At 61.7% G+C, this 163292-nt stretch carries 147 protein-coding genes and 2 pseudogenes; 75 read left to right on the top strand and 74 right to left on the bottom strand.

Annotated elements, in window-relative coordinates:
- Window positions 1-362: 362 nt before the first annotated feature.
- Window positions 363-821, bottom strand: a complete 459-nt coding sequence (locus ACIPL0_RS03040) for an REP-associated tyrosine transposase (RefSeq protein ID WP_400593879.1) — start codon at window positions 819-821, stop codon at window positions 363-365.
- Between the two features lie 384 nt (window positions 822-1205).
- On the opposite strand from ACIPL0_RS03040, the gene ACIPL0_RS03045 reads away from it, so the two are divergent.
- From ACIPL0_RS03045 to ACIPL0_RS03080, 8 genes are all read left to right on the top strand, one after another.
- Window positions 1206-1478: a DUF2282 domain-containing protein gene (locus tag ACIPL0_RS03045; protein ID WP_400593877.1), complete on the top strand. Its 273-nt coding sequence runs from the start codon at window positions 1206-1208 to the stop codon at window positions 1476-1478.
- Window positions 1478-1918: a DoxX family protein gene (locus ACIPL0_RS03050; RefSeq protein ID WP_400593874.1), complete on the top strand. Its 441-nt coding sequence runs from the start codon at window positions 1478-1480 to the stop codon at window positions 1916-1918. Before ACIPL0_RS03045 ends, ACIPL0_RS03050 begins: the two co-directional genes overlap by 1 nt.
- 52 nt (window positions 1919-1970) lie before the next feature.
- A complete protein-coding gene (locus ACIPL0_RS03055; RefSeq protein ID WP_400593871.1) occupies window positions 1971-2747 on the top strand; it encodes an alpha/beta fold hydrolase in 777 nt (258 codons plus the stop codon).
- A gap of 51 nt (window positions 2748-2798) precedes the next feature.
- Window positions 2799-3074 carry a hypothetical protein gene (locus ACIPL0_RS03060; protein WP_400593868.1) on the top strand — a complete coding sequence of 92 codons (276 nt, stop codon included), beginning with the start codon at window positions 2799-2801 and terminating at the stop codon, window positions 3072-3074.
- 97 nt (window positions 3075-3171) lie between these two features.
- Entirely contained in the window at window positions 3172-4503 is a 1332-nt protein-coding gene (locus ACIPL0_RS03065; RefSeq protein WP_400593865.1) for an acetamidase/formamidase family protein, read from the top strand.
- Between the two features lie 725 nt (window positions 4504-5228).
- Window positions 5229-6074, top strand: coding sequence for a DUF692 domain-containing protein (locus tag ACIPL0_RS03070; protein ID WP_400593862.1), 846 nt, complete (start codon window positions 5229-5231; stop codon window positions 6072-6074).
- Window positions 6071-6844 carry a putative DNA-binding domain-containing protein gene (locus ACIPL0_RS03075; RefSeq protein ID WP_400593859.1) on the top strand — a complete coding sequence of 258 codons (774 nt, stop codon included), beginning with the start codon at window positions 6071-6073 and terminating at the stop codon, window positions 6842-6844. Before ACIPL0_RS03070 ends, ACIPL0_RS03075 begins: the two co-directional genes overlap by 4 nt.
- Window positions 6844-7440, top strand: coding sequence for an alpha/beta fold hydrolase (locus ACIPL0_RS03080; RefSeq protein ID WP_400593856.1), 597 nt, complete (start codon window positions 6844-6846; stop codon window positions 7438-7440). The genes ACIPL0_RS03075 and ACIPL0_RS03080 overlap by 1 nt, the downstream gene beginning before the upstream one ends.
- 215 nt (window positions 7441-7655) lie before the next feature.
- Here ACIPL0_RS03080 and ACIPL0_RS03085 read toward each other — a convergent pair whose 3' ends face one another.
- Together ACIPL0_RS03085 and ACIPL0_RS03090 are read right to left on the bottom strand one after the other, a co-directional pair.
- Window positions 7656-8519, bottom strand: a complete 864-nt coding sequence (locus ACIPL0_RS03085) for a methyl-accepting chemotaxis protein (protein ID WP_400731326.1) — start codon at window positions 8517-8519, stop codon at window positions 7656-7658.
- Window positions 8514-9389 (bottom strand): annotated as a pseudogene (locus ACIPL0_RS03090) (MCP four helix bundle domain-containing protein); the annotation flags it as partial. The gene ACIPL0_RS03085 and the pseudogene ACIPL0_RS03090, both read right to left, overlap by 6 nt.
- Window positions 9390-9913: 524 nt before the next feature.
- On the opposite strand from ACIPL0_RS03090, the gene ACIPL0_RS03095 reads away from it, so the two are divergent.
- From ACIPL0_RS03095 to ACIPL0_RS03105, 3 genes are read left to right on the top strand one after another with little or no spacing between them, the layout of a single operon-like run.
- The gene (locus ACIPL0_RS03095; RefSeq protein ID WP_400593853.1) at window positions 9914-11317 is read left to right on the top strand and encodes a c-type cytochrome; all 1404 of its coding nucleotides are present in this window, start codon (window positions 9914-9916) and stop codon (window positions 11315-11317) included.
- 2 nt (window positions 11318-11319) lie between these two features.
- A complete protein-coding gene (locus ACIPL0_RS03100; RefSeq protein WP_400731289.1) occupies window positions 11320-11874 on the top strand; it encodes a sugar dehydrogenase complex small subunit in 555 nt (184 codons plus the stop codon).
- On the top strand, window positions 11871-13505 hold the full coding sequence (locus ACIPL0_RS03105) for a GMC family oxidoreductase (RefSeq protein ID WP_400593848.1): 1635 nt from the start codon (window positions 11871-11873) through the stop codon (window positions 13503-13505). Before ACIPL0_RS03100 ends, ACIPL0_RS03105 begins: the two co-directional genes overlap by 4 nt.
- 239 nt (window positions 13506-13744) lie before the next feature.
- Here the strand turns inward: ACIPL0_RS03105 and ACIPL0_RS03110 are convergent, their stop codons facing one another.
- Window positions 13745-14008 (bottom strand): YebG family protein, encoded by a 264-nt coding sequence (locus ACIPL0_RS03110; protein ID WP_400593845.1) that lies wholly within the window; start codon window positions 14006-14008, stop codon window positions 13745-13747.
- 239 nt (window positions 14009-14247) lie between these two features.
- Between ACIPL0_RS03110 and ACIPL0_RS03115 the strand changes: the two genes are divergently transcribed.
- A complete protein-coding gene (locus ACIPL0_RS03115; RefSeq protein ID WP_400593842.1) occupies window positions 14248-14736 on the top strand; it encodes a phosphate-starvation-inducible protein PsiE in 489 nt (162 codons plus the stop codon).
- Between the two features lie 321 nt (window positions 14737-15057).
- Here the strand turns inward: ACIPL0_RS03115 and dhaL are convergent, their stop codons facing one another.
- The 7 genes from dhaL to ACIPL0_RS03150 all read right to left on the bottom strand — a co-directional run bounded on the left by dhaL (window position 15058) and on the right by ACIPL0_RS03150 (window position 22283).
- Window positions 15058-15705, bottom strand: a complete 648-nt coding sequence (gene dhaL / locus ACIPL0_RS03120) for a dihydroxyacetone kinase subunit DhaL (RefSeq protein ID WP_400593839.1) — start codon at window positions 15703-15705, stop codon at window positions 15058-15060.
- A 3-nt stretch (window positions 15706-15708) separates the two neighbouring features.
- The gene (locus ACIPL0_RS03125) at window positions 15709-16710 is read right to left on the bottom strand and encodes a dihydroxyacetone kinase subunit DhaK (RefSeq protein WP_400593836.1); all 1002 of its coding nucleotides are present in this window, start codon (window positions 16708-16710) and stop codon (window positions 15709-15711) included.
- Window positions 16711-16765: 55 nt separating this feature from the next.
- Entirely contained in the window at window positions 16766-17899 is a 1134-nt protein-coding gene (locus tag ACIPL0_RS03130) for a zinc-binding dehydrogenase (RefSeq protein WP_400593833.1), read from the bottom strand.
- Window positions 17900-17930: 31 nt separating this feature from the next.
- Entirely contained in the window at window positions 17931-18689 is a 759-nt protein-coding gene (locus tag ACIPL0_RS03135) for an SDR family oxidoreductase (RefSeq protein ID WP_400593830.1), read from the bottom strand.
- A gap of 61 nt (window positions 18690-18750) precedes the next feature.
- Window positions 18751-19752: a substrate-binding domain-containing protein gene (locus ACIPL0_RS03140; protein ID WP_400593827.1), complete on the bottom strand. Its 1002-nt coding sequence runs from the start codon at window positions 19750-19752 to the stop codon at window positions 18751-18753.
- Between the two features lie 66 nt (window positions 19753-19818).
- On the bottom strand, window positions 19819-20799 hold the full coding sequence (locus tag ACIPL0_RS03145; protein WP_400593824.1) for an ABC transporter permease: 981 nt from the start codon (window positions 20797-20799) through the stop codon (window positions 19819-19821).
- Window positions 20796-22283, bottom strand: coding sequence for a sugar ABC transporter ATP-binding protein (locus ACIPL0_RS03150; RefSeq protein ID WP_400731291.1), 1488 nt, complete (start codon window positions 22281-22283; stop codon window positions 20796-20798). The genes ACIPL0_RS03145 and ACIPL0_RS03150 overlap by 4 nt, the downstream gene beginning before the upstream one ends.
- 299 nt (window positions 22284-22582) lie before the next feature.
- Between ACIPL0_RS03150 and rpiB the strand changes: the two genes are divergently transcribed.
- Both rpiB and ACIPL0_RS03160 read left to right on the top strand, forming a co-directional pair.
- On the top strand, window positions 22583-23041 hold the full coding sequence (rpiB, locus tag ACIPL0_RS03155) for a ribose 5-phosphate isomerase B (protein WP_400593818.1): 459 nt from the start codon (window positions 22583-22585) through the stop codon (window positions 23039-23041).
- Between the two features lie 87 nt (window positions 23042-23128).
- Window positions 23129-24109, top strand: a complete 981-nt coding sequence (locus ACIPL0_RS03160; protein ID WP_400593815.1) for a sugar-binding transcriptional regulator — start codon at window positions 23129-23131, stop codon at window positions 24107-24109.
- Between the two features lie 190 nt (window positions 24110-24299).
- On the opposite strand, the gene ACIPL0_RS03165 is transcribed toward ACIPL0_RS03160, so the two are convergent.
- The 5 genes from ACIPL0_RS03165 to ACIPL0_RS03185 all read right to left on the bottom strand — a co-directional run bounded on the left by ACIPL0_RS03165 (window position 24300) and on the right by ACIPL0_RS03185 (window position 30168).
- A complete protein-coding gene (locus tag ACIPL0_RS03165) occupies window positions 24300-24623 on the bottom strand; it encodes a DUF3509 domain-containing protein (protein ID WP_400593812.1) in 324 nt (107 codons plus the stop codon).
- Window positions 24624-25219: 596 nt separating this feature from the next.
- Window positions 25220-25642: an HPF/RaiA family ribosome-associated protein gene (locus ACIPL0_RS03170; RefSeq protein ID WP_400593809.1), complete on the bottom strand. Its 423-nt coding sequence runs from the start codon at window positions 25640-25642 to the stop codon at window positions 25220-25222.
- Window positions 25643-26013: 371 nt separating this feature from the next.
- Entirely contained in the window at window positions 26014-28383 is a 2370-nt protein-coding gene (gene fecA, locus ACIPL0_RS03175; RefSeq protein WP_400593806.1) for a TonB-dependent Fe(3+) dicitrate receptor FecA, read from the bottom strand.
- A gap of 292 nt (window positions 28384-28675) precedes the next feature.
- A complete protein-coding gene (locus ACIPL0_RS03180; protein ID WP_400593974.1) occupies window positions 28676-29632 on the bottom strand; it encodes a FecR domain-containing protein in 957 nt (318 codons plus the stop codon).
- Window positions 29633-29664: 32 nt separating this feature from the next.
- Window positions 29665-30168 carry a sigma-70 family RNA polymerase sigma factor gene (locus ACIPL0_RS03185; RefSeq protein WP_400593803.1) on the bottom strand — a complete coding sequence of 168 codons (504 nt, stop codon included), beginning with the start codon at window positions 30166-30168 and terminating at the stop codon, window positions 29665-29667.
- Window positions 30169-30365: 197 nt separating this feature from the next.
- Here ACIPL0_RS03185 and ACIPL0_RS03190 point away from each other — a divergent pair, with 197 nt between their 5' ends.
- The 6 genes from ACIPL0_RS03190 (at window position 30366) to ACIPL0_RS03215 (ending at window position 36836) form a co-directional block, all read left to right on the top strand.
- Window positions 30366-30704 (top strand): DUF3649 domain-containing protein, encoded by a 339-nt coding sequence (locus ACIPL0_RS03190; RefSeq protein WP_400593800.1) that lies wholly within the window; start codon window positions 30366-30368, stop codon window positions 30702-30704.
- Window positions 30701-32329, top strand: coding sequence for a PepSY-associated TM helix domain-containing protein (locus ACIPL0_RS03195; protein ID WP_400593797.1), 1629 nt, complete (start codon window positions 30701-30703; stop codon window positions 32327-32329). Before ACIPL0_RS03190 ends, ACIPL0_RS03195 begins: the two co-directional genes overlap by 4 nt.
- Complete coding sequence (locus ACIPL0_RS03200) at window positions 32329-32649, top strand: DUF3325 domain-containing protein (RefSeq protein WP_400593794.1); 321 nt, start codon at window positions 32329-32331, stop codon at window positions 32647-32649. Before ACIPL0_RS03195 ends, ACIPL0_RS03200 begins: the two co-directional genes overlap by 1 nt.
- A gap of 9 nt (window positions 32650-32658) precedes the next feature.
- Window positions 32659-33267, top strand: coding sequence for an RNA polymerase sigma factor (locus ACIPL0_RS03205; RefSeq protein WP_400593791.1), 609 nt, complete (start codon window positions 32659-32661; stop codon window positions 33265-33267).
- A gap of 23 nt (window positions 33268-33290) precedes the next feature.
- Window positions 33291-34283, top strand: coding sequence for a FecR family protein (locus ACIPL0_RS03210; protein WP_400593788.1), 993 nt, complete (start codon window positions 33291-33293; stop codon window positions 34281-34283).
- Between the two features lie 171 nt (window positions 34284-34454).
- The gene (locus tag ACIPL0_RS03215; RefSeq protein WP_400593786.1) at window positions 34455-36836 is read left to right on the top strand and encodes a TonB-dependent siderophore receptor; all 2382 of its coding nucleotides are present in this window, start codon (window positions 34455-34457) and stop codon (window positions 36834-36836) included.
- 167 nt (window positions 36837-37003) lie between these two features.
- Here the strand turns inward: ACIPL0_RS03215 and ACIPL0_RS03220 are convergent, their stop codons facing one another.
- Complete coding sequence (locus ACIPL0_RS03220; RefSeq protein ID WP_400593783.1) at window positions 37004-37879, bottom strand: helix-turn-helix domain-containing protein; 876 nt, start codon at window positions 37877-37879, stop codon at window positions 37004-37006.
- Window positions 37880-38036: 157 nt separating this feature from the next.
- Between ACIPL0_RS03220 and ACIPL0_RS03225 the strand changes: the two genes are divergently transcribed.
- Window positions 38037-38936, top strand: coding sequence for a DMT family transporter (locus ACIPL0_RS03225; protein WP_400593780.1), 900 nt, complete (start codon window positions 38037-38039; stop codon window positions 38934-38936).
- Window positions 38937-39147: 211 nt separating this feature from the next.
- On the opposite strand, the gene ACIPL0_RS03230 is transcribed toward ACIPL0_RS03225, so the two are convergent.
- Together ACIPL0_RS03230 and ACIPL0_RS03235 are read right to left on the bottom strand one after the other, a co-directional pair.
- Window positions 39148-40122 (bottom strand): 2-hydroxyacid dehydrogenase, encoded by a 975-nt coding sequence (locus tag ACIPL0_RS03230; protein ID WP_400593777.1) that lies wholly within the window; start codon window positions 40120-40122, stop codon window positions 39148-39150.
- A 1349-nt stretch (window positions 40123-41471) separates the two neighbouring features.
- Window positions 41472-42419, bottom strand: coding sequence for a LysR family transcriptional regulator (locus ACIPL0_RS03235; protein ID WP_400593774.1), 948 nt, complete (start codon window positions 42417-42419; stop codon window positions 41472-41474).
- A gap of 183 nt (window positions 42420-42602) precedes the next feature.
- Here ACIPL0_RS03235 and ACIPL0_RS03240 point away from each other — a divergent pair, with 183 nt between their 5' ends.
- The 4 genes from ACIPL0_RS03240 to ACIPL0_RS03255 all read left to right on the top strand — a co-directional run bounded on the left by ACIPL0_RS03240 (window position 42603) and on the right by ACIPL0_RS03255 (window position 47503).
- Window positions 42603-44114: an efflux transporter outer membrane subunit gene (locus ACIPL0_RS03240; RefSeq protein ID WP_400593771.1), complete on the top strand. Its 1512-nt coding sequence runs from the start codon at window positions 42603-42605 to the stop codon at window positions 44112-44114.
- 132 nt (window positions 44115-44246) lie between these two features.
- Window positions 44247-46433, top strand: coding sequence for an FUSC family protein (locus tag ACIPL0_RS03245; protein ID WP_400593768.1), 2187 nt, complete (start codon window positions 44247-44249; stop codon window positions 46431-46433).
- Window positions 46423-46623, top strand: a complete 201-nt coding sequence (locus tag ACIPL0_RS03250; protein ID WP_400593765.1) for a DUF1656 domain-containing protein — start codon at window positions 46423-46425, stop codon at window positions 46621-46623. Before ACIPL0_RS03245 ends, ACIPL0_RS03250 begins: the two co-directional genes overlap by 11 nt.
- 16 nt (window positions 46624-46639) lie before the next feature.
- The gene (locus tag ACIPL0_RS03255; protein WP_400593762.1) at window positions 46640-47503 is read left to right on the top strand and encodes an efflux RND transporter periplasmic adaptor subunit; all 864 of its coding nucleotides are present in this window, start codon (window positions 46640-46642) and stop codon (window positions 47501-47503) included.
- Between the two features lie 328 nt (window positions 47504-47831).
- Here the strand turns inward: ACIPL0_RS03255 and ACIPL0_RS03260 are convergent, their stop codons facing one another.
- The 14 genes from ACIPL0_RS03260 to ACIPL0_RS03325 all read right to left on the bottom strand — a co-directional run bounded on the left by ACIPL0_RS03260 (window position 47832) and on the right by ACIPL0_RS03325 (window position 66105).
- Complete coding sequence (locus tag ACIPL0_RS03260) at window positions 47832-48656, bottom strand: SDR family oxidoreductase (protein WP_400593759.1); 825 nt, start codon at window positions 48654-48656, stop codon at window positions 47832-47834.
- Window positions 48657-48684: 28 nt separating this feature from the next.
- A complete protein-coding gene (locus tag ACIPL0_RS03265) occupies window positions 48685-49149 on the bottom strand; it encodes a multidrug transporter (RefSeq protein WP_400593756.1) in 465 nt (154 codons plus the stop codon).
- 335 nt (window positions 49150-49484) lie between these two features.
- Window positions 49485-50939: a mannose-1-phosphate guanylyltransferase/mannose-6-phosphate isomerase gene (locus tag ACIPL0_RS03270; protein ID WP_400593753.1), complete on the bottom strand. Its 1455-nt coding sequence runs from the start codon at window positions 50937-50939 to the stop codon at window positions 49485-49487.
- Between the two features lie 196 nt (window positions 50940-51135).
- Window positions 51136-51792 (bottom strand): alginate O-acetyltransferase AlgF, encoded by a 657-nt coding sequence (locus ACIPL0_RS03275; protein ID WP_400593971.1) that lies wholly within the window; start codon window positions 51790-51792, stop codon window positions 51136-51138.
- Window positions 51793-51830: 38 nt separating this feature from the next.
- Window positions 51831-53006 carry an alginate O-acetyltransferase gene (locus ACIPL0_RS03280; protein ID WP_400593750.1) on the bottom strand — a complete coding sequence of 392 codons (1176 nt, stop codon included), beginning with the start codon at window positions 53004-53006 and terminating at the stop codon, window positions 51831-51833.
- A gap of 10 nt (window positions 53007-53016) precedes the next feature.
- The gene (locus ACIPL0_RS03285; protein WP_400593747.1) at window positions 53017-54573 is read right to left on the bottom strand and encodes an MBOAT family O-acyltransferase; all 1557 of its coding nucleotides are present in this window, start codon (window positions 54571-54573) and stop codon (window positions 53017-53019) included.
- A 197-nt stretch (window positions 54574-54770) separates the two neighbouring features.
- Window positions 54771-55907, bottom strand: a complete 1137-nt coding sequence (locus ACIPL0_RS03290; protein WP_400593744.1) for a mannuronate-specific alginate lyase — start codon at window positions 55905-55907, stop codon at window positions 54771-54773.
- A 7-nt stretch (window positions 55908-55914) separates the two neighbouring features.
- Entirely contained in the window at window positions 55915-57354 is a 1440-nt protein-coding gene (locus ACIPL0_RS03295; protein WP_400593741.1) for an alginate O-acetyltransferase, read from the bottom strand.
- Between the two features lie 13 nt (window positions 57355-57367).
- Entirely contained in the window at window positions 57368-58999 is a 1632-nt protein-coding gene (algG, locus tag ACIPL0_RS03300) for a mannuronan 5-epimerase AlgG (protein WP_400593969.1), read from the bottom strand.
- Between the two features lie 45 nt (window positions 59000-59044).
- Window positions 59045-60556, bottom strand: a complete 1512-nt coding sequence (locus ACIPL0_RS03305) for an alginate export family protein (protein ID WP_400593738.1) — start codon at window positions 60554-60556, stop codon at window positions 59045-59047.
- Window positions 60553-61968, bottom strand: coding sequence for an alginate biosynthesis TPR repeat lipoprotein AlgK (algK, locus tag ACIPL0_RS03310; protein ID WP_400731293.1), 1416 nt, complete (start codon window positions 61966-61968; stop codon window positions 60553-60555). Before algK ends, ACIPL0_RS03305 begins: the two co-directional genes overlap by 4 nt.
- Before the next feature lie 2 nt (window positions 61969-61970).
- Window positions 61971-63143: a PilZ domain-containing protein gene (locus ACIPL0_RS03315; RefSeq protein ID WP_400593732.1), complete on the bottom strand. Its 1173-nt coding sequence runs from the start codon at window positions 63141-63143 to the stop codon at window positions 61971-61973.
- Between the two features lie 41 nt (window positions 63144-63184).
- Complete coding sequence (alg8, locus tag ACIPL0_RS03320) at window positions 63185-64666, bottom strand: mannuronan synthase (protein WP_400593729.1); 1482 nt, start codon at window positions 64664-64666, stop codon at window positions 63185-63187.
- A 122-nt stretch (window positions 64667-64788) separates the two neighbouring features.
- Window positions 64789-66105, bottom strand: a complete 1317-nt coding sequence (locus ACIPL0_RS03325) for a nucleotide sugar dehydrogenase (protein WP_400593726.1) — start codon at window positions 66103-66105, stop codon at window positions 64789-64791.
- Between the two features lie 489 nt (window positions 66106-66594).
- On the opposite strand from ACIPL0_RS03325, the gene ACIPL0_RS03330 reads away from it, so the two are divergent.
- The gene (locus tag ACIPL0_RS03330; protein WP_400593724.1) at window positions 66595-66843 is read left to right on the top strand and encodes a hypothetical protein; all 249 of its coding nucleotides are present in this window, start codon (window positions 66595-66597) and stop codon (window positions 66841-66843) included.
- Window positions 66844-67280: 437 nt separating this feature from the next.
- On the opposite strand, the gene yaaA is transcribed toward ACIPL0_RS03330, so the two are convergent.
- A complete protein-coding gene (gene yaaA, locus ACIPL0_RS03335) occupies window positions 67281-68060 on the bottom strand; it encodes a peroxide stress protein YaaA (RefSeq protein WP_400593721.1) in 780 nt (259 codons plus the stop codon).
- 312 nt (window positions 68061-68372) lie between these two features.
- Here yaaA and ACIPL0_RS03340 point away from each other — a divergent pair.
- The 5 genes and pseudogenes from ACIPL0_RS03340 to moaE form a co-directional block, all read left to right on the top strand.
- A pseudogene (locus ACIPL0_RS03340) lies at window positions 68373-69536 on the top strand (polysaccharide deacetylase family protein); the annotation flags it as partial.
- A gap of 438 nt (window positions 69537-69974) precedes the next feature.
- A complete protein-coding gene (locus tag ACIPL0_RS03345) occupies window positions 69975-71369 on the top strand; it encodes a PhoH family protein (protein WP_400593718.1) in 1395 nt (464 codons plus the stop codon).
- 327 nt (window positions 71370-71696) lie between these two features.
- Window positions 71697-72179 (top strand): cyclic pyranopterin monophosphate synthase MoaC, encoded by a 483-nt coding sequence (gene moaC / locus ACIPL0_RS03350; RefSeq protein ID WP_400593716.1) that lies wholly within the window; start codon window positions 71697-71699, stop codon window positions 72177-72179.
- Window positions 72179-72421, top strand: a complete 243-nt coding sequence (locus ACIPL0_RS03355) for a MoaD/ThiS family protein (protein ID WP_400593713.1) — start codon at window positions 72179-72181, stop codon at window positions 72419-72421. The genes moaC and ACIPL0_RS03355 overlap by 1 nt, the downstream gene beginning before the upstream one ends.
- A gap of 2 nt (window positions 72422-72423) precedes the next feature.
- Window positions 72424-72879: a molybdopterin synthase catalytic subunit MoaE gene (gene moaE, locus ACIPL0_RS03360; RefSeq protein WP_400593710.1), complete on the top strand. Its 456-nt coding sequence runs from the start codon at window positions 72424-72426 to the stop codon at window positions 72877-72879.
- Window positions 72880-73026: 147 nt separating this feature from the next.
- Here the strand turns inward: moaE and rhlB are convergent, their stop codons facing one another.
- Window positions 73027-74502 carry an ATP-dependent RNA helicase RhlB gene (rhlB, locus tag ACIPL0_RS03365; RefSeq protein WP_400593708.1) on the bottom strand — a complete coding sequence of 492 codons (1476 nt, stop codon included), beginning with the start codon at window positions 74500-74502 and terminating at the stop codon, window positions 73027-73029.
- A 107-nt stretch (window positions 74503-74609) separates the two neighbouring features.
- Entirely contained in the window at window positions 74610-75266 is a 657-nt protein-coding gene (locus ACIPL0_RS03370) for an alpha/beta hydrolase (protein WP_400593705.1), read from the bottom strand.
- 629 nt (window positions 75267-75895) lie between these two features.
- On the opposite strand from ACIPL0_RS03370, the gene ACIPL0_RS03375 reads away from it, so the two are divergent.
- The 9 genes from ACIPL0_RS03375 to ACIPL0_RS03415 all read left to right on the top strand — a co-directional run bounded on the left by ACIPL0_RS03375 (window position 75896) and on the right by ACIPL0_RS03415 (window position 85196).
- The gene (locus ACIPL0_RS03375; protein ID WP_400593703.1) at window positions 75896-76927 is read left to right on the top strand and encodes an amino acid ABC transporter substrate-binding protein; all 1032 of its coding nucleotides are present in this window, start codon (window positions 75896-75898) and stop codon (window positions 76925-76927) included.
- Window positions 76928-76992: 65 nt separating this feature from the next.
- Entirely contained in the window at window positions 76993-78174 is a 1182-nt protein-coding gene (locus ACIPL0_RS03380; RefSeq protein WP_400593700.1) for an amino acid ABC transporter permease, read from the top strand.
- A 10-nt stretch (window positions 78175-78184) separates the two neighbouring features.
- Window positions 78185-79282, top strand: coding sequence for an amino acid ABC transporter permease (locus ACIPL0_RS03385; protein ID WP_400593697.1), 1098 nt, complete (start codon window positions 78185-78187; stop codon window positions 79280-79282).
- Window positions 79283-79292: 10 nt separating this feature from the next.
- A complete protein-coding gene (locus ACIPL0_RS03390) occupies window positions 79293-80057 on the top strand; it encodes an amino acid ABC transporter ATP-binding protein (protein ID WP_062386562.1) in 765 nt (254 codons plus the stop codon).
- A 473-nt stretch (window positions 80058-80530) separates the two neighbouring features.
- Complete coding sequence (locus tag ACIPL0_RS03395) at window positions 80531-81826, top strand: CynX/NimT family MFS transporter (protein WP_400593695.1); 1296 nt, start codon at window positions 80531-80533, stop codon at window positions 81824-81826.
- A 116-nt stretch (window positions 81827-81942) separates the two neighbouring features.
- Entirely contained in the window at window positions 81943-82413 is a 471-nt protein-coding gene (locus ACIPL0_RS03400; protein WP_400593967.1) for a nuclear transport factor 2 family protein, read from the top strand.
- 47 nt (window positions 82414-82460) lie between these two features.
- Window positions 82461-82787, top strand: coding sequence for a GIY-YIG nuclease family protein (locus ACIPL0_RS03405; RefSeq protein ID WP_400593693.1), 327 nt, complete (start codon window positions 82461-82463; stop codon window positions 82785-82787).
- 64 nt (window positions 82788-82851) lie between these two features.
- On the top strand, window positions 82852-83784 hold the full coding sequence (locus tag ACIPL0_RS03410) for a glutathione S-transferase family protein (RefSeq protein ID WP_400593690.1): 933 nt from the start codon (window positions 82852-82854) through the stop codon (window positions 83782-83784).
- 422 nt (window positions 83785-84206) lie between these two features.
- Complete coding sequence (locus ACIPL0_RS03415; RefSeq protein ID WP_400593687.1) at window positions 84207-85196, top strand: DUF2599 domain-containing protein; 990 nt, start codon at window positions 84207-84209, stop codon at window positions 85194-85196.
- An 11-nt stretch (window positions 85197-85207) separates the two neighbouring features.
- Here ACIPL0_RS03415 and ACIPL0_RS03420 read toward each other — a convergent pair whose 3' ends face one another.
- Together ACIPL0_RS03420 and yejK are read right to left on the bottom strand one after the other, a co-directional pair.
- Window positions 85208-85558 carry a glutaredoxin family protein gene (locus tag ACIPL0_RS03420; protein ID WP_400593684.1) on the bottom strand — a complete coding sequence of 117 codons (351 nt, stop codon included), beginning with the start codon at window positions 85556-85558 and terminating at the stop codon, window positions 85208-85210.
- A 4-nt stretch (window positions 85559-85562) separates the two neighbouring features.
- A complete protein-coding gene (yejK, locus tag ACIPL0_RS03425) occupies window positions 85563-86564 on the bottom strand; it encodes a nucleoid-associated protein YejK (protein WP_400593681.1) in 1002 nt (333 codons plus the stop codon).
- Between the two features lie 353 nt (window positions 86565-86917).
- On the opposite strand from yejK, the gene ACIPL0_RS03430 reads away from it, so the two are divergent.
- The gene (locus ACIPL0_RS03430; RefSeq protein WP_274135131.1) at window positions 86918-87199 is read left to right on the top strand and encodes an HU family DNA-binding protein; all 282 of its coding nucleotides are present in this window, start codon (window positions 86918-86920) and stop codon (window positions 87197-87199) included.
- Between the two features lie 325 nt (window positions 87200-87524).
- Here the strand turns inward: ACIPL0_RS03430 and rlmF are convergent, their stop codons facing one another.
- The 5 genes from rlmF to ACIPL0_RS03455 form a co-directional block, all read right to left on the bottom strand.
- Window positions 87525-88562: a 23S rRNA (adenine(1618)-N(6))-methyltransferase RlmF gene (gene rlmF, locus ACIPL0_RS03435; RefSeq protein ID WP_400593678.1), complete on the bottom strand. Its 1038-nt coding sequence runs from the start codon at window positions 88560-88562 to the stop codon at window positions 87525-87527.
- Window positions 88563-88732: 170 nt separating this feature from the next.
- Complete coding sequence (locus ACIPL0_RS03440; RefSeq protein WP_400731295.1) at window positions 88733-91579, bottom strand: valine--tRNA ligase; 2847 nt, start codon at window positions 91577-91579, stop codon at window positions 88733-88735.
- A 270-nt stretch (window positions 91580-91849) separates the two neighbouring features.
- Window positions 91850-92302, bottom strand: a complete 453-nt coding sequence (locus ACIPL0_RS03445) for a DNA polymerase III subunit chi (RefSeq protein WP_400593673.1) — start codon at window positions 92300-92302, stop codon at window positions 91850-91852.
- Window positions 92303-92309: 7 nt separating this feature from the next.
- A complete protein-coding gene (locus ACIPL0_RS03450; RefSeq protein ID WP_400593671.1) occupies window positions 92310-92738 on the bottom strand; it encodes a DNA polymerase III subunit chi in 429 nt (142 codons plus the stop codon).
- A 58-nt stretch (window positions 92739-92796) separates the two neighbouring features.
- Window positions 92797-94287, bottom strand: a complete 1491-nt coding sequence (locus tag ACIPL0_RS03455) for a leucyl aminopeptidase (RefSeq protein ID WP_400593669.1) — start codon at window positions 94285-94287, stop codon at window positions 92797-92799.
- A gap of 304 nt (window positions 94288-94591) precedes the next feature.
- Between ACIPL0_RS03455 and lptF the strand changes: the two genes are divergently transcribed.
- Window positions 94592-95710 carry an LPS export ABC transporter permease LptF gene (lptF, locus tag ACIPL0_RS03460; RefSeq protein WP_400593666.1) on the top strand — a complete coding sequence of 373 codons (1119 nt, stop codon included), beginning with the start codon at window positions 94592-94594 and terminating at the stop codon, window positions 95708-95710.
- Window positions 95703-96764, top strand: a complete 1062-nt coding sequence (lptG, locus tag ACIPL0_RS03465) for an LPS export ABC transporter permease LptG (protein WP_400593663.1) — start codon at window positions 95703-95705, stop codon at window positions 96762-96764. Before lptF ends, lptG begins: the two co-directional genes overlap by 8 nt.
- Window positions 96765-97232: 468 nt before the next feature.
- Here the strand turns inward: lptG and ACIPL0_RS03470 are convergent, their stop codons facing one another.
- From ACIPL0_RS03470 to gap, 14 genes are all read right to left on the bottom strand, one after another.
- A complete protein-coding gene (locus tag ACIPL0_RS03470) occupies window positions 97233-97721 on the bottom strand; it encodes an RDD family protein (RefSeq protein WP_400593660.1) in 489 nt (162 codons plus the stop codon).
- Between the two features lie 99 nt (window positions 97722-97820).
- Window positions 97821-98033 carry a cold-shock protein gene (locus ACIPL0_RS03475; protein WP_010220199.1) on the bottom strand — a complete coding sequence of 71 codons (213 nt, stop codon included), beginning with the start codon at window positions 98031-98033 and terminating at the stop codon, window positions 97821-97823.
- Window positions 98034-98427: 394 nt separating this feature from the next.
- Window positions 98428-99549, bottom strand: coding sequence for a glycine cleavage system aminomethyltransferase GcvT (gene gcvT, locus ACIPL0_RS03480; RefSeq protein ID WP_400593657.1), 1122 nt, complete (start codon window positions 99547-99549; stop codon window positions 98428-98430).
- Between the two features lie 78 nt (window positions 99550-99627).
- Entirely contained in the window at window positions 99628-101004 is a 1377-nt protein-coding gene (locus ACIPL0_RS03485) for an L-serine ammonia-lyase (RefSeq protein WP_400593655.1), read from the bottom strand.
- 201 nt (window positions 101005-101205) lie between these two features.
- Complete coding sequence (gene gcvP / locus ACIPL0_RS03490; RefSeq protein WP_400593652.1) at window positions 101206-104070, bottom strand: aminomethyl-transferring glycine dehydrogenase; 2865 nt, start codon at window positions 104068-104070, stop codon at window positions 101206-101208.
- A gap of 10 nt (window positions 104071-104080) precedes the next feature.
- Window positions 104081-104464, bottom strand: coding sequence for a glycine cleavage system protein GcvH (gene gcvH / locus ACIPL0_RS03495; protein ID WP_400593649.1), 384 nt, complete (start codon window positions 104462-104464; stop codon window positions 104081-104083).
- A 531-nt stretch (window positions 104465-104995) separates the two neighbouring features.
- Entirely contained in the window at window positions 104996-106504 is a 1509-nt protein-coding gene (locus ACIPL0_RS03500; RefSeq protein WP_400593646.1) for a sigma-54-dependent transcriptional regulator, read from the bottom strand.
- Between the two features lie 293 nt (window positions 106505-106797).
- Entirely contained in the window at window positions 106798-107148 is a 351-nt protein-coding gene (locus ACIPL0_RS03505) for a DUF5064 family protein (RefSeq protein WP_400593643.1), read from the bottom strand.
- 65 nt (window positions 107149-107213) lie between these two features.
- Window positions 107214-107624 carry a YbaN family protein gene (locus ACIPL0_RS03510; RefSeq protein WP_400593640.1) on the bottom strand — a complete coding sequence of 137 codons (411 nt, stop codon included), beginning with the start codon at window positions 107622-107624 and terminating at the stop codon, window positions 107214-107216.
- A gap of 96 nt (window positions 107625-107720) precedes the next feature.
- The gene (locus tag ACIPL0_RS03515) at window positions 107721-108320 is read right to left on the bottom strand and encodes a biliverdin-producing heme oxygenase (protein WP_400593638.1); all 600 of its coding nucleotides are present in this window, start codon (window positions 108318-108320) and stop codon (window positions 107721-107723) included.
- Window positions 108321-108564: 244 nt separating this feature from the next.
- Complete coding sequence (locus ACIPL0_RS03520) at window positions 108565-111150, bottom strand: TonB-dependent receptor (protein ID WP_400593635.1); 2586 nt, start codon at window positions 111148-111150, stop codon at window positions 108565-108567.
- A 121-nt stretch (window positions 111151-111271) separates the two neighbouring features.
- Window positions 111272-112237 carry a FecR family protein gene (locus ACIPL0_RS03525; protein WP_400593632.1) on the bottom strand — a complete coding sequence of 322 codons (966 nt, stop codon included), beginning with the start codon at window positions 112235-112237 and terminating at the stop codon, window positions 111272-111274.
- Between the two features lie 86 nt (window positions 112238-112323).
- The gene (locus tag ACIPL0_RS03530; RefSeq protein WP_400593629.1) at window positions 112324-112842 is read right to left on the bottom strand and encodes an RNA polymerase sigma factor; all 519 of its coding nucleotides are present in this window, start codon (window positions 112840-112842) and stop codon (window positions 112324-112326) included.
- Between the two features lie 551 nt (window positions 112843-113393).
- Complete coding sequence (gene gap, locus ACIPL0_RS03535) at window positions 113394-114395, bottom strand: type I glyceraldehyde-3-phosphate dehydrogenase (protein WP_400593627.1); 1002 nt, start codon at window positions 114393-114395, stop codon at window positions 113394-113396.
- Window positions 114396-114631: 236 nt separating this feature from the next.
- On the opposite strand from gap, the gene edd reads away from it, so the two are divergent.
- The 10 genes from edd (at window position 114632) to ACIPL0_RS03585 (ending at window position 127081) form a co-directional block, all read left to right on the top strand.
- On the top strand, window positions 114632-116458 hold the full coding sequence (edd, locus tag ACIPL0_RS03540; RefSeq protein ID WP_400593624.1) for a phosphogluconate dehydratase: 1827 nt from the start codon (window positions 114632-114634) through the stop codon (window positions 116456-116458).
- The gene (locus tag ACIPL0_RS03545) at window positions 116455-117420 is read left to right on the top strand and encodes a glucokinase (RefSeq protein ID WP_400593621.1); all 966 of its coding nucleotides are present in this window, start codon (window positions 116455-116457) and stop codon (window positions 117418-117420) included. Before edd ends, ACIPL0_RS03545 begins: the two co-directional genes overlap by 4 nt.
- Before the next feature lie 175 nt (window positions 117421-117595).
- Window positions 117596-118333, top strand: a complete 738-nt coding sequence (locus ACIPL0_RS03550; RefSeq protein ID WP_400593618.1) for a response regulator — start codon at window positions 117596-117598, stop codon at window positions 118331-118333.
- 6 nt (window positions 118334-118339) lie between these two features.
- On the top strand, window positions 118340-119800 hold the full coding sequence (locus ACIPL0_RS03555; RefSeq protein WP_400593615.1) for an ATP-binding protein: 1461 nt from the start codon (window positions 118340-118342) through the stop codon (window positions 119798-119800).
- A gap of 298 nt (window positions 119801-120098) precedes the next feature.
- On the top strand, window positions 120099-121385 hold the full coding sequence (locus ACIPL0_RS03560) for an ABC transporter substrate-binding protein (RefSeq protein ID WP_400593612.1): 1287 nt from the start codon (window positions 120099-120101) through the stop codon (window positions 121383-121385).
- Window positions 121386-121534: 149 nt separating this feature from the next.
- Entirely contained in the window at window positions 121535-122443 is a 909-nt protein-coding gene (locus ACIPL0_RS03565) for a carbohydrate ABC transporter permease (protein ID WP_400593609.1), read from the top strand.
- Complete coding sequence (locus ACIPL0_RS03570; RefSeq protein ID WP_400593607.1) at window positions 122436-123281, top strand: carbohydrate ABC transporter permease; 846 nt, start codon at window positions 122436-122438, stop codon at window positions 123279-123281. The genes ACIPL0_RS03565 and ACIPL0_RS03570 overlap by 8 nt, the downstream gene beginning before the upstream one ends.
- A gap of 2 nt (window positions 123282-123283) precedes the next feature.
- Complete coding sequence (locus ACIPL0_RS03575) at window positions 123284-124444, top strand: ABC transporter ATP-binding protein (protein WP_400593604.1); 1161 nt, start codon at window positions 123284-123286, stop codon at window positions 124442-124444.
- 136 nt (window positions 124445-124580) lie between these two features.
- Entirely contained in the window at window positions 124581-125936 is a 1356-nt protein-coding gene (locus ACIPL0_RS03580; protein ID WP_400593601.1) for a carbohydrate porin, read from the top strand.
- Window positions 125937-126196: 260 nt separating this feature from the next.
- Entirely contained in the window at window positions 126197-127081 is an 885-nt protein-coding gene (locus ACIPL0_RS03585) for a D-hexose-6-phosphate mutarotase (protein ID WP_400593598.1), read from the top strand.
- Between the two features lie 177 nt (window positions 127082-127258).
- On the opposite strand, the gene ACIPL0_RS03590 is transcribed toward ACIPL0_RS03585, so the two are convergent.
- Window positions 127259-128128, bottom strand: coding sequence for a MurR/RpiR family transcriptional regulator (locus tag ACIPL0_RS03590; protein ID WP_400593595.1), 870 nt, complete (start codon window positions 128126-128128; stop codon window positions 127259-127261).
- A gap of 231 nt (window positions 128129-128359) precedes the next feature.
- On the opposite strand from ACIPL0_RS03590, the gene zwf reads away from it, so the two are divergent.
- The 3 genes from zwf to ACIPL0_RS03605 are packed head-to-tail and all read left to right on the top strand — an operon-like array spanning window position 128360 to window position 131228.
- The gene (zwf, locus tag ACIPL0_RS03595; protein WP_400593592.1) at window positions 128360-129829 is read left to right on the top strand and encodes a glucose-6-phosphate dehydrogenase; all 1470 of its coding nucleotides are present in this window, start codon (window positions 128360-128362) and stop codon (window positions 129827-129829) included.
- Window positions 129816-130535, top strand: coding sequence for a 6-phosphogluconolactonase (gene pgl, locus ACIPL0_RS03600; protein ID WP_400593589.1), 720 nt, complete (start codon window positions 129816-129818; stop codon window positions 130533-130535). The genes zwf and pgl overlap by 14 nt, the downstream gene beginning before the upstream one ends.
- A gap of 18 nt (window positions 130536-130553) precedes the next feature.
- Window positions 130554-131228: a bifunctional 4-hydroxy-2-oxoglutarate aldolase/2-dehydro-3-deoxy-phosphogluconate aldolase gene (locus tag ACIPL0_RS03605; protein WP_400593587.1), complete on the top strand. Its 675-nt coding sequence runs from the start codon at window positions 130554-130556 to the stop codon at window positions 131226-131228.
- 398 nt (window positions 131229-131626) lie between these two features.
- Here ACIPL0_RS03605 and ACIPL0_RS03610 read toward each other — a convergent pair whose 3' ends face one another.
- The gene (locus tag ACIPL0_RS03610) at window positions 131627-132808 is read right to left on the bottom strand and encodes an aminotransferase class V-fold PLP-dependent enzyme (protein ID WP_400593964.1); all 1182 of its coding nucleotides are present in this window, start codon (window positions 132806-132808) and stop codon (window positions 131627-131629) included.
- Between the two features lie 54 nt (window positions 132809-132862).
- The gene (locus ACIPL0_RS03615) at window positions 132863-133126 is read right to left on the bottom strand and encodes a DUF3820 family protein (RefSeq protein ID WP_400593584.1); all 264 of its coding nucleotides are present in this window, start codon (window positions 133124-133126) and stop codon (window positions 132863-132865) included.
- Between the two features lie 233 nt (window positions 133127-133359).
- Here ACIPL0_RS03615 and ACIPL0_RS03620 point away from each other — a divergent pair, with 233 nt between their 5' ends.
- On the top strand, window positions 133360-133830 hold the full coding sequence (locus tag ACIPL0_RS03620; protein ID WP_400593961.1) for a PA2169 family four-helix-bundle protein: 471 nt from the start codon (window positions 133360-133362) through the stop codon (window positions 133828-133830).
- 202 nt (window positions 133831-134032) lie between these two features.
- On the opposite strand, the gene ACIPL0_RS03625 is transcribed toward ACIPL0_RS03620, so the two are convergent.
- The 10 genes from ACIPL0_RS03625 to ACIPL0_RS03670 all read right to left on the bottom strand — a co-directional run bounded on the left by ACIPL0_RS03625 (window position 134033) and on the right by ACIPL0_RS03670 (window position 141077).
- The gene (locus ACIPL0_RS03625; RefSeq protein ID WP_400593581.1) at window positions 134033-134305 is read right to left on the bottom strand and encodes an HPr family phosphocarrier protein; all 273 of its coding nucleotides are present in this window, start codon (window positions 134303-134305) and stop codon (window positions 134033-134035) included.
- 16 nt (window positions 134306-134321) lie between these two features.
- Window positions 134322-135179, bottom strand: coding sequence for an RNase adapter RapZ (gene rapZ / locus ACIPL0_RS03630; RefSeq protein ID WP_400593578.1), 858 nt, complete (start codon window positions 135177-135179; stop codon window positions 134322-134324).
- A gap of 2 nt (window positions 135180-135181) precedes the next feature.
- The gene (ptsN, locus tag ACIPL0_RS03635; protein WP_400593575.1) at window positions 135182-135646 is read right to left on the bottom strand and encodes a PTS IIA-like nitrogen regulatory protein PtsN; all 465 of its coding nucleotides are present in this window, start codon (window positions 135644-135646) and stop codon (window positions 135182-135184) included.
- A 12-nt stretch (window positions 135647-135658) separates the two neighbouring features.
- The gene (gene hpf / locus ACIPL0_RS03640; RefSeq protein ID WP_003377554.1) at window positions 135659-135967 is read right to left on the bottom strand and encodes a ribosome hibernation-promoting factor, HPF/YfiA family; all 309 of its coding nucleotides are present in this window, start codon (window positions 135965-135967) and stop codon (window positions 135659-135661) included.
- Window positions 135968-136043: 76 nt separating this feature from the next.
- Window positions 136044-137537 (bottom strand): RNA polymerase factor sigma-54, encoded by a 1494-nt coding sequence (locus ACIPL0_RS03645; protein ID WP_400593572.1) that lies wholly within the window; start codon window positions 137535-137537, stop codon window positions 136044-136046.
- 188 nt (window positions 137538-137725) lie between these two features.
- Entirely contained in the window at window positions 137726-138451 is a 726-nt protein-coding gene (lptB, locus tag ACIPL0_RS03650; protein WP_400593569.1) for an LPS export ABC transporter ATP-binding protein, read from the bottom strand.
- Window positions 138451-138999 carry a lipopolysaccharide transport periplasmic protein LptA gene (lptA, locus tag ACIPL0_RS03655; protein WP_400593566.1) on the bottom strand — a complete coding sequence of 183 codons (549 nt, stop codon included), beginning with the start codon at window positions 138997-138999 and terminating at the stop codon, window positions 138451-138453. Before lptA ends, lptB begins: the two co-directional genes overlap by 1 nt.
- Window positions 138986-139558, bottom strand: coding sequence for an LPS export ABC transporter periplasmic protein LptC (gene lptC, locus ACIPL0_RS03660; protein ID WP_400593563.1), 573 nt, complete (start codon window positions 139556-139558; stop codon window positions 138986-138988). Before lptC ends, lptA begins: the two co-directional genes overlap by 14 nt.
- 10 nt (window positions 139559-139568) lie before the next feature.
- Entirely contained in the window at window positions 139569-140102 is a 534-nt protein-coding gene (locus ACIPL0_RS03665; RefSeq protein ID WP_400593560.1) for a KdsC family phosphatase, read from the bottom strand.
- On the bottom strand, window positions 140103-141077 hold the full coding sequence (locus ACIPL0_RS03670) for a KpsF/GutQ family sugar-phosphate isomerase (RefSeq protein ID WP_400593557.1): 975 nt from the start codon (window positions 141075-141077) through the stop codon (window positions 140103-140105).
- Window positions 141078-141387: 310 nt separating this feature from the next.
- On the opposite strand from ACIPL0_RS03670, the gene ACIPL0_RS03675 reads away from it, so the two are divergent.
- From ACIPL0_RS03675 to hisC, 10 genes are all read left to right on the top strand, one after another.
- Window positions 141388-142197: an ATP-binding cassette domain-containing protein gene (locus ACIPL0_RS03675; RefSeq protein ID WP_400593554.1), complete on the top strand. Its 810-nt coding sequence runs from the start codon at window positions 141388-141390 to the stop codon at window positions 142195-142197.
- Window positions 142197-142994 carry a lipid asymmetry maintenance ABC transporter permease subunit MlaE gene (mlaE, locus tag ACIPL0_RS03680; protein ID WP_400593551.1) on the top strand — a complete coding sequence of 266 codons (798 nt, stop codon included), beginning with the start codon at window positions 142197-142199 and terminating at the stop codon, window positions 142992-142994. Before ACIPL0_RS03675 ends, mlaE begins: the two co-directional genes overlap by 1 nt.
- The gene (gene mlaD, locus ACIPL0_RS03685) at window positions 142994-143461 is read left to right on the top strand and encodes an outer membrane lipid asymmetry maintenance protein MlaD (RefSeq protein ID WP_400593548.1); all 468 of its coding nucleotides are present in this window, start codon (window positions 142994-142996) and stop codon (window positions 143459-143461) included. The genes mlaE and mlaD overlap by 1 nt, the downstream gene beginning before the upstream one ends.
- 11 nt (window positions 143462-143472) lie before the next feature.
- A complete protein-coding gene (locus tag ACIPL0_RS03690) occupies window positions 143473-144129 on the top strand; it encodes a phospholipid-binding protein MlaC (RefSeq protein ID WP_400593545.1) in 657 nt (218 codons plus the stop codon).
- On the top strand, window positions 144126-144431 hold the full coding sequence (locus ACIPL0_RS03695; RefSeq protein WP_400593543.1) for a lipid asymmetry maintenance protein MlaB: 306 nt from the start codon (window positions 144126-144128) through the stop codon (window positions 144429-144431). Before ACIPL0_RS03690 ends, ACIPL0_RS03695 begins: the two co-directional genes overlap by 4 nt.
- Before the next feature lie 114 nt (window positions 144432-144545).
- Window positions 144546-144785: a BolA family protein gene (locus tag ACIPL0_RS03700; protein WP_400593539.1), complete on the top strand. Its 240-nt coding sequence runs from the start codon at window positions 144546-144548 to the stop codon at window positions 144783-144785.
- Between the two features lie 22 nt (window positions 144786-144807).
- On the top strand, window positions 144808-146073 hold the full coding sequence (murA, locus tag ACIPL0_RS03705; RefSeq protein WP_400593536.1) for a UDP-N-acetylglucosamine 1-carboxyvinyltransferase: 1266 nt from the start codon (window positions 144808-144810) through the stop codon (window positions 146071-146073).
- Window positions 146074-146238: 165 nt separating this feature from the next.
- Window positions 146239-146874: an ATP phosphoribosyltransferase gene (hisG, locus tag ACIPL0_RS03710; protein ID WP_400593533.1), complete on the top strand. Its 636-nt coding sequence runs from the start codon at window positions 146239-146241 to the stop codon at window positions 146872-146874.
- Window positions 146875-147019: 145 nt separating this feature from the next.
- Entirely contained in the window at window positions 147020-148348 is a 1329-nt protein-coding gene (gene hisD / locus ACIPL0_RS03715) for a histidinol dehydrogenase (RefSeq protein WP_400593530.1), read from the top strand.
- A gap of 2 nt (window positions 148349-148350) precedes the next feature.
- A complete protein-coding gene (gene hisC / locus ACIPL0_RS03720; protein ID WP_400593528.1) occupies window positions 148351-149403 on the top strand; it encodes a histidinol-phosphate transaminase in 1053 nt (350 codons plus the stop codon).
- Window positions 149404-149621: 218 nt separating this feature from the next.
- Here hisC and algW read toward each other — a convergent pair whose 3' ends face one another.
- Window positions 149622-150782, bottom strand: coding sequence for a Do family serine endopeptidase AlgW (gene algW / locus ACIPL0_RS03725; RefSeq protein ID WP_400731298.1), 1161 nt, complete (start codon window positions 150780-150782; stop codon window positions 149622-149624).
- Window positions 150783-150903: 121 nt separating this feature from the next.
- Between algW and ACIPL0_RS03730 the strand changes: the two genes are divergently transcribed.
- From ACIPL0_RS03730 to cysN, 3 genes are all read left to right on the top strand, one after another.
- On the top strand, window positions 150904-151662 hold the full coding sequence (locus ACIPL0_RS03730) for a Nif3-like dinuclear metal center hexameric protein (protein WP_400593522.1): 759 nt from the start codon (window positions 150904-150906) through the stop codon (window positions 151660-151662).
- A gap of 251 nt (window positions 151663-151913) precedes the next feature.
- On the top strand, window positions 151914-152831 hold the full coding sequence (cysD, locus tag ACIPL0_RS03735) for a sulfate adenylyltransferase subunit CysD (protein ID WP_400593519.1): 918 nt from the start codon (window positions 151914-151916) through the stop codon (window positions 152829-152831).
- A gap of 15 nt (window positions 152832-152846) precedes the next feature.
- Window positions 152847-154742: a sulfate adenylyltransferase subunit CysN gene (gene cysN / locus ACIPL0_RS03740; protein ID WP_400593516.1), complete on the top strand. Its 1896-nt coding sequence runs from the start codon at window positions 152847-152849 to the stop codon at window positions 154740-154742.
- A gap of 290 nt (window positions 154743-155032) precedes the next feature.
- On the opposite strand, the gene ACIPL0_RS03745 is transcribed toward cysN, so the two are convergent.
- Entirely contained in the window at window positions 155033-155470 is a 438-nt protein-coding gene (locus ACIPL0_RS03745) for a YhcB family protein (protein WP_400593513.1), read from the bottom strand.
- 145 nt (window positions 155471-155615) lie between these two features.
- Here ACIPL0_RS03745 and ACIPL0_RS03750 point away from each other — a divergent pair, with 145 nt between their 5' ends.
- The 3 genes from ACIPL0_RS03750 (at window position 155616) to zapE (ending at window position 158781) form a co-directional block, all read left to right on the top strand.
- A complete protein-coding gene (locus ACIPL0_RS03750; RefSeq protein WP_400593510.1) occupies window positions 155616-156245 on the top strand; it encodes an alpha/beta hydrolase in 630 nt (209 codons plus the stop codon).
- Window positions 156246-156273: 28 nt separating this feature from the next.
- Window positions 156274-157623, top strand: a complete 1350-nt coding sequence (locus ACIPL0_RS03755) for a tryptophan--tRNA ligase (RefSeq protein ID WP_400593507.1) — start codon at window positions 156274-156276, stop codon at window positions 157621-157623.
- Window positions 157624-157686: 63 nt separating this feature from the next.
- Window positions 157687-158781 (top strand): cell division protein ZapE, encoded by a 1095-nt coding sequence (gene zapE, locus ACIPL0_RS03760; protein WP_400593504.1) that lies wholly within the window; start codon window positions 157687-157689, stop codon window positions 158779-158781.
- A 169-nt stretch (window positions 158782-158950) separates the two neighbouring features.
- Here zapE and ACIPL0_RS03765 read toward each other — a convergent pair whose 3' ends face one another.
- The gene (locus tag ACIPL0_RS03765; RefSeq protein WP_400593958.1) at window positions 158951-159847 is read right to left on the bottom strand and encodes a GlxA family transcriptional regulator; all 897 of its coding nucleotides are present in this window, start codon (window positions 159845-159847) and stop codon (window positions 158951-158953) included.
- Window positions 159848-160092: 245 nt separating this feature from the next.
- Between ACIPL0_RS03765 and ACIPL0_RS03770 the strand changes: the two genes are divergently transcribed.
- The gene (locus ACIPL0_RS03770) at window positions 160093-161229 is read left to right on the top strand and encodes an acyl-CoA dehydrogenase family protein (protein WP_400593501.1); all 1137 of its coding nucleotides are present in this window, start codon (window positions 160093-160095) and stop codon (window positions 161227-161229) included.
- A 320-nt stretch (window positions 161230-161549) separates the two neighbouring features.
- On the opposite strand, the gene ACIPL0_RS03775 is transcribed toward ACIPL0_RS03770, so the two are convergent.
- Entirely contained in the window at window positions 161550-162587 is a 1038-nt protein-coding gene (locus tag ACIPL0_RS03775; protein WP_400593498.1) for an NADP(H)-dependent aldo-keto reductase, read from the bottom strand.
- Window positions 162588-162827: 240 nt separating this feature from the next.
- On the opposite strand from ACIPL0_RS03775, the gene rplM reads away from it, so the two are divergent.
- On the top strand, window positions 162828-163292 hold a 465-nt coding region (gene rplM / locus ACIPL0_RS03780; protein ID WP_400731300.1), incomplete at its 3' end, for a 50S ribosomal protein L13.

The raw sequence follows: 163292 nt of genomic DNA on the forward strand, positions 1-163292 counted from the left end.
AAAGCTGGCGCAGGTTGCATTTTCGCTGATGCGCAATCAGAGCGAATACGTTCCTGGGAGATGTTTGGGGAGTACAACCCAAACATAGAATCTCCCACGGCCTTCGGCCAGAAGCGGAGCGCGTCCACGATCAGCGCTTCATTGCCCTGACACCCCACACCCCCGTAGGAGCCGGCTTGCTGGCGAGCTGTTGTGTCAGGCGACATTGATGCAACTGACCCGACGCCTTCGCCAGCCAGCCGGCTCCCACGGCCTTCGGCCAGAAGCGGACCGCGTCCACGATCAGCCCCGCATCGCCCTGACACCCCACATCCCCGTAGGAGCCGGCTTGCTGGCGAACCTGGCTTTCAGGCAGCGTCAATCTAGAGCCAGACTGCATCCCATAACGGATAATCCTGTACCCGTTTCACCAGCCCGGCCCGAATCGGATTTGCAACGATATAGCGCGCAACGCTTGGCAAATCCTCATCACAACGGATGGCCCGATCATGGAATCCTCGCTGCCAGACAGCGCCGCTCCTTCCCAAGTGGGCATTTATTTCACGAGCTGCGCGGGATTTGGTCGCAAGTATCAGGTTCGACAGGTCACATGCCCCCAGTGAGAGCAGCCAGTGAAAATGATCCGGCATCACGACCCATGCCAATGAATCGGCCCACCCGTCCAGTTGGGCTCGTCGAAATTGATGCACCAGCAAGCGGCCGGTTTGCCAATCCTGGAACAGAGGCGTGCGGCTTCGGGTGACAGCAGTAATCAGATAAATCTGCTGGGTTTGAGAATGACGCCCGTAACGCAATCTGTCGGCGTGGTAAGTCTTTGGCACGCTTCACCCCTTCTTTCGATAAAGGAAAAAGGCTAGTGCGCTGACTTATTCGTTGAATGCCCAGTCTGCTTCTGGATGTGAATGGACGCGTGCCTTAGGCGAAAGACAGGCGGCAGGGCACACCGCGCATTTGTAGGAGCCGGCCAGAACGCGGGCGCGGTTCGTGTAAGTCTTGCCGATCGGTTTTATTCCCCGCCTCTTTGTATCGCACTGTGTACAGCCCCCCGAGAGATACATCTGCAAAGGCTTTGGCCTGTCCCGCGACACAGACGAGATACAGCCCCGCGATTAAATCTCCTCACCGAAAGGCGCCGCCGGTTTCGAACCTGAAACCTCAACAGGATGCCGGAACGGCCCACATTCTTAACGTGCAGGAGATGAGACATGAAGACTAAATACGCCGCCCTTGCCGCCACCCTGGCTCTGTCGCTGACCGCTATTGCCGGCACCGCTTCGGCGGCCGATCAGGCGCCGAAAGAAAAATGCTACGGCGTGTCCCTCGCCGGTCAGAACGACTGCGCCGCTGGCCCGGGCACTTCGTGCGCTTCCACCGCTGTCGCCGACTACCAGGGCAACGCTTGGGTGCTGGTGGACAAAGGCACCTGCACCTCGATCAAGACGCCGAAAGGCTATGGCTCGCTGACGGAACAGAAGTGATGCGCGGCTTGATTCTGGCGCCTGCGCTGCGGGCCGCCATGCCCGGCTTTCTGTTGCTGGTCGCGCGCATCGGTATCGCCTCGGTGTTCTTCCTCTCGGGACGCACCAAGGTGACCGGGCTGCTGACGATCAAGCCTTCGACTTACCAACTGTTCCAGTACGAGTACGCGCTGCCGCTGATTCCGACCGATCTGGCCGCGCACCTGGCGACCTACGCCGAGCATCTGTTTCCGGTGCTGCTGGTACTCGGTCTGGCGACCCGGCCGGCCGCTGCCGGTCTGCTGGCGATGACCGCGGTGATCGAGATGTTCGTTTACCCGGACGCCTGGCCGACGCACCTGACCTGGGCGGGCCTGTTGTTGCCGCTGGTGGTCTACGGCGCGGGGCGCTGGTCGCTGGACGAGCTGTTTTTCGGACGGTTTCGCACCGCCCGTCGTTGAACAAACAACCTGAAAACTGAACGGGGCCACCCGGCCCCTGTGGAGAGTCACCATGCGTACTGTTTCCAAACTCGCCCTTGGCGTCATGGCTGTGGCCGCCCCGTTTTTTGCCGCCGCCGCGACCCCGGCTGCCGCACCGGTACCAGCGACCGGCGCGAAGAACATCGTCATCGTTCACGGTTCGTTCGTTGACGGTTCGGGCTGGCGGGTCGTGCACGACATCCTGATCCACAAGGGCTACAAGGTCACCGTGGTGCCGCAGCCAGCCACCAACCTGGACGAAGATGTCGCCGCCACCCGTGAAATCCTCGACCAGCAGGTCGGTCCGGTGGTGCTGGTCGGTCACAGTTCCGGCGGCGGCGTGATCAGCGCAGCCGGTGTCCGCGACAAGGTCAAGGCGCTGGTCTACGTGGCCGCCCTGCAGCCTGAAGTCGGCGAAAGCATGGGCCAGTTGATCGCGTCGATGCCGTCGCCAAGCGATGACATCCGTCCGACCCGTGACGGCCACCTGTTCTTCGATCGCACCAAGTTCGCCACCGATTTCGCCGGTGACCTGACCACCAACCGCACCGACTTCATGGCCGCGTCGCAGCCTGCCGCGAACACCGCCACTTTCGGTGCCCAGGCCTGGGCCGCCGCGTGGCACAACAAGCCGACCTACGCCATCGTCGCCACCGAAGACCGTGCCCTGAACCCGGATCTGCAGCGCTGGATGTACAAGCGTGCCGGCTCCAAGGTCACCGAAATCAAGGCCAGCCACTCGGTGTACATCTCGCAGCCTGAAGCCGTTGCTCAAGTGATTGAAGACGCCGCCCTGGCGGTCAAGTAAGCCCGTTCGCTGACGTTGTTGATTGAACCCAAACCTATCGGAGAAACACCCATGATCGCTTCCAACAAATCCCGTTTCAGCATCGCCACCGCCGCCGCTCTGCTGGCCCTGGCTTCCGCTTCCTTCAGCGTCGGCGCTTCGGCTGCCGATGCCGGCGCCGAAAAGCCGGGCCGCTGCTACGGCGTCAACGGCTGCAAGGGTGAAAGCCTGTGTGCCACCGCCAAGAACGACTGCAAAGGCCTGAACAGCTGCAAAGGCCAGGGCGTGATCGTCAAGACCCCGTCCGAGTGCCTGAAGGCCGGCGGCACCTTGACCGAGCCGAAGTAAGCCTGCACAGAGCCCGCCTCGATGGCGGGCTTTTCTTTTCCCTATCGACGGCCTGTTCTGGCCGCCGCACCTCACGTCCACGTGAAGGATGACAACAATGAGCACCGTCCTGCCTGATCCGACCTCTGCAAAAGCGCCTGTCCAGCGCCTGACCGTCACCCGCTACACCAACGGCATCATCGGCCCGAGCCAGCCCATGCTGGGCCCGCTGGCCAATGGCGGCACCCTGATCACCGGCACGCCGCCGGGTTGCTGGGGGCCGATGATCACCCCGGCGTTCCAGGGCGGGCACGAAGTCACCGAACCAGTGGCCATCGAGGGGGCTGAAGTCGGCGATGCCGTGGCACTGAAAATCACCCGCATGCGCGTCACTTCCATCGCCACATCATCGGGTGTGATGAGCTTCGTCGAAGGCCGCTATCACGGCGACCCCTTCGTTTCCAAATTCTGCTCCGAATGCGGCACCGAGCACCCGGCGAGTCATGTCGAGGGCATTGGTGAAGACGCCATTCGGTGCGACAACTGCGGCGCCGAAGTCAACGCGTTCCGCTTCAGCAACGGCTATGTGATCGTGCTGGATCAGGAAAATCAGGTCAGCCTGACGGTCAATCAGGAGATTGCCAATCGCCTGGCTGGCAATGCTTCGGAAATGTCCGCGCTGCCGGAAACCGCCGAGCAGCATTCGATCCTGTCGCTGGCCCGCGCCGACATGCCGGGCTTGGCCGCGCACATGCGTCCATTCCTCGGCAACATGGGCACCACGCCGTCCCGCGATCTGCCGGACTCGCACAACTGCGCCGATTTCGGTCAATACCTGATCGGTGCGCCACATCGCTTCGGCATGACCCGCGAAGAGCTGCACGCGGCCAAGACCGACGGCCACATGGACACCAACTCGGTGCGTGAAGGTTGCATCCTGATCTGCCCGGTCAAGGTGCCGGGTGCCGGTGTGTACATGGGCGACATGCACGCTCAGCAGGGCAACGGCGAAATCGCCGGGCACGCTACCGATGTGTCGGGTGAAACCGAGCTGACCGTGGAAGTGATCAAGCACCTGACGATTGAAGGGCCGATCCTGCTGCAGAACTTCGACGACCTGCCGCCGATGGCACGGCCGATGACGCCCGAGCAACGGCGCAAGGTGCGCGAGCTGGGCGCGCGTTGGGGGCAGACCGAGATCGAAGAAAACGGCCCGATCACCTTCCTCGGCAGCGGGGAGAACCTCAACGTCGCCACCGAAAACGGCCTTGAACGTGCCGCTGCCGTGACCGGCCTGTCCTACGACGAAGTGCGCAACCGCGCGACCATCGCCGGCTCCATCGAAATCAGCCGTCTGCCGGGCACCGTGCGCGTCACCTTCCTGTGTCCGATGCACATCCTCGACCGCATGGGCATCGGCCATCTGGTGCGCGAGAAATATCAGCTCTGATGACAGCGTCCCGCGTAACACCCCCCACCTGTAGGAGCGCGCTTGCCCGCGAATACGTCAGTCCGGACACTGCGATGTCGACTGGACTGACGCCTTCGCGAGCAGAGCTCCCTCCCACGGCCTGCGGCCAGAATCAAAAGCCTTCATGCTCAACCTGTAGCAGGACTCCACACCTGTGGGAGCGTGGCTTGCCCGCGAAGGCGTCAGCCCAGACACTGCGATGTCGACTGGACTGACGCCTTCGTGAGCAGAGCTCCCTCCCACGGCCTGCGGCCAGAATCAAAAGCCTTCATGCCCAACCGGTAGCAGGACTCCACACCTGTGGGAGCGTGGCTTGCCCGCGAAGGCGTCAGTGCAGACAATGCCGCATTGCCTGACCCACCGCTTTCGCGGGCAAGCCCGCTCCTATAGTTTTTGCGCCATGCCGACTCTCACCAAACACCCCAATCCCGTGGGAGGGAGCCCTGCTCGCGAAGAGGCAGCCCAGACACTGCGATGTCGACTGGACTGACGCCTTCGCGAGCAGGGCTCCCTCCCACAAGGATCGTCCTCAGACCTTTTGTATCGAACTGTATATCGCCCCCGCGCAGATACATCGGCCCACGTTTGCCCCGACGGCGGGACACAGAGGGGATACAGGCGCGCGGTTAAATCTGTGTATCCCGTGACGACCTGGGCATGACTTATCGCCGGCGTCGTCAGCCACCTCTTTCAGTGGAGTACGCATGATGTCAGCAGTTTTTTCAGGCTATGGACTGGGTCTGCGCCGCGAGCACTACCGTGACTTTTTGGAAACCACCGTGCCGGTGGATTTCGTTGAAGTCATTTCGGAAAACTTCATGGTCGCCGGCGGCCAGCCGCGCCATATTCTGCGGCAGGTTCGCGAGCGCCATCCGGTGGTGCTGCATGGCGTGTCGATGTCCATCGGCTCGGCCGACGGCCTCAATCCCGACTACCTCAAGCGCCTGAAAAATCTGGTCGACGAGATCCAGCCGCTGTTCGTCTCCGACCACCTGAGCTGGTCGCGCATCGGCAGTTTCAACTCCCATGACCTGCTGCCGGTGCCCTACACCCATGAAGCGCTGGACCTCGTCTGCGCCAATATTTCCCGGGCCCAGGATGCACTGGGTCGGACCATGCTGTTCGAAAACCCGTCCAGCTACCTGAGCTTTCCCGATGCAGCGATGACCGAGTGGGAATTCATCGCCGAAATGTCCCGCCGTACCGGCTGCGAACTGCTGCTGGACGTCAACAACGTGTTCGTCAGCGCCAGCAACCATGGCTTCGATCCACTGGCCTTTCTCGACGGCATCCCCGCCGAACGCGTGCGGCAGATTCACCTGGCGGGTCACAGTCAGGGCCCGGATCTGCTGATCGACACCCATGACAGCCCGGTTTGTACCGACGTCTGGGAACTGTACGCCAAGGCGATTTCGCTGCTCGGCCCGGTCGCCACCATGATCGAGCGCGACGACGACATCCCGCCGCTGGCCGAACTGCTGGCTGAGCTGGCGATTGCCCGCAACCTCGGCGCCAAAGAGGCGCTGCGCCGCGCAGGAGATGCCGCATGATCCTGGCGACCTTGCAGCGCGACTTTCAGGCCTGGCTGGTCGAGGCGTCGGAAGATGCCGCCGATCGCCTGTCGGTGCATGCCGCTACCGGCCTGGCGGTCTACCAGAACAACTACCGGGTGCAACTGGTGACCTGTCTGGAAAACACCTTCCCGCACCTGCGCACCTGGCTGGGCGAAGACGAGTTCCGCAACACCGCCATCGCCCACATCGACCATTGTCCGCCGTACGCCTGGACGCTGGACGCCTATTCCGAGCACTTCGGCGAAACCCTGCTCAAGCGCTTTCCGCACAACCCGGATATCCACGAGCTGGCCTGGATCGAGCAGGCGCTGGGCGAAGCTTTCATTGCCGCCGATGCCGACCCGCTGGCGCCGGACGCTCTGGCGAGCATCGACTGGGACAACGCTCGACTGCATTTCACCCCATCGCTGCGCCTGCACGAACTGACCACCAACGTTGAGGCGATCTGGAGCGCGCTGTGCGAAGACCAGCCGGCACCGGAGAGCGAAATGCTCGCCATACCGGGCGGGCTGCTGGTCTGGCGGCGTGGCTTCACGTCACGGCTGCGCGATGTCGACGGCCTGGAATACGCCGCGTTGCTGCACCTGCAACAGGATCCGAGCTTTGTCGGCCTGTGCGAAATGCTGGTCGAGCAACTGGGCGAAAGCGAGGGCGTGGCGAAAGCCGGGGAACTGCTCGCCAACTGGCTGGGCAGCGAACTGATCACCGGTGTCGACAGCGACACTCAATCCGAGGAGCACCTGTAATGAACGGATTCACACTCAATCGCCGGCATTTTCTGGCGTCGTCCGCCGTGGGTATTGCCGCACTGGCTATGGGTAGCCTGGCCCCGGCGCTCGCCGCCAGAGAACCAGCTGCCGACAGCATCAAGCGGTTGGCCGCGCTGGCGCCTATCAAACAGGTCAGCACTGACATCCTCGACATCAGCTACTACGAAGCCGGGCCGGAAGAGGGGCGGGCGGTGATTCTGCTGCACGGTGCGGCGGGCGACATTCAGAGCTTCGCTGGCGTTGCGCCGTTGCTGGCTGCACAGGGTTTGCGGGTGATCGTGCCGTACCTGCGCGGGCACGGCAGCACCGTTTACCTGGACGACACCACGCCTCGTTCGGAAGAGCTGGCCGTGCTGGGGCAGGATGTGATCGACCTGATGAACGCCTTGCACGTCCCTGAAGCGGTGCTGGCCGGTTACGCCGAGGGCGGACGAGCTGCCAGCACCGCAGCGCTGCTCAAGCCGACCCGCTGTGTCGGACTGGTGTCGCTGAATCAGCCGCCGCAGGACACACCATCTGTCGTTGCCGACGTGGTGGTCACGCTGGCGAAGGAGGGCAAGTGGCGAACGTGATGTCCGCCGGCTGTTGCTGCTGGCCCAAGGCTGTGGGAGGGAGCCCTGCTCGCGAAAGCGTCGAGTCAGGCGCTGCAATGTCGGCTGGCCCACCGCTTTCGCGAGCAGGGCTCCCTCCCACCTGAGGCATCTGTCTGGCCGGTCGAATGTCTGCAGGTCGCGGGACAAGCCGCGCTCCTGCAAAAATCAGATCTGCTTCGTGGCAGGCTGGCGCGTTACACCCGAAACCGGCTGACCAGGGTATTGAACGACAGCGCCAGGCTGGACAGTTCCTGGCTGGCGGTATTGGTCTGCTGGGCACCGGCGGCGGTCTGGGTGGACAGGTCCTGAATGTTCACCAGGTTGCGGTCGACTTCACGGGCGACATTGGCCTGTTCTTCCGAGGCGGTGGCGATTACCAGGTTGCGGTCGTTGATTTGCGAGATACCGTCAGCGATCAGCTCCAGCGCCTGTCCGGCTTGATGGGCCAGGGCCTGGGTGTCGATCACCAGCGCCTGACTTTTGCCCATCGCGCCGACAGCCTGATCGGCGCTGTTCTGCACGCGGCTGATCATGCCTTCGATTTCCCCGGTCGAGGCCTGGGTGCGCGCGGCCAGCGCCCGCACTTCATCGGCAACCACCGCAAACCCGCGACCCTGCTCGCCCGCCCGTGCCGCTTCGATCGCAGCGTTGAGCGCCAGCAGGTTGGTCTGTTCGGCGATGCCGCGAATCACATCCAGCACCTTGCCGATGTCGCGCACCTGTTCGGCCAGGTCCTGGACCATGGTGGTCGACGATGCGATTTCAGTGGTCGCGCTGTTGATCGCGCTGACGGCGCTGCGGGCCTGATCACGGCCATTGATGGCTTGCTCGCTGGCGGCCCGCGAGGCTTCGGACGTGGACACGGCATTGCGCGCGACCTCCTCGACGGCGGAGGTCATTTCCGTGACGGCGGTGGCTGCCTGCTGGATTTCATCGTTCTGCCGCACCAGCCCGCGACTGGAGTTATCGGTGACGGCGGTCATTTCTTCCGAGGCGGATGCCAGTTGCTCCGAGGCGCTGGCGATCTGCTGGATGGTGCTTTTCAGGCTGTGCTGCATCTCGGCCAGGGCGCTGAGCAACTGGCCGGTCTCGTCGCGCCCGGTGCTGACGATGCGCTGGGTCAGGTCGCCTTCGGCAATGCTCTGGGCGCTGGCGACGGCACGGGCAATCGGCCTGCTGATCAGGCGACTGATGAACAGACCGAGGGCGATGGCCGCCACGAATGCCAGGCCGATGCCGGTGTACAGCGACACTTTCGCGGACGACTCCAGTTCAGCGGCGGCCGCTGCACCTTCGCCGACCTGGCGGTCGTTGGAGTTGGTCATGATGGTCAACTCGTCCATGACGCCCCGATAGGCTTTCTGCAGATCACCCAGCAGCAAGGCGCGGCCGTTTTCCACATCACCGGCCCTCATCAGCGCCACGTAACGCTGCACGATGGCCTGATACACCGGCCAGTCCCTTTCCATCTGATCCCCGGCGGCGCGCTCATCGTCGACCAGCGGGCGGGAGCGGTACAGGGCGAAGGCTTTCTCGCTGGCGGCCTGGTTGGCATTCATCGAGGCGATGAATTCGTCCTTCACGCTTTGTGGCAGCCCGGCCTGAGTCGCCACATAGAGCCGGTACATGTCACGGGTCTGGCCGACGGCCTTGATCTTGGCCTGGTCGGTGTTGGCGACGGACACCAGATTGTTGCCGAAGACCTGTCTCAGACTCTCCGAGAGCTGCGAAACGCCCCGGCTGCCCAGCACGCCAACGCCCAGCGTAATGAAGGCGCACAGCGCGAAAGCGGTGATCAATTTGGTCGAGAGTCTTGCATCCTGGGTCCAGCTCATCTGACGTCCTGCCGAGTGTTGTGATGATGAAAAACGCCGTATCGCCCTATGGCGACGAACGGTTGTCATATCTCTATCGGCGCGCTTGTCCATGGCTAAAGGGTTACTAAATGTTAATTTGCCATTAACCGCTCTATTCAGGGCTTTTAAGGCTGATTAAGGACGCGAATTGGCAGCTGGATTCGGGAGGTTTCCAGGGCTTGGCTACGCGGTTTCTGGCCTCGGTGGCACGCGAAAAGCAACGGAAGAGGGGACGGTTTTTGCGCAAAAATGGCACATTGGCGGTTTTGACTGAAAGTTGCCGCACCAGAGTTCAATAATTTTTCATTCCACGTAACAAATAATCACGGACCAGAAAGGCAGGATGGCGCTTATGCCGTCTTGTTTGTTGGTGATTTCTTCCATAAGTACCGTTATAGAGCGTTTTCACCAAATATGGCGGATGTGGCATTTTGCCGCTTTATTTTGTTGCAAGATGTTATCCTTTGTGAAATATTCAAAAAAATCATAAGACATCGTACCACTTAGGCCCCGCTTTTTCGGCTGACGGCCCGAGTGCGTTCGCGCTTCACACACCGTGGACAAAAACCAGAAAGCAGTCGCCTGAGGCAGGAATCATGTCGCGTTACGTGGGTAAGGGGAGGAGTGTGGGCCGGACCTTTGCAGGTCTGTTCACATTAATGGTCGTCAGCGCAGGTGCAGCCCATGGGCAGGCACTGGACGACAACGCATCGCCGGGCAAGCGCCTGGCCGTGGCAGCCGACTGTGTGGCGTGTCACACCGTGCCGGGGGGCAAGGCGTTTGCCGGCGGTTATCCGCTCAGCTCGCCAATGGGCACGATCTGGTCGACCAACATCACACCGTCGAAAACCGCCGGTATCGGCAATTACAGCGAAGCGGAATTTGCCCGCGCGGTGCGTGATGGCGTCACCGCTGACGGCACGCACCTGTATCCGGCGATGCCGTACACCTCGTACTCGAAAATGACCGACAGCGACATCGCCGCGCTGTACGACTATTTCATGCACGAAGTGCAGCCGGTCGATGCGCCGACACCGAAAACCGCGCTGGATTTCCCGTTCAATGTCCGCGCTTCGATGATCGGCTGGAACGCGCTGTTCCACAGTGACAAGCGCTTCACCCCGGACCCGGCCAAGTCGGCCGAGGTCAACCGCGGTGACTATCTGGTCAACGGCCTGGCCCACTGCGACACCTGCCATACCCCGCGCAACGTGCTGATGGCCGCTGACAACAGCAAGGCGCTGGCGGGTGGTGCGCTGGGCAGTTGGTATGCGCCGAACATCACCTCCGACAAGGTCAGCGGCATCGGCGCCTGGTCGGGCGACGAGATCTTCGCCTACCTGCGCAGCGGGCATGTCGAAGGCAAGGCGCAGGCCGCCGGACCCATGGCCGAAGCCGTGGAAAACAGCCTGCAACACCTGAGCGACGCCGACCTCAAGGCCATCGCCGCCTACCTGCTGCAGACCCAGCCGATCAGCAACGGCGAAAGCAAGGCCCGTCACGAATACGGCCAGGCCTCGACCGACGAGCTGACCCTGCGTGGCGGCAAGCCGGAAGACAATCCGGGCTGGCACATCTTCAGCGGCACCTGCGGCAACTGCCACCAACCCAATGGCCAAGGCAACAAGGAATACCCGTCGCTGTTCCACAACACCGCGACCAGCAGCAGCACCAATCTGATCGCCACCATCGTCTATGGCGTACACCGCGAAGTCGACGGCGTGGCCATCGACATGCCGGGCTTTGGTCCTGACGCGCTGTTCACCGACCGCTTGAGCGATCAGCAGATCGCCGACGTCAGCAACTACGTGCTCAGCCGTTACGGCCATGCCGACAAGACAGTGACCGCCGCCGACGTGGCTCAGGTTCGTGAAGGCGGCCCCAAGGCGCCGCTGGCGGTGATGGCGAAATTCACCGTCCCGGCAATCATCCTGGTCTGCGTGCTGATCGGCCTTGTGGTCTGGGCCCTGATGTCCCGCCGCCGTCGCCTGGAGGCCTGAGAATGGAGACTTCCCTGATGAACACTGCAACACCGGCGTCTGCCGAAATCTCTTCGGGCTTTTCCCGTCGCAGCCTGCTGCGCGGCTCGGTGACGCTGGGCCTTGCCGCCATGCTCGGTGGCCTGACGCCGCTGCAATCGGTCTTCGCCGCAGAAGTGTCGGCGGGCGACTTCATTGCGCTGTCGCAATTTCTGATCAGCCGTCCGGTCAATCCGGTGCTGGCGGCCCGTTATCAGGCGGCGCTGGCCAAACGTGCGCCGAACTTTGCCGGCAATGTCATCGCTCTCAAGCAACTGATCAGCGAGCAGGGCTACAAGCATGTCGATGAGTACCTGGCACAGGCCCAGCCCGATCCGTCGTTGAAAGCCACGGCGACCAGCATCGTTTCCGCCTGGTACCTGGGCATCGTCGGCGAGCCGGCCGATGCCGAGCTGATCAGTTACTCCGAAGCCGTGATGTACCAGCCGACCCACGGCATTCTCGCGATCCCCACTTACGGCGGCGGCCCTGCTTCCTGGGGCCCCAAACCAACAGCCAAGCAGGATTCCAACGTATGAGCAGCACTGATTTCGACGCCGATGTGGTGATCATCGGTTCCGGTGTCATGGGCGGTCTGATCGCCACTGACCTGGCCAAGGCGAACAAATCGGTGATCGTGCTGGAAGCCGGTCCCCGGGTGAACCGCCGCGACGTCGTGGAAACCTTCCGCAATGCCCCGGTCAAGCTGTCGCTGGCCAACGCCAAGTTGCAGGGCGCCGGCTCGCCGTACCCGAGCCTGCCCCACGCGCCGTCCACCTACGGTGACTATCTGCAACAGGTCGGGCCGGTGAAGTACAACACCTCCTACCTGCGTGTGGTCGGCGGCACGACCTGGCACTTCGGCTCTTCGCTGTGGCGCATGCTGCCCAACGATTTCAAATTGAAGTCGCTGTATGGCCGTGGCCGCGACTGGCCGATCAGCTATGACGAACTGGAGCCTTACTACGCGCGGGCCGAAACCGAGCTGGGCGTGTCCGGTGTCGACGGTCAGGACGAAAGCGGGCAGGGCGGTGAAGCGTTCCCGCCGCGTTCGATCCCGTACCCGATGGAAGGGCTCAAGCCGAGCTACATGTTCACCCGCCTGTCGGAGCTGCTGAGCAAGGGTGGCTACAACCCGATCCTCGAACCCAACGGCCGCGCCACTCGCCCTTACGGCAAGCGCCCGCCGTGCGCCGGCAACAACAACTGCAACCCGGTCTGCCCGATTGCCGCCAAGTACGACGGCTCGATGCACATCGACGAAGCGGAACGTCACGGCGCCAAGGTGCTGGACAACTCGGTGGTGTACAAGATCGAGGCGGGTGACGACGGCCAGATCACGGCGATCTGGTACATGCGCCCGGACAAGTCGAAGCACAAACTGACTGCCCGCTATTTCGTGCTCGCGGCCTACGGCATCGAGTCGCCGAAACTGCTGCTGATGTCGACCTCGGAGAAATACCCGAACGGCATCGCCAACTCTTCCGACCAGGTCGGGCGCAACCTGATGGACCACACCGGCATCAGCATGAACGTCATGACCAAGGAAGACATGTGGCCGGGCGAGGGGCCGACCCAGTTGCTGGTGTACCTGAACAGCCGCGACGGTGGTTTCCGCAAGGATTACCCGAGCTACAAGATCAAGGTGCGCAACACCGTGCCTACATCGCAGATCACCTCGAACCTGATCGCCAAGGGCGTGCTGGGCTCGAAACTCGACGAGCAGATCCGCCTGCAATCGGCGCGTTCGCTGAACTGGGCGGTGGACTTCGAAACCCTGCCGCTGCCGGAAAACCGTGTCACGCCGAGCAAGACCAAGTTCGACGCCATCGGCCTGCCGGTGCCGGAGATCTACTACAGCGTCCCGGACTACTGGCACGCCGGCAAAGAGAAAGCGGTGGAGGATCTCAAACAGTTCGCCAGCCTGCTCGATGCTGACATTCTCAGCACCGACACCGGCTTTCAGAACCGTCAGCACATCATGGGCACGACCATCATGGGCGACGATCCGAAAGACTCGGTGGTCGACCGCGATTGCCGCAGCCATGACCACCACAACCTGTTCATCGCCGGTACCAGCGTGATGCCGTCCTCGTCCTGCGTGAACCCGACATTGACCGGTGCGGCCCTGAGTATCCGCATTGCCGATGTGTTGGTGAAGGAGGTCTGAGCCGGTTGCATACCCCGTAGCAGTCCGGCTTGCCGGCGGTGGCGGTCCGCTTCTGGCCGCAGGCCGTGGGCGCCGGCTTGCTGGCGAAGGCGTCGGGCCAGTCAACTTCCAGGCCCACCGCAATCCCTTGTAGGAGTGAGCTTGCTCGCGATTGGCGTCTTATCAGTCAACCTCTCATTGACTGGTCCACTGCGATCGCGAGCAAGCTCACTCCTACGGACGGTGTTGAGGCGTAGGGATTACTCGGGCGCTTCTTCGCTCAACAACTCATTCAACGCATCCGGCTGGTTCTTGAACGCGCGGGCGAACACGTCGCGGTTCTTGGCCATGTAAATACCGGCCTCCTCAACCTGTGCCTCGGACAGCGACGGCACTGCCTTGGTCAGCACGCTAGCCAGCAACTCGGCGAGTTCGAGCATCTTGTCATGACGGTCAGCTTCGGCTTTATCCATGAACAAGCGCTCCAGATCGCGGCTGCTGCGGTATACCACTTCGACGGCCATTTACCACCTCATATGCCTTCACGATAGTCGTTGTGAAATAAGTACTGTGTTTATATACAGTGCGCAGCATACGGCAATCACTGCGGCCTGAATAGTGGCAATTCACTCCTCGTCACGCCGAAACACCTTGCGACAACCGGTCACGTTCTCAAAGGTAGCCCATGGCCCCTTAAATGCACTGACACAAGCGTCACACGTGCATTGCATCATCCGTACCGGGCAACTCAAGGAAGTTCATCGTGAAAATCAACTGGGCCGAATCCCTCCGTCAACGTGTCCACGGTTGCGCCGAGTCGCTGGGCAACCTGTTCGTGGAAACCTTCCACTACCTGGCGCTGTTCGCCATCGGCGCGGTCACCGCATGGGCGGCGGTCATGGCGTTTCTCGGGATGCTGGAGAAAGGCCACATCACCGTCGATGACATCCTGCTGCTGTTCATCTACCTGGAACTGGGTGCGATGGTCGGGATTTACTTCAAGACCAACCACATGCCCGTGCGCTTCCTGATCTACGTGGCAATCACCGCGTTGACCCGCCTGCTGATCTCCGACGTGTCGCACCATGCGCCAGCGGACCTGGGCGTTGTGTACCTCAGTGGTGCAATCCTGCTGCTGGCCTTCGCGATCCTGGTGGTGCGCTACGCGTCGTCGCAGTTTCCATCGGTAAAAGTGCCGGACCCGCACAGCAACAAGAAGGGTGCGCTGGTGGAGGAGAAGGGGGAGATTTGATGGGGTGTTGTGTCGGGCATCTGTCTGGTCGCCGGCACAGCGTTTCTGTGGGGGAGTCCTGCTTGCGAAGGCGTCAGGCCAGGCGCTGCGAAGTTGACTGACCCAACGCTATCGCGAGCAAGCTCACTCCTACAGGCCCTCGGCCAGAATCAAAAGCCCCTGCGAGCAACGCCAGATCTGTAGGAGCTGGCTTGTCCTGCGACCGGCGACGGAGTCGTCGTAAATCCGGTAAACGCGCTGTATCAGGTCAACCGCATTCGCAGGTTTTACGACGGGTTCCCCGCCGCTCGCAGGACAAGCCAGCTCCTACAAAAAAAGTGTTTACCGCTGCAGCCTTGGCTGCACCGAGTCCGCCAGGCGGGTGAGGATCAGGCAGCAGGACACCGCTCCGGCATCCAGCACGCCGAGTGAGCGTTCGCCCAGGCGGCTGGCGCGGCCGATCTTGGCGACCAGATCCCTGGTCGAATCACGCCCCTGCGATGCAGCCGTTTTTACCTGTTCCAGCATCTGCCCGAACGACGCGCCCTCGGCGCTGGCCTTTTCCGCGGCTTCCACCGCTGGAATCAACGTGTCCATCAGGCATTTGTCGCCGACGCCGGCGTCGGTGATGTCCTGCAACGAGGTCAGGCCGCCGCGCAGCAGTTGAGCGAAGCGCGCGGCGTCGATGGTTTCACTGTCGCGCACTTCGTTGGCCATGCCGATGAACAGGCTGCCGTACAGCGGGCCCATGGAGCCGCCGATGCCTTCCATCAGGCTCAGGGTCAGTTCGTCGAGGGCTTCGGCCAGTGAAAGCTGTCTGCCTTCGATGCTGCGCCCGCAATGGGCAAAGCCCTTGGCCATGTTGATGCCGTGGTCGCCGTCGCCGATGGCGCCGTCCACTTCGCTGAGGTATTCGCGGTTGGCGACGATCACGCTGACCAGATCGCCGACGATGGCGCTGCCGTCAGCGCTGGAAAAGTGCTGGCTCATGGTTCACTCCGTCTGGGTCATGCCGATGGACTGGCAGGGTTGGTCGATCAGGGTTTTCAGTTCGTCGTCCAGACCGAGCAGGGTCAGGGTCACGCCTATCATTTCCAGCGAGGTGAAGTAGTTGCCGACGTAGCAGCGATGCACCTTCAGGCCTTTCTCGGTGAGCAGCCGCTCGACCTCGGCGTAGAAAATGTACAGCTCCATCACCGGCGTGGCGCCGAGGCCCGACACCAGCACCACAACGCTGTCGTCCCGGCTGAAATCACGGTCGGCGAGGATCGGCTTGAGCATGCGCTCGGCCATGGCGGCGGCCGGTTCGATGGGCACCACTTCGATGCCTGGTTCGCCGTGGTGGCCGATGCCCAGTTCCATTTGCCCGTCGGGAATCTGGAAGTTCGGCTTGCCCACCGCCGCGATGGTGCACGGGGTCAGGCCGACACCGATGGAACGGCAGTGGTCCACGGCCTTTTGCGCGACGCGAATCACGCCGCCCAGGTCGTAACCCTGTGCCGCCGCCGCGCCGCCGATTTTCCACATGAAGATTTCCCCGGCCACACCGCGGCGCTTGTGGATTTCTTCTTTCGGCGCGGAGGCCACGTCGTCGTTGGCGACCACGGTGCGCACTTCGAGGTCTTTACTGGCGGCCATTTTCATGGCCAGTTTGACGTTCATGTTGTCGCCGGCGTAGTTGCCGTACAGGCAGGCGATACCCGCGCCATGATCGGCGGCGCGGAAGGCGTCGAAGAAGCTTTTCGCGGTCGGCGAGGAAAAGATTTCCCCGACCGCCACGGCGTCGACCAGGCCCTGGCCGACATAGCCGAGAAACGCCGGTTCATGGCCGGAGCCACCGCCGGTGACGATGCCCACGCGGCCGGCAGGCGAGGCCTTGGCCTTGGTGATGACGCGGGGATTGTTTTCGTGCTGACGCAGGTGCGGATGGGCGACGAGGATGCCGCGCAGCATGTCCTCGACTACCAGATCCGCATCGTTGATGACTCGATTCATGACGCGTTTCCTTGTTCTTTTTCTTGTTGAAGCGTGTTGATACGTGCCTGTCGGATCAGGGCTCCAGCACGACTTTCAGCGAGCGGTCGCCGCGTTCCATGACAGCGAAGGCTTCCTTGAAGTCGGCCAGTGCGAATTTGTGCGTGACCACATCGCGCATGTCAATCTTGCGGTTGCCGATGAAATCGATGGCGCGCGGGTACATGTACGGCCCCAGGTGCGAACCGAGCACGTCGAGTTCCTTGCGGTCGCCGATGATCGACCAGTCCACGGTGGCTTCGTCGTTGAACACGCTGAACTCGACGAAGCGCCCCAGTTTGCGCAGCATCGCCAGGCCCTGGTTGACCGCCTTGTGGTGCCCGGTGGCTTCTATATAGATGTCGCAGCCGTAGCCGTCGGTGATGTCGCGGATTTTCTTCTGCACGTCTTCCTGTGCCGGGTTCCACACTTCGTCGGCGCCCATGCGCAGGGCGAGTTCGGCGCGCTCGGGTTTCATGTCCAGCACGATCAGGCGTTTCGGGTTGCGCAGGCGCACCGCGCCGATGATGCCCAGGCCCAGCGTGCCGGCCCCGGCGACCACCACCACGTCGTCGAGGCCGACGTCGGCGCGGTCAGCGGCGTGCAGCGAGCAGGCCAGCGGTTCGATGAGGATGGCTTCGTCCGGAGCGATGGCGTCAGGCACTTTGTGCACGATGCCTTCCTTGGTGAAGATCATGTATTGCGCCATGGCGCCCTGCACGTTGTTCTGGAAACCGTACAGGTCGTGCTTCTGGCACATCCAGTACTGGCCGTGGTTGCAGAAGCGGCAGCCCCAGCACGGCACGATCTGTTCGGAAATCACCCGGTCGCCGACTTTCACGCCGCGCTTTTCCGCGCCGGGGCCGAGGGCGACCACACGGCAGACGAATTCATGGCCGGGGATCATTGGCGGCTTCACGTAGCGCGGCTGTTCATCGTCGCCCCAGAAGGACGGCGCGCCGCGATAGGTCTTGATGTCGCCCATGCAGATGCCGCACAGCTCGACCTTGGTCAGGATTTCTTCCGGGCCGGGTGTCGGCACCGCGACCTGTTCCAGCCGGTAGTCTTCCGGGCCGTAGCAGACCACCGCCTGCATGGTGGCCGGGATCACCGGGTTGAGGTGGTCGCTGGAGGTGCTGGTGGCCGGTGTGCGTTCGATGACGGCAGACATAAAAAACCTCACGAAAAAGAAAAGATGCAAATCACTGAATGCTGTAACCGCCGTCGATCACCACGTTTTCGCCGGTGATCATTTGCGCGGCGCCGCTGAGCAGGTACAGGACCAGCCCGGCGATTTCTTCGGGCTGGGCGAAACGGCCCACGGGAATCTGTTTTTTCGCCTGTTCACCGCGCTCGCCCGCCCAGGCTTTCTTGCCCAGCGCGGTTTCGACGATGGTCGGCGACACGGCGTTGACGGTGATGCCGTGAGGCGCCCATTCCATGGCCAGCACCTTGGTCATGCCGACCACCGCTGCCTTGCTCGCGCAGTAGGCAACGTGCTGGTCCAGGCCAATGACGGCGGCTTGCGAGGCGAGGTTGACGATGCGCCCGCTGCCTTGGTCGATCATGTGGCGGGCGCAGGCCTGGGCGACGAAGAAGCTGGCCTTGAGGTTGATGTCGAGGGTGGTGTCCCACGCCTCTTCGCTGACATTCAGCGCCTTGTCGAGAAACACCACGCCGGCGCTGTTGATCAGGAAATCGATGCGACCGAAACGGGTCGCGACGCTGTCGACGGCGCGCTGCACCTGGTCGAGCTGGCGCAGGTCGGCGACCACGCCGACATGTTCGCTGCCCAGTTCGGCGGCGACGTTCTCCACACTCGGGTCGCGGTCGAGCAGGGCGACCCGCGCACCGCATTCGGCGAGCAGGGTGGCGCAGGCCTGGCCGATCCCGGCGCCAGCACCGGTGACGACGGCGGTCTTGCCCGTGAGGTCGAAGGCGCGTTTGAGAAATCCGGACATCGAATGGCTCCTTGCAGGGCGGGCCAGCACAGCCCGCCCCGGTTGCGGTGGACGAAAAGCCTTACTTGGCGGCGGTGACCTGCTGATACAGCGCGTCGGCGTTGGTGTGCACCACCGGCACCCACGGCAGGATGTACAGCTGGTCCTTGCCATCAGCCCATTTCACGTCTTTGGCGTAGCGCTCCCAGATCACCGAGCGCGGCTTGTAGTCGGCGCCGATGAGTTTTTTCAGGGCCACGTCGAGGGCGCCCTGGGATTGCGCCTGAGCGTCTTGCAGGAAGGTGGTGACTTCGCCTTTTTTCGCCGCCTGAATCGCGTCAGGCATGCCGTCGATGGAGGTGATCGGCACGTCTTTCGGCGACAGGCCGCGGGATTTCACCGCCTGCAGCGCACCGAGGGCCATGTCGTCGTTCTGCGCGATGATTCCGGAGATGCCGCCGTTGGGGTGGGCGTTGAGCCAGTCTTCGGTGAGGGTCAGCGATTCGGCCCGCGACCAGTTGGCGGTCTTCATTTCGATGACCTTGATGTCCGGGTTTTTCTTGAGAATTTCCATCTCGCCTTTTTCCCGGTCGATCTGCGCCGACTGGCCGATCGGGCCCTGGATGATCACCACGTTGCCCTTGCCGCCGATCTTGTCGACCATCGCCTGGGCTTGCAGGCGGCCGCCTTCGACATCGTCGTTGCCGACATACGGCACCTTGTCACCGGCCACCTTGGTGTTGGAGGCGATCACCGGCACCCCGGCTTCCTCGGCGCGGGCCACGGCGCCGACACCGGCCTTGGTGTCGATGGGCACGAAGATGATCGCGTCGTAATGCTGGGTGACCATGGTTTCGATCTGGTTGTTCTGGGTCAGCGCGTCGTAGTTGCCGTCGAACACGGTGATCTGCACGGTGCCGTCCTTGACCGCCGGGTGCTCCTTGATTTCACGGACCCAGTTCTGCATGAACTGGCCCTTGAGGCCGTACACGGCGGCGCCGATCTTGTAGGTCTGCGCCTGGGCAATGCCGGTGGCGAGGGCGGAAAGGGCCAGGGCGGCCAGTAATGTCTTGCCTGCTTTCATGAACGAACTCCTTGTTGTGGTCTTGTTGGTCGTTTCGTTTTTGCACAGCACATCGGATGAAGCGGATCAGCGTTTTTTCTTGCGCCAGACATCGATCAGCACCGCGAGCACGATGATCAGACCCTTGGCCACTTGCTGGTAATACGAAGACACGCCGAGCAGGTTCAGGCCGTTGTTGATCACCCCGATCAGCAGCGCGCCGAACAGCGTGCCGACGATGCTGCCGGTACCGCCGGAGAGGCTGGTGCCACCGATGACCACGGCGGCAATGGCATCCAGTTCGTAGGACATGCCCGCCTGGGGCAGGGCGGAGGTGGTGCGCGCCGACAGCACCACGCCGGCGAGGCCCGCCAGCAGGCCGGACACCACGTAGACCGAGAACATCACCTTGCGCACGCCGATGCCGGAGGTGCGCGCGCTCTTTTCGTTGCCGCCGACGGCGTACACGTAGCGGCCGTAGGTGGTGTAACGCAGGACCATCCAGAAGATCAGCGCGACCACGGCGAAGATCACGATCGGGATGCCGATGGGGCCGAACTTGCCGATGCCCATCGCCAGGTAGGCGTCGGGCAGGTCGGTCACCGGGCTGCCGTCGTTGAGGATGAAGGTCATGCCGCGGGCGATGCTGAGCATGCCCAGGGTCGCCACGAACGGCGGGATCGACAGGTTGGCGACCATGAAACCGTTGACCACGCCGAGCATGGCGCCGGCGAACATGCCGGCGCTGACCGAGGCCAGCAGGCCATGGCCCTGGGTGGCGACCAGCGCGCTGCACAGACCGGCGAAGGCCAGGATCGAACCCACCGACAGGTCGATGCCCTTGGTCAGGATCACGTAGGTCATGCCCACGGCGAGAATGCCGTTGATCGAGGTCTGGCGCAGGATGTCCATCCAGTTGCGCCAGGTCATGAAGTATTCGCTGGCGAAGGCCATGACGATGCACAGCAGGATGAACACCAGCGGCAGGCCGAAGCGGTCCAGGGTCAGACGCAGGCGGCGTTGCGGTGCGGTGGAAGTGAGCGGGGCGGACAGGGTCTTGGTGTTCATGAGGCGAGACTCAACAGGGCTTCCTGGGAAAGGGCGGTGTCGCTGCTGACGGTGACCAGACGGCCACCCTTGAACACCGCGATGCGATCACTCAGATGCAGCAGTTCCGGGGCTTCGGACGACACCACGATGGCGGCGCCACCCGCGCGCACGAACTCGTCGAGCAGGTGATAGATCTCCTGCTTGGCGCCTTCGTCGATGCCCCGGGTCGGTTCGTCGCAGAGCAGGCACACCGGCTGCGTTGACAGGCATTTGGCGAGCACCACTTTCTGCTGGTTGCCGCCGCTCATGGAGGCCACCGGCAGGTCCAGCGAGGCGGTCTTGATGTGCAGGCGCTTGACCATGTGCTGGGCCAGTTCGTTTTCCTTGCGCGCGTTGATCAGCGACCAGCTCGACAGGTGCTTGTAGGCCGACAGGGCGATGTTGGCCATCACGCTGCCGTTGAGCACCAGGCCGCTTTCCTTGCGGTCTTCGGTGACCAGCGACATGCCGGCGGCGATGGTCGAGGCCGGTACGCCCACCGGCAGCGGCTTGCCCTTGAGGGTCACGCTGCCGGAATCGGGCAGGGTCAGGCCGTAGATGCAGTTGAGGAACTCGCTGCGCCCCGAGCCCATCAGGCCGTAGATGCCGAGGATTTCACCAGGCCGCACTTGCAGGCTGATGTCATGGAATTCGCCGTCGCGGCTGAGGCGCTCGATGTCCAGACAGGTTTCGCTCTGGCACTGACGACCGACCTTGTGATCGATGTTTTGCAGTTCCTGGCCGACGATGCCGCGCACCAGATGCGCGCGGTCGATGTCGGCCATGCGCCCGCTTTCGACAAAGGCGCCATCGCGGAAAATCGTGTAGTCGTCGGCGATCTGCGCCAGTTCGCTGAGGCGGTGGGATACATAGATGATCCCGGCGCCACGGGCGGTCAGGCGGCGGATGGCCTTGAACAGCGTCTCGGCTTCGCGTTCGCCGATGGCCGAGGTCGGCTCGTCCATGATCATCACCTGGCAGTCATGGCTGAAGGCCTTGGCGATTTCCACCAGTTGAATCTGCGCCACGCTCAGACGGTGCATCGGGCTCTCGGCGTCGACGTCGAACTCCAGCTCGGCGAGCAGTTCGCGGGTGCGCCGGTTGAGTTCCTTGTAATCGACGATGCAGCCCATGTGGCGCGGCTCACGGCCCAGCCAGATGTTTTCGGCGACGGTCATGAACGGAATCGGCTCCAGCTCCTGGGTGATCATCGCGATGCCGGCGGCCAGCGCATCGCTGGGGCGCTGGAAATGCACCGGCTGGCCGTTGAGGGAAATGCTGCCGGCGTCGCGCTGGGTGATGCCCATGAGGATGCCGAGAAAGGTCGATTTGCCGGCGCCGTTGCCGCCGCACAAGGCGTGGACGCTGCCGGCGCGCAGTGAAAGTCGGCCATCGCGCAATGCCGGGATGCCGGCATAGGCCTTGGCGACCTGTTCAGCCTGGAGCAGTAATGGCGTAGCCATTTGAAGTCCTCGTGCTGTGGTTCTTATTAGAAATTCGCAGCGGTCGGTGACGGATTGGGCTGCAAAGTGAGCATATGTTTAGCAAATGAAATTCTGATCAGTCAAATCGTTTATCGATGAAATGTTCTGGAGAGGCGTTTTTGAGCCTTTCTTTGGGGTGTTGACTGGTCTTTACGGTTGGTAAGGCAATATCTGGCTTGACAGGCGGGTGTCGTTCGCTGCGAAATGAATGAGCATATTTTCACGCAGTGATCATTTGATCGATGCTGCGTTTCTTTCGGCAACGGAGTGAAAACGCCATGAACACACCTTTTTCGGTGGCCATCGGATGTGACGAAGCGGGGCTGGAGCTCAAGGAATTGCTCAAGCGGCATATCCAGGCGCTGGGCCATCCGGTCGAAGACTTCGGCACCCACACGCTGGAGCCGGTGCTCTATCCGGACATCGCGCTGGCGGTGGCCACGGCCATCAGTGACGGCCACCACAAGCTCGGCGTGCTGGTCTGCGGCACCGGCATCGGCATGGCGATCTCGGCCAACAAGGTGCCGGGTATCCGCGCCGCTCAGGCCCACGACACCTATTCGGCGGAGCGGGCGCGCAAGAGCAACAACGCGCAGATCCTGTCCATCGGCGCGCGGGTGATCGGACCTGAATTGGCCCGGAGCGTGGTCAATGCGTTTTTGCAGTCGGAATTCGAAGCGGGCCGCTCAGGGCCGAAGGTCGAACGCATCAGCGCCATCGAGCGCGACCGTCATTGATGAGGGGCCGTGAAGCGGCGTGGCTGGACGCCAGCGGTCGGCTATAGCGAGAATGGGCCTTTGAAGTTGAAACGGAAGCCAGTTGCCATGAGTGACAGCACTCAAGCCGGGGTCAGCGACATCGATCTGATGACCGACGTCGCCATGCTCTATTACCTCGAGAACGTCACGCAGGAGGCGATCGCCAAGCGTTTCGATCTGTCACGGGCCAAGGTCAGCCGCCTGCTCAAGCGCGCCCGCGACGAAGGCATCGTCGAGGTGCGGGTGCTGCAGCATCCGACCATGAACAACGAACTGGAGCAGGCGCTGGTCAGCCGCTTCAAGCTGGATCGCGCGTTGATCGCGGTCGATCACAGTGACCCGGACACCCAGCGCTCGGCGGTCGCCAGCCTGGTCGCCAACTACCTGAACAAGACCCTGAGCGACGGCATGATCGTCGCGGTGGGCATGGGCCGCAACGTCGGCGCGGTGGCCGACAACGTGTTTCTGCCGGTCAGCCGCAACTGCACGTTCGTCTGCGCCATCGGCGGTTCACTCAAGGCCGGCGAATACATGAACCCCGACCACATCTGCCGCCGTCTGGCCCTGCGTTTCGGTGCTGAAAGCGAAACGCTGTACGCGCCGGCGTTGGTAGCCAATCCGGAATTGCGCAGCGTGCTGATCAGCAACGACACCGTGCGCGCGACCCTCGACCGCGCGCGGCGGGCCGACATCGCCCTGATCGGCATCGGTGACATGAGCGAGAACAGCAACATGGTGCGCATGGGCTGGTTCTCGCCACAGGAAATCGCCCAGGCGCGGCTGTCCGGCACGGTGGGCGACATGATGGGTTATGACTTCATCGACATTCACGGCAACCCGGCGATCACCGCCATGCAGGGGCGCATCATCGGCCTGAATGTGCAAGAGCTGGCACGGATTCCCGATGTGGTGGCGATTGCCAGTGAAAACACCAAGGCGGCGGCGACGCTGGGGGCCTTGCGCTCCGGGGTGATCAATACGCTGGCGACCACGGTGACCAATGCCCACACCATCCTTGCGCTGGATGACGCCACGCGGAAGGTGTGAAGGTGAGGGGACGCTTTTTGTAGGAGTGAGCTTGCTCGCGATAGCGTCTGGTCAGGCGCTGCAATGTTGCCCATGCCACCGCCATCGCGAGCAAGCTCACTCCTACGGCCTTCGGCCAGAATCAAAAGCCAGCATGCATACACTGCGATGCCTGTGGGAGGGCTCCCTCCCGCAGATTTGGTTCCGGTATTTATTGCCGGGCTGCGTCGCCTGGCCTGTAGCCATCTGCCTGGCCAGGTACGCCGATGGTGCCAATGGTGCCGTCGGTCATCGCCGCCAACACTTTGATCGCACTGTGGCCCTGTTCGATGGCGATGCCGAATTGCACGCTCTCGATCAGGCGGGCAAGGCGTTTGGGTGAATTGCGTTGTTCGGCGCTGATCAGCCGTTTGGCAACCACGCCGGAGTCATTGGACAGCGTCAGCATGATCGTGCCGTCCAGGTCCTGGATACTCAGATTGACCCGGTAGTCTGGGTGAAAGGCATCAGTGATCTGTTGAAAAGGATTATCCATGGCCTGTTACCTGATAATAAAAATCTGCATAAGTTGACTGGTATGAGTCCCTTTGGTTCTCGGCGCCTGATCGACAGCCTGATCAGCGGTTTTTGTAAGAGTGCACCTGGGTTGAAGATTCATCTGCCCGTCGAGCCATGAAGGGCGGGGCTTGCAGCGGGGTGAAGGCTCGATGCAGGGGTACTTGCAGGGTTTGGGCCATTCATGACGAACGGTGCTTTTAAATGCACCATTAATCCTTTCAGCAATAAAGCTGTGATCGGGTTTGCCGTTTTTTATTAATCCTTTAGTGCTAGCAAATTGCCGCTTTAGTTGCAGACGAGCACCATAAGTGCGCCGGGTGCCTGCTTTATGTGCGCGTTATTGCCGTGAAAGCTTGATCTGTGGGAGCAAATTCATTCGCGAGACGGCTGATCAGGCGATGCAGGTGTGTCGCCTGATTTGGCCTCTCGCGAATGAATTCGCTCCCACGGTGAGTATTGTCATCGCCCCGCTGTTGGTGAACTTCACCCACAAAAAAGGGCGGGCCTGTCTCCACAGGCCCGCCCTTCATTTATATAGGGGGAAAATATTCAGCGGTGTTTCACATGACCGGTTCAGCCGTGCTGCCGGGCCTGATCGTTTTCCAGAAATTCTTCCTGTAACAGGGCGTCGGAGCTTTCCGCATCCCGACTGCGTGCGCTGCTGATGGCGTACACGCCACCGCGTTTGCTGCGCAACTTGCCGAACAGGTGGTCCAGCGCGTGATCGAGTTTCACGGCAGCGCCGTCCACGGCCTGATCCAGCGAATCAGCCTTGTGGGTCACGGAAATCGGTTGGTGTCCTTTCGGCCGCGCCTCCATCTGGCAACGGATATCGTGTGGGCCTGGTTTGTCGCCGTTCTCGTCGCGGATATGGACTTCGACGCGGGTGAGATCTTCTTCGTAGCGGTCGAGCGTGCTTTCAACGGTGGTTCGTACCCACTCCTCCAGTCGGATGCTGCTTTCGATGTGGTTATCGCTGTTGACCTGGATTTGCATAGTTCTTCCCTTACTTTGGCTTGCTCGGGAGAGTCTCGACGAGGATGGATTTTCGTCTGCCCTCGTACACAGTGTTGGCGCCGAACGAAAAACAATTCAACCCCCATGCGAAAGAAATATTTCATTGCGGAAATAATTTTGCAGCGGCACAAAAATTCCGGTATCGCGCGAAGTTTTCCTGTCGTGGGAGGTATGTCGAGATCTGTCGAACAACACAAATCCTGTGGGAGGGAGCCCTGCTCGCGAAGGGGCCGGATCAGCCAACTGCGATGTTGACTGGCCCACCGCTTTCGCGAGCAGGGCTCCCTCCCACAGGTTATCCGTCGGGCTGGCAAGCCGGGTTACCCGCCCGAGAAGGGGGAGATTGGGCGTCAGAACGCCACAGAAGTCTGCAGGTACACCGTGCGCGGTTCGCCCACGTATTTGCCCTTGTTGTTGTCGTCGAACGAGCGGGTGAAGTACTCGTGGTTGAGCAGGTTTTTCACCCCGACCGCGACGTTCAGGTCGGACATCTGCGGGCCGAAATCGTAGGCGGCGCGGGTGCTGAACAGCATGTAGCCAGGGATGCGCCCGGTGCTGCCATCGGCGCTTTCAGTCGAGGTATTGGCGTTGTCGGCGAACTGGCTGCTCTGGTAGGAACTGTCCAGATTCAGCTTCCACGGCCCCTCGGTGTAAGCCACGCCCAAGGTGCCTTTGTGTTTCGACGAGAACGGCACACGATTGCCCTTGTTCGGTCCATCTTCGCGGATGGTCGCGTCCACATAGGCGTAGGTGGCGTAGACATCGAAACCGGCCAGCACCGGGCTCAAGCCATCCAGCGCGTAGTTGATGCTGGTCTCGATGCCCTGATGCCGCGTCTGGCCGCGGGCGATCACCGTGTCGTTGGTCTGGTTGCTTTCATACTGGTTGTCGAAATTGATCAAAAATGCGCCGATCTCCGCGCGCAGGTGGCCATCGTCATAACGCGTGCCGAGCTCCCAGGTGCGCGCCTTTTCCGGTTTCACTTCGCCGCCGGCCACGCGATTGGGCATCTGGCTGTACTGCACCGAACCGAACGAACCTTCGGTGTTGGCGTACAGATTCCAGCTGTCGGTGAGGTGATAGAGCACGTTCAGCGCGGGCAGGGCAGTGTTGTAATCGCCCTGGTATTTGACATGGGTCAGGTTGTTGGTTTGCGCCGAGTCGATCATCTCGTAGCGGATGCCCGGGGTGAACGTCCACTTGCCGATGTCGATGCGGTCGTCGATGTAGAACGCGTGGGCTTCGGTCGAGCCACGGGTGTCGCGGTCGTTGCGGCTGTCGGTGGTCGGCAGCAGGTTCAGCGCGGTGTTTTCGCGGTAGCGCAGCTCGTGGCCGGCTTCGTTGATGTAGCGATAGCCGACGCCGACTTCGTGCCAGCTTTCACCCAGCGCGAAGCCTTGGGCGAAGCGGGTTTCCAGGCCGCGCACCCAGTATTCCCGTGGCGACAGCGAGACGAAACTGCCCTGATCCAGATAACCGCTGCGCAGGGTCTTGGTGAAGAAGCTGTTGACGGTGAATTCGCGGGCGTCTTCCTCGTAGTGGTAGCCGACGTTGAACATCGTGCGACGGCCCCAGAATTTGTCTTTCAACCGGGTCGATTGATACGGGTCGGCATCGTAATCGGCCACGTTCAGGCCGCCGGGCATGTCCGCTTCGCCCTCGTAGTACTGCGCTTCAGCGTTGAGGCTGTTGGCTTCGTCGATCTGGAATTTGCCTTTGAGGATCAGGTCGTCGATCTGCGTTTCGCTGTGCTCGCGCCAGTCGCCGCCGCGCACGCCGGAATACAGGATCGCGCCGCCCAGACCGTTGTCGGCAGTGCCGCCAGCCAGCAGGTTGCCAGTGGTCTTGAAGCCGTCATGGCTGGACGATGGGCTGGTTTCGGTCTGGATGCCGCCCTTGAGCGTCGGCGTGTCGGGGATGGCGCGGGTGACGAAGTTGACCACACCGCCGACGTTCTGCGGGCCGTAACGCACCGCGCCGCCGCCACGCACCACGTCCACTGCGTCCATGTTGCCCATGCTCACCGGGGCGAACGACAACTGTGGCTGACCGTAGGGCGCGAACGGCACCGGGATGCCGTCCATCAGCACCGTCGAGCGTGCGGCCAGACGCGGATTGAGGCCACGAATGCCGAAGTTCAGCGCCATGTCGTGGCTGCCGGTGCCGTTGTTTTCCGGCGCGTTGACGCCCGGAATGCGGTTGAGCACTTCCCGCGCCGAGGTGGCGCCGACCCGTTCAAACTCCTCGCGGCGGATCACGTCGCGCGCGCCTGGGTGCTCGAAGACATTGCTCTGCTGCGCCTCGCCCAGCCAGTCGCCGACCACGGTCGAAGCGCCCAGCTCGATAGGGCCGCTGCCTTGCGTGTTCGTCACCGGTTGCAGGGTAAAGCCGCCCTGTTCGTCGCTTTGCGCCTGCAGGCCGGTACCCTCCAGCAACGCCGCCAGCGCCTGTTCGACGGTGTAGTCGCCTTGCAGCCCACGGGTCTTCAGACCATTGGTGACGTGCGAGCCGTAGGAAATCAGCACGCCGGCTTCACGGCCAAACTGGTTCAGCGCGGTTTCCAGCTCGTTCGGTGCGATATGCCAGGTTTTCGCTGCAGCATCATCGGCCCAGGCCAGCGAACCGGCGCTGAGCGACAGCCCGGCACCGAACAGGACATGGCGCAGGGTGCGGGGCAGCAGGCGCGGCAACGGCGAAAAAGAAGTCGGTCGGGATGACATGCAGGAGTCCTTTGGCGAAGCGAATGAAAGGGGCTTTTCCTGTCTGTCACGCGAGGCGATGAAAACAGCTCAGCGGGTTTGAAAAAAATCTGCGGGATTTATGATCGACACGATTTTGTGTCTTGCCCGCGACCGAATGTTAGGAGCTGGCTTGCCCTGCGACCGGCGACGCAGTCGTCGTAAAACCATGCGCATTGGCAGTGTCAGGAATAACGCATGCGCAGGTTTTACGACGGGTTCCCCGCCGGTCGCAGGGCAAGCCAACCCCTACAGGTTTGATCGCGGTGGGTGCTTAGACCCGCCGTTCAACACTCACCCAATACCGCGTAAACCGCTGCACCTTCACCGGCAGCGCCACTTCCAGCATGTCGAGAATCCGTTCGCTGTCGTTCAGCGGGTAGCTGCCGGAAATCAGCAGGTCGGCGACATTCGGGTCGCAGTTCAGGCGGCCACGGCGGTAGCGACTCAGTTCGGCGAGGAAGTCGCCCAGACGCATGTGTGCCGCCACCAGCATGCCGTCGGCCCAGGCGCCGCTGCCGGCGTCCAGCGGGCGCACGCTGTCCCACTGACTGCGGTTGAACGCCACTTGCTGCGCCGCCTTGACCAGCAGATGCGGCCCGCCGTGCTCCAGCGGATTGAGTTCGACGCTGCCGCTGAACACCGCCAGTTGCGAGCGTCCGGCCAGTTGCCGCAGGTTGAAACGGGCGCCGCTGCCAAGGGCTCGCAGCCGACCTTCGGCGGTGAGCAATTGCAGCGGCCGCGGGTCGCTGGCGACGGTCATGAGGATCTCGCCCTCCAGCAAGCGGATCAGCCGCAGGTGGTTGTCGAAACGCACGTCCAGCGCGGTGCCGGTGTTTAGCTGCAACTGGCTGCCATCGGCGAGCGCGACCTTGCGTCGTTCGCCGACGCTGCTGCGGTAATCGGCCAGCAGCGGCGGCAGGTCCAGTTGATCGCGCAGGCTCCAGGCCGCAGCTGAGCCCAGCCCGAGCAGCAACATCAGCTTCAGCGCCTGACGCCGGCTATTGGAGACCGGCGCGTTGAGCGTGGCGTGGGCCAGCGGCGACGACAAACCATGCAGGCGCTGATTGACCCGCTGAATGTGCGCCCAGGCGCGCTGATGGTCGCTGTGGCTGTTGAGCCAGAGCTGCCAGGCTTGCTGACGACCGCCGTCGAGCTGGCCGCTCTGCATCTCGATCAGCCAGTTGACTGCCTGCTCGGCGACCTGCGGCGAAATCTCCGGGCGGTTCATCGAGTCCTGAGCCAGACCGGCCTGCGCCTTGCTCACAGGGCGAAGTAGCAGCGCATGGCTGCCTTGGTCAGGTGGCGTTTGACCGTGGCCACGGAAATGCTCAGCCGCGCGGCAATTTCGTTGTGGGTCAGGCCGTCGACCTGAGCCAGCAGGAACGCGCGCTTGACCAGCACCGGCAGGCCGTCGAGCAACTGATCCAGCTCCACCAGGGTTTCCAGAATGATTGCCCGCTCCTCCTCGGACGGCACCACGGCTTCCGGCAGTTCCGCCAGCGCCTGGGCATAAGCCCGTTCCAGTTCCTGACGGCGGTAGTGGTTGCACAACACGCGGCGGGCGATGGTGGTGAGGAACGCGCGCGGCTCGATCAGTTGCGGCGTTTCCCGCGCCAGCAGCACCTTTATGAAGGTGTCCTGGGCCAGGTCGGCGGCGTTGTGCGGACAGCCCAGACGCCGCCGCAGCCAGCCGGTGAGCCAGTTGTGGTGGTCGTGATACAGACCTTCGACGGTGGAGTTCAGGGCAGAAGACGCGCTGGACATGGGCTGCTGCAATCCGCAAGGGGCCAGTGATGGCGGCGGATTCTGTCAGAGTATTTTGCGTATGAGAATATTTATCATTAATATTGCACCCCTTCGCGGCGCCCCGATCCGACGGGCTGTCACGCACCTTTCAGGAACCTTTCAAGCATGTCGACTGGCACCGCCGGCCGCTGCCGTTTCGTCGGCACAGGCCTCTGATGGAGACGGCCACAATGACCACCGTCCCGCCCGCAAAGCGCGTGAAGAAAACGCGCGAAGTACCCCTGCGCTGGCGTCTGGCCGTGGCCTCACGGGTGCTGGCGGCGCTGCTTGGCGGTTATCTGCTCAGCTCGCTGGCCAGCGTGTGTATGGCGCAGTTTCTGCCGCTGGCCCGTGCCGAAGCCGTGGTGCTGGGCATGACCCTGTCGTTTCTCGTCTATCTGCCCGCCGTGCTCTGGTGCTTCGCCTGCCGCACGGCGTGGCGGGCGTGGCTCGGCGTATTGCTGCCCAGCGCCGTGTTGGGCGCGCTGTACGCAGCAGGCAGGTGGCTGACATGAAAGAGGGCTTCCGTCAGGCGATGGCCTGGTTGCACACCTGGGCCGGGCTGACGTTCGGCTGGCTGCTGTTCGCGATTTTTCTGACCGGCACGCTTTCCTACTTCAAGGATGAGATCAGCCAGTGGGCGCAGCCGGAAATCGTCGCCCGCGACGTACCTGCGGCCGCCAGCATGGAGCTTGCCCAACAATGGCTGCAGGCCAACGCGGTCGATGCCAAGCGCTGGTTCATCAGCCTGCCGGACCAGCGCTCGCCCGCCTTGGGGGTGAGCTGGGTGCCGCAGAAAGGCCGCTTCGAAAAACGCGACCTCGACCCTCAGACGGGGCAACCGATCGAAGCCCGGCAAAGCCTGGGCGGCGAGTTCTTCTACCGCTTCCACTTTCAGTTGCAGATGCCGTTTCCATGGGGGCGCTGGCTGGCGACTGCGGCGGCCATGGTGATGTTCGTCGCGCTGATCAGCGGCATCATCACCCACAAGAAAATCTTCAAGGACTTCTTCACCTTCCGCCCGCGCAAGGGCCAGCGCACCTGGCTCGACGGCCATAACGCGGTGGGCGTGCTGGTGCTGCCGTTCCACCTGATGATCACCTACAGCAGCCTGGTGATTTTCATGAGCATGGTCATGCCGGCGAGCATCGTCAGTACCTACGGCAAGGACACTCAGGCGTTCTTCAACGACCTGTTCCCGACCTTCAAGGCAGTGCCGGCTGCTGGCACGCCTGCGCCACTGGCCCCGCTGCGGCCGATGCTGGACGTGGTCGGGCAACACTGGCCGCAAGGTGCCGGACTGATCACGGTGAACAATCCCGGCGACGCCAGCGCCACCGTGTCGATTTCGCGCAATCGCAACGACCACATTGCCCACGAGCCGGCCACCGCGCTGGTCTTCGACGGCGTCAGCGGGCAGTTAAAAAGCGAGAGCCGCACCGATTCGGCTTCCTTGCTGCTCGCCGGCGGCATGTACGGCCTGCACATGGGCCATTTCGCCGGGCCGTGGTTGCGCTGGCTGTACTTCCTTTGTGGCGTTGCCGGCACGGCTATGATCGGCACCGGGTTGGTGATCTGGCTCGGCAAGCGCCAGCTCAAGCATGCCAAGGACGGCGTGATGCCGTTCGAGCTGCGGCTGGTGGAAACCCTTAACATCGCCAGCATGGCCGGACTGATGTTGGCGGTGATCAGCTTCTTCTGGGCCAATCGTCTGCTGCCGGTGAGCCTGGCCGGGCGCGATGACTGGGAAGTGCAGACCTTCTTCTGGGTCTGGGCGGTTGCCTTGCTGCATGCGGCCGTGCGGGTGTTTGCCGGCAAGGGCCGCAGCGCGTGGCGTGAACAGTTGGCGCTGGCGGCCGTGTTGTACTGCGCGCTGCCGTTGCTGGATATCGTCATGGCCGGTGACACGCTGTGGGCCTCGTTGCAGCAGGGGCACTGGACACTGATCGGGGTGGACCTGACGGCGTTGTTTAGCGGAGTTTTCCTCGCTTGGGGTGCGCTGAAGTTTCGTGGTGACAGGGCTGGCGCCTTCGCGGGCAAGCCCGCTCCCACGGCTAGACGACAGACTCAACCCTGTGGGAGCGGGCTTGCCCGCGAAAGCGTCAGCACAGACGGCGCTGCCGTGCAGGAGCCTCGCTGATGCTGCTGGCGACCTTGCTCTGTTACGTCGGTTTCACCGCGTTGTGCCTGTCCATGGGGCGGCACCCTGTCGCTGCATTGGCCGGACGCGAGCGCCTGCTGCGCTGGCTGGGCTGGAGCGCATTGCCGCTGTCGTTGTGGGTGGCGCTGGCCACTGCTGCGGATGTCGGCATGGCGCTGATCGAATGGTTTGCCGCGCTGATGGGCAGCGCGGTGTTGCTGGTGTTCACGATGTCGTATCGGCCAGGGCTGGCCTTGTCGCTGGCGGGACTCGGGGCGCTGCTGTGCCCGCTTGCCGCTTTCTTCCTGCTGCTGGCCTGAGTCCTTTGCATGCTTGACCTCACCCCGCCGACGCCCAACCGGCTGTCGCCCGACAGCGACCCGGACAGCCCGAAAGCTGCCCGCGCGCATTTTCTCAAGGTGTTTCTGTCCCAGCGCCCGCAGATGGAAGCGCTGGTCAGCCGCCGCGTCGGTTGCCGGGCCACGGCGGCGGATCTGGTGCAGGACCTGTTCGTGCGTTTCTGGCGCCGCCCGTTGGTGCAGGTCGAGGAGCTCAACACCTACCTGCTGCGCTGCGCCGGCAACATCGCCATCGACCACCTGCGCAGCGAAGGCTCGCGGGCGCGCCTCTGCGAAGAACTGACCCCGGACGAGCCGCAGGGCCATGTCGACGAGCCGCAGGCCGCGCTGGAAGCCAGCAAGGACCTGCGCCATATCGAAGCGGCGCTGCGCGGGCTGCCGGAGAAAACCCGGCAGATCTTCCTGCTCAACCGCATCCACGGCCGCACCTACGCCGACATCGCGCGGGTCATGGGGCTTTCGCCAAGCGCTGTGGAAAAACATATGATGCGCGCCTTGCAAGCCTGCAAGGCGAGCCTGGAGCAGGGCGCCGCGCAGGTCTCAGCCCTGCGTGCGAAGTCCGAGGACGCCCGTCGATGAAAGCGCCAACGGATACAGCCTCGATGAGCAGCCCCTCGATCATCACCGCCGAACAACACGACGCCGCGCTGCGCTGGCTGGGCCTGTTGCACGACCAGCCCAGCGCGACCGATCAGGCGCGTTTCAGCCAGTGGTTGCAGGCCGACCCGGCCCACGCCGAGGCCTATGCGCAGGCGCAGGTGCTGTGGGAACTGAGTGAAGAACCCGCGGCAAAACTGGCTGATGAGGACGCGGCAGCGCTGGACGCCTTGCTCAAGGCCATGGATGCGCCGCCGGCGGTTTCGCAGCGTTCATGGTCGCGCTGGGGCGGCGGGCTGGCGCTGGCTGCCTGTCTGCTGTTGGCGGTCAGCATCGGCCTGGGTTTTCAGCCGCAGCGCTGGATCGACGATGTCGGTGCCGATTACGTGTCGGCGCCGGGGCAGGTGCGCAGCGTCACCCTGGCCGATCAGTCGCACATCACGCTGGACGCCGACAGCGCCATCGCCGTGCATTTCGCCAATGGCGAGCGGCACGTTGAACTGCGACGAGGCGCGGCGTTTTTCCAGGTCACCCATACCGGCGAGCCGTTCGTGGTCGACGCCGGGCGCGGCGAGACCCGTGTGCTCGGCACCCAGTTCGAAGTGCGTCGACAGCCTGACGGCGCGCAAGTCACCGTGCTGTCCGGGCGCGTCGGGGTCAAGGCCGGGGCCGACTTGCCGCAGCAGATTCTGACCCTGGGCCAGCGCGTCAGCTACGACCAGAGCCACACCAGCGACCCGCAGACGGTGGACAGCGAAAAGCTGCTGGCCTGGCGTCAGGGCTGGCTGAACTACTACCGCACGCCGCTGGCCGAGGTGATCAACGACCTGAGCCGGTATTACCCCGGTCGTATCGTCTTGCTCAACGATCAACTGGCGACGAAGAAAGTCAGCGGCAGCTTCCCCAGCAACGACCCGCGGGCGGTGCTGGCGGCGCTGAAAGCGGTGTTCGGTTTCGAGCAGTACGAAGCGCTGGGGCGGGTGATTGTGATTCGGTAGGCGCGGGCACCGCTTCCCACAGAGTGCCTCCGCCGCTTGTCCCTGTGGGAGCCGGCTTGCTGGCGAAGGCGGTGTGTCAGTGGCGAAAATGTCGGCTGATGTACCCGGTTCGCCAGCAAGCCGGCTCCTACAGGAAACGTATTGGCAATCCTGTTTGTGAGGAAACCATCGTTGAAAGGCTGGTTCGGCATCCCTGTGTTTGCCCTCTGGAGCGCCTGCGTGCAGGCGGTCGAGCCTGCCTATGATTTCGCCATCCAGGCCGAGCCCTTGCCGCGGGCGCTCGCCGATTTCAGCCGCATCACCGGCCTTGGCGTCATCTACACCGAGGACGTGCCGTACAGCGTCACCGCACCTGCGGTCAGCGGCTCGCTCACGGCGGAGCAGGCGCTGGGTCGGTTGCTGGGCCATTCCGGGCTGATCTACCGCCGTGCGACGGCTGACACTTTCACCGTCGAACCGGCACCGGCCAGCGGCGCGATCACGCTGGGGCCGACTCAGGTCGATTCTCGTCGCAATCCGCTGGAGAGCTATCAGCCGCCGTCCTCGACTTCGGTGATGCGCAGCGCCACCCCTGCGCTGGAAAACCCGCAAACCGTCAGCATCGTTCCGGCCCAGGTGCTGCGTGACCAGGCGCCGCGCAATCTGGACGATGCCCTGCGCAATGTCAGCGGCGTGACCCAGGGCAACACCCTCGGCAGCACCCAGGACACCCTGATGAAACGCGGCTTCGGCGACAACCGCGACGGCTCGATCATGCGCGACGGCATGCCGGTGGTGCAGGGCCGCAGTCTGAACGCCACCGCTGAACGGATCGAAGTGCTCAAGGGGCCGGCGTCGCTGCTGTACGGCATTCAGGACCCCGGCGGGGTGATCAACGTCGTCAGCAAACGTCCTGAATTGCAGGCCGCCACTGCCCTGACCGCACGGGGTTCCAGCTATGGCGCGGGCAAGAACGGCAGCGGCGGCGGCCTCGACAGCACCGGCGCGCTGAGTGATTCGGCGCTAGCGGGGCAGGGGTTGGCCTATCGGTTGATCATCGATCACGAAGACGAAGACTACTGGCGCAATTACGGCGTGCACCGCGAATCGCTGGTGGCGCCGTCGCTGGCCTGGTACGGCGAGGACACGCAGATCGTGGCGTCCTACGAGCACCGCGAATTTCTTTCGCCCTTCGACCGTGGCACCGCTATCGACCCGCGCACCAACCGCCCGTTGAATATCCCGGCGACCCGGCGTCTGGACGAGCCGTTCAACAGCATGGAAGGGCGCTCGGACCTGTATCACCTGGAAATCGACCATGAGTTCGACGACAACTGGAAGGGCCATCTGGGCTACAGCTACAACCGCGAAACCTACGACGCCAGCCAGGTGCGGATCACCGCCGTGAACCCGGCCGACGGTACGCTGACCCGCTCGATGGACGGTACCGGTGACTCGTTGAGCACCGACCGTTTCACCACCCTGACGCTCAATGGCAGCGTCAACGTCGGCGGCCTGCAACATGACCTGCTGTTCGGCGCCGACGATGAGTACCGCAAGATTTATCGTGGGCAACTGATCCGGCAGAAAAGCCGCACCACCTTCAGTTATGCCAACCCGGTCTACGGTCTGGAACCCGAGGGCACGCAAGTCAGCGCACCGGACAGCCACCAACTGGACATCCTGCGCACCGATTCGCTGTTCGTGCAGGACGCCATTCACCTCAGCGACCAGTGGATTTTCGTCGCTGGCGCCCGCTATCAGCGGTTCGATCAGCAGGCCGGCAAGGGCATGCCGTTCACCCGCAACACCGACCTCAACGGCCAGCAGTGGATTCCCCGCGCCGGGCTGGTCTACCGCTACAGCGACGCGCTGTCGCTGTACGGCAGCTACACCGAATCGTTCAAGCCCAACTCCAGCATCGCCGCGCTGGCCGGCGGCACGGTGCTGGATTCGGCGACGCTGCCGGAGCAGTCGAAGGCCTGGGAGCTGGGCGCCAAGTGGGAAGTGGCCGACGGCATCAGCGGCAATCTGGCACTGTTCGACATCCGCAAACGCAATGTGTTGGTGGCGAATTTCGATTCGCTGACCACCAACACGGTGTACACCACTGCCGGGGAAGTGCGTTCGCGGGGTGTCGAGCTGGACCTTAGCGGCCAGCTCAGCGAGCGCTGGAGCCTGATCGGTGGCTATGCCTTCACCGACGCCTGGGTGGTGCAAGACCCGACCCTCAAGGGCAACCGCCTGCAAAACGTGCCGAAGCACAGCGCGTCACTGTCGGCGGTCTACGACGCGGGCAGCGTACTCGGCGGCGACCGCCTGCGGCTGGGGGGAGGGGCGCACTATGTCGGCGAACGCGCCGGCAACCCGGACAACGACTTCGACCTGCCGGGTTACACCGTCGCCGACGTCTTTGCCACCTACGAAACCCGGCTGGACGGGCAGAAGGTCAAGTTCCAGCTCAATGTGAACAACCTGTTCGACCGCACCTACTACAGCTCGGCGGTGAGCCGGTTTTTCGTTTCGATGGGCGATGCGCGGCAGGTGGTGTTTGCGACGACGCTGGAGTTTTGAACGTTAAAAGTGTGAAGCGGACGAATACGGCTTCTGCCCGCAGGGCGTGGGAGCCGGCTTGCTGGCGAAGGCGGTGTATCAGTCATGCAGATGTGCGCTGGCACAATTGGTTCGCCAGCAAGCCGGCTCCTACGCCTTCGGCAGAACCAACGGCATACGCAAAACGCTCAGGACTGAAACGCCGCCCGATACGCCCCCGCCGTCGCGCCCATGGCCTGGCGAAAGCGGTTGCTGAAATGGCTGGCACTGGTGAAGCCGCATTCCAGCGCGATCTCGCCGAAGGGCAGGCGGGTGCTGCGCAGCAGTTCGCGGGCGCGGTTGATGCGGCGGGCCAGCAGGTATTGATGGGGCGGCAGACCGAAGCTTTCGCGGAACATGCGCGCGAAGTGGTACTCCGACAGCGCACACATCCCGGCCAGTTGCCCGAGGCTCAACGGCTCGCCCAGATTCTGCTCGATGAACTCCACCAGCTGTCGGCGCAGGTGCGGTGCCAACCCGCCTTTCAGGCGCAGACCGTCGCGCAGGCCGACCTGATTGAGCACCATGTGGTCGAGCAGTTCATGAGCCAGGCTGCTGGTCAGCAGACGCTCGCCGGGCTCGTTCCAGTTCAGGCGGATCAGCCGGTGGAAACGCTCGGCCTGCAGCGTGTCGTCGAGAAAGGTGTGTTCCTGCAACGCCAGTTCGCGAGGTTCGCGGTCGAGCAGGGTGACGCAGTTGAGGGCGAACTGTTCGGGGCTGATGTACAGATGCGCCAGACGGATATCGCCGTTGACCACCCACGACGACTGATGTCCGGCCGGCAGCACGCAGAGTTTGTCCGGTGCGCCCTTTTTGTCGGGCTGATCACGGCGGAAAGTGCCGGTGCCGCCGCCCACGTAACAGGACAACGTGTGATGGCTCGGCGCGTGATAGTCCTGCGCGTCGTGCCGGTTGTTCCACAGGGCTGCAACCACGCCATCGCCGAGCAATGCGCTCTGTTCCAGCTGCGCATGGGGCGAGCTGTTCAGCGATTGGAAGACCTGGAGGGTATCCAGTGGCGACATGGCGGTTCTCGGTAAACGGAATAAGGCGAGCGTTATGGTTTTGCATCCTACTCCGTAGACCCGGGGCTGCCAGCCGTCGAATGCTCAAAAGCGCAAGTTTTTGCAAATCATGTCATGGGCCGGGATTCACACTGGAGCCTCATAAAGGAGCCGGACCATGAACCTCTCGCTGTATCTACTCACCGTCCTGATCTGGGGCACCACCTGGATCGCCCTGAAACTGCAACTGGGCGAGGTGGCGATTCCGGTGTCCATCGTTTACCGCTTCGGCCTGGCGGCGCTGATTCTGTTCGCCATGCTGCTGATCAGCGGCAAGCTGCAGAAGGTCAACCGTCGCGGCCAACTGATCTGTGTGGCCCAGGGCGTGTGCCTGTTCTGCGTCAATTTCATGTGTTTCTACACCGCCAGCCGCTGGATCCCGAGCGGGCTGGTGGCGGTAGTGTTTTCCACTGCCACGCTGTGGAACGCGCTGAACGCACGGATCTTCTTCAAGCAGAAAGTCGCGCGCAACGTGCTGGTGGGCGGCGCCCTCGGCCTGCTCGGGCTGGGCTGCCTGTTCTGGCCGGAGCTGTCGGGCCACAGCGCCAGCCGCGAAACCCTGATCGGCCTGGGCCTGGCGCTGCTCGGCACGCTGTGTTTCTCGGCGGGCAACATGCTTTCCAGCCTGCAACAGAAAGCCGGCCTGCGCCCGCTGACCACCAACGCCTACGGCATGCTCTACGGCGCGGCGATGCTCTGCGCGTACTGTGTGATCAGCGGCACGCCGTTCGCCTTCGAGTGGAACACCCGCTACATCGCGTCGTTGCTGTACCTGGTGATTCCGGGTTCGGTGATCGGCTTTACCGCCTATCTGACCCTGGTCGGCCGCATGGGCCCGGAGCGCGCCGCGTATTGCACGGTGCTGTTCCCGGTGGTGGCGCTGAACGTCTCGGCGTTCGCCGAAGGCTACCAGTGGACAGCGCCGGCGCTGTGCGGGCTGGTGCTGGTGATGGTGGGTAACGTGCTGGTGTTCAGAAAGCCGAAGGCGGTGATGCCGGTGGGCGGGAAATTGGCGTAAGCCCCAACAGCATCGCGAGCAAGCTCACTCCTACAGGGGATGCATTTTCTGTAGGAGTGAACTTGCTCGCGATTGGAACTATCGGGTGAAACATTGTGGGATCGGATTTATCCGCGAGAGGCCGGTACAGGCGATACATCATTGCCGCCTGTACCGCCGTCATCGCGAATGAATTCGCTCCCACAAAGGGCGGCGTGCCGTTCGTGAGAAATTAGCCCTTCCACACCTGCCCATTCACCAGATCCTGCGGCTTCTCGCCCAACAGCGCGGCGCGCAGGTTGGTGTAGGCGCGGTCGGCCATGGCCTGGCGGGTTTCGTGGGTGGCCGAGCCGATGTGCGGCAGGGTCACGGCGTTGTCCAGCTTGAACAGCGGCGATTCGGCCAGTGGCTCTTTCTCGTACACGTCCAGACCGGCGCCGCGAATGGTGCCGTTCTGCAACGCTTCGATCAGCGCCGGTTCGTCGACGATCGGGCCACGGGCGATGTTGATCAGGATCGCGCTCTTCTTCATCAGCGACAGCTCGCGGGTGCTGATCAGGTGCTTGGTCTTTTCACTGAGCGGCACCACCAGGCAGACGAAATCCGACTCGGCCAGCAGTTGATCCAGCGTGCGGAATTGCGCGCCCAGCTCCTGTTCCACAGCGGTCTTGCGGCTGTTGCCGCTGTACAGGATCGGCATGTTGAAACCCAGACGACCACGACGGGCCACGGCCGCGCCGATATTGCCCATGCCGACGATACCCAGGGTCTTGCCGAACACATCGGTGCCGAAATGCGGCGCTTCGATGCTGCGGGTCCACTTGCCGGCCTTGGTGTAAGCATCCAGCTCGGCGACCCGACGGGCGCTGCTCATGATCAGCGAGAAACCGAGGTCGGCGGTGCTTTCGGTCAGCACATCCGGCGTGTTGGTCAGCATGACGCCGCGTTCGCTCAGGTAGCCGACGTCGTAATTGTCGTAACCGACCGAAATGCTCGACACCACTTCCAGCTGCGTGGCGCTTTCCAGCTGCTCACGCCCCAGCTTGCGCCCGGCGCCGATCATGCCGTGGACGTGGGGCAGGGCCTCGTTGAACTGCGCATTCAGATCACCCTTTTTCGGGTCCGGGATGATCACGTTGAAGTCTTGCTGCAGGCGCTCGGCCAACTCCGGGGACACGCGGCTGAAGGCAAGGACGGTCTTTTTCATCGGATAGCTTCTCTCGGGCGGTTCAGATGGACAGTGCGTAGCACGCTAACATTCTTGCCCGAGGATTGGCAGGGGGCTTGTATCTGGGGGATTGCTGAGGCTGCTAACGCAGCCTTGTTTCGCCTGCGGCGAGTTACTTGGAAAAGCCCCAAGTAACCAAGGGCTCCTCACCCCGCCATACGGTGCCTCGCTAATGCTCGGCATGCCCTCACTCCGGCGACGCTCCGTGGGCCCGCCGCGAATGGGCCATCCATGGCCCACGCGGCTCTCGCGGCATCCATGCCGCTCAACCCACTCCACATCGCCTGCGTTCGGCCTTCTGGGACGGGGCCCCAACATCAAAAGCCAGATCAAAAGCTGGCGAAACACACACTCCCTGTGGGAGCGGGCTTGGTCTGGGCCGCATTCGGACGAAGGCGTCCTTGGAATCGCTACCGCCGGCAAGCCGGACTGCTACGGATGTGTGGGTGCCAAACAAGGCCGAGGTCGCTACAGACCATTGTGGGAGGGAGCTCTGCTCGCGATAGCGGTAGGGCAGACGACCCTGCATTGCCTGGCCTGACGCTTTCGCGAGCAGGGCTCCCTCCCACAGATGTGTGGTGTTTGCGGGATCTCGGCGTGGTAACACAATCCACAGAGCCAGCACGACCCCCTGTGGGATCCGAGGTTACGAGGGTCGCGAAAGCGGTTTGCCTGACCCACCGCTTTCGCGGGCAAGCCCGCTCCCACGGCCTTCGGCCAGAAGCAAAAGCAGATGGCAGGCGCTGATCGTCCGTAGCAGTCCGGCTTGCCGGCGGTAGCGATTCCAAGGACGCCTTCGCGGGCAAGCCCGCTCCCACAGGGAGTGTGTGTTACGCCGGCTTTTGATCTGGTTTTTGATTTTGATGTTGGGGCCCCGTTCCAGAAGGCCGAACGCAGGCGATGCGCAGTGGGTCGAGCGACAGGATGTCGCGAGAGCCGCGTGGGCCATGGATGGCCCATTCGCGGCGGGCCCACGGAGCGTCGCCGGAGTGAGGGCATGCCGAGCATTAGCGAGGTGCCGTATGGCGGGGTAGAGAGCCCTTGGTTACTTGGGGCTTTTCCAAGTAACTCGCCGCCAGGCGAAACAAGGCTGCGTTAGCAGACCAGCAATCCGTCAGACAAACCAAGGACACAGGTTTTACGACGACTTCGTCGCCGCTCGCAGGACAAGCCAGCTCCTACAGGGGGGCGCGTAACTCGCCGTCAGGCGAAACAGGCTGCGTTAGCAGACTCAGCAATCCGTCAGACAAACCAAGGACACAGGTTTTACGACGACTTCGTCGCCGGTCGCAGGGCAAGCCAGCTCCTACAAGGGGCCGCGTAAGGCGTCAGACCGTCTCCGGCAACACATGAGTCTGCAGATCCGCCTCGTGGGCCGCCATGATCTCCGGCAGCGAACCGCGCAGGTACTCGACCCACGTCTTGATCTTCGCGTCCAGATACTGCCGCGACGGGTAGATCGCATACAGATTCAGCTCGTTCGAACGGTAAGTCGGCAGCACCCGCACCAGCGAGCCGTTGCGCAGCCCTTCGATCGCCGAATAGATCGGCAGCATGCCAATGCCCATGCCACTGCTGATCGCCGCTTTCATCGCATCCGCAGAGTTGACCATGAACGGCGAACTGGCAATGGTCACGGTTTCCCGGCCTTCCGGACCGTCGAACGTCCACTTCTCCAGCGGAAACGCCGGGCTCACCAGGCGCAGGCAGGCGTGGTTGAGCAGGTCGGCCGGCTCGTTGGCCATGCCGAAAGCCTTTATATAAGAAGGCGAGGCACAGACGATGCTGTAGGTGATGCCCAGCCGCTGCGACACGAAACCCGAATCCGGCAGCTCGCTGGCCAGCACGATGGACACGTCGTAGCCTTCTTCGAGAATGTCGGGCACGCGGTTGGTCATGGTCAGGTCGAACGATACGTCCGGGTGATTGCGCCGGTAACGGGCAATCGCGTCGATCACGTAATGCTGGCCGACACCGGTCATCGAATGCACCTTCAGCTGCCCGGCCGGACGCGCGTGGGCGTCGCTGGCCTCGGCCTCCGCTTCCTCGACATAGTTGAGGATCTGCTCGCAGCGCAACAGGTAACGCTTGCCCGCTTCAGTCAGGGCGATGCGTCGGGTGGTGCGGTTGAGCAAACGGGTTTGCAAATGGGCTTCGAGGTTGGAAACAGCGCGTGAAACGTTAGCGGTGGTGGTGTCCAGTTGTGCTGCGGCAGCGGTGAAGCTGCCAGCCTGTGCCACGCAACTGAAAGCGCGCATGTTTTGCAGAGTGTCCATGGGCCGTTCTCTGGTGAGATGGCACGAATTGTGACATGAAGTTACTGATCCGTGTCAGCCATACCAAAGGATTATCTTCCGTTCGGTAATAAAGATTCACAGAACTCTCGGCTTATCGGCGATTCGGGCGCATCCTAGAATCTCGGCTCGATTCACTTCTCCTCTACTCGGGTAATTGCAGCTGTGCCGCGTCGCATCCTCAGAGGGCTCAAGCCCCTCAGTGTCTGGGCTTTAACGTTACTCATCAGCGGCTGCATCGGCACCGGAGGAATTGCCCCTCAAGGCACTTCGCTTTCCCCTGACGCGCTGGCCACCGACGACGCCATCAAAGAGGCCGCCAAGGATGCGCACTGGCCGGATGGTCAATGGTGGCGCGCCTATGGTGACGATCAGCTGAACCACTGGATAGAACTCGCTGCCCTCGGCAGCCCGAGTCTGGCCATCGCTGCTGCGCGGGTGCGTCAGGCGCGGGCCATGGCGGGTATCGCCGAGTCCGCCGAGTCGCTGCAGATCAACGGCGACAGCACCCTGAAACGCCACAACTGGCCGACCGACCAGTTCTACGGGCCGGGCGAGCTGTCCAACACCAGCACCTGGGACAACAACGCCTCCATCGGCCTGAGTTATTCCCTCGACCTCTGGGGCAAGGACAGCAACACCACCGAAGAAGCCCTGGACCTGGCGCACATGACTGCCGCCGAAGAGCGTCAGGCGCAACTGGAGCTGCAGGACAACATCGTCCGCGCCTACATCCAGTTGTCGCTGAACTACGCCCAGCGCGACATCGTGGAAAACACCCTGCACCAGCAGACGCAGATTCTCGATCTGGCCCAGCGCCGGCTCAAGGCGGGTATCGGCACCCATCTGGAAGTCAGCCAGGCGGAAGCGCCGCTGCCGGAAACCCATCGTCAGATCGACGGTCTGGACGAAGCCATCGCCCTGAGCCGCAACCAGATTGCGGCGCTGGCCGGCAAAGGGCCGGGCGCCGGTGCGAGCCTGCAGCGTCCGACGCTGTCGTTAAACACCCGGCTGAAACTGCCGTCGGCCTTGCCGGCTGAGTTGCTCGGCCAGCGTCCCGACGTGGTCGCCGCGCGCTGGCGTGTTGCCGCACAGGCCCGTGGCATCGATGTCGCCCATGCCGGTTTCTACCCCAACGTCGACCTGATGGGCAGCCTCGGCTACATGGCGACCGGCGGCGGCATGCTGGAGTTTCTGACCGGCAAGAAATTCAACTACAGCTTCGGCCCGGCCATCAGCCTGCCGATCTTCGACGGCGGTCGCCTGCGCGGTGAACTGGGCGTGGCGTCGGCCGGCTACGACGCCGCCGTGGGTCACTACAATCAGACCCTGGTGACGGCGCTGAAGAGCATTTCCGACCAACTGATTCGCCGCGAGTCGATGGACAAGCAGCAGGGCTTTGCCGATCAGTCGGTGGCCGCTGCGCAGAAGACTTACGACATCGCCCTGATTGCATTCCAGCGCGGCCTGACCGATTACGTCAACGTGCTCAACGCGCAGACGTTGTTGTTCCGTCAGCAGCAGATTCAACAGCAGGTGCAGGCCGAGCGTCTGGCGGTCCATGCCGAGCTGGTGGTGGCGCTGGGCGGTGGCCTGATGGCCGGTCGTGATTCGCCGGCCCCGGAAAAAACCGCCGCGCCGAAGACCCCGGCGTTGTTGCAGGTGTTTGACCGGTGAAGGTTTTAGAGATGCATCGCTCTGAAATGCCTCATCGCGAGCAAGCTCACTCCTACAGGGGAGCGCGGTCATTTGTAGGAGTGAGCTTGCTCGCGATTACGATTTTTCAGCCAACGTAGGTCCGGAATTGAAATGACGACCGTCTTGCACTGGTTCAAATCCCTCGAATGGCGCCGTGAGCTCAACGGCTGGGCGCGCAGCGACGGGGTGACCTGGATCTACATCGCCAAGGTGCTGCTCGCCGCCTTCCTCACCTATTGGGTGGCGATGCGCCTGGAACTGCCGCAGCCGCGCACGGCGGTGATCACCGTGTTCATCGTCATGCAGCCGCAGAGCGGCCATGTGTTCGCCAAGAGTTTCTATCGCCTGCTCGGCACCCTCGCCGGGTCGGTGGTGATGGTGACGATGATGGCGCTGTTTCCCCAGGACAGTGCGCCGTTCCTGCTGCTGATGGCGCTGTGGGTGGCGTTCTGCTGTGCTGGCGCGGCGCGCTATCGCAACTTCCGCGCCTATGGCTTCGTGCTGGCCGGCTACACCGCCGCGTTCACCGGGCTGCCGGCACTGGCTCACCCGGAAACCTCGTTCATGGCGGCGGTCTGGCGCCTGCTGGAAATTTCTCTGGGAATCATCTGTTCGACGCTGGTCACCGCCGCCGTCCTGCCGCAAAGCACCGGCGCGGCCATGCGCAACACCCTCTATCAGCGCTTCGGCACCTTCGCCCGTTTCGTCATCGATGGTCTGCGCGGCGACAGCGATCCGCAGAAATTCGAAGCCAGCAACGTGCGCTTCATCGCCGATGCCGTGGGCCTGGAAGGCCTGCGTGCGGTCACGGTATTTGAAGACCCGCATATGCGTCGGCGCAATGGCCGCTTGAACCGTCTGAACAGCGAGTTCATGACCATCACCACGCGCTTCAACGCCTTGCACCAACTGCTCGAACGCCTGCGGCGCAACGGCGTGACCCCGGCGGTACAGGCCATCGAGCCGGGGCTGTGCGCGCTGACCGCACTGCTGGAACCGTTCGCCGGTCGTGCCCTGACCAACGCTGACGGGGCGAAACTCGCCAGCCGTTTGAGCGACTACAAGGCCAGCCTGCCCGAGCAGGTGCGCAGCCTGCGCGCCGAGTTCGTCAAAAGCGCGCCGAGCGACGACGCGCTGCTGGATTTCCACACCGCCTACGAGCTGCTCTACCGCTTCGTCGACGACATGCACGACTACGCGCAGACCCACGCCTCGCTGGCCGACCACAGCCATGAGCGGGAAAAATGGGTCGAGCCGTTCGTCAACACCACCAACTGGACCCTGTCGCTGGCCTCCGGGCTGCGTGCGCTGGCGGTAATGGCGGTGATGTCGTGGTACTGGGTGGCCACCGCCTGGCCGAGCGGGGCGACCATGACCCTGGTGTCGGCCGCCACCGTGGCGTTGTCGGCGACCACGCCGAACCCGCAGCGCATGTCGTTCCAGATGGCCTGTGGCACCGGACTCGGCGCGCTGCTGGGCTTCTTCCAGACGTTTTTCGTGTTGCCGCTGATCGACGGTTTTCCGCTGCTGTGCATGGTGCTGGCGCCGGTGTTCGCCTTCGGTGCGTTCCTCACCACCCGGCCGCAGTGGGCCGGGATCGGCATCGGGCTGCTGATCTTTTTCAGTATCGGTTCGGTACCGGACAACCTGACCGTCTACAACCCGTACGCCTTCATCAACGACTACATCGCCATGGTCATCGGCATGCTGCTGTGCGCTGCCGCTGGCGCGATCATCCTGCCGCCGAACAGCCGCTGGCTGTGGCGGCGTCTGGAAGACGATCTGCGTCAGCAGGTGAGTTTCGCCATCAGCGCGCCGCTGCGTGGCATTCGTTCCAACTTCGAAAGCCGCACCCGCGACCTGATGCACCAGGCCTACGGTCTGGCCGCCGGCAAACCTGCGGTGCAGCGCAACCTGCTGCGCTGGATGTTCGTGGTGCAGGAGATCGGCCATGCGGTCATCGAACTGCGTCGCGAACAGGAGGCGCTTCCGCCGCACCCGAGCTACGCCGAATCGCAACCTTGGCGGCAGGCGGTGCGGGCGTTGGGCCGGGCGCTGATCCGTCTGTTCCTGCAACCGGACCGGCACAATCTGGCACGCTGCCTGTATGCGGTGGATCACGCGATCATCTGTGTGCAGGAGGTCGACGAGCCTTGCCCGCCGCATTTCGACACGTCGCCGCTGCGGCGGGTGAAGAGCTACCTGCACTTCATCCGCACTTGCCTGCTCGACCCGCAATCACCTTTGGCCGCGCATGCGCCGGCACAAGCCGCGCAAGGACTTTCCCATGCCTCGTGAATTCGCCTTTCATGGCGTTTACATGCCGACCGTGACCGTGATGTTCCTGGTCGCCATGGTGCTTTCCTGGGCCCTGGACCGTTTCATGTCGGGGTTCGATCTGTACCGTTTTTTCTGGCATCCGGCGCTGTTGCGCCTGAGTCTGTTCAGCTGCATTTTCGGCGCCATGGCGCTGACTGTTTACCGTTGAGGCACATGGGTTCGCGATGAAAAAGCTCTTCAGTCTGATCGCCACATTACTGATTCTGGCGCTGGCCATCTGGATCGGCCGGCTGCTGTGGATTCACTACATGGACACCCCGTGGACCCGGGATGGCCGTGTGCGCGCCGACATCATCAACGTCGCTGCCGATGTCACCGGCGTGGTCGTCGATGTGCCGGTCAAGGACAACCAGCCGGTGAAGAAGGGTGACCTGCTGATGCAGATCGACCCTGAGCATTACCAGTTGGCGGTCAAACAGGCCGAAGCGATGGTCGCCTCGCGCAAGGCCACCTGGGAGATGCGCAAGGTCAACGCCAGCCGGCGCAAGGACCTCGATGCGCTGGTGGTGTCGGCGGAAAACCGCGAAGACGCCTCCAACGTCGCCAACTCGGCGCAGGCCGACTATCAACTGGCGGTGGCACAACTGGAAGCGGCGCAGCTCAACCTGCAACGCACCCGCGTGCTGGCGGCGGTGGACGGCTACGTCACCAACCTCAACGTGCACCGCGGCGACTACGCGCGCATCGGCGAGGCGAAGATGGCGGTGGTCGACAAGAATTCGTTCTGGGTGTACGGCTTCTTTGAAGAAACCAAGCTGCCGCATGTGAAAGTCGGTGACCCGGCGGACATGCAACTGATGAGCGGCGAAGTGATGAAAGGCCACGTCGAAAGCATCGCCCGCGCCATCTACGACCGCGACAACCCGGAAAGCCGCGAACTGGTCGCCGACGTCAACCCGACCTTCAACTGGGTCCGCCTGGCGCAGCGCGTACCGGTGCGCATCCACCTGGATCAAGTGCCGGAAAGTGTGGTGTTGTCGGCGGGCATCACCTGCACGGTGATCGTCAATCCGGAGAAAACGCAGTAACCCTGCGGCTAACACAGATCTATCTTGTGGGAGCGAATTCATTCGCGACAGGCCCGTTCAGTCGACAGGGATCTGGCGTCTGAAACACCGCATCGCGAATGAATTCGCTCCCACAGTGGGCCTATGTGCCCGCCATCAAAGTTTCGGAACACCTCGGACTTGTAGGCGCTGGCTTGTCCTGCGAGCTGGCGCGAAGCGGCAGTAAACCCTGACGACTATGCCTGCCTGACACACCGCGTTTACCGGTTTTACGACTGCTTCGCAGCCGCTCGCAGGACAAGCCAGCTCCTACAGGGGAGCGAGTTCATCCAGTCGGGTTCGCGGTGACTTATAAGGGCACATCCAGCTTGAAGCGTTTGCTGAGGATTTTCTCCAGCAACCCTTGCGGCAGCAGCCGGGCCATCAGGGGCAGGGCGCGGCTGCCGTTGCCGGAGCGCAGCAGGCGCGGCGGGGTGGGGCGTTGTACGGCGTTGAGCACGTCGCGGGCGAAATCGCTGGCCGGGGTGGGGTGGGTCTGCGAGGCATTGGCCCGGGCACGAATCCCTTCCCGCAACGGCCACCACGGCGATCCTTCACGAATCACCTGTTCGGCCTCATGGCTGGCATTGCGCGCAAATTGCGTGTCGATGGCGCCGGGCTGCACTTCCATGACCCGCACGGCAAACGGCGCCAACTCCATGCGCAGGGCGTCGCTCATGGCATGCACCGCCGCTTTCGACGCGCAGTAGGCGCCGCCGAACGGCGTTACCAATACGCCGGACACGCTGCCGATATTCACCACCAACCCTTTGTTCTGCCGCAGCAGGGCGAACAGCGCGCGGGTCACGCCGACGATGGAAAACACGTTGGTCTCGAACTGCCGACGCATGGCCTCGACGCCGCCATCGAGCAGCGGGCCGATGCCACCGTAACCGGCGTTGTTGATCAGCACATCCAGGCCCTTGCCGTGCCGTTCCAGCTCGGCGGCCAGATTTTCCAGCGCCGCGCTGTCATTGACGTCCAACTCCAGCGCGTGAAAACCGGCGGCACTCAGTGTGGCGACATCGGCGCTCTTGCGCGCGGTGGCCCAGACCTCGTGGCCGGCGGCCTTGAAGGCATCGGCCATGGCCCGGCCAATGCCGCTGGAACATCCGGTGATCAGGACCACAGACATGTCGATTCCTTTCTTTTAAAAAGTGGGTTCAGCCGGAAAAGCTGCCTTGCAGACGCTCGGCGCGGAATTCCAGGGTTTGCGGGCGGTAGCCGGGGCGCAGGGGCGGCAGCGGCATGCAGTCCTGCCACTGGCTGCCGGGCAACAGTTCGCCGGGGCCGCGATAGCGCGGGGCAGTATAGGTGTCTTCGGTGAGATTGACGGTATCGCCCGGTGCGTAGGCGCCGACTCTCCAGCGCAGCTCCTTGAGCGGTACGTCGTTGCCGTTGTCGATCAGCACCAGCAAAGGTCGCCCGGCCGGGCATTGCTGTGGCCGGTAATCCATGAGCAGCTGCAGACGATCCAGGCGTCGGCTTTCCCGGCTGTCTTCCCAGACCACCATCGCCGCAACGATAGCCAGCCCCGCCGCAGCCGCCAGCGACACCGGCAAGGCCTTGGCCGGGTAGCGCAACAGAAGGACCAGCCAGGTGAAGATCAAAACGGCGCCGATGATCATGGTCTTCGATCTCGCGAAATGCACGAGTGGGCATCGTACCGAAAGGTGCGGACACAGACCAAATGGCAGTTGCACGCAGATTGTAGGAGCCGGCTTGCTGGCGAACAGGTTTGTCAGTCGACATCAATGCCACGGATCCGCCACATTCGCCAGCAAGCCGGCTCCCACGGCCTTCGGCCAGAAGCAGATAGCAGAGCCCGCAGGGGATTGCGCAATGCCACGGATTTCGGGGGAGTCTTCAATGGTCACGCAAAAAAAGCCCCCACCCCCACTCTGCGGATGGGGAGTACGCAGAGGAGGGGGAGGGACACTGCAAAACGTGAAGCGGTCAGCGATCAGCGGGCGATGGTCTGGGTCCGGACGCCGGCTTCGATACCCGGTGTGGAGCGGCCGTAGACGTCTTCGAAACGCTCGATGTCGTCTTCGCCCAGGTAGCTGCCGGATTGCACTTCGATGATTTCCAGCGGGATCTTGCCCGGGTTGCGCAGGCGGTGAACCGAGGCGATCGGGATGTAGGTCGACTGGTTCTCGGTGAGCAGGAACACGTTCTCGTCACAGGTGACCTGCGCGGTGCCCGACACCACGATCCAGTGCTCGGCGCGGTGGTGGTGCATCTGCAGCGACAGGCTGGCGCCCGGCTTGACCGAGATGCGCTTGACCTGGAAGCGGCCGCCCATGTCCACCGAGTCGTACGAGCCCCACGGGCGGTAGACTTCCAGGTGGTTCTGGGTTTCGGTGCGACCCTGCTCGTTGAGGGTGTTGACCATCTGCTTGACGCCCTGAACCTTGTCCTTGTGGGCGATCATCATGGCGTCCTTGGTTTCCACCACGACGATGTTGTCCAGGCCGATCACCGACACCAGCTTGCCGTTGCCGTGGATCATGCAGTTGCGGCTGTCCTGGATGACCACGTCACCCTTGGCAACGTTGCCGTTTTCGTCTTTCTGGTGCACGTCCCACAGCGACGACCAGCAACCGACGTCGCTCCAGCCGGCGTCCAGCGGCACCACGCAGGCGCGCTGGGTCTTTTCCATCACCGAGTAGTCGATGGAGTTGTCCGGGCAGCAGGCGAAGCTGGCCTGATCCAGTTCGATGTTGTCGGCGTCGTGCTTGCTGCGTTCCAGGGTCAGCAGGCAGTTGTCGTAGATGTCCGGATCGTGCTTTTTCAGTTCTTCCAGATAACGGCTGGCGCGGAACAGGAACATGCCGCTGTTCCAGTAGTAGCCGCCGGCTTCGACGAATTCCTGGGCGCGTTTTTCGTCAGGCTTCTCGACGAACTGAGCAACGCGGGCGACGCCCTCCGGCAGCAGCGCGTCGGCAGTGGAGCGGATGTAGCCATAGCCGGTTTCCGGCTTGGTGGCCGGCACGCCGAACAGCACCATCTCGCCACGTTCGGCGGCGACGGTGGCCAGGGCCAGCGCGCGTTGCAGGGCTTTCTGGTCGTCGATGACGTGGTCGGCTGGCAGCACCAGCATCAGCTCGTCACGGCCTTCGTTGGCCAGCATCATCGCGGCAATCGCCACGGCCGGCGCGGTGTTGCGGCCGAACGGTTCCATGATGATCGCCTGGGTGTCGATGTTCAGCGCATTGAGCTGCTCGCCGACGATGAAACGATGGTCCTTGTTGCACACCACGACCGGGTGCTGCATGCCATCGAACTGCAGACGCTCCAGGGTCTGCTGGAACAGGGTGTGTTCGCCGGTCAGGGCCAGGAACTGTTTCGGGTACTGTTTGCGCGAAAGAGGCCAGAGTCGGGAACCGCTGCCACCTGACAAGATCACTGGAATCATTTTGTTTCTCCAAATAGCAATAGCGTTTGAATGGGCTATACGTCGGTTTTTGTCTGTCGTTTCGGTGTTTCTTGTTCTGCTGATTCCTTGTAGGAGTGAGCTTGCTCGCGATGGCGTAGTGTCAGTCGATATCTCAGCGTCTGAGGGGACGCCATCGCGAGCAAGCTCACTCCTACAGGGGGTTAACTGTTTCGGCTTACTGAGTCGAAGTCGGGCGTTTCACCCACACCGGCGACAGGCTGCTGCCACTGCCGGTGACGTACAGCACCGCGGCTTCGCCGCGCTCCAGGGCGACCGGTTTGACGTCGCTGACTTTCTTGTCGCCGTCGAACAGCGCCAGGCTGACTTTCACCGGGTTGATCTCACGCTCGCCGGTGCCCTTGGCGGACACGGCCTTGACCACGTCGGTCTTGCCGTCGGCGGTTTTCAGGGTCAGCGATTTGTCGCTGAGGTTCTGCACGCGCACTAGCGACTTCTGCTTGTTCTTGAACGGTGGCTCTTCCACCAGTTGCGGTGCGCCCGAGGTGTTGTTGACGATGGTGTAGTAGTGGTCGCTGGCCAGTTTCACCGGCAGGGTCTGGCTGCCGATCTTGGCGCTGTAGTCACCTTGCGGCATGAAGCTGAAATCGCTGCTGGCCAGTGGGCCGACTTCGTTGAGGCTGGTGTTGCCGACGCTGGCGCTGATTTCGGCGTTGCTGGCGTTGTATACACGCACGAAGGTCGAGCCTTTCGGTGCAGTCGGGCCGTACAGGGCGGCGTCGCCACCGGCGAAGGCAGAGAGAGAGACGAAGCCCAGGCTTGCGGCCAGCACGCAGGTTTTCAGCAGGCCGGATTTGGTCGAACGGGTAGGCATGTGAGTGGTGGTCTGCATAGTCATGTGAGGAGTCCTCTTCAGTTCTGCGCCCGGTCGGGCGAGTCGGAGTTGTTGGCGTTCTGCGCCAGATTTTGTTGTGGGTCACGGGCCTTCTTGAGTTCGGCGATCCACTGCGGATCGAACTCGGTCAGGTCGTTGTGGGCGGGCAGGTAACGCTCCGGGAATTCCCAGATCAGCACCTGCGGCGGGTTGCTCTTGAAGGCGTCGGTCTGCAGATACTTGAGCATCGGCAGGATCGGGCCATGGCCGTCTTCGGCGTAATTGACCACGTCGCTGTGCAGCGCCTGCTTCAGGGCGCCGGCGAAGTTCCAGTTGGGGTTGGCGCTGTAGCTGGTGCCGACCAGGCCCACCGACACGCTGTTGTCGGCGAACAGGGCATCGTCGCTGTCGCCGGCGGCTTCGGCCGGGTGGGTGTCGCGTTTCTGCAGGTCGTCCGGCTTGGGCAGCAGGTTGCTGAACAGCGGATCGAGCGGCAGGAAGTTGGTCAGGTCGCCCTTGTACGGCGCGCTGCTTTTGGCTTCGGTGACGAAGGTCTGCGGCTCGCCGCTGAGCGGGGTCTGCTGGCTGATCGCTTCACCCAGCTGCTGCGCCACCACTTCGGCGCCCATCGGCGTCCAGTGGGTGTCGGTGCGCAGGAACACCTGGCCCTTGTCCTTGGCGCTTTGCAGCGGCGCCAGCAGATCCGGGGCAAAAATGCCAGCCTGATTCACCTGGGCGTGGAACTGCTGATACAGGTCGGTGTGCAGGGTGGCCGGCTTGTTGTCGCCGACGTGTTCCGGGTACAGACGGGTCTTGGCCGGAACGATCGCCAGCACCAGTTGCGTACCGTGCTGCTTGAGGGTGTCGCGCACGCCTTGAATCAGCGACAGGTTGTCGGCTTCGTTCTGCTCGCCATTGGCGACGGCGTCGAATTCCTCGTCAGTGTACAGCCACTGGTCCTTGCCGAGGATCACCCCCGGACGACCTTCGTTGAACACCTTGTAATCCAGCGCGGCCCACAGGTTGGTGCCCAGGCGCTTGATCGGAAACTCGTCGTCGTAACGGGTTTCCACGGCTTTGGTCCAGTGACCGTTGAGCACCGTGGTTTCCTTCGAGGTCGAGAAACCGATGAAGCTGCGCAGCGACCACAGGCCCAGCGCCAGCAGGATGCCCAGGAACAGGAAGATGTAGAGGAAACGCAATGAGCGGGTCATGTCAGGCGCCTCAGAACTGGAAGTACAGGAACGGCGAGAAGCTGGCCGCCGAGAGTTTGAGAATCGAGGCGACGAACATCAGCAGGATCAGCGCGCGCATCACGTAGCGCGACCAGTCGGCGGTCCAGTAGGCCGGCTGCACCTGGGCTTCGCTGCCGACGGTGTAGCCCGGCTGGTGGATGCTGCCTGGTTTGTCACCCGGTACGGCTTTGATCAGGCCCGGCTCGGCCGTGGCAGGGCCATCGGCTTTTTCCGTCTTGGCTTTGGTCGCGGGTGGGTTCTGATAGAAATCGCGCAGGCCGAAGAACGCCAGGGTGATGTAAGCCACGATCAGCGTGGCCACTTGCAGGCCGGTCAGGCTGGCGCGGTTGAGTTCCGAGAGCTGCCAGTCGCCGAAGCTGAACATCGCGCCGTACATGCGGGCGGCAACGTGCAGGTTTTCCGCACGGAAGATCACCCAGCCCATCACCACCAGCAGGAAGGTGAAGGCCCAGCGCACGACGTTGAAGGTGCGCGGCGTGGTGTTGATGCCCAGTGCCTTTTCAATCGCCAGCCACACGCCATGCCAGGCGCCCCAGACGATGTAAGTGATGTTGGCGCCGTGCCACAGACCGCCGAGCAGCATGGTCAGGAACAGGTTGCGGTAGGTCGCGACCTTGCCACCACGGTTGCCGCCCAGGGTGATGTACAGGTAGTCGCGCAGCCAGGTCGACAGGCTGATGTGCCAGCGCCGCCAGAACTCGGTGATCGACTGACTGATGTAGGGCTGCTTGAAGTTTTCCATGAAGCGGAAACCCATCATCAGGCCCAGGCCGATGGCCATGTCGCTGTAGCCGGAGAAGTCGAAATACAGCTGTGCGGTGTAGGCCAGCGCGCCGAGCCAGGCATCGCCCGTGGTCGGGTTCTGCAGGGCGAAGCAGTGATCGACCACCACCGCCAGGGTGTCGGCGATGAAGACCTTCTTGATGAAGCCCTGCATGAAGCGCGTCACGCCCTCGGAGAATTTGTCCAGGGTGTGGGTGCGGTTGTTGAACTGGTCGACCAGGTCACGAAAGCGCAGCACGGGGCCGGCGATCAGGTGCGGGAAGATCGCCACGAACGCCGCGAAGTCGATCAGGTTGCGGGTCGCCGGGGTGTCGCCGCGGTAGACGTCGATGATGTAGCTGATCGACTCGAAGATGTAGAACGAGATACCGATCGGCAACAGCACGTGGGTCAGGATGAACGGCTCAAGACCGAACGAGGTCATGATCGCGTTGAGGTTGTCGACACCGAAATTGGCGTACTTGAAATAGCCGAGGATGCACAGGTCGACCGCCACACCCAGCAGCAGCCAGCGCTGCGCAGGTTTGGTCCTGACGCCGGCGGCGCCGACGCGCAGGCCGATCCAGTAGTTCCACAGCGTCACCGCCGCGAACAGGGCCAGGAAGTCCACTCGCCACCAGGCATAGAACACGTAGCTGGCAATCAGCAGCAACAGGTTGCGGTAGCGGGTTCCGCTCACGTAGTACAAGCCGAGAAACACCGGCAAGAACAGGAACAGGAACACGTTGGATGAGAAAACCATCCTTATCTCTCCATTTGTCCAGCACCAAGGGCCAAAGCCCCCCCAAACCCCCCATGGAAAATCGGGGGGGTACAACATTCACCGCACGGTCCTTGTAGGAGTGAGCTTGCTCGCGATAGCGTCGGGCCAGATACCTCTATGCCGACTGACACACCGCAATCGCGAGCAAGCTCACTCCTACAGGGCAGGTGTTGTTCTCACGAACCGCCTTTCTCACCCTTCTCATGACTCGGGTCGTAGGTCCGGGTCATGTCGCCGCCGAGGCGGAAGTTCTTGAACGGCTGCATCTTGTGCTTGCGTTCCAGCACATCCGGGCCGCAGTCGTAGAGCGAGCAGTAGGGTTCCAGCCAGGCGAATTTCATGTCGGTCTTCAGGTCCGTCATGTCCTGCTGCTGACCGTCACGCGCCTGGAATTCGCTGCCGGCGTTCTGCACGCCGGCCAGCACCCGGTCACCCAGCCGCTTGAGCGCGCCGTTGTTTTCCTGGCGCAGGTCGACGCCGTTGGCCTGGGCGAAACTGGCGATCATCGCCAGCGGCGGCAGGGCGTAGTTGTGGTACGCCAGCGCGCGCTGCTTGCGCTTCAATTCGTTAGGCAAGAAGCCCTGCGGGTCGACCTGATTGGCGGCGACCTTGAACTCCTTCACCGACCAGTCGAACAGGTCGCGGCGGTTGGTCGCCACGGCGGTGGACATCACCGACCACGCCGCCCAGTACGAGTGGTTGTTGGTCTTGTCCAGCGGCAGGTTGTTCCAGTCGCTGACCACCTGATCGGCGAGCTTGCTGAACCAGGCCTCGATCACCTGCGCGTCCTGCTGACGGGTGGCCAGCGGGTGCGACTCGGAGAACTTCAGGCGCAGGTAGGACGAGGACATGCTGCCCAGCGCCCATTTGCGCATCGACTTGCCGGTGTGGTTGAAGTCGGTGGACTCCAGCGCGTCGGCCCTGGCCCAGGTCGTCAGCATGCCCAGCGCGCAATCCAGCTGCTCGGGACGCCCGTCACGCATGTACTGCATCACCACCTTGCTGGTGTTGCGTTCCATGTTGGTGATGTCCTTGGTCGAATCGCGGAAGGCCTTGTCCGAATCGGCGTTGAACGTCGAGCGCGACTTGTCCGACCCTTCGTACTTGCTGCGGAACTGCAGCGAGCCGGTGTACGGCTGCGGTGTCGCCTCGCAGCTGAAGTTGCCTTCCTTGCTTTTGAATTTCTCCACGCCCTCGTAATAGCCCTGCGGCGGTACCAGCGCGGAGGCCGCGCTGGCCGTGGTGGCGAAGGCCGTGGCGGAGATCACCGCCAGCGACAGGAGAGTAGGGAGCATCAGTCTTGGAGTGTGCATAAGAGCCTCATAACCCGGCTTGCGCGGTTTGATGCGCGACATTCGGGAACACGTTGCGTTTGCATACTTTCGCTTCGACCTGCTGAGGCGCAGCGCCCGCTTCCGGACCCTGCACTTCTACGGCGAGCAGTTGCTGGTCAGCCCAGTCTTTGTCATCGCGCAGTTCGAAGGAGAAGCGCCCGTCGGTTTCGGATGTTTCAGGTTTTTCGATCTTCAGATCTTCATGGCGGCCATTCATGTACCAGAGGCGCGCCTGCAAGGTTTTCACCGAGGTGTCGGCGAACTTGATGTCGACCTGGTTGCTGCCATTGCGCACGTCCTTGATGCCGTTCTTGCCGTTGACCAACAGCTCGTTGGTGCCCGGCTTGAGGGTGGCCTTGGTGGTCATCAGCGCCGGTTTGCCTTCGCAGCCGTTGTCCAGCAGCGACATCATCTGGCGGTAGATGGTCTCCTGATCCAGGCGGTACAGCGGCGAGAATTCCCAGATGAGAATCTTCGGCGGGTGCTGCTGGAAGTCGTCGCTGCCCAGGTACTGCAGCATCGAACCTTCCAGGCCGCCGCCGGGGAAGGCCACGTTGAGTACGTCGGCGCCCATGTATTCCTGCAGGAAGCCGGCGAAGTTGTAGTTCTTGCCGCTGTGACTGGTACCGACCAGGGTGATTTCCGGGTTGCCGGAATCGCCGAACAGGTCGCCGTCGCCCGCTTCGCCCTTCGGTTCGGTCTCGAACTGATCCATGTACTGGATGGCGTAGCTGGTGCCGCAGAGTTGACCGGCCATGTTGTGCAGAGTGCCCTTCTTGCCCATGCGACCCGACAGGTGGGTCTCGAATTCGCGCTTGGGAATGTCGGCGAAGGCCTGCATCTTTTTCACCGACTCGGCGACGATTTTCGCCGTGCGCTGGGCGCCGTACGGGGTCCAGTGCTGGTCACCACGGAAGTAGAAATCGTGGGCCTGCTGCTCGTTGGTCAACGGCGACAGGTCCGGCACGGTGTAACCCATTTTCGCGAAGCGACCGAGCATGGCCTGGTAGTTGCGCAGGGCGGTGTTGTAGTCGAACTTGTCGCGCTCGGCCGGGAACAGCTTGTTGCGGTCGACCAGGCCACGGGTCGGCTGATAGACGATCACCAGCTCCACGCCCTTGCTCTTGAAGGCGTCGTGCAGCTGCTGCATGCGGCGATAGCCTTCCGGCGTGGTGTCGAACTCGGTGCGCAGGTCTTCACGGGTACGGAACAGCCAGTCGCCCTGGGCCTGCACCAGCGTGGTGAAGTTCTGCTGATAGCGGGTGACGTAGTTCTTCTCGTCGTGCGCTTCGGGGCACAGGCTGCAGCAAGGCTCGGCGGTGAAGCTCGGGGCCGGCGCGTCATCGGCACAGGCGGCGTTGCTGGCCATGAAGAGGGCTGCGGTCAGAGCCGAGAGGCCAAGCAGTTTGTTCAAGTGTGCGTGCATGGATATGGCTTCCTCAGTCCCGGAGTTGTTTCTGGCTTTCGACCGGGTCGATCAACACGGCTTTTTGCTGGCGCACCAGCAGATCGAGGATCTCGTCCTGGCGGTCGCCCAGTACGCCGTTGAAGCTGATGCCGCTGCTCTTGGTCGGTGCCAGCATCGACACCTTGTACAGCTCGACGCTGAGCGGCGAGTCGATGGACAGCGGACCGGAACCGTTGGAGGTCAGCTCGCCGCCGACCATGATCAGCGACACCTCAGCGTCGAACGGGTCGAGCTTGATGTCGCGGTCGGTGTCGGACAGGTCCTTGATGTGGCCGTAGACGCCCATCAGGCCGTTGCCCACCGCCAGGTTCTCGTAGAGCTTGATGTTGGTGCTGTTGCGCACGCGGATACCGTGGCGCTTGTTGGCGAACACGCGGTTGCCCCACAGCAGGTTGTCGGCACTCTCGTAGAGGGTGATGCCGTCGGTGTGGTTGCGGTAGATCTGGTTGTAGGCCACCAGATTGTTCACGCTGTTACGGTCGAGCACGACGCCCGAGAGGTGGTTCTCGTAGCTCTTGTTGTTGATGATGAAGCTGTCGTTGACCTCACGGGAAATGATGATCCCGTGCTTCTTCTTGGTCCCGTACACCGTGTTCTCGGCAATGATCAGACCGTGGGAACGGTCGTGCGGGTCGATGCCGTAGATGATGTTGTCGCGGTAGGTGTTGCCCTTGACCACGAAGTCGCGGGTTTCATAGCAGTAGTAGCCGTACCACATGTCCGAGAACTCGGAATTGACGATCCAGCCGGTCGGGTCCGGGCGGTTCATCTGCGCTTTCATGTTCGGCGTGTACTGCGAAATGCTGATGCCGTACGACTTGCTGTTGTTGTAACCCAGGCTCGCCACTTTGGTGTTGAACATGTAGGTTTCGCTGCCGCCCCAGGACAGCAGGAACGGGCGGAATTCCTTCGGCGCCTTGAACGTCGACGGGCCGTTGGCCTTCTCGCTCCAGCCGGTGATTCTGGTGTCAGCGACGAACAGTTTGTTGTCGTTGACCAGAAACGCACCGGCTTCCTGGGACAGGCGCAGTTCGGCGGTTTTCTTGTCGATCTCGAAGACACCGTGCTTGCCGACCACGATTGGCAGACGCGCCAGCCATACGCCCGGCGCGGTTTCGCTGAGGTACTGTTTCGGCACCTTTTTCGCCAGGTCCTGCAGGGTCATGTAGCCGTCGTCGATGAAGATCGCCTGCGGGATGCCGTGCTGACGGGCCACCCACTCGGCCATCTTGTTGTCGCCGCCGATGAATTCCTTCAGTGCGTCTTCCTGCATCATGCGCCGGATCGACACCTTGCCGGCCTTGCTGCGCACGATCTTCTTCTGCATGGCCTGCTGGGTGTAGCCCGACAGGTCCGGCAGCTTGGGTTTGTCCATCATCAACGGCTCGGCAGGCGGGCTGGTGATGGTGTAAGTCTTGGCCTGATGCAGGCCCTTGACCGTACCGTCGTCTGCCGGTGGCTGCGCGGCGGCTGCCGGATGAGCGGCTGGCGCGGTATTGGCCAGCGCCGGAACACCGGCCAGCAGCAGAACACCGCCGAGCACCGCGCTTCTCAGCGCAACGCTTTCCAGCAGGGCGTGGGGCCGGTTCTGGCGCCGCGTCATTTGTGTCGGGTTGTTCATGTCATTGCACTCCCTTCGCGGCTTGCATCAGAAGCGCCAGATCACGTCGACGATGGCGCGGTGCATGTAGTTGTCCACACCGCTGTGATACGCATCGCCGGGTTTGAACACGCCCGCGCGCAGACGAATCAGCGCCGACGGCTCGTCGAACGACTGGCTGACCGAACTCGGCAGCAGGCCCTGTTTGAAGTACTTGGTGACCACCAGGTCCATCTCCTGACCCAGATCCTTGCGCCCGTCTTCCAGCGGCAGCGAGTCGAAGGTGCCGGTCGCCACGCCATCGGCGTCGACGTTCTGGCGGGCCGGGTTGATGCCCGCGCCGCCGATACCGGCGTGGCCATCGACACGACGGAACTTGTGGTAGATCAGCGAGGCGTCGTAGTCCTCCTGCATCTGCCAGGAGGCGAACAGCGAGCCGGATTCGACGTTGGCCATCTCGCCCTGGAACGCCTCACCGAAGCGGTGAATGCGCGAGCGGGTGCCGGTCCAGTTCGAACGGTTGCTTTCCAGGCCGTTCTGTTCGTAGTTCTTGCTGGCGCGCGAGTAGGCGCCGCCGACTTGCCACTGCGGATCGAGACGGAAACGCAGGCCCAGATCGGTGGCCCAGCCGTTGACGTGGCTGCTGTCTTTCTGCCCGGCCAGATACTGGTCGGTGCTGGCGTCGTACTGGGTGCCGATCTGGTCGCGGTTACCGGTCAGCCAGGTCAGGCTGCCCCAGTAATTGATGGTGTTCAGATTGCGATAGTTGTAGGCATCGCTGTTGGCCTGAATGCCCAGCCAGGTCAGGTCGCCACGGCTGGTCTTGTCCAGATCGTCGATGGCTTCGCCCTGATGTTTCAGGCTGCCGTCGTCGTGGCTGTGATGGGCGCGCACGCCGGCCCACTGGCCCGGCATCCATTGGTACTCGACATCGCCGAACAGGTGCTGGCGGTCCTTGTCTTCGGGTGCCAGCTCGGTGAGGTCGGTGCGGTATTCGCTGAAGCGCTGGGCGGCGCCGACTTCGGCCTTGAGCAAGGTCGTGTCGAAGGTCCAGTTCAGCGCTTCGATGTTGGTGTCGTGCCACTGGCCGTCGTCGTTGCGCAGGCGCTGGCGACCCAGTTTGAGGATCTCGCCGGGGTAGGGCGTGAAGCCGCTGTAGCCGATCCAGAACTCGCGCAGGGCGGCGTAGCTGTCATCCACTTCGCGGCTGCTGGAAGTCTTGCGCGCACGCTGGCTGGATTGACCGTTGCTGTCGGTGACCTGCTGGTCCAGCGGGTCGGTCTGGATGGTGTCGGTGGCGGTGACCACCTGGCCCATGGCATAGGCACTCCAGTTGCCCCACTCGCCGTACATCCACGGACGCAGGTCGAGGCCGACACCGTTGACGTCGCCACCGCCACGGGTGCCGAGGTCGCGGTCGTCTTCCATCTGCCCGGTGATCTTCACTTCGATACCGAAGTTCTGCGTGTCGGTCAGGGCCGCCAGCGTCGGCGTGGCCCACATCAGGCTGAAGCCCAGGCCTAACCCTGCGGCCATCAGAGGATTCAACATAAGCTTCATAGAGGTGTGTCCTCGCCGTCTTTTTCTTCTTGCAGGGTTTGCAGGGCCAGCGCGTTCTGCGCTGTCGTCCCGCGAACCTGCTGTTCACGTGTCAGAAGGCTCTGCGCCTGGGCGCGCTTCTCGGGCGGCAATTGATCGTTGAGTTGCTGAGCCAGGTCCGCCGCCTGCGGAGTGCCCTGTGCCTGTGCGAGCTGGCCGAAGACCCAGGCGTTGACCGGGTCCGGCTTGATGCCCTTGCCCTGGGAGAACAACTGGGCGAGGGCGAAGTCGGCGCTGTTCTGGCCGCCACGGGCGGAGGTCAGCAACTGCTCGACGGCTTTCTGCGGATCGGGATGACCGAGGTAGCCACGGCGATACAACTGGCCGAGGTAGTAGTGCGCGGAGATCTGCGTCGGCGCGGCCTTGAGCAGGTGCTCTTCGGCTTTCTTCGCGTCCGGAAGCACCAGCTTGCCTTCGTAATACAGCTTGCCCAGCAACAGCTCGGCACGCGGCTGATCGGCGGCGCGGCCGTTGTCCAGGTACTCCATCATCTTGTTGACGTCGCCCAGTTCGGGGTAGTCGTAGAGCAACTGCGCCAGGCTCACCCACGACGCCGGGTAGACCGGGGCGACCTTCTCCAGCAACTGCTGGGCGGTCTTCTCGTCGGGCTTGCCGAGGGTCGCATCGGCCAGCACACGGGCGACGGTGTCGACGCGCATGGCCGGCACGGCGCCGGAGGCGTAACCGCTCTGCATCTGTTGCAGCAGCGCTGCCTGTTTGTCGGCTTCGCCGCGTTTCTGGTAGACCGTCGCCAGTTCCATGTAGCAAACGTCATTGGCGCGCAATGCCTGTTTGCAGATGCTTTCGACTCCGGCCAGATGCTGGTCGTAGGTGCCCTGAGTGCGATACAGCAGCACCTGGGCCAGACCGGCTTCCGGGTAGCCCTGGGCGCGCCATTCGTTGATCTTCTGCTGCGCATTCACATTGGGGAACGTGTGCGGGTATTGCAGGTAGAGCATCGCCAGCGGGATCAGCGTGCCGCTCTCGCCATTGGCAAACGCCTTCTTCAACAGCCCTTCTGCTTCACGTTGTTCCGCTTCGGTGGAGTTGGGTTTGACCGCCAGCAGCTTGCCCAGACGCGATTGCGCCCGTGGCGAGGTTTCGGCGGCGGCGCGGTAGGTCGCCTCGGCCTGCTTGATCAGGTCAGGGTCGCGGGTGCCGACCTGAATATCCGCCAGGCCGACCTGCGCGTCGCTGTAACCCATGTCCGCCAGCGCCCGGTAGTTGCGCTCGGCCAGCGCGGTGTCGCCGCGCTGCAGAGCTTCGTTGGCCAGACGCTGGTCAGGCAGGTTCAAACCGCAGCCGGCCAGACCCAACGCGATGGCCAGGCTCAGCAACGCTGGGGCGGACACGTTTCGTAGAGGGCCGTTCATGATCAGAGACCCGCAGCCGTGGCTTTATCGATCAGCCAGTTCAGCGATGGGCCACGGTCGCTGACCACTTCCACGGGACGGCCGGCCAGGCTGCTGCTGATCGACTCGTCCGGCTGGATCTGCACGCGCAGGTCGGAGGACAGGTCAGCCGGGCTCAGCGCGGTGGAGCTGACGATCTTGCCGCTGTGGGTGCCTTCTTCGCCGGCGACGGTGAAGTTGACCCGGGCGCCTGGTTGCACCTCGGCGAACTGGCGGTAGGTGAAGCGCGCATCGATGTTGGCGGCGACGTTGCGCGGCACCAACTGGAAGATCACTTGACCCTTGCTGGCGTACTGGCCGTCGGCGACCAGTTGCTTGCCGACCACGCAGTCGCACGGGCTGGTCATGGTGCCGGCCAGTTGGCGACCGAACAGCTCTTCGACCTTGGCCGGCTGCATCTCATCCGGGTCCAGGTTGCCCTTGAGCATCTCCAGCATGCTGGTGTTGAACGAGGCCAGCGGCGCGCCCTTGGCGACCACGCCGTCCGGGCCGACCAGGCTGGTCACGGTGCCTTCGCGAGGCATGGTCACGTCCATGCTCGGCACGCTGACCAGGCCCGAAGTGGAGTGGCTGACGAAGTACATGCCGTACACCGACTTGGCGACGAAGCCGAACGCGGCCAGACCGACCACGAAGATCCCGGCGCTGAACGTCACCGCACGCAGACGGCCGAAGGCGCTCAGGCCGCTGCCGCCGTCCTTGACCTTGCGCGCCTTGGTGAAGTTGTCGCGCTGCAGGGTGGCGAGCACTTCGCCCATGCTGACGATCTCGCCGGACAGGTGCGAGGTGATCAGGTGGCGCAGGGTGGCGATGTCCTGAGCTTCCAGATGCTGGAACTGGCAGCCAACACGGCCGCTGGACGGGTCGAAGGCGCGGATCTGCAGTTCGACGTCCATGGCCAGGCCCAGGTTGTCGATCAGGAACTGCATGCGGCCCTTGATCACCTGGCCGACGGTCGGTTTAACGCCGGCCGGAGTGATGTAGCTCAGGCCGCCGGCCGACAGGTCTTCGATACGCACCAGCGGCGCGTTCGGCTGGCCGTTGAGCAGGCGCAGTTTGGCGGGAATGCGAATCCGCGCATGCTGACGCTGGGCTTCGGATTCATGGACGACGTTGGCGTTGACGGCTGTATTCATGATGTTGCTTCCTGAATTAATCGGTTGATCCATGGATCCGGTCAGACCATCGTCAGCAGCACAGCAATGAAGATGCTGCCGGCGGAGAAGGTCATGGTTCGTGACGACCAGGTGTTGAACCATTGTTGAAAGCTGGCCAGGTCACGTTTGAGAGCAGTGGGCTGGCGCGTCCACGACTGCTTGTCGAGGCGGAAGAACACGTAGATCTTCATCAGTGCGCCGACGATCTGGTTGTAATAAAGAATCACGGGGTAGGCCGGGCCGATGGCGTGTCCGGAACACGACAGCAGCAGGGTCAGAATCAGGCGGGTGATGCCGATCCACAGCAGGTACACCAGCAGGAAGGCCACGCCGTACTTGAAGCTGGCGAGCACCGCCACGGTCAGGCCGAGGATCGAGGTCCACATCGACACGCGCTGGTCGAACAGCACGACGCTGGTGAACAGGCCCAGACGACGCATACCCAGACCGAGCGCGCGGGAGTTCTGCCGCAGGTTGTTGCCGTACCAGCGGTACATCAGCTTGCGGCTGGCCTTGAGGAAGCTTTTCTCCGGCGGGTGCTCGACCGTGTTGATCGCCGCGTCCGGCACGTAGAAGGTGTCGTAGCCCAGGCGCATCAGGCTGAACCAGCTGGACTTGTCGTCGCCGGTGAGAAACTTGAAGCGGCCCAGACGCCAGTGCTGCAGCGAGTCACTTTCCACGTCGGCGATGAAATCCGGGTCGGTGACCACGGTGGCGCGAAACACCGACATGCGTCCGGTCATGGTCAGCACGCGCTTGGAGAGGGCCATCGAGCACATGTTGATGTGGCGCTGGGCGAAGCGCAGCTTGTGCCACTCGCTCATGATGTAGCCGCCGCGCACTTCGCAGAATTCGTTGGTGGTCAGGCCGCCGACGTTGCCGAACAGCTGGAACCACGGCACGGTTTTCTGCACCACGCCTTCCGCCAGCACGGTGTCGCCGTCGATCACGGCCACCACAGCGCGGTCATCCGGCAGGTGCCGCGAAATCGCGCGGAAACCGAAGGCCAGGCCGTCGCGCTTGCCGGTACCGGCGATGCGCACGAAGTCCAGGGTCACGTGGGGTGGCGGGTTGTATTTGGCCCACAGCGCCTTGACCAGCAACTCGTCGGACATTTCCACCAGCGAGCAGACCACGGTGGTCGGGAAACCGCAGGCAATCGCCTCGCGGATCACCGAGCTGTAGACCTGAGCGGTGGTCAGCGCGTCGATACGGAAGCTGGTGACCATCAGGAACACATGGGACGGGTCGGCCGCCTTGCCCAGCTTGCGCACTTTGCGGCGCAGGTGCGGGTAGACGATGTAGAGAAAAATCATGCCCCGCACAAAGTGCGTGGCGCCCATCGAGTAACGCCAGATACCGACGATCCCGACCAGGAAAATAAAATCCTTCGACTGCGAGTCGAACAGGGTTACTGGCAGCGCCATTGCGATGGCGGCCAGCAGACTTAAATAAAACAGCCAACCGGCGGCCTGAAGAAAGCCGTGCTTGAGCCTTTGCATAATCGGAATCCTTGGAGTTGCAAGCCGCAAGCTTCAAGCCGCAAGCCCAGGCAGAACGCCTGAACTTGTGGCCTGCAGCCGCTTTGAACTTGTCGCTTGAAACTTGCAGCTTGCCGCTGCAGTTACCAGCAGATGCCTTCGACGCTGCCGTCTTCGCTGGTGGTGCCGGCCATGAAGCCGACCAGGTCGATGACCTTCTTGCCGGCCGGAGCGTTGTTGGCCAGCGCACGGAAGCGCTCGTCACGGTTGCCCAGGATGATCACGTCGGAGTTGTCGACCACTGCGTCGAAGTCCGAGTTGAGCAGGGACGAAACGTGAGGGATCTTCGACTCGATGTAGTCCTTGTTGGCGCCGTGAACGCGGGCGTATTCGACGTTGCTGTCGAAGATGCTCAGGTCGAAGCCTTTACCGATCAGCATCTCGGCCAGTTCGACCAGTGGGCTTTCGCGCAGATCGTCGGTGCCGGCCTTGAAGCTCAGACCCAGCAGGGCGACCTTGCGGGTGTCGCTGGCGGCGACGATGTCGAAGGCGTTCTGCACTTGCGACACGTTGCTGCGCATCAGCGAGTTGAGCAGCGGCGCGTCGACGTCCAGGGAGCTGGCGCGGTAGGTCAGGGCGCGCACGTCTTTCGGCAGGCAGGAACCGCCGAAAGCGAAACCAGGGCGCATGTAGTACTGCGACAGGTTCAGGGCCTTGTCCTGGCAGACCACGTCCATCACTTCACGACCGTCGACACCGACGGCCTTGGCGATGTTGCCGATCTCGTTGGCGAAGGTGACCTTGGTCGCGTGCCAGACGTTGCAGGTGTACTTGATCATCTCGGCGACAGCGATGTCCTTGCGGATGATCGGTGCATCGAGTTCTTCGTACAGCGATTGCAGGACGTCACCGGAGGCAGTGTCGAACTCCCCGATGACGGTCATCGGCGGATGGTCGTAGTCCTTGATCGCGGTGCTTTCACGCAGGAACTCAGGGTTCACCGCCACGCCGAAATCGACACCGGCCTTCTTGCCCGAGCAGTCTTCCAGAATCGGAATCACCACGTTGGCGACGGTGCCTGGCAACACGGTGCTGCGCACGACGATGGTGTGACGCGAAGTCTTTTCACGCAGGACAAAACCGATTTCACGGCAGACCGACTCGATGAAGTCCAGCTCCAGATCGCCGTTCTTCTTGCTCGGTGTACCGACGCAGATCATCGACAGATCGGTAGCACGAATCGCCTCGGAAAAATCGGTGGTGCCGCGCAGCTTGCCGGTCTTGATCCCGTTTTCCAGGAGCTCGCCCAGGCCCGGTTCCACGATTGGAGACTTGCCCTGATTGATCAGATTGATCTTGGCACTGGAGATATCCACGCCGACAACATCATGACCACGCGCCGAGAGGCAGCCAGCACATACTGCACCGACATAGCCCAAACCAAAGATGCTGATACGCATCGTACTCTCCTCGATTTTTACGCCATTTAGTTGGCCGGATATAAAGTCTGTCTTGCAACTTCGCGCACTTGTCCGCACGGCAAATACATGTCGTGTCACAAGCACAGGCAGAATTTAAGTGCGAGTTCCCTATATGTAAGGCGAACTCGGGTTCATCAGAAACACAGGCGTCAGGTGACTCATTGAATACTCACAAGTTCCTGATCTGGGATATGGCATAACACTCCAACAGATGATTGCGAGTCGCTGGCGCGGCTCTGGCTCAAGGCTTTAGGCCATGGTCAGTTTCGTCTTGCCCGTCAGTGGCTGCAGGCACCCGTATGGTGCTTGCTCGAAAAACTACAACTTGCCTGGTGCGTTCTCACTCCTTGCACGTACCACGCGGGCCGGGTTGGCCCTACTTCGCTGGGTGTAACTTCCAGTTCTGTCCTTATGCCATGTCAGAGATGTCTCACAAGGTGGACGAGAATTGTTACGGGATGTAGGAACGTGAGCGATCCCCAGAAGTTCCTGGCCGCTCGTCCTGATTTCGGGATTTTTTTTAATCACCCGAATATAGGTTGTGGTTGCATACTGATAGCCACTTCGGTTTTGCCCTTAATAATAAGGGGCTTAAGAGCGGCATATGTAACAATGCCACTAGCGAAAAAAACCAAAGTGCCAGTAGCAAAAAAAGTCGTTAAATTTTTGAGACAAATGGCGGGAACTTATTTTTGCCTGAATATTGGCGCCAAATAATCGGCAAATTGACCGTTGGTCTGCTGTTGCCGCAAAAGAGGAACTTGAAGAAGTTCCGCAGGGGAATGCGGATTTCATGTTTTCAACGTTTTTAACGCCGCACCAAATAGCAGCACCCCGGCAAACGCCTTGCCTCTTTCCGTAGCAGCCCGGCTTGCCGACGGTGGCGTCCCCGAGAATGTCATCGCCGGCAAGCCGGACTGCTACGGACAGGTTTACGCAAATCCCCGTAGGAGCGCGCTTGCCCGCGAAGGCGTCGTGTCAGTTGCTCCGGTGGCGTTTGCACGTCAGTCATCGCGAGCAAGCTCACTCCTACAGTGAGGGGGCGGGGAGTCAGGCGGGGTGGTGTTGATTGAGCTGGCGCCATCGCGGGCAAGTGCGCTCCTGCGGGGGCATGAACACGGGCAATAAAAAAGGGCCGTCTCCGGCCCTTTTTTTCACTCCTGAGGTTCGTCCCGCAGGAATACCAGTTTGTCGGTCTTCGACAGTTCCTGGCTGTAGCGGTAGCCCTGCACGTCGAATTGCTTGAGGTGTTCGGGGTTGTTGATGCGTTCGGAAATGACGAAGCGGCTCATCAGACCACGGGCTTTTTTCGCGTAGAAGCTGATGATCTTGTACTGGCCGTTTTTCTGGTCGCGGAACTCGGTGTCAATGATGCGGGCGTTCAGCGCCGGGCGTTTCACGGCCGAGAAGTATTCGTTGGAGGCGAGGTTGAGCAGGACGTTGTCGCCTTGTTCTTCCAGCGCTTCGTTGAGCCATTCGCTTATGCGCGTGCCCCAGAAGGCGTAGAGGTCCTTGCCACGGGCGTTGGCCAGTTTGGTGCCCATTTCCAGACGATACGGTTGCATCAGGTCCAGCGGGCGCAGCAGGCCGTAGAGGCCGGAGAGCATGCGCAGGTGCTGCTGGGCGTAGTCGAGGTCGGCTTCGCTCAAGCTATCGGCGGCAAGGCCGGTGTAGACGTCGCCCTTGAACGCCAACAGCGCCTGTTTGGCGTTGTCCGGGGTGAATGCCGGGGTCCAGCTGCCGAAGCGCGCAGCGTTGAGGCCGGCGAGTTTGTCAGACAGGTCCATCAGCTCGCTGATCTGCGCTGGCGTCAGCTCGCGCAGTTGGGTGATCAGTTCCTGGGAGTGGTCCAGGTATTGCGGCTGGGTGAAGCGCGCGGTGGTCGGCGGGGTCTCGAAATCGAGGGTTTTCGCTGGGGATATCACCATCAGCATGCGGTCGTCTCCTTTAATCGTGGGCGCGATTCTAGGGGTTGCGGGCGGATGACTCCAGCTATGGCGATGATAGGCAGTGCGAGTGGTCGCAGACGGTGTAGGAGCTGGCTTGTCCTGCGAGCGGCGACGGAGTCGTCGTAAAACCTGTACACGCGTTTTGCCTGATACACCGTGCTTGCCGGATTTACGACTGCTTCGCAGCCGCTCGCAGGGCAAGCCAGCTCCTACAGGAGACGGCAGATAGCCAGGCAAATCCGCTATAGTGCCTCGCCTGCTTAAATCTCCATGTTCAAGGATCGGGAGCACGTCGTTTTGCGCAAGTGGTTATTGATCGGTGCCTGTCTGCTGGCCTGCAACGCCGTGGCGGCGACCGGGGAGATCGCGACGATGGATCGCAGTGTCTGGCCGGAAGTGCTGGACACCCCGCAGTTGTTCGATGTCGCCTCGCGGGCGGAAATCCTGAGTTTTGCCCATCAGTTGCTGGAGAGTGAGAACCTCAGCGACGTGCAGTTGGCCGAGCGTCTTGGGCTGCGGCAGATCAATGTGTCGACCATCAACGTGATCCGCACGCGGATGTGGACGCGGCTGTTCGACAACTGGAAAGCCGCCGAAAAGTCCTGTGAAGCCGACGCCTCGTTCTGCGTGCTGGTCGACGACGTGCCGATGCTGCGTCAGCGCGCGGCGGAGTACAAAGTCGCCGACGACTCCTTCTATGCGCGCTGGGCAGCGCCGGCGGACGCTTTCAACCAGCGCTATCTGAATGAACTGCTGCGCATGGCGGCACTGTTTCCGCAGACCAGCAGCGAGATCGAGCGTTACAACTCCGATGAGCTGAGCGGCGAGGAGATGCCTGACCGCAGCTTCCTGCTGAACTTCGAGAGCGGGCCGAGTGTGGCCGACGGTGCCACCGACTGGCTGGCGGATTTCATGCGTCAGCAGAAGATCAACGCCACGTTTTTCGTGCTTGGCAAGAGCTTGCAGAGCCGTCTGGACACGTCGTCGCCTCAGGCGCTGCAGACGTTGTATCGCCAGCAATGCGTCGGCTTGCAGGGCTGGGAGTATCGCTCCCATGCGTACTGGAACGACTGGCAGGATTCGGTCCAGCGCAGTGCCGCGCTGGTGCAACAGGTGTTGCCCGACAACTATGTGCCGCTGTTTCGTCCGCCTTACGGTCATCGGCGGGCTGACGGCGCGCAGTTCTTCCGTGATCAGCAACTGCGGGTGTCGTTGTGGAACATCGACTCGCAGGACGCCAGCGGACGCATCAGCGCCGAGCAAAGTGGACATCGCGTACTGACCCTGATGCTGCTGTGGCGGCGCGGCAACATTGTCTTCCACGACAGTGCCGACAAGGCGCAACAGGCGGTGCCGTGGTTGATGGCCAATATCGCGCAGAGCGGGGTGCTGTGGCAGGACTGTCATATTTATCCGCAGCAACTGAGCGACGAGCCGGACGAAGCGCAGCCCGATGACGAGGACAGCGACGAGCCCGATGACGCCACCGATCAGGTGCCTGAAGACGAACAGCAGCAAGCGCCCGTGCAGGTACCGGACGATCAGGCCAAAGAGCCGGAAAACAAAGGGGAGTAGGGGGATCTGGCGGACGGAAGGTCGGGATTTTTCGAGGATTTCTCGTCGACCGGACTTCCGACTGTAAGCGCGTGCGAGGCATCCGCCAAGCGCTATTCGTCATACCGAGAAATATATTTCAAAAAGCCGATAAAACGCTTTTTTATGTCATCGGTTTTGCGGTATTACGACAACAGACCGCCGAAACCTGCAACACAGGTGGCGTCACCCAGACCCCACTTTGCGCAATGCTCACCTGCCTGAAGGTGAGCGCCTCGGCGGCCTTTTCGTGGCGCGACATCGTATGTGTGTCGCGTCGCCTGGCTACTACAAAGGTGACCGAGTATGGATGACCACGGACGCACGCCTTCCTCTAACCAGCCAATCCTCTATGTGCTCGATACCAATGTATTGATTCACGATCCAAACGCGTTGCTGAATTTCGAAGAACACCACGTTGCACTCCCCATGACTGTCCTCGAAGAACTGGACAAGCTCAAGGCGGGCAAGCACTCGGTCGCCGCAGAATGCCGCCAGGCTATCCGGCTGATCGACAAGACCCTCGGCGAAGCGACCCCGGAGGAGGTCGAACAAGGCGTACCGATCGATCGCGGTACAGGTGTTTTCAAGGGTTTTCTGTCCATTCTCATGAGCAAGCGGCAAGAGCCCAACAGCCTGTTGCCGGACAACCTCAACGACAACATCATCATCAACCAGTTGATTGACCTGCATGCGCGCAAGAAGGACCTGCGCATCGTGCTGGTGACCAAAGACATCAACATGCGCCTGAAGGCGCGGGCCTGCGGTATCGCGGCCGAAGACTACAGCACCGACCAGTTGGTCGACGACGTGTCGATGCTGTCCCGTGGCTATCACAGCATGACCGGCTCCTTCTGGGACCGCGTGAGCAAGGTCGAAACCCGCCAGGACCATGGCCGCACCTGGCATAAGGTGCAGATGAGCGAAAGCATCCCGGCGGTGCACATCAATGAATTCATCATCGATGAGCAGGGTTTCGTCGGCTGGGTGAAAGGCGTCAGACCTGATGAATTGCTGTTGCTGGACATGCACCAGGAGCCGCTGCTGCATCAGGAGGCCTGGGGCCTGAAACCACGGGACATCTACCAGGGGCTGGCGCTGTTCGCGCTGCTCGATCCGGATATCCACCTGGTCAACCTGTCCGGCGCCGCAGGCTCCGGCAAGACCATCCTGGCGCTGGCCGCTGCCATCGAGCAGACCATGGTCAGCAAACGTTATCGCCGCATCATCGCTACCCGTAGCGTGCAGGGCCTCGACCAGGAGATCGGCTTCCTGCCCGGTACCGAAGCGGAAAAAATGGAACCGTGGCTCGGCGCCATTACCGACAACCTGGAAGCGCTGCACATGGATGACGAAAACACCCATGGCAGTGTCGACTACATCCTCAGCAAGGTGCCGCTGCAGTTCAAATCCCTCAACTACATTCGAGGCCGCAGCTTCCAGCAAAGCCTGATCCTGATCGACGAATGCCAGAACCTCACCCCGCACCAGATGAAAACCATCATCACCCGTGCCGGTGCCGGTTCCAAGGTGGTCTGCCTGGGTAACCTGGCGCAGATCGATACCCCTTACCTGTCGGCCACCAGCTCTGGCCTGACCTACCTGACGGAGCGCTTCAAGGACTTCCCCAACGGCGTGCACATCACCCTGCAAGGGGTGCCACGCTCCATCCTGGCCGAGTATGCGGAGAGTCATCTGTAAGTTGGCCGCATGAGCCTGTAGGAGCCGGCTTGCTGGCGAAGGCGGACGTGATGTCGCTGACGCCGGCAAGCCGGACTGCTACGCAACTGATTGCCCATTTCCTTTGTAGGAGCTGGCTTGTCCTGCGAGCGGCTGCGAAGCAGTCGTAAATTCGGCGAATGCGGTGGATCAGGCAGAGCGCATGCACAGGTTTCACGACGACTTCGTCGCCGCTCGCAGGGCAAGCCAGCTCCTACAGCGGGTTGCGTCCGGTCATGCGACACCACCACGCCTACAGTTCGTTGTAAGCAAGGGTTACAATCGCCGCTCCTGTCCAGGAGACATCCCGTGCTCACTCATCTCGATTCCCAAGGTCGCGCCAATATGGTCGACGTCACCGAAAAAGCCGTGACGTCCCGTGAAGCGGTGGCCGAAGCGCGCGTGCGCATGCTGCCCGAAACCCTGCAAATGATCGTCGCCGGGGGCCATCCGAAAGGGGATGTGTTCGCCGTGGCGCGTATTGCCGGCATTCAGGCGGCAAAAAAGACCAGCGACCTGATTCCGCTGTGCCACCCGCTGATGCTGACCAGCGTCAAGGTCGAGCTCAATGCCGAAGGCGCCGACACCGTACACATCGTGGCGCGCTGCAAGCTGTCCGGGCAGACCGGGGTGGAAATGGAAGCGCTGACCGCCGCCAGCGTCGCCGCGCTGACCCTCTACGACATGTGCAAGGCCGTTGATCGCGGCATGGTCATCGAACACGTGCGTCTGCTGGAAAAACTCGGCGGCAAGAGCGGACACTTCGTGGCTGATTCGACGGAGGCCAACTGATGTATCAGGTTCAATTCTTTGCCCGTTATCGCGAAGCCCTTGGCAGCGATGGCGAGCGTCTGCAGGGCGAGTTTGCCACCGTCGGTGCGCTGCGTGACCACCTCGTGGCCCGTGGCGGCGAGTGGGAAGTGTTGGCCGAGCAGAACATCATGTGTGCACGCAATCAGGAGCTTTGTCAGCTCGACGAGCCGCTGCAAGCCGGTGACGAAGTGGCGTTCTTTCCGACCGTGACCGGAGGCTGAACATGACCGTTCGAGTGCAGGTGGCAGCGTTCGATCCGGGCGCCGAAGTCAACGCGATGCACGACGCCAACGTCGGTGTTGGCGCGGTGGTCAGCTTTGTCGGTTACGTGCGCGACTTCAATGACGGGCTCGACGTGGCCGGCATGTTCCTCGAACACTATCCGGGCATGACCGAGAAGGCCTTGGGCAAGATCGTCGAAGAAGCGAAGCAGCGCTGGCCGCTGCTCAAGATCGAGGTCTTGCATCGCATCGGCGCGCTGGAGCCAGGCGAGCCGATCGTCTTCGTCGGCGTCGCCAGTGCGCATCGTCAGGCCGCGTTCGAGGCCTGCGATTTCGTCATGGACTACCTGAAGACCCGCGCACCGTTCTGGAAGAAGGAAAACACCGCGCAAGGGCCGCGCTGGGTGGAAGGGCGGGACAGCGATCACGCGGCGGCAGAGCGCTGGAAACAGGATTAAACGGATTAACGGGATGAAGCGGCTTTTTGTGGGAGCGAATTCATTCGCGAGAGGCCGGTACAGTCGATGAATCTCGTCGTCTGCAATGCCGTCTCGCGAATGAATTCGCTCCCACAGGTTCGATCCCGGTGTTGAGCCGGGTCGTGATCACTCCGCCGCAGGCTGCGCCCGGTGCTTGCGCACCACCGCCCGCAGCAGCTCGGTCGGCGGCATTTCGCAGCTGATCTTGCGGCCGAGTTTCTCTTCGATGGCCGGCAACTGATACGAATCGTCCTCGCCGGCAAAACTGATCGACACGCCCTCCGCGCCAGCACGACCGGTACGGCCGATGCGGTGGACGTAATCGTCCGGCACTTCCGGCAGGGTGAAGTTGATCACGTGGCTGATGCCGTCGATGTGAATGCCGCGACCTGCCACGTCGGTGGCGACCAGTACGCGAATCTTGCCTTCGCGGAAACCTTCCAGAGTCTTGATCCGCTTGTGCTGCGGCACGTCGCCGGACAGTTGCGCGGCGTTGACGCCATCACGCACCAGCCGCTCTTCGATGCGGCGCACCTCGTCCTTGCGGTTGGCGAAGACCATCACCCGCTCCCAGCCATTGTCGTTGACCAGGTTGTACAGCAGCTTGTACTTGTCGGCCGAAGCCACGGCGTAGATGTGCTGCTCGACGTTGTCGCTGGCGACGTTTTCGGCCTCGATCTCGACGATGGCGGGGTCGGTGGTCCACTGCCGCGCCAGATTCATCACGTCATCGGTGAAGGTGGCGGAGAACAGCAGGGTCTGACGCTCGCTCTTCGGCGGGGTCTGACGAATGATCTGACGCACTTGCGGGATAAAGCCCATGTCGAGCATGCGGTCGGCTTCGTCCAGCACCATCACCTCGACCATGTCCAGGTGCACTTCGCCGCGCTGGTTGAAGTCCAGCAGACGGCCCGGGGTGGCCACCAGAATGTCGCAGTGACGGGCTTCGAGCTGCTTGAGCTGCTTGTCGAAGTCCATGCCGCCGACGAAGGTCATGACATTGAGCTTGCTGTATTTGGTCAGCGCCGCAGCGTCCTTGGCGATCTGCACCACCAGCTCGCGGGTCGGCGCGATGATCAGCGCACGGGGCTCGCCCATGTAGCGCTCTTTCGGCGGCGGCGTCTGGGTCAGCTGGGTGATGATCGAAATCAGGAACGCGGCGGTCTTGCCGGTGCCGGTCTGAGCGCGACCGATCGCATCCTTGCCCTTGAGGGTAAAGCCCAGCACGCCCGCCTGAATCGGCGTGCAGTAAGGGAAACCGAGGTCATGGATGGCGTGCATCAGCTCCGGGGCGAGCGGGAAATCATGGAAGCGCGTCTTGCCCTCTTGCGGCTCGACCGCGAAGTCTTCCAGTTTCCACGGCACGACGACCGGATTGGGCGCTGTCTTGGGCGCGCGTTCGCGACGCGGGCGTTCGCTGCGGGTACGGGCGGGTTTCGCCTCGCTGTCGGTAACGGGCTCGACTGCCGTCTGGGCAACGACAGGAGTGATTTCTTCCCGCGACGGGGTGTCGGTCGGGGTGATGGAAGCGCGGGGGGCTGCTGCGATCTGCTCGGCCTCGCTCTTGCCGAACATCTTTTTAAGTGCTTTGAGCACGGTCATCTCGTCGATTGATTAAGGAATGTACGCCGGGCAGTGTAAAGCAAGAACCCGGCGCGGCGTAGTGCCATACCAAATCCGCAGGACAATTGAAAGAAACAAATGCCGAATCAGCGCAGGCGATCCGCGAGCCAGACGCCTATATCGGTGATTTCCTGCGGTAACACTTCGTGGCCCATTGGGTATTCCTGCCATGTGGCGGTGACGCCGTGGGCTTTCAGATGCTCATACGCCGCCCGACCCATGGCGTTCTGTACCACTTCGTCGTGGAAGCCATGCAAGCAGTACGCCGGAATGCGCTGCTGGCTGGCCGACAGGCTCATGTCGTCACTGAAGGTCGGCGCGTAGGTCGACAGGGCCAGAACCCCGCCCAGCGGGCCCTGCCAGCGTAGAAAGGCAGTGTGCAGCACCACGGCGCCACCCTGGGAGAAACCGGCCAGGAAGATCCGCGCCGGGTCGATGCCGCTGTCGCGCTGCGCTTCGATCAGGCTCAGTACGCGCTGGGCCGAACCTTCCAGTTGGTCGCGGTCGATGGCCCGGGCCGGGCTCATGGCCTTGATGTCGTACCAGCTCGGCATCTCGTAACCGCCGTTGACGGTAACGGCGCGGGTGGGCGCCTGTGGCAGGACGAAACGGGTGGTCAGCAGCGTCTGCTGCAGGGCTTCGGCCACCGGCATGAAGTCGTAACGGTCGGCGCCCAGGCCGTGCAGCCAGATGACACAGGCATCGACAGCCTTTTCCGGCTCAAGGATCAACGGTTCGCTCATGACTGCTCCATTTGTGTGCGATGGCTCTGGCGCGGCGCTTCAAGGCAGTGCGCAGGCCTGTGCGGATATGAAAGAAGATGTCGCAAGGTTGCAAGTTTGGATCTTGACCTGAGGTCAATTCAAGTTTGCCGACGTAATGGTACGGGCTTTGCTATGAAACCCGCGGAGTGAAGGCGCTCACCCGGCCGGTAACACTGGATGATCTATGATCCATGGGTCCATTGTGACGTCCGGGGCAGCAAGGAGTCCATCGAGCAGGATTCCGGCACGATTCGCTTTGGACCTCGCGGTTCAAGGACATCATGGGGCTTCAGTCCACCTGACCAAATCGGGTTCGCAGTGGTGATGGGGGAGACGCCATACGCAGCTTGTGGATCCGGGTCTTGGGCTCCGTACGAAAGGTTCTGACGCGAAGGTGAGGCAAGGCGAAAGCGGCCGAGGAAGCGCAGTTTACGAGTTGTAAATGAGCATTCCGAGGCCGCTTTCAACGCAGCATCACCGAGTGTCAGGACATTTCGTACGAGCCCAGGTCGCATGACCCAAAAAAAGCCAGCACGGGTCACTAATGCCTCACAAGGGTGCGACCGGACTCAAGCTCCTACACAACAAAGAGCAAACTGGAGGTTTGAATGAAGATGTTGAAATCCACCCTGGCTGTAGTGGCCGCTGCGGCAGCACTCGGTGTCAGCAGTTTCGCTCAGGCGGGCGCGACACTGGACGCCATTCAAAAGAAAGGCTTCATTCAGTGCGGCGTGAGCGACGGTCTGCCAGGGTTCTCGGTACCTGACAAGAACGGCACCATCGTCGGTATCGACGCTGACGTCTGCCGCGCTGTCGCGGCTGCCGTGTTCGGCGACGCGAAAAAGGTCAAGTTCAGCCAGCTGAACGCCAAGGAGCGTTTCACCGCACTGCAATCCGGCGAAATCGACATCCTGTCGCGCAACACCACCTGGACCAGCTCGCGTGACGCCAGCATGGGCCTGAGTTTCCCTGGCTTCGTCACCTACTACGACGGCGTAGGCTTCCTGGCCAACAGCAAACTGGGCGTCAAGAGCGCCAAGGAACTGGACGGCGCGACCATCTGCATCCAGGCCGGTACCACCACCGAACTGAACGTCTCGGACTACTTCCGCGCCAACGGCCTGAAGTACACCCCGATCACTTTCGACACCTCCGACGAAAGCGCCAAGTCGCTGGAATCCGGCCGTTGCGACGTGCTGACCTCCGACAAGTCGCAGCTGTACGCACAACGCTCCAAGCTGGCCTCGCCAAAAGACTACGTCGTTCTGCCTGAAACCATCTCCAAGGAGCCTCTGGCGCCGGTCGTGCGTCGTGGCGACGAAGAGTGGACCTCCATCGTTCGCTGGGTCGGCTACGCCCTGCTGAACACCGAGGAAGCCGGCGTGACTTCGAAGAACGTCGAAGCTGAAGCCAAATCCACCAAAAACCCTGACGTTGCCCGCCTGCTGGGCGCCGACGGCGATTACGGTCCGCAGCTGAAACTGCCGAAGGACTGGGTCGTCAAGGTGGTTTCTCAAGTCGGTAACTACGGCGAAATCTTCGAGAAGAACCTGGGTAAAACCACGCCTCTGGAAATCGACCGTGGCATGAACGCTCTGTGGACCAACGGCGGCATTCAATACGCGCCACCAGTGCGTTGATGGATCTGCGCCCGGCTACGTGATCCGTAGCCGGGCGCTTCGTTGCATTTCTTCCGGGGCACTCCATGCAAAATCAAATCAGCGCACCAAAGCAGAGGCTATCCCTCAGCGATCCCAAAGTGCGTGCGTGGCTATTCCAGATAATCACGGTTATCGCCGTAGTCGCGATGGGTTGGTATCTGTTCGATAACACCCAGACCAACCTGCAACACCGGGGCATCACCTCCGGTTTCGGATTCCTTGAAAACAGTGCCGGCTTCGGCATCGCGCAGCACCTGATTCCGTTCACGGAATCGGACAGCTACGCACGGGTTTTCCTCATCGGCCTGCTCAACACCCTGCTGGTGACTTTCATCGGCGTGATTCTCGCGACCCTGCTGGGCTTCATCGTCGGTGTCGCGCGGCTGTCCAACAACTGGATCATCAACAAGCTGGCGACGGTCTACGTCGAAGTGTTCCGTAATATTCCGCCACTGCTGCAGATCCTGTTCTGGTACTTCGCGGTGTTCCTGACACAGCCTGGACCACGCGGGGCGCACAACTTCTTCGGTTCGTTCTTCATCAGCAGCCGCGGCCTGAACATGCCGGCAGCGATCCCGACCGATGCCGCATGGCCGTTCGTGATCAGCATTGTGCTGGCCATCGTCGCCATCGTGTTCATGGCGAAGTGGGCGAACAAGCGTTTCGAAGCGACCGGTGTGCCGTTCCACAAGTTCTGGGCCGGCCTTGGCCTGCTCATCGTGATCCCGGCGCTGTGCGCGCTGATCTTCGGTGCGCCGGTGCATTGGGAAATGCCTGAACTGAAAGGCTTCAACTTCGTCGGCGGCTGGGTCCTGATCCCTGAACTGCTGGCCCTGACCCTGGCACTGACGGTGTACACCGCGGCGTTCATCGCCGAGATCGTGCGTTCCGGCATCAAGTCGGTCAGCCACGGCCAGACCGAAGCAGCCCGTTCGCTGGGCCTGCGTCCCGGCCCGACGCTGCGCAAGGTCATCATTCCGCAGGCGCTGCGGGTGATCATTCCGCCGTTGACCAGCCAATACCTGAACCTGGCGAAGAACTCCTCGCTGGCGGCCGGTATCGGTTATCCGGAAATGGTTTCTTTGTTCGCCGGTACCGTACTCAACCAGACCGGTCAGGCCATCGAAGTCATTGCCATCACCATGAGCGTGTACCTGGCGATCAGTATCAGCATTTCCCTGCTGATGAACTGGTACAACAAGCGCATTGCGCTGATCGAGCGGTGAGGAAACGCGCATGACATCCCATACTTTCAAACCCGACATGCCGCCGCCGAGCAAAGTCTTCGGCCCGGTGGCATGGATGCGTCAGAACCTGTTCTCGAACTGGATCAACACGCTGCTGACCCTGTTCGCGATCTACCTGGTCTGGCTGATCGTTCCGCCGCTGCTGAGCTGGTCGATCTTCGACGCCAACTGGGTCGGTACCACCCGTGCCGACTGCACCAAGGCCGGTGCCTGCTGGGTGTTCATCGAACAGCGCTTCGGCCAGTTCATGTACGGCTACTACCCGCAAGAGCTGCGCTGGCGTGTCGACCTGACCGTCTGGCTGGCGATCATCGGCGCCGCGCCGCTGTTCATCAAGGCCATGCCGCGCAAGGCCGTCTACGGTCTGAGCTTCCTGGTGATCTACCCGATCGTGGCGTACTTCCTGCTGCATGGTGGGCTGTTCGACATGACGACGGTCGCCACCAGCCAGTGGGGCGGCCTGATGCTGACCCTGGTCATCGCCACCGTCGGTATTGCCGGGGCCTTGCCGCTGGGCGTGATCCTGGCGCTGGGTCGTCGTTCCGACCTGCCGGCCATTCGCGTGATCTGCGTCACCTTCATCGAGTTCTGGCGCGGCGTTCCGCTGATCACCGTGCTGTTCATGTCCTCGGTGATGCTGCCGCTGTTCCTGCCGGAAGGCATGAACTTCGACAAGCTGCTGCGCGCCCTGATCGGCGTGATCATGTTCCAGTCGGCCTACGTGGCTGAGGTGGTGCGTGGCGGCATGCAGGCCATCCCCAAGGGCCAGTACGAAGCTGCTGCGGCCATGGGCCTGGGCTACTGGCGCCGGATGGGCCTGGTGATTCTGCCGCAGGCCCTGAAGCTGGTCATTCCCGGTCTGGTCAACACCGTGATCGCGTTGTTCAAGGACACCAGTCTGGTGATCATCATCGGCCTGTTCGACCTGCTCAACAGCGTCAAACAAGCTGCCGCCGACCCGAACTGGCTCGGTATGGCCACCGAAGGCTATGTCTTCGCGGCCCTGGTGTTCTGGATCTTCTGTTTCGGCATGTCCCGCTACTCCATGCACCTGGAGCGCAAGCTGGACACTGGCCACAAGCGTTAGGAGTTTTGTGATGAGTGAAGCTATCAGTAAGCCTCTGGGCGCCGAAGGCATGATCCGGATGGAAGGCGTACACAAATGGTACGGCCAGTTCCACGTGCTCAAAGACATCAACCTGAACGTGCGTCAGGGCGAACGTATCGTCCTGTGCGGCCCGTCCGGTTCCGGCAAGTCGACCACCATTCGCTGCCTCAACCGTCTGGAAGAACACCAGCAGGGGCGCATCATTGTCGATGGCACCGAGCTGACGTCTGACCTGAAGCAGATTGAAACCATCCGCCGCGAAGTCGGCATGGTGTTCCAGCACTTCAACCTGTTCCCGCACCTGACCATCCTGCAGAACTGCACGCTGGCGCCGATGTGGGTGCGCAAAATGCCGAAGAAGAAGGCTGAAGAGATCGCCATGCACTACCTGGAGCGCGTACGCATTCCGGAGCAGGCGCACAAGTACCCGGGTCAGCTCTCCGGCGGTCAGCAGCAGCGTGTGGCCATCGCCCGCGCGCTGTGCATGAAGCCGAAGATCATGCTGTTCGACGAGCCGACCTCGGCCCTCGACCCGGAAATGGTGAAAGAGGTTCTGGACACCATGGTCGGTCTGGCTGAAGAAGGCATGACCATGCTCTGCGTGACCCACGAAATGGGCTTCGCCCGCACCGTGGCCAACCGCGTGATCTTCATGGACAAGGGTGAAATCGTCGAACAGGCTGCGCCAAACGACTTCTTCGACAACCCGCAAAGCGACCGCACCAAGCTGTTCCTCAGCCAGATCCTGCACTGAGTCGACAGTTGCGACACACAGAAACCCGGGCCTTGTGCCCGGGTTTTTTATTGCCTCGATTCTCTCTGTAGGAGCGCGCTTGCCCGCGATGGCGGTGGGTCAGGCGAGCCATTTTTAGCTGGCACGACGCTATCGCGGGCAAGCGCGCTCCTACAGGATTGGCGGCGTACCCAGGTCATCGGGTTGGCGATGATCCTGTGGGAGGGATCGGAGGTTACGACGGTCGCGAATGGATTTAACTGACACGACGCAATTCCTGTAGGTGCCGCCTTGCCGGCGAACTGGATGGTCTGCTGACATCTATGTGTCTGGACTGACGCCTTCGCCAGCAAGCCGGCTCCCACAAAAGTCCTGCGCATCCATCAAGGTCATTCTGTATTCAATTCCCGCGAAACTTGTGTTCTTCGTCGTTCTCCAACAGGATGCACCTTTGCGCAATGCGCTGTTACACATCCTGCCACCAAGAGAATCCCATGACGACCAAGGCGCCTACGGCGAGCGTTACCCGTTCCAGTCCCGAAAAACATCACGAAATCGACGAGTTGCTGATCGACGCAGAGGCTGACGACGCGCAAGTCCAACAGCCTCATGCCGCGCCGAAACACCCGTGGTTCCTGCTGTTCGGATTGGTGCTGGTGGCGCTGAACCTGCGTCCGGCATTGTCGAGCATGGCGCCGCTGCTCAGCGCGGTGTCGGACAGCCTGGGGCTGTCGGCGGCCAAGGCCGGTCTGCTGACCACCTTGCCGGTGCTGTGTCTGGGCTTGTTCGCGCCGCTGGCGCCGATCCTGGCGCGGCGTTTCGGCAGTGAACGCGTGGTGTTGGGCATTCTGCTCACGCTGGCGGGTGGCATCATCCTGCGCAGTTCGTTCGGCGAAGTCGGGTTGTTCGCCGGCAGCATTCTGGGTGGCGCCAGCATCGGAATTATCGGCGTGCTGCTGCCGGGCATCGTCAAGCGCGACTTCGCGAAGCAGGCCGGCACCATGACCGGTGTCTACACCATGGCGCTGTGTCTGGGCGCGGCGGTAGCCGCCGGTTCTACGGTGCCGCTGAGTCACTGGTTCGGCGACAGCTGGAGTCTTGGTCTGGGTTTCTGGATCGTCCCTGCGATACTCGCCGCCGTGTTCTGGTTGCCGCAGACACGCCAGCGTCAGGGCCAGCATCAGGTGGCCTATCGTGTGCGTGGCCTGTTTCGTGACCGGTTGGCCTGGCAGGTGACGCTGTACATGGGCCTGCAATCCTCGCTGGCTTACATCGTCTTTGGCTGGTTGCCGTCGATCCTCATCGGCCGTGGCCTGACCCCGACCGAAGCCGGCCTGTTGCTGTCCGGTTCGATCATGGTGCAGTTGCTCAGTTCGCTGACCGCGCCGTGGCTGGCAACCCGGGGCAAGGATCAGCGTCTGGCGATCCTGCTGGTGATGCTGCTGACCCTCGGCGGACTGTTCGGTTGCCTGTACGCACCGTTGAATCAACTGTGGGGCTGGGCGGTGGTGCTCGGGCTGGGGCAGGGCGGTACGTTCAGTCTGGCGCTGACCCTGATCGTGCTGCGCTCCCGCGATTCTCACGTTGCCGCCAACCTGTCGAGCATGGCCCAGGGTGTCGGTTACACCCTGGCGTCGCTGGGGCCGTTCGCGGTCGGCGTGGTACACGACCTGACCGGCAGTTGGAGTGCCGTGGGCTGGATTTTCGGTGTGATCGGCGTGGCGGCCACCGTAGCCGGCATGGGCGCCGGTCGCGCGCTGTATGTGCAGGTCACCAGCGAGAAAGTCTGAGTCGGGGTATTTACCGGGCTGATGTCCATGGCAAAAAACGCGATGTGCGCTTATCGTGCTGACATCCTTTTCCATGGACATCTTCCCGCATGAGCGAACACCCGAACGAGCAATCCCTGAGCGAACAGCACAGCGCCCTGATCAGCCGTTTCTATGAAGCCTTCAATCGCCTGGACGCCGAAGCCATGGCCGCCTGCTACAGCGACGACGTATTGTTCAGCGACCCGGTGTTCGGTGAGCTGCGCGGACGGGCGGCCGGCGACATGTGGCGCATGCTGACCTCGCGGGCCAAAGAGTTTTCGGTGCGTTTCGACAACGTGCGCGCCGACGAGCGTAGCGGCGCTGCCCACTGGGTGGTGACGTATCTGTTCAGCCAGACCGGGCGTACGGTGGTCAACGACATTCAAGCCCGTTTTGTTTTTCGCGACGGCAAGATCTGCGAGCACCACGACCGCTTCGATCTGTGGCGTTGGTCGCGCCAGGCATTGGGCGCCAAGGGTGCGCTGCTGGGCTGGACGCCACTGGTGCAGAACGCCATTCGCGCGCAGGCGCAAAAGGGCCTGAAGGCTTATCAGGCCGGGCGCTGAAGCTTTGCTAGAATCGCCGCCTCTGTTTCTGTGCTTCCCGGTCCGCCATGTCTGACACCGCTCTCACCGTTGAACCGCCCGCTGATCCTGCCGTGGCAAAGCCGTGGTTCGTTTATCTGGTGCGCGCCGCCAACGGTTCGCTGTATTGCGGCATCAGCGATGATCCGCACCGGCGTTTCGAGAAGCATCAGAGCGGCAAGGGCGCGCGCTTTTTTCATTCCAGCCCGGCGGTGGCACTGGTGTACGTCGAAGCCTGTGGCGACAAGGGCGAGGCGCTGCGTCAGGAGCGGTTGATCAAGAAGCTGCGCAAGTCGGCCAAAGAGGCGCTTGCGGCCAGCTATATCCATCAGGCTGATGCGCTGCCATCAGCGTGAACGGGTAGGCCACCGACGTGCATCGGACTAAGCTGCGGGTTCACCCCTGTGGATGGACCGAAGCATGTCAGAGCTGATTCTTCATCATTACCCCGCCTCGCTGTTTGCCGAAAAGGCCCGCCTGATGCTGGGTTTCAAGGGCCTGTCGTGGCGTTCGGTGACCATCCCGCCGATCATGCCGAAACCGGATGTCACCGCTCTCACCGGTGGCTATCGCAAGACGCCGGTGCTGCAGGTCGGCGCGGATATCTATTGCGATACAGCGCTGATCGCCCGCCGCCTGGAAGCCGAAAAGACCTCGCCGACGTTTTACCCTGAAGGCCAGGAATTCACCGCGGTGACCCTCGCGGCCTGGGCCGATTCGGTGCTGTTCTCCCACGCAGTGAGCCTGGCCTTTCAGCCAGAGGCACTCGCGGTGCGCTTTGCCCGGTTTCCTCCGGAGGCGGTAAAAGCCTTTGTCGCCGACCGTGCTGCGCTGTTCACCGGCGGCACGGCGTCCCGCATGCCGCTGGAGCTGGCGCTGCACCAATGGCCGACCCATATGACACGGCTGGACACCCAGCTTGAGCGCCATGGCGACTTTCTGCTGGGCGTGCCGTCGATCGCCGATTTCGCCGTGGCGCACACGCTGTGGTTCCTCAAGCAGACGCCCGCGACAACGCCACTGGTAGACGACTATCCGGCCGTGTCGGCGTGGTATCAGCGCGTCATCGGTTTCGGCCATGGCGCGCCGAGTGAGTTGAGCTCGGAAGAGGCCATCGAAATCGCCCGCCGCGCCGAACCCGTACCGCTGCCTGATGAAGCGCTCGTTGAGCCGAACGGCTTCACCCCGGGCCAGTCGGTCAGCGTCTCGGCGGTGGACTATGGCGTCGACCCGGTTCATGGCGAACTGGTGTTCAGCGGGCGCGAGGAGATCATCCTGCGCCGCGAGGATGAGCGGGCTGGCACTGTCCATGTGCATTTCCCGCGTGTCGGCTTCCGGATCTCCGCCCACTGAATGCAAAAAGCCGGCAGGCGGAAGGCAGGGCGATATCGTCATCTCGCCTTCTGCTCGTTGCAGTGCTATCGCGGTTCGCGATTAGCGCGCCCTGTTTATCGCGAAACGATCAGACGCCGAATAGGTATTTGTCGGCCAATGCACTAAACAGAGTGTTAACGGCTGATAAGTTGCTTGAACTTTGCGGTATTAAGCACCTGCTTTGACTGGTTATTGGCCGATGGCGCAATGCGCTTTGGCTGAAATAATCGGTGATGCAGTCGGTGAGAGGCTTGTCGTACCCCAGATGACCGATCAGTGCGCGATGCAACGCCTGCCCGTGGCACAGGCAGGCGGCGCTGCTGACAAGGACGATGAACATCGGGGTGTTTCGACATGGTTGTCGCCGGGCTTGATCGCCCATGAAATGGATTTGCGCGGGAATGCTGGTCTGGTTGGCGGGACAATCGTGTGTCTGTGCGTCGCCGCCGTTCAGCGTGTCTGAAGGCTTGGGCATCGCAGCCCGGTTGAACGCACGTCTCGACGACACACGCGGGCAATGCGACCCGGCTGCGATGCCGGTATGGCAATGCAGTGGCGTCATCCTCAAGCAGGCCGCGGTGAAGAAAAAGAGCAAAGCCCCGCGAAGTACCGACGATAACGGCAAGAGTTGGGAGCAGGGCACCACCCAGGTCGTTTACCTGCGGGCAGATTTGCAGGCGGCCTGGCCTTCCGGGCAAGTCGGTAATGGGCTCATCCTGTTTGCCGAGCAGCAAACACCGGGCAACAAGACCCGGCTCAGAATCCTGTGCTTCCCGCCGACCGGCAGCCTCGCCGACAAAGCGTGCGGGCCGCTCGACAAGTTGGGGGGCCGAGACCGGGCGCGTCCCATGTGGAAGTCCGGTTCATACGGTGTCTTCAGTGTCGAAGCGTGGCCCAAGGAGGTGCCGGAGAAGTTGCCCATCGAGGCGTTTTTCTTTCAGGCAGGCCAGCTTGAGGCCATGGCCGCCGCGCAATACGACCAGCGCGAACTCTATAAAAAGACCGGGATGGTGCTGCCGATCGTTGCGCTGGTGTCTGGGCAGAGGGGCTCATCGCGTTTCGTCTACGATCCGGAACAGCAGGGCGAATTGGGCAATTGTCCGCAATACATCCAGTCTGCGACCTGGTCGGGGCCGCAACTCAAAATCAGACCCACAGCCTGCGGGCGGACCTTTCCAGAGTGGGATAGCGATCTGGCCTACGCCGAACTCAGCCGTGAATATGGCAACGGCCCACGCTGGAAGGTGCGATCAAGCGCCGGTCGCGACCCGATGCTGCGCCAGTTCATCTGTCTGCGCGTCAATTACCCGGACAAGACCACTTGGGATATCGAGACGTTTCGCCCTTACGTCGACGGGGTAAAGGCTCGGGAGAAGAACTGCAATCCCTGAGCCCTGAGCGGCTATTTGAGGGCGGCGAGAATCTCGTCCGGAGAAAAGCCGCGAATCAGCGTGCCGTTGACGTCGATCAGCGGAATGCCACGGCCACCCAGCGCTTCATAGGCCTTGCGGCCCTCGGCGGATTTCTCGATGTCGTATTCGGTGTAGGGAATGCCCTTGCTGTCGAGAAAACGCCGGGCCTGTTTGCAGTAGCCGCACCAGTCGGTGGCGTACAGCACGACGCGGGCCTGAGCCAGCGTCTGTGCGGGCAGGGCCTGGGACGGGTTGAAGAAGTGTTCGACCTTGCCCCAGTTCTGGTACGCCACGACCACCAGCAGGATCAGCGCGAATTTCTTCAATGTGCGCGCGAGCATGGCCTCAGCGCCTCTTCAACTGATCGGTGAGCTGGGTTGGCAGGCCCTTGATGATCAGCGTGCCGGCCTCTTCGTCGTACTCGATCTTCGAGCCCAGCAAGTGCGCTTCGAAGCTGATCGACAGGCCTTCGGCGCGACCGGTGAAGCGGCGGAACTGGTTGAGGGTGCGTTTGTCGGCGGGGATTTCCGGCGACAGGCCATAGTCCTTGTTGCGGATGTGCTCGTAGAACGCGCGCGGGCGGTCTTCGTCGATCAACCCGGACAGTTCTTCCAGAGCAATGGGCTCGCCCATCTTGCTCTGGCTGCTGGCGTAGTCGACCAGCGCCTTGGTTTTCTCGCGGGTGGACTCTTCCGGCAGGTCTTCGCTTTCGACGAAGTCGCTGAAGGCCTTGAGCAGGGTACGGGTTTCGCCGGGGCCGTCGACGCCTTCCTGGCAGCCGATGAAGTCGCGGAAGTACTCCGAGACCTTCTTGCCGTTCTTGCCCTTGATGAACGAGATGTACTGCTTCGACGTCTTGTTGTTCTGCCACTCGGAAATGTTGATCCGCGCCGCCAGATGCAGTTGCCCCAGGTCCAGATGGCGCGACGGCATGACGTCCAGCGCATCGGTGACCGCCACGCCTTCACTGTGGTGCAGCAGGGCGATGGCCAGGTACTCGGTCATGCCTTGCTGATAGTGGGCGAACAGCACGTGGCCACCGGTGGAGAGGTTGGACTCTTCCATCAGCTTTTGCAGATGCTCGACCGCCACGCGGCTGAACGCGGTGAAGTCCTTGCCCTCGTCGAGGTATTCCTTCAGCCAGCCGCTGAACGGGTGCGCGCCGGACTCGGCATGGAAGAAACCCCAAGCCTTGCCCTGTTTGGCGTTATAGCTCTCGTTGAGGTCGGCCAGCATGTTCTCGATGGCCTGGGACTCCTCAAGCTCGGAATCGCGGGCGTGGAGAACCGCAGGCGTACCGTCGGGTTTCTTGTCGATCAGGTGAACGATGGCATGACGGATCGGCATGGGTTTCTCTGCTGCTCAAAGGGGAACTGAACGGGTTGAAGATGGCCCGTGCGAAAGTCGGCAAGTGTACCGCAGACGCGGCTCGGCGCGCCCGCAGAAGGCCGAAAACACGGCGCGAGGCCCGGTTTTGCGACATTTTTTTGCCTCAGGGGTGATAAAGCTGACCAAATGGGTAGTCGGGTGGCGATATTTGCGCGGCTCTGTGCTAGTTTTGCCCGGTCTTGCGCACTGAAGCGCGCCAAGCACGCAGTTTGTGGGGGTTCGGCCGAACCAAAGAGCGATTTCAGTATCTACATTTCGCGTCTGTACACACTCTGCAAACCATCTGAATTTGATAGGGAAGGAACACCACCATGGCTCTGACTAAAGACCAATTGATCGCCGATATCGCAGAAGCTATCGACGCGCCAAAAACCACCGCGCGCAATGCTCTGGACCAATTGGGCCAAATCGTCGCTGACCAACTGGAAAACGGTAGTGAAATCACTCTGCCAGGCATCGGCAAGCTGAAAATCACCGAGCGTCCAGCTCGCACTGGCCGCAACCCTTCGACTGGCGCTGCCATCGAAATCGCTGCCAAGAAAGTGGTCAAGTTCGTTCCAGCCAAAGTGCTGACCGACGCTGTCAACAAGTAAGCGACCACGCTGCTTGAAAGAAACCGTGTGACGGAGCGATCCGGACACGGTTTTTTTGTGCCCGCCGTTTGGTGGCCCTTGTAGGAGCTGGCTTGCCCTGCGACCGGCGGGGAACCCGTCGTAAAACCTGCAAATGCGGTCTGCCTGACACACCGCACATACCGGATTCACGACTGCTTCGCCGCTCTTGTAGGAGCTGGCTTGTCCTGCGACCGGCGGGGAACCCGTCGTAAAACCTGCAAATGCGGTCTGCCTGACACACCGTACATACCGGATTCACGACTGCTTCGCAGCCGGTCGCAGGGCAAGCCAGCTCCTACAAGGTTCAGTGGTTACCGCCCCAGCGCTGCGCCCGCCACGCTTGTTGCTGCGTCTTGTCCTGGAAGGTCCAGGCCACGAAACGGCTCTGCTTCTGCCCCTGAGACATGTCCACCACGCGGCTTTCCACGGCGCCGGCCTTTTTCAGGGCGCTTTCGATCAGCGGCAGATTGGAGGCCTTGGACACCAGCGTGCTGAACCACAGCACTTGATTCGCCACCAGAGCGCTTTCGCTGATCAACTGCGAGACGAAGCGCGCTTCACCGCCTTCGCACCACAGTTCGGCGGCCTGGCCGCCAAAGTTCAGCACCGGCAGTTTGCGTTTCGGATCGGCCTTGCCCAGCGCCCGCCATTTGCGTTGGCTGCCGCGCAGCGCTTCTTCGGCGGAGGCGTGGAAGGGTGGGTTGCACAGGGTGACGTCGTAGCGCTCGTCGGCCTGCAGCAGGCCGCTGAGGATGTGCTGGCGATTGTCCTGCTGGCGCAGCGCGATGGCCTTGTGCAGGTTGTTGGCCTTGACGATGGTGCTGGCCGAGGCGAGGGCGATCTTGTCGATGTCCGAGCCGACAAAGTACCAGCCGTACTCGCTGTGGCCGATCAACGGGTAGACGCAGTTGGCGCCGGTGCCGATGTCCAGCGCCTTGACCATCGCGCCGCGAGGGATCACGCCGTCGTTGTGTTCGGCCAGCAGGTCGGCGAGAAAATGCAGGTAATCGGCGCGACCGGGAATCGGCGGGCACAGATAGTCTGCCGGGATGTCCCAATGGGCGATGCCGTAGAACGCCTTGAGCAGGGCGCGGTTGAACACGCGCACTGCGGCCGGGTCGGCGAAGTCGATACTTTCCTTGCCGTAAGGGTTGGTGATGACGAACTTGCCCAGCTCCGGGCTGCCTTTGATCAGGCGCGGGAAGTCGTAATGACCCTGATGGCGGTTGCGCGGGTGCAGGCTGGCTTTTTCCCGTGGCGCGGCGGCTGTCTTGCCGGCGGCGGCCGGCTTGGCGGGCTTGGGCCTCTTGCGCGGTGGTTTGGGTTTGTCTGGGGTGGTCATTACAGATTGATTCCGGTTAAAACAAAACCCTGTAGGAGTGAGCTTGCTCGCGATAGCGGTATGTCAGACAACAATCATGTGACTGATACGACGCTATCGCGAGCAAGCTCACTCCTACAGGGTTTGTGGTGATCAGCCAGCCTTGTGATCAAGGCTGGCTGATTCGGTCATTACAAACTGGAAATCCGCGCGTGCTGCTCGGCCAGCTTGGCCAGAGCCTGCTCGGCTTCGCCCAGTTTGGCGCGTTCCTTGGCGATGACGTCGGCCGGGGCCTTGTCGACGAAGGCGGCGTTGGACAGCTTGCCGCCGACACGTTGCACTTCACCCTGCAGACGCTGGATTTCCTTGTCCAGACGTGCCAGTTCGGCGCCCTTGTCGATCAGGCCAGCCATCGGCACCAGCACTTCCATTTCGCCAACCAGTGCGGTCGCCGACAGCGGGGCTTCGGCACCGGCTTGCAGCACGGTGAACGATTCCAGCTTGGCCAGCTTCTTCAGCAGGTGCTCGTTCTCGGTCAGACGACGCTGGTCTTCAGCGTTGACGTTCTTGAGGAACAGTTGCAGCGGCTTGCCCGGGCCGATGTTCATTTCGCCACGGATGTTGCGCACGCCGAGCATCACGCCCTTGAGCCATTCGATGTCGCCTTCGGCAGCGGCGTCGATGCGCTCCTCGTTCGCCACCGGCCACGGTTGCAGCATGATGGTCTTGCCCTGCACGCCGGCCAGCGGCGCCAGGCGCTGCCAGATTTCTTCAGTGATGAACGGCATGAACGGATGGGCCAGACGCAGCGCCACTTCCAGCACGCGCACCAGAGTGCGGCGGGTACCGCGCTGACGCTCGATCGGCGCGTTCTCGTCCCACAGCACCGGCTTGGACAGCTCCAGGTACCAGTCGCAGTACTGGTTCCAGATGAACTCATACAGCGATTGCGCCGCGAGGTCGAAACGGAACTGATCCAGATGGCGGGTCACTTCGGCTTCGGTGCGTTGCAGTTGCGAGATGATCCAGCGATCCGGCAGCGACAGCTCGACCGCTTCGCCGTTCTGGCCGCAGTCTTCGCCCTTGTCCAGCACATAGCGGGCGGCGTTCCAGATCTTGTTGCAGAAGTTGCGATAGCCTTCGACGCGGCCCATGTCGAACTTGATGTCACGACCGGTGGACGCCAGCGAGCAGAAGGTGAAGCGCAGGGCGTCGGTCCCGTAGCTGGCGATGCCATCGGCGAATTCCTGACGGGTCTGCTTCTCGATCTTCTTCGCCAGCTGCGGCTGCATCATGCCGCTGGTGCGCTTCTGTACCAGCGCTTCGAGCTCGATGCCGTCGACGATGTCCAGCGGGTCAAGGACGTTGCCCTTGGACTTGGACATTTTCTGACCCTGGCCGTCGCGGACCAGACCGTGAACATAAACGGTCTTGAACGGGATCTGCGCGGTGCCGTCTTCGTTCTTCACCAGATGCATGGTGAGCATGATCATCCGGGCGACCCAGAAGAAGATGATGTCGAAGCCGGTGACCAGCACGTCGGTCGGGTGGAAGGTCTTCAGGAATTCGGTCTGCTCCGGCCAGCCCAGGGTGGAGAATGTCCACAGGCCCGAACTGAACCAGGTATCGAGGACGTCGTTGTCCTGCTGCAGGGCAACGTCGGCGCCGAGGTTGTGCTTGGCGCGCACTTCGGCTTCGTCGCGGCCGACGTAGACCTTGCCGGACTCGTCGTACCAGGCCGGAATGCGGTGGCCCCACCACAGCTGACGGCTGATGCACCAGTCCTGGATGTCACGCATCCACGAGAAGTACATGTTTTCGTACTGCTTGGGCACGAAGGCGATGCGGCCGTCTTCCACGGCAGCGATGGCTGGCTCGGCCAGCGGCTTGGTGGAAACGTACCACTGGTCGGTCAGCCACGGCTCGATGACGGTGCCGGAACGGTCGCCTTTCGGCACTTTCAGGGCGTGGTCGTCGACGCTGACCAGAAGGCCGGCGGCGTCGAAGGCGGCAACGATCTGCTTGCGCGCTTCGAAGCGGTCCAGACCTGCGTACTCGGCCGGCAGGCTGCCGTCGATGGATTCGTTCAGGGTGCCGTCGAGGTTGAACACCTGGGCGGCGGCCAGCACGCTGGCGTTCTTGTCGAAGATGTTCAGCAGCGGCAGGTTGTGGCGCTTGCCGACTTCATAGTCGTTGAAATCGTGGGCTGGGGTGATCTTCACGCAGCCAGTGCCGAATTCGGGGTCGCAGTAGTCGTCGGCGATGATCGGAATGCGACGACCTACCAGCGGCAGCTCGACGAACTTGCCGATCAGTGCCTTGTAGCGCTCATCGTTCGGGTTCACGGCGACGGCGGCGTCACCGAGCATGGTTTCCGGACGGGTGGTGGCGACGATCAGGTAATCCTGACCTTCGGCTGTCTTCACGCCGTCGGCCAGCGGATAGCGCAGGTTCCACAGGCTGCCTTTCTCATCGTGGTTTTCCACTTCGAGGTCGGAAATCGCCGTGTGCAGCTTGGTGTCCCAGTTGACCAGACGCTTGCCGCGGTAGATCAGGCCGTCTTCATGCAGGCGCACGAAGGCTTCTTTCACCGCTTCGGACAGGCCGTCGTCCATGGTGAAGCGCTCACGGCTCCAGTCCACGGAGGAGCCCAGGCGGCGGATCTGACGGCTGATGTTGCCGCCGGACTGATCCTTCCATTCCCAGACTTTTTCGAGGAATTTTTCGCGACCCAGATCGTGGCGATTCTGGCCCTGGGCTTCGAGCTGACGCTCCACCAGCATTTGCGTGGCGATACCGGCGTGTTCGGTGCCCGGCTGCCACAGGGTGTTGCGACCCTGCATGCGGCGGAAACGGATCAGGGCGTCCATGATCGCGTTGTTGAATCCGTGGCCCATGTGCAGGCTGCCGGTGACGTTCGGCGGCGGAATCATGATGGTGTACGAGTCGCCCGCGCCTTGCGGAGCGAAGTAATTCTCGGACTCCCAGGTTTGGTACCAGGAAGTTTCGATGGCGTGCGGCTGGTAGGTCTTGTCCATGCGCGGCGGGAACCTGATCTGCTTTCAGTCGGAAAAGCCGGGAAGTATAGCTTTTCGGAGCAGTTGCAAGCTAGAAGCTGTAAGCGGCGAGGTTATAAGCGGTTGGCAGGCCGGGCGGGATCACTGTAGGAGCTGGCTTGTCCTGCGACCGGCTGCGCAGCAGTCGTAAATCCCAGACGCATTGGCCGTGTCAGGTGCACCGCGGCTACCGGGTTTACGACTGCTTCGCAGCCGGTCGCAGGGCAAGCCAGCTCCTACAGGTCGTCGGGATCAGTTGTTGTACTGACTCAACAACCGCTCCATCCGCGCATCCAGACGGCGTTTGATCTCGTTTTCGATGTGCGGGGCGAAGTCGTCGATGACGTCCTGCATGATCAGTTGCGCGGCAGCGCGCAGTTCGCTGTCCAGGTGCAGCAGGTCGTCGGGATTGGGCTTGCTCGCTTCAGCGGCGGGCGGCGGGGAGGGCGGTTCGGGTGACGGTTGCGCTTCGACGGTCATGGGTTCCGGCGTCAGCGTGGGAATTTCGACGGCGTCCGGCGCTTGCGTGTCGGTCACTGCGGTCTGCCCGCCGACCACGTCGAACAACAGGGGAATCTGGCCTTCGCCGGGGACCGTGTCGGTCAGCAGCGGCGGTTGCAGGTTGTCGTCGCCGAGCAGCTGGCGGATCGACTCGAGGTCATCCAGCAGATGCGCGGGATCTTTCAGGTTTTTAGAATTATCCATCGTGTGCTCAAAGACGCTGCAATCGGTGATCTTGCAGAGGATAGCCCTGTTCACGGTAGAAGCGGAAACTCTCTCGTGCAGCCAGGCGGATGGCCGGATCCTCGACCACGATCTCTGCCACGCGGGCAAAGTGCTTGAAGAATTCGGGGATGCGCAGGTCCAGATTGACCAGCAGATCCTGATGCTGGCCGGGATCGCTGCCCAGTCCCAGAGCCACCGGCGCGTCGCTGTCTTCCTCCAGCAAGCCGTGAGGCACGAAGCTTTCGCCGCGGAAGCGCCACAGGCGGGCGTTCAACTCGTCGCGTTGTTCGGCATCGCTGCAATGCAGATAGATGCGGTGACCGAGGCGCCAGGCCTTGTCGGTGAGCTTGCAGGCGAAATCCAGACGGGCGAGCGGGTCGGCGCTGGGCAGGATGTAGAAGTCGACTTGGGTCATGAAGATTCCAGATCATGCGCCGACCGCCTTGCAGCGGCCGACGCCTTTCGCGGTGCTGTTACGCGCCGGCGCGGTCCAGCAGGTATTGAGTCAGCAGCGGAACCGGACGGCCAGTGGCGCCCTTGTCCTTGCCGCCGCTCAGCCACGCGGTGCCAGCGATATCCAGATGCGCCCACTCGTAGGACTTGGTGAAGCGCGAGAGGAAGCAGGCGGCGGTGATGGTGCCGCCTTTCGGACCGCCGATGTTGGCGATGTCGGCGAACGGGCTGTCCAGTTGCTCCTGGTACTCGTCGAACAGCGGCAGTTGCCAGGCGCGGTCATCAGCGCGTTTGCCGGCGTCCAGTACCTGATTGATCAGCGCGTCGCTGTTGCCCAGCAGACCGGAGGTGTGGCCACCCAGAGCGACCACGCAGGCGCCTGTCAGGGTGGCGATGTCGATCACCGCCTGCGGCTTGAAGCGTTCGGCGTAGGTCAGCGCATCGCACAGCACCAGACGGCCTTCGGCGTCGGTGTTGAGGATCTCCACGGTCTGGCCGCTCATGGTCTTGACGATGTCGCCCGGACGGGTCGCGGTGCCGCTCGGCATGTTCTCGGCAGCGGCGATGATGCACACCAGGTTGATCGGCAGTTCCAGTTGCAGCACGGCGTTCAGAGTACCGAACACGCTGGCGGCGCCGCACATGTCGAACTTCATCTCGTCCATGCCGGCGCCCGGCTTGAGGCTGATGCCGCCGGTGTCGAAGGTGATGCCCTTGCCGACCAGCACGAACGGTTTTTCGCTCTTCTTGCCGTTGTTGTATTGCATCACGATCAGGCGCGGCGGTTGAGCGCTGCCCTGGCCGACAGCGAGGAACGAGCCCATGCCCAGTTCGGCGATTTTCTTCTCGTCCAGCACTTCGACTTTCAGGCCTTTATGTGCCTTGCCCAGTGCCTTGGCCTGTTCGCCCAGGTAGGTCGGGTGGCAGATGTTCGGCGGCATGTTGCCCAGATCGCGCGTCACGGCCATGCCGGCAGCGATGGCCTGAGCGTGTTTGGCAGCGCGCTCGACGTCGGCGACGTTGGCCTTGGCGGTCAGCAGGGTGACTTTCTTCAGGGCGCGTGGGTCGGCTTTCTGGCTCTTGAAGCGGTCGAACACGTATTCGCCGTCGGCCAGGGTTTCCACCAGCAGGCGGTTCTTGCCATAGACGTCGCGGTTCTTGACGGTCAGTTGGTCCAGCGCGAACGCCGCATCGGTGCCGCCCAGGCCCTTGAGGGTGGACAGTGCGCCGCTGATGATCTTGCGGAACTGACGGTCGCCCAGCTCTGGCTCCTTGCCGGTGCCGACCAGCAGCACGCGCTCGGCTTTCAGGTTCGGCAGGCTGTGCAGCAGCAGGCTCTGACCGATCTTGCCGGACAGGTCGCCGCGCTTGAGGACGGCGCTGATCGCTCCACCGCTCAGGGTGTCGATGCTTTGTGCGGTTTCGCTCAGTGTGCGGCCTTCGCCGACGGCGACCACCAGCGTGGCGGTCTTCAAGGTTTCTGCACTGACGCTCTTAACAACCAATTCCATGTCGGGGTCCCCGAATAAACTGTGGGTTAACGCAAATTGAATACGTGGCGCGGTACGTTGCGGATGACTTGCAGGGCGTGCCGGCGGCAAGGCCCGCAGTTTGACTCTGCTCAAGGACCTGTGACAACCCCGTTAGTACGGACGTTTCAGCTTGAGTGAAGAAGTATCCGGCGCGCGCAGTGACAGACACATCCAATCACAGGATAATGCCGCATATTTTTTCGCGGGTGCGTGGTCGTGCGCGCCCGGACTGACCCATTTCCTTGTCGTGCTGTCAGAGCGTGACAATTCTGGAGTGTCTGGTTTGATTGTCTTCCGTTACCTGTCCCGAGAAGTGCTGGTCACCTTGAGCGCTGTCAGCGCCGTGTTGCTGGTGATCATCATGAGTGGCCGTTTCATCAAGTACCTGGCGCAAGCGGCATCGGGTGCGCTCGATCCGGGTGTGCTGTTTCTGATCATGGGCTTTCGCCTGCCGGGCTTCATGCAACTGATTCTGCCCCTGGGCCTGTTCCTTGGCATCCTGCTGGCCTACGGCCGTCTGTACCTGGAAAGCGAAATGACCGTGCTGTCGGCCACCGGCATGAGCCAGCAGCGCCTGCTGTGGATGACCCTGGCACCGGCGGCGCTGGTGTCGCTGGTGGTGGCGTGGTTGAGCTTCAGCCTGGCTCCACAGGGTGCGAACCAGTTCCAGCTGCTGATCAACAAGCAGGACGCGATGACCGAGTTCGACACCCTGGTGCCGGGTCGTTTCCAACTGCTGCGCGACGGTAGCCGGGTGACCTACACCGAAACCATGACCGACGACCGCATCAACCTCGGCGGCGTGTTCATCTCGGAAAAGAAACTGGAAGAGAAGAAAGACCACGGCATCACCGTGCTGGTGGCCGAGAAGGGCCGGCAGGAAATCCGCCCGGACGGCAGCCGCTACCTGATCCTCGACAACGGCTACCGCTACGACGGCAACCCGGGGCAGGCCGATTACCGCGTGATCAAGTACGACACCTACGGTGCGCTGCTGCCCAAGCCGGACATCAGTGACGAAGTCACCGACCGCGACGCGATCCCCACCAGCGAGCTGCTCAACGGCGAGAAGACGCCGCGCAACAAGGCCGAGCTGCAATGGCGCGTGTCGCTGCCGATCCTGGTCTTCATCGTGACGCTGATGGCGGTGCCGCTGGCCCGGGTCAACCCGCGTCAGGGCCGCTTCCTCAAGCTGCTGCCGGCCATTTTGCTGTACATGGCTTACCTGACCATCCTCATCGCCGCCCGTGGCGCGCTGGAGAAGGGCAAGATCCCGATGGGGCTGGGCCTGTGGTGGGTGCATGCGCTGTTCCTGGCCATTGGCCTGGGATTGCTGTACTGGGAGCCGTTGCGTCTGAAACTGGCGAGTCGCCGCAGTGTGTCGGAGGTGGCTCGTGGTTAAGCTCGATCGCTACATCGGTAAAAGCGTGTTCATGGCAATTCTCGCCGTGCTGGGCATCATTCTCGGTCTGGCGTCGTTGTTCGCCTTCATCGACGAAATGGCCGACATCAGCGACACCTACACCTTCTGGGATGCTGGCAGCTTCGTGGTCATGACCGCACCGCGCCGTCTCTATGAAATGCTGCCGATGGCGGCGCTGATCGGCTGTCTGATCGGCCTCGGCGCGCTGGCCAGCAGCAGCGAACTGACCATCATGCGCGCCGCCGGTGTGTCCGTTGGCCGGATCGTCTGGGCGGTGATGAAACCGATGCTGGTGCTGATGGTGGCGGGTCTGCTGATCGGCGAATACATCGCCCCGGTCACCGAGGCCCAGGCTCAGGCGGCTCGTTCGCTGGCGCAAGGCACCGGTGACGCACAGAGTGCGCGGCATGGCCTGTGGCACCGTCAGGGTCAGGAATTCATCCACATCAACACCGTGCAGCCCAATGGTCTGCTGTATGGCGTGACCCGCTATAAGTTCGACGATCAGCGCCACATGCTGACCTCCAGCTTCGCCAAGCAGGCCAATTTCAAGACCGATTACTGGTTGCTGAAAGACGTCACCACTACAGTGTTCCACGAGGGCCGCACGGAAGTGGTCGCAGCGCCGGAAGAACGCTGGAACATCGCGCTCAGCCCGCAGTTGCTCAGCACCGTGGTGTTGCCGCCGGATTCCCTGTCCATGACCGGACTGTATGGTTACGCGCATTACCTGGCTGATCAGGGCTTGGCCAACGGTCGTTACTGGCTGGCGTTCTACACCAAGATCCTGCAGCCGCTGGTGACGGTGGCGCTGGTGCTGATGGCGATCTCCTTCATCTTCGGACCGCTGCGCTCGGTGACCCTGGGGCAGCGCGTGTTCACCGGTGTACTGGTGGGCTTCACCTTCCGCATCGCCCAGGACCTGCTGGGGCCATCGAGCCTGGTGTTCGGCTTCTCGCCGCTGTTCGCGGTGCTAGTGCCTGCTGGCATCTGCGCGCTCGCTGGCCTCTGGCTGCTGCGCCGCGCGGGTTGATTGCCACGGTGCAATGAAAAAGCCGGCCTCAGGGTCGGCTTTTTTGTGGGTGATCGCGGGATCTCGGTATGGCAATGCGCATCGCAGAACCACATTGGCCCCTGTGGGAGGGATCCGAGGTAACGAGGGGCTCGAAGGCGCCAGGTCAGGCAGTACATGGTTGTCTGGTCCGGCGCATTCGCGGGCAAGCCCGCTCCCACTGCCTTTGGGAGGTGTTCACCGATCCGTAGCAGTCCGGCTTGCCGGCGGTGGTGATTTAGAGGGTGCTTTCGCGAGCAGGGCTCCCTCCCACGGATGTGTGGTGTTTGGCGGATTTCGGTATGGCAATGCATTGTGCAGAACCACATTGGCCCCTGTGGGAGGGATCCGAGGTAACGAGGGTCGCGAAGGCGTCAGGTCAGACAACACATGTTTGAATGGTCCGGCACATTCGCGGGCAAGCGCGCTCCTACAGGGAAATGCGGGGTGTTATTTCTTGTGCTTCGGAACCCGCACTAGCCGAGTCTCAGAGTACATGTCGTGCCAACTGCGTTTCTGCTTGTCGAACAGACTCCAGAAAAAACCCAGCCCCACACACAGCCACGACGCAATGGCGACGACAAAACGCAACAACGCTTGCCACAGACTGATACCCGTACCATCGGCGTTCTGCACACGGATCCCCCAGACCTGCATGCCGAGGGTTTGCCCGGCGTGGGTCCAGAACTTGGCGAAAAAGGCAAAAAGGGCAAACAGCAGAATCGTCGACAGCAGCGGATCACCATCCAGCGCCCCGGACTCGGAGAGCTGACGCAACCGCGCCTCACCGACAAACCCCATCCACACCAGCTTGTAGATAAAGGTCGTCACCATCAGCAGCGCCACACACAGCAGCGCGTCATAAAACATCGCGGCCAGGCGGCGGCCTAAACCGGCGGGCGGGAAATCGCCCTGGGGACGGAGCAGATGTTTGGGCATAAGCAGTGCCTGTTCACGGGGACACGGCCAGTGTAGGCAAATGACGGGCATAAAAAAGCCCCTGATGCTGCCATCAGGGGCTTTTCATGCTTTCAGCGATCAGGCTTCAGCGATAACTTCGTCAGCCTGCATGCCTTTCTGGCCCTGCACAGCGATGAAGGTAACTTTTTGGCCTTCTTTCAGGCTCTTGAAGCCGTTGCCCTGAATGGCGCGGAAGTGGACGAACAGATCCGGACCGCTCTCTGGAGTGATAAAACCAAAACCTTTCTCGTCGTTAAACCACTTAACGGTACCGCTCTGACGTTGAGACATTTTCTTATTCCTTGGAGCATAAAATTAATGACAGTCCCTTTCACACGAAAGAGTACTGGGCTGGTTGCAGGAAGAAGAAACGTAGAGCGGGATGTAGCATTGCTTTTGGCGCTACTGCCCAGGTCACGATCCCAGCGACCTATGCAAACACAGTCGGGAAACTCTACGCTAACTCCAGCAGAAAAAACAAGCCCCGCGAGAGCCCGGTTTTAGCGGGTTTGGCCGCTATTTTGAAAACTTTAACCAAGTGCTCTGAATCGATAGTTTTTACTGTTTTTGCGTCGTTTGAAGTGCAGTTTTCTGACAATTTCATTGCTGTAAAACCACGCGCCGGACTGCGGCATCGGAACAGTTTCATGCACTGTTGCGGTGCCGCAATTTTTTGACGGGCGTATCAGCCGCGGAAGTAACGCTGTGCAACGAAAGGCATTTTGCTCACGCGCATCGGGACTTTTTTGCCGCGCACGATGGCCCAGACCTCAGTCTCCAGCGCAGTGAAACCGCTGTCCAGGTAGCCCATTGCCACCGGTGCGCCGAGGGTCGGGCCGAAGCCGCCGCTACAGATGGTGCCGATGATCTTGCCATCGGCGTCGACGATCTCGGCGCCTTCGCGTACCGGGGTGCGTTCCTGTGGCAGCAGGCCGACACGCTTGCGCGCTGCACCGCTTTGGTGCTGAGCGAAGACCTGTTCAGCGCCGGGGAAGCCGCCAGCGCGGGCACCGTCGGCACGACGCACCTTGGAAATCGCCCACAACAGGCTGGCCTGGATCGGCGTGGTGTCGGTGTTCATGTCATGGCCGTACAGGCACAGGCCGGCTTCCAGACGCAGCGAGTCGCGCGCGCCAAGGCCGATTGGCGCCACTTCCGGCTCGGCCAGCAGGCGGCGGGCCAGGGATTCGGCCTGATCGGCCGGGACGGAAATCTCGTAGCCATCTTCGCCGGTGTAGCCCGAGCGGCTGATGTAGCAGTCGATGCCGTCGATGGTCATCGTGGTGAACTGCATGAAGGTCATCTTCGCCACGTCCGGCGCCAGTCGAGCCAGCGCAGTCACCGCTTGCGGGCCTTGCAGGGCCAGCAGTGCGCGCTCTTCGAACAGCGGGGTGATCTCGCACTGGCTGCCGATGTGCTTCTGCAGGTGCGCCAGATCCTGTTCCTTGCAGGCAGCGTTGACCACCAGCATCAGTTGATCGTTGCCCAGGTTGGCGACCATCAGGTCATCAAGAATGCCGCCGCTTTCATTGGTGAACATGGCGTAGCGCTGCATGCCCACTGGCAGGTCGATGATGTCCACTGGCACCAGGGTTTCCAGCGCTGCGGCGGCATTGGCGCCTTTCAGCAGGATCTGGCCCATGTGCGACACGTCGAACAGGCCGGCCTGCTCGCGGGTGTGCAGGTGCTCTTTCATGACCCCGGCAGGGTATTGCACCGGCATGTCGTAGCCGGCGAATTCGACCATGCGTGCGCCGAGTTCGCGGTGCAGGGCGTTGAGCGGGGTTTTCAGCAACTCAGTGGACATCGATGACTCCTTGAATGCGTTTCGGGCAATGCCCGTGTTCCGCGCCAGAGGGCGGATCACAATGAAATGAGGCCGGTATCAGCACTCGATAATGTTCACGGCCAGCCCGCCACGGGCTGTTTCCTTGTATTTGCTTTTCATGTCGGCGCCGGTCTGGCGCATGGTGCGGATGACCTTGTCGAGCGAGACGAAGTGCTGCCCGTCGCCACGCAGGGCCATGCGCACGGCGTTGATGGCTTTCACCGAACCCATGGCGTTGCGCTCGATGCAGGGCACCTGCACCAGTCCGCCAATCGGGTCGCAGGTCAGGCCCAGGTTGTGTTCCATGCCGATTTCGGCGGCGTTTTCCACCTGTTGTACGTTGCCGCCCATGACTTCGCACAACGCACCGGCGGCCATCGAGCAGGCCACGCCTACTTCGCCCTGACAGCCGACTTCGGCGCCGGAAATCGAAGCGTTTTCCTTGTAAAGGATGCCGATGGCGGCGGCGGTCAACAGAAAGCGGACCACGCCGTCTTCGTTGGCGCCGGGGATGAAGCGCATGTAGTAATGCAGCACCGCCGGGACGATGCCGGCCGCGCCGTTGGTGGGTGCGGTGACGACCCGTCCGCCGTTGGCGTTTTCTTCGTTGACCGCCAGTGCGTACAGGTTGACCCAGTCCAGCACCGACAGGGCATCGCGCAGGGCGGCTTCGGGGTTCTTGCACAGCTGGCGATACAGCGCCGCCGCGCGGCGTTTGACCTTCAGCCCGCCGGGCAGGATGCCTTCGTTGCGGCAGCCGGCCTCGACGCAGTCCTGCATGACTTGCCAGATGTTCAGCAGGCCGGCGCGGGTTTCCGCCTCGGGCCGCCAGGCCGCTTCGTTGGCCAGCATGATCTGGCTGATCGACAGCCCGCTGCTTGCGCAATGGGCCATCAATTCCTTGGCAGTCTTGAACGGGTACGCCAGCGCGGTGCTGTCTTCGACGATGCGGTCGGCGCCAGCGGCGTCCTCGTCGACCACGAAACCGCCGCCGACCGAGTAGTACTCGCGGCTGCGGATCTGGATGTCGGCGGCATCGAAGGCGCGAAAGATCATGCCGTTGGGGTGATAGGCCAGCGGTTTGCGGATCATCGCCAGATGCTGCTTTTCGATGAATTCGATGCTGTGTTCGCCGAGCAGGTTGATGCGCTCGCTGCTGCGGATGCGTTGCAGGCGTTCGGCAACATGTTCGGTGTCGACGGTGTCCGGGTGTTCGCCTTCCAGGCCCAGCAGCACAGCCTTGTCGCTGCCGTGGCCTTTGCCGGTGGCGCCGAGCGAGCCGTACAGCTCGACTTTGACGCAGGTGGTGGAGGTGAGCAGGTCGTCACGGCGCAGTCCTTCGACAAAACGCGCCGCCGCCCGCATCGGGCCCACGGTATGGGAGCTGGAGGGCCCAATGCCGATCTTGAACAGGTCAAACACGCTCAGGGACATGATGGGGCTCCTTTTGTTGTTATGGCTTTCGCGATATGACCTGATCGCGAGCAAGCTCACTCCTACAGGATTCGAGGCGTTCATGGGTGATGCGTTCGTCGCAAAACCTGTAGGAGTGAGCTTGCTCGCGATGAGCGTTCAGCCTCACCGCAAAACGTGATTTGAAAAGGGCTACTGCTCGCACAGTAGCCCCTTATTTCATCAAGCGTCCTGATAACTCTCGATAGACGGGCAGGCGCAGACCAGGTTGCGGTCGCCGAACACGTTGTCGACGCGGCCGACCGGAGGCCAGTACTTGCCTTCGATCAGCGACGCGACCGGGTACACCGCCTGTTCGCGGCTGTACGGATGGCTCCACTCGCCGACCAGCTCTGCCGCGGTGTGCGGAGCGTTTTTCAGCGGGTTGTCGTCCTTGTCCAGCGCGCCGCTTTCCACCGCGCGGATTTCTTCGCGGATCTTGATCATGGCGTCGCAGAAACGGTCCAGCTCTTCCTTGGACTCGCTTTCGGTCGGTTCGATCATCAGCGTGCCGGCCACCGGGAACGACATGGTCGGGGCGTGGAAGCCGAAGTCGATCAGGCGCTTGGCAACGTCATCGACGCTGATGCCGCTGGTTTCTTTCAGCGGACGCAGGTCGAGGATGCATTCGTGAGCGACCAGACCGCTGGTGCCGGTGTACAGCACAGGGTAGTGCTCTTCCAGACGACGGGAGATGTAGTTGGCGTTGAGAATCGCCAGCTGCGAAGCGCGTTTCAGGCCTTCGCCGCCCATCATGCGGATGTACATCCAGGTGATTGGCAGGATGCTGGCGCTGCCGAATGGCGCTGCGCAGACCGCGCCTTCCTTGCGCTCCATCTGGCCGTGACCCGGCAGGAATGGCGCCAGGTGCGATTTCACGCCGATCGGGCCAACGCCTGGGCCGCCACCACCGTGGGGGATGCAGAAGGTCTTGTGCAGGTTCAGGTGGGACACGTCGCCGCCGAACTTGCCCGGGGCGCAGAGGCCGACCATGGCGTTCATGTTGGCACCGTCGATGTACACCTGGCCGCCGTTGTCGTGGATGACTGCGCAGATTTCGCGGATGCCTTCCTCGAACACACCGTGGGTCGACGGGTAGGTGATCATCAGCGCTGCGAGGTGATCGCGGTGCTCGATGGCCTTGGCGCGAAGGTCTTCGATATCGACGTTGCCGCGGGCGTCACAGGCGGTGACCACGACACGCATGCCGGCCATCTGGGCTGTAGCGGGGTTGGTGCCGTGGGCGGACGACGGGATCAGGCAGATGTCGCGACGGTCGTCGCCACGGCTCTGGTGGTAAGCGCGAATCGCCAGCAGGCCGGCGTATTCACCCTGGGAGCCGGCGTTTGGCTGCAGCGACACCGCGTCGTAACCGGTGGCGGCACACAGCATCGCTTCCAGCTCGTCGGTCAGTTGCTGATAGCCAGCGCTTTGCGCGGCTGGTGCGAACGGGTGCAGGTTGCCGAATTCGGCCCAGGTCACCGGGATCATTTCACTGGCGGCGTTGAGCTTCATGGTGCATGAGCCCAGCGGAATCATGGTGCGGTCCAGCGCCAGGTCCTTGTCGGCCAGACGGCGCAGGTAGCGCATCAGCTCGGTTTCCGAGTGGTAACGGTTGAACACCGGGTGGCTGAGGATCGGCGACTGACGCTTCAGCTCGGCCGGCAGACGTGCTTCGATGCTCGCGGCCAGGGCGGCGAAATCAGGCAGGGCCTGGCCGTCGGCGGCGAACAGAGCCCACAGGGCTTCGACGTCGGCTTGCTGGGTGGTTTCGTCCAGCGACAGACCGAGACGCTCGGCATCCACTTCGCGCAGGTTGATCTGCTGTGCGCGTGCCTTGCCGTGCAGTTCGGCGGTTTTCGCGCCGGTGTTGATGGTCAGGCTGTCGAAGAAGAACTGCTGTTCGATGTTCAGGCCCAGATGGCTCAGGCCCTTGGCGAAGATCGCGGTCAGGTGATGCACGCGGTTGGCGATGCGGGTCAGGCCGCGCGGGCCGTGGTACACGGCGTACATACTGGCGATGTTGGCGAGCAGTACCTGCGCGGTGCAGATGTTGCTGGTGGCCTTCTCGCGGCGGATGTGTTGTTCGCGGGTCTGCATGGCCAGACGCAGGGCGGTCTTGCCGAAGCGGTCGATGGACACGCCGACCAGACGGCCCGGCATGTCGCGCTTGAACGCATCACGGGTGGAGAAGTAGGCAGCGTGCGGGCCACCGAAGCCCAGCGGCACACCGAAGCGTTGTGCGGTACCGATGGCGACGTCGGCGCCGAATTCGCCCGGCGGGGTCAGCAGGGTCAGGGCCAGCAGGTCGGCAGCCACGGCCACCAGCGCGTTGGCGGCATGGAAGCGCTCGACCAGCTCACGGTAATCGAACACGTCACCGTTGCTCGCCGGGTATTGCAGCAGCGCGCCGAAGAATTCGCTGACGTCGCTCAGTTGCGCTTCGTCGCCGACCACGACTTCAATGCCCAGCGGCTCGGCACGGGTGCGCAGCACGTCGAGGGTTTGCGGATGGCAGTGAGCCGAGGCGAAGAATTTGTGGCTGCCCTTGTTCTTGCTCAGGCGTTTGCAGAAGGTCATGGCTTCGGCAGCGGCGGTGGCTTCGTCGAGCAGCGAGGCGTTGGCGATCGGCAGTCCGGTCAGGTCGCTGATCAGGGTCTGGAAGTTCAGCAGCGACTCCAGACGGCCCTGGGAGATTTCTGGCTGGTACGGGGTGTAGGCGGTGTACCAGGCCGGGTTTTCCAGCAGGTTGCGCAGGATCGGCGCCGGCGTGTGGGTGTTGTAGTAACCCTGACCGATGTAGGTCTTGAACAGCTGGTTCTTGCCGGCGATGGCCTTGATGTCGGCCAGCGCGTCAGCTTCGCTTTGCCCGGCGGACAGGCCGAGGATGCTGGTGCCCTTGATCGATTCCGGGATCACGCTGGCGCTCAGGGCTTCCAGCGAGTCGAAGCCGAGGGTGGCGAGCATGGCTTTTTCGTCGTCGGCACGCGGGCCGATGTGACGGGCGATGAATTCGTTGGCGGTGCTCAATTCAATGCGGTCGGTCATGGCGCGTTCCTCAGGCTTCGGCGTTGGCTTTGATCAGGCGGTCGTAGGCTTCCTGATCCATCAGTTGGCCGACAGCGGCGGCATCGGAAGGGATGAAGCGGAAGAACCAGCCCTGGCCCAGCGGGTCTTCGTTGACCAGTTCGGGGCTGTCTTCCAGCGCCGGGTTGGTCTCGACGACTTCACCGGTCAACGGCATGTACACGCCGCTGGCAGCCTTGACCGACTCGACGGTGGCGGCTTCGGCGCCTTTCTCATACTGCTGCAGTTCCGGCAGTTGCACGAACACCACGTCACCCAGTGCGTCCTGCGCGAAGGCGGTGATGCCAACGGTCACACTGCCGTCGGCTTCGGCGCGCAGCCACTCGTGATCTTCGGTAAAACGCAACTCGCTCATGAAAGGTCCCCTCAATGAAAAACAATCGCTCGTCATGGTCGCGAGCGTGATGGGCAGTGCATAGCAAGTTTGCGGCCAACCTTGTCCAGGCCTTGTAAATCAAGGGTTTCGTCGGTTTTTGATGGGGGTGGACATCGACGGGTGTAGCGAAATCGCTACGGATCGGCAGGGTTTGAAAAGGTCTGTGGGATCAAGGCCTTGTAGGCTGGGGTTGGACGGGGTTTGGAATGGAATCGTTACGGTGTTGCGAAATCGTTCCGCAGAGTAATCCCGTTATGCCAAACGCCGGGAGATATTCCATGCTGACGTGCTACAGATTCCGGGCATGCGTTTAACCTTGTGGGAGCCGGCTTGCTGGCGAATGCGGTGTGACATTCAACGTCATAGTGCCCGACCTGACGCTTTCGCCAGCAAGCCGGCTCCCACGGCCTTCGGCCAGAATCAAAAACAGGGCGCGGCCACTGCTGGCTATCGCGAAATCGATGTCCCTCTCGCAGAACAGCACCGAGGGCATTCTCAGCCCTTGCCAGCTCAGGCTTTGCCCGGAATCCCGTACTTGCGCAGCCGGTGGGCGATGGCCGTGTGTGAGGTTTGCAGCCGCGCCGCCAGTTGCCGGGTCGACGGGTAGTGGCTGTAGAGCTTCTCCAGCAGCGAACGCTCGAAGTCTTCGACCGCCGCTTCCAGGCTTTCGATTTCGCCGTCGTTTTCCCGCGCCACCGAGGTGCCGGCGATATCCAGATCGCCAATGTCCACCAGCGAGCTTTCACAGATCGCCGCCGCGCGGAAGATCACGTTCTGCAACTGGCGCACGTTGCCCGGCCAGCGGTTGCCGAGCAGGGCGGGGTAGGTGCCCGGAGCCAGACGGCAGACCGGGCGCTGAATCTGGGTGCAGGCCTGTTCCATGAAATAACGCGCCAGCAGCAGGATGTCCTGGCCGCGCTCGCGCAGCGGCGGCACTTCCAGATTGAGGACGTTGAGGCGGTAGAACAGGTCTTCGCGGAAGCTGCCTTCAGCGACCATCTTTTCCAGGTCGCGGTGGGTCGCGCTGAGGATGCGCACGTTGACCTGCACCTCCTTGTCGCCACCGACCCGGCGGAAGCTGCCGTCGTTGAGGAAACGCAGCAGCTTGGCCTGCAGGTAAGGCGACATCTCGCCGATCTCGTCGAGAAACACCGTGCCCTGGTTGGCCAGTTCCATCAGCCCCGGCTTGCCGCCACGTTGTGCGCCGGTAAAGGCGCCGGGGGCGTAGCCGAACAGTTCGCTTTCGGCGAGGTTCTCCGGCAATGCCGCGCAGTTCAGCGCCAGAAACGGCGCGTTGTGCCGGGCACTGACCGCGTGACAGGCGCGGGCCACCAGTTCCTTGCCGGTACCGGTTTCGCCCTGAATCAGCAGCGGCGCATCAAGGGCCGCGACCCGTTGCGCACGGGCCTTGAGGGTGCGGATCGGCGCGGAATCGCCCAACAGCGAGTCGAAACCCTCGGCATGGTCGTGGTGCAGGGCCGACAGGCGTTCACCGATACGGCTCGGCAGGTACAGGGTCAGCAGGGCGCCGGCGTCGGTGATCGGAGTGGCATCCAGCAGTAATGCTTCGCCATTGAGGGTGACTTCGCGCAGGGGTAGACGAAAACCGTGTTCCAGCAGCGCGCTTTGCAGAGCAGGATCGCCGAACAGCTCGCCGACCGATTTGCCGGTGGGCTCGTGGCCGTACAGTGCCACCAGCGCCGGGTTGGCCAGCAGCACGTGGCCGGCGCTGTCCAGTGCCAGCACCGGGTCGGTCATCGCGGCGAGCAGCGCGTCCAGTTGCAGGTGGCGGCGCTGGCCGGGAAGGATGTCGACCACGGTGATCGCCTCGACCCCGCGTACACGAAACAGGCGGTCCTTGAGCTCTTCAAGGACTTCATGGCTCAAGGTCGGCGCGTCGATGTAGACGTTGGGCGGCACCATCTCCACGGCATCGAGGTTCAGATTGCGCGCACCGAGAATCGCCAGGACTTCCTGAGTGATGCCGACGCGGTCGATGAACGTGACGTGGATGCGCATGGGATGCAGAGGGATTCGGGCGAAAGACGCGGGCGATTATGCCAGCAAACCGCTAGAGGGTTCGCGTGTGACCGATTTGTAGGAGTGAGCTTGCTCGCGATGACGGATTATCCTGCGATACCAATGTGACTCGTCTGACGCGATCGCGAGCAAGCTCACTCCTACAGGAGTGGGGCAGTGGATACAGTGTCGTCTGAACGGGCGCTTTCGCGAGCAGGGCTCCCTCCCACGGCCTTCGGCCAGAATCAAAGGAAAGCAGACAGGCAGGTCGGCAGACAGACGCACAGGCCTGACTACTCCAAATGCTCCGGCTTCACCGCATCGCCGGATTTCATGTCGAGCTTGTCGCGAATGTCTTCGAACATGGCGTCGTAGTCGCCGTGCATGTCATGCAGGTCGGCGTCTTTGGGCAGGCCGTATTTTTCCGCGAGGCGTGAGGCTTCGCTGGCGAAGTTGTAGGCGGTGTCCTTGGGCAGGTCGAAGGCTTCGTTGAACGACTGACCGTCGATTTCCCCGTCCATGGCGAAGTGCATGCCGGGGCCGCCGTCGGTCTGGTTGACTTCGTAGCGGATGTGGATGTTGTAGCCGACGTCGTCCGGCTGCAGAGCGGGGCGGGCGATATGCAGGTGGCCTGGCTCGAACATGGCAATGGCTCCAGCGAAAAGTGATGAAGGTACAAGGACAGACCCTGAGGTCTGCCCGGGGTTCATCATTCGGTGCAGTTGCCTTGCCGGGTCGCCGGTTCCGGGCGCGACCAGATCCACAAATTGACCAGCACCATGCCGGTGATGGCGAAGTAGATCCACCAGTGGTGGCTGATCGTCACCAGCATCAAGACCGCGCAGAGGAGCATGGTCACGGTGGCGCTGATCTTGGCGCTGCGGGCGATCAGTTTGCCGTTGCGCCAGTTGCTCAGCATCGGCCCGAACAGGCGGTGGTTTTCCAGCCAGGCGCTGAGACGCGGCGAACTTTTGGTCGCAGCCCAGGCGGCCAGCAGGATGAATTCGGTGGTGGGCAGCCCCGGGATGAAAATGGCGATGATGCCGATGGCCAGACTGACGTAGGCCAGAATGCCGAAGAGAATGCGGGACAGTTTGCTGCCTGGAGGTGTGCTGGTCATGAGTCTCGGATACGGCAGGGGGAACGGTGTTGCGCAGGGTGTGTCGCCCTGCAAAGGCGCCCAGCTTAACAGCTGCCGGACGCCGAGGGGGCGCCTTCAGGCCGGTTCGGCCTCGGCAGCCGACGTATAGGCATGCTCCAGCAGCACGTTGAAACGCTCGAAGGCGGCCACGGCGCCGTGGTCGATCTGGCGTTCCTGTTCTTCGCTGAACGGCAGTTCGTCGAGCAGGCGAATGAAGCGTTTCCAGCCCTCGGCACGGCCGCCGGCCGGTTCGCCCAAGTGGCGTGCGCCGAAGGTTTCGCTGAGGTTCAGGGCCACGGCGCGCTTGATCAGAAACGCGGCACCCAGCTTCGAGCCTTCGGAGACGAACAGCCAGCCCAGCGCTTCGGCGAGGCTCGGGTTGCTGACGGCGCCGTTGACCGAACCCGGAATCGGCGTGTCGAGGTCGATCAGGTCGGCCCTGGCCTGTTCGGCGCGGCAGCGCTCCGGCAGGTCGGCGATCAGTTCGATCAGGCGCGGATCGGTGTACAGCGCCTTGAGTTCCTGCTGGAACAGGTACTGCGCGCTGAGAAAACGGCTGTAACTGGCCAGAGTCTCGAACGGCGCATGGGCCTTGACGGCCTTGTCCAGTTGGTCGTGCGGAGCGTGGGTGATCTGATTCAACCGCTGGGAGCGGCGCGGGGCATCTTGGGTCATGAAGTGTCTTCCGTGTGAAGGGGCGCTATATGAAGAGACGAGCGAGGCGGGGTTGAGCGTAAAAAAATCTGTGTTGCCCCGCGGACCTTGTAGGAGCTGGCTTGTCCTGCGACCGGCGACGCAGTCGTCGTAAATCCGGCGAATGCGGTGCATCAGACAAACCGCATTCGCAGGTTTTACGACGACTGCGTCGCCGGTCGCAGGACAAGCCAGCTCCTACAGGGAGCGGAGGGCCGTAGGACCTTTAGATATCCCACACCAGATTCACCGCAAAGTTGCGGCCCGGCTGGGTCAGGCGGTCGAGGTTTGCCGGCGCGGTCACGCCCGCTTCGCCAACGCCGTCGTAGCCGCGCACGTCATCCCACAGCCAGTATTTCTTGTCGGTCAGGTTGTACAGGCCGCCGCTGACGGTGATGTCGTCGGTGACTTTGTAATAACCGGTCAGGTCGAGAATGCCGAAGCCCGGGGTCTTGAACTGGCTGGACGAGCCGTCCGGCGCGTGGAAGTTGCTGTCGTCGACGCGGGTCTTGCGTTTGACCAAAGTCCAGCTCAGCTGGCCACCGTAGTTGTCTTGGTCGTAGCCCAGGCCAAACACGCCGGTCAGCGGGTTGACGCTGTTGATCGGCTGGCCGGTGTCGTCGTTGCGACCGTACAGATAGGCCAGCGAGCCCTGGGTGTAGAGGCCTTGCGGTGCGCCGAAGCTGTCGAGGTTCAGGCGGCCCTTCAGTTCCACGCCCTTGATGGTGGCGTGCTTGATGTTGTTGGACTGGAACACCGCTTCGGTGGAGGTCGCCGGCTGAATGGCGTCTTCATTAATGAAGTCGCGGTATTTGTTGTAGAACACCGCCACGTCGAACGATCCCTCGTCGAAGCGGCCGCGCAGACCGGTTTCATAGCTCTTGCTCTTCTCTGGCTCCAGGTCCGGGTTCGGCTCGACCACATAGCCGGTGTTGAGGTTTTCGAAGCGGCCATACAGCGCCTTGGCGCTCGGCGTGCGGAAACCTTCGGCGTACTGGCCGTACCAGGTGTAGGCGTCATTGAAGGCGTAGGTCACACCCAGTTTCGGCGACAGGCGATGCCACTTCTTGTCCTTGTCGTTGAACTGGTCGGCGCTGGTCAGGCTGACTGCGCGCAGGAATTCGTCAGTGACGTGAGGATTGAGCCGGGTGTAGTCGTAGCGTGCGCCGGGCATGAAGGTCCAGTCGCCCCACTTGATCTGATCCTGAGCGAACAGCGCGTAGGTGCTGATGGTCGGATCCGGGAAGTCGCTGGTCGGCGCCAGGCTGTCCGAGGCGGTCGGGCTGGTGGCGCCGACGGTACGGCAGGTGCCGAGCACGGCGGCGCAGGTCGCGGTGCCGCTGCGTTCGCCGGTGACTTTCTGCTGCTTGAGGGTGGTGCCGTAAGTCAGCAGATGGTCGGTGTCGCCGATGGTGAAAGCCTTGTCCAGCTGCGCATCGAAGATCCACTGACGTTCTTTGTAGTAGGTGTCGCGGGTCCGCCAGACATCACGGCTGCCCGGCACATAACGTTCGATGGTGTCCTGGTCGGTCTTGGCGATCTGGTAGTTCAGGCTCCACTTGACGTTGTCGACCAGCAGGCTGTCCAGGGCGAAGCGATTTTCCACGCCGAAACGCTCGCGGGTGATGACGTCGTTGCCTTCGCGGCCCTGATAGAAACCGAAACCACGGCCACCGGTGAACGGCCCGCCGACCGCGCTTTTCTGGTTGGTGTGGGTGTCGTCCTTGTACTTCTCGTAGGTGAAGGCCAGGCGGTCGTTATCGCCATAGTTCCAGCCCAGCTTGGCCAGCACGTTGGTGGCGCGGACGTCTTCCGGGTTGGCAGCGGTGCGGCTCAGGCCGGTTCCGCCGTGTTCGCCGTAGGATTCGGTTTCGCGGCCATTGCGCTGGCTGACATGCAGCAAACCGTCGAAGTCGCCGCTGCGGCCGGCCACGGTCGCCGAGTTCAGCCAACTGTCGTCCGCCGAGCTGTAGCCGGTTTTCAGGCGCGCGCCGACGTCTTTGCCCGGTTTGATAATGTCTTCCGGGTCCAGGGTGTAGTAGCTGACCGCGCCACCGATGGCGCTGCTGCCGTACAGGGCCGAGGCCGGGCCGCGGAGGATTTCCACGCGCTTGACCACTTCCGGGTCGACGTAGTTGCGGTGGGTGCTGGCGTACGGGCCGGAGAAGTAGTTGTCCGGCACTTCGACGCCGTCGACCTGAGTGAGAATGCGGTCGCCGTCGATGCCGCGGATGTTGTAGCCGCTGGTGCCGGCGCGCTGGCCGGCGCCGCCTACGGAAACACCGGGCTCATAGCGCACCAGATCGCGAATATTGTTGACGTTCTGCCGGTCCAGTTCGGCGCGGTCGTGCACGGTGACGGTGCTGGGTACCGAGTCCACCGCCTGGGCCTGACGGGTGGCACTGACCGTGACCTGTTCCAGCGCCAGCGCGCCGCCGCTGCGTTTTTCCAGCACCACGTTGTTGTTGCCCAGGTTGCGATAGCTCAGGTTGCTGCCGGCCAGCAGACGATCCAGGGCCTTTTCCGGCGAGAGCATGCCGCTGACACCCGGCGAGGTGACGTTCTTTGCCAGATCTGCCGACAACCCCACCTGCCAGCCGGTGATCTGGCTGAACTCGTTCAGTGCCGACACCAGCGGTTGTTGCTTGATCGAAAACTGATAGCTGCCCGCGACCCGTGCCGGCTGCTCTGCCGCAGAGACTTGCGTAATGCCCAGACCACCGGCGAATACCGCAACGGTCAGCAACGAGAGTGCGAAATGGCGAGTGCTTCTGGGTGAGTCGGAAGTGGCGGGGTTGAACGTGGACAGCATCGATAGCGCTCCCTGTGATACGGCTCGTTAGAGTGTTTGCAAGTGTTTTTCAAATAGGAATTACTTGCATTGGCTATGACGAGACGAACGACGAACGGCTATCGCGTAAAAATAATTTTCCTCAGTTCAGAATCACCAGCGCGGGCAGTTCGTGCAGGCGTGCGGAGGTGATGTGGGCCAGCGAACGGACCACGTCGACGGGGTTGTCGAGACGGTAATTGCCGGTCACGGCGACCTGATCCAGCCGGGTATTGGTGTTGACGATCCAGCCGGGGTAGTAGCGGCGCAGTTCGGTCAGTACTTCGCTGAGCGGGCAGTTGTCGAAAATCAGCCGGCCCTGGACCCAGGCCAGGTCTTTGTTCTGGTCGACTTTGGCGCGATGGGTCAGACCGTCCGGCCCGACCCGCAGGCTGTCGCCGGCGCCGAGATTGAGTTGCGACTGGTCCTTGCCGCCCTGCACGCTGAGCGCGCCGCGCTGCACCTGAATCTGCGCCACGCCGTCCAGGTAACGCACAGCAAACGCCGAGCTGCTGGCGCTCATGCGCAGCGGGCCGGCTTCGACTTCCAGCGGCAGGCCCTTGGTGTTCGGCACCTCGAAAAACGCTTCGCCCTGATACAGACGGGCCACGCGCTGGCGGTCATCGACATCGCTGGAGAACGCCGAGCGGGTGTTGAGCAGCACTTTCGAGCCGTCTTCGAGCTCCAGACGCTGCCGCTCGCCAGCCACGGTCAGGTGATCGGCGCGCAGGCGCAGGGGCAGGTCGCTGAAATTGAACAGACCCAGCAGCAACACCGCCGCCGTGGCCAGCGGCAGCCAGTGCGGGCGCAGGCGGCGCAGCACGGAAGGTTTTTTCGGCGCGGCGAGGGTGACGGCAGCATCGAGCACCGGCTGTGAGTTCCACACGGACTCGGCCCTGGCGAACGCTTCGCCATGGGCAGGGTCGGCCGCCAGCCATTGCTGGAAGCGCGCGTGTTGCTGGGCGTCGGCGCCGTCCAGTTCGATCAACCAGTCCAGTGCCTGGTCCATCGCCTGCTCGGGTGAGGTGCCGGCAGCCTGGCCAGGGCCAGGAGTGTGAGTGTCCGTCAAGGAGCGTCCTCGGATACACGGTGTGGGGCGGGAGTTTAGCGCTATCTCCGCCGGATTTTCTTATGGGGTTGAGGCTCAGGCTGCTCTCATGCGTCGTTCAGCCGGGCGGCGACGCCCAGACAGATCGCCATGATCAGCTTGAGTTCCTTTTGTACGGTGCTGGCGGAAACCCCCAGTTGTTCGGCGATTTCCAGGTAGCTGCAGCCGTTAAGGCGGCTCAGGGTGAAGATTTTCTGTTGCCGTGGCGTGAGTTTTTCCAGGCTGGCGTTGAGGCTTTGCAGCAGACGGTTGGCGTGGGCGGCGTCTTCCAGCGCGGCATCGGGGGCGACCACGTTGTGGATATCGGCAATGGGCGCGTCATCGACCATGGTGCGCGCATGGATGCGTCGGGCGCGCAGGTGGTCCAGCGCCAGGTTGCGCGCGGTCTGAAACACGAACGGTTCCAGATGATCGATGGCCCGTTCGCCCAAGGCACGGGTTACCCGCAGGTAGGTTTCCTGCAGCAGGTCTTCGGCGGTGCTGGGGTTGCGGACCATGCGTTGCAGGGTGCGCAGCAGGATCGTTCGCCGGGCAAGGAAAACGTCATTGAAGTGCGACTGACTCACGGGGATACCCGACCAGAAATTCAGTAATGATAATGCTTATCAACTAGCATTTTGGTCAAGGGCGGAAGTTGCAAAGAATTTGTAAAGGCAGGGGGAGCGTGGGGCTCTGGCGCGACTGCTACAGGGAGGTGTGTGGCCATCTGCTGTTGCTTCTGGCCGAAGGCCGTGGGAGGGAGCTGTGGTGATCTGGCTTTGTAGGCTTCTGGCCGAAGGCCGTAGGAGCGCGCTTGCCCGCGATGGCGTTTTTGAGATCGCTACCGCCGGCAAGCCGGACTGCTACAGGTTTTGGCGGTGTACTGAAATCTGCCAGACACCGTAAATAACTGTGGGAGCGAATTCATTCGCGATGCGGTGTTCCTGACGAGGGTTTTGTGTCGTCTGGAGGGGCATCGCGAATGAATTCGCTCCCACAATAGATCGGTGTTGCTGCGGGGCGGAGAACGCCTTCTGTTTTTGCTTCTGGCCGAAGGCCGTAGGGGCGCGCTTGCCCGCGATGGCGTTTTTGAGATCGCTATCGCCGGCAAGTCGGACTGCTACGGGAGAGGGTGCAATCAGCGGGCGTTCATCAGCGCCAGGCAGTTGTCGAGCATGCGGTTGGAGAAGCCCCATTCGTTGTCATACCAGGCCAGCACTTTCAGCAGACGGCCGCTGACTTTGGTGTGGTTGGCGTCGAAGATCGACGACAGCGGGTTGTGGTTGAAGTCGTGGGACACCAGCGGCAGCGTGTTGTAGCCAAGGATTTTCGAGTGCTGGGCGGCTTCTTTCATGATCGCGTTGACTTCTTCGGCCGTCGCGTCGCGCTTGAGCTGCACGGTCAGGTCGACCAGCGAGACGTTGATTACCGGTACGCGCACGGCCATGCCGGTCAGTTTGCCCGCCAGTTCCGGCAGTACCAGGCCCACGGCTTCGGCGGCGCCGGTCTTGCTCGGGATCATCGACTGGGTCGCCGAGCGCGCGCGGTACGGGTCGGTGTGGTAGACGTCGATCAGGTTCTGGTCGTTGGTATAGGCGTGAACAGTGGTCATCAGGCCGCTTTCGATGCCCAGTTCACGGTTCAGCACCTGAGCCACCGGTGCCAGGCAGTTGGTGGTGCAGGAGGCGTTGGAGATGATCTGGTGCGACTGACGCAGCACGTCATGGTTGACGCCGTAGACCACGGTGGCGTCGGCGCCTTTGGCCGGGGCGGAAATGATGACTTTCTTCGCGCCTGCGGTAATGTGCGCGGCCGCTTTGGCGCGGTCGGTGAACAGACCGGTGCATTCGAAGACCACGTCGATCTTCTCGTTCTTCCACGGCAGCTCGGCCGGGTTGCGGATGGCGCTGACCGAAATACGGTCACCATTGACTGTCAGGCTTTCCTTGTCGTGCTCGACGATGGCATCGAACGGGCCGTGAACGGTGTCGTACTTGAGCAGGTGGGCATTGATCTCGCTATCGCCCAGATCGTTGATGGCGACGACTTGCAGGTCCTGACGGTAGCCCTGGGTATACAGTGCACGAAGGACGTTGCGGCCGATGCGGCCAAAGCCATTGATTGCGATGCGGAGAGTCATACACACGTCCTCGGTAAATTTGTTGTTGGAATTACAAGATTATTCTCAAAAAAATAGAAAACAAGCCTTTTTGGTGGCAGTATTTTGTTTTATCTACAAATAGAAACCCGCAAAACCGGCACAACTGTCTGAAAAATCAAGTGATTGCTGAAGCGTTTCTCTTGCAGCACGATTTGATCGACGGTCCTGCCGGTGTCTGAACGGGTGACCCGACCGCTAGCCTGGAGTTCATCACAATGCATCCTCGCGTCCTTGAGGTAACCGAACGGCTGATTGCTCGCAGCCGTGAAACCCGTCAGCGCTATCTGCAATTGATCCGGGGCGCGGCGAGCGACGGGCCGATGCGCGGCAAGCTGCAATGTGCCAACTTCGCCCACGGCGTTGCCGCTTGCGGCAGTGAAGACAAGCACAGCCTGCGGATGATGAACGCGGCCAACGTCGCCATCGTCTCTTCGTACAACGACATGCTCTCGGCGCATCAGCCGTACGAGCACTTTCCTGAACAGATCAAGAAGGCCCTGCGCGAAGTCGGTTCGGTCGGTCAGTTCGCAGGCGGTGTGCCGGCCATGTGCGACGGCGTCACTCAGGGCGAGCCGGGCATGGAGCTGAGCATCGCCAGCCGCGAAGTCATCGCCATGGCAACAGCGGTGGCGCTGTCGCACAACATGTTCGATGCCGCGCTGATGCTGGGCATCTGCGACAAGATCGTGCCGGGTCTGCTGATGGGATCGTTGCGTTTCGGCCATCTGCCGACGATTTTCGTGCCGGGCGGGCCGATGGTTTCGGGCATTTCCAACAAGGAAAAAGCCGACGTGCGTCAGCGCTACGCCGAAGGCAAGGCCACCCGCGAGGAGCTGCTGGACTCGGAAATGAAGTCCTATCACGGCCCGGGCACCTGCACCTTCTACGGCACCGCGAACACCAACCAGTTGCTGATGGAAGTCATGGGTCTGCACTTGCCGGGCGCCTCGTTCGTCAATCCCTACACACCGCTGCGTGACGCCCTGACCCGCGAAGCGGCGTTCCAGGTGACGCGTCTGACCAAGCAAAGCGGCGAATTCATCCCTCTGGGAGAGATTGTGGACGAACGTGCGCTGGTCAACTCGATTGTTGCCCTGCATGCGACGGGTGGTTCCACCAACCACACCCTGCACCTGCCGGCCATCGCCCAGTGCGCAGGTATTCAGCTGACCTGGCAGGACATGGCGGATCTGTCGGAAGTCGTGCCGACCCTGACTCACGTCTATCCGAACGGCAAGGCCGACATCAACCATTTCCAGGCAGCGGGCGGCATGTCGTTCCTGATCCGCGAACTGCTGGATGCCGGTCTGATGCACGAAGACGTCAACACCGTGGCGGGTCGCGGCCTGCGTCGTTACACCCAGGAGCCGTTCCTCGATGATGGCAAACTGGTGTGGCGCGACGGCCCGATCGAAAGCCTCGACGAGAACATCCTGCGTCCATGCGCTCGGCCGTTCTCGGCCGAAGGCGGTCTGCGGGTGATGGAAGGCAACCTCGGTCGTGGCGTGATGAAGGTGTCCGCCGTGGCGCTGGAGCACCAGATCGTCGAAGCGCCGGCGCGGGTGTTCGAAGATCAGCAGGACCTGGCCGACGCCTTCAAGGCCGGTGAGCTGGAGCGAGACTTCGTCGCGGTCATGCGTTTTCAGGGCCCACGTTCCAATGGCATGCCCGAACTGCACAAAATGACGCCGTTCCTCGGGGTGCTGCAGGACCGCGGTTTCAAGGTCGCGCTGATCACCGACGGACGCATGTCCGGCGCCTCGGGGAAAATCCCTGCGGCCATCCACGTTTGCCCGGAAGCCTCCGATGGTGGCCCATTGGCACTTGTGCGTGATGGGGACCTCATTCGGGTAGATGGCGTCAAAGGGACATTGCAAGTTCTGGTCGAACCGGCAGAATTGGCGGCCAGAGAACCGGCGATCGGTCGTCTGGCCAACAATGTCGGCACCGGTCGCGAACTGTTCGGTTTCATGCGCATGGCCTTCAGCTCGGCAGAGAAGGGCGCCAGCGCCTTTACTTCGAATCTGGAGACGCTCAAGTGACATTGGCCATGGTGGGTGATATCGGCGGCACGAACGCGCGCTTTGCCATCTGGGAAGACGATCAACTGCATTCGATCCGGGTCTTCCCGACGGTCGATTATGCAAGCCCGGAAAAAGCCCTGCAGGTCTACATGCAGGATCTGGAATTGCAGCGCGGCGACGTCAGTTCTATCTGTCTGGCAGTGGCCGGGCCTGTGACCGGCGACGATTTTCACTTCACCAACAGCCACTGGAAGATCAATCGCCAGTCGTTCTGTGCCGAGTTGTCCATCGACACGCTGATCATGGTCAATGACTTCACCGCCATGGCGCTGGGCATGACCCGCCTGGGCGATGACGAGTACCTCACCGTGCGCCACGGCAAGGGTGACCGCAATGCCGCCCGTGTGGTGATCGGGCCGGGTACAGGGCTGGGCGTTGGCACGCTGCTACGTACTGGCAATGAGCACTGGACTGCGCTGCCGGGCGAGGGCGGGCATGTCGATCTGCCTATCGGCAACCCGCGCGAAGCGTTGTTGTGGATGCGCCTGATGGCCGATCACGAACATGTCAGCGCCGAGACTATCCTCAGTGGTGCGGGCCTGTTGCTGCTGTATCAGGTCAGCTGTGCGCTGGATGAAATCGCACCGGTGCTGAAGTCACCCGCGGCGATCACCTCGGCCGCGCTCAAGGGCGATCCGGTCGCCACGGCGGTACTTGAGCAGTTCTGCGTGTTTCTCGGGCGTGTCGCCGGTAACAATGTTTTGACCGTTGGCGGTCGTGGTGGCGTGTATATTGCCGGCGGTGTGATTCCGCGCTTCACCGATTTCTTCATGCAGAGCGGTTTCAACAAGGCCTTCGCGGAAAAGGGCCTGATGAAGGATTACTTCAAGGACGTACCGGTGTGGCTGGTGACGGCCGAGTACCCGGGCCTGATGGGCGCGGGTGTGGCGCTGGATCAGGCGCTCGCCGCTCAGGCCTGACGGCACGCTGTACCTGTGGGAGCCGGCTTGCTGGCGAACACGCTGGATCAGACACCTCGATGTCGGCTGATCGAACGGGTTCGCCAGCAAGCCGGCTCCCACGGTTCTGCTACGGGACTTGCGACACCTGCTTCACCCCATAACAACAATTTCAGTGCTTGCAAGGACGACCAAAGTGAACACTGTCAGTAAATCGATTCTGGTGGTCGATGACGACCAGGAAATCTGCGAACTGCTGCAAGCCTATCTGAGCCGCTCCGGCTTTCAGGTCCGCACCGTGGGCGATGGCGCCGAATTTCGTCAGGCGTTCAACGACGAGCCCAGTGACCTGCTGATTCTCGATGTCATGCTGCCCGATGAAGACGGTTTCAGTCTGTGTCGCTGGGTCCGTCAGCACCCGCGCCAGCCCCATGTGCCGATCATCATGCTCACAGCCAGTTCCGACGAGGCCGACCGGGTCATCGGTCTGGAGCTGGGTGCCGACGACTACATGGCCAAACCCTTCAGCCCCCGCGAATTGCAGGCGCGCATCAAGGCGTTGCTGCGCCGTGCCCAGTTCGGTCAGGAACGCAGCAGTGGCGAAGTGTTGGTGTTCGATGAGTGGCGGCTGGACATGGTCAGCCACCGGCTGTTTCACAACGACGGTGAGGAAGTGATTCTCTCCGGCGCCGATTTCGCCCTGCTCAAACTGTTTCTCGACAACCCGCAGCAGATCCTCGACCGCGACACCATCGGCAACGCGACCCGTGGCCGCGAACTGATGCCGCTGGAGCGCATCGTCGACATGGCGGTGAGTCGTCTGCGTCAACGCCTGCGCGACACCGGCAAGGCGCCGCGTCTGATCCGTACCGTGCGAGGCAGCGGTTATCTGCTGGCGGCCAACGTGCTGCCACAGGCCGGCAATGGCTACTGACCGTTGATGATCGTCGAGAAAAAACGCCGCCTGCCGGTGCCGCGCTCGCTGCTCGGGCGCATGTTGCTGCTGACACTGCTGGCGGTGTTGCTGGCACAGACGCTGTCCAGTCTGATCTGGCTGTCGCAACTGCGCGCCACGCAAATGGAGGGCCTGATCACCAGTGCCCGCAGCCTCGGCTACTCCATGTCCGCCAGCGTCAGTTACTTCCGCTCGCTGCCGGTGGCCTATCGGCCCATGGTCCTTGATCAGTTGCGCAGCATGGGCGGCACGCGCTTTTTCGTGTCCCTCAACGATCGCCCGCTGGACATGCAGGTGCTGGAGCCGACGGTGCGCAAGTCGGCGGTGATCGACGTGGTCGGTCAGGTGTTGCGGCAGAACCTCGGCGCCGATCCGGACATTCTTGTGCGTTTCGTGCGGCCTGAAGACCTGCGCATTTTCAACAGCGGTCTGAAGCTCGATGAATTGCCGCGTTCCTGGGCGCACTACGCGTTGACCCTGGAGCCGGTAAAACCACCTGTGCTGGTCACCCAGATCGAGCTGTCGCCCGGCGAGTGGCTGTACATCGCCTCGTTGCTGCCCGAGCCCTACACCATGCTCGAAGAAGAAGGCCTGCCGTCGCAGCAGGTCTGGTTCATCGGTCTGACCAGCGCCTTTCTGCTGGTGTTCATTGGCCTGCTGGTGCATTGGCAGAGTGGTCCGCTCAAGCGCCTGGCTCGTGCAGCCCGCGACCTGTCGCTGGGCGCGGATGTCGAGCCGGTGGTGGAGGGTGGTGGCAGTGAAGTGATCGAAGTGACGCGGGCGTTCAACACCATGCGCGAACGCATCAGCCGTTACTTGACCGAACGCGGGCAACTGTTCAGCGCGATTTCCCACGATTTGCGCACGCCGATCACGCGCTTGCGGCTGCGGGTCGAATTGCTCGAAGACGAGACCATGCAAGCCAAGTTCACCCGCGATCTCGATGAGCTGGAGCTGCTGGTCAAAGGCGCGCTGCAATGCGTGAAAGACACCGATATCCACGAAAACATCGAACCGGTGGACCTCAACCACGCGCTGGATTGTCTGATCGAGCCGTACCTGGGCGCCAACGGCGATGGCCGCGTGACGTTGCAGGGCAAGGCCATGTCGATGTTCTACGGCAAACCGCTGGCGCTGCGACGCTGCATGGGCAACCTGATCGACAACGCGATCAAGTACGGTGACAAGGCGCATCTGTTCGTCGAAGACGATGCCGAAACCTTTGTCCTGCGAGTCGAAGACGAAGGGCCGGGCGTGCCTGAGCAGCGGCTGGAACAGGTGTTCGAGCCACATTTCCGTCTGGCCGGCAAACAGCAACAGGGTTACGGCCTGGGGCTGGGGATTGCGCGCAACATTGCCCACAGTCATGGCGGCGAAGTGACCCTGCAGAACCTGCGCGAAGGCGGGTTGCGCGTCACCCTGACCCTGCCGCGCAGTCAGAACTGATACCAGCCGCCGATGCTCTTGTGGGAGCGAATTCATTCGCGATTGGCAGGTACATCCGACACATGTCTGTCGCCCGTGCGGCCGCATCGCGAATGAATTCGCTCCCACAGGTGGCCCTGCTCACAGGCCCCGTCATTTGCGTGTCGAGGCATATGAGAAACCCATGTTTAAACGAATGTAACCATCCGGTGACGTTCGCGCATCCCTTCGTTACCGTCCGCTCTAGCCCAATGTTTAGAATCGGAGCAGCGCAAGCACCAAGACTTGCTCATGCATAACAACAAGAAAGGTCAACTAGATGAATTCGATTACCCGTCTCGCAGCACTCGTTTCTCTCGCCTCGTTGTTCCCTCTGAGCGCCATGGCCGCTGACTCCAAAGGCACTGTCGAAGTCGTCCACTGGTGGACGTCGGGCGGTGAAAAAGCGGCTGTCGATGTGCTGAAAGCCCAAGTCGAAAAAGACGGTTTCACCTGGAAAGACGGCGCCGTCGCAGGTGGCGGTGGTGCCACTGCCATGACCGTGCTGAAAAGCCGTGCCGTCGCTGGCAACCCGCCAGGCGTGGCTCAGATCAAAGGCCCGGACATTCAGGATTGGGCGGCCACCGGCCTGCTCGATACCGACGTGCTGAAAGACACCGCCAAGCAGGAAAAGTGGGACAGCCTGCTGGACAAGAAAGTCTCCGACACCGTGAAGTACGAAGGTGATTACGTGGCCGTGCCGGTGAACATTCACCGCGTCAACTGGCTGTGGATCAACCCGGAAGTCTTCAAGAAAGCCGGCATCGAAAAAGCCCCGACCACCCTCGAAGAATTCTACGCCGCAGGCGACAAACTCAAGGCCGCCGGTTTCATCCCGCTGGCCCACGGTGGTCAGCCTTGGCAGGACAGCACCGTGTTCGAAGCGGTGGTGCTCTCGGTGATGGGCGCCGACGGTTACAAGAAAGCCCTGGTCGACCTGGACAACGGCGCACTGACCGGTCCGGAAATGGTCAAGGCACTGACCGAGCTGAAAAAAGTCGCGTCCTACATGGACACCGACGGCAAGGGGCAGGACTGGAACCTGGAAGCGGCCAAGGTCATCAACGGCAAGGCCGGCATGCAGATCATGGGTGACTGGGCCAAGAGCGAATGGACTGCCGCCAAGAAAGTCGCTGGCAAGGATTACGAGTGCGTAGCCTTCCCGGGCACCGACAAGGCCTTCACCTACAACATCGACTCGCTGGCGGTGTTCAAACAGAAAGACAAGGGCACTGCTGCCGGTCAGCAGGACATCGCCAGGGTCGTTCTGGGGGAAGACTTCCAGAAAACCTTCAGCATCAACAAGGGCTCGATCCCGGTTCGCAACGACATGCTCGCCGACATGAGCAAGTTCGGCTTCGACTCCTGCGCCCAGACGGCGGCCAAGGACTTCCTCGCCGACGCCAAGACCGGCGGTCTGCAACCGAGCATGGCGCACAACATGGCCACCTCGCTGGCCGTGCAGGGTGCGTTCTTTGACGTAGTCACCAACTACATCAACGACCCGAAAGCGGACCCGGCCGATGCGGCGAAGAAGTTGGGTGCTGCGATCAAGGCTGCCAAATAAGCGTTTAGCAAAACCCTTGTAGGAGTGAGCTTGCTCGCGATGCGTTTGCCCAGACACCCCACCTGCGTGTCTGACTCACCAGATCGCGAGCAAGCTCACTCCTACAGCTTGCGTGTTTGCAATCTCTATTCTCTGTACTGGATTTCACCATGAGTTCTGTTGCTGTGTTCAGCAAAGCCTCGCCGTTCGATGCACTGCAGCGCTGGCTACCCAAACTGGTGCTGGCGCCAAGCATGTTCATCGTATTGGTGGGCTTCTACGGCTATATCCTGTGGACGGCGGTGCTGTCGTTCACCAACTCGACTTTCCTGCCGACCTACAAGTTCGTGGGCCTGGCGCAATACGAGCGGCTGTTCGACAACGACCGCTGGTGGGTGGCAAGCAAGAACCTGGCGCTGTTCGGCGGCCTGTTCATCGCCATCAGTCTGGCAGTGGGTGTGTTGCTGGCGGTGTTCCTTGACCAGCGCATCCGTCGCGAAGGTTTTATCCGCACGATTTATCTCTACCCGATGGCGCTCTCGATGATCGTCACCGGTACCGCCTGGAAATGGCTGCTCAACCCTGGCATGGGCCTGGACAAACTGCTGCGTGACTGGGGCTGGGAAGGCTTCCGTCTGGACTGGTTGATCGACCCGGACCGCGTTGTATACTGCCTGGTGATCGCTGCCGTGTGGCAAGCCTCGGGCTTCATCATGGCGATGTTTCTCGCCGGTCTGCGCGGCGTCGATCAATCGATCATTCGTGCCGCCCAGATCGATGGCGCGAGCATGCCGAAGATCTACTGGAAAGTGGTGCTGCCAAGCCTGCGTCCGGTGTTCTTCAGTGCGGTGATGATCCTCGCCCACATCGCGATCAAGAGCTTCGACCTGGTGGCGGCGATGACCGCCGGCGGCCCGGGTTATTCCTCCGACCTGCCCGCGATGTTCATGTACTCGTTCACCTTCAGCCGCGGCCAGATGGGCATGGGTTCGGCCAGTGCGATCCTGATGCTCGGTGCGATCCTCGCGATCCTCGTGCCTTACCTGTATTCCGAGCTGAGAGCCAAGCGTCATGACTAGTCTCGCTGCCAAACCTTCCATCAGCCTGAGCCGCATCGCCATCTACGCGGTGCTGATTCTGGCCGTGCTGATCTACCTGGTGCCACTGGTGGTAATGCTGCTGACCAGCTTCAAGTCGCCTGAAGACATCGGCACCGGCAACCTGCTGAGCTGGCCTGCAGAAATCACCGGCATCGGCTGGATCAAGGCCTGGGCCACGGTCAAAGGCTACTTCTGGAACTCGATCCTGATCACCGTTCCGGCGGTACTGATTTCCACCGCCATCGGTGCGCTGAACGGCTATGTGCTGTCGATGTGGCGCTTCCGCGGCTCGCAACTGTTCTTCGGTCTGCTGCTGTTCGGCTGCTTCCTGCCGTTCCAGACCGTGCTGCTGCCGGCCTCGTTCACCCTTGGCAAGATGGGCCTGGCCAGCACCACTACCGGCCTGGTGTTCATCCACGTGGTCTACGGTCTGGCCTTCACCACGCTGTTTTTCCGCAACTACTACGTGAGCATTCCCGACGCGCTGGTCAAGGCGGCACGCCTGGACGGCGCCGGTTTCTTCACGATTTTCCGCCGCATCATCCTGCCGATGTCGACACCGATCATCATGGTCTGCCTGATCTGGCAGTTCACCCAGATCTGGAACGACTTCCTGTTCGGCGTGGTGTTTTCCAGTGGCGATTCGCAACCGATCACCGTGGCCCTGAACAACCTGGTCAACACCAGCACCGGGGTCAAGGAATACAACGTTGATATGGCGGCGGCGATGATCGCCGGGCTGCCGACCCTGCTGGTGTACATCCTGGCGGGCAAGTATTTCGTGCGCGGGCTGACGGCCGGCGCAGTCAAGGGGTAATCATGGCAACGCTTGAACTTCGCAATGTAAACAAGACCTACGGCGCCGGCCTGCCGGACACCCTGAAGAACATCGAACTGTCGATCAAGGACGGTGAGTTCCTGATCCTGGTCGGCCCGTCGGGTTGCGGCAAGTCGACCCTGATGAACTGCATCGCCGGCCTGGAAACCATCACCGGCGGCGCAATCATGATCGGCGACCAGGACGTCAGCGGCATGAGCCCGAAGGATCGTGACATCGCCATGGTGTTTCAGTCCTACGCGCTGTACCCGACCATGAGCGTGCGCGAGAACATCGAATTCGGCCTGAAGATTCGCAAGATGGAGCAGTCGGCCATCGACGAAGAAGTGGCGCGGGTCGCCAAGCTGCTGCAGATCGAACACCTGCTCAACCGCAAGCCGGGTCAGCTTTCCGGTGGTCAGCAGCAACGTGTGGCCATGGGCCGTGCGCTGGCGCGGCGGCCGAAGATCTACCTGTTTGACGAACCGCTGTCCAACCTCGACGCCAAGCTGCGGGTCGAGATGCGTACCGAAATGAAACTGATGCACCAGCGCCTGAAGACCACCACGGTCTACGTCACCCACGACCAGATCGAAGCGATGACCCTGGGCGACAAGGTGGCGGTCATGAAGGACGGCATCATCCAGCAGTTCGGCACGCCGAAAGAGATTTACAACGACCCGGCCAACCTGTTCGTCGCCAGCTTCATCGGTTCGCCGCCGATGAACTTCATTCCGCTGCGTCTGCAACGCAAGGATGGTCGTCTGGTTGCGCTGCTCGACAGCGGTCAGGCGCGCTGCGAATTGCCGATGAGCATGAGCGATGCGGGGCTGGAAGACCGTGAGGTGATTCTGGGCCTTCGCCCGGAACAGATCGTGTTAGCGTCCGGCGAGGCTGCAGGCGCGCCGACCATTCGTGCCGAAGTCCAGGTTACCGAACCGACCGGGCCGGACACGCTGGTGTTTGTCACCTTGAACGACAGCAAGGTCTGCTGCCGCCTGGCGCCGGATGTCGCGCCGGCAGTGGGCGAAACCCTGACCTTGCAGTTCGATCCATCCAAAGTGTTGTTGTTCGACGCCACAAGCGGAGAACGTCTGGGGGCGCTGGGAAAATCGCAGGCCGCTGAAAGCATGGGGAACGTCACGCGGCTAAACCGCCATTGATCCCGAACGCAGGAGTACTGCGGTAACGAGCACAACTGACAGGCCGATCCTGCCGTACGAGAGGTCTGTCCGACACACGAAGCAAGTGGTTACAACGCTGTTCAGAGCTAATAACAATAAAACGAGGAATTAAGGGATGAAGAAGGTAAAAGGCAAATCGCTTAACCAGTTCCGGTTGGCGAGTGGGTTGTCGGTTCTGGGGGCTCTGACCCTTTCCGGGTCGGCCTTCGCACTGGAGCCGTTCAACGCCAACGAGCACATGACCGGAGATTGGGGCGGTCTGCGCAAAGAGCTGCATGACAAGGGTTACGATTTCAACCTGGAGTACGTGGGTGAAGTCGGCGTCAACGCCAAGGGCGGCTACGACACCGACAAGACTGCACGTTACTCGGACCAGTTCGCCATCGGTACGCAGATCGACCTGGAAAAGGTTTTCGGTATCAAGGACGCCGAGTTCAAGCTGACCGTCACCGAGCGTAGTGGCCGCAACATCTCCAACGACCGCCTCGGCGATCCACGTGTCGGCACACTCAGTTCCTCGCAGGAAGTCTGGGGCCGTGGCCAGACCTGGCGCCTGACCCAGATGTGGTACAAGCAGAAGTACTTCGACGGCGCGCTGGACATCAAGCTCGGCCGCATGGGTGAAGGCGAAGACTTCGGCAGCTTCCCTTGCGACTTCCAGAACCTGACGTTCTGCGGCACTCAGGCAGCGAACTACGTCAACACCTGGTACAACTGGCCGGTCAGCCAGTGGGCCGTACGCGTGAAATACAACATCACGCCGGAATTCTTCGCTCAAGTCGGTGTGTATGAGCAGAACCCGAGCGTTCTGGAAACCGGTAACGGCTTCAAGCTCAGCAGCAGCGGCGCCAAGGGTACGCTGGTTCCGGTGGAAGTGGTGTGGTCGCCAACCGTCAACTCGCTGCCAGGTGAATACCGTCTGGGCTGGTACTACAGCAGCCCGAGCGCCGATGACCTGAAAGACGACGTCAACGGTCAGCCGCAAGCCCTCACCGGCAACGACTTCAAGTCCCACAGCAGCAAGCATGGCTGGTGGTTCGTGGCTCAGCAGCAACTGACCACTGTCGGCGGTGATGCCTCCCGTGGCCTGAGCGTGTTCTTCAACGCCACGGTACACGACAAGGCCACCAACTTCGTCGACAACTTCCAGAACGTCGGCTTCGTCTACAAAGGCCCGTTCGATGCCCGTCCGAAGGATGACATCGGTGTCGGCTTCTCGCGTATCCATGTCAACGATAACGTTCGTGACCGTGCCCGTCTGGTCAACCAGCAGAACGGTGTGGATGACTTCGACAATCCAGGCTACCTGCCGATCCAGAACACCGAATACAACTCGGAAATCTACTACGGCGTACACGTCACTGACTGGCTGACCGTGCGTCCGAACGTGCAATACGTGATTCACCCAGGTGGTACCGACCACGTCGACAACGCACTGGTTGCCGGTCTGAAGCTGCAGACCAAGTTCTAAGCGTGACAACGGCCGTGCGGACCGCTCCTCCGTACGGCTCTGGTGTGCTTCACAAACGATCAAGGGTCGTGTGTGCTTTGCGGGCAGCCTCGCTGCCCGTTTTTTTATGCGATGTGCTCCGGTTCCGGAGCTTTTTTTTGCGCAGGCTCCGTCGGTGCAGCGCTCCTACGCCCTACCGGGCAGAGTCCTGGTCTGGAGCGACGCATAGCGGCGTTTAGTGAAGATGTTCCAAATGAATATCGGAATCAATCGGGACAGCCATGGCCATCAGTGACACAGGATCGCTTGAGCATCCTCTGCAGCGCTTTTTCACTGCGGTGCGACCGCAGCCGACCTTTCAGTGGGAACGCTATCAGCAACGTGACGTGCTGGTGATCAACCATGCGCGATGTCAGGCCGTGTTCAGCCGGCAGGGGGCGCAGTTGCTGCATTTCCAGCCTGCCGGGGACAAACCTTGGTTGTGGTGCGCCGAGCAGTGGCCGCAAGTCGGTGCGATTCGCGGTGGTGTGCCGGTGTGTTGGCCGTGGGTCGGGCGCCATCCCGGCGAGAGCGGCTGGCCGTCCAACGGTTGGGGGCGGTTGCTCGACTGGAAGCTGATCGACAGCCAGGAAAGCGAATCCGGCGTTTCATTGCACTGGCAACTGAAGCTGTGGGACTGGCAGGTCGATCTGCATGCCGAGTTGGGGCAGGGCATGGACCTGCGTCTGGAAACGCAACACGAAGACAGCGAGCCCTGCCAGTTCGGTCACGCATTGCATGCCTACTGGCGGATCAGCGACATCGCCGACGTGGCGCTGGAAGGGCTGGATGGCGCTCAGGGCTACGATGAACTCAGCCGCCGACCGTGTCGACAGCAAGGTGATCTGCGTGTCTTCGGCAGCTGTCAGCGAGTGTTCGACCACAGTGGGTCGGTGGCGCTGCAGGACGACGCCTGGCAGCGGCGTCTGAACATCGACTTGGGTGACAGCGACAACACGGTGATCTGGCACCCCGGCAGCCGCCCGCTGCTCGGCCTGGGCGGCCATGAAGCCAACGGCTTCCTGCGGGTCGAGGCGGCGTCAGGCGTGGACGATTGCCTGAGCCTTGCGCCGGGGCAGCAAGCTCGTTTGAGCCTGCAGGCGCAAGTGGCATCGCTCCCGTTCTGACGCTGCATCCGCTCTCTGTAGGAGTGAGCTTGCTCGCGATTGCAATGGATCGGTCACATTCGTTTTGCCTGTCGCGCCGCCATCGCGAGCAAGCTCACTCCTACAAAGAGACCGGCGGCAGCGATGGATCGGACGCCACCGCCGGCAAGCCGGACGGCTACGGAACTCGAGCGCCGGTCAACTCAACTCATCATCCGCCGGATAGCGGCTGGCGTTGAGGCTTTCCTTGATCTTGCGCAGGTGTGGCTGGAAATCCACGCCGCGGCGCAGGGTCATGCCGGTGGCGAGGACGTCGAGCACGGTCAGCTGCACGATGCGCGAGGTCATTGGCATATAGATGTCGGTGTCTTCCGGCAACGGGATGTTCAGGCTCAGGGTGCTGGCCTTCGCCAGTGGCGAATCGGCGGCGGTCAGGCCGAGCACCGAGGCGCCGTTTTCCCGGGCGATGCGCGCCACCTCCACCAGCTCGCGGGTACGACCGGTGTAGGAAATGATCACGAACAGCTCACCGGTGTGCGCCACCGACGCCAGCATGCGTTGCATCAGCACATCGGCGTGGGCGGTGACCGGCATGTTGAAGCGGAAGAACTTGTGCTGGGCATCCACTGCCACCGGGGCCGATGCGCCCAGGCCGAAAAAGTGGATCTGCCGGGCCTGGATCAGCATGTCCACGGCCTTGCTGATCAGGCTCGGGTCGAGCACCTGGCAGACGCTGTCCAGCGACGCGATGGCGCTGGAGAAAATCTTGCGGGTGTAGGCTTCCGGGTTGTCATCGGCTTCCACGGCACGGCTGACATACGCCGCGCCGCTGGCCAGGCTCTGCGCCAGTTGCAGTTTGAGCTCGGGATAGCCGCTGACATCGAACGAGCGGCAGAAGCGGTTGACGGTCGGCTCGCTGACCTTGGCCGCCTGGGCCAGGGCCGCAATGCTGAAGCGCGTGGCCTGCTGGGGATTGCTCAGAATCACCTCGGCGACCTTGCGCTCGGCCTTGTTCAACTCTTCAAGACGACTCTGGATCTGCTCCAGAAGATTGCGTACGCGTTCCATTCCAAGTCCTTCTCATGAAGCTGCGGCGGGCGGGTCGGCGGGCCTTGAGTGTAAAGGTGCCAACACAGGCCTTTAGCCTGTAGCAAAGGTGGCCTATCGTACTGAGGGCCTGTGGTGATCACCACTCTAATGTGCTTTTTGACGAAATGTTGTGGTTATTACTACATTTGGCCTTGAGTAACGCCTTTAAAAAAGGTATTTGTAGCCTAACTTGATAAAAGAACAAACATTATGCTCTCGATTACGGTAGAACCGTGCACATTTGCCTTGTTCGGCGCCCTCGGTGACCTGGCAGTGCGCAAGTTGTTTCCTGCGTTGTACCAGCTGGACCGTGCCGGACTGTTGCATGCCGAGACCCGAATTCTTGCCTTGGCTCGCGAAGCGGGCACGCCTGAGGAGCATCTGGCGTACATCGACAAGAATCTGCGCCGCTTCGTCCCTGAATCGCAGCTGGAAGCCGAGCACGTGGAGCGTTTTCAGGCACGCCTGAGCTACCTGCACGTCGATTTCCTCAAAGGCGAGGACTACGCCGGTCTGGCCGAAGTCGTGGGCGATGCGAAGACCGTGATTGCCTATTTCGCGACGCCAGCCTCGGTGTACGGCGCGATCTGCGAAAACCTGGCCCTGGTCGGTCTGGCCGAGCGCATTCGTGTGGTGCTGGAGAAGCCGATCGGCCACGACCTGGCCTCGTCGCGTCGGGTCAACGACGCCGTGGCGAAGTTCTTCCCGGAGAGTCGCGTCTACCGGATCGACCATTACCTGGGCAAAGACACGGTGCAGAACCTGATTGCCCTGCGTTTTGCCAACAGCCTGTTCGAAACTCAATGGAACCAGAACTACATTTCCCACGTCGAGATTACTGTGGCGGAGAAAGTGGGTATCGAGGGTCGTTGGGGTTACTTCGATCAGGCCGGCCAGTTGCGCGACATGGTGCAGAACCACCTGTTGCAGCTGCTGTGTCTGATTGCGATGGACCCGCCCAGCGACCTGTCGGCCGACAGCATCCGCGACGAGAAGGTCAAGGTGCTCAAGGCCCTGGTGCCGTTCACCCCGGAACGCCTGGCGACTCAGGTGGTACGTGGGCAGTACATCGCCGGCTACAGCGAAGGCAAGCCGGTCCCCGGCTATCTGGAAGAGGAAAACTCCAACACCCAGAGCGACACCGAAACGTTCGTTGCCATTCGTGCCGATATCCGTAACTGGCGCTGGGCGGGGGTTCCGTTCTATCTGCGTACCGGCAAGCGCATGCCGCAGAAGCTGTCGCAGATCGTGATCCACTTCAAGGAACCGCCGCACTACATCTTCGCCCCGGAGCAGCGGTTGCAGATCAACAACCGCCTGATCATTCGTCTGCAGCCCGATGAGGGCATTTCCTTGCAGGTGATGACCAAGGACCAGGGCCTGGACAAAGGCATGCAATTGCGCAGCAACCCATTGCAACTGAGCTTCTCCGACGCATACCGCAGCGCCCGTGTTCCGGACGCTTACGAGCGGTTGCTGCTGGAGGTCATGCGCGGCAATCAGAACCTGTTTGTCCGCAAAGATGAGATCGAGTACGCATGGCAGTGGTGCGACCAGCTGATTGCCGGCTGGAAAAAGGCGGGCGATGCGCCCAAGCCTTATGCCGCCGGTTCCTGGGGGCCGATGAGTTCCATTGCCTTGATCACTCGTGACGGGAGGTCCTGGTATGGCGATATGTGATCTGCAATTTCCGGCGGGCCTTGAGGCCCGGGAATTCGACAACCCTGAAACGCTGGCCGGCGCGCTCGCCGATCATGTCGCCGAGCGACTGACCGCGGCGATTTCCAGCAATCCGCACGGCACGGCCACGCTGGTGGTGTCCGGTGGCAAGAGTCCGGTGGCGTTCTTCCAGGCGCTGGCGCAGAAACCGATCCAGTGGTCGCGGGTGGTCATCAGCCTCGCCGACGAGCGCTGGGTGCCCACCGAGCACGCTGACAGCAACACCGGTCTGCTCAAGCGCTTTCTGTTCCAGGGGCCTGCGGCCGAGGCGGGCTTCTTCAGCCTCTATCGTCCGACCACGACACTGGATGAAGCGGCTGCGGCGACCGATGAAGCGCTCAAGGAGCTGCCGAAGATCGATGTGCTGGTGCTTGGCATGGGCGATGACGGGCATACCGCCTCGTTGTTCCCGGGCAGCCCGAACCTGGCCGAAGCACTGAACCTTGAAAGTGAGCGGCGCTGCCTGCCGATGCTGGCGCCGAGCACACCGCATCAGCGTCTGACCATGACGCGTGCCCTGTTGGCGACGGCCACGACGCCAATCCTGTCCATTTCCGGGCAGGCCAAACTGGAAACCCTGCGCACCGCGCTGGCCGGCGAGGATCTCGCCGAAATGCCGGTACGCGCGTTCCTCAATTCGTCCTTAGAGATCTACTGGTGCCCATAAGCAAAGGAGTCAGCCGCCATGGAGAAAAGCCTGATGAAACAACCGTTGAATGACATGGCGAGCAAGATTGCCCAGATCGACGAACTCTGCGCGAAAGCGAAGATTCTGCCGGTCATCACCATTGCACGGGAGCAGGACGTGCTGCCGCTGGCCGACGCGTTGGCGGCAGGCGGCCTGACTGCCCTGGAAATCACCCTGCGTTCCGAATTCGGCCTCAAGGCCATTCGCATGCTGCGCGACGCGCGCCCGGAGCTGTGTGTCGGCGCCGGTACCGTGCTGGATCGCCACATGCTCAAGGCTTCGGAAGAAGCCGGTTCGCAATTCATCGTGACCCCGGGCAGCACCCAGGATCTGCTGGAAGCCGGTGTAGAAAGCGAACTGCCATTGCTGCCAGGCATCAGCAGCGCGTCGGAAATCATGCTCGGCTACGCCCTGGGCTACCGTCGCTTCAAGTTGTTCCCGGCTGAAATCAGCGGTGGCGTCGGCGCGATCAAGGCGCTGGGCGGGCCGTTCCCGGAAGTGCGCTTCTGCCCGACGGGTGGCGTCAGCGCCGCTAACCTGAAGAGCTACATGGCCCAGCCGAACGTCATGTGCGTTGGCGGGACCTGGATGATCGACAGCAGCTGGGTCAAGAACGGCGAGTGGCAGCGCATCACCGATGCCACGGCTGAAGCGGTCGCGCTGTTCGATTGATCTTCGACAGCCTCTGTTCATGCAGAGGCTGTTCTAATCGCAATACCCCTTTTTCGCGCCCTTGTCGGGCGCGCTTGCCGAAGTCGTCGTTGCATGGCTATTTCACGGTGCTCCCTGGTCCGGAGCACCGTTTTTTTTTGCGCATGGTGCAGGAGTGAGCTTGCTCGCGATCCGGTGCATCAGGCGCATTTGCAGGGTCTGATCAGACGCATCGCGAGCAAGCTCACTCCTACAGGTTCTGTGTTCTGGCGCTGGGATGTGGGAGCGCATCGTAGAAAATATCGGTGAGTAAACATGTACCGCACCGGGCCTGGCCGATCCGCCTAATCTAGCCACTCCTTTGCAGTTCGTTCTCCAAGAGCTTTACGGCGCCCTTGTAATTGAGGGCGCCGTTTTTTTCAGGCCAGAGCACGTAATGCATCGACCAGCCGCTCGACGTCCGCAGCCGAGGTCACGAAGCCCGGCGTGATACGAATGCACGGCCCGCAAGCGGAACCGTTTCGGGCAACAGCGAAGATGTCATGTTGGTCCAGCAGGCGCTGGGTCATCAGGGCCTGATCGTCATGACGGCTGAAGCGGAACGAGGTAATCCCGCAGTACAGTCGTGGGTCGTCCGGGGTCAGCACTTCGATACCTTCCATCCGGCGCGCTTCGCGTACCCACAAGTCTCGCAGATACGCCAGTCGTGCGCCTTTCACCGCAGCACCACCCAGCGCGCGATGTTCGGCAAACACCTGCGGCAGGGTCATCAGTGCCGGAATGTTAGGCGTGCCATAAGGCGCACGGCCACGGATGTCATCCTCGGCGTAGCGCTGATCACCCATGTCCGGATCGATGCTCGCCAGTCGTTCCTGTTTCACGTAGATGACGCCCAGGCTCAGCGGCCCGCCTATCCACTTCTGCAGGTTGAAACCGGCGAAGGCGACGCCCAGTTCGGCGAGTTGAAAGTCCAGTTGGCCGAGTGCATGAGCGCCGTCGAGGACCACATCGATGCCGCTCGCTTCGGCCAGTGCGGCGATGGCCTGCACGGGCATGACCAGGCCGGTGCGATGGGTGACATGGGTCAGCGCCATCAGCTTCAGGCGTGGATGGGCCGTAAAAGCATCGCGGTAGGTCTGTAGCAGCGATTCGTAACTGGCAGGGTGGGTGTGCCTGATCTCGATGACTTCGACGCCGCGGCTCCTGGCCAGCCAGCGCATGGCGCTTTGCACGCTGTTGTAATCCAGATCGCTGATCAGCACCTGATCGCCCGGCTTGAGGCCGTTGTAGTTGCGAATCAGTGATTGCAAAGACTCGGAAGCGCAGCGCGTGAGTGCTACTTCATGAGCGGGAATGCCCAGCAGGTCGGCCAGATCGGTGCGAATGACTTCGCTGTCGTGGGTGTCGAAGCGCTGCCGTACATACACCGAGTTGCTGCGGTTCACGTACGCCAGATGCTGCCCGTAGGTGCGCAGCGCTTCCCGGGTCATGCGCCCGAAATAACCGTGCTCGAAGTTGAGCGGTCCTGGCTCTAGATCGTATTGGCCGGCGACTTCATGCCAAAAGGCTTCGTCGCGGGCCTGTTCGACAGCTGATTCCATTGCAGCGATTGAGGCACTGTTCATCGGGGCTACTCGCACTCGGTCAAAAAACGGTCAAGAGAAGCGGATAGGGGTCTTCAGCGAGTTCTGTCGTAGCGGCTCGCGAGGCTTGCTGCGCAATGGGTCGAGGAGGGCGGAAAGGCCGTTGTGGTCGATCTCGTGCATCAACGCCAGCAGACTGCCCAGTTCGCCCGGTGGAAATCCCTTGCGGGCAAACCAGTTCAGGTAGTCACCGGGCAGGTCCGCAATCAGCCGTCCCTGATATTTGCCAAACGGCATTTCCCGCGTCAGTAGAAGTTTAAGTTTCTCCGGGTTCATGGCTGTGCCGTCTGTCCTTTTCAGTGAACTTGAAAGATACGTGCATTCTGCAACTACGCCAACGCACAGATCATGCAGAAAGCGCGGCGAGGCTGTATCTTGATAAAAGTAACTGTATGAAAAATAACGATTTAATTTGTAGTTTCGACTGGCACGGGCGATGCAATTACTCAGTTATCGAGTGTTTTCATCGATCCGGTTTCTCGAATAACCTGCCAGAAAGGAACTGCAAAATGACGGATATCAATAAAGAAGCGATCTCGGTCCTCAACGACCTGATTGAAACCAGCAAAGACGGCGAGAAAGGTTTTCATACCAGCGCCGAAGACGTCAAAAACCCTGAAATCAAAGCGTATTTCCTTTCGCGCTCTTCGGAATGCGCCTCGGCGGTTCGTGAGCTCCAGGCCGAAGTTCGCGCCTTGGGCGGTGATCCGGAAAACTCTTCCAGCGCCGCTGGCGCGGCTCACCGCATGTGGGTCGAGCTGAAGGCCGCCGTGACGGGCAAAAGCGACGAAGCGGTGCTGAATGAAGTCGAGCGCGGCGAAGACCATGCGCTGAAGGCTTATCGCGATGCTCAGCAGAAGGCTATCGAAAAAGCCTTGCCTACCAACGTTGTCAGCCTGATCCAGCGCCAGCTCACTGGCGTGCAGGCCAACCACGACAAGGTCAAGGCGCTGCGTGACAGCGTGCGTCGGGCCAGCTGATTGGTTTGATGCCAGCCATAAAAAAACGCCAGATCAGTCTGGCGTTTTTTATTGGCTGCTGAACAGCTTGAGAGTGGGAGGGAGCCCTGCTCGCGAAGGCGTCGTGGCAGTCGCATCCGTAATGTCTGACCTGGCGCTTTCGCGAGCAGGGCTCCCTCCCACGGATAATTACCACCGCTTTCAGTAGCGCTGACCCAAGGCCTCACTCACCCTCATCAAACCTGTTGTTGATCAGCTCGATCAGACCTTCCAGCGCAGCCTGTTCCTGGTCGCCCTCGGTCAGCAGGTGTACGTCGGTGCCTTTACCGGCGGCCAGCATCATCACGGCCATGATGCTCTTGCCGTCGACCATGCTGTCGGGGCTGCGACCGATCTTGATCAGGCACGGGTATTTGCCGGCGACGCCAACGAATTTGGCTGCGGCGCGGGCGTGCAGGCCCAGCTTGTTGATGATGGTGATCTGGTGAGCGGGCATTGCGGTCGGGATCCTTTCAGCTGAGGTCGCGATGGCGGACCTGAACGTTCTTGAGCGATTGCTGCAGCACCCGACCCAGACGTTCGGTCAGGTAGACGGAGCGGTGGTGTCCGCCGGTGCAGCCAATGGCAATGGTGACGTAGGCACGGTTGCTCGCGGCGAAACGCGGCAGCCATTTGGTCAGATAGGCGCTGATGTCCTGAAACATTTCTTCGACATCCGGTTGCGCATCGAGGTATTCGGCCACCGGCTGGTCGAGGCCGGATTGCTCGCGCAGCTCCGGTTTCCAGTAGGGATTGGGCAGGCAGCGCACATCGAACACCAGATCGGCGTCCACGGGCATGCCGCGTTTGAAGCCGAAGGATTCGATGAGGAAGGCCGTGCCTGGCTCGGGTTTGTTCAGTAGGCGCAGTTTGAGCGTGTCACGCAGTTGATAGAGGTTCAGGCGCGTGGTGTCGATGGTCATGTCGGCCAGATCGATGATCGGTCCGAGCAGGGTCTTTTCATCACGGATCGCTTCGGCCAGCGAGCGGGTTGCGGTGCTCAGCGGGTGGCGGCGGCGGGTTTCCGAGAAGCGCTTGAGCAGCGTCGACTCATCGGCATCGAGAAACAGGACGTCGCACTGGATATGGCGACTGCGAACCTCTTCGAGCATTCGCGGAAAGCGGGTCAGATGGCTGGGCAGGTTGCGCGCGTCGATGGACACGGCCAGCAGCGGTTCAGCCAGCTCGGTATTGATCAGCGCGCGCTCGGCAAGCTCGGGGAGCAGGCCGGCGGGCAGGTTGTCGACGCAGTAGAAACCGCTGTCTTCGAGAACATCGAGGGCCGTGCTCTTGCCGGAGCCGGAGCGGCCGCTGACGATGATCATGCGCATGGTCAGTGACCGTTCTGTACGTGCAGTACGACGTTGTAGAGTTCGTCGGCGCTTTTGGCGCCCCTCAGGCTGGCGCGGACTTCGCTGCGGTCAAGCATGCTGGCGATCTGGCGCAGCAACTCCAGGTGCGCATCGGTTGCGGCTTCCGGGACCAGCAGGACGAACAGCAGGTCTACGGGAGCGCCATCGATGGCGTCGAAGTCGACCGGCGCATCCAGATGCAGGACGGCGCTGATCGGTGAGGTGCAGCCCTTGAGCCGGCAATGGGGGATGGCGATGCCGTTGCCAAAGCCGGTCGAGCCGAGTTTTTCCCGGGCAATGAGGCTCTCGAACACCAGCTGGCTGTCGAGTTCGGGAATTTCCCGGCCGATCAGGTTGGCGATTTGTTCGAGAACACGTTTTTTACTGCCGCCTGGCACGTTCACGAGTGAACGGCCAGGGGTCAGGATGTTTTCAAGTCGGATCATGGGTGGGGAGTGTCAGCGAGCGGCCGCACCTTTGAGGATGCTTTGCTGCTTTTCCTTATGCTTGAGCAATTGTCTGTCTAGCTTGTCAGTGAGCAGGTCGATGGCGGCGTACATGTCGTCATGTTCGGCGTTGGCAACCACCTCTCCTCCGTGGATATGCAGTGTGGCCTCGATTTTCTGCTTCAGTTTCTCGACGGCCATCGTCACCTGCACATTGGTAATCTTGTCAAAGTGCCCTTCGAGCTTTTTCAGCTTCAGCTCGACGTATTCGCGCAGGGGCTTGGTCACTTCCAGTTGGTGTCCACTGATGTTGACTTGCATACAGCTTCTCCTTCGTTGCCAGTGCATTAAGAGGCAGGCGTGGTGCCTGCCACTGGAACGCTGTGGCGGGTGACCTCTACATCAGTCGCTTGCGCTCGCTCGAAGGTGCGATCCCCAGGGATTCGCGGTACTTGGCGACTGTGCGACGGGCCACTTGAATGCCTTGTGCCTCCAGTAAACCAGCGATCTTGCTGTCGCTCAACGGCTTTTTCTGATTTTCCGCGGCAACCAGTTTTTTGATGATTGCGCGAATCGCCGTGGACGAGCACTCGCCGCCTTCGGAGGTGCTGACGTGGCTGGAAAAGAAGTACTTGAGTTCGTAGATGCCACGCGGGGTGTGCATGTATTTCTGCGTGGTCACCCGGGAGATCGTCGACTCGTGCATGCCCACCGCTTCGGCGATGTCGTGCAGGACCAGAGGCTTCATCGCTTCGTCGCCGTATTCGAGGAAGCCGCGCTGATGCTCGACGATCTGGGTCGCCACCTTCATCAGGGTCTCGTTGCGGCTCTGCAGGCTCTTGATGAACCAACGTGCTTCTTGCAACTGGTTGCGCATGAAAGTGTTGTCGGCGCTGGTGTCGGCGCGACGCACGAAGCCGGCGTACTGTGGATTGACCCGCAGGCGCGGTACGGCTTCCTGGTTGAGTTCGACCAGCCAGCGTTCGTTGTCCTTGCGCACGATGACGTCGGGGACGACGTATTCGGCTTCGCTGGACTCGATCTGTGAGCCGGGGCGCGGGTTGAGGCTCTGGACCAGTTCGATGACCTGACGCAGGTCGTCTTCCTTGAGCTTCATGCGGCGCATCAGCTGTGCGTAGTCACGGCTACCGAGCAGGTCGATGTAGTCACTGACCAGGCGTTGGGCTTCGGCCAGCCACTTGGTCTTGACCGGCAGCTGGCGCAATTGCAGCAGCAGGCATTCGCTGAGGGTGCGGGCGCCGACGCCGGCAGGTTCGAACTGCTGGATGCGGTGCAGAACGGCTTCGATTTCGTCCAGCTCGATGTCGAGCTCGGGATCGAAAGCGTCGAGCAGCTCTTCCAGCGATTCGTCCAGATAGCCCTGATTGTTGATGCAATCGATCAGGGTCACGGCAATCAGGCGGTCGGTGTCGGACATCGGCGCCAGATTGAGCTGCCAGAGCAGGTGGCTTTGCAGGCTTTCACCGGCGGACGTACGGGTGGTGAAGTCCCACTCGTCATCGTCGTTGCTGGGCAGGCTGCTGGCGCTGGTCTGGTAGATGTCTTCCCAGGCGGTGTCGACCGGCAGCTCGTTGGGGATGCGTTCGCTCCACTCGCCGTCCTCGAGGTTGTCGACGGTCGGCGCGGCTTCCTGATAGGTCGGTTCCTGGATATCGGCGTTGGGCTTCTGTTCGATGTTGTCGGCCATCGGGTCGGCATTATCGAAATCGTCGCCTTCTTCCTGGCGTTCCAGCATGGGATTGGACTCCAGCGCTTCCTGGATTTCCTGCTGGAGGTCCAGGGTCGACAACTGAAGCAAGCGGATGGCCTGTTGCAGCTGCGGTGTCATCGTCAGCTGCTGGCCCATTCTCAAGACTAGCGAAGGTTTCATGGCAGGGGCTTAACACCTTGTTCGCCGGCGCTCGTGCGCGCCATCCACTACTGGGCGCCAGAAGGCGCCAAATTAAGCAAATTATATGCCTGAAACCGAGGTGTTTGCCTAGGGTGCGAAGACAATTAATCCGGGGCTGGCGATGAGCGTATGTTGCCGGTCGCGTTCAGCCCCGTGCCGTTCCTTGATTACAGGCGGAATTCGTGACCGAGGTACACTTCCTTGACCAACTGGTTGGCCAGGATGGTTTCGGCATCGCCTTCCGCGATCAACTGCCCATCGTTGACGATGTAGGCGGTTTCGCAGATATCCAGTGTTTCGCGTACGTTGTGGTCGGTGATCAGGACACCGATGCCCTTGGCCTTGAGGTGATGAATGATTTGCTTGATGTCGCCCACGGAGATCGGGTCTACACCGGCAAACGGTTCATCCAGCAGGATGAATTTCGGCGCAGTGGCCAGCGCGCGGGCGATTTCAACACGACGTCGCTCACCACCGGACAGGCTCATGCCAAGGTTGTCACGGATGTGGGTGATATGGAATTCCTGCAGCAGGCTTTCCAGTTCCTTGCGACGTCCGGCGCGGTCGAGATCCTTGCGGGTCTCGAGGATCGCCATGATGTTGTCCGATACCGACAGTTTGCGGAAGATCGACGCCTCTTGCGGCAGATAGCCGATACCGGCGCGGGCGCGGCCGTGCATCGGCTGGTGGCTGACGTCCATTTCGTCGATCAGCACACGGCCCTGATCGGCCTGCACCAGGCCGACGATCATGTAGAAGCAGGTGGTCTTGCCGGCGCCGTTGGGGCCAAGCAAGCCGACGATCTGGCCGCTCTCGATGGACAGGCTGACGTCACGGACGACCTGACGACTCTTGTAGCTCTTCGCCAGGTGTTGGGCTTTCAGCGTTGCCATTACTGGGCCTTCTGCTGGTCGGTTTTCTTTTTCGGCTGGATCACCATGTCGACGCGAGGACGCGCCTCGGTCAGCTTGCTGCCTGTAGCGCGACCGGCGCTGGCGAGCTTGCGTTCCGTGTCATAGACGATTTTCTCGCCTTGCGTGGTGTTGTTGTCCTTGTCGACCACCTTGGCCTTGTCGATCAGCACGATGCGGTTTTGCGGCGCGTGGTACTGGATGGTGACACCCCAGCCTTGCACGGGCTTGGTATCGCCAGCGGTCTGCAGTTGCTCGAAGTAGGCCAGATTGCCGACCGAGGTCACGACGTCGATATCGCCGGCCGGGGTGCGGGTCATGGTCACTTTGTTGCCGGTGACCTTCATCGAACCTTGAGTGATGATCACGTTGCCCGTGTAGGTGGCGATACCTTGTTTGTCGTCCAGTTGAGCATCGTCTGCCTGAATGCGGATAGGCTGATCCTGATCATTCGGCAGAGCCCAGGCGCTAACGCTTCCCAGTGCTGCGCCCAGGCCAAGCAAAATAGGGAGGGTTTTAAGGAGCCTCATACTGTCCTCTTGCGTTCGATAGCAGGTGTATCCTGCTTTCTTTTAAATAGGCTTTCATACCCGTACCGGTGCTCACACCGTTGAATCCGTCGATTCTAACGGGTTGCGCAGTTTCCGCATATTGCTTCTGAGGGAATACTGTCATGCGGCTACTGGTGATGATCGTGGTGCGTTTTTTCTCGTCGGTGCGGTTGATGCGCACCGAATCGATCAGCTCGACATGGTCGCCGCCAGGGGACACCTCGGCGCGTACGCTCTGCACGTGCCAAGGGTATTCCGAACCGCGAAACATCTGCAGTACCGGCGTGGTCATCAGGGTGACGTCGGTGGCTTTCAGGTGTTCGACCTTGTCCGCCGTCATGTCGTATTGCATCCCGCCATCGGGCAGGTACTGAATGCTGTGGGCGTTCAGGGCGTAATAGTCGATGGCGCTTTCATCGACCGCCGTCTTGGGCTGGTCCATGAAGCTTTCCGGACTGATGTTCCAGTAGCCGACCGCTGCCAGCAGCAGGGCCAGCACGCCGAAGATCAGAAATGTACGAAACTTTTTGCTCAGCATAGGTGCACTTCTATAGGTAGGCGGCGTGGGCCGCTTCGAGATTGCCCTGAGCGTTCAGGATCAGCTCGCAGAATTCACGGGCAGCGCCTTCACCGCCTCGTGCCTGGGTTGTGCCGTGGGCATGCTGACGAACGAAGCCGGCGGCATTGGCCACTGCCATGCCCAGGCCGACGCGACGAATCACCGGCAGGTCCGGCAGGTCGTCGCCCAGATAGGCCACTTGTTCATAGCTCAGGTTCAGTTGCTGCAGTAATTCGTCCAGGACCACCAGCTTGTCTTCGCGGCCCTGATAAAGATGGGCGATGCCCAGGTTCTTTGCCCGGCGTTCGACCACCGGGGTCTTGCGGCCACTGATGATGGCCGTGGTCACGCCCGAGTTGATGAGCATCTTGATGCCCTGGCCGTCGAGGGTGTTGAAGGTCTTGAACTCGCTGCCGTCTTCCAGGAAGTACAGGCGGCCATCGGTCAGCACGCCGTCCACGTCGAAAACAGCCAGCTTGATCGCCTTGCCGCGTTGCATCAGTTCATTCATGTCGACGCTCATTTACATGACTCCTGCGCGCAGGAGGTCCTGCAGGTTGAATGCGCCGACCGGACGATCATGCTCGTCGACCACGATCAGTGCGCCGATCTTGTTGTCTTCCATGATCTTCAGTGCCTCGGCGGCGAGCATTTCGGCGCGCACGGTCTTGCCGTGTACGGTCATGACGTCGTCGATCACCGCCTGACGGATGTCGATGGGGCGGTCGAGCGTGCGACGCAGGTCGCCGTCGGTGAAGATCCCGGCCAGACGGCCGTCGGCCTCGACAATGGCGGTCATGCCCAGACCCTTGCGGGTCATTTCCATCAGCGAGTCGCGCAGCAGGGTGCCACGTGCCACTTGTGGCAGTTCGGCGCCGGTGTGCATGACGTGCTCGACCTTCAGCAGCAGGCGGCGGCCCAGCGCGCCGCCCGGATGCGAGAAGGCGAAATCTTCGGCAGTGAAGCCGCGTGCATCGAGCAGGGCCACGGCCAGTGCGTCGCCCATGGCGAGTGCAGCAGTGGTCGACGAGGTCGGCGCCAGGTTCAGCGGGCAGGCTTCGTGGGCAACGCGGGCGTTGAGGTTGACGTCGGCAGCTTTTGCCAGCGTCGAATCCGGGTTGCCGGTCAGGCTGATCATCTTGATGCCCAGGCGCTTGATCAGCGGCAGCAGGGTCACGATCTCGGCCGTGGTCCCGGAGTTGGACAGCGCCAGAATGATATCGGTGGCCGTGATCATGCCCATGTCGCCATGGCTGGCTTCGGCCGGGTGCACGAAAAACGCTGGCGTGCCGGTGCTGGCCAGGGTGGCGGCGATCTTGCGGCCGATGTGCCCGGACTTGCCCATGCCGACCACCACGACCCGGCCCTGGCTGGTCATGATCATTTCGCAGGCTTTGACGAAGTCCGCATCGATATGCGCAAGCAAACCCTCCACGGCTTCTACTTCAAGGCGGATGGTGCGTTGTGCCGATTCAATCAGGTCGCGGGCATTGGTCATGTAGGCAAGGGTCGGTCTGATAAAAAGGCCGCGATTATAGCGGCAATGTTGAAAAGCCTCACGCTTCATCGTAGCTCTTTGTTTATGGAAGGTATCGGTCCGTCAGTTCCGGTCCGGCACTGACCTTCGTCTCTCCAGGAAAATTCCACTGCACTGCAAATATTGCACGCTGATGAAAGCGGAGCGGTTGGTGCTTTGGCGGCGTACGACAGCGGTGTTATAGTTCGCCGCTTGTTCGGCCCCTCCAGACAGTGTGTCGTTCGTCAAGGACGCAGCATCTGAGAGACAGGCTGCATCGCAAGGAGTTTAGATGAGTGCCGATAACGCCTACGCGGTCGAATTGAAGGGTGTGTCCTTCAAACGCGGTACGCGCAGCATCTTCAATAATGTGGACATCCGCATTCCCCGGGGCAAAGTCACCGGCATCATGGGGCCGTCGGGCAGTGGCAAGACCACCTTGCTGCGGCTGATGGGTGCGCAATTGCGTCCCAGCGCCGGCGAGGTCTGGGTCAATGGCCAGAATCTGCCGCAGCTGTCGCGCAGCGATCTGTTCGATGCGCGCAAGCAGATGGGTGTCCTGTTTCAGAGCGGTGCGCTGTTCACCGATCTCGACGTTTTCGAAAACGTGGCGTTTCCGCTGCGTGTTCATACCAAACTGCCCGAAGACATGATCCGCGACATCGTCCTGCTCAAGCTGCAGGCGGTAGGGTTGCGCGGCGCGGTCGAACTCATGCCCGACGAGCTTTCCGGTGGCATGAAGCGGCGTGTTGCGCTGGCCCGGGCCATTGCCCTGGACCCGCAGATTCTCATGTACGACGAGCCGTTCGTGGGGCAGGACCCGATCGCCATGGGTGTTCTGGTGCGTCTGATCCGCTTGCTCAACGATGCCCTGGGTATCACCAGCGTGGTGGTGTCCCATGATCTGGCGGAAACCGCCAGCATCGCCGACTACCTCTACGTCGTGGGTGACGGGCAGGTGTTGGGGCAGGGCACGCCGCAGGAATTGATGCAGTCGGACAATCCGCGCATTCGGCAATTCATGACCGGGGAGCCGGACGGTCCCGTGCCTTTTCACTATCCGGCACCGGATTATCGCGAAGATCTGTTGGGGAAGCGCTGATGCGCAGAAAGTCATTCATGGATCGTGTACGCCTGATGGGGCGTTCGGCGATCGATATTGTTGCGGTACTGGGGCGTTCGGGGATCTTTCTGGTGCATGCCTTGCTGGGGCGCGGCGGAATCGGCGGCAGCTTTCAGCTGCTGGTTCGCCAGTTGTACTCGGTAGGCGTGATGTCGCTGGCGATCATCGTCGTTTCCGGCGTGTTCATCGGCATGGTCCTGGCCTTGCAGGGCTTCAGCATTCTGGCCAAGTACGGCTCCGAACAGGCGGTCGGGCAGATGGTGGCCCTGACCTTGCTGCGCGAACTGGGGCCGGTGGTCACGGCGTTGCTGTTCGCCGGTCGTGCGGGTTCTGCGCTGACTGCCGAGATCGGCAACATGAAATCCACCGAGCAACTTTCCAGCCTGGAAATGATCGGTGTCGACCCGCTGAAATACATCGTTGCACCGCGCCTGTGGGCGGGCTTCATCTCGCTGCCGGTACTGGCGACCATCTTCAGTGTGGTCGGCATCTGGGGCGGTTCGTGGGTGGCGGTCGACTGGCTCGGCGTCTACGAAGGATCGTATTGGGCGAATATGCAGAACAGCGTTTCGTTTTCCAGTGATGTGATCAACGGTGTCATCAAGAGCGTCGTGTTCGCTTTTGTCGTCACCTGGATTGCCGTGTTCCAAGGCTATGACTGCGAGCCCACGTCCGAAGGGATCAGTCGCGCCACGACCAAGACCGTGGTCTATGCCTCGCTGGCCGTTTTGGGCCTGGACTTTATTTTGACCGCCTTGATGTTTGGAGACTTCTGATGCAAAACCGCGCCCTCGAAACCGGTGTCGGCCTGTTCCTGCTGGTCGGAATTCTGGCTTTGCTGTTGCTCGCGCTGCGGGTCAGCGGTCTGAGCACCAGCAGTGCTGCCGACAGTTATAAACTTTATGCGAATTTCGACAATATCGCCGGTTTGACTGTCAGAGCAAAAGTGACCATGGCCGGTGTGACCATCGGCAAGGTCACGGCAATCGATCTGGACCACGACACCTTCACCGGCCGCGTCACCATGGAGGTGGATAAACGGGTCAATAACCTGCCTTCCGACTCCACAGCGTCTATTCTCACCGCCGGTCTGCTGGGTGAGAAGTACGTCGGGATCAGCGTCGGCGGCGATGACCAGTTGCTCAAGGACGGCGGTACAATTCACGACACCCAGTCGTCGCTGGTGCTCGAGGACCTGATCGGCAAGTTCCTGCTCAATTCCGTGGGTAAAGACGCCAAATGAGGAGTTTTTTCATGATCTCGATTCTGCGCCGTGGCCTTCTGGTGCTGCTGGCTGCTCTGCCGCTGTTCGCCAACGCGGCCGCTACCACCTCGTCCGCTCATGATCTGGTAGACACCACCACCAAACAGTTGCTGGCCGATCTGGCCGCCAACAAGGAAAAGTACAAGACCGATCCGCAGGCGTTCTATAACGCGCTGAACGGTATCGTCGGTCCGGTCATCGATGCCGACGGCATTTCCAAAAGCATCATGACGGTCAAGTACTCGCGCAATGCATCGCCTGAGCAGATGCAGCGCTTCCAGGAAAACTTCAAGCGCAGCCTGATCCAGTTCTACGGCAACGCCTTGCTGGAGTACAACAACCAGGGCATCACCGTCGCTCCGGCGAAGGAAGAGGGCGCTGATCGCACCTCCGTCGACATGTCTGTCAAGGGCAACAACGGCGCGGTCTATCCTGTTTCGTACACCCTCGTGAAGATCGATAACGAGTGGAAAGTGCGCAACGTGATCATCAACGGCATCAACATCGGCAAGCTGTTCCGCGATCAGTTCGCCGACGCCATGCAGCGCAACGGCAACGACCTGAACAAGACCATCGACGGTTGGGCCGGTGAAGTGGCGAAGGCCAAGCAGAACACCGAAAACTCGCCTGACAAGGTCGTCAAATGAGTGATGCATGCATTACCGCGGTCGGTGGTGGCGAGCTGAAGCTGTTCGGCGTGCTCGACTACCGTACCGGCCCGGCCCTGCGTGAGCAGGGTGCCGAGTTGATCAAGGCCAGCACTGCGCCTTCCGTAGTGCTGGACTGTTCTGCGGTGCAGAAGTCTTCCAGTGTGGGGCTGGCGTTGCTGCTGGCCTTCATGCGCGATGCGCAAAAGGCCGGCAAGACGGTCAGTGTGCGTGCGCTGCCGGAAGACATGCGAGAAATTGCTCAGGTGTCCGGTATTACCGACCTGTTCGAACAACATTGACAGCAGTCATCGATCAAGCCCCTCGTCCGGAGCCTGCAATGCGGGGTTCGCAACGAGAGGGCTTTTTTGTATGATTGCCGACCCGCGCGCGTAGGGCGCCGATTGAGGTTTAGCATGCAGGCCGTAGAAGTTAAAAGCTTCCTTGAAGGTAAGCTGCCGGAAGTCCAGTTCGAAGTTGAAGGCGAAGGCTGCAACTTCCAGTTGAACGTGATCAGCGACGAAATGGCTACACTGAGTCCGGTCAAGCGCCAACAACAGATCTATGCGCATTTGAACCCATGGATCGCCGATGGCAGCATCCACGCGGTCACCATGAAATTTTTCAGCCGCGCTGCATGGGCCGAGCGCACCTGAGCCAATTGGCGTCGAGATTCTAATGGACAAACTGATTATTACTGGCGGCATTCGTCTTGATGGCGAAATCCGCATTTCCGGGGCGAAGAACTCTGCCCTGCCGATTCTCGCAGCCACCTTGCTGGCTGATGGTCCCGTGACCGTCGCCAACCTGCCACACCTGCACGACATCACCACCATGATCGAGCTGTTCGGTCGCATGGGCATCGAGCCCATCATCGACGAAAAGCTCAGCGTGGAAATCGACCCGCGCACCATCAAGACCCTGGTTGCACCGTACGAGCTGGTGAAAACCATGCGCGCCTCGATCCTGGTGCTCGGTCCGATGGTTGCCCGTTTCGGTGAAGCCGAAGTCGCACTGCCTGGCGGTTGCGCCATCGGTTCGCGTCCGGTCGATCTGCACATCCGCGGTCTGGAAGCCATGGGCGCGGTCATTGAAGTCGAAGGCGGCTACATCAAGGCCAAGGCGCCGGAAGGCGGTCTGCGTGGTGCGCACTTCTTCTTCGACACCGTCAGCGTGACCGGTACCGAGAACATCATGATGGCCGCTGCCCTGGCCAAAGGCCGCAGCGTGCTGCAAAACGCTGCCCGCGAGCCTGAAGTCGTCGACCTGGCGAACTTCATCAACGCCATGGGCGGCAAGGTTTCCGGTGCAGGCACCGACACCATCACCATCGACGGCGTCGAGCGTCTGGGCCAGGCGACCTATCGCGTCATGCCTGACCGCATCGAAACCGGTACCTATCTGGTCGCCGCTGCCGTGACCGGTGGCCGGGTCAAAGTGAAAGACACCGATCCGACCATCCTCGAAGCCGTTCTGGAAAAACTGCGTGAAGCCGGCGCCGAAATCACCACTGGTGAGGACTGGATCGAGCTGAACATGCATGGCAAGCGTCCGAAGGCCGTCAATCTGCGCACCGCGCCGTACCCGGCTTTCCCGACCGACATGCAGGCGCAGTTCATCTCGCTGAACGCCATTGCCGAAGGCACCGGTGCGATCATCGAGACGATCTTCGAAAACCGTTTCATGCACGTCTACGAAATGCACCGCATGGGCGCGCAGATCCAGGTCGAAGGCAACACTGCCATCGTCACTGGCTGCGAGAAGCTCAAGGGTGCGCCAGTGATGGCCACCGACCTGCGCGCTTCCGCCAGCCTGGTGCTCTCGGCACTGGTTGCCCAGGGCGACACGCTGATCGATCGCATCTACCACATCGACCGTGGTTACGAGTGTATCGAAGAGAAGCTGCAGACACTGGGCGCGAAAATCCGTCGCGTTCCGGGCTAGTCGTCTTGCCGACCGCCGCCTGAGCCGACCTGTTCGGTTCAGGCGCGCCGGTCGCAACGATGATTTAAAGATTGTTCAACTCCGGATCCTGCATCATCGATCCGGAGATTGCCGGGCACCGACTGTGACCCGGTACGCGCCTGCTGATAAGGACTGACGTTTTCCATGTTGACCATCGCACTGTCCAAGGGCCGAATCCTTGACGACACTCTGCCGCTCCTCGCTGCGGCGGGTATCGTGCCGACCGAGAATCCGGACAAGAGCCGCAAACTGATCATCCCGACGACCCAGGACGATGTGCGCCTGCTGATCGTGCGGGCCACCGACGTGCCGACCTATGTCGAGCATGGCGCGGCGGATCTGGGCGTGGCCGGCAAGGACGTGCTGATGGAATACGGCGGCCAGGGCCTGTATGAGCCACTGGATCTGCAGATCGCCAAATGCAAGCTGATGACCGCCGGTGCCGTCGGCGCTGCCGAGCCGAAAGGCCGTCTGCGCGTGGCGACCAAGTTCGTCAACGTTGCCAAGCGCTATTACGCCGAGCAGGGCCGTCAGGTCGACATCATCAAGCTGTACGGCTCGATGGAGCTGGCACCGCTGGTTGGTCTGGCCGACAAGATCATCGACGTTGTCGATACCGGCAACACCCTGCGTGCCAACGGCCTTGAGCCGCAGGAAATGATCGCCCACATCAGTTCGCGTCTGGTGGTGAACAAGGCATCGATGAAGATGCAACACGCCCGTATTCAGTCGCTCATCGACACTCTGCGTTCTGCCGTGGAGCAGCGACACCGCGGCTGACTGTTTTGCGCGACGTCCTGTGACGTTGCGCGCAGCTATCCGTGTCATAGCCAAATTTCTCAGGTGCCTGCGCGGATGGCTTGGTAGCTTAAGGCTGCCGGTATTCAAGGCATCTGAGAAAACGCCAATCAATGAGGCTCACGCTATGACCACTTCCAACACCATTCGCCGACTCAACGCTGCTGACCCGGATTTCGCCCGACATCTGGATCATCTGCTGAGCTGGGAAAGCGTGTCCGACGATTCGGTCAATCAGCGTGTGCTGGAGATCATCCGCAACGTGCGCGAGCGCGGCGACGCGGCGCTGGTCGAGTACACCCAGCGTTTCGACGGCCTGCAAGTGGCGTCGATGGCCGACCTGATCCTGCCGCGTGCGCGACTGGAACAGGCTCTGACCCGCATCACTCCTGCTCAACGTCAGGCGCTGGAAAAGGCCGCCGAGCGCGTGCGCAGCTACCACGAACGGCAGAAACAGGATTCCTGGAGCTACACCGAAGCCGACGGCACCGTGCTGGGTCAGAAGGTCACGCCGCTGGATCGCGCCGGTCTGTACGTGCCGGGCGGCAAGGCTTCGTACCCGTCGTCGGTATTGATGAACGCCATTCCGGCCAAGGTCGCCGGTGTCGGTGAAGTGGTCATGGTCGTGCCGACACCGCGCGGCGAGGTCAACGAACTGGTACTGGCCGCGGCATGCATCGCCGGTGTCGACCGCGTCTTCACCATCGGCGGCGCGCAGGCTGTGGCCGCGCTGGCTTACGGCACTGAAAGCGTGTCGCAGGTCGACAAGGTGGTCGGTCCGGGCAACATCTATGTCGCCACGGCCAAGCGCCACGTGTTCGGTCAGGTCGGCATCGACATGATCGCCGGCCCTTCGGAGATCCTCGTGGTGTGCGATGGCCAGACCGATCCGGACTGGATCGCCATGGACCTGTTCTCCCAGGCCGAGCACGACGAAGACGCCCAGGCGATTCTGGTCAGCCCCGACGCCGAGTTCCTTGACAAGGTCGCCGCCAGCATCGCCAAATTGCTGCCGACCATGGAGCGTGCGGAGATCATCAACACCTCGATCAATGGTCGTGGTGCGCTGATCAAGGTGGCCGACATGGCCCAAGCCATCGAAGTCGCCAACCGCATCGCGCCGGAGCACCTGGAGCTGTCGGTCGAAGATCCCGAAGCCTGGCTGCCGCAGATCCGTCACGCTGGCGCGATTTTCATGGGCCGTCACACGTCCGAAGCGCTGGGCGACTATTGCGCAGGGCCGAACCACGTCCTGCCGACCTCCGGTACCGCGCGTTTCTCGTCGCCGCTGGGCGTGTATGACTTCCAGAAACGCTCCTCGATCATTTTCTGCTCGGAGCAGGGCGCATCGGAGCTGGGCAAGACCGCCTCGGTGCTGGCTCGCGGTGAATCGCTGAGCGCTCACGCCCGCAGCGCCGAATACCGGATCCTCGACAATTCTCAGGAAGGCAAGTGAACATGAGCAAATTCTGGAGTCCGTTCGTTCGTGATCTCGTGCCTTACGTGCCGGGCGAACAGCCGAAGCTGACCAAGCTGGTCAAACTCAACACCAACGAAAACCCGTATGGCCCGTCGCCCAAGGCCATCGACGCCATGCGCGCCGAGGTCAACGACAACCTGCGTCTGTACCCTGACCCGAACAGCGATCTGCTCAAGCAGTCCGTTGCGCGCTACTACGGGGTTGAGTCCAATCGGGTGTTCCTCGGCAACGGTTCGGACGAAGTCCTGGCCCACGCCTATCACGCGTTCTTCCTGCAGGAAAAGCCGCTGCTGTTCCCGGACATCAGTTACAGCTTCTACCCGGTCTACTGCGGCCTGTACGGTGTGAACTACGAGGCGGTACCGCTGGACGAGCAGTTCCAGATTCGCGTCGAAGACTACGCGCGGCCGAATGGCGGGATCATCTTCCCTAATCCGAACGCGCCGACCGGCTGCCTGCTGGCGCTGGATGCGGTCGAGCAGATCCTCAAGGCCAGCCCGGATTCGGTGGTGATCGTCGACGAGGCATACATCGACTTCGGCGGCCAGACGGCCATCAGTCTGGTGGATCGCTATCCGAACCTGCTGGTGACCCAGACTCTGTCCAAGTCGCGTTCGCTGGCCGGTCTGCGGGTCGGTCTGGCGGTCGGCCATCCGGATCTGATCGAGGCACTGGAGCGAGTCAAGAACAGCTTCAACTCGTACCCACTGGACCGCATGGCGATCGTCGGTGCAGCGGCGGCGTTCGATGACCGCGAGTACTTCGAGGAAACCTGCAAGCGGGTGATCGACAGCCGCGAGAAGCTCACGACGCAGTTGCAGGCCAAGGGCTTTGAAGTGCTGCCATCGGCGGCCAACTTCATCTTCGCCCGCCACCCGCAACACGACGCGGCGGGCCTTGCGGCCAAGGTTCGCGAGCAGGGCGTGATCGTGCGTCACTTCAAGCAGGAACGCATTGCCCAGTTCCTGCGCATCACCATCGGCACGCCTGAGCAGAATCAGGCGCTGGTGGATGCGTTGGGCGATCTCTGACGGGTTGCCGCCAGCCAATAAAAAACCGCCTCTTGGGGCGGTTTTTTATGGGTGGCGACTGTCCGGACGGCGCAGATGGCATGTCGGGCAAATGGCTTTTGTGGGAGGGAGCCCTGCTCGCGAATGCGCCCGCTCAGACACTACCGCGCTGTCAGATATGACGCCTTCGCGAGCAGGGCTCCCTCCCACGGCCTTCGGCCAGAAGCAGATCGCGCCAATCAGTCTTCGGCCGCAGGCGTGACGTTCTGTGGCGGACGCAGGCCGACTTCGGCCATCAGCTTCAATTCCTTGCCATTGCGGATCACCTGAATCGCGATCTTTTCCGATGGCTTGGTGCGCGCCACCTGGTTCATCGACTTGCGTCCGTCGCCGGCCGGTTCGCCGTTGATGCTGAGGATCACGTCACCCAGTTGCAGGCCGGCTTTCTGCGCCGGGCCGTCACGGAAAATCCCGGCGACGACGATGCCCGGACGGTCTTTCAGGCCGAACGATTGCGCCAGTTCCGGCGTCAGTGGCTGCACTTCGATGCCCAGCCAGCCGCGAATCACCTGACCGTGCTCGATGATCGACTTCATCACTTCCAGTGCCAGCTTGGTCGGGATGGCGAAGCCGATGCCCTGAGAACCACCGGACTTGGAAAAGATGGCGGTGTTGATGCCGGTCAAGTTGCCGTTGGCGTCCACCAGCGCGCCGCCCGAGTTGCCGGGGTTAATCGCTGCGTCGGTCTGAATGAAGTCTTCATAGGTGTTCAGGCCCAACTGGTTACGGCCCGTGGCACTGATGATGCCCATGGTCACGGTCTGGCCCACGCCAAACGGGTTGCCGATGGCCAGCGCGACATCGCCGATGCGGATGCTGTCGGAGCTGCCCAGGGTGATCGACGGCAGATTTTTCAGGTCGATCTTCAGCACCGCGAGGTCGGTCTCCGGGTCGCTGCCGATGACCCGAGCCACGGTTTCCCGGCCATCCTTGAGCGCCACCACGATCTGGTCGGCGCCGGAGGTCACGTGGTTGTTGGTCAGCAGATAGCCTTCCGGGCTCATGATCACCGCCGAACCCAGGCTCGATTCCATGCGCCGTTGCTTGGGCAGATTGTCACCGAAGAAGCGGCGGAACTGTGGGTCTTCGAACAGCGGATGGTTGGGTTTGTTGGCGACCATCTTGGTCGTGTACAGATTGGCGACCGCCGGTGCGGCGCTGCTCACCGCGTCGGCATAGGACACCGGACCCTGCTGGATCAGCGCGGTCTGGGGCGCCTGTTGCAGGTTGACGTCCTGACTGGGCAAGCCCACCCACTCCGGGTAGCGCTGGATAATCAGTAAAGCGATAAGCACACCAGCGAGCAATGGCCAGCCGAGAAAACGCAGCGCTTTGAGCATTGAGCAAGATCCTGAAGGTAGATACGCGCGGCATTGCGAACCGTTTTGTCCTGCCTGCGCCATAATGGCGGGCATTATACGAGGACCGGCACGGTCTGAACTGCATATTTAGGAGACTTTTATGGCTGTCGCGCTGAGCACTCTGGTCGAAGAGGCGGACCGCTATCTGGGCAGCGCCCGCATCCAGGATTATTGCCCCAACGGCCTGCAGGTCGAAGGTCGCCCGCAGGTGTCGCGGATCATCTCTGGCGTCACCGCCAGTCAGGCGCTGCTGGATGCTGCGGTCGAGGCCAATGCCGATCTGATCCTGGTCCACCACGGTTATTTCTGGAAAGGCGAGAACGCCTGCATCACCGGCATGAAGCAGCGTCGTCTGAGGACCTTGCTCAAACATGACATCAGCCTGCTGGCTTACCACCTGCCGCTGGACCTGCACCCGGAAGTCGGCAACAACGTACAACTGGCCCGTCAATTGGACATTACGGTGGAGGGCCCGCTGGACCCGGATAACCCGAAGATCATCGGCCTGATCGGTTCGCTGGATGAACCGGTCACTGCCCGGGATTTCGCCCATCGGGTACAGACCGCGCTGGGCCGTGAACCGCTGTTGATAGAAGGCAGCGAAATGATTCGCCGGGTCGGCTGGTGTACCGGTGGCGGGCAGGGCTACATCGATCACGCCATCGCGGCCGGTGTTGACCTGTTCCTCAGTGGCGAGGCCTCCGAACAGACCTTCCACAGTGCCCGGGAAAACGACGTCAGCTTCATTGCTGCCGGTCATCACGCTACCGAACGCTACGGTGTGCAAGCGCTCGGCGACTATCTGGCGCGGCGTTTCGCGCTGGAGCATCTGTTCATCGATTGTCCGAATCCGATCTGAATCGACGAAGAGGGGCAGCGGTTTGACGCTGTAGCAGTCCGGCTTGCCGGCGGTCGCGATTTCACAGGCGTCGCCGCCGGCAAGCCGGACTGCTACAGACTGATGAGAGGCCCGGCGTCCAAATCAGGGGCTATATGGTTATATCTTTTAGGTCTATTGGGGTCGCTGATTAGAATCAAGGCCCATGATAAAGTGCGGCGTTCGATAGAGCCCGCAGGCTCTCCATAAAGTACGTTATCCCGTGAGTAACCATGGTCGACAAACTGACGCACCTGAAACAGTTGGAGGCGGAAAGCATCCACATCATCCGCGAGGTCGCCGCCGAGTTCGATAACCCGGTGATGCTCTACTCGATCGGTAAAGACTCTGCCGTGATGCTGCACCTGGCACGCAAGGCCTTCTTCCCGGGCAAGCTGCCGTTTCCGGTCATGCACGTCGACACCCGCTGGAAATTCCAGGAGATGTATCGCTTCCGCGACAAGATGGTCGAGGAAATGGGCCTGGAGCTCATTACTCACATCAACCCTGAAGGCGTGGCGCAGGACATCAACCCGTTCACTCACGGCAGCTCCAAGCACACCGACATCATGAAGACCCAGGGCCTGAAACAGGCGCTGGACAAGCACGGCTTCGACGCCGCCTTCGGTGGCGCGCGCCGTGACGAAGAGAAATCCCGCGCCAAGGAGCGCGTGTACTCGTTCCGCGACAGCAAGCACCGCTGGGACCCGAAGAACCAGCGTCCCGAGCTGTGGAACGTGTACAACGGCAAGGTCAACAAGGGCGAGTCGATCCGCGTCTTCCCGCTGTCGAACTGGACCGAGCTGGACATCTGGCAGTACATCTATCTGGAAGGCATCCCGATCGTCCCGCTGTACTTCGCCGCCGAGCGTGAAGTCATCGAGAAGAACGGCACCCTGATCATGATCGACGACGACCGCATCCTCGAGCATCTCACTGATGAAGAGAAGGCCCGTATCGTCAAGAAGAAGGTGCGTTTCCGTACCCTCGGTTGCTACCCGTTGACGGGCGCTGTCGAGTCGGAAGCCGAGACCCTGACGGACATCATTCAGGAAATGCTCCTGACCCGAACGTCCGAACGTCAGGGCCGTGTCATCGACCACGATGGCGCCGGCTCCATGGAAGACAAGAAACGCCAAGGCTACTTCTAATTTCAGGGTCCACTCATGTCGCACCAATCTGATTTGATCAGCGAGGACATCCTCGCCTACCTGGCCCAGCACGAACGCAAGGAGATGCTGCGCTTTCTGACCTGTGGCAACGTCGACGACGGCAAGAGCACGCTGATCGGCCGTCTGCTGCACGACTCCAAGATGATCTACGAAGATCACCTGGAAGCCATCACCCGTGACTCGAAGAAGTCCGGCACCACCGGCGATGAGGTCGACCTGGCGCTGCTGGTGGACGGTCTGCAGGCCGAGCGCGAGCAGGGCATCACTATCGATGTCGCCTACCGCTATTTCTCGACGTCCAAGCGCAAATTCATCATTGCCGATACCCCCGGCCATGAGCAGTACACCCGCAACATGGCCACCGGTGCTTCGACCTGTGACCTGGCGATCATTCTGGTCGACGCCCGTTACGGCGTGCAGACCCAGACCCGTCGTCACAGCTACATCGCTTCGCTGCTGGGCATCAAGCACATCGTGGTCGCCATCAACAAGATGGACCTCAATGGCTTCGACCAGAACGTGTTCGAGCAGATCAAGGCTGACTACCTGGCGTTTGCCGAGCGCATTTCGCTCAAGCCGACCACCATGGAATTCGTGCCGATGTCGGCCCTCAAGGGCGACAACGTGGTGAACAAGAGCGAACGCTCGCCGTGGTACACCGGCAAGTCGCTGATGGAAATTCTCGAAACCGTCGAAATCGCCGGTGATCGCAATTTCTCCGACATGCGCTTCCCGGTGCAGTACGTCAACCGTCCGAACCTGAACTTTCGTGGCTTCGCCGGTACGCTCGCCAGCGGTGTGGTGCACAAGGGCGACGAAGTCGTCGTGCTGCCGTCGGGCAAGAGCAGCCGTGTGAAATCCATCGTCACCTTCGAAGGCGAGCTGGAGCATGCGGGTCCTGGTCAGGCCGTGACCCTGACCATGGAAGACGAGATCGACATCTCCCGTGGCGACCTGCTGGTACACGCCGACAACGTGCCGCAAGTGGCCGATGCCTTCGACGCCATGCTGGTGTGGATGGCGGAAGAGCCGATGCTGCCGGGCAAGAAGTACGACATCAAGCGCGCCACGTCCTACGTGCCGGGCTCGATTGCCAGCATCACCCATCGGGTCGATGTGAACACCCTGGAAGAAGGCCCTGCCAGTGCGTTGCAACTGAACGAAATCGGTCGGGTCAAGGTCAGCCTCGACGCACCGATCGCGCTGGACGGCTACGACAGCAACCGTACGACCGGTGCGTTCATCGTCATCGATCGTTTGACCAACGGCACTGTGGCGGCGGGCATGATCATCGCCAAGCCGACCACCGGCACCGGCGGTCACCATGGTGCGCTGGCCCATGTATCGGTTGAAGAGCGCACCCAGCGCTTCGGCCAGAAGCCGGCCACCGTGCTGTTCAGCGGCCTGTCGGGCGCCGGCAAGAGCACGCTGGCGTACGCGGTCGAGCGCAAGCTGTTCGACATGGGCCGTGCGGTGTTCGTCCTTGATGGTCAGAATCTGCGTCACGACCTGAACAAGGGTCTGCCGCAGGATCGCGCAGGGCGTACCGAAAACTGGCGTCGTGCCGCCCACGTGGCGCGTCAGTTCAACGAAGCTGGTCTGCTGACCCTGGCGGCCTTCGTGGCACCGGATGCGGCAGGGCGTGAGAATGCCAAGGCGCTGATCGGCGACGACCGTCTGATCACCGTTTACGTTCAGGCCTCGCCGCTGGTCTGCCGTGAGCGCGATCCGCAGGGCCTGTACGCCGCCGACAAGGACAACATCCCGGGCGAGTCCTTCCCGTACGACGTGCCGCTGGATGCCGATCTGGTGATCGACACCCAGTCGCTGAGTGTCGAGGAAAGCGCGAAACAGGTCATCGACCTGCTGCGTGCACGCGGCGCGATCTAAACTGCCCGCCGTACACAGAAACCCGCCGACGATGGCGGGTTTTTTGTGGGCTTCTTTCGTGGTTGCCACTTTTGGTATGACACTACCGTGAATTTGTGGGAGGGAGCCCTGCTCGCGAACGCGTCAGGTCCGACGCCTCGGCATCGGCTGATGTGACGCCTTCGCGAGCAGGGCTCCCTCCCACGGTCTGCGGCCAGAAGCAACCGCATCGATGTTTGTCGGACTGTAACGCATACAAAAAAGCCCGCCGCTGAATGCATCAGGGGCGGGCTTTTTGTGATGTTTGCGCTTTATTTCTTCAAGCCGTAATGCTCATCCAGCATGCCGGGGGTGTTCGGCATCTTGGGGGCGTAGTCACGCGGCGGCTCGGCGGCGGTGCGTGGCGGTGTCAGCCGGTCGCGTGGGGCCTGGTTCGCCTCGGGGTGCAGAGCGGCGAGCAGACGCTGGCGGGTCAGGTCGTCCAGGGCCAGACGGTTGGCGCCCTCGGCGAGGTGTTCCTGTACGTCCTGGTAGCTCTGGGACAGCTTGGACACCAGGTTAGCCGTGCTGTTGAAGTGAGTGACCACCTCGTTCTGATAGGTGTCGAAACGCTCCTGAACGTCATCCAGCTGGCGCTGGGTGCTGTTAGGCGCGGCGTTGGGCAGCAGACGTGCCGCAAAGAAACCGATGGCTACACCGGCGATCAGGGCAATGGTCGGCAGCAACCAAACTAAGAGCGAGTAATCCACGAGTCCTTCCTCTATAAACGGCTTTGCTTTACGTTAACGGCTCGAACCTGCGCTGTATAGCGGTGACGCGTCGCCGATATGCCAGCCACAGACATTCAGCTAGACGAGTCGACCCATTTCGAGGTCACGGAGTTCATTCTTGCTCATGCGTGAAACCCCTGTATTCATCGACGGCCCGGTGGGCCAACTCGAAGCCTTGTACCTGGACCTGGAAGGGGCCAAGGGTGTGGCGCTGATCTGCCATCCTAACCCGGTTCAGGGTGGCACCATGCTTAACAAAGTGGTTTCGACCCTGCAGCGTACCGTGCGCGATGCCGGTCTAATCACGTTGCGCTTCAACTACCGGGGTGTCGGCGAAAGCGCCGGCAGTTCGGACATGGGCCAGGGCGAAGTCGATGATGCCGAAGCGGCAGCACTGTGGCTGCGGGAAAAACATCCTGATCTGCCGATGACCTTGCTGGGCTTCTCTTTCGGCGGTTTTGTCGCCGCGACCCTGGGTGGTCGCCTCGAAGCACGCGGTGAAACCCTGAATCACCTGTTCATGGTCGCGCCTGCGGTCATGCGCATTGCCGACCCGGCCGCACTGCCGCAAAACGGCCCGATGACGCTGATTCAGCCGGAAAACGATGAAGTGGTCGAGCCGCAGCTGGTTTATGACTGGTCCGATGCGCTGTCACGCCCCCATGAGCTGTTGAAAGTGGCAGAATGCGGACACTTTTTTCACGGCAAGCTGACCGATCTCAAGGATCTGGTCCTGCCGCGTCTCTCGAATTGATCGCCGCACCCGGAATAAGCGACCTGCCATGACCACTCGTATCCTGACCGGTATCACCACCACCGGTACGCCCCACCTGGGCAACTACGCCGGTGCCATTCGCCCGGCCATCGTCGCCAGCCGCCAGAGCGACGCCGACTCGTTCTACTTCCTGGCTGACTACCACGCCCTGATCAAGTGCGATGACCCGCTGCGCATCCAGCGCTCGCGTCTGGAAATCGCCGCGACCTGGCTGGCCGCCGGTCTGGACGTCGACCGCGTGACCTTCTATCGCCAGTCCGACATCCCGGAAATCCCTGAACTGACCTGGCTGCTGACCTGTGTCGCCGCCAAGGGCCTGCTCAACCGCGCCCACGCCTACAAGGCCTCGGTGGACAAGAACGTCGAGAATGGTGAAGACCCCGATGCCGGCATCAGCATGGGCCTGTTCAGCTACCCGGTGCTGATGGCAGCGGACATCCTGATGTTCAACGCCCATCAGGTGCCTGTCGGCCGTGACCAGATTCAGCACGTGGAAATGGCCCGCGATATCGGCCAGCGTTTCAACCACCTGTTTGGCAATGGCAAGGAATTCTTCGTCATGCCCGAGGCGCTGATCGAGGAAAGCGTGGCGACCCTGCCGGGACTCGACGGTCGCAAGATGTCGAAGAGCTACGACAACACCATCCCGCTGTTCAGCAGCGCCAAGGAGATGAAGGACGCGATCTCGCGCATCGTCACCGACTCGCGCCTGCCGGGCGAAGCCAAGGACCCGGACAACTCGCACCTGTTCACCCTGTACCAAGCGTTTGCGAGCAAGGAGCAGAGCGCCGAATTCCGCAGCGACCTGCTGCAAGGCCTGGGCTGGGGCGATGCCAAACAGCGGCTGTTCCAGTTGCTGGACGGCGAGCTGGGTGAAGCCCGCGAGAACTACCATCGTCTGATTGAACGTCCGGCCGATCTGGAGGACATTCTCCTGGCGGGTGCGCAAAAGGCCCGTCGTATCGCGACGCCGTTCCTGGGTGAACTGCGTGAAGCGGTCGGCCTGCGTTCTTTCCGTTCCGCCACGCAAACTGCCGCCGCGACCAAGAAGAAAGCCGGCAAGGCTGCGCGTTTCGTCAGCTTCCGTGAAGACGACGGCAGCTTCCGCTTCCGCCTGCTGGCGGCTGATGGCGAGCAACTGCTGTTGTCGCGCAATTTCGCTGACGGCAAGGCTGCCGGTGCGGTGACCAAACAGCTGCAGCAGGGCGGTGATCTGGACATTCGGACGGAAGGTGAAGCCTTCACCGTCTGGCTGGAAGGCGCCTGTGTCGCCGACAGCCCGGTGTTCGCCGATGCCGCAAGCCGTGATGCGGCAATCGAGAGCCTGAAACTGGCGCTGGCGCCACAACAGGATTAATTGCCATTACAACGGGCCATCGCTACAGTGTCGGCCCGTTTTTGTTACCTAGCTAACGAAATTATGACGCCCCTAGAAAGCTACCAGAACGACCTCAAGAAACCTGAATTCTTCCACGATGCCGCGCAGGAAAATGCGGTGCGTCATTTGCAGCGCCTGTACGACGATCTGGTGGCCGCTCATCAGAGCAAGCCGGGTCTGTTCGGCAAGCTGTTCGGCAAGAAGGAAGCCGTGATGGTCAAGGGGCTGTATTTCTGGGGCGGCGTGGGACGCGGCAAGACCTACCTGGTCGACACCTTCTTTGAAGCGCTGCCGTTCCAGGACAAGATGCGTACGCACTTCCACCGCTTCATGAAGCGCGTGCACGAAGAGATGAAGACCCTCAAGGGCGAGAAAAACCCGCTGACGATCATCGCCAAACGGTTTTCCGACGAGGCGCGGGTGATCTGCTTCGACGAGTTCTTCGTGTCCGACATCACCGACGCCATGATTCTCGGCACGCTGATGGAAGAGCTGTTCAAGAACGGTGTGACCTTGGTCGCCACCTCGAACATCGTGCCGGACGGCCTGTACAAGGACGGCCTGCAACGTGCGCGCTTCCTGCCGGCCATCGCACTGATCAAGCAGAACACCGAGATCGTCAACGTCGACAGCGGCGTCGACTATCGCTTGCGCCATCTGGAGCAGGCCGAGCTGTTCCACTTCCCGCTGAACGAAGTCGCTCACGAAAGCCTGCGCAAGAGCTTCCGCGCGCTGACGCCGGAATGCACTCAGGCCATCGACAACGATGTGCTGATGATCGAAAACCGCCCGATCAAGGCACTGCGCACCTGCGATGACGTGGCGTGGTTCGAATTCCGCGAACTGTGCGACGGCCCTCGCAGCCAGAACGACTACATCGAAATCGGCAAGATCTTCCACGCCGTGCTGCTCAGCGGCGTCGAGCAGATGAGCGTCGCCACCGACGACATCGCCCGTCGCTTCATCAACATGGTCGACGAGTTCTACGACCGTAACGTCAAGCTGATCATCTCGGCGGAAGTCGAGCTGAAAGACTTGTACTCGGGTGGTCGTCTGAACTTCGAGTTCCAGCGCACCCTGAGCCGCCTGTTGGAAATGCAGTCCCACGAATTCCTGTCGCGGGCGCACAAGCCCTGATGCGCTGACCCTTGTGGGAGCCGGCTTGCTGGCGAAGGCGGCGTGTCAGTCGGCATCGTAGCGGCTGATTCGACGCCTTCGCCAGCAAGCCGGCTCCCACAGGATCGGTATCGGTGTTGTGTCAGATGGTTAATGAAAACGCCCCGCATCGTAGCGGGGCGTTTTCATTTCAGGCGGCCTGCTGGAACTGCTGGCGGTACTGGTTGGGCGAGAGCTCGGTGTGTTGGCGGAACAGGCGGGCGAAGAAGCTCGCGTCGTCGTAGCCAACCTCGTAGCTGATGGTCTTGATGCTCTTGCGCGAGCCCGAGAGCAGACCCTTGGCGGTTTCGATGCGCAGGCGTTGCAGATAGTGCAGCGGCTTGTCGCCGGTCGCGGTCTGGAAGCGGCGCATGAAGTTGCGGATGCTCATGCCGTGTTCGCGGGCAACGTCTTCGAAGCGGAACTTGTCGGCGAAGTGCTCCTCCAGCCAGTGCTGAATCTGCAGGATGATCACGTCCTGATGCAGTTTCTGCCCGCCAAAGCCCATGCGGCCCGGTGCATAGCTGCGCTGCACTTCATAGAGAATGTCGCGGGCCACGGTCTGGGCGACATTGGCACCGCAGAAACGCTCGATCAGATAAATGTACAGATCGCAGGCCGAAACCGTGCCGCCGGCGCAATACAGGTTGTCGGCGTCAGTCAGGTGCTTTTCCTGATTGAGCAAAACCTTGGGGAAGCGCTCGGCGAATTCGTTGAAGAAGCGCCAGTAGGTGGTGGCTTCCTTGCCGTCGAGCAAGCCGGCAGCGGCCAGCCAGAACACGCCGCTGGCTTCGCCGCACAGCACCGCGCCACGAGCATGCTGTTCACGCAGCCAGGGCAGGATTTGTGGGTAGCGCAGACGCAGGGCGTCGAAGTTGTCGACAAAGGCCGGCAACACGATGATGTCGCTGTCGTCGAGGACGCCGTCGACCGGCAATACCACATCACTGAAGCTGTGCACGGACTTGCCGTCCGGGCTGACCAGTCGGGTTTCGAAGGCAGGTTTCAGACCGTGGCCCAGTTGCTTGCCATAACGCAGGCTGGCCAGGTGGAAGAAGTCCTTGGCCTGGGTGAGGGTGGAGGCAAAGATTCCATCGATCGCGAGGATGCTGACGCGCCGCAACGGCACGTTTTGTTGTGTAGACATAATCTGTTGTTCTTATAAGGGAAAGTGGTCAATCAACGGCGTGATCGTCTTATTTTTTGTCGGATGTGTCCAGTGTCGTCGCTAAACGGGTCGGCATAGGCTCGTGTTTCATCCCGTCAGACGCGGCCTCCAGGCCAAGGATTTCCATGCTGCCAAGAACGCTCTTCAGCTCTGATCACGAACTTTTCCGCGACAGCGTGCGCAAGTTTCTCGAACAGGAAGCGGCGCCGTTCCATGCCCAGTGGGAAAAACAGGGGCACGTCGAACGTTCGTTGTGGAACCGTGCCGGCGAGCAGGGGCTGCTGTGTTCGCACCTGCCGGAAGAGTACGGCGGCATGGCGGCGGACTTTCTCTACACCACGGTGGTCATCGAAGAAATCTACCGGCTGGGCCTGACCGGCATCGGCTTTTCCCTGCATTCGGACATCGTCGCGCCCTACATCCTGCATTACGGCAGCGAAGCGCTGAAGCACAGATACCTGCCGAAAATGGTCAGTGGCGAACTGGTCACGGCCATTGCGATGACCGAGCCGGGCGCCGGTTCCGACCTGCAAGGGGTCAAGACCACCGCGGTGCTGGATGGCGATGAGTACGTCATCAACGGCTCCAAGACTTTCATCACCAATGGCTTTCTCGCCGATCTGGTGATCGTGGTCGCGAAGACTGACCCCAAGGCCGGCGCCAAGGGCACCAGCCTGTTTCTGGTGGAGGCGGGCACACCGGGGTTCGAGAAGGGCAAGCGTCTGGAAAAGGTCGGCATGAAGGCGCAGGACACCTCCGAGCTGTTCTTCCAGGATGTCCGTGTGCCCAAGGAAAACCTGCTGGGGCAGGCCGGCATGGGCTTCGCCTATTTGATGCAGGAGCTGCCGCAGGAGCGCCTGACAGTGGCGATCGGCGCGATTGCCTCGGCCGAGGCGGCGCTGCGCTGGACACTGGATTACACCCGCGAGCGCAAGGCGTTCGGGCAGGCGGTGGCCGACTTTCAGAACACCCGCTTCAAGCTGGCCGAGATGGCTACCGAGGTGCAGATTGGCCGCACGTTCATTGATCGCTGCCTGGAACTGCATCTGGAAGGCAAGCTGGATGTGCCTACAGCGGCGATGGCCAAATACTGGTCAACCGACCTGCAATGCAAGGTGCTCGACGAGTGCGTGCAGTTGCATGGCGGCTACGGCTTCATGTGGGAATACCCGATTGCCCGGGCCTGGGCGGATGCGCGGGTGCAGCGGATCTATGCGGGGACCAACGAAATCATGAAGGAGATCATTGCGCGGGCGTTGTGATCCATGACCCATAGCGCTTGAAGCACAACCTCCTGTGGGAGCGAATTTATTCGCGATCCGGCAGACGAATCACACCGCTGAGCCGTGGGAGGGAGCTAACTGTCTTAAGCGTCAAACCCGGCAATATCGCGCTGGCGGGCAAGCACGCTCCTACCGGTTTGGCGGCAATCCACAAAGCGTGTGGCTGACAGCGATCCTGTGGGAGGGAGCCCTGCTCGCGAATGCATCCTGTCAGTCGATGCTGTGACGTCTGAACTGACGCCTTCGCGAGCAGGGCTCCCTCCCACGGGGTTCATTTCGGGTCGACCGGATGCAACCTGTTACGGCGCCGGATTCGGCTGATCCTTGTGGATCGCTTCGATACCGGCCAGCACCGCTTCGGACAACACCAGCTCGGCGCTGGCGAGGTTGCTCTCCAGCTGTTCCAGCGTGGTCGCGCCAATGATGTTGCTGGTCACGAACGGACGGCTGGTGACGAATGCCAGTGCCATCTGGGCTGGGTCCAGACCGTGCTCACGGGCCAGGGTCACGTAACGGGCGCAAGCCGCTTCCGATTGCGGATTGAAGTAACGGGTGAAGCGGCTGTACAGGCTCAGACGACCTTTTGGTGGGCGCGCGCCGTTCTCGTATTTGCCGGACAGCATGCCGAACGCCATCGGCGAGTAGGCCAGCAGGCCGCATTGCTCGCGAATCGCCACTTCCGCCAGACCCACCTCAAAACTGCGGTTGAGCAGGTTATACGGGTTCTGGATCGACACCGGGCGGGTCAGGCCGTGGGTCTGCGACTCGGCCAGAAACTTCATCGTGCCCCACGGGGTTTCGTTGGACAGGCCGACGTGGCGGATCTTGCCGGCCTTGACCTGCTCATCCAGCGCCTCAAGCACCTCCAGCAACGGGGTGAAGTGCTCTTCATTGTGGGTGTAACCCAGCTTGCCGAAGAAGTTGGTGCTGCGCTCCGGCCAGTGCAATTGATAGAGGTCGAGGTAGTCGGTCTGCAGGCGTTTGAGGCTGGCGTCGACGGCGGCAACGATGTGCTCGCGGTTGAATTTCGGATGGCCATCGCGGATGTAGTCGATGCCGTTGCCGGGGCCGGCGATCTTGCTGGCCAGGATCCAGTCGGCGCGATCGCCGTTCTGTTTGAACCAGTTGCCGATGATCGTTTCGGTGCTGGCGTAGGTTTCTTTCTTCGGCGGGACCGGATACATCTCGGCGGTATCCATGAAGTTGATCCCTGCCGCTTTGGCCCGTTCGATCTGGGCGAAGGCTTCAGACTGAGTGTTTTGCTCGCCCCAGGTCATGGTGCCGAGGCAGATTGCGCTGACTTTCAGGTCTGTTCTGCCCAGTTGGCGGTAATCCATACAGCTCTCCTGATCAAAAGACCCATAAAAGCAGGTTGAAATTTTTTTCGCAATCTGCATAATTCCGCAGCTCTTTGTCGTGGGAGTGATGCCCCGCGACACAAGACTCCGCTGCGATCGAACGCGCTGACCCGAGCCCCCTATAGCGTTCGTGCCCGGCGGCCTTTGACTTGTCAAAGACCGTACTATTGAGTAAGCTCCGCCGTCTATTTTTCAGGGCGGCCCTTGAGGCTATAAAGAATGAAAACTTTTACCGCTAAACCGGAAACAGTAAAGCGCGATTGGTACGTCGTCGACGCTGCTGGCCAGACCCTGGGTCGTTTGGCCACCGAGATCGCGAGCCGTCTGCGTGGCAAGCACAAGCCGGAATACACTCCGCACGTTGACACCGGCGACTACATCGTCGTTATCAACGCTGAGCAAATCCGCGTCACCGGTGCCAAAAGCTCCGACAAGATCTACTACTCTCACTCCGGTTTCCCGGGCGGGATCAAATCGATCAACTTCGAAAAGCTGATCGACAAAGCTCCTGAGCGCGTGATCGAGACCGCGGTCAAAGGCATGCTGCCTAAGAACCCGCTGGGTCGCGACATGTATCGTAAGCTGAAAGTCTATGCGGGCGCTGCACACCCTCATACTGCTCAGCAGCCCCAAGGTCGGGAGTTTTCTCGGTGTAGGTCTTTTGGTCGGCGAGTCTTGTGTTGG

Source organism: Pseudomonas sp. NPDC090208, from assembly GCF_044746785.1.
In the GTDB taxonomy this organism is placed as follows: Bacteria; Pseudomonadota; Gammaproteobacteria; order Pseudomonadales; family Pseudomonadaceae; genus Aquipseudomonas.

Coding starts and splice junctions, on each gene's coding strand:
- ACIPL0_RS03045 (WP_400593877.1), top strand. CDS start 1,206: ATGAAGACTAAATACGCCGCCCTTGCCGCCACCCTGGCTCTGTCGCTG.
- ACIPL0_RS03050 (WP_400593874.1), top strand. CDS start 1,478: ATGCGCGGCTTGATTCTGGCGCCTGCGCTGCGGGCCGCCATGCCCGGC.
- ACIPL0_RS03055 (WP_400593871.1), top strand. CDS start 1,971: ATGCGTACTGTTTCCAAACTCGCCCTTGGCGTCATGGCTGTGGCCGCC.
- ACIPL0_RS03060 (WP_400593868.1), top strand. CDS start 2,799: ATGATCGCTTCCAACAAATCCCGTTTCAGCATCGCCACCGCCGCCGCT.
- ACIPL0_RS03065 (WP_400593865.1), top strand. CDS start 3,172: ATGAGCACCGTCCTGCCTGATCCGACCTCTGCAAAAGCGCCTGTCCAG.
- ACIPL0_RS03070 (WP_400593862.1), top strand. CDS start 5,229: ATGATGTCAGCAGTTTTTTCAGGCTATGGACTGGGTCTGCGCCGCGAG.
- ACIPL0_RS03075 (WP_400593859.1), top strand. CDS start 6,071: ATGATCCTGGCGACCTTGCAGCGCGACTTTCAGGCCTGGCTGGTCGAG.
- ACIPL0_RS03080 (WP_400593856.1), top strand. CDS start 6,844: ATGAACGGATTCACACTCAATCGCCGGCATTTTCTGGCGTCGTCCGCC.
- ACIPL0_RS03085 (WP_400731326.1), bottom strand. CDS start 8,519: ATGCAGCACAGCCTGAAAAGCACCATCCAGCAGATCGCCAGCGCCTCG.
- ACIPL0_RS03095 (WP_400593853.1), top strand. CDS start 9,914: ATGTCGCGTTACGTGGGTAAGGGGAGGAGTGTGGGCCGGACCTTTGCA.
- ACIPL0_RS03100 (WP_400731289.1), top strand. CDS start 11,320: ATGGAGACTTCCCTGATGAACACTGCAACACCGGCGTCTGCCGAAATC.
- ACIPL0_RS03105 (WP_400593848.1), top strand. CDS start 11,871: ATGAGCAGCACTGATTTCGACGCCGATGTGGTGATCATCGGTTCCGGT.
- ACIPL0_RS03110 (WP_400593845.1), bottom strand. CDS start 14,008: ATGGCCGTCGAAGTGGTATACCGCAGCAGCCGCGATCTGGAGCGCTTG.
- dhaL (WP_400593839.1), bottom strand. CDS start 15,705: ATGAGCCAGCACTTTTCCAGCGCTGACGGCAGCGCCATCGTCGGCGAT.
- ACIPL0_RS03125 (WP_400593836.1), bottom strand. CDS start 16,710: ATGAATCGAGTCATCAACGATGCGGATCTGGTAGTCGAGGACATGCTG.
- ACIPL0_RS03130 (WP_400593833.1), bottom strand. CDS start 17,899: ATGTCTGCCGTCATCGAACGCACACCGGCCACCAGCACCTCCAGCGAC.
- ACIPL0_RS03135 (WP_400593830.1), bottom strand. CDS start 18,689: ATGTCCGGATTTCTCAAACGCGCCTTCGACCTCACGGGCAAGACCGCC.
- ACIPL0_RS03140 (WP_400593827.1), bottom strand. CDS start 19,752: ATGAAAGCAGGCAAGACATTACTGGCCGCCCTGGCCCTTTCCGCCCTC.
- ACIPL0_RS03145 (WP_400593824.1), bottom strand. CDS start 20,799: ATGAACACCAAGACCCTGTCCGCCCCGCTCACTTCCACCGCACCGCAA.
- ACIPL0_RS03150 (WP_400731291.1), bottom strand. CDS start 22,283: ATGGCTACGCCATTACTGCTCCAGGCTGAACAGGTCGCCAAGGCCTAT.
- rpiB (WP_400593818.1), top strand. CDS start 22,583: ATGAACACACCTTTTTCGGTGGCCATCGGATGTGACGAAGCGGGGCTG.
- ACIPL0_RS03160 (WP_400593815.1), top strand. CDS start 23,129: ATGAGTGACAGCACTCAAGCCGGGGTCAGCGACATCGATCTGATGACC.
- ACIPL0_RS03165 (WP_400593812.1), bottom strand. CDS start 24,623: ATGGATAATCCTTTTCAACAGATCACTGATGCCTTTCACCCAGACTAC.
- ACIPL0_RS03170 (WP_400593809.1), bottom strand. CDS start 25,642: ATGCAAATCCAGGTCAACAGCGATAACCACATCGAAAGCAGCATCCGA.
- fecA (WP_400593806.1), bottom strand. CDS start 28,383: ATGTCATCCCGACCGACTTCTTTTTCGCCGTTGCCGCGCCTGCTGCCC.
- ACIPL0_RS03180 (WP_400593974.1), bottom strand. CDS start 29,632: ATGAACCGCCCGGAGATTTCGCCGCAGGTCGCCGAGCAGGCAGTCAAC.
- ACIPL0_RS03185 (WP_400593803.1), bottom strand. CDS start 30,168: ATGTCCAGCGCGTCTTCTGCCCTGAACTCCACCGTCGAAGGTCTGTAT.
- ACIPL0_RS03190 (WP_400593800.1), top strand. CDS start 30,366: ATGGAGACGGCCACAATGACCACCGTCCCGCCCGCAAAGCGCGTGAAG.
- ACIPL0_RS03195 (WP_400593797.1), top strand. CDS start 30,701: ATGAAAGAGGGCTTCCGTCAGGCGATGGCCTGGTTGCACACCTGGGCC.
- ACIPL0_RS03200 (WP_400593794.1), top strand. CDS start 32,329: ATGCTGCTGGCGACCTTGCTCTGTTACGTCGGTTTCACCGCGTTGTGC.
- ACIPL0_RS03205 (WP_400593791.1), top strand. CDS start 32,659: ATGCTTGACCTCACCCCGCCGACGCCCAACCGGCTGTCGCCCGACAGC.
- ACIPL0_RS03210 (WP_400593788.1), top strand. CDS start 33,291: ATGAGCAGCCCCTCGATCATCACCGCCGAACAACACGACGCCGCGCTG.
- ACIPL0_RS03220 (WP_400593783.1), bottom strand. CDS start 37,879: ATGTCGCCACTGGATACCCTCCAGGTCTTCCAATCGCTGAACAGCTCG.
- ACIPL0_RS03225 (WP_400593780.1), top strand. CDS start 38,037: ATGAACCTCTCGCTGTATCTACTCACCGTCCTGATCTGGGGCACCACC.
- ACIPL0_RS03230 (WP_400593777.1), bottom strand. CDS start 40,122: ATGAAAAAGACCGTCCTTGCCTTCAGCCGCGTGTCCCCGGAGTTGGCC.
- ACIPL0_RS03235 (WP_400593774.1), bottom strand. CDS start 42,419: ATGGACACTCTGCAAAACATGCGCGCTTTCAGTTGCGTGGCACAGGCT.
- ACIPL0_RS03245 (WP_400593768.1), top strand. CDS start 44,247: ATGACGACCGTCTTGCACTGGTTCAAATCCCTCGAATGGCGCCGTGAG.
- ACIPL0_RS03250 (WP_400593765.1), top strand. CDS start 46,423: ATGCCTCGTGAATTCGCCTTTCATGGCGTTTACATGCCGACCGTGACC.
- ACIPL0_RS03255 (WP_400593762.1), top strand. CDS start 46,640: ATGAAAAAGCTCTTCAGTCTGATCGCCACATTACTGATTCTGGCGCTG.
- ACIPL0_RS03260 (WP_400593759.1), bottom strand. CDS start 48,656: ATGTCTGTGGTCCTGATCACCGGATGTTCCAGCGGCATTGGCCGGGCC.
- ACIPL0_RS03265 (WP_400593756.1), bottom strand. CDS start 49,149: ATGATCATCGGCGCCGTTTTGATCTTCACCTGGCTGGTCCTTCTGTTG.
- ACIPL0_RS03270 (WP_400593753.1), bottom strand. CDS start 50,939: ATGATTCCAGTGATCTTGTCAGGTGGCAGCGGTTCCCGACTCTGGCCT.
- ACIPL0_RS03275 (WP_400593971.1), bottom strand. CDS start 51,792: ATGCCTACCCGTTCGACCAAATCCGGCCTGCTGAAAACCTGCGTGCTG.
- ACIPL0_RS03280 (WP_400593750.1), bottom strand. CDS start 53,006: ATGACCCGCTCATTGCGTTTCCTCTACATCTTCCTGTTCCTGGGCATC.
- ACIPL0_RS03285 (WP_400593747.1), bottom strand. CDS start 54,573: ATGGTTTTCTCATCCAACGTGTTCCTGTTCCTGTTCTTGCCGGTGTTT.
- ACIPL0_RS03290 (WP_400593744.1), bottom strand. CDS start 55,907: ATGCACACTCCAAGACTGATGCTCCCTACTCTCCTGTCGCTGGCGGTG.
- ACIPL0_RS03295 (WP_400593741.1), bottom strand. CDS start 57,354: ATGCACGCACACTTGAACAAACTGCTTGGCCTCTCGGCTCTGACCGCA.
- algG (WP_400593969.1), bottom strand. CDS start 58,999: ATGACGCGGCGCCAGAACCGGCCCCACGCCCTGCTGGAAAGCGTTGCG.
- ACIPL0_RS03305 (WP_400593738.1), bottom strand. CDS start 60,556: ATGAAGCTTATGTTGAATCCTCTGATGGCCGCAGGGTTAGGCCTGGGC.
- algK (WP_400731293.1), bottom strand. CDS start 61,968: ATGAACGGCCCTCTACGAAACGTGTCCGCCCCAGCGTTGCTGAGCCTG.
- ACIPL0_RS03315 (WP_400593732.1), bottom strand. CDS start 63,143: ATGAATACAGCCGTCAACGCCAACGTCGTCCATGAATCCGAAGCCCAG.
- alg8 (WP_400593729.1), bottom strand. CDS start 64,666: ATGCAAAGGCTCAAGCACGGCTTTCTTCAGGCCGCCGGTTGGCTGTTT.
- ACIPL0_RS03325 (WP_400593726.1), bottom strand. CDS start 66,105: ATGCGTATCAGCATCTTTGGTTTGGGCTATGTCGGTGCAGTATGTGCT.
- yaaA (WP_400593721.1), bottom strand. CDS start 68,060: ATGCTGATGGTGATATCCCCAGCGAAAACCCTCGATTTCGAGACCCCG.
- ACIPL0_RS03345 (WP_400593718.1), top strand. CDS start 69,975: ATGGATGACCACGGACGCACGCCTTCCTCTAACCAGCCAATCCTCTAT.
- ACIPL0_RS03355 (WP_400593713.1), top strand. CDS start 72,179: ATGTATCAGGTTCAATTCTTTGCCCGTTATCGCGAAGCCCTTGGCAGC.
- moaE (WP_400593710.1), top strand. CDS start 72,424: ATGACCGTTCGAGTGCAGGTGGCAGCGTTCGATCCGGGCGCCGAAGTC.
- rhlB (WP_400593708.1), bottom strand. CDS start 74,502: ATGACCGTGCTCAAAGCACTTAAAAAGATGTTCGGCAAGAGCGAGGCC.
- ACIPL0_RS03370 (WP_400593705.1), bottom strand. CDS start 75,266: ATGAGCGAACCGTTGATCCTTGAGCCGGAAAAGGCTGTCGATGCCTGT.
- ACIPL0_RS03375 (WP_400593703.1), top strand. CDS start 75,896: ATGAAGATGTTGAAATCCACCCTGGCTGTAGTGGCCGCTGCGGCAGCA.
- ACIPL0_RS03380 (WP_400593700.1), top strand. CDS start 76,993: ATGCAAAATCAAATCAGCGCACCAAAGCAGAGGCTATCCCTCAGCGAT.
- ACIPL0_RS03385 (WP_400593697.1), top strand. CDS start 78,185: ATGACATCCCATACTTTCAAACCCGACATGCCGCCGCCGAGCAAAGTC.
- ACIPL0_RS03390 (WP_062386562.1), top strand. CDS start 79,293: ATGAGTGAAGCTATCAGTAAGCCTCTGGGCGCCGAAGGCATGATCCGG.
- ACIPL0_RS03395 (WP_400593695.1), top strand. CDS start 80,531: ATGACGACCAAGGCGCCTACGGCGAGCGTTACCCGTTCCAGTCCCGAA.
- ACIPL0_RS03405 (WP_400593693.1), top strand. CDS start 82,461: ATGTCTGACACCGCTCTCACCGTTGAACCGCCCGCTGATCCTGCCGTG.
- ACIPL0_RS03410 (WP_400593690.1), top strand. CDS start 82,852: ATGTCAGAGCTGATTCTTCATCATTACCCCGCCTCGCTGTTTGCCGAA.
- ACIPL0_RS03415 (WP_400593687.1), top strand. CDS start 84,207: ATGCTGGTCTGGTTGGCGGGACAATCGTGTGTCTGTGCGTCGCCGCCG.
- ACIPL0_RS03420 (WP_400593684.1), bottom strand. CDS start 85,558: ATGCTCGCGCGCACATTGAAGAAATTCGCGCTGATCCTGCTGGTGGTC.
- yejK (WP_400593681.1), bottom strand. CDS start 86,564: ATGCCGATCCGTCATGCCATCGTTCACCTGATCGACAAGAAACCCGAC.
- ACIPL0_RS03430 (WP_274135131.1), top strand. CDS start 86,918: ATGGCTCTGACTAAAGACCAATTGATCGCCGATATCGCAGAAGCTATC.
- rlmF (WP_400593678.1), bottom strand. CDS start 88,562: ATGACCACCCCAGACAAACCCAAACCACCGCGCAAGAGGCCCAAGCCC.
- ACIPL0_RS03440 (WP_400731295.1), bottom strand. CDS start 91,579: ATGGACAAGACCTACCAGCCGCACGCCATCGAAACTTCCTGGTACCAA.
- ACIPL0_RS03445 (WP_400593673.1), bottom strand. CDS start 92,302: ATGGATAATTCTAAAAACCTGAAAGATCCCGCGCATCTGCTGGATGAC.
- ACIPL0_RS03450 (WP_400593671.1), bottom strand. CDS start 92,738: ATGACCCAAGTCGACTTCTACATCCTGCCCAGCGCCGACCCGCTCGCC.
- ACIPL0_RS03455 (WP_400593669.1), bottom strand. CDS start 94,287: ATGGAATTGGTTGTTAAGAGCGTCAGTGCAGAAACCTTGAAGACCGCC.
- ACIPL0_RS03470 (WP_400593660.1), bottom strand. CDS start 97,721: ATGCCCAAACATCTGCTCCGTCCCCAGGGCGATTTCCCGCCCGCCGGT.
- ACIPL0_RS03475 (WP_010220199.1), bottom strand. CDS start 98,033: ATGTCTCAACGTCAGAGCGGTACCGTTAAGTGGTTTAACGACGAGAAA.
- gcvT (WP_400593657.1), bottom strand. CDS start 99,549: ATGTCCACTGAGTTGCTGAAAACCCCGCTCAACGCCCTGCACCGCGAA.
- ACIPL0_RS03485 (WP_400593655.1), bottom strand. CDS start 101,004: ATGTCCCTGAGCGTGTTTGACCTGTTCAAGATCGGCATTGGGCCCTCC.
- gcvP (WP_400593652.1), bottom strand. CDS start 104,070: ATGACCGACCGCATTGAATTGAGCACCGCCAACGAATTCATCGCCCGT.
- gcvH (WP_400593649.1), bottom strand. CDS start 104,464: ATGAGCGAGTTGCGTTTTACCGAAGATCACGAGTGGCTGCGCGCCGAA.
- ACIPL0_RS03500 (WP_400593646.1), bottom strand. CDS start 106,504: ATGCGCATCCACGTCACGTTCATCGACCGCGTCGGCATCACTCAGGAA.
- ACIPL0_RS03505 (WP_400593643.1), bottom strand. CDS start 107,148: ATGTTCGAGCCAGGCCACCTGCATATCGCCCGCCCCGCTCTGCAGCCG.
- ACIPL0_RS03510 (WP_400593640.1), bottom strand. CDS start 107,624: ATGACCAGCACACCTCCAGGCAGCAAACTGTCCCGCATTCTCTTCGGC.
- ACIPL0_RS03515 (WP_400593638.1), bottom strand. CDS start 108,320: ATGACCCAAGATGCCCCGCGCCGCTCCCAGCGGTTGAATCAGATCACC.
- ACIPL0_RS03520 (WP_400593635.1), bottom strand. CDS start 111,150: ATGCTGTCCACGTTCAACCCCGCCACTTCCGACTCACCCAGAAGCACT.
- gap (WP_400593627.1), bottom strand. CDS start 114,395: ATGACTCTCCGCATCGCAATCAATGGCTTTGGCCGCATCGGCCGCAAC.
- edd (WP_400593624.1), top strand. CDS start 114,632: ATGCATCCTCGCGTCCTTGAGGTAACCGAACGGCTGATTGCTCGCAGC.
- ACIPL0_RS03555 (WP_400593615.1), top strand. CDS start 118,340: ATGATCGTCGAGAAAAAACGCCGCCTGCCGGTGCCGCGCTCGCTGCTC.
- ACIPL0_RS03560 (WP_400593612.1), top strand. CDS start 120,099: ATGAATTCGATTACCCGTCTCGCAGCACTCGTTTCTCTCGCCTCGTTG.
- ACIPL0_RS03565 (WP_400593609.1), top strand. CDS start 121,535: ATGAGTTCTGTTGCTGTGTTCAGCAAAGCCTCGCCGTTCGATGCACTG.
- ACIPL0_RS03570 (WP_400593607.1), top strand. CDS start 122,436: ATGACTAGTCTCGCTGCCAAACCTTCCATCAGCCTGAGCCGCATCGCC.
- ACIPL0_RS03575 (WP_400593604.1), top strand. CDS start 123,284: ATGGCAACGCTTGAACTTCGCAATGTAAACAAGACCTACGGCGCCGGC.
- ACIPL0_RS03580 (WP_400593601.1), top strand. CDS start 124,581: ATGAAGAAGGTAAAAGGCAAATCGCTTAACCAGTTCCGGTTGGCGAGT.
- ACIPL0_RS03585 (WP_400593598.1), top strand. CDS start 126,197: ATGGCCATCAGTGACACAGGATCGCTTGAGCATCCTCTGCAGCGCTTT.
- ACIPL0_RS03590 (WP_400593595.1), bottom strand. CDS start 128,128: ATGGAACGCGTACGCAATCTTCTGGAGCAGATCCAGAGTCGTCTTGAA.
- zwf (WP_400593592.1), top strand. CDS start 128,360: ATGCTCTCGATTACGGTAGAACCGTGCACATTTGCCTTGTTCGGCGCC.
- pgl (WP_400593589.1), top strand. CDS start 129,816: ATGGCGATATGTGATCTGCAATTTCCGGCGGGCCTTGAGGCCCGGGAA.
- ACIPL0_RS03605 (WP_400593587.1), top strand. CDS start 130,554: ATGGAGAAAAGCCTGATGAAACAACCGTTGAATGACATGGCGAGCAAG.
- ACIPL0_RS03610 (WP_400593964.1), bottom strand. CDS start 132,808: ATGGAATCAGCTGTCGAACAGGCCCGCGACGAAGCCTTTTGGCATGAA.
- ACIPL0_RS03615 (WP_400593584.1), bottom strand. CDS start 133,126: ATGAACCCGGAGAAACTTAAACTTCTACTGACGCGGGAAATGCCGTTT.
- ACIPL0_RS03620 (WP_400593961.1), top strand. CDS start 133,360: ATGACGGATATCAATAAAGAAGCGATCTCGGTCCTCAACGACCTGATT.
- ACIPL0_RS03625 (WP_400593581.1), bottom strand. CDS start 134,305: ATGCCCGCTCACCAGATCACCATCATCAACAAGCTGGGCCTGCACGCC.
- rapZ (WP_400593578.1), bottom strand. CDS start 135,179: ATGCGCATGATCATCGTCAGCGGCCGCTCCGGCTCCGGCAAGAGCACG.
- ptsN (WP_400593575.1), bottom strand. CDS start 135,646: ATGATCCGACTTGAAAACATCCTGACCCCTGGCCGTTCACTCGTGAAC.
- hpf (WP_003377554.1), bottom strand. CDS start 135,967: ATGCAAGTCAACATCAGTGGACACCAACTGGAAGTGACCAAGCCCCTG.
- ACIPL0_RS03645 (WP_400593572.1), bottom strand. CDS start 137,537: ATGAAACCTTCGCTAGTCTTGAGAATGGGCCAGCAGCTGACGATGACA.
- lptB (WP_400593569.1), bottom strand. CDS start 138,451: ATGGCAACGCTGAAAGCCCAACACCTGGCGAAGAGCTACAAGAGTCGT.
- lptA (WP_400593566.1), bottom strand. CDS start 138,999: ATGAGGCTCCTTAAAACCCTCCCTATTTTGCTTGGCCTGGGCGCAGCA.
- lptC (WP_400593563.1), bottom strand. CDS start 139,558: ATGCTGAGCAAAAAGTTTCGTACATTTCTGATCTTCGGCGTGCTGGCC.
- ACIPL0_RS03665 (WP_400593560.1), bottom strand. CDS start 140,102: ATGAGCGTCGACATGAATGAACTGATGCAACGCGGCAAGGCGATCAAG.
- ACIPL0_RS03670 (WP_400593557.1), bottom strand. CDS start 141,077: ATGACCAATGCCCGCGACCTGATTGAATCGGCACAACGCACCATCCGC.
- ACIPL0_RS03675 (WP_400593554.1), top strand. CDS start 141,388: ATGAGTGCCGATAACGCCTACGCGGTCGAATTGAAGGGTGTGTCCTTC.
- mlaE (WP_400593551.1), top strand. CDS start 142,197: ATGCGCAGAAAGTCATTCATGGATCGTGTACGCCTGATGGGGCGTTCG.
- mlaD (WP_400593548.1), top strand. CDS start 142,994: ATGCAAAACCGCGCCCTCGAAACCGGTGTCGGCCTGTTCCTGCTGGTC.
- ACIPL0_RS03690 (WP_400593545.1), top strand. CDS start 143,473: ATGATCTCGATTCTGCGCCGTGGCCTTCTGGTGCTGCTGGCTGCTCTG.
- ACIPL0_RS03695 (WP_400593543.1), top strand. CDS start 144,126: ATGAGTGATGCATGCATTACCGCGGTCGGTGGTGGCGAGCTGAAGCTG.
- ACIPL0_RS03700 (WP_400593539.1), top strand. CDS start 144,546: ATGCAGGCCGTAGAAGTTAAAAGCTTCCTTGAAGGTAAGCTGCCGGAA.
- murA (WP_400593536.1), top strand. CDS start 144,808: ATGGACAAACTGATTATTACTGGCGGCATTCGTCTTGATGGCGAAATC.
- hisG (WP_400593533.1), top strand. CDS start 146,239: ATGTTGACCATCGCACTGTCCAAGGGCCGAATCCTTGACGACACTCTG.
- hisD (WP_400593530.1), top strand. CDS start 147,020: ATGACCACTTCCAACACCATTCGCCGACTCAACGCTGCTGACCCGGAT.
- hisC (WP_400593528.1), top strand. CDS start 148,351: ATGAGCAAATTCTGGAGTCCGTTCGTTCGTGATCTCGTGCCTTACGTG.
- algW (WP_400731298.1), bottom strand. CDS start 150,782: ATGCTCAAAGCGCTGCGTTTTCTCGGCTGGCCATTGCTCGCTGGTGTG.
- ACIPL0_RS03730 (WP_400593522.1), top strand. CDS start 150,904: ATGGCTGTCGCGCTGAGCACTCTGGTCGAAGAGGCGGACCGCTATCTG.
- cysD (WP_400593519.1), top strand. CDS start 151,914: ATGGTCGACAAACTGACGCACCTGAAACAGTTGGAGGCGGAAAGCATC.
- cysN (WP_400593516.1), top strand. CDS start 152,847: ATGTCGCACCAATCTGATTTGATCAGCGAGGACATCCTCGCCTACCTG.
- ACIPL0_RS03750 (WP_400593510.1), top strand. CDS start 155,616: ATGCGTGAAACCCCTGTATTCATCGACGGCCCGGTGGGCCAACTCGAA.
- ACIPL0_RS03755 (WP_400593507.1), top strand. CDS start 156,274: ATGACCACTCGTATCCTGACCGGTATCACCACCACCGGTACGCCCCAC.
- zapE (WP_400593504.1), top strand. CDS start 157,687: ATGACGCCCCTAGAAAGCTACCAGAACGACCTCAAGAAACCTGAATTC.
- ACIPL0_RS03770 (WP_400593501.1), top strand. CDS start 160,093: ATGCTGCCAAGAACGCTCTTCAGCTCTGATCACGAACTTTTCCGCGAC.
- ACIPL0_RS03775 (WP_400593498.1), bottom strand. CDS start 162,587: ATGGATTACCGCCAACTGGGCAGAACAGACCTGAAAGTCAGCGCAATC.